The following is a 230,686-nucleotide window of genomic DNA, read 5'->3' as shown; positions in this document are numbered from 1 at the left end:
AGCAAAGCGGACTGTCCCAGACGGTCGTTAAAGTAGGCAGAGCGATGTCGCTGCAGCTCGCGGAGCTGCTGGCCTCCCGGCGCATACACGAATATCCGATCCTTCTTGCGGAAGGGTTAAGGTCGGCATACGCCGTTCCGATCCTCGCGGATCGGAAAGTGGTCGGAGTGCTGCTGGCCGGCGATCGCAAAAGGCGTATTTATCGCGCGGAAGAACGGAATAGCCTGTTGATCGCGGCCGACGCGCTCGCAAGCCGTCTTACGGATCGGCCGGAGCAGTCTACGACGCCGTAAAACGATATGTTAGAATGAGAGTATGACAATCGAGGTTCGGCGAGGAGGATCGGCATGATTCGGATATTGGTAGTGGACGACCATGCGGTCGTAAGATCGGGTCTGCATTTGCTGCTCAACGGCAAGCATGGCTGCGAGGTCGTAGGCGAAGCGGCTGACGGGGACGAAGCGATCGCGAAAGCGGAAGAGCTTCGTCCCGATGTCGTGCTTATGGACTTAAGCATGCCGCACGGCAAGGACGGGCTGACGTCGACGGCCGAGCTCAAGAAGCTGTTGCCGGATACGGCGGTGCTCATCCTGACGATGCACGACGACGAAGGCTACTTGTTCCGGGCCATTCAAGCGGGAGCAGCGGGCTATATTCTGAAAAGCGCGCCGCACGACGAGCTGTTGACGGCGATTCGCAACATCTCCGCGGGCGAAGCTTATTTGTACCCGACCGCGACCAAAAGGCTGATGAGCGATTATATGGATCGCATGAAACGCGGCGAGCATCAGGGGACGTACGAATCGTTGTCGGAGCGGGAGAAGGAGATACTGGCCAAAGTCGCGCAAGGCTACGCCAACAAAGAAATCGCGGAGCAGCTCGTGATTAGCGTAAAGACGGTAGAGACGCATAAGAGCAACCTGATGGAGAAGCTGGATTTGAAAACGAGGCCGGATCTCGTCAAATTCGCCATGAAGAAGGGGTTGCTGAACTTTGAGTGAACGGTATCCGTCCGAGAATCTCGCTCAGTACGTAGAGACGCTGCTTCCGCAACTGGAGAAGCAAATTCCCGATTCCGAGTTTCGCGAGCTGCTGCAACGCTCGCTCAAGCAGCTCGCCGACGTGAAGTACGCGCTCGACGAAGCGTCGATCGTGGCCGTAACGGACCGCAAAGGGACGATCCAGTACGTGAACGATAAGTTTTGCGAGATTTCCGGGTATTCGCGCGAGGAGTTGATCGGGCAAGATCATCGTATCGTTAACTCGAGCATGCATAACAAAGCGTTCATGCGCGAATTGTGGGCGACGATCTCCTCCGGGCGAGTGTGGCGGGGCGAAATCCGAAACCGCGCGAAACACGGCGGTTATTATTGGGTCGATACGACGATCGTTCCGTTCGTGGACGCCGAAGGGCGTCCTTATCAATATTTGGCGATTCGGCATGAGGTTACTCAGTTGAAGGAGACCGAGGCGCAGCTACAGTCTATGATGACGCAGATGATGAACATCCAGGAGGAAGAGCGCAGGCGGTTTTCCCGGGATTTGCACGACGGCATCGGACAAAGCTTGTTTTCGCTGAAAATCACGATCGACAGCATGCTCTCCGAGGGCAAGGACGCCGGCCTAGAGCGGCTCGGCCAACAAGTCGCGCAGTTGATGGTCGAAGTGCGGGGGCTTGCTTGGGAGCTTCGTCCGTCCGTGTTGGACGACCTTGGCATCGTGCCGGCGCTCCGTACGTATATCGACAATTTCGAGCGGCATTACGGCATTCGCGTCACCTTCGATTGCGATTTGCGCAAGCGGCCGAGCTTGCTGGCGGAAACGACGATCTATCGCGTCGTGCAGGAGGCGTTGACGAACGCGGGCAAATACGCCGAAGTGTCGGAAGCGTCCGTGACGCTTCGCGGTCTTGGGGATATCATCGAGGTCGCGATCGATGACAAAGGCAAAGGCTTCGACAGGGAGAACGCGGGACGAGGCGTCGGCTTGTTCAGCATGGAAGAGCGGGCAAGAGCCGTATCCGGACGCATTCGTATCGTATCGTCGCCGGGTGAAGGAACGAAAGTGCTGCTGAAAATTCCCGCAGGCGAGTTGGAGAAGGCGAACCGGGAGCGGGAAGAATAAGCGGAGTTGCCTAAAAGAACTGCCGGTTGAGCATACCGGCAGTTCTTTTTTCTGTTATTGTGACTAACGATGAGATTTAGTGATTTTTTTCACATACATGGCGAACAATCGGATTCATAATGGGGGTGTAAGGAAAAGTTAACCGAAATCCCAAAGGGAGATGGCAACTATGGTTACCAAATGGCTGAGAGACAACGTATGGGCGGCAGCGGCGATCTTGCTCTTGAGAATATATGTCGGTTGGCAATGGATCGACGCGGGCTGGCATAAGATGACGGGCGGATTCGATGCCACGGGGTTCCTGAAGGGCGCGATCGGCAAACCGGTCGCCGATCATGCGACGCATGAAGTCATCTATCCGAACTACACGTACTTCATCGAACACTTCGCCTTGCCGAACGTGAAGCTCATTAACTTCTTGATCCCGGTAGGCGAGTTCCTGATCGGCGTCGGACTTATCGTCGGCGGATTGACGATCGCAGCCGCGTTCTTCGGAATCCTGCTGAACCTCCTGTTCCTGTTCGCCGGCACCGTAAGCACGAACCCTTGGCTGATGCTGCTGGGCATGATCATCTTCTTGGCAGGCGCCAACGCCGGACGACTCGGCTTAGACTTCTATCTGATGCCGCTGCTCCGCAAAGGCTGGGCTAAAGCGATAGGCCGCCGGGAGCCGAAGGAGAAGCCGGTTATCCAATAGCCGAACGCTTGTAGTACAATACAAGAAAATCTCGGCTAGTCTACGGAGGTCGCAGGGTTATGCAATATTCGCTTGGCAAGCATGCGCCGAAGGTCGATCCTTCGGCGTATGTCGCGCCCGGGGCGCGCATGGGGATTAGTACATTCCCGATTTCATTTTGACCGTCTTGGCGTATTCGGAAGGGGACATCCCCGCGTTCTTCTTGAACTCTCTCGAAAAATAATGAATACTGGCATATCCTAGCTTGGCCGATATTTCGGTCAGGTTATATTTGTGTTCGCGGATTAGCGATTTGGCTTCCTCGAGTTTCAGCGCCCGGTAATATTCCATGACGCCGCAGCGGAAACGGTCGTGGAAAATTTGTTTGAGTCGGCTCTTGCCGACGTGGAATTGCGTGCAGAGCTGCTCCAGCGTAAGGGGCTCGGACAGATGCTCCTTCAGGTAGGCGACGATCCGTTCGCTCAGCTCTTGTTCGAAGTTCGCCTTAAACTCGGTTGTCAGTTTACCGGGCGGTTTGCCCGATTCGGCGACGGAGACGGCGCGCACGAGCGAGATGAGCAGGATTTCAAGGTGCGATCGCATTAATTGCTCGCTTCCGAACGGGGCGTCCGGACGGCGGACGAGCCGGTGCTCCGACGGATCGTCGAAGGGCGGCGAGAACGCGCGGAAGCCTTCCTGCACGGCGAGTGACAGCCATTGCCTGTCCGCGTCGCTCAGCGTCAGCACGAGATCGCGCAGCGCGTCCATGCCCGACGAATCGCATTCGAAAGAGAGGACGACCAAGTGCGGGGGCTTGTGATGGGGCTTAACCTGCACCGTATGGAATTCGTCCGGCTTATGGAAAATCATGTGTCCTTGCTTCAGCTCGTAGGTCCGGTCGTCCGCGCGCACTTCCACGGTTCCCCGGTCCACGTACAGCAACTCCCAGAAATCGTGCCGTTCCCCTTCGAAGATGAAGCCGTTCGCGTATTCGAAGTAATGGAACGAGATCAGCTTGTCGACCTTGAGGGAATCCGCGAGCGCCGTTCTTACAAATTCCATGCTTCCGCCTCCTGTTCACACAAGATTGTAGCAATTAAGCCCGGGGTTCGCCAAGCGTGCAAATCTATCGGCCGAATTGCTAAAGAACGATCGGACAACGACGTCTATAATCAACACTATCATAGCGATAGGAGTGGATCGAGGATGAAGAAGGGCATCAACGTTTGGTCGTTCCCGGGCGGCATGAAGCTGGCGGACGCGATTCGGCTCGCCAAGGATGCGGGCTTCGAGGGGATCGAGCCGGCGCTCGGCCTGGAGGGCGAGCTCGGTCTCGACTGCACGGAGCGCGACCTGCTCGAGATCCGCAAGACGGCGGAGGAAGCGGGCGTCGAACTGACGAGTCTAGCGAGCGGCCTCTATTGGGATTATTCGCTGACGAGCTCGGACCCGTCCGTGCGCGCCAAGGCGCGCGACATCGTCAAGAAGCAGCTCGAATCGGCGTCCGTACTCGGTGTGGACACGATTCTCGTCGTTCCCGGCGCGGTCGGCGTCGACTTCATTCCGGGCTCCGAAGTCGTGCCGTACGACCGGGCTTACGATTATGCGTTTGAAGCGCTGTCGCAGCTCGCGTCGGAAGCCGAAGCGCAGCGCGTCAACATCGGCATCGAGAACGTCTGGAACAAGTTTCTGTTGTCCCCGCTCGAGATGCGCGGCTTCATCGACGCGATCGGCTCGGACTACGTCGGCGCTTACTTCGATGTCGGCAACGTGGTCTATTCCGGCTATCCGGAGCATTGGATCCCGATTCTCGGCAAGCGGATTAAGAAAGTCCACTTCAAAGACTACCGCCGGGACGCGGGCGGCCTGCACGGCTTCGTCGACCTGCTCGCGGGCGACGTGGATTACCAAGCGGTCGTCGCTGCGCTGGACGGCATCGGCTACGACGGTTATGTGATCGCCGAGATGATTCCTGGCTATAAGCAACAGCCGCAACAGATCGTCTACAACACATCGGGCGCGATGGACGCCATTCTGGGGAGGAAAGCGTAATGCTACGCATCGGATTGATTGGACTCGGCTTCATGGGCAATACGCATTTGGAAAACTACATGCGCCTTGAAAGCGAAGGTCAGCCTGTTCAAGTCGTCGCGCTGTGCGACATGGATCCGGAAAAACTGAAGGGACCAGCGACCGCAGGCAACATCGAGACGGTCGGAGGCGCGATCGATTTCGGCCGCTTCAATCGATATACGAGCGTGACGGACATGCTTGCAAACGAGCAGTTGGACGCGGTCGACATTACGCTTCCTACGTTCTTGCACGAGCAAGTCGCGGTGCAATGCCTGAACCATGGACTGCACGTGCTGTGCGAGAAGCCGATGGCGTTGACGCCGGAAGCTTGCGATAACATGATCGCCGCAGCCGAGCTTAACGGCAAGCAATTAATGATCGGACAATGCCTCCGATTCTGGCCGGCATACATCCGATTGAAAGAAGCGACCGACAGCGGCGAATTCGGCGCGGTGACGAATGCTTACTTCTTCCGCGGCGGCGCAACGCCGTCCTGGGGACCGTGGCTGCTGCAGAAGGACAAGAGCGGCGGTGCGCTCATGGACATGCATGTCCATGACGCGGACATGGTGTACTGGCTGTTCGGCATGCCGGAAGCGGTTTCTGCGATCGGACGCAACGTCGTGCCGGGAAGCGGCTACGATCTCGTGTCGGCGCATTACCGTTACGCCGGGGGACAAGTCGTGAACGCGCAGGCGGATTGGACGCTGCAAGGCGACTTCGGGTTCGACATGAATTATCGCGTCAACTTCGAGCGGGGCAACATCGTGTTCAAGGACGGCGTCGTGAAGGTGAATCCGAACGAGGGTCAAGGCTTCGAGGCGGAGTTGCCTGCGGATTTGGGCTACTATTATCAACTGAAGCACTTCGTCGAATGCTTGGCTGCGGGACAACCGATCGCCACGTCGACGGGACGCGACACCCGCGGCACGATCGCGCTCGTAGGCGCCGAGTTGCGCTCCGCCGACCGCGGCGGCGAATGGGTCGAGGTCGGGTAAACGAAGGGCAAAGATCGTAATCGATCTTTGCCCTTTACGCTATATTTTCGCCAGTACATCCGCCTTGAACTGCTCCAGCGCGGCATCCGTATCGATCGTGTAACCGCACTCCAGTCCGACGAAACCGTCGAAGCCCGTACCTTTGATCGCGCGCAGGATGTTGACGTAATTCAGCTCGCCCGTGCCAGGTTGCTTGCGTCCGGGGTTGTCGGCGATATGGTAATGGTTGATGCGGTCGATGAAGCCGGTGGCGTTGCGGATGACGTTGCCCTCGGTAATCTGCTGATGATACACGTCGAAGACGAGCTTGACGTTCGGGCTCCCGACTTGATCGACGACCGACGCGGACTCGTCCGAGCGCTGAAGGAAATGTCCGCGGTGATCGACAAGTCCGTTTAGCGGCTCAAGCTCGAGCACGATGCCGGCCTCTTCCAGCATAGGCGCGCAGCGCTTAAGCGTCTCGACCATCGTCCGCCGCTGCGATTCGCGCGGCACGCCGTCCAGGGCGTTGCCGGTTTGCGAGATGATGGAACGAACCCCGAGCCTACGGCAAGCTTCGATCGTATCGCGCACTCCCGCAAGGTAGGCGTCCCGTAACGACTCGTCCACCAAGCTGATGAACTTCGTGCACGCGGCGCTAATGCCGACGCCGATTCGCTCTTGCTCCTTCGCGACGCGGGTTAAGTCGTTCAATTCCCACCATGCGTAATATTCGAGCCCGTGAAAGCCGTGCTCTTTGATTTTCTCGAGGTGATAAATTTCGTCCTTGCCGGGGTACGCTCCGATACATAACGATATTCGCATCGCGGTTCGCTCCTTGTCGTCGATCTGAACAGCTTATGGATTCATTGTAAACGAGCTTGCGTCGGAAGAGAATAACCGCAACCATTCTTTGAAAGTAGACTGACCTGGCGCCGGAATGTTAGAATGAGGCGGGTGGTGTTTACGATGACGAATGATACGACGAACAATACGGATAACGGCAATGACAATGGCAATTCTACAGCCATGCCTGAAGAGCAAATGAAGGAACTGGTCAAAGCCGTCGAACATAACGGCTTGATCGCATTAAGACAGCGTTTCGAGCATGTAGACAGCCATGTCATGCCTCACCAATTATACGGACCGGTCTTCGCGTTCCAAGTGAAGGACGAAGCGGGAGACGCTTACGTCGTCGGATTTTTCCTCCGCGAGCTGGTCGCGATGTTCCAAGGCGGGGGCGACCCGTCGCAATGGATGGCTTCCTTCTATTACGACTTGATGAAGGTTAAAGGCGGGAAGCTGCTTCCGATGCCGCCTAAAGACGATGACGAGGCGAAAGCCATTATCGATAAAGTCATCCTTCCGGCTTGCTACGAAGCCGTGAGAGAGGAATTCGCTCCGGAGGAAGTGCACGCGGGTCTCGATTGGCATGCCGAGCATGGCCCGGTTCTCGAAGCCGGATTTCCTTCGATCAAGGACGGCAACAACGTATGCGCGTTTCCTCTTCATGTGCTGATCGCGTATTACTTGTTGAATCGCGATCCTTCCGATCTGCCGATCCAAGGGTTATATAAGATTCGCGAAGAGCATGGGTTAGAATAATAGGCGTTGTGCGACCGAGAGACCGCGCTTCATATGAGGCGCGGTCTCTCGGTTTTTGGTTCATTCCCCATCGTGACGAGCCAAAGGTCAGGAAGACCTCTAAAATCCCGCGCATCCTCCAACGTGACTCTCTAGAAGACAATATGACCTCTAATTTCTAACACCCGGCGAAGGTTCCGTACCGGCCCGACCGATTACCGATTCGTGAGTTGACTCGCCCCTCTTTCCGTGCCATAATGTACACGCGTACATTATTAAGGATAGAACAGGATGGCGGATTCCGTGTCCAACCGCAAACAAGTCGCCGAGCTGGCCGGCGTATCCGAAGCTACCGTATCCCGCGTATTGAACGGGATCGGACCGATGAAAGAGTCGACTCGCCAGCGGGTATTGGCGGCGGCGAAGCAGCTGAATTACGAACTGAACGCCATCGCTTCCTGCTTTGCCCGCGGCAGAAGCGGCAACATCGGCGTCGTATTGCCTCACGTACCGAAGGTCCATCTTTTCTCCACGTATTATTTCTCCGAGATTCTGAGCGGGATCGGAGAAGCGGTTCGCGCCAAAGAATACGGCTTGCTGCTGTTATTCCGCGACCCTGACGAAGTGTACGATTACGCCTCGTTGTTCCGGACGCAGCGCATCGACGCTTGCATCGTGCTCGGAGCGAGCGCGATTGCTTCCGAGCGCGAAGGGATCGCGAAGATGGCGGGACAGGAATTGCCGTTCTGCGTCATGGACCAACGGTTCCAAGACATGGATGCAAGCACGGTGGCGGCGGACCACGTGCAAGGGAGCTACGACGCGGTGAAGCATTTGCTCGAGCAGGGGTTCAGGCGTATCGGGTTTCTTAACGGCGCGCCCCAATACTCGAACAGCGTCGATCGGATGGCCGGGTACATGCGAGCGTTACGGGAAGCCGGGATCGAGATCGACGAATCGATTATCTATCAAGGCAACTACAGCCGTAAAAGCGGATGGATGGCGGCGGATGCCGTTCATGCCGACCTGGGTAAGCTAGACGCGCTATTCGTGGCGAACGATCGGATGGCGATCGGGCTTATTCAAGGCTTGCGTGACAAAGGGTGCCAAGTCCCGGACGAATTGCCGATCGTCGGCTACGACGACTCGGACGCCGCCAGCATGACGGAACCGCAACTGACGACGGTAAAGGTACCGTTCTACGAGATGGGCAAGCTGGCGGTCGAGCGATTGTTGGAACGGTTGTCCGATCCCGACGGGACGAAGGTTAGATTTAACGAAACGCTGCAGACGCAGTTTATCGTAAGGAAATCAAGCGGCATGAACAGGAGCGAGAACAGATGACGAAGAAAAAAGCGTTGATCGTATGGGGCGGCTGGGACGGCCATCAACCGAAGGAAGTGGCGGAAATTTTCCGCGGCCAGCTCGTGCAGGAAGGGTTCGAGGTCGAAGTGTCGGACACGCTGGAAGCGTTCGCGGACGGCGAGAAGCTGAAGGCGCTCGATTTGATCGTTCCGGTATGGACGATGGGTAAGATCGACGGCGCATGGGTGAGCAACGTATCCGCGGCCGTTCAGAGCGGCGTCGGGCTTGCGGGATGTCACGGCGGCATGTGCGACGCGTTCCGCGAGAACACCGACTGGCAGTTCATGACGGGCGGCCAGTGGATCGCGCATCCGGGCAACGACGGCACGACGTACACGGTCGAGATTAAGCAAAGCTCGAGCCCGCTCGTGGAAGACATCGCGGATTTCGAGGTGTGCACGGAGCAATATTATTTGCACGTCGACCCGGCGAACGAAGTGCTCGCGACGACGCGGTTCCCGACCGTCCCGGGGCCGCATTCCACGAATAAATCGATAGACATGCCGGTGGTCTGGACGAAGCGCTGGGGACAAGGCCGCGTATATTATAACTCGCTTGGCCACCAAGCGAACATTATGGAAATCCCCGTCGTTCAGGAGCTTATGCGCAGAGGCTTCAACTGGGCGGCGGAAGGCAAGGCGCTCGCGAGCGCGGATGAGCAGCAGGAAGCCTATACGGGAATGCAGGACAATCAACTTTAAACATCCGGAGATGAGAATCCCTAATGGACAAAATCAAAGTCGGCATCATTGGAACAGGCAACATCAGCGGGATTTATTTTCAGAACGGCCAAAAGTTCGATTCGATGGAAGTCGTCGCTTGCGCTGATCTAGACGTAGAGCGCGCCAAAGCCAAGGCCGCCGAACACGGCATCCGCGGCTGCTCCGTCGACGAGCTGCTCGCCGACCCTGGCATCGAGATGGTCATTAATCTGACGATTCCGCTTGCTCACGGATCGATTAACTTAAGAGCGCTCGAAGCCGGCAAACACGTCTACGTGGAGAAGCCGTTCACCGTTACGCGCGAGGAAGGACAGGAAGTGCTGGAGCTAGCCCGCCGCAAAGGGCTGCTCGTCGGCAGCGCGCCGGACACGTTCCTCGGCGGCGGCATCCAGACTTGCGTCAAGCTCGTTGAAGACGGCTGGATCGGAACGCCGATCGGCGCGACCGCGTTCATGCTCGGCGGCGGTCACGAAAGCTGGCATCCGTCTCCGGAGTTTTATTACCAGAAGGGCGGCGGCCCGATGTTCGACATGGGGCCGTATTATATAACGGCACTCGTATCTCTGCTTGGACCGATCGCTAAAGTGACGGGTTCGACGCGGATATCGTTCCCCGAGCGCACGATTACGAGCCAACCGAAAGCGGGGCAGAAGGTCGTCGTGGAGACGCCGACTCACGTAGCCGGAATCATGGAATTCGAGGCGGGTCCGATCGCCACGATTCTGACGAGCTTCGACGTGAAGGGCGGCACGATGCTGCCGTGCATCGAAGTATACGGCAGTCACGGAACGATTCAAGTACCGGATCCGAACGGTTTCGGCGGCACGATCCGCGTCCGTCGCGCCGGCGCCGCCGGAGGCAACTGGTCCGAGGTGCCTTTGACGCACGGTTACACGGACAACGCTCGCGGCGTCGGCGCTGCCGACATGGCGCGGGCGATTCAAGTCGGACGGAAGCATCGCGCGAACGGCGAGCTGGCTTATCACGTGCTTGAAGCGATGCACGGCTTCCATGACGCGGCCGAGCAGGGCAAGCACTATGTCATGAAGAGCTCCTGCGAGCGTCCGGCGCCTATGCCGCTCGGCTTGCCGGACTTCAAGCTGGATTAGTCGATGGCCGTAAACCGGGACGACGATGTCGTTCCGGTTTTTTGCCCTTTGTATCGATATCCCCGTCGCTCAGGGGAGGCGTTGGACCGCTACGGCGGCGCTCGCCGCCATATTATTATTGCATCCGTCCGCGCCTTCCTGCACAATGGCAAAGTATGCGTACATAAGCTGAATTGGAGCCTGACAACACCATGCACAATAACAAATGGATATCCTACGCCGCTTTGGTGCTCGTCGCGGCGATATGGGGCGCGAACTTCGGCGTCTCGCGGTCGGCGATGGAGACGTTCGACCCCGTGCTTTTCGCGTTCCTCCGCTTCGGCGGCGCCGTTCCCTTCTTCTTCCTGATTCTGTGGATCAAAGAGGGGAGTATCGGAGTGCCTTTGAGGGACATGCTCGCGCTTGCCGCCATCGGATTGGTCGGCATTACGGGGCTCGAGATCGCGGTGATGTACTCGATCAAGTACACGACGCTAGCCAACGCATCGCTGCTGAACGTCGCGCCTTGGCCGATATTCGCCGCGTTGTTCGCGCCGCTCTTCGTCAAGGAGAAGTTCACGCGTAGGCTTGCGGTCGGCGGCGTCGTCGCCATGATCGGCGTCTCTTTCGTCATCCTTGGCGGCAGCGAAGGATTGAGCCTGTCCTCGGATCACATGGTAGGCAACTTGCTGGCCTTCGGAGTCAGCATCGTCGGCGCGTTGTACAATCTGGCTTGCATGCCGCTGATGAGCCGTTACTCGCCGCTTCGGGTGAGCACGTGGTCGATCATGTTCGGCACGTTGTTCATGCTCCCGATCACGATAGGCACTTGGGACGAAGTGGATTGGAGCGGGCTCTCCTCCGGGCACTACACCGCGATCGCCTATAACGTGCTGATCAGCACGGTGTTCGCCTTCGTCGCTTGGAACGGCGGCATGCATAAGGTCGGCGCCGCGCGCGCGAACTTCTTCCGCTACGTCGTGCCGGTATCCGCCGTCGTCGCGGGATACTTGTTCTTCGACGAGCAAGTGACCGGCATGCAGCTTGCCGGAACGGCTTTCATGGCGGCAGGCCTTGCGTACATCGGCATGGAAAAGCAGAGCAAACAAGATTAAGACGCCGACCGTATAGCTACACGGCGATATGAGGAGTTTTCGAGCCGCCGGCCAGCGGCAATACAATACGAAGCTCGCAGCCGATCTGCTCCCCGCGTTCGTCCATGGAGGAGCCGATTTCCATTCGTCCGCCTAACAGCTGGACGCGTTCCATCATCGCGGTAAGCCCGAAACCGGGCTTCGAATCGCCGAACGGAACGCCGTCGTTCGCCAGCTTGAAGCTCAGCCACCCGTCCTCGGATCGCAAGTCAAACCGGAATCGGCTGCAGCGCGCATGGCGAATCCCGTTCGTCAGCCCCTCTTGCAACGCATGATAGAGCACTTGCTCGGCTAGCTTGCCAAGCCCGGCAGGAAGCTCGATTCGTTCCTCCACTTCGACTTCCATTTTGTCGACCGTATCCCTGATCAGCTCCTTGAGCGCCAGTTCGAGGTTAAAAGGGGCGTTATCGACTTTCAGCATGCGCACGGTTTTGCGAATTTCGTCCAACCCTTTGCGGACTAGGCCGTTCACGACGGCGAGCTTATCGATCGGAATGGCTTGGTCGCGCTCGGCAAGCCTCTTCGTCGCTTCCAACTGGACGATCGCGGCCGTAAGCGTATGGCCGACGACGTCGTGCATTTCGTGCGCGATCCGGGTTCTTTCCTCCAGCACCGACATCTCGGCCAGCGTCTCCGCCTTCTCCCGCATCGTCTCCTTAAGCGAGAGATTGGCTTTCTCCAATTCCTTCGTCCGAATGTCCACCAACTGCTCCAATTTGCGATGAAAAAGCTCTAGCTCGGCATTTTTAACGACCAACTCCTGCGCGTTCCGTTCGGATTCCTGATGGACGCGGCGTACGTTGGATACGAGTACCATGACCATGCACAGCATGAACAAGAACAGTCCGTTCGGCAGCATGCCGCCGATGATGTACTCCGAATAAGGCCATGCTTGCATAAGATCTTGCAACAATCCCGGAGGGTGTATTCCGATCGTATGCGTCACCCCGCAGACGGTTAGCACGGCATACCCCCTCACAAGCCACTGCCGGATGTCGTCCCGAGCGGAGGCGGTACGTCTGAACAGAACCGCGGTAACGACCGCGATCGCGGCAATGCCGACGAACGGAAACACGTTAAAGAACATGATCCAGTACCCGTAAGTGTCCCAGACTCCGATGGTCAGCGTGGTAACGATGAACGCCAGCAACGCGAGCTTGGCGAGTCGAATCCATCGGTTCTTGGCCGCGCCAAGCGCTTCCGCGTACATTCCGATGAAAGCATAGAAACAGAACGGCAGCAGCAGGTCGTTCCAATAGGACACCGATCCGACATTCACGAACCATTGAAGAGACTGGCAGACGAACAGCAGGCCGAAGCCCGCCGCGAGCGCCAGAAGAGCAGCCCACAAATACGTTCTGACTCTCCGTCTGGCGTACAATGCCGCGCCGGCCACGCCGACGATCAAGTTAAACAGCGCGATCGCGTAAAGAGGCCACTCCCCCCGCAACATGCCGCCGAGCACAACGTCAGGATCGGACATGATCATCCATTCCCAGGATAGAAAAGGGTGCCCTTCCCAGATCATGCGTACGGCGATTTCCTTGCCCTCGTCCTGCGGGCTAAGCTTTAAGGGATGCACGTGAATCCGGTAATTGTTCCATAAGAGCTTATCGTCCATGCGATAACGGTAGACGGGTTCTCCGTCCAAGGACACTTCGAATCTGTTCATTCCGGCCATGAACAGGTAAGGCCGATCGAAGTCGATCGCCGGCAAGACGCGGCGAACGGTCAGCTCTCCCTTATAGCCGTGAAGTCGGCGCCACTCGGTCTCGTCGAAAGGACGCCAGGAACCGGCGCTGCCGGAGTCGACCGATCCGTATCGGACTTCCCAATGTTTCAATAACGCGACCGGCGGGTTGTCGCCCTCGCCGACGTACTCGCGATCGCGCATGAATAGCTGCGGATTGAATAGGGCCAATATGACGAGACATAGCGCATGCCACGTCAGCCGGGATAACCAGTCGCGCTTCATGGCGTTCATGGGATCAAGAACTCCTTCAATCTTTTAATGGATTCCGTGCGTTCGTTCGTTCCGATCTTGCCGTAGATCATGCTGACGTAGTTGCGGACGGTGCCTTCGCTCATGAACAGGGACGCCGAAATTTGCTTGTTCGATTTATCCTGAATCATCAGCAGGATGATTTGCCGTTCCTTCTCGTTGAGATAGATGCCCGCTTCCGTAAGCCGCTGCTCGTTCCAGGCTGCCCCGGTTTTCCGCGAACTCAGGCTTTTCACCCTTGCGGCCAGTTTGGCGGCGATCGGAGCGTGCATGATCAAATGTCCCCGCATCGCTTCGCGGATCGTCTGCACGATCTGGTCTCCGGCCATATCTTTCAGCAGGAAACCGTCCGCTCCGCTCGCCATCGCTTCGACGATCAGCTCGTCCTCGAGGAACGTCGTCAGCATCAGAACGATCTTATTCGGATACCGTTCCTTGATTCGTTTCATTCCTTCTATTCCGTTCAGCTCGGGCATTTTGATATCCATGAGCACGATATCGGGCGAAGTCGCCTCGGTCGCCTCGATCGCTTCTATTCCATTGGACGCATGGCCTACCGTGCGCATGTCGTCCTCTATATTGATAATGGTCTGAAGGCCTTCCCTCAGCAACGTCTGATCGTCGACGATCAGGACACGTATCATATGCGGCTCCATTCCCTTCGAGCGAATAATCGGGACGAACGACTCTCGTACGTACAGCTTAACACAGGACATTAGGCGTGTGAGCGGTAGGAGCTCATGTCATGACCGCAGTGACAAAAGAAATGACCCGTGTCACTAGGCTATGCCGCGTCATCTTCATTACGATCATGGAGGAGCGTTGTGTCGAACGCTGCCGGAAGGAGAGGGGAGATCGATGATGTTGAGAAGAGGCAATCGAACGAGAAGCAAAACCGCGTTAATCTTAAGCATGGCGCTCATGCTGTTATGGAGCGTATGGGTAACGCCGCCCCGGGCGGACGGCAAGGCGGCTGGCGAGCTTGTCGTGTACGGAGACGAGCTTTCGGGTGAATTCGTTGATTACGGTTGGGCGAGCGCCGACCTGGCGTCGACCGAATACTTCCTGGAGGGAGAGCGTTCCATTAGACTGACGCCGGAAGAAGGGACTGCCCTGTACTTCTACAAGGATCGGGTAATGTCCGCCTCCGATTACGGAACATTGCGCTTTTGGGTCAATGGAGGCAGCACCGGAGGGCAGCAGTTAAAGCTCGTTCTGTCGCTTGGCGGGCAGCCTGTACTGGAGAAACAGCTAGCTGAGCTTGTGTCCGGCGGCATTCAAGCCGGACAGTGGAGCGAAGTGCGAATTCCGCTGGCGGACCATGGTGTGACGGGTCTGATCGACGGACTATGGATCTGGGGCGAAGGCGGCCAGTCCCCGGTGTATGTGGACGGTATCTCTTTCTTGTCGGATGGCAAGACGAACGACAAGGAAGAGCCGACGGATCCGGAGGAAGAGCCGGATAACGAGCCGGAAGATGAACCTCAGCCTACGGGCAATAACGATCCCGGTAACGCGTTGCCGATCGAAGCGATCGACGGCGTGTACGTGTACGACGACGGGATCGGCGGCCAGTTCACGAACTACGGATGGGGTACGGTCGATTTCGGGGAGCAAGGGACGGTTCATACCGGGCTGCAAGCGATCCGTTTCACGCCGTCGGGCGACGCGCCGATCTACTTCTATAGCGACCGTATCGTGACGGACAAAGAATTCGAGAAGCTTAGATTATGGGTAAACGGCGGCGCGGACGGAGGACAACGCCTGAAGCTGGTTTTCTTGGCTGGCGGTCAAGCCGTCAAGGAGCTGACCTCCGGGGAACTGTTCGGAGCGGCCGGCGTTCCCGCGGGGACTTGGACTCAGATCGAGCTGGCATTAGCGGATCTTAGCCTGCCTAACGGTCTTTTCGACGGGCTGATCATCGTCGGTGAGGGCGGAGAGCAGAACAGCGTCTACCTTGACGATATCGCGTTCGTGCGCAAATACGTCGCTCCGCCTGCGCTGCTCGAAGTGCGCATGGATAAGCCGGAGCTTGTGCTGCTGCAAGGAGAGACGAATCGACTGGACGCGGAAACCCTTGTCGAGACCGGCGCGACTGAGTTCGTATCGGAACAAGCCGAATGGACGTCGGAGCATCCCGAGGTAGCTCGGGTAGACGGAGGCGAGATCGAGGCGCTTTCCGTGGGCATTACCCGAATTACGGCGACCTATCAAGGATTCACCGCAGTCGCTTACGTGCAAGTGACGGAGACGGAAGCGGAGGACGTCTATACGGACGAGCTGGCGGACGGCTACCGCAACCAAAGCTGGCATGACAAAGATCTCGCGAATACGGAACAAGCGCACGGTGGCGAACGTTCCATCAAGTTCGAACCGGACGGATGGGACGGCGTGTGGCTGGTCAGCAATGAAAGCAAGGAAGCGTCCGACTATTACGGCTTGGAAATGTGGATTCACGGCGGCGTTACGGGCGGACAGAGGCTGCTGCTTCATGTCTACGACGGCGATGCGGGCATAGGCGCCGTAGACGTGGCCGATTTCGCCGAAGGCGGCAGCCTGCCTGCCGGGGCATGGACGAAGGTTTCGGTTAACTTCGCGGAGCTTGGCATCACGGAGGGGCAGTTCGACGGGATGGTCATTCAAGCCGGAACCGAAGACGATCAAGCGGCCGTCTACATCGACGACGTAAAGCTTCTCCGCAATATTCACGCGGGCGAATTGCCGGAGCCGGAGCTCCCGTCGATCGCGGTTTCCGTCGATATGGACGCCGAGCGCAAGCCGATCGATTCGGAAATATACGGCATCAACTATAACGACAACGACGAGACGGATTCGACGCTCAAATTCCCGGTGCAACGGTGGGGCGGCAACAATACGACCCGCTACAATTGGCAGCTCGATGTCGCGAATCGCGCGTCGGACTGGTACTTCATGAACTATCCGTACGACAACGACAATCCCGAGGCTCTGCCGCACGGATCGACGTCCGACAGGTTCATCGACTCCGTCCATGCGCAAGGCGGCAACGTGCTCTTGACCGTACCGACGATCGGCTGGACGCCGAAGTCGCGCGAGCTGGCGTTCGGCTTCAGCCGCGAGAAGTACGGCGAGCAGGAAAGCTTCGCCCAGGAGCATCCGGACGCGGGCAACGGCGTGCGTCCGAACGGAGACCTCATTACGGGCAACGATCCGACCGACACGTCCAAACGGATCGGACCGGAATTCGTGACCGATTGGATGGAACATATTTCGAGTAGAACCGGGAATAAGCTGCATTATTACGCGCTCGACAACGAGCCGGAAATTTGGCACGTCACGCATCGCGACGTCCACCCCGAAGCTCCGACCTACGACGAAATCTGGGGCTTCACCGAGAAATACGGAAGCGCGATCAAGGCTAAAGACGGCGAGGCGCAAGTGTTCGGGCCGACGTCTTGGGGCTGGTGCGCGTACTTCTATTCCTCGGCGGACAACTGCGCCGACGGTCCGGATCGTCAAGCCCACGAGGGCAAGCCGTTCCTTGAGTGGTATTTGGAGCAGATCAAGAAGCACGAAGATCGGACGGGCGTAAGACTGGTCGATTATCTCGACATCCATTACTACCCTCAGGAGGACGTCGTCACTTCCGGAGACGAGAGCCCTGCGGGCACGAAGCGTCGCTATCAGTCGCTGAAGTCGCTCTATGATCCGAATTACGTCGACCAATCCTGGATTCAGGAGCCGATTCGCCTCATTCCGCGCATGAAGGAAATGATCAATAACCTGATGCCGGGCATGAAGCTCGCGATTACCGAGTACAACTTCGGCAACGGAGACGGCATCAGCGCCGGTCTGGCGCAAGCCGAAGCGCTCGCGATTTTCGGACGCGAAGGCGTCGATCTCGCGACGAGATTCGGCGTCGTTAAAGCCGGTACGCCGATCGAGGACGCATTCAAGCTGTACTTGGACTACGACGGACAAGGCAGCGCGATCGAAGGCGAAAGCGTCAGCACGAAGAGCGCGATTCCGGATGCGCTTGGCGCCTATACGATCGCCGGAGCCGACGGCAAGACGTACGTGCTTCTGTTCAACAAAGACAGCGCCGTGCGCGAAGTGAACGTGAGCGGCGAGTTCCGCGAAGCTCAAGCTTCCGTGTACCGCTTCGGTTCGTCGAAGCGGTTGACGGCAGGCGGCACCGCGGACGTCGAGTCTGACGGCTTCTCGCTGAGAATGCCGGCCAGATCGGCCGCGCTGGTCGTTATTCAGTAAGTTAGCAAGCAACCCGAACCGCCGGTAGCGATCCCGGCGGTTTTTTTGCGCGAGCTTTTCAGTGTGTAACAAAACTGGATTCGTTATGCTGAGATCAAACATGCACCCGACGGTGAAAAGCAGATGGAACGGAAACGGCGTATTCGGGTTACCGTGATGATCATGATGATGCTTGCTTGGATCGCTTTGTTCGTCCTGCCGTTCGCAGGCTTGTCCGCCGACAAGGATAAGCCTATGGCGCAAGATGGCGTGCTGGACTTGAGGGACTGGAGCTTTGACCGGGACGGGACGGTGCGATTGAACGGCGGCTGAGACTTCCGGTGTTGTTCGTACGCCAGCTCTATCCGAAGGAGTTCGCCGGTCTGCCCGGGAAACTGCTCGTCTGGATAGGGTGCGCGTTCATCGCAACGCTTGTTGCGTTCCCGGCCGAGGTGTATACGAGCCTTATCGGGCATTACAAGTATGTATCGGTGTTCTGCTTGGCTTTGCGGCGAGGCCGCGAAGGCGCGTCGCTGCAGCTATTCGGTCGGATGGTCTTCATTGCGACGGCTATTCACGATATCGCATATAGTAACGGATACTTGTTGTGGAGCGATATGCAGCTTGTTCCGTAACTCGATGACACCGCGCTATACCCCGATAAAATCGGGTTACGGAGCGTGCCAAGTCTGGCAGCCGTCCCCTCCCCAACATCCAACCCAAATCCGTGCCTTTCTAAGGCTTTACCCATTTTCAGCGCGTATGCGCGATTTTGGGTAGTTGTTGATTGTCCCTCTACCTCCATTCACATATCATAATCGCGAACGCTTGTTGAAACATGTTTGGACCAGGAGGGTTCTCATGAGAAACCAATCGCACAAAATGACCGTCTCGATCGACGAGCATACTTCGCATCTGGAGCCGTTGAAAGCTTTTTTCAAAGCGTTGGATCAAGAAGGCGTTACGATCGAGAAACTGCCGGACGATCGCAGGGAGCAATACCAGCTTCAAGCGATCAATTTGACATTGGAGCATGCATGGAACCGCAACGCCTATTACCGCGCTTCGCTGGAGGCGGCCGGTTTCGAGTCGCCGAAGATCGACGCTCTTCATCAGGTGGCGTCCATCCCTCTGCTGGGCAAAGACGTCATTCGCGGAGACAAGTCGAAGCTGCTGTGCGTGGAGCCGAAGGATATCGGGCAAGTTCATCTGACGAGCGGAACGTCGGGCAAACCGATCTATACGTCTTATTCGCTCGCCGATCAGTACGTTTACGATTTGCTGCCCAAATATTCGGAGCTATTCCCGGAGACGGACGATGACATCGTAGCGATCGCGCTGCCTTATGAATTCGCCCTGCCGGGACTCGGCTTCCAGCGTCTGTTCCAATTCGCGTTCGGCTCGGCGATTCTATCGCTAGGCAAAGGCGGATATATGGCTCCGGTGGACAAGTCCCTAGAACTGATGAAGGAATACCAGGCGACGATTCTGGCGACGACGCCGTCCTACGCGGCTCTACTCGCGGAGGAGAGCGCCAAGTACGGCATTACGCCGGGCGTCGATATTAAGCTGAAGCGCATCATCCTCACGGGGGAAGGCTGCTCCTATACGTTCCGCAGAAGATTGGAGCAATGGTGGGGCTGCGAGGCGTCGTTCTTCTACGGCTCGACGGAGTGCGGCGTCGTCGCGGTCGAGTGCGAGGAGCACAAAGGCTATCACGTCGCTCAAGGCCACGTCTTCATGGAGGTCGTCGATCCGGATACCGGCGAGCCGCTCGGCTACGACAAGACGGGCGAGATCGTCATGACGACGCTGCTTCGCGAAGCGATGCCGATGGTGCGCTACCGCAGCGGCGATATCGGTTACTTGACGAGGTCGCAATGCGCCTGCGGCATTACGATGGATGTGCTTCACCTGCGAGGACGGATGGAAAACATGATCCGGCTGAACGGCGAGGATTACTCTCCGTTCGTGCTGGAGCAGTTTCTGCTCGAAGTCCCCGATGTCGGCATGTGGTATTACTTCGTCATCGAGGACGGGAAGCTGACGATCGAGGTCGAGCCTTTCCGCACGGAGCTTAACGATAAGAAGCTTGCCAGAAAAGTAAGGAATCACATCGAGCAATCGCTCGGCATCGAATGCGACGTCGTCGTTAGACGCGACATTCCCCGCACGTTCGGCAAAGCGACTCGCGTGATATTCAAATAAAGATTGGATCAGCGGAAAAGGAGAATCGCACATGCCGACCAGCTTAGAAGAGCGGGAGCTCAAGCTTCGAGAGTTGCTCTCCCTCTTACCGAACTCCCCGTTGTACCGCGATAAACTGGAAGGATACGATACGTCCCGGATAGCACTTGCGGACATTCGCTCGCTTCCGCTGACGACGAAGGCGGAGCTGAGGACAGCGGGGGCGTTCGGATATTTGGCCGTTCCGAAGGAACAAATCGCGCAATATCACGAATCGACCGGAACGACCGGCGAGCCTTCCGTGTCTTGGTTCACGCTGGAGGATATCGCGACAGGCGGGAGACAACTGAGAGAATGCGGCGTGAACCTCGCTTCGGACGATTTGGTCCTTATTCGCTTTCCGTATGCGATGTCGCTGCCGGCATTCCTCATGCAGGACGCCTGTTGGGCAACCGGAGCGGGCATCGTGCCGGCCAGCGGTCGTACCGTCGTCACCCCTTATCCGCGGGTGCTCGAGCTGATGAAGCGGCTCGGAGTGACGGTCATCGCGGGGCTGCCTCGCGAGATGGAGCTGTTGGCCGAGGCCGCAAGGCTGCTCGGGCAGCAGCCAAGCTGGGACTATCCTTCGCTTAGGGCGATATGCGTAGCCGGGGAGCTCTTGAGCGATGCGCGCAGAAGGCATATCGAACGGCTATGGGGCGTGCCCGTCTTCAATATGTACGGCTCGACGGAGACCGCGAATATAGCCGTCATGTGCGAGCAGGGCGTTCTTCACGTCAGGGAGCAGGATTTCATCGTCGAGGTGCTGACCGAAGACGGGGGCCACTCTGTCGCGGAAGGAGAGAGAGGCTACGCCGCGATTACGACGTTGTCCCACCGCGCTTCTCCGCTGCTCCGTTACTATAACGAGGATATCGTAGCGGTCGCGCCGCATCGTTGTTCTTGCGGGCGATCCGGCGCCTCGCTTACGCATTATGGCCGGGCCAAGGATCGGATGACCTTCGGAACGACGACGCTGGATGCCCATGACGTTCAGGAGGCCGTCTATTCGCTCGTGCCGGCGCCCGATGCGTGGAAGGTAATAGAACAGGAGAGAGGACTTCACGTGCTGCTCGATTCCCATCGCAGCGAACAATGGTCGGAGGAATCCGTCGGAATACAGTTGTCGAGATGGCTGCGCGTGCCTGTAACGGTAGAGATCGCGGCGGACGGCGTTCTCCTGGATCGAGACGGGTTGTTACGGAACGTGCCTTCGACAAAACCGATTTACATTCAACGTTTCGCAAGAACCGCCGATCCGGTCAGAGAGCTGTTGGACCGGGGGAGGGAGCTGTTCATGAGCGGCGATTACAGCGGTGCCAAGACGGCATTCGAGGAAGCGATCGTCGTCAACGAGCGCAACGCGGAGTCGCATGCATGGCTCGCGGCCGCTTACGGTCGTCTGATCGAAGCTGGAAATATGCAAGCGAAAATCAAGCTGCTCCCGATATTCGAGAACGAGGTGAGAACCGCTCTCGAGATCGATCCGCTGCATCCTTTTGCCAGAAGAATGAACGGATCGAGGCTGCTCAATACGCCGGAGTCGCTGGGAGGCAATCCCGCGCTCGCAGCCGAAGAATTTCAGTATAGCTTGGCACATGGATTGGACGACGCGGACTTATGGGTACAACTCGGTCAATGTTACGTGAAGCTCGGTCGCGGCGACCAAGCGCTCGAGGCGATTCAAGCCGCTCTGCGAAGGGAGCCGGACCATCGGAAGGCACGGCGGTTGATGGAGGCGCTGCAGGAGGAGGACGAATGATCGGAAGGAGGATCGATCACGGTTATGGTGGACATGTACCCGGGAATAGAGCAATACATGCTCGATCAATTACACCAGCTATTATTCGATATTTTACTCGCCACCGACGGTCGAACGACGGATATATTAGAGACGTTGTTGGATGAGAAAATGAAAGTAGAGGTCGTACGGCAGCAGCAAATCGATGAATCGGCAGCCTTGAACGTGGCGGGACTTTCCTCAGGACCTTATTACGTGCGGGAATCGCTGCTCATCGGCGATCAAAGCCGGTTCATCGTATCTCATAATATCGCCCTCGTATGCTCGCAGCACGTGCCTCCCGCGATGTTCGAGGCGCTGGCGGCGAGACAAGAAGGAATCGGCAAGACGATCGGCGACCTAGGGCTGCAGACGTCGCGCAGGCTGTCGGACTGCGGTTGGAGAGCCGCTGCGGAAACCGTCGACCTATTCGGCATTCCGATCGAGCTTCGCTTTACATCCTCGCAATCGACCGATCGAACGCCTTATAAGAGGTACGCCATCTATTTCGGCGACAAAGCGGGCATTCACCTTCTTGAATATTTCAACCCCGATATCGTACGGCACCGGTTGCTGCGCGGCAGCGGCTGGTAACGAACGAACAAAGCTCGCAGCGGATATTCGCTGCGAGCTTTGCGATTTACGGATCTGAATTATTCGGATTTATTCTGCTTAGAGCTCCTGATCGCTTGGAGAAATTCAGTGCCGGCGGCCATCAGTTGCTGGCCGGCTACAGCCGCGCTGCTCTGCAGGGCGGATTTGACTTTCTCGATGACGACGGAAGTTTCGGGAAGCAGCTCGTCCGCGGATTCTCTCAAGTTCTCGGTGAGCGCTTGAGCGCCGCCGATCGCGGCTTTGTGGGCTTTGTCGGCGAAAGCGGACAATTCGAGCTTCACGATGTCCAAGAAGGAGCTAGCGTTCTCATTGCTTGTCATGGCTTCACCTCCTCTCTTCCTAAGATGAAGCTATTTGCGTTTCGTGAATTTGAGCAAGGAGGCGCCCGCAAGGCCGATAATGACGCCCGCAAGATCGCGCAGCTCGAATTTATCGTTCGCGGGGGCCGACATGGAGCGGATTGCCGACTTCGACTTCACGCTTGCGAGACGGATCAGCTTCTCGTCGTTCGTCAGCTTCGGCAGCATGCTCCAGCACAGCTTCGCTTCCTTCGGGCGCTCCGTACGATAATAAGCTTCTCCGAGCTCGTATACGAGTTGGGCGTAAGTCTTGCGGTCGAGACTGCCGGGATTCGCCAGCTCATAGTCGATCAGCATGGCGTAATCCTCGATCGCCGTATTCGTGCGATGGAAGAACGACTCGGGCAGGCGATAGGCGACCTTGCCGCGCAGTATGCGATGCGAGCGCCGCCCCGGTTCGGCCGCAACGGCTTCGTCCAGCAACGCGAGCGCTTGTTTGGCCCGATCGAGTTTCTCGGAAGGCCTGTTGGAATCGCGAGCCATTAACGCAAGCGTGCTGCCATAGTAAGCTTTGACGATCGCGCTGCCCGGATATTGCGCGTGAAGCGACTTAAACTGCGCCTGCGCGTTCTGCACGGCTTCCTTGCTGCCCGCGACGCCTTCGTTATGATGCCGGACCGCGGCGGCAAGCCGGTCGTCGAAGGACAACTCCGGCACGGTTTCCGGCTGCGCGCGGATGACCGCGGGGGCGATTCTGTTAGCCGCCACGAGTGAATCGCTCCTTCCTCGAAAGCTTGCTAGAGTCCGTCGTTTCGATTAGGCGCAGCTTGTTGTCGTAAGCGCGCGGGGTATCGTCATTGGTTGTCAGCTCAAGCGGTTCGTCGGTTTGACCGCGGTTTCCGAACGCGGCCAGCGCGATGGCGAGCGCGGAGAGGATGAGCATGACGATACCGAGCACGAGACTGACGACGAACAGAGCCCGGCTTGCTTTTCCTAATTTCGGGTTTCTCTCCATCCTTGCTCGCATCCTTTCGTGATCCGTTTGATCGCTTCTTTTAGCGCAACTGAGAGAGCTGCTGTCTGATTGATCTTGCTTGGTTTAACTTCCCTATCGACTCGTAAGCTTTCGCAAGGCCTTGAAGCGCTTCCTTGTGCTGAACGGGCGTTAGAAAACCCGGTTTCTTCTCATTGCGCGCCAGCAATTCACTGAAGTCGTTGATCGCGGTCTGCGTTCGGCCGAAAAAATCTTCGGGCAGCCGAAGACAGACGTTGGCGCGTATTAGCCGAATGACCGCGTTGCCGGGAGCCATCGCAACGGCGCGATCGAGCGAGGCCAGGCCTTGGTTGGCCTTGTCCGCTTTGTCCAATATTCGCGTCTCGTCCCGCGCCGTTAAAGCCAGCGAGCTGCCGTAATAAGCTTCGGTCAACGCGTCGTTCGGATCGGCTTTGCGCAATTCGGATAATTGTGCGTAAGCGTCGGCGGCTGCCTGACGATCTCCTTGGATCCCTTTGCCGTGTCGTTTGATTGCCTCGTCTAAACGTGTTTTAAACGTGTTGTCACCTGCCATCGTCCTACCTCCAGACCGTAATTACATTCTCACGTTATGGCGAATCGATAGATTTAGTGTTGGGTGCATGTGGTTACGAGATAGACAAGTGCATGCGTTCGGCGAAAAATAGGCGGCGGAACGATCGGGGCACCGCGCAAGAAAAGTTGCTTCGGCAGATTCCCCATGTGCGGCCGACTACATAAACATAGTAAAGGAGCGTTTATTCGCTAGTATGATTTCAGACCGCAATAGGGAGGCAACAGCGTGAGCGACAATATTGACGAATCGCCGGCTTTGGAGACGGAAGAGGCAACGCCCGAAGCCGTTCCCGTACAACAAACGGAAGCGCCGAAGAAGCGGGGGCGCAAGCGGAAGGAGCCGGTAGAAGGCGAGGCTGCAGAGCCGAAGCCAAGGCGCACGAGAAGGAAACAGACGGCCGGGGAAACGGATGCGACTCCGGTTGAGGCGAAGGAGGCGACGATTCAGGCGGAGGAAACGAGTCAAGCGGAAGAAGCGATTCAGGAAGAAGAAGCGATCCAGGCTGAAGCAAAGAATCAAGCGGAGGAAGCCGTTCCTATAGAGGAAACGGCTCAGCTCGAGGAAACAACGAAAGTCGAGGAAAAGAACCAGAGCGAGAACGCGCCCCGACTGGAGGCGATGGAGCTCGTCTTTTCCGGGGAAGAGGAACTAAGGTTAGTAGCGATCGCCGACGAAGCGGAGACCGCTCGTTCAACAGAGGTCGCTGCGGAACCGGTCGAGGCTGAGCCGCAAGCGGCGGAAATCGCCGAAACAGCCGGTACCGTAAGCGAAGCCTCGGAAACCGACGAGGAAACCGAATGGCGTAACCTGATTCGCGCGGAGCTGCGGAATAAGAACGTACCGCTGAGCCGGACAACGGAGGCGCCGAGCGCGAAGCCGGCCGAGCCTGTTGCGCCGGTCGAACCTGTTGCTTTCAGGGTGCCTGAGGATCTGTCGGAAGTTTCCGACGACCCCGTCGCGGAACCGGCAGCGGCACTGCCGAAAGCGTCAGTCCCGCCATTGATGCCTAGCAAGATTAGGCCCGCCCGCCCCGTAGATCCGAGAGAAGACCGGAAGAAACGAAGGAAAATCGAGGAGTTCGAAAGAAGCTTGCGCCGGACAAGAGAAGACGTAGAGAGAGAGTCGCACGGCGAAAAGCCGAAGAGAGAGGAAGTCCGTAATTCGCGGTTCGAGAATGGAACGGAAGAAGAAACCTCCGCGAAAGCCTCTAAGCCGACCTCGCCGGTTCCGACTCAACCTTCCGCTCTCCAATCGGCTCCATTGCTAGCCGTGCCGCCCGTCGCACCCGCGCCTGTCGCAGCTGCCGCGACCGCCCGACGACCGGTTCAGCCCGTTCGATTCGTTCAGCCCGTCCAACCCGTTCAATCCGCCTTCCGGTCGCCGCCAAGCGCGCCGATCGAGCCGACGGTTCCGGTTGTCGTTGCGCCGCCGCAGCATGCGGAGACCGCGGCGCCTCAAGCGCCGTCCATTCCAACGCCGGTCCCGAGGGAAGCACCGCCCTCTCCGATCTGGCATAGAGGAATCGGGAAGAAGATGAAGTCGAAGCGCAAGTCCAAAACCCGCAGAACGAAAGCCGGCGCCGTATCCAAGTCGATCGCTGGCAGGAGAGTCGTTAAGAAGACGATCAGGAAGGGCAAAAGCGTCAAGACCGTCAAGACCGTCAAGAGGAAAGCGGTTGTCCGCAAAATCGTCAAACGGAGGGTCGTTAGAAGAAAGGCCGGAGGCTAACCCGTTTCCTTGAACGCTCGGATCGGTCACGGAGTCTCTCCGTGACCGGGCGTGACGGGCGGCTTTAGCGGGAGTTCGCGATCAGCGCAAGCGCCCACTCCGTCCATTCGATATTCAAGCGTGCGGTCCGCAGCGCTTTCTCGAGCAGGACGTAGGAGCCGAAGCGCGGGGAATCGAAGGGCGGAGCGGAACCGTCGGCAGGGAAATCTCCTTCTTCGCGAAAGCGGCAAGAAGTTGCCTCGTGTCGGCGCAGTTTGCGGCGATAGTATTCCAGGCGCTCCGCGAACAGCCGTGACGCGCCATCCGGGTCCGTATAGGACAAACAGTACGCCTTCAGCATCAGCTCGTCCCGGGTGACCGGATCCGCCGCCGGTTGTTGCAGCCATTCCCGCAGCGCTTGTTTGCCTTTGTCGGTTAAGGAATACACTTTTTTATCGGGTCTTTCGCTCTGGGCCACATGCTCGAAGCGAACGTACTCTTCCCTTTCCAAACTCGCCAGAAGCGGGTAGATCTGACTGTGCTTGGCCGGCCAGAACGGTTGCGTCTTCAGCATCAGGTCGTATCCGGAGAACGAAGCTTGAGAGAGCATGCTTAATAAGCCGTACGATAAAGTGTTCATCTTGAAGCCTCCGAGGCGTAAGTAATCTTTGACATCTATTCATAACCCATAGTAATATAAAATGCACTATTGCTATATGTAAATAGATACATAAAGAATGTTCAAGGATGTGGAGCGGGATTCATGAGTAACGATTCCAATCAGACAGTACGTTTTTGGCCGGTGATGGTTGCGATATTTATCGGCTCATTTTTATGCATTTTGGCCTCCAGCACGATAACGCTCGCTTTGGAACTGCTCGGCAAGCATTTCGAAACTTCGCTCGACACGATTACGTGGACGATGACCGGGTTCATGCTCGCGATGGGCACGTTCGCTCCGATCGTCGGCTATCTGGGCGAAAGGTTCAGCTATAAGAGAGTTTACTTGTATTCGCTTGTAGGCTTTACGCTCGCGTCCGGTTTGTGCGCGGTGGCGTGGAACGAATTCGCGCTGATCGCTTTCCGCGTCGTGCAAGGCGCGTTCAGCGGATTGATCCTGCCGGCGACGATGTCGATTATCTATCAGGTTATTCCGCGCGAGAAGCAACCGATGGCCGTGGCCATGTGGGGCCTGGCTTCGATGATGGCGCCCGCGTTCGGTCCGACGCTCGCCGGATGGCTGCTGCAGCACTATGAATGGCAATGGCTGTTCCTGATGAACATTCCGATCGGTCTGATCGCCATCTTATGCGTCGCGATGTACATTCCCTATTATCGGCTTAGCGTACCGAAATCGTTCGACGCGCTCGGATTTGTCTTCGTTATCGCGAGCAGCTCGTCGCTCTTGCTCGCGCTCGGCCAAGGACACAAATGGGGTTGGGGCACTTGGAAAGTCATCGGCCTTCTCGCATTCGGCGCAGTTACTCTATTGCTGTTCGTCTGGCGGGAGTTGACCGCGAAGCATCCTCTATTGAACCTTAAAGTGTTCAAGAACAGACGATATACTCTTAACACGGTCATTGCCAACATTCTGACGATCAGCCTATACTCCGGCACGCTCCTGACGCCCGTATTCCTGCAGCGCGTGCAATCCGTGTCGGCGGTGGATACCGGACTGATTCTGCTGCCCGCGTCGCTGGCAATGGCTCTGATCATGCCGATCGTCGGCAAGCTCTATAGCTCCGTCGGTCCTCGTATCCTGATGATCGTCGGCATCGCGCTATTGACCCTTGGAACGCTGATGCTAAGCTGGCTGAGCATCGATATCTCGCATACGTACGTCATCGTCTGGATGACGGTGCGCAACCTCGGGATCGCGATGGTCATGATGCCTTCGAGCAACGCGGGCATGGAGCTCGTGCCGAGAGAACTGAGCGGCCACGCTTCCGCGATCATGAACTGGACCCGCAACGTGTTCGGTTCGTTCGCCATCGCGATATTCACGACGATGCTGGCATCGCGCGGCACGACCCACGGCACGAATCTCGCGATGAGCGGCGAGACGGACCAGGGCTTCATCGCGAACATGGCATTCACGATGAGCGTCAACGACGTCTACCTGCTCGCGACGTTCATCGCGGCGCTCGCGCTCCCGCTCGCTTTGTTCAACCGCAAAATAAAACCTTTGAGCGACGATACGAAAGTCGAGGAAGCGGCATAATGCCCATAACCGGACGAGCGGAGCGATATTCCGTCTCTCCGGTTTTTTTCATCTGTGTTATAATTAGTCGTTCCGTATAGCGGAACCGCGGTTCGCAAACTCCCGCGTAACCAAAACTAGGAGGTCATTATACGATGTTCACGTTCAACCTCGGCTGGGGCGCCTTATTCGTCCTGGTCAACTTCGCGTTGTTCCTGATCTGCTACCGGCTGTTCGGGAAGCAAGGACTGTATGCCTGGATCGGCGCGGCGGTCGTGCTCGCCAACGTTCAAGTCGTAAAGACGATCGAACTGTTCGGCCTCGTCATGACGCTCGGCAATACGATTTACGGCACGATTTATTTGACGACGGACTTGATCAACGAGAAGTATGGAGCGAAGGAAGCCAGGAAAGCGGTCTGGTTCGGTTTCTTCATCCTCGTCATGTCCACGATCCTCATGCAGATGGTGCTGAAGTTCACGCCACAAGAGACCGATATCGCCCAAGAGTCGATGGAGACGATATTCGGCTTGCTGCCTCGAATCGCGCTCGGCAGCTTGGTCGCTTACGCCGTCAGCCAGACGCTGGACGTGCAAGTGTTCAGCAGGCTGAAACGCCGATATCCGGCTAGAAACCAGCTGTGGCTCCGACTGAACGGAAGCATCGGCTTAAGCCAGCTCGTAGATACGCTCGTGTTCTGCACGATCGCGTTCGCTCCGATATTCGGCAACGATGATTATACTTGGGGCGTATGGCGCGAAATCGCGCTCACGACCTATCTCATTAAATTCGTCATATCCGTAGCGTGCACGCCTGTCATTTATATCGCAAGAAGCTTTACGTTCAAGGAAGAGGGAACTTCCGCGCAATAGTTTTGCAAGGCGTTGCCCGCGACAAGGGGGAAGTACAATGGCTTCAATCTCGCAAGCCCGCTCACCGTCTGCGGCGGCCCAAGCCACGACGGTGATGCCGGTGCTCCTGGCCGTCAGCGCGATACATATGCTGAACGACTCCATGCAGGCGACCGTGCCCGCGCTGTTTCCGATCTTAGAGAAATCATTGGATCTATCGTATGCTCAGGTCGGGTGGATCGGGTTCATGCTGAACATGACTTCTTCGGTCATGCAGCCGGTCGTGGGGGCTTACTCGGACCGCAAATCGTTGCCGATGATGATTCCGATCGGAATGTCTCTCAGCTTGATCGGGATGATAGGCATCGCTCTGGCGCCTCAATTCTGGTATTTGCTCTTCGCGGTTATGTTCATCGGCTTCGGCTCGGCGATCTTCCATCCGGAAGGCTCTCGCATCGTATACTTCGCCTCCGGCGGGCGTCGCGGATTCGCCCAGTCCGTCTACCAGGTCGGCGGCAACGCGGGCAGCTCGCTCGCTCCGCTGATGACGATATTCATATTCGTGCCGCTAGGGCAATTCGGCGCCATATGGGGAACGCTGCTTGCGGGCATGGCGATCGCCGTCAGCGCCGGTCTCGTCCCCTGGTATAAGAAGAAGCTTGCGCAATGGGAAGTAGAGAGGGAGAAGCGGCTTGCGTCCCAAACGAGCGCCCGCGAGCTTGCCAACCATCCCCGGATGAGGTTCGCGCTCGGCTTGCTTATTTTTCTCGTGTTCGCACGGTCTTGGTATCATTCCGGCATTAGCAGCTTCTTCCAGTTCTACCTGGAGGAAGATTACGGGCGGTCGGTCGGGCAAGCGCAAGTGCCGGTGTTCTTATTCCTTGCCGCCGGCGTATTGGGCACGTATTTCGGCGGGGTGCTGGCGGACCGGTTCGGTCTGAAAAATATGATCGTATTCTCCATAGCCGGAGCGGCGCCGTTCGCGCTCGTGCTTCCGCATCTGCCGCTATATTTGATCTATCCGGTGATCACGCTGCTTGGCTTCGTTATTCTGTCCGGCTTCTCCGTCGCGGTCGTCTACGCGCAATTCCTCATGCCTTCCAAGGTCGGCATGGCGTCCGGCCTGACGACGGGGCTGGCGTTCGGCATGGGCGCGATCGGCGGCGTCGCGCTAGGCAAAGCGGCGGACGTATTCGGAATGTCCAGCGTCATGTTCTATTGCAGCTTCCTGCCCTTGTTCGGGTTATGCGCCGTGTTTTTGCCGTCGGACCGGAAGCTGCGCGAATAGTTGTCGGAATGGCGTTGGCAAGCCGACCGTGCGAATTTTTCGTACGGTCGGTTTTTTTTAACCTATCTATTTCAATAGGGTGAACTGGGATGAGAACGGGTCGTAAAGCGGACATGCCCGGGATCATGTTCGTAGGTGCTGGCGTGATAGTTGCTATCGTGTGACCGTGAATACGGTCGCACAGCGACGGAGCGAATCCCACTCTCTCTTTCTCTCTCTCCGCCAACCAATAGAACCTGCGATAGTACATCTATTTCATAGAACCGGTAGGGTATGAAATCAATAAATGCAAATGTGCAGGTGATTGCTAGTCGCGTGACTCCATTGAAGATGTGCAGGACTAATACCTGCAATTTTGCAGGAGGAAGTGTTAAACGAGCGATTACGGGTAGGATTAAATGCAGAATTGCAGGTGCTGTGGCTCCAGAGGAGGACAAAGCGTGCGAACCCCCCCGGTGCAGCGACGGAAGTAAGAGGACGAAGCGTGCGAACCCCCGGTGCAGCGACGGAAGTAAGAGGACGAAGCGTGCGAACCCCCGGTGCAGCGACGGAAGTAAGAGGACGAAGCGTGCGAACCCCCGGTGCAGCGGCGGAAGTAGGAGGACAAAGCGTGCGAATCCCCGGTGCAGCGGCGGAAGTAGGAGGACAAAGCGTGCGAATCCCCGGTGCAGCGGCGGAAGTAGGAGGACAAAGCGTGCGAATCCCCGGTGCAGCGACGGAAGTAGGGAGAGTCCCGGGAAAAGATTGGCAACGGTATTTAGCGTTTGAGACGAGCGCGCCTGACCGATCTGAGTAGGATCGATTTTTTAGCGGCGGTCTACTCGATCTCGCACCGTGGAGGAGGAAATTCATGGGCGGAGTCGAAAACGTATGTTGAGAGTTGATAACGTTTTCCGTAAATGGAGGAGTGGCTTCCTTGATAAGATGCAGGACGTCGACAATGGTGTGCATTCTGACAGTAACCTTGACATTCGGCGCGGCGACGGCGGGCTGCGACAATAACGAGAAAGCGGTTCCTACTGTCTTGCCGCCGGTGAAATCCGAACGAACTGCAACTCCGGTGATTAGCGATTCTCCCCGCGTAGAGGGGCTGCGCCTGCACGTCGATCAGGTCGGCTACTTGCCGGAATCGCCGAAGACGCTCGTCGTCGCGGCGGACGAACCGTTCGCGGCAATGACGGTTCAAGTGGTCGCCAAGGGCGGCGACGAGCCGGTATGGGAGGGCATGCTTCCAGCCGCTAAGGCCGACGAGAATTCCGGCGACTGGGTTGCGCGGGCCGATTTCGAGGCGCTCGCGACGGACGGCGCGTACGAAGCGGTTGCTGGCGGCAACCGGTCCGCTCCTTTCCTGATCGGCGACGACGTCTTCGACGACGTATGGACGAAGGTGGCGAGATCGTATACGGCGCAGCGGGCGAGCTTCGAGCAGGACGATCCTTTCACCGGATTGAAGCTGCTTGCCGGTCATAAGCAGGACAAAGAGGCGAGGCTGTTTTTCAAGGATGAGGGTCATCCGTCCGTCGTCGACGTGAGCGGAGGCTGGTACGATGCGGGCGATTACGGCAAATACGTTCCGACCGCGGCGATTACCGTCGGACAGTTGCTGGCCGCATTCGAACTTGACCCGATAACCGCCGCCGCTCCGTTCCTGACGGAACGGGAGACGGCGTTCTGGCCGGCTGCGCCGCAAGCGCCGCACCTGCTCGCCGAAGCCAAGTACGAGCTCGACTGGATGCTTCGCATGCAGCGGCGAGACGGAGCGGTCTATCATAAGGTGAGCGCGATGTCTTTCCCCGCGTACATCCTTCCGGCGGAAGATTTGCAGGACCGGTACGTGTTCGGCCTATCGACGTTCGGAACGGCATTGTTCGCGGGAGCGGCGGCGATGGGCGCGCGTATATTCGAGCCGTACGATTCGGCTTACGCGGAGAAGTTGCTAGATCGGGCAATGAAGGCGCAGGCGTGGCTGAGCGAGCATCCGGATGCGTACTTCCGCTTCGACGAAGGCCAGGATACGGGCTCGGGCCCTTATAGCAAGCCGACCGATCGCGAAGAGCGGTTGTGGGCGCTCGCCGAGCTATTCAAGACGACGGGCGACGGGAAGTATGAAGCCTACATTCTGCGCGACTACGCCGATATGCTCGGTAAGCCGCCGGGCACCGTAAGCTGGAACAACGCCCAGTTGCTCGGGCAATGGGCGCTCGCGACCGCGGAGAAGAAGCCGTCGGCCGTTCGGGACGAAGCCGCGACGGCCATCGCGCAAGCGGCGGACGTCATTGTCGGCCGCATCGGCGAAGACGATTACCGCAGTTCGCTTGCAGCGAACGAATACAAGTGGGGCTCCAACCAAAACGCTCTCGCGAACGCTGAGGTATTGCTGCTCGCCAATCGGCTGAAACCGAGCAAAGCATACGCGAACGGCGCGCTTGAACAGCTTCATTACGTACTCGGCCGCAACGCGATGGGCATGAGCTACATAACGGGCGTCGGCAGCCGATACCCGCTGAAGGTGCATCACCGGATATCGCTTATGTCCGGCGTGAAGGTGCCGGGGCTCATGGTCGGCGGCCCGAACAAGTTCGGCGGCGACCAGACGCTCGCCAAAGTAATCGAGCAGGGCGCGTTCCCGGCCAAGAGCTACATCGACGACGAGTCCAGCTACGCGAGCAACGAATACGCCATCGATTACAACGCTCCGTTGCTATTCGTTCTGACCGAGTTCCGCTCGCAAGAGGCCGACTAACACCGAACTAACATTTTGCAAATATTTACTCGCGAACTTTCCCAAACAGTTGCATTCATAATATTGGATAACCCAAAGCCATAGAAGGAGACAACGATGAGTCGGGATATCCGGGATTTGCTGCTGGGCAGCATGTGCGACTCCGCGAGGAACGTTATTCCGCGGCCGATCGCTCGCTCCGAATCCGTGCCGGCCGATGTAACCGACCGGTCGACGAGCTGGGCATTGCGATCCGTTTCGAGAAACCGATCGGAATAAAAATGGTAATGGACGGCGAACGTCGATTGTTTAGTAAGTTGAGCGAAATGATCTTCGGCATGCCGATGGAAGGCGAGATGCTCGATAGCTGCGCGCAAGTGATCGTCAATATTATCGCCGGCGGTACGACGACGCCATTGAGTTGCCGCGGCATTGCCGCCGATATTACGCCTCCGTCGCTCCTTAACGCGAGTACGTCGGTTGAGGGATACGAGGGCGGGCTTGCGCTCTTCATTGAAGAAGTCGGCACGATGCGCATTCTGCTGCTGGGCAGCAACTAAGGGAGAGATCGAAGATGGCCAAAGTATTAGTCGTGGACGATGCCGCATTCATGAGAATGATGATTAAGGATATTTTGGTCAAAGGCGGTCACGAAGTCGTCGGGGAAGCCGAGAACGGCAGAGTCGCGATTCAAAAATATCAAGAACTATTGCCGGATATCGTGACGATGGACATCACGATGCCGGAGATGGAAGGGATCGAAGCGCTTAAGGAGATCCGCAAACAGCATCCTGCCGCCAAAGTCATCATGTGCTCGGCGATGGGGCAGCAAGGGATGGTCGTGCAGGCGATTCAAGCGGGCGCCAAGGATTTCGTCGTCAAGCCGTTTCAAGGCGATCGCGTTTTGGAGTCGTTGGCGAAAGCGCTCGGTTAACCGGAATATAACATTCAGCAAACCTTTAGTTCATTTTAAGGCGGAATTCATCCCATTTTCAGGAACGTTGACCATAATGGGCGATGGAAGGCCAAACGAATGAACCGGAGGGATAACCTTGAGGATTACAGCCAGAACTTTAAGCATTACGGCGGCGCTGGCCGTCATGATTCCGCTATCCGCTTATGCGGCAACGACGAACGGCAGCACTTCTAGCGACGGAAAGGGCAAGGGAGATCAATCCGCGGTGTCCGCCGTTAGCGGCGATTACAGAGGGCATGGTCCGCGAGGCGGCTTCGGGGGCCAAGGCGAGGTGCTGAGCGAGCAAGTTCTCGATTTGCTTAAGCTGGATCGAGCCGCGGCGATGGAGAAGCTTAAAGCCGGTTCGTCGCTTGCGGAAATCGCCGGGCAGCAAGGCGTATCGCGCGACAGCCTAAAGGCGGCAATGAAGGACGCAATCGATAAGCAACTCGAACGAAGGAAGGCGGACTATGCCGCGAACTTGGACAAGCTGATCGATTCCGATCTGAAGAGTCCGGGAGGCAAGATCGGGTTCGGCGGCAAGGTTGATTTGACGGCGGTCGGCACGGCGTTGGGACTACCCGCGGACGAGCTGAAATCCTCGTTCTCGGACGGCAAGTCGCTGGCCGACGTAGCGAAGGAGAAAGGCGTGGACGCTCAGAAGGTAATCGACGCCGTAACGACTTCGTTAAAGAACGATATCAATCAAGCGGTGAAGGACGGAAAGCTTACGCAGGAAGAAGCGGATAAGCGTCTGGCTAACGTTGCGGCATCGGCCGAGAAAATCGTGAACGGCGAGCGCTTCGGTATCGGCTTCGGCGGGCATCGCGGAGGCCACGGGGGTCGCGGCGGTCACGGATTTGGCGAGTTCGGCCGGGGCGGCGGCGCCTCGGGCTCGTCAGAGACGCCGGCGCCTTCGGCATCGGCCTCTAGTTAACCCTCTATCAATTGAAAAGCTTGCTCAAGCAGCCCGTCAGACGGGACTTGGGCAAGCTTTTTTTTATGTATGAACGCTGATGAACGCTGATTAACGGTATCGAATACAGTTGTAAACATAGTTTAGTTTTTAAAGAACCGGATGGGATGTACGAAGTGCACTTATTTCAAATAGAAAATGTTTTTTTGGCTGTAACTATGGGTGTCCGCATGCATCTCGTGCAGGTAAATCGATAATCGTACCTACTACAAAGGTGATGAACTGTATGTTGTACAGGCGTCTCTTGATCTTGCTAAGATGCAATGTTGGATGCAGGAATGGCTAGCCGCGCTCCGGCAGCTCCGCGAGCGACTGAAGCCTTTCGCGCCGTCCGGGCAATTGGGAGAGGAATACGCGCAGGTCCGGGAAATCATCCAGGTTGAGCGAATAGTATACCCATTGGCCGCGTTTCGTCTCCTGCACCAAGCCGGCGCTCTTGAGCTTGCGCAGATGCTGGCTGGCGTTCGGTTGGCTCGTGCCGAGCAAATCGACGATATCGCCGACGCATAATTCGCGTTCTTGAAGCAATCCTAGAATGGCGAGCCTTGTTCGGTCCCCGAGCAGCTTGAGCAATTCGGCCATTTCGGCTAGTTGATCGTTCATAGGATTCGTGCCTCCGTCAGAGTGCGAGAGATTAGGAGTATAACGGGAAGACATATTTGTACATAATTATACAATGCTTTTGGGGTATGGGCTAGACTTACGTCGATTTTAGCCGGTTGAAGAAGCCCGAGATCGCCATCTCGCCGGCGCCCATCATGGCGGAACGCTCGCCGAGCTCCGCGAACAGCAGCTGCACATTGCGCAGATGGAAGCCGATCGCCCGCTTGATAACCGTCTGGCGCAGCTCGCCCTCTACCCATTCGCGGGCTTGGCTCATCCGGTTGCCGATGATGACGGCGTCAGGGTTAAACACGTTGACGATGTTCGCGATTCCGATGCCGAGATATTCGCCGATCCCTCTGAACAATTCAAGCACCTCGGGCTTGCCTTGCTCGGCGGCCAGCAGCAATTGCTCCAGATCGCGGTAGCCCATCGTCTCCGCTTTCTCGAGAAGCGATTGCTCCGAAGCGTACATCTCCCAGCATCCGCGATTCCCGCAACTGCAGGGCTTGCCGTGCGCTTCGACGGAAAGATGGCCCATCTCTCCGGAAAAGCCGGAGGTGCCTTTATAAAGCGACTTGTGCAAGATCAATCCCGTTCCGATACCGATTCCGACGCTGACGTAGACGAGATTGGCGATGCTGCGGCCGGCACCGTGCTTTTGCTCCCCGAGCGCGCCGGCGTTCGCTTCGTTGTCGATCGTCACCGGTATGCCGTAATGATCGGACAGCTGCCGTTCAAGCGGAACGTCTCGCCATTTCAAGTTCGGGGCGAACAGCACCGATCCGGAACCGTCGACGAGTCCGGGCACGCCGACGCCGATTCCGACGATGCCGTACGGACAGCTCGGGGCGGAGGCGATCAGTTTATCGATTATGGTACAAAGCTCTTTAAAGACGAAGTCGGGGTCGGTCGAGCGCAGAGAAGACGTCAGCTCCTTGCCGATACCGCCTTGCAGATCCATCAATACGCCCCGAATATAGTTAACGCCAAGGTCGATGCCGATCGCATGTCCGGCGCTCGCGATGAATTCGAGCATGACGGGCTTGCGTCCGCCGCTGGACTCTCCCGGGCCGGTCTCGAGCACGAGAGAGCCGTCGATCAAATCTTGGACGAGGCTCGATACGGTCGCTTTGTTCAGACCGGTGCGCTCCGAGATTTGAGCGCGTGACAGCGGTGCGCCGCGCAGGATGGACTCCAATACGATCGCAGTATTGATTCGTTTGATTAACGCTTGATCTCCGGTTGGCGTCGTCATCGTTATCGTGCGGCTCCTCGACTTTTTTGATGATATTATATCATATTTTTTAAGTAAAAAAACTTAGTTTATTGGATAGACAAACTAAGATTCGCGTGCTATCCTTAACACATGCAGCACAATAGACAACGCTTACAAGGGTGAGTTTCTTCTAGCCCGAAGAAGATCAATCTTATCAAGGAGGAATTAACCAAATGAGCAAGTTCATCAACGTACCTAAGATTCAGTACGAAGGACGCGGCTCCAAAAACCCATTCGCGTTCAAGCACTACAACCCAAGCGAAGTCGTATTCGGCAAAACGATGGAGGAGCACCTGCGTTTCGCGGTCGCTTACTGGCATACGTTCAACGCAGCCGGCGCTGACCCGTTCGGTGCAGGTACTGCCGTACGCAGCTGGGACTCCTTGTCTCCGCTCGATAAAGCGAAAGCTCGCGTAGAAGCGAACTTCGAATTGCTCGAGAAACTTAACGTTCCTTTCTATGCGTTCCACGATTTCGACATCGCTCCGGAAGGCGCAACGCTGACCGAGACGAACAAGAACATCGACGTCATCGTCGCGATGCTGAAGGATTACCAGAAGTCCACGGGCAAGAAACTGCTCTGGAACACGGTTAACCTGTTCACGAACCCTCGCTACGTTCACGGCGCGAGCACGACGAACAACGCCGAAGTATTCGCATACGCGGCTGCTACGTTGAAGAAAGGTCTCGAAGTCGGCAAAGAGCTCGGCGCGGAAAACTACGTTTTCTGGGGCGGCCGCGAAGGCTACGAGTCTCTGCTTAACACGAACATGAAGCTTGAGCTCGACAACATGGCTCGCTTCCTCCATATGGCAGTAGACTACGCGAAGGAAATCGGCTTCGATGCCCAATTCCTGATCGAGCCTAAGCCGAAAGAGCCTTCGAAGCACCAATACGACTTCGATACGGCTACGGCGCTTGCGTTCCTGCAAAACTACGGCCTGAAAGACTACTTCAAAATGAACATCGAAGCGAACCACGCTACGCTCGCCGGCCACACGTTCGAGCACGAGCTGCACGTCGCGCGCATTAACGGCGTACTCGGCTCCATCGACGCGAACCAAGGCGACATGCTTCTCGGATGGGATACGGACGAGTTCCCTACGGATCTTGTCGCAACGACGCTCGCGATGTACGAAATCCTCAAGAACGAAGGCGGCATCGGCCGCGGCGGCGTTAACTTCGACGCTAAAGTTCGCCGTTCCTCGTTCGAGGACGAAGATTTGTTCTTCGCTCACATCGCAGGTATGGACACGTACGCACGCGGACTTAAAGCAGCCGCGAAGCTGATCGAAGAGCGCATTCTCGACGATATCGTCGACGCGCGTTACAGCAGCTTCGCGACAGGCATCGGCGCCGACATCGTTGCCGGCAAAACGAACCTGAAGACGCTCGAAGCTTACGCGCTTCAAGCGAAGCCGATCGTGAACAAGTCCGATCGCCTGGAGCAACTGAAGGCTACTTTGAACGATGTCATTTTCAGCGTATAATCTAGCCAGCGCAATGCGCAGCACAGAACCCGCAAAGTGAACCGGATGCTTCGGAGCCTATACCGATTACTTTGCGGGGACCCCTTACGCCGCCCCCCGGAAGCTCCGGCGGGGCGGTTTTTCATTTGAAGGAGGAGTATACACGGATGAAATACGTCATTGGCGTTGACTTGGGAACGAGCGCGGTAAAGACGCTGCTGATCGGACAAGACGGAAGCGTGAAAGCGGAAGCGACGCGGGAATACCCGCTTTTTCATGAGAAATCGGGTTGGAGCGAGCAAGAACCCGAAGATTGGGTAACGGGCACGATCGGAGCGCTGCAGGAGCTGACGAAGCAATCCGGCGTATCTGCCGGCGACATCGAAGGAATGAGCTTTTCCGGCCAAATGCACGGTCTTGTGCTGCTGGATGCGGACAACAAACCGATCCGCCGCGCGATTCTGTGGAACGACACGCGTACGACGGAGCAATGCCGCGAAATCGAGCGCAAGCTTGGCGACAAGCTGCTGAGCGTTACGCGCAATCCGGCGCTCGAAGGCTTTACGCTGCCGAAGATCCTCTGGGTGAAACAGCATGAACCGGAGACGTTCGCGAAAGCGAAGCTGTTCCTGCTGCCGAAAGACTATCTCCGTCTTCGCTTGACCGGCGCATCGCATATGGACTTGTCCGACGCCGCCGGCACGCTGCTGCTGGACGTCGCGGGCAAAGCATGGAGCAACGACGTGTTATCGGCGTTCGACTTGCCGGCCTCCTTGTGCCCGCCGCTCGTCGAAGCAAGCGGGTTCGTCGGCACGCTGTCGCCCGAAGCGGCTGCGGCTACCGGCCTCGGCGAGTCGACGAAAGTGTTCGCGGGCGGCGCGGATAACGCTTGCGGCGCGATCGGCGCGGGCATCCTGTCCCCGGGCGTCACGATGTGCAGCATCGGAACTTCCGGCGTCGTGTTGACGTACGAAGCCGATGCCAGCGCGGATTACAAAGGCAAAGTGCACTTCTTCAACCACGGCAAGCCGGAAGCGTTCTACGCGATGGGCGTTACGCTCGCCGCGGGTTATTCGCTCGGTTGGTTCCGCAACACGTTCGCCAAAGGCGAATCGTTCGATGCAATGCTCTCCGGCATCGACGAGATCCCTGCCGGTTCGGGCGGACTGCTGTTCACGCCTTACCTCGTCGGCGAGCGCACGCCGCATCCGGACGCGGTCATTCGCGGGAGCTTCGTCGGCATGGACGGCAGCCATTCGCGCGCGCATTTCGCTCGTGCGGTCATGGAAGGCATCACGTTCTCGCTGAACGAATCGATCGATATTTTCCGCGCGGCGGGCAAGACGGTCGACACGATCGTATCGATCGGCGGCGGCGCCAAAAACCCGGTATGGCTGCAAATGCAAGCCGACGTGTTCCAAGCGAACGTCGTCGCGCTCGAGAATGAGCAAGGACCTGGACTCGGCGCGGCCATGCTGGCGGCTGTCGGCTGCGGATGGTTCCCAAGCCTGGACGCTTGCGGCGAAGTATTCGTCAAACGCGCTCGCACTTATACTCCGAACAAGGCTTCGAGCGAAGCGTACGCGAAGTTGTTCAGAATTTACCAGCAAGTGTACGGTCAGACGAAGACGCTGAATGAACAACTGAGCGCTTTCAGAAACTGATTGAGTACGCTACAATAGCAATATGGAAACGGGTGCCTCCCTTTTCCGCAAGCCTCCGCATTTCCCGGCCGGTAACCGGGAGGAGGCTTTTTAACTTTCTCCCATGATCGGCGGATGCCGTGGAGGTTGTGACGATGCTAGCTGACAAGCGCAATGCGGCTTTGGTAACGGGAGCGGGAAGCGGGTTCGGGCTGTTAACGGCGTTGCTCCTTGCGGAAAAAGGGTGGATGGTATACGCGGGATTACGGGATTCGAGCAGAAGCGAAGGTTTGGTGAAGGAAGCGACCGCGCGGGGCATCGCGGATCAAGTCGTGCCTCTTCAGTTGGACGTCACCGACTGCGGGCAAATCGCGCAAGCGGTCGAGACGATACGCCAGCGGCAAGGACGTCTGGACGCGCTCGTGAACAACGCGGGTTTCGCGGCCGGGGGCTTCGTCGAAGAAGTGCCGCTGGAGCGCTGGCGCGAACAATTCGAGACGAACGTGTTCGGACTCGTCGCCATGACGCAGGCGGTTTTGCCGATGATGCGCGCGCAGAGATCGGGCAGAATCGTGCTGATCAGCAGCGTCAGCGGCAGGATCGGGTTTCCCGCGCTTGCTCCTTACGTCGCGTCTAAGCATGCGGTGGAAGGATTCGGGGAGTCGCTTCGTCTTGAGGTAGCGGGTTTCGGCATCGGCGTCAGCTTGATCGAAGCGGGACCCTACCGGACGGAGATCTGGAGGAAAAGCATAGATTCGTTGCAGGAGCCGACCGCCGAGTCTGCCTATCGCGGCTATTACGTTCGGCTAAAGCCGATTTTCGAGCATAACGCGGAAACCGGAGGCGATCCTTCTCATGTTGCGGCATCGATATGGCGCGCTATCAGCGATAACAAACCGAAACTGCGCTATCAGCCGACGAGCAGCGAGAAGAAGACGTTGCGGGCGAAGCAATGGCTTCCGTGGGGTTTCATCGAGCGCATGGCGCTGAAGGCGATGGGAGTGAAGAAGTCATGATCGATTCATCGGCAAGCAACGTACTTCATATCGTCAACGGGGACATCGTAGGAGATCAACTGCGGACGTCGTCGCTCGGCGGGCGGGTGCTCGTATGGCGCGAGATTTACACGGCAGGTCCGCTAACGGCCGAGCTTGAGGTTCGCGCGGAATGGCTCGGCGAGCGTTACGGCATTCCGAAGCAGGAATATATGGACTTCGCGGACAAGCAGAACCGAGTCTATGAATTGGCTTTACGCAACAGGCTGCGAATCGCGATTTGGGTCGATCCCGATTTGTTCGACCACGCCATATTAATGAAGCTATGCCACGCGGCGGTGTCCGCAGCGGATCATAACGGGGCAATGCTAGAACTCGTTGCTCTTCCGGCAGGTCCTTATACGGATGAGCGACTGTACGAGTGCTGGCAGCACCATCGCCGTCAACTGACGGCGACCGATATCGAAGCGCTGGCCGCCGCGTGGGAAGCTTATGCGAAGCTTGACTTCGCGGCGGTAGAGAGATGGATCGAGGCTAGCGGGGCTAGTAATCCCGAGACGGCATCGGCGCTTTCTTGGCACCTGAAACGACAGCCCGGACAAGACGGGCTGGGACTCGTCGAGCGACTGACGCTGTCGTTGCTCGGCGAGCGCCGCGAACAAGGCTTATCCAAATTCAAGCTTTTCGCGCGGGTGTCCGAGCGATGTCCGTTACTTGGCATGGGCGATCTTCAATATTGGCGAATCATGGACGTCTTGGCCGCTTGCGAACCGCCTTTGATCCGTATCGAATCGTCCGAAGCCGTATTCCTTACGGAAACCGGAAGGGATGTTGTTGCAGGGAAGACGAGAGCTCCCCTTCCAGCGAACGAAATCATCGCGGACAACGAACCGTTCGCATAGCCGACCCGTCCGTTGGCAATCCTATCCGGGAATGTATTCACTGATTAAGAACGGAGAGATTAGCCGATGAGCCACGCCGCATTGCTTTTCCAATTCCCCGATGCCGAGCAAGCCCGTCTAGCGGGAGTTACCCTTGAAGAGCTCGGTTACGAGCCGCAGTTGCACGAGGGAGGGCGGCTGCATATTCACGTGCATAACGAGGATTTGACGTCGGCGCTCGAAATCGTGCAGTGCTACGCCGGGCAGTTAATGGAGCACGCTCCGGCAGAGGCGGTCGTCATTACCGACGTCGCTTACGGCATCGACTCGATTCCGATTCCGGCGCATACGGTGAACGAGGACTGGGAGGATCATTATCGGGGTCTTAGCAACCCTTCCGGAGAACGCTCCGACGATGAAGCGTTCATTACGGACGGCGGGACATACGATCATTTCGATGCGAGATAATAGACCGGACAAGGAGCAGCCCTGCCTTCGCGAATGAAGGCAGGGCTGTTCTTTATTGAATAAATAATTGGATGCATTGAGTTTCCGGTAAAGTGTCGCTGTAGCGGTCTGAGAGACCGTTGCAGGGTGAGTAACAATTGACTACAAATGAGGATGAAACACGAAGGAGAAGGAGCCCCGCTAGGACCGAAGCTCGGTCGCTTGTTCGGCGGCGTTCTTGCCCGCCGTATAACCGGTCGAGAACGCCGCCGTTATATTGTATCCGCCCGTGTATCCGTGCACGTCCAATATTTCCCCGCAGAAATGCAAGCCCGGCATCAGCTTCGATTCCATCGTACGGGGATCGACTTCCTTCAGGTTGATGCCTCCTCCGGTCACGAAAGCCTCTTCGATGGACAGCGTTCCGTTCACCTCGACCGGGAAAGCCTTGGCGATGCGGGCCAGTTCGCTCCAAGCTTGCTTCGGCAAGTTGTCGAACGTAACTTCCTCCTTCAGCCCCGCGCGCTCGAACAAAAGAGGCAGCAACCGTTCCGGGAAGTAACCTTTCAGCACGTTTTTGATCGTTTTCCTGGATTCGTTGCGAGAGAGCCCGTAAGTCTCGTCGTAGATTTCTTCGGCGCTAAGTCTTGGCAGCAGATCGATCGTAGCCAGCACCGTGCCGCCTCCGCCGGTTCGCTTCAGCTGTTTGACGACGAACTGGCTGCACCGGAGAGCGATCGGACCCGAAAGCCCGAAGTGGGTGAAAATCATATCGCCCTCGTGCGTGACGATTTTTTTGCCCTTCTCGTTCCAGATCGAAAGGCCGACGTCTCTCAAGGAGAGCCCTTGCAGCATCCGGCTCTTAATGAACGGTTCCTTCGAGGTTAACGGCACTTCGGTAGGAAATAGCTCCGTAATCGTATGTCCGGCTTTTTCCGCCCATGCGTAACCGTCTCCCGTGGATCCGGTATGAGGGACGGATTTGCCGCCGACGGCAACGATGACGGCTCTTCCGCGAACGACTTCGTCCGTCTGCAGGCGTACCCCGGCCGCGCGGCCGTCCTCGTACAATACTTCCCCAACGGGACTGTTCACCTTAATGGTCACGCCTTGTTCGCGCACCTTGTTCACCAGCGCGTCCACGACCGTCTTCGCTTTATCGGAGACCGGGAACATTCTGCCGTTGTCTTCTTCCTTCAGTTCTATGCCCATCTGCTCGAAAAAAGCGATAATATCGCGATTGCCGAACGTGGAGAGAGCGCTGTACAGGAAACGGCCGTTGCCGGGAATATGCTTAATGAGCTCGTCGAGCTCCTTCCTATTCGTCACGTTGCAGCGGCCGCCTCCGGAGATGCCCAGCTTGCGGCCAAGCTTGTCTCCTTTGTCGAGGAGCAATACTTTCGCGCCGGCCTCGCTGGCCGATACGCCGGCCATTAACCCCGAAGATCCTGCGCCGATAATTATGACGTCGTATGCCATCGCAATAACCTCAATTATGTTTAAGCTAGTTCAAGTATACCCTATAATGCCTGCCGATGTTTATTGTAACCCTCGGACAAATATGTTTTACTAAGGTTATTATTTTCCGGAAATCGCTATTAATTGTCTAGATATGCCATTAACGTTATCGATCATCGTGGGGAGGTCGCTCGTGGATGTGGAAGGACACGTTGCTTCAAATCTTGATTGCGCTCCTTCCCGTATTCTTGTTCATGATCTGGTACGACCGGCCCGAACGTACCCGTTATGCTCCCTTGTTCATGAGCGTCGCTTGCGGGATCACCATGCTGCTAACGTTCGAGTACACGGAGATCGGCGAACACGGCCAAACTTTCGATTTGCGCTCGGTGATGTTGTTGATCGGGTCTCTTTACGGCGGAATACCGGCCGCGGCGATGTTGACCGTCTTATATATCGCTTTGCGCATCCCCCAATATGACGAACTATTGCAGTATGCGAAGCTCGGCGTCTTCCTGCTTGCGTTCTTGCCTGTCCTGTTCGCCAGAACCGCCTCGTTCCGTCAACGCGAATATTCCGAGCGCATGAAGCAAGTCTTGACCCTGAGTTTCATTCCTTTTGCGTTCTTTATCGTCTCGAATATAGCCATCCTAGCCACCCGCGAAAGCACGAATCTTCATTACAATATTATGATGGTCGTATTTTACGCCGGTGCCTATCTGTTCGTGACTTACGGTACGGCGCATTTAGCGGAGCTTACTTACGAAAGAGTCCGCATGCAAACGCAGCTTCGCGTCGTCTCGCAGAAGTATTTGAACGAGATGCACAGGCTGCAGCAGTTGATCGACCATACGCCGCTCTCCGTAGCGGTGTTCGATTCGAACGGCGTATTGACCCGAATTAACGAAGAGGCGCTGAAGCATTTGCACCCGTTAACGCGGAAGGAACTGATCGGCAAAGACATCGCCGCCATCTACGCGACCCGGGATAAGCCGGTCGACGAGACCCCGATCGCGAGGATCATGCAAGGCGAGGAAAAAGTGACGGATATCGTTCGTTTCCGCGGAAGGACGTACTATACCGTGACGTGCAGAATCGCGGAATTGCCGTCGGATCGGCTGGAAGGGATTCTGCATGTCGGTCAGGACATCACGGAACTGGAGCGATTGAAGGACGAGGTCGGCAGAATGGAACGTCTGAGCCTCGTCGGACAGATGGCCGCGAGCATTACCCACGAGATTCGCAACCCGATGGCGGTTATCCGGGGTTTCGTCCAATTGCTTAGCAAACGCGGGAATGCGGATCAAGAGTCGTATTTTCGTATTATTCTGGACGAGCTGGACCGCGCGAACGCGATTATCAACGATTTCCTGTCGCTTGCGCAGAACCGGATCGTCGAGAAGGAGCCGGGCAATCTGCACGATTTGCTTAACGACGTCATTCCGCTTATCTGGGCGGACGCCAATATGCGAGGTCAATTGTTCGAAGCCAAGCTATGCGACAACATGGAGCCGCTGGAGCTGAACGGCAAAGAAATCAAGCAATTGATTCTGAACCTGGCACGCAACGGCATGGAAGCGATGAACGACAAAGGCGTGCTGCGGATCGAGACGATTAACCTGCAGGACGTCGTTCAATTGCGGGTCATCGACTCGGGCATTGGGATTTCCAAAGAGAAGCAGGAGAGGCTGTTCGAGCCTTTCTATACGACGAAAGCGAGCGGTACGGGGCTGGGGCTCTCGCTTTGTCTAAGCATCGTCGAAAGGCATAACGGCAAAATTCATGTGGAGTCGGCGCTTGGGCAAGGTACGACGATCATCGTATCGTTCTGCAAGCCGGGCCGCAAATGCTGGTAAAATATCGAGTGTAATAGCGGATAAACATTCGTTAGAAGGATAAACTACGGGGGATACATCCAACCAAGGAGGATGCTTCCATGTCGGAATCCAACAACCGCGGCCAGTCCGCTCCTAAATCCGCAGGCCAAGCGAGCAAAGATCGATCACCGACTTCTCCCGGGTACGACAAAAAACTGGACGGACCGAATCGCCCGTCCACATGACGGTATAACGCCGTTGGATGCCATGAACAACGATACTCATCCATCCTACGCGAACGTGAAGCCGGTTCAAAGCCGGGACGAGTCCGAGCTCGATCCGTTCGAAATCGAATTTCGTGCGGAATACCGCGCGGGCCGGGGGCCGCGGGAGCCGTTCGTCAACGAGCACGGAGTCGTGATCGGGGATCATGATTACGAATCTCCGCAATCGCCGCTTGAGCAATGGAGCAGCGAGACGGATCCTTCGATTATGGCAGGAGAGCAATGGGTACATCCTTACAAGGATATCGGGTTCCGTACGAGCGAGAATCGCGACCTATTCGAGAAGGGAATCGCGCCGGCGTCGGCTTTGTTCATGCATCCGACGCACACGACCTCTCCGGTGGCGGACATCGACGACGACGAATACTTCCCGGTACCCGAAGTATTGGATGAGCCGTAAGGCGCTGGTGGTAACGAGGCCGAGCCGCGGGGAAACCCGGAGGCTCGGCCTTATCTTGCCAAGCGCCTTTTGACGCGGCTAGCGCCAGCGCGGTATAATTGGTTGCAACAACCTTATTCGTGAAAGCGAGGCGATTGTAGTGTCGATGTCTTTCGAACGCTATATGATGGATATGATTCAACCGATGCGCGACGATCTTACGAAGCTCGGGATTAAAGAATTGAGAACGCCGGAGGAAGTAGAAGCCGAGCTGCCGAACGCGGAGGGCACGTCCCTTGTCGTCATTAACTCCGTGTGCGGTTGCGCCGCGGGGCAATGCCGTCCTGGCGTAGCCGAAGCGCTTAAGCACGACGCGTTGCCGAATCACACGTTTACCGTATTCGCCGGACAAGACAAGGAAGCGACCGCGAAAGCGCGCGAATATTTCTTGCCTTATCCGCCGTCTTCTCCTTCTATTGCGCTGCTTAAAGACGGCGAGCTCGTTCACTTTATCGAGAGACATCAGATCGAGAACCGCAGCGCGAGCGACATCGCCGCGGACTTGACGGATGCGTTCGATCGTTATTGCCGTTAATCGACCTAGTATCCCAAGGATGCGGCTAGACCGCCGCGTTCTCGGGATATTTTATTATTTTGTAAGGACGCAGGGGGAGATCTAATGAATACGAGTAAGCAAGAGCAAATTATATCCAAGCTTGGCGTTAAACCGACGATCGACGTGAACGAGGAGATCGGAAGACGCGTTGATTTCCTGAAAAGCTACGTGAAGCAGGCGGGAGCGACGGGACTGCTCATCGCGATCAGCGGCGGCGTCGACAGCGCGGTGGCGACAGGGTTGTGCAAACGGGCTACGGACGAGCTGTCGGCGGAAACCGGCAAGGAGTATATCACGCTCGGCGTATTCCAGCCTTACGGCGAGCAGGAAGACATTCAGCATAGCTACGCGGTAGCCGAGGCGTTCGGTTTGACGCACAAGGCGGAGACGAATATCGAGCAGGCGGTGGACGAGATTGCCCTCGAGACGGAGTACGCGTTCAAATCGCTTGGCATCCATAGGCATATAAGTCGCGGCGGCAAAGGCAACGTGAAGGCGCGCACGCGCATGGTCGTTCAATACGCGCTTGCCTTCGATATGAATTTGCTCGTCGTCGGCACGGACCATGCGTCCGAAGCTTTGACCGGGTTTTTCACGAAATGGGGAGACGGCGCGGTCGATCTTACGCCGCTCAGCACGTTGAATAAGCGCCAAATTCGCCAGTTGGCTCGTGCGCTCGGGGTACCGGCCGAAGTCATCGATAAGGCGCCGACGGCCGGCTTATGGGAAGGACAGACGGACGAAGCGGAGCTCGGGGTCAGCTACGAGGACAACAGCGACTATCTGGAAGGCAAATCCATCGATCCGAAAGCGCGGGAAAATCTAGAGCAGCGGTATGCGCGCACGGAGCATAAGCGGATGCCGATTCCGGGCATATAAGATGAACGCGTCCATCGTCGGAATCGGGCTCGACGTCGTCGAGATGGAGCGGATCGCGGGCGTGCTGGACGGTTCTGCCGGAGAACGGTTCGTTGCCAGGGTGCTGACGGCTAGGGAAAACGAACTGTTGCAGGGGATGCCCGCGAAGAGACGTGCGCAGTTCGTAGCCGGCAGATTCGCCCTCAAGGAAGCGGTCGTCAAAGCGCTCGGCTGCGGAATCGGTTCGGCGGTCGGCTTCCACGATATCGAATCGTTGCCGGATGAACTCGGGAAACCGGTATGCAAGCTGTCGGATTCGGCGCTCGCAAGGCTTGGATTAGCCGGGCGCACTCTGCGGGTGCATGTCGCCATTACGCATGAGCGTACGATAGCGGCAGCCACCGCAATTATAGAGAAAGACGAATGAAGGCCCGCCGATTCGCGGGCTGTTTTATTTGGAAATTTACGCAAGAGGACACGTTCACGTATAATAGGTAATAGCGGCTTAATGACATCGTGACATCATGCCATCTCTAGGCGGGGAGCATCATATGACGACAACTACATACGTATCCATAATGATGAAACATTTCGAACAGATGCAAATCGAGGTCGCGGCGGCCGCGGAGATCGAAATCGACGATAGCTCCGCGAACGCCAAAGAAGCCGTGTACGACTGCCATCGCTTCCTTCACATCAAGGAAGGCGAAGGACAATTGTTCATACAAGGCCGGTCTCAACCCATATCGAGAGGGACGCTGTGCGTCCTGCTCTCGGGTACATCCCACCGGCTCGTGCCTGAGCAAGGGTCGAAACTGACCGTACGATTGTGCCATTTTCGCGCGAGCTATGAGGATCGAGACTTGTATAGAAGCTTGAACCTGACGCCGACGACGCAAGTCGCGGACTACGATTACGTGTCTTCCATCTACAAGCGTATATACGGGGAGCTTTCTCTGAAGAGATTGACGACGAGGCTGCGGCTGAAGGCGTACATGCTGGAGCTGATCAGCGTTTATCTGGAGCATCTCTCGATCAACGTCACGGAAGAGGCGCCTTCCCACGACCTGCAGAAGCTTGAAGCGATCATTAAATATATCGACAATCACCTGGCGGACAATATCACCGTGGAAGAGCTCGCGAAGCAAGTGTACTTGCATCCGAACTATTTCATTATGTTCTTCAAAGGCATTATGGGAAGCTCGCCGATCCAGTACGTGAACAACCGGAGAATGGATATGGCGAAGACGTTGCTGCTTCAGCCGGAATGCAACGTGTCCGAGGTCGCAAGCAAAGTCGGCATGCAAATCTATTACTTCTCGAGAATGTTCAAGTCCTATACGGGGCTTTCGCCTAGCCGCTTCCGCAAGCAAGCGAGGAACGTATAGCGCGGCAACCGAGGCGGAAAAAAGGGGAACGGGGAACTTGAGCGTGGAACGACAATATTTCAGTACGGAGCTGTTGCGCTGGTATAAAAGGGAACGGCGCGATTTGCCATGGCGTCGGACGAAAGACCCTTACCATATATGGGTGTCGGAGATTATGCTTCAGCAGACGCGCGTCGACACCGTCATTCCGTATTTCAACCGGTTCGTCGGACGGTTTCCGACGCTGAGGGATTTGGCGGCGGCGCCGGAGGACGACGTGCTCAAGCACTGGGAAGGGCTAGGCTATTACTCCAGGGCGCGGAATCTTCAGGCGGCGGTCAGAGAGGTCGTCGCGAGTTACGACGCGCAGGTTCCTTCGGACAAGAAAGCGGTGTCCGCGCTCAAGGGCGTCGGTCCTTACACGGCGGGCGCGATCTTGAGCATCGCGTACAACAAACCCGAGCCGGCGGTGGACGGCAACGTGATGCGGGTGCTGTCGCGATACTTCCTGCTGGAGGACGACATCGCTAAACCGGCGACGAGAGCTGGGATGGAGAGCTTGGCCGCATCGCTCATCCCCGAAGGGGAAGCGAGCGACTTCAACCAAGCGCTTATGGAGCTAGGCGCGCTCGTCTGCACGCCCAAAAGCCCGGCATGCGGCGACTGCCCGGTCGCGCTCCATTGCATGGCGCGTCAAGCCGGACGCGAACGCGAGCTTCCGGTGAAGAGCAAGGCGAAGCCGCCGAAGCCGGTATTGCGGCTTGCGGCGCTAATCGAAGGTACGGGCAGGCGCGCCGGGCAGGTGCTTGTTCGCCAGCGTCCGGCGTCCGGTTTGCTGGCGGGCATGTGGGAGCTGCCTCATGCGGAAGCGCCAAGCGCGGACGTCTGGAGTAGCGTTGAAGCGGGCGGGAGTTGGCTAGCCGGAACGTTGGCAACCGAGGAAGGCATCCGAGTTCGCGCGGGAGTGCTTCGCGGGGAGGCGCAGCATGTGTTCACTCACCTCGTCTGGCATATTCGGGTCATTGAAACGGAGCTTGTCGACGCGCAGCCGCTGCCGGACCATTATCGGTGGGTCGGGCCGGAGGAATTCGAAAGCTACGTATGGCCGAACGTGTTCCGCAGATGGTTAACCGAATATTTTATCGCGAGAAGCTCTTGATGGAAGCCCCGCCGCACCGGCACGAAACCGGCTGCGGCGGGGCTTTTTGCGTTCCCGCGCTCAGCTAAACCGGCGCCGCGCCGCAAGCAGGCGAAAAAGCGTCATAACATGCCGCTAAACCGGCGCCGCGCCGCAAGTACGCGAAGTAGCGGCACCATATGCCGCTAAACCGGCGCTGCGCCGCAAGCACGCGAAGTAGCGGCACCCCATGCCGCTAAACCGGCGCCGCGCCGCAAGCACGCGAAGTAGCGGCACCCCATGCCGCTAAACCGGCGCCGCGCCGCAAGCACGCGAAGTAGCGGCACCCCATGCCGCTAAACCGGCGCCGCGCCGCAAGCAGGCGAAATAGCGGTACCACATGCCGCTAACCCGCGCCAGCGTCGCGAGCGGGCGAAATAGCGGCACCACATGCCGCTAACCCGCGCCAGCGTCGCGAGCGGGCGAAATAGCGGCACCACATGCCGCTAACCCACGCCAGCGTCGCGAGCGGGCGAAATAGCGGCACCATATGCCGCTAAACCGGCGCCGCGCCGCAAGCACGCGAAAAAGCGTCACCCCATGCCGCTAAACCGGCGCCGCGCCGCAAGCAGGCGAAATAGCGTCACCCCATGCCGCTATACCTCATCGCCTCAATCGTCCCTGATCCGATGAATCGAAGCGGACGATCCAGTTCACTGAATCCAATTATCGCCCCATTAGCCGCTTCAACAAGTCGAATAACTCGCGAGGCTCGAAAGGCTTCGTGACGTAATCGACCATCCCTGCTTCCATTACTTGTTCTTTCACGCCTATCATCGCGTCGGCTGTCATAGCGACGATAGGCGTGCTTTGCGTTTGCGGCAATTGCTTAATGCTGCGCGTTGCCGTGAAACCGTCCATGACCGGCATGTGCAAATCCATGAGGATGATGTCGTATCGGTTAGCGCCGGCAAGCTTCACCGCTTCGATCCCGTTCTCGGCGACGTCGACGGACACGCCCATTTCCTTCAATATTTCACTCGCCACGAGCTGGTTGATCTCGTTGTCTTCCACGAGCAGGACACGAGCTCCGTCCAATTCGCCCGGAGGCTCGGATTGTCTCCCGGACTGTCCGGCCGTATGCAACTGAGGATAATACTGTTGTTTGAACAGGCCCATAAGCTCGTCGTAAAGCTGGGAATGGCCGATCGGATAATACAGCAGCTTCTCGATCGAAGACGATTGAATGCCGGCCGTATACCCGGATTCATGCGTAGCCGTAGCCAGCATGACGAAGCCGACCCGTTTGTCGGCTTTTATTGTCTCCGCCAGTCGTACGACATCGGTGCCCGGCAGTTTCCAATCGACGATCGCAAGATCGATAGGACCGGTATCGCGAAGCAGGCCGAGCGCTTCATGCTCGGTCTCGGCAGTATACACGGTGCAGTGGAACTGCTCGAGCTGGCCTTTAAGGACGAGCAGCATGCCGGCATTGCCGCCGACGAGCAGCGCCGATAGCTTCGGTAGCTTGGCGTTCGACATGCCTCCCTGCACCCCGCCTGCGGCATAGCCGAAACGAACGGTGAAAGAGAAGCAACTGCCTTGTCCGACGTTGCTTTCCACCCCGATGGAACCGCCCATGAGCTCAATGAGATTTTTACTGATTACGAGCCCTAAGCCGGTTCCGCCGTATTTGCGCGTCGTCGACATATCGGCTTGCGTGAACTCTTGGAATAGCGACTGCCGTTGCGCCTCCGTCATGCCGATGCCCGTGTCGCGAACGGCAAAAGCGAGCGTGATGCCGTGAGGATCCCGGCTGGCCACGCGAATCTCGAACGAGATATGGCCTTGATCGGTGAATTTAACGGCGTTATTGGACAGATTGAGCAATACTTGATTAAGCCTGAGCGGGTCGCCGACGAGCATCTGCGGCACTTCGTGGTGAATGTCGTAATGAAGCTTGAGACCTTTGTCGTAGGCTTTGACGTTGATCATGTTGGACATCTGGCTGAGCACATCGTACAAATCGAAGGTCACATGCTCGATTTGGACTTTGTTCGCTTCGATCTTGGAGAAGTCGAGCACGTCGTTAACGAGGGCGATCAAGTTGTTAGCGGAGACGATCGTCCGATCGACGTTCTTCCGCTGCTCCTCGGTGAGCTCCGACTGCCGCAGCAGGTAGCTTAGTCCGATGATGCCGTTGAGCGGAGTACGGATCTCATGGCTCATGTTGGCGAGGAACGCGCTCTTCGCCTGATTCGCCGCCTCGGCGGCTTCCTTCGCTTCGGCTAGCTGCATGTTCTTGCTGTTGAGCTCCGCCGTACGCTTCGCGACCAATTCCTCCAGATGCTCCCGGTACTGCTGCAGCGATTCCTCGTTCACCCGAATCTCCGTGATGTCGACAGCGGTTCCGATAATCTGCTCGACTTCTTGGTTTTCGCCTAGAACAGGAGACAGCATCACTCTAAACGTTCGCCGATGTCCCTCGAAAATATGGGTATCTTCGAACCCGCCCGTCCGTTTCGTTCGAACGGCTTCATCGAAAGCCGATTGGAACTTTTGTTTAGTAGACGCAACGACAAGAACGTCGTTAACATGCATGCCGATTAATTTCGGTTCATCGATCATCGCCGCTTTGGCTAGACGTTGATTGCCTTGCGTAATGATGCCGTCCACGCCGAAGCAGCAGATGAGATCCGGCGCATTCTGAACGAGAGTTCTGTATCTTTCTTCGCTTTCCGTCAGCTTCCGCACCGTTGCAAGTCTTTTCATCTCGTAATAGATGGCGGAGTAGAAGAGAGGCACGGCCAAGGCGTGGAATACGATGAATGTTACCCCGAGCTCTCTCAGAAAATAGTTCATCGTCGCGTCGGGCGCAAGGAACGTCCATGCGAGCGTCTGGATGCCGGTCAACATGCCCAGCAACCAGCCGAATTTCAAGAGGACCGTCGGCTGACGCAACTTCCACCGATAGGCGACGAGGCTGATGAACGAGGTCGTCAATATGGCGCATACGGGGAAGAGCACCGTACCGCCAAGGTAGATCCGATAGCCGACGACGACAGCCGTCGTGATGGACACGGAAATCGGTCCACCGACGATGCCCGACAGCAGAACGCTGATTAATCTAGCATCCGCATGCAAACCGTGTTCCGTCGTGACCGGCATCTGCATGACGATGAGTCCAATAATGGCGAACGTGAAGCCGTAGACGATCGATTGGCAACTGCCGGACCGAACGGTCAACTGAGGATAAACCCATCGAAGCAGGAACACGAACGTGACCATGATTGCGCTGTACTGTGCGAAGTAGATTAAGATATTCACGCGTCGCGCCTCCGTAACCCACAAATATACTCTAGTTATTATGAAGAGCATACTATCGGGCATAGCGCCGATCAAGACAATAATCGACAATTATCGACGTATTCGCCGAGAAAAATAATGGGTATAAAAAAGACGATGCCAGGCAATCCCGGCATCGTCTCGGTCGGTCAATGTTCGAATTACTTCGCTGCGTCGTAGATCGCGCCGACGGCGTTCCAGTCGACGACGTTCCAGAAAGCTGCGATGTAGTCCGGACGTTTGTTCTGGTATTTCAGGTAATAAGCATGCTCCCATACGTCGAGTCCGAGCAGCGGAGTGTCGCCTTCCATGATCGGGCTGTCTTGGTTAGGGAGGCTGTATACTTTAAGCTTGCCGTCTTTGCTAAGAGCAAGCCATGCCCAGCCGGAGCCGAAACGAGTCGCGCCAGCAGCGGCGAACGTTTCCTTGAATTTGTCGAAGCCGCCAAGCTCGGCATCGATAGCCGCAGCCAGAGCGCCGGAAGGTTGGCCGCCGCCGCTTGGGCCGATCGTCTTCCAGAACAAGGAGTGGTTCGCGTGGCCGCCGCCGTTGTTGCGAACCGCGGTGCGGATGCTTTCCGGAACGCTATTCAGATCGGCGATAAGAGCTTCAACGCTTTTGCTTGCCAATTCCGGAGCGGAATTAAGCGCGTTGTTCAGGTTCGTCACGTATGCGTTGTGGTGACGGCCGTGGTGGATCTCCATCGTCGCGGTGTCGATGTGCGGTTCGAGCGCATTATGCGCGTACGGAAGTGCTGGCAATTCGTGAGCCATGAGTAAGTACCTCCTAATAATAATTGTTCTAATGTAGCTGACGAACTTTATTATCCCTTATTTTGGGGAGTAAAGCAACGTGTATGTTTGTAAAGTCCAAAGCGCCGTAACGGAATTAGAATATCCATTTTTTCCTCTCCTATTCAGATTGCTCGACATGAGACTCCGACGATTTAACACCCGTGCCATATTATGGATGCATAAAGCGTTTACATCGAAATTTCGTAAGAACTTACAAAAAAATTTAATGTAATTTTAAAAAAAGTAGAGGAATTGTCGCGATTTTGTCGTAAAATTAAAAATGCGTATTTTCGGACGTAAACTTTTGGGCTTGAGGGAGACGACACACCATGCAAATTCGTTCTTTCCAATTGTCGGACTATCGGTCCGTTGCGAATCTTCTAGAAGAAGTACTGTCTGAAGAATGCTGCGAGGAGACGTTGAGCGCGTTCGCCAGACAATTGTCCTGGGACAGCGATCTCGTACTCGTCGCGGAGTCGGCAGGCCAAGTCGCCGGCGTTCTGATCGGAACGATCGACAAGCAGAAAGGTTACGTGTATCGGATTGCCGTATACGAGCAATATCGGGGCCAAGGGATCGGACGAGCTTTGATGGAGAGCATGGGCAACCGGTTCCGCCAGCGCAAAGTGCAGAAGATGCTGATCGCGCTCGACAGGCACAACGAATATCTGCGCCCGTTCTACGAGACGCTCGGCGTCAGCGTATCGGATTTCGCCCGGTTGAAACAGCCTCTCTCGATCGTTGCAGGATAAAGAAAAATGGATTCAGCGGGTACCTTGACAGCATATCTTTCGCGCCGTTGATTTTGGCCGGGAGATATGCTTTTCTTATACTATATCGCGGTAGGGACAAGGAGGTCGCTAACGAGCATGAGCTTGGTACAAAGTCCGTACAAGCGGTATGTGATCAAAAGCTTTAAGCACGACGGTTCTCTTCATCGCATGTGGAAGGCGAATTGGCTCGTTCCGACCGATAGGCTGCACCCCGATCATGCCGATCCTAGTTCCGTCTGGGTCTATCTCAACGACCAGACGACGATTATCGAGAGAGACGGCAAAGAATGGGTAAGCCGTATACCCGCCGTATCTTATTTTCTCCCGAACGAATGGTTTAACGTCGTCGCCTTGTTGGAGGACAAGGGCGTTCGCTATTATTGCAATCTTGCTTCCCCGCCTTATCGGTACGGGGACGTGCTCACTTATATCGATTACGATCTCGATCTCGTGTTGCTTCCGGACGGCTCCGTCCACGAGCTGGATCGGGACGAATTCAATCGGCACCGGGATGAATACCGCTACGGCGATACCGTACTTGAGCAGATCGGGACCGGTTTGCGCAAGCTTCAGGAAGCGATCCGCAAGACGTCGGCGCCTTTCGGCGACGAGACCGCGTACCGGTATTACGATCAATGGAAGCAATGGATGAACGCGGAAGGAGAGAGTTCATGAGCGAGATGAGTCAAGAGCCGCAGTCTTTAGGCCCGAAGGGAAGATCGCGGGCCGCGAAACAACCTTGGCTGGCAGGCTGGAAAAAAGAAGTTTGGGACTGGTCCAAGGCGTTACTCATTGCGTTAGTCATCGTGCTTGTGCTCAAGGCGTACGTCTTTCAGCTTTCTACCGTTAAGCTTCAATCGATGGAGCCGACGCTTAACGAGGGCGATTGGCTGTTCATTAACAAGATCGTTTATGAATTCGGCGAGCCTAAGAGAGGCGATGTCGTCGTTCTTAAAGACCCGAGCGAAGGTCCGAACCGCAAGGAGCACCTCGTCAAGCGCGTTATCGGCATTCCCGGGGATACGCTGGAGATCCGAGGCGGCCAGCTATACGTGAACGGAGTGATGCAAGTCGAGCCGTATACCGATGTTAAGATAGAGGATGGAGATTATGCGCAGATCACGGTATCTCCGGATCATTATTTCGTCATGGGGGACAACCGTCATCGGAACGGCAGCAAAGACAGTCGTACGTTCAATGAAGTGCCGGGCAAATTGATCGAAGGCCGCGGAGACATGATTCTATGGCCGATCAGCCGGTGGTCGGGACTGTGAAACGGGCTTCCGACCTCGTCTATTGGCAGGCGATCAAGGAAGAGCTGTTGGCGGCCGCCGCGGGCATGGGGATCGACAAGCTTGGCGTAACGACGGCGGATTCGTTCCCTGAGCTCAAAGAACGGTTGATTCGCCATCGCGAGCTCGGCTACGAATCGGGTTTCGAAGAGCCAGATTTGGATAAGCGGACGGAACCGGTGCTGACGATGCCCGGCGCCATGAGCATCATCTCGATCGCGGTGGCGTATCCGTCCAAGCTGAAGAACGCTCCCGTATCTGAACCCGGGCTGCGAAGAGGCATATTGTCGCGTTCGGCGTGGGGAGAAGACTACCATTCGGCGCTTAGACGCCGAATGGACAAGCTGGCGGCTTGGATTACGGAGCGCGTGCCGGACGTACGCCTAACGTCTATGGTCGACACCGGCGCGCTGTCTGACCGGGCGGTCGCCGAACGCGCCGGCATTGGCTGGAGCGGCAAGAATTGCTCGGTCATCGCGCCGGAGCTCGGGTCATGGCTCTACCTCGGGGAGATGATCACGGATTTGCCGCTGCCGTCCGATAAACCTATCAAGGACGGATGCGGAGACTGTACGATCTGCATCGATGCCTGTCCGACGGGCGCATTGGTAGGCCCGGGGCAATTGAACGCCCAGCGCTGCATCTCTTACGTTACACAGACCAAAGGAATCGTCGAGGACGAGCTGATGGCGAAGATCGGCAATCGGCTGTACGGCTGCGATACGTGTCAGATCGTCTGTCCGGTCAATCGCGGCATCGACGTGCGGATTCATGAGGAACTGCTGCCGGATCCCGAGATTGCCAAGCCGCTTCTCAGGCCGATTCTGAAGATGGGGAACCGGGAGTTCAAGATGAAGTTCGGCGTCAGCGCGGCCGCTTGGCGCGGAAGGAAGCCGATCCAGCGCAACGCGCTTATCGGACTCGGCAATTTCAAGGACAAGGAATCCGTTCCCGACATAGCTTCCGTGCTGAGGGACGATCCGCGTTACGAGCTTCGCGCTACCGCTGCGTGGGCGCTTGGCCGGATCGGCGGCGAAGAGGCGAAGCAAAGCCTTGAAGGCGCCAAGCAGACGGAGAAAGAACCGGAAGTCATCGCCGCTATCGAACGAGCGTTAGCGGTTTTAGGATAGTTTTGTCGATATAACAGCTAGAGATTCTTCATTATGCCAAGGAGCGGGAGTGATCGACTTTGAAGTTCGTCGATATCGAGTCGGTAGAACCGGGACAAATTCTCGGGAGAACGATTTTCTCATCCAACGGAACCGTATTGCTGTCCGCTGGGGTGCAATTGACGGTATACATGATCAGCACGCTGAAGCGGCTGGGCGTGACGGTCGTCTATTTGGACGACCCGCAATTTCGCGATATTACGCAAGAAGAAGTGCTGTCGGAGGAGACGAAACGGGTGGTCGTCGCCCAGATGTCGGAGACGTTCGAAGCGCTGCGCTCCGGCAAAGAATTCAGCACGAAGGCGATTAGCCAGACGGTCGACTCGATGCTGGACGAGGTTCTGCGCAATCAAACCGTGCTCGTTCAGCTCGGGGACATTCGCACGGCGGACAACGCCAGGTTCCTGCACGCGATGAACGTGTGCATGATGGCGTCGCTAATCGGTCTCAACATGGGCCTTAATATGATTCAATTGAAGGAGCTTGCGATCGGAGCGCTGTTGCACGATATCGGGAAAGTCGGCGCCCCGGAAGTGCAGGAAGGCCGCACGCATCATGCGTGGCGAGGCTTCGAATTGCTGAAGATGAAGCGGGAATACAGCTTGTTGACCGCGCACGTCGCTTTCCAACACCATGAGTTCGTGAACGGAGAGGGACAGCCGAGGAAGCTGTCGGGGGATGAAATTCATCTATACGCGAAAATAACGGCCGTGGTGAACAAATACGATAATTTGATCTTCGGATCGAACGGCGAACCTCCTGTTCAGCCTCACGTCGCATGCGAGGTTCTGAACGCGATGTCCGGCACGGAGCTCGATCATGAAGTGCTCGTGCAGTTTATGAAGATCGTATCCGTGTATCCGAACGGCGTATCCGTAAGGCTGTCGAACAAGCAGACGGGCGTAGTCGTCAAACAGCATCGCGGCTTGCCTAGCCGGCCTGTCGTGCGAGTCATCAACAAAGAGGACAACGACGCCGTGGCGAAGGAAATCGATCTCGCGCTTCAGACGACGATATTCATCGACGAAGTATTGAAGTAACCGTCGGACTTGCCGTTTGCGACTTCCCGTCCGGGATGCTATCATAGTACGACAGGTTCAATAAGCATGTTGGAGGGGTATTAAGATGTGGTCTTGGATCATTCCGATTCTGACATTGGTCGTCGGCTTAATCGTCGGCTTTATCGTCGGCGTATTTTATTTGCGAGCTCAAATGACGAAGATGCAAAGCAATCCCGAGTTGCTTCAGAAGATGGCCAAGCAAATGGGCTATAACATGAACAGCCAGCAGATCAAGCAAGCTCAGCAAATGATGAAGGGCCAAGGCACCGGCGGCGCGCCGAAGCAACCGGGCGGCTCCAACAAGAATAATCCGAAGTTCCGCAGATAAGATCGCATCGTAGCGAGGGGGAATCGCCGTGTCGGGAGTTAAAGATTACGTCAATACGCAAGTCGGCCGTAACCGCGAGCAAATCGAATTTCACATTCGCGAAATTCTGAAGCTCGTGGGCGAGAACGTGGAGCGCGAAGGCTTGCTGGAGACGCCCGCTCGCGTTACCCGTATGTATGAAGAGATCTTCGCGGGCTACGAGGTAGATGCCAGGGACGTCCTGGGCGTAACGTTCGACGAGCGGCACGAAGAGCTTGTTATCGTGAAGGATATCGTGTACTACAGCCAGTGCGAGCATCACATGGCGCCTTTCTTCGGGAAAGCGCATATCGGCTACATTCCGAGCGGCAAGATTGCCGGTCTTAGCAAGCTTGCGCGTCTGGTCGAAGCGATCACGCGACGTCTGCAGGTTCAAGAGCGGATCACGTCGCAAATCGCGGACATTATGGATGAAGTGCTTCATCCGCACGGCGTCATGGTTGTCGTGGAAGGCGAACACCTATGCATGTGCTCCAGAGGGGTGAAGAAGCCGGGAAGCAAGACGGTAACGTCGGCGGTCAGAGGGCAGTTCCGCCAGAGCGCGGCGTTGCGCGCCGAGTTTCTCGGACTTATTAAACAGTAAAGCAAACGCAAGATTGCCGGGGCGCAGAGCCTCGGCATTTTTCGTATAGACAAATGACCATAAGAAGTAAGCTAAATAGGCTCTCAAACCGCGGAAGCATTGTGCTTTATGATAGGGATAGAGCTTGTACTAACGATAATCATTGGAGGAAACGAATCCTATGTCTAAAGCAGGCAAACTCCGCCTCGGCTTGATCGGCGCGGGCAACATCGGCAACGTGCATCTGCAGGAATTCGGCGAACTGAAGGACGATTGCGAGTTCGTGGCGATTACGGATACGTACTTGCCGCTCGCGGAGCAGAGAGCCCAGCAATACGGCATCGCCGTCGTATCTCCTTCTCCGGAAGAGCTTATTCGCCGCGAGGACGTGGACGCGGTTATCGTCGCCGTTCCTAACTCCGCGCACGCGCCGCTTACGATTCTGGCGCTGGAGCATGGCAAACACGTTCTGGTCGAGAAGCCGATGGGCCTCGATTCCGAAGCGGCCAAAGAAATCGTACGCGCCCAGAAGCGCACGGGCAAAACCGTCATGGTCGCGCACCAAATGCGCTGGGAGCCGCTCGCGCTGCAAGTCAAAAGCCAAGTCGAACGCGGCGAGCTCGGCAACATCTACACGGCCAAAACCGGATGGTACCGCCGCAAAGGCATTCCGGGCTGGGGAACGTGGTTCACGCAGCATTCGCAATCCGGCGGCGGGCCGCTCATCGATATCGGCGTTCATATGCTCGACCTTGCTTTCTTCCTGATGGGAGAACCTAAGCCCGTATCCGTATACGGCTCCACATACGCGGAATTCGGCCCGCGCAAGAAAGGGATCGGCAACTGGGGCAAGCCGGACTGGAACGGCATCTACGACGTCGAGGACTTGGCGACGGCCATCATCAAGATGGACAACGGAACTTCGTTGACGCTTGAAGTCAGCTGGGCGGTTCATATGGACACCGACAGCTCGCCGTTCCTGCATCTGATGGGTTCTGACGGCGGCGCCATGCTGCGCGGCAGCGCCGGCAAATTCCTGACCGAGCGCTTCGACGAGACGGTCGACATCGAGCTGCAACCGCCGGCGGAAGACGAAGGCGCGCGCGTTCGCCTCAGCCGCCACTTCCTCGAATGCGTCCGCGAAGGCAAGACGCCTTGGACGTCCGCTGAAACCGGGTTGCGCAGCAACCTGATCATCGACGCGATCTACGAATCTTCCCGTACCGGCAGCGAAGTGAAGCTGGACTGGAGCCTATAATCGTCAAGGGGCTTTCCGCGCGGTCGAATATGACCGCAGGGAAGGCCCCTTGTTTCATTGCGGATCAGAACGGAATCCATTGCAGCTTCATCGCTTCTTGATGCCTCAGCGCCACGTACGGCCAATTGACGATGTTCCACCAATCCTTAATATAAGCGGCCCGTTCGTTCTGATGTTTCAGGTAGTAGGCATGCTCCCAGACATCTAGCGGCAACAGCGGGACGGCATCCCACTGGGACAAGTTCTGATGCTTCTCCGCCGTTAAGATCTCGAGACGATGGCTTCTCGGGCTCCAGACGAGAATCGCCCATCCCCCGCCCTCGACTTTATTCGCCGCCTCCGCGAACTGCTTTTTGAACGCGTCGAAGCTTCCGAAGCTGCGCTCGATATCCTGTAGAAGCAGACCGGACGGTTTTCCACCGCCTTTGGGCGACATCGCATCCCAGAAAATCGTGTGCAAGTAGTGACCGGCCCCATTGAACGCAAGCTCTCTCTCCCAATGCTTCACGAGATCGAAATCTCCGGATTTGCGGGCTTCCGCCAACTTGACCTCCGCTTTGTTCAAGCCGTCCACGTAACTTTGATGGTGCTTGTCGTGATGGATTTTCATCGTTCTTTCGTCGATCCATGGCTCGAGCGCCTTATACGAATAAGGAAGAGGAGGGAGCGCATGGCCGCCGATCGGAACGGCGTAGGGAGACAACGCGCCTGCGTTCGCCTGGACCATCGGTTCGGGCGATGCGGGGCGGATCGGACTATCCGCGGGCTCCGGTCCTTCATAGCCTTCCGGCGTGTCGGCGGATGCTTCGTCGATGCGGGGCAAAGCATGCTCGGGCAAGGAACGAATGGCAACGCTGTGGGCTTGCAGCAGCCGTAGATGCTGGGCGAACGCCTGAGACTGGTGCAAGGCGCTCTGCACGAACTGCGGCAATCGAACGTTCCAGGAACCGTACGCTTCGTCCGCGCGGTTGTTGCCCGCGTTTCGCAGCTCTTGTTTCGTCTGATTCACGAGCTCTCGCGTCCAGGCGAACGCTTGCTCCCACTCCCGGAGCAACTGCGCATATGGCGGCTCCAGTTCGGGGATGAGCTGTCTGATGGCAGCCGCATGCTCCTGCTCCCGGGCTTTGCTGGCCGCAATGTCGTCCAACATTCGCAGCGGCAATCGATCGCCGTTCGTCGGCAACATAAATATAACCCCTCCTCGTACGTCGCGTAAGGTCGTCTTCTTACCCAACGTATGCACGGGAGGGGGGGCTTATGCTCGCTATATGGCCGAATGGACGGCTTTTGCCGCGGATGCGGCGCCCACTTCGTCCAGGAACGCGGTCGTGCGCGCGACATATTCATCGGTATGCGTGCGGAAGATCATTTCGTGGATCGCATCTTGAACGATCCATAACCGCGATAGCTCGTTCGTCTGGGAGCGGGCGATATTCTCGGCGAGATAAGTCGGCGCTTTGTCGTCCGCGGTGCCGTGGATCAGGAAGATCGGAAAATCATACGCGGTATTCTGCACCTTCGCGGAAGGGATATCGGCCAGCGAGAAACCGCTCATGAGCGGGAAAAACAGGCGGATGAGCGAGACGGACGGATCTTTCGGCACGTTGATCTGTTGGCGCAGATTATAATACAGCGTTTCGCCGTCCGGCAGAAACGTGCTGTCCAGGATCATCGCGTCGACGGGCTCCGACTTGAGCGCGGCTTGCAGCGCCGTCCCTGCTCCCATCGAGAATCCCCATACGATGAGCTCGTCGCTTTGCTGCGAACGGGCATACCGTATAGCTCCGATTAGCTGGTCGGATTCGGACAGGCCTCCGGTCGCCGGGGAGTAATGGGTCGTGCTGGCGAACCCGTAATCGAACATGAGCACGTTATAGTTGCGTTCGTGGAGGAGAGAGGCAAGTCCGTACATCGGTACCCAAGCTTCTTCGCGGTTCGTGCCGTAGCCGTGGCTGAGCACGACCGTTTGGCGGCTGTCCGCCGAAGGAATCCACCAACCGTCGACTAACGTCTTGCCGTCGGCGCTCGGGAAAGTCACCTCGGCATATTCGAGCTGCACGGCCAGCATAGGGTTCGAAGCAAGCGGAGCGACGGGCGGGCGCGCAAGCTTATATGCGACATAGGCATGAAGGGAGAATAGAATTGCTAGAATACAACTTAGAGAGATGAGAGCAACTTTGAACGCGGTGCGCCATACGCGATAGGCGCGCCGTCGAACGGCTGGGATGGCCGGTGCGGGAAGCGATCCGGCGCCTCCGAGAGGTAGGGGTGTCGACATCGTCGTCATGAGTGATCGCCTCTCTTTGCATACGCTTACATAATGAGTATATTCTCATCGTAGATCGCCGGCATCCAAGCGTCAATGAGACGCGCCCACTTGTAAAAACGCCGTAACGAAATTGTAATAAAGCGCTTCCAACATTTACGCGGACCAGGATAGGTGTTATACTAGGCGTAACAGGGTTTCACTGAATGAAACAATTAAAGGAGGTACGGTGAGGATGGAGGAGGACAAAAAGACGGTTAGAGCCGTTGAACGGGCTCTCGACGTGTTGCTCTGTTTCGTTTCGGGCAGCGAGTGGGGATTAACGGAGATCGCCGGTCGCGTCAGCCTTCATAAAAGTACCGTATTCCGTTTGTTAGCGACGTTGGAAGCGAAGGGCTTCGTCAAGCGGGACGCGGCGACGGACAAATACCGGCTCGGCTTAAGCGTGCTCGAGCTGTCGGCGCATCTCTCGCGGTCGGACGATCCTTCGGTCATGCTGCTGCCGGAGATGGAGCGGCTGCGGGACGAGCTTGGCGAGACGGTCAGCTTGTACGTGCGCGACCGTATGGAGCGGGTCAGAATCCAAGCGGTGCAGAGCACGCAAGCGATCCGCCGCGTAGCCTCGGTCGGCGCGCGCTTGCCGCTGTCGGTCGGCGCGTCGAGCAAAGTGCTGCTCGCCTTCGACGAGCCCGGCGTGCGCAGCCTCGTCATGTCCGATCCGGCTTGGCCGGCCGGACTGCAGCGTCAAGCGATCGTGCGGCAGCTTGACGAGATCTTGGCCGCCGGCTACGCGACGAGCTTCGAGGAGCGCGAGCCAGGGGCTGCGGCCGTGGCGGCGCCGATCTTCAATCGCTCGGGCAAGCTGGTCGCCGCGCTCGCGGTGTCCGGCCCGTCCAACCGGCTCACGCCGGACATCATGCACGAGCACGCTCCCGCGATCATGGAAGCGGCAAGACGAATGGGCGCGCTGCTAGGTTAGCGCCGGCGCGAGCGAGGGGCAGTCCGGGCCGGCACGCATGAGCGGGAGATAGCCGAGGAAATCAGGTAACTAGTCCCTAAATGGCACGCATGAACGGGAGATAGCCGAGGAAATCGGGTAACTACTCACTAAATGGCACGCATGAGCGGGAGATAGCCGAGGAAATCGGATAACTACTCACTAAATGGCACGCATGAACGGGAGATAGCCGAGGAAATCGGGTAACTACTCACTAAATGGCACACATGAGCGGGAGATAGCCGAGGAAATCGGGTAACTAGTCCCTGAATGGCACGCATGAACGGGAGATAGCCGAGGAAATCGGGCAACTAGTCCCTGAATGGCACGCATGAACGGGAGATAGCCGAGGAAATCGGGTAACTAGTCCCTTAATGGCACGCATGAGCGGGAGATAGCCGAGGAAATCGGGTAACTACTCACTAAATGGCACACATGAGCGGGAGATAGCCGAAGAAATCGGGTAACTAGTCCCTGAATGGCACGCATGAACGGGAGATAGCCGAGGAAATCGGATAACTAGTCACTAAATGGCACGCATGAGCGGGAGATAGCCGAGGAAATCGGGTAACTAGTCCCTTGATGGCACGCATGAGCGGGAGATAGCCGAGGAAATCGGGTAACTACTCACTAAATGGCACGCATGAGCGGGAGATAGCCGAGGAAATCGGGTAACTAGTCCCTGAATGGCACGCATGAGCGGGAGATAGCCGAGGAAATCGGGCAACTAGTCCCTGAATGGCACGCATGAACGGGAGATAGCCGAGGAAATCGGGTAACTAGTCCCTTGATGTTACAAAAAACACGCCGCACACTCCAGAAACGGAGTTGGCGGCGTGTTCTACTCTAACTGCTTCAAAACAAAATGACGTCACTTCGCAGGCTCCGGATTGGCCGGGAGCTCCTTCAGGAACTTGACCGCGTCGTCCAGCGTTGCGACCTTGACGAGCTTAGGGGACAGGTCGTACTTCTTCACCGTCTCCTCGGCGAGCTTCCAGTTTGAGAAGTCTCCAGAATACGGAACGAGGAAGTAGTCGGCATTTTCGTTGTCCGCGGCCATCAATTTGTAATTGATGCCGCCGATCTGGCCGACGGCTCCGTCCATGGCGATCGTGCCGGTGCCCGCGATTTTGTACCCTTTGGTCAAGTCCTCTTCGGTGAGCTGGGATATAATCTCGAGCGCCATCATCAGGCCGGCGGACGGCCCTCCGATATCGCTGAAATCGAACTTGACCGGGTCCGGCGGCGTCACCTTCAGCACGAGATCCCGTTGGAAGCCGATGCCGGTACGCCCGTCATCCAGCTTAATGAGCGTTAAAGTCGCCTTGAACGTGGATTCGCCGCGTTTTCCGGACACTTGGACGACGTCGCCCGGTTTTTTGCCGGATATGTATTGGACGAAATCTTCGAATTTAGTCGTGTTATGCCCGTCGATCTGCGTAATGATGTCGCCTTCCTGCAAGCCGCCCTCGCGCGCCTTGGAGCCGGGAAGGAAGCTGACGACGATGACGCCTTGTTCCTCGAAGTCGATCTCTTTGCCCATCGCGTGGTACGCGGCTACCATAGCGATATTCTCCGAGCTGTCGCGCATCCATGCGAGCAGGTTCCGGTAAGCTTCTAAATTCGTTCTGCCGCCGGTCGCCTTCTCCTCGGTTTGAATGTCGAGCTTCGGGTTAAGCTTGGCGTATAGCAGCGAGAATAAGTTCGGCTTCGACCGCGAAGAGACGGTAACGAACAGGAACTGTCCTTTCTGATCGAGCTTGTGGCCGGTCTCTACGCGCGAATGGATGGGATCGGCCGAGCCCGGACCGGTGATGACGTAAGGCCACGATTTCAGATAGGCGAACAAGTATAAGGCGATCAGCAAGCCGACGAGCGGCAGCTTCCATGAACGGCGGAACGAGGACTTCGGTCTCGATGTCAATGAGGTCACTCCTAAACTTACGATTCGATGAAGAGGTCCGTACCATTATACCCTATATAAGAGTATTTTTCGAAAATAACGCTTAGACGAAAGAAGACCTTCCGGCATCCAAAGGGATACGGGAAGGTCTTCTTCGATAGATACGATTATGCTTGGTTGGCGAGCATTTGACGGAGAACCGTCTGCAGAATGCCGCTGTTGCGGTAGTAGTCGACGTCGACGAGGGAGTCGAGACGTACGATTGCCGTGAAGTCGAAGGTCGTGCCGTCTTCGCGCTTAGCGGTAACCGTAATCGGCTGGCCTGGTTGAACGTCGTTGGAAAGGCCGTTAAACTCGAACGTTTCGCGACCCGTGATACCGAGCGATTTCCACGATTCGCCCGCTTTGAATTGAAGCGGGAGTACGCCCATGCCGACCAGGTTAGCGCGGTGAATGCGCTCGAAGCTTTCGGCGATGACCGCTTTGACGCCGAGCAGGAACGTACCTTTAGCCGCCCAGTCGCGGGAGCTTCCGGTGCCGTACTCTTTGCCCGCGATAACGACGAGGTTCGTGTCGGACGCTTGATACTTCATCGACGCGTCGTAGATGGACATCACTTCGTCGGTCGGCAAGTAAGTCGTTACGCCGCCTTCGGTGCCGGGAGCCACTTGGTTGCGGATCCGGATGTTGGCGAACGTACCGCGCATCATGACTTCATGGTGACCGCGGCGGGAGCCGTACGAGTTGAAGTCTTCTTTCTTGACGCCATGCTCGAGCAAATATTTGCCCGCAGGGCTGTCGACTTTGATGTTGCCGGCAGGCGAGATATGGTCGGTCGTTACGGAGTCGCCCATCAGTGCAAGCACGCGAGCGCCGTTAATATTCGCGATATCGCCGGCTTGCGGCGCAAGGCCTTGGAAGAACGGCGGGTTCGCGATGTACGTGGACTTGTCGTCCCACTCGTACAGATCGCCTTTAGGTACCGGAATATCGTTCCATTGTTGGTTCTGCGTGAAGACGTTCGCGTATTTCGCGCGGAACATCTCTGGCGTAAGCGAAGCTTGAACCGCTTGTTGGATTTCTTCGTTCGTAGGCCAAATATCTTTCAGATAGACCGGCTTGTCGTTGTCGCCGTAGCCGATCGGATCTTTGGTCAGGTCGATGTTGACCGTGCCGGCGAGTGCGTACGCGACGACAAGCGGAGGCGAAGCGAGATAGTTCGCTTTGACTTGCGCGTGAACGCGGCCTTCGAAGTTACGGTTACCGGAAATCACCGCGGCCACCGTCATGTCGTTGTCGGCGATCGCTTGGCTGACTTCGTCCGGCAGCGGACCGGAGTTGCCGATACAAGTCGCGCAGCCGTAGCCTGCGACGTAGAAGCCGATTTTCTCGAGGTAAGGCAAGAGGCCTGCTTTAACCAGGTAGTCGGTAACGACGAGGGAACCCGGAGTAAGGGAACTCTTGACGTAGCCTGGTTTCTTCAAACCGAGCTCGACGGCTTTCTTAGCGACGAGACCCGCGCCGACCATAACGCTAGGGTTGGACGTGTTCGTACAGCTCGTGATCGCCGCGATAACGACGGCGCCCGTGTCCATCTTGCTCGTCTGGCCGTTCGGATGCTTAACTTCGACGGATTGGGCGATCTTGTCGTCGGAAAGGCCGAAACCGCCTTTGTCGATCGGATTGCGGATCGCGTCGTTGAAGTTTTGTTTCATGTTCGTCAGCTCGACGCGGTCTTGCGGACGCTTAGGACCTGCAAGGCTCGGCACGATCGAAGACAGGTCGAGCTCGAGGATGTCGGTGAACACCGGATCCGGTGTCGCGTCCGTGCGGAACATGCCTTGCGCTTTGTAGTAGTCGCGAACGAGCTCGATCTGAGTTTCTTCGCGGCCCGTCAGGCGCATGTAGTTAAGCGCTTCTTCGTCGATCGGGAAGAAGCCGATCGTCGCGCCGTATTCGGGAGCCATGTTGGCAACCGTCGCGCGGTCTGCCAGGCCGATGTTCGAGAGACCGGGGCCGAAGAATTCGACGAATTTTCCTACGACGCCTTTTTTGCGGAGCATTTGGGTAACCGTGAGCGCGAGGTCGGTCGCCGTAGCGCCTTCCGCGAGTTTGCCCGTCAGCTTGAAGCCGATAACTTCAGGCATGACGAAGTACAGCGGCTGGCCGAGCATGCACGCCTCGGCTTCGATGCCGCCGACGCCCCAGCCTACGACGCCGAGACCGTTGATCATCGTCGTGTGGGAGTCCGTTCCGACGAGGGAATCCGGGTACACTTCGGTTACGCCGTTCTTCGTTTTCGTTGCGGCAACGGATGCCAGGTATTCCAAGTTCACTTGGTGAACGATACCCGTTCCCGGAGGAACCGCGCGGAAGTTATCGAACGCCGTTTGCGCCCAGCGCAGGAAGCGGTAACGCTCGTTATTGCGTTCGAATTCGATGTCCGTATTCGTCTTGAGCGCGTCGGCCGTGCCGAACGCGTCGACCATGACGGAGTGGTCGATGACGAGATCGACCGGTACGAGCGGGTTAATCCGGTTAGGGTCGCCGCCGGCTTGCTTAACCGTCTCGCGCATCGCCGCAAGGTCTACGACGACCGGTACGCCGGTGAAGTCCTGCAAGACGATGCGTGCAGGGATGAGTGGAATTTCTTTGTCTTCGCGGCCATTCGCCCAGTTCGCCAATTGCTTGACGTGGTCTTGGGTAATTCCGCGGCCGTCGTACTGACGGATTGCAGCTTCCAGCAAAACTTTGATCGAGAACGGGAGTTTGGAGATCGGGCCTACGCCTTGCTCCTCCAACGCTTGCAGACGGTAGTACCGGAAGGATTTACCGGTCGACTGAAGGTCTGCTTCGACTTGATAAGGCAGTTTCGACAATTCCATGCGCCTCCTAGCTTTGTTTCATACAATGAAACACGATTTCAAAAATTTCTCTACACGACAAGTATACTCTTTTCGTCATTTGACGTAAAGACGTTATCATACCTATTCCTATATCATGCCGCATGGGGGAGGGCTTTCATCCGCGGGGAAAATGGCATCGAACCGAGACGGCGGCCATAAAATGTACGGATGCCCCTACGTCTTCATCCGGGAGGGAATGAGCGGTGCCGAATCAAGCGTCGAAAGCGGCGGATTGGAAGGATGCGTTGTTCCGTTACGTGAGCACTATGAACGAAGCGGCGTTGAGCCGAGACTCGGGCGTGCTGAAGCAGATTGCCGACATCGGACAGCGGGATCGGCTCGCGAAACGGATGCGGGTGACGATCATAAGGGAGAGAAGAGCGGGAATCAAACCGCTGCACAGCGAAATACGGACGCGGATCGAAAGCCACCGCGCGAACCAAGCGGAAGCCGTTGCGGACATCGCGTTGCACGCGGTGCGGACGTTCGAGCAGAACGGGCAGCCGTGGCAGGAGGAACGCATCGACCGCGAGCGCGTGAAATTCGTGCGGATGGGACAAAGCTGGAGACTGTACGCCGTGCAGCCCCTTGTATCGGAATGGCATCCGGACGTCGACGTCGTCATCGAGGCGGAACCGGGACATGATCGCGCCCATGGGACGGACTCTTACAAGAAAGCCGTCGCGCCTTCGCTTCCTTATATAAATCCGAACGCCATGCACAACTTCAAGTCGCGTGTGTATGCCGGTTCTAGCCTCGGGACGGACGACGGCTACGAGCAGGTTTGGCGCCACGCGCCTTACCGGCGAGAATCGGCGGTCGCGTATGCGGAAAGATGGTGGAACGAGCCGAATAAAGCTTACGAGGAGTTCGCCGTCAACTGCACGAATTACGTCTCCCAGTGTATCTTTGCAGGCGACATCCCTATGGACTATACTGGGAGAAGGGAATCGGGCTGGTGGTACAAAGGTCGACAGAATAATGTCGAGCAATGGAGCTACAGCTGGGCGGTCGCCCATGCGCTGCAGCACCAATTGTCGCAACCGCGGGCTTCCGGCTTGCGGGCGGAGGCCGTTCCGAGGCCGGATATGCTTCGGTTGGGCGACGTTATCTGCTACGACTGGGACGGAAGCGGACGGTTTCAGCACAATACGATCGTCACGGCGTTCACGCCGGACGGGATGCCCCTCGTTAACGCGAATACGGTCAGCAGCCGTCACCGTTATTGGGACTATCGCGATTCGTATGCTTGGACGGACAGGACCCAGTACCGTTTTTTCCATATTACTGATGAATGATGAACCGGAGGTCCTTATGGGGAACAAAATTCGCGTCGGTCTCGTGTACGGAGGACGTTCGGGAGAGCACGAAGTGTCGTTGCAAACCGCGCTGGCGGTATCCAAAGCATTCGACTACGACAAATATGAACTCATTCCTTTCTATATTACCGCCAAGGGGCAATGGAGATCCGGCCTTGCGCTGGCAGCGCCGCCGTCCGCGGTGTCCGAATTGCAGTTCCGGTCCGCGGCCGATCAGGATGCGGCTGGAGACGATACCGGCTCTCTGAGCGAGGGTGGAGGCGCGAACGCGTTGTTGCCGGTGCTGCAGGGGATTACGGAAGTGGTCGGTGTTGATGAGGCTAGCGACATTGGCGCGGACAAGACGATCGACGTCATGTTCCCGCTGCTTCACGGCACGTTCGGCGAAGACGGCACGATTCAAGGGCTGTTCGAGATGGCGGGACTTCCTTACGTAGGCTCGGGAGTGCTGTCATCGTCCGTCGGCATGGACAAAGTCGCCATGAAGACGATGTTCGCGCAGGCGGGGCTGCCGCAAGTCGGTTATCGTCATTTCATTCGTCACGCATGGAACAAAAACCGGGCGGCGGTGCTGGCGAACGTCGAAGAGCTTGGTTACCCATGCTTCGTTAAACCGGCTAATCTCGGCTCTAGCGTGGGCGTATCCAAGGCGCGCGATCGCGACGAGCTGATCGCGGCGATCGAAGAAGCGTTGCGTTTCGACCGCAAAGTCATCGTCGAAGAGTTCTGCGACGCGAGGGAGATCGAAGTCGGCGTGCTCGGCAACGACGAGCCGCGGGCTTCCGTGGTCGGCGAAATCGTTAGCTCGAATGAATTCTATGATTATAAAGCCAAGTACGTCGACGGCAAGTCGGCGATGGTCATTCCGGCGGAGATCCCGCAGGAGACCGCTCAGGCGGTACGCGAGATGGCGATCCGCGCGTTCATGTCGATCGACAACTCCGGCCTGTGCCGCGCGGATTTCTTCATGCGCCGCAGCGACGGGAAGCTGTTCATCAACGAAGTGAACACGATGCCGGGTTTTACGCCGTTCAGCATGTACCCGCTGTTGTGGAAGGAAACCGGTCTTTCCTATCGCGAACTGCTGGATGAGCTGATCCGGCTGGCGATCGAGCGCCACTCCGAGCGGCAGTCGCTCGAGTACGGCGGCGGGGAGTAACGGAAACGGATAATGAATAACACGCCAGCGTTAAGAAGGGGCAGTTCCCAAAGTCATGATGTAATGACCTAGGGAACTGCCTCTTCTTTTTTTGGTTTGCGCAAGAGTTGATAAAATGAATAAAGATTAGTAAAAAAATGTCGTATTAAGTAGATTGTTGTAACCTATCATGGTAAAATTACCCTGCTAAAGACAGGATTAACCCGGAGGTGCAAGCATTGTTGAAAAGAAAGTGGAGCTTAATCGTACTTGCATTTATTTTTTGTTTTTCGAGTTTTGCATCTGCAGCGGGTCAAAAGAGCGATATAAAAGGACACTGGGCAGAGCCGTTGATCGCGGCGTGGAAAAGCAAAGGACTTATTAACGGATACAAGGACGGCACTTTCAAACCGGATACGCCGGTTTCTAAGTCCGAATGGATCAAATTGATCAATTCCTCGCTCGGGTACACCGAGCAAGCTGAGTTCACTTATAAGGACGTCAGGAAGTCCGATTGGTTTGCCGGAGAAGTCGGCAAAGCCGTCGCGGCAGGCTATATCGGCGGAGATTCCGCCGGAGTTTTCATGCCTAGCCAATCTGTAACGAGAGAGCAAGCGGCTGTCATGCTTCAGAAGGCGTTATGGCTGCCTTCCGAGGAGGGCGCTTCTTTCTTAGATAACGAAGAAATCGACAAGGCAAGCTTGGGTGCGGTTGGAGCGTTGCAAAAACAAGGATTGATAGCAGGCGCGAACGGCAAGTTCAAACCGAAATCGAGTTTAACCAGGGCCGAAGCAGTCGCGTTGCTGGACAGGGTCGTAAAGGCAGATGCGATCGTATTCGACAAACCGGGTACGATCGGTCCTGCGGCAGGACAAGCTTATTATCCTAAATCGATCGTACTGAATGTGTCAGGCATCAAGCTGCAAAACGCGCAAATAAACGGCAACTTGACGGTCGGCAGCGCGGTCGGCGACGGAGACGCGTTCGTTGATAACGTGAAAGTCACAGGAACGACGTTCGTGCAGGGCGGAGGCGCGAACAGCGTGCATTTCAAAAATACGGCGATGGTGACCATCGTCGTCGATAAGCAGACCGGCGCTGTCCGCATCGCTGTCGAAGGCCAGTCGCAGATCGGAACGATCACGCTGCAGTCTGGCGCCAACATCGAATCCGCGAACACCGCTAGCGTAAACACGGTAAGCTTATCCGATAAACTGCCGGCCGATTCCTATGTGAGGCTGTCGGGAACATACTCGACCGTCAACGTACTTGCGCAGAGCATTATCGTCGACATCCCCGATGGCAGCATCGAAGATTTGAATATCGACGACGATGCAGCCGATAGTACGATCAAGCTGCAGAAGGAAGCTTCCGTACTCAACATGATTTTGAATGCCGCAGCCCAAATTTTGGGCGAAGGCAAGGTTGGCAATGCGGTAATTAACGCTGAAGGCGTCGAGATGGACAAAGCACCAGATAACGTAAAGCTCGGTCAAGATGTGAAGGGTGACGTACAGATTACGGTCGGCGGACAATCGCGTCCCGCGTCCGAGCCGGCGGTCCAATCGCCGGTCGTCGTTACGCCGCCGAGCGCGCCTTCGGATTCGACGCCGCCCACTTTGACTGCGGTTTCGCCCTCGATGGTAACGGTCGGTCAAGCCGTTTACGCCACCAGCAACGAAGCGGGGACGATCTATCTGGTGAAAGACGTCATCGTGCACACTTCGACGACTTATCTGGAACTAGCCGTGCAGAATGGCGACGGAATCAAGCTGTCGGCACAAGCCGCGACCGCCGTTACGTTCCAGACGGCGGGACTCGCAATAGGCAATTGGAAATTGGTTGCCGCGGACGGGACGGGGAATACTTCTTCTCCGGCCGCGATAACGATTCTAGCGGCCAACGGTGATGGGCTAGCCTATCGAAATTATGCCATTGGGTATAACTCGAGTATTTTTATCATATTCAACAAGATGATCGTCAACAACATGAGCGACATGGACGAACTGAAGTCGCGAGTTAGCTTTTCTACGGATAACGGCGCGACGTTTAGTTCTCTTCAAAGCGGCGACCAGTTGTACATTTCCTCCGATACTCTCTTCGTCGTATTTGAGAACGAGTTCAGGGGAGGCGGCAATATTCTTAAAGTAGCGGCCAACTCTCTGAGAGATACGAACGGGAACGTGCTTGCGGCGGATGTCATGACGCCTGCCATTTCCCAAGGCGTCAACCTGTCGATGATCAGTCATACAGTATTGCCGGTTATGATCGATGTAGGAGATGATTTGATATTTAGCGTTGACCGGGCTACGATGGTGTATTTGGTGCCGCAGTCGACGAATGGCAACCAGACAGTGTATGATTCTACGGTTACGGACGGCTTAGGAAAGGCAATCGACGTTTCATCGGACGATGTGGATAAGCCGCTAACTTTGGATACGGCAGGCCTGCAGCCTGGCAAATATCGATTGCACGCATGGAACGGGGAATCGGTCAGCGTAGAAATATCGGTGTCTCCGCCGTTGGAATATACGCAAATCGCGATATACAATAGAGCACCATCGGAAGAAGATTCGGTTACGATCACCGGCTTGATCGAAGGGGACGTCATTAAAGTGTACTCGAGTCCGGGTTCCGGATTATTAGGGTCAGGTACGGTTGCGAGCGGTCAAACCTCCGTGACGATCGGTAATCTGACTCTGAATGACGTCAGCGGAATACTATTTTTCACAAGAACGCAAGCAGGCAAAGGAGAAAGCAGCGAGATCGGCTACGGATACTCCGATGCTAACGATCCGCCGGTCGCCATCGACAACGTTACCGTAGCTTTGAACGGGACGACGACTTCCCAAACATTCTCCTACCCGTACTCCGAGCTCGCGACGGATTCGGGCGAATCGTTGCGAATCGTGAACGCCGTATCTTCGGATACGGATGTCGCGACGGTAACATGGAACGGCGAATATGGAGAAGTTACGATTTCGCGTGGTAGCGCGACGGGAACCTGCACCGTGACGGTTACCCTAAAGGACAGTCCTGGACTTCTTGTCGATGTAATCGTTACCGTTACGAATAACTAAGCCGCCAAGAAGCGAAGCGCCCCCCGTAGAATGGACATTGGATTAAACCCGTGGTTTAACCGATGAGATTCTAGGGGGCGCTTCTTTGTGTCGGTGAAACCACGGATTTGCACTAGGCCTCGTAGCTGCGACATCAGCAACTGCACCAAGTACAGTTACTTACTCCGAAACTCCAATCTCTACTGAATACCTGCATGAAATACATCTCTTGACCGCCAAATCCACCGAAATCTTCTTTTGTTGCCAAATTAATTGTACTTCATGCAGGCTTCGAGCTAAGGCAATTACGAACCCGCAGGGCTAACTGTATTCCATGCAGGCAGTTACACAACATCCTGGGTCAATCGAGGGCATAAAACCCCTCCGCACAAGATGCAATCCGCGACCGCCGCGGGTTATAATGGTCTCACAACGTTAACGAACCGAGGGGGACGATGTATCCATGGGCTTCCAAACCGAATTCAATTCCGTCTGTAAATTCAAGTCGGACAGCGAGCTTTACGAATTGCTCGAGTACGGCCGCGGCAAGATGGTCAAGAAGCAATACCGCATTTTCCCGACGGGGCAGAAGGTGATCGCGTACGCGCCGGACAACACGGCGGTCGCCATCGTGCGCATTCTGGCGTCGATCGCGGAGAAGAACTTCCAAGGCGAAGAAGTGACGCAAGTAGAGATGGAGCTCATTCGAAAGCTGACGCCGGAAGAGTCCAAGATTCAGACCGCGCTCGCTTATGAAATGTTTTTCGGCGAACAAGAGCAAGCTTAGTACGGAAGACGACTAAGCTTGGAGGTAAGGCAGCATGATCGTAAGGTTCGGATTCGTCGCCATGTCGGTACAACTCGAGGACGCTTCGCCTTCGCGCACGATGACGATGGCTACGTTCTCCAAGCTTGCGGACCGCGAAGCGGCCTTGCGCAAGCTCGTGCAGATCGCCGAGCTGAACCTGCACAACACGCTCAAGCTGCTTAAGCATTGCCGTTACATGGGCGTTAAGCTTTACCGGATGACCTCGAAAATCATCCCGCTGGTCACCCACGAACGGCTGAAGGACTGGGATCCCTACCCTGCGCTCGCGCAGCGGTTCGCGGATGTCGGTTCTTTCGCGCGCGAACACGGCATCAGGGTTTCTTTCCATCCCGACCACTACACCGTGCTAAGCACGCCCCGCGAGCAAGTGTACCGCAATTCGGTCGCCGAGCTCGATTATCACGTCCGAATGCTGGAATTGATGGGTCTCGACGATTGGGCGACGTGCAATATCCACGTGGGCGGCAGTTACGGGGACAAGACAACGTCGGGACAACGGTTCGTCAGCCAGTTTAACGCGATGGAAGACCGAATCAGGCACCGGATTACCCTGGAAAACGACGATAAGACTTTCACCGCGCTCGAGACGCTTCGAATTAGCGAGGAGGTCGGCGTTCCGATGGTGCTCGATATTCATCATCATGCGGTGAACCCCGGCGAAGAGCAAGCGCACGAGCTATGGCCGGCGATCCGCCGAACGTGGGAGCGGTCGGGGTGGAACGCGCGTAACGGGATACGAATGGGCGATCCGGGCTGGCTGCCGCCGAAAATCCACGTCTCGAGCCCGAAGAGCGAGACGGACCCGAGAGGACACGCGGATTACGTCGACCCGGAGCCTTTGCTGCAATTCCTGTACGCGATCGCGGGCTCGACGGCGGCGGTCGACGTCATGATCGAGGCGAAGCGGAAGGACGAAGCGCTCGTGAAGCTGATGGCAGACCTAAGTCTCGCGGAAGCTTCGGGAGCGCCGATTCGCGTCCTTGAAGGGGGAAGCATCGAGATACTCGGTTAAGCGGTTACACGATGATTGGACAACGGTTGCAATCCCGTCTGAAATACGTTACGTTGGAAAATGCAGGGGCGTTGCTTCGGTCTTTGCCAAGCGTGACCGGCCGGGCGCCGCTTCCTATTCATGGCGAGGGGGAAATGAAGCGAATGAGTGGATTGCTGCAGGGGAAAAATATCGTAGTTATGGGTGTCGCGAACGAACGGAGCATTGCCTGGGCGATCGCCCAATCGCTTGCGTCGCAAGGCGCGAGACTGATCTTTACATACGAAAGCGAGCGGGTCGAGGAACGCGTGCGCAAGCTAGCCGATACGATTCCGAATTCGCTGACGCTGCTGTGCAACGTCGCCTCCGACGAAGACATCGGGGGGCTTGCGCACCGGCTCAAAGAAGAGGTAGGCGTTCTTCACGGGCTTGCCCACTGCATCGCGTTCGCGAAAGCCGAGGAGCTCGACGGCCAATACGTCGATACGTCCCGCGCAGGCTTCGCGCTCGCGCACGACATAAGCGTATACTCGCTCACGGCGGTCGCGCAGCGGCTCCACCCGCTTATGACGGAGGGCGGCAGCATCGTTACGCTGACTTATCTCGGCGCCCAGCGCTCGCTTAAGAATTACAACGTCATGGGCGTCGCCAAAGCGGGACTTGAAGCATCCGTTCGTTACTTGGCTAGCGATCTCGGACCGCAGCAAGTTCGCGTGAACGCGATCTCCGCCGGCCCGATCCGCACGCTCGCGGCCAAAGGAATCGCGGGGTTCAACACGATCCTCAAGCAAGTCGAAGAGAAAGCTCCGTTACGCCGCAACACGGAGGCTGCGGAAGTCGGCGACACCGCGCTGTTCTTGATGAGCCACTGGGCTCGCGGCATCACCGGCGAAGTGTTGTACGTAGATAACGGCTATAATACGGTGGGTATTTAAATGCTACCCTCCGTCCTTGAAACCGCTAAGCGAAGCCGCTTGGCGGTTTTCGTCGCTTAATGGCAGCCTCCGTTCGCGTATGCATCGTTTCGTTTACGGGTAGTAGGTTATATGTTAGCTTAAGGATGAACCAATGAATCTTGCATCGGAGTGTTAAACCTCATGGGACTGTTGTTTCTATTCGTCGTCGGAGTCGTCGCGGCCGTCTTCGGCAGCATCGTCGGGCTTGGCGGCGGCATTATTATGGTACCGGTTCTCGTCGTGCTTGGAGAGCGGATCGTAGGAGATCCCGTCACGACGCAGATCGCGGTCGGCACGTCTCTCGCCGTGCTCATCTTCACGGCGCTGTCCGCGACCTATACGTACCGTAAGCAAGGCAAAGTCGATGTTCGCACGGGCTGGCTGTTCTTCGCGACGAGCGGTCCGTCCGCGATGGTCGGGGCGCAACTGACGACCGGAATCGCCCAAGGTCCTTTCCAACTGTCTTTCGGTCTGTTCATGTTCGTCATGTTCGGACTGATGATCGCCAGGCAGAAGATGAAACCGCTCCGAGTAAATTGGTCGGTACAGCGGACGTTCACCGACGGCAGCGGCGCCGCGCATACGTATGGCTATAACGTCGCGCTCGCTTTGATCATCGGCTGCGGGGTCGGACTGTGCTCCGGCTTGTTCGGGATCGGCGGCGGCTCGTTGTTCGTGCCGCTGATGGTAATTCTGTTCCGATTCCCGCCGCACGTGGCCACGGCTACGTCGATGTTCGTGATTTTGCTGTCGTCCGTATTGGGAAGCGGCGTTCACGCTTGGCACGGCAACATCGATTGGCTGTTGTTCGCGGCACTCATGCCGGGGGCGATCATAGGCGGTCGATTAGGTGCGGTCATCGCTTCGAGGATGAGCGGCAAGCAATTGATCGGGCTGTTGCAGGCGACTTTGCTCGGAATGGCGATCTATCTGATCATTCAAGGCGTCCGGGAGATGTAAAAACGTTCGAAATTCCTATTTAAATCGCAACCGCAATGCTGTAATTTCGTATATGCTAGTGGTATGATGCACGATCGACCGCGATAATGAATAAGAGGATTCGAGGGATGACGGATGAGCGACAACCTGCCGAATAACGCCATAGGCGGCAAAAGCTTTACGGCTGTCGCGATCAATTGCGCGGCGAAAGCCGGGGAATGGATCCAAAGCAAATTAGGCACGATTACGCAATTGGACACGAAATATTCGATGCACGATCTCGTGACCGAAGTCGATAAAGGCTCGGAACGGATGATTCGCAATTTGGTCGGCACGCATTTTCCGCACCATGCTTTTCTCGGGGAAGAAGGCGTGGAACCGGGTCCTGAGGCGTCCGCGAAAGCGATTCGGGATATGGGCGACGAGGAATACTTGTGGATCGTGGATCCCGTCGACGGCACGACGAACTTCGTGCACGGCTTCCCGTTCTTCTCGGTATCTATCGCGCTAGCGCATAGAGGGCAAGTGATCGTCGGCGTCGTGTACGACCCGTCCAGAGACGAGCTGTTCGTGGCGGAGAGAGGCAAGGGAGCTTACGTTCACGGCCGTTCCATGCGCGTGTCGCAGGAGCTTACGCTGGGACAGAGCCTGATCGCCACCGGTTTTCCGGCGGAGCAGCATGTGGCTTTGCCCGCCAACCTGAAGGGCATTCAGGCGCTCGCCCCGAAAGTGCGCAACCTGCGAATGGGGGGCTCGGCGGCGCTGCATCTCGCCTATGTGGCTGCCGGAAGGCTTAGCGGATTCTGGGAGTACAACCTGAGCGCTTGGGATATCGCCGCCGGGGCTTTGCTCGTCGAGGAAGCGGGCGGTCGCCTATCGGATGTTGCCGGCGAGCCGTATCATCTCGGCGTAAGGAACGTCGCGGCCAGCAACGGACATGTTCACGACGAGCTGGTCGAGGAACTTCGCAAAGCTTCGCTCACATGAGGCGGACGACTTTCGACCATCCTAGCTAAGGAAGGGAGCGAGAGTAGTGGAGCATGATAACCCTAAAGTCCGTTCGGCCGAAGAGCTGTTGGCCGAACGGTTGACCGAAGGAGAGCAGGAAGCGGACGCGCCCGAGGTCGAGGCGGTAAGGCGGATTTCGCCGCGGTGGGAAGTGCGCGTGCAAGCGGAGCGGGACCCGGTCGCGGAAGAGACGAAACTCTACCGGACGATCGCGCGCGAAGTGGACGGCAGATACGATAAGCACGAGTAGAGCAGAAGGGCAATCCCCCGGTTTATGAAGCCGAGGGATTGCCCTTCTTCGCGTGCTGTGGCAGGCCGCTTTAGCGGAACGCCGTGTCTTACATATGGGCGAACGCGTATTCCGCCGCCGCGATCGTCTCGTCGATATCGGCGTCCGTATGCGCCGTCGTGAGGAACCACGCCTCGTACTTCGACGGCGCCAGATAGATGCCTCGGTCCAGCATGAGCCGGAAGAAGCGGGCGAAGCGTTCGCCGTCCGTATCCTGCGCTTCGTCGTAGTTCGTGACGGGATGGTTGCAGAAGTGCGTCGAGAACGCGCCGGCGATGCGGTTGATCGTGAGCGGGATGCCGTTCTTGGCGGCCGCGTTCTGCAAGCCGCCGATCAAACGAATCGTTTGCCGCTCCATCTTCTCGTACACGCCGGGCTCGCCAAGAACCTCCAGGCACGCGATGCCCGCCAGCACGGAAGCCGGATTGCCGGCCATCGTGCCCGCCTGATAAGCCGGACCGAGCGGCGCGACCTTCTCCATGATGTCCTCGCGTCCGCCGTAGGCGCCGATCGGCAAGCCGCCGCCGATGATTTTGCCTAGCGCGGTCAAGTCCGGACGAATCGCCTCTTGGTCCGCGAAGGCGGAGAACGTCTGGGCCGATCCGTAATGGAAGCGGAAAGCGCAGATGACCTCGTCGTAGATGACGAGCGCGCCGGCTTCCCTCGTCAGCTTGCATAGCCCTTCGAGGAAGCCGGGCTTCGGCATGACCATGCCGAAGTTGCCGACGATCGGCTCGACCATGACCGCCGCGACGTCGTTGCCCCATCGCGCCAGCGCTTCCCGCAGGCCGTCCGAATCGTTGAACGGAACCGTGATCACTTCGCTGGCGATGCTGGCAGGCACGCCCGCGCTGTCGGGGATGCCGAGCGTGGACGGGCCGGAGCCCGCGGCTACGAGCACGAGGTCGGAGTGGCCGTGGTAACAGCCGGCGAACTTGATGATTTTGTTGCGGCCGGTGTACGCCCGCGCGACGCGGATCGTCGTCATGACCGCTTCCGTGCCGGAATTGACGAACCGCACTTTGTCCATAGACGGGATCGCGGCTTTCAGCTTCTCGGCCAGTCGAATCTCGTGCTCGGTCGCCGTGCCATACAATGTACCGTTCTGAGCCGCCCTCACGATCGCCTCCGTGACATGCGGGTGGGCGTGTCCGGTAATGATCGGGCCGAACGCCGCCAAGTAATCGATGTACCGGTTGCCGTCGACGTCCCAGAAATAAGCGCCTTCTCCGCGTTCCATGAAGACGGGGGCGCCTCCGCCTACCGCTTTGAACGAACGGGAAGGGCTGTTCACGCCTCCGACGATGTGCCTTTGTGCTTCCTCGTATAATGCCGCCGATCTCGTTCTTTGCTGCTGTGTCATGATTATAGTTGTCCTCCTGCCGCGCTTGAAGGAGATGCAGACGGGGACGGCGTCGCTGCCGTCAAGCTCTCGTCCTTCGTCAGCATGAGCTGAACGTAAGCCTTAAGCGCTTCTTTATCTCTAATGGCGAGCACCGATGAGCCGCCGATTTTCTCGTCCGCCAGCAGCTCGTTCGGAGGCGCTTGGTACGAACCGGCTTGGTGCGATTTGTAGCCGAGGCTGCCGAGCTTGAGCATCTCGCGGGAAGTCAAATTCGTCTCGATATAAGGGGCGATGTCGCCGAGAATGTCCGGCAGCTTGATCAGGTTCCACCCGGACTGCAGCTTGTCCGCGATCGCCTTCAGCAGCTCGCGCTGCCGGCCGGTCCGCGTGAAGTCGGACAGCCTGTCGTGGCGGAACCTCGCGTATTGCAGCGCCTTCTCGCCGTCGAGATGCTGGAACCCTTTTTTTAAGTTGATATCGTATTTATGTTCGTCCGCGGAATCGGACCAGCGCATGTCCTTCTCCACGTAGAAGTCGACTCCGCCGATGGCGTCCACCAGCTTGATGAATCCTTGAAAATCGACGTACACATAGTATTGGATATCGAGTCCGAGCAGGTTGCCGATCGTCTTCATCGACAGGTTCGGGCCGCCGAGAGACAGGGGCGTATTCGCCCGGTTGTCTTTATAGCCCGGGATCTCGACCCAAGTATCCCGCAGGACGGAGAAGAGATGGATCGTCTTCTTCTGCGGATCGATCGAGACGACGAGCATCGAGTCGGATCTCGCGATCTCGCCTTCGCGCAGCCCGCGCTCGTCGCCGCCCATAAGCAGAATGTTAACCCTCTCCGTGCCTTCCCACTCGGGCGGCTTCTCCTCGACCTTCTCCTCGAAATGGCCGAAGCGCGACTCTTCCTTGGACTTATTGAAATCGCTCAGGTTCTCGTTCGCGCGGTAAGCCCACCACCCGATAAAGCAGAAAGCGATGAACAGCACGGCAAGAACGCCGAATAGCGCATATCTCCATTTTCTCGACATTCGTCAATTCCTTTCTGCTAGACGATAGCGGCCGCCTGCGGGCCGAACCCGAGGCAGTTTGTGTGCTGAATCGTTCCTGATGTAAGATTACATTATAGGAATTATAAAGTTTCATGAGCGGGACAAGCAAGTTTCGCCAGGAGGTTACCATGTTAGCTATCGAAGTGAACGAGCTGAGAAAGCAGTTCAAGGTGCAGAAAAACCGCGAAGGTCTGAAAGGCGCGCTCAAGGATTTGTTCAAGCGCGAGCATACGGAAGTGACCGCGGTCAAGGATATTAGCTTCCAAATCCCCCAAGGGGAAATTTGCGGCTATATCGGAGAGAACGGGGCGGGCAAATCGACGACGATCAAGATGCTGACGGGCATCCTCGTTCCGACGTCGGGCAAGCTGCTCGTGAACGGTTACGTGCCGTATAAGGATCGCGAGACGTTCGTTAGGGGAATCGGCGTCGTGTTCGGCCAGCGCAGCCAGCTCTGGTGGGACATCGGAGTCATCGAGTCGTTCAGGCTGCTGCGCAAAGTGTATCGCGTAAGCGAAACGGACTTCAAGCGGCGATTGGACGAATTGGTAGAGACGCTTCATCTGCAGGAGCTGCTGAACCGTCCGGTTAGGAAGCTGAGCCTGGGACAGCGGATGCGTTGCGAGCTCGTGGCGGCGCTGCTGCACAATCCGTCCATCGTGTTCCTGGACGAGCCGACGATCGGACTCGATATCGTCGTCAAGACGGAAATCCGCGAGTTCCTGAAGCGGATGAACCGCGAGCACGGCACGACGATTCTACTGACGACGCACGATCTGCAGGATATCGAAGCGCTCTGTTCCCGCGTTATTATGCTAGACGACGGGCATATTATTTACGACGGCGGGCTGGAAGAGTTGAAGACGCGCTGGGGCAAGGGCCGCGAGGTTCAATTCCAATTCAACGATCCGGTTACGATCGCCGCGGTTAACGGATTGACGAGCGGACTCGACGTTCGCTGGACGCTCGAGAACGAGCAGACCGCCAAAGTGTGGCTGCCGCGCGAGATGAACGTGTCCGACGTGCTCTCCCGCGTCGTCGGAGCGTCGCTGGACATTAGCGACATCAAGATATTCGAGACGAACACGGACGAGATCGTCAGGGAAATTTACCAGTCGGGCAGCGCCGAGGCGCCGCAAGCGGCCGAGGACGCGATCGCCGAGCCGGACAAGGCGGAAGCGGGGGCAGGCAGCCGTGGCTAGCGCTTATCTGGAGCTCATTCGAATCCGTTTCCTCATGATGCTGGCTTACCGGGTGAACTATTATAGCGGCATTATCATTTATGCGATCAATATCGGCGCGTACTATTTTCTATGGAAGGCGATCTACGGCGACGCGGATACGCTGCAAGGGTTTACGGTCGCGCAGATTACGACCTACGTGGCCGTATCCTGGATGGGGCGCGCGTTCTACTTCAACAACTTGGACCGCGAAATCTCGAACGACGTGCGCGACGGCAGCTTGGCGGTGCAGATGACGCGTCCGTACAACTACCTCATCGTAAAGATGATGCAGGGGTTCGGAGAAGGCCTGTTCCGGTTCGGTTTGTTCATGATCCCGGGCATGCTCGTCGTGTCGCTGTTGTTCCCGATCACGTTCCCGAGCGACCCGGTCCGGTACGTCGTGTTCATCGTCATGCTTTGGTTCAGCTTCCTCATCAACTCGCAGCTTAACATTCTAACGGGGTTATTCGCCTTCTTCGTCGAAAATAACGAGGGCATGATGCGGATGAAGCGGGTGCTCGTCGACTTGCTGTCAGGCGTCGTGCTTCCGATCGCGTTCTTCCCGTCGTGGGCGAAACCTGTGCTCGATTGGCTACCTTTTCCGGCGATTACGTATTTGCCCAGCTCCGTGTTCACGGGCAGACTGAACGGCGCCGATGTCTGGCAAGCGCTGCTCGTGCAGGTCGTCTGGTTCGCCGTGCTTATTATACCGATAATGGCGATGTGGCGCTCTGCGCGCCGCAGGCTGTTCGTGCAAGGAGGTTGACGCGGCGCATGAGCTTTACGCTGTCTCTGTTCAGGGAATATATCGCGAATTATTTGAAAACAAAGCTGACTTACCGCGCGGACTTCTGGGTGGAGGTTCTGTCGGACCTGTTGTTCTCGGCGGTGAACCTGGTGTTCATCTTCGTCGTGTTTCTTCATACGCCCGACCTGATGGGTTGGACCGAGGCGGAGGTCGTGTTCGTCTACGGCTACTTCATGCTCGCTTTCGGCGTGTTCAGCACGTTCTTCAACCTATGGAACTTCAGCGAGCGTTATATCGTGAAGGGCGAGATGGACAGGGTGCTGACGCGTCCGGCCCATTCGCTCGTGCAGATCATGCTGGAGAACGTCGATCCTCCGTCGATGGTCGGCGGGCTCGTCGGCTTAGCGATTATGGGCACGTCTTGGGCGACGCTCGGCTTGCCGTTCGATTGGTACGATCCGATTATGCTGCTCGTCATGGTTATCGGCTCGGTGATGATCTACGGAGGCCTGTATACGTCGCTGGCGGCGATCTCGTTCTACTCCGACGCGCCGACCGGCATCGTTCCGCTCATGTTCAACATTCAGAACTACGGCCGGTATCCGGTTCAAATCTTTAACAAGGGGATACGGTTTCTACTCAGCTGGGTGCTGCCGTTCGCGTTCGTCGGCGTCTATCCTGCGTCGTTCTTCCTAGACCGGCACCGGGATTTGACGATGTCGTTGCTCACTCCGGTCGTCGGCGTGATCGTCGCGACGATCGGCCTAACGATCTGGAATCGCGGCATTCGCAAATATCGCGGCGCAGGGAGCTGACCGGCGCCAACGTTCGTCGAATTCGGGACTAAATCTATGCTCCGGACGGCGACTTTCAGGCACATGATTGCTCGCTCGCACGTACCCGCCATTGGAGTAACTCCTCTTAACGGAACTTAGGTCCGTTATTGCGTAAGTACGATGTGTTCTTGGCGAGATAACGGAACTCAGTTCCGTAAAGCCAACAAGATGCGCGCCCGATACATGCGTCAACCCCCAATCGGCGCACATGATTGCACGCTCGCATGTACCCGTCATTGGAGTAACTCCCCTTAACGGAACTCAGTTTCGTAAAGCGGCATAGATACACCTCCGTTACTGCAGATGGATGCGTGAACCGCGCTGCGTCAGACGATAGCTCCTAATCCGCGATTTGCCGCTGGCTGCTTCCAATAAGCCTTGCCGGGTCAGCTCCCAGAGCAGTTCTCGGGCGTAGCGGTCGCTTATACCGACGCATTCGGAAACTTCCAGCGGGGTGAATGCCCGTTGCAGTCGCGATGCAAGCCGCATAATCTCGCGCTGCTTGAGAGGTAAAGCCGGTTGATTGCGCAGTCCGATGCCGTACAGCTTTCCCATCACCTGAAGCACGAATTGCTGAACTTGCTTGGGCCGCTCTTTTATCGCGTCCAACGGGATTCGATAGACTTGCCATCCGCTTGCGACCAGCTCGTTCTGCCTCTGGCGCTCATATTCGAATTCGCGGCGGTTCATGTTCTTGGCGTGCGAGGAGAAGTCGTCGACCTCCCAATCGATCAAGTAGGGATGGAGGATGAAAGCATGATCCAAGTAATAACAGCCGCCGCGAAAGTTGATCACCTCGTGCTCCGCATGCAAGTGCTCGAAACTTCCGATTGCCGGCCACCAGATGGTTTCCGCGAACATTCGCTCGTTCACGCCGTGCCCGTCGTTTAATCGTCTCAGCGACTCTCCTGTCCGCCATTTGCGTTGCCCCTCCAACCAAGCCTTATACTGCTCTTCGAACATACGCGTACCTCCCTCTATAATGGCGAACGCAAAAAAACCGCTCCTCCCCGAACCGGGGACAAGCGGCGTGCTTCGCGCGCGTATCTTTTGCTATGTTCATTATACCGTAGCATCGGCGCAGCGTCGCATCGTTTTCTTTTGCGCCGGGGAATGTTAAGCTGAAACTTATTGTACAGAGAGCGTGAAAGGAACCGACGCCAATGCCTAGAAAACCAACGCTCCAAGTCGGACGCAAGGCGCCCGATTTCGAGCTTCCCGCTATCGGCGCGGAAGGAGACGCCGACAAAGTCAAGCTGAGCCGGTATCGCGGCCGCAAAGTCGTCCTGTTCTTCTACCCGAAGGATTCGACGCCCGCCTGCACGCAGGAGTCTTGCGACTTCCGCGACGCGACGGCGATCATTCGCAACGAGAACTTGAACACGGTCATTCTCGGCATCAGCGCGAACGATCTGAAGTCTCACCGAAAATTCGCGGACAAATACGAGCTGCGCTATCCGCTGCTCGCGGACGTTGATCATAAGGTGTGCGATCTTTACGGGGTGTGGCAAGAAAAACAGCTGTACGGACGCACTTATATGGGCATCGTACGCTCGACGTTCCTGATCGACGAGAACGGCAAGCTGGTCCGAGAGTGGCGCAATTTAAAAGTAAAGGGCCACGCGGACGAAGTCGTAAGCGCGATTCGCGGCTTGAACAAGCGCAGGAGAACCGTATCCGCTCGCCTTGACGCTGCGAAAGCGGCAAAGCTATAATACATTCAATTGATTTCAGGAGGCTCGTGAGACAGTGACTACTCAAGCGCAAGGAAACAAGCCGCACGAAATGATCGTCGTATTGGATTTCGGCGGGCAGTACAACCAATTGATCGCGCGCCGTATTCGCGATCTCGGCGTCTACAGCGAATTGCTGCCGTACAACACCCCGGCGGATAAAATCCGCGAACTCGCGCCTAAGGGTATCGTGTTCTCCGGCGGACCGGCGAGCGTGTACGCGGAGAACGCGCCTCAAGTCGACCGAGGCGTGTACGAGCTCGGGCTGCCGATTCTCGGGATTTGTTACGGCATGCAACTGATCACGCACCAGCACGGAGGCAAGGTCGAACCTGCGCACAAGCGAGAGTACGGCAAGTCGGACGTCGATTTCGTCTCCGGCAATCCGCTTGTGAAGGGCCTCGACGCGCGTCAGACGGTATGGATGAGCCACGGAGACCACGTAACCGAGCTGCCGCCCGGCTTCGTCGTAGACGCGAGCACGGAGCATGCGCCGGTAGCGGCGATGAGCCATGCGGACCGTCGCATCTATGCGGTTCAATTCCATCCGGAAGTCCGTCACTCGGTGTACGGCAACGAGATGATCCGCAACTTCTTGTACGAAGTGTGCGGATGCAAGGGCGATTGGACGATGGAATCGTTCATCGAGGACATGGTGCAGGAAATCCGCCGCGAAGTCGGCGACCAGAAAGTGTTGTGCGCATTGTCCGGCGGCGTCGATTCGTCCGTCGTGGCGATGCTCATTCACAAAGCGATCGGCGATCAGTTGACTTGCATGTTCATCGACCACGGCTTGCTCCGCAAAGGCGAAGCCGAGGGCGTCATGGATACGTTCGTCGGCAAATTCGATATGAAGGTCGTCAAGATCGACGCGAAAGACCGGTTCCTGGGCAAGCTCGCCGGGGTATCCGATCCGGAGCAAAAGCGCAAAATCATCGGCAACGAGTTCATTCGCGTGTTCGAAGAGGAATCCGTCAAGTTCGACGACTTCGCGTTCCTCGCGCAAGGCACGCTGTATACCGATATCGTTGAAAGCGGCACGGCTACGGCGCAGACGATCAAGTCGCACCACAATGTCGGCGGCCTGCCGGAAGATATGAAGTTCAAGCTCGTCGAGCCGCTGAAGGCGCTGTTCAAGGACGAAGTGCGCAAAGTCGGCGAAGAGTGCGGCTTGCCGGAGGAAATCGTCTGGCGCCAGCCGTTCCCGGGTCCGGGGCTTGCGATCCGCGTTCTCGGCGAAGTGACGGATGAGAAGCTGGAGATCGTTCGCGAATCCGACGCGATCCTTCGCGATGAAATCGCCAAAGCGGGCTTGAAGCGCGAGATCTGGCAATACTTCACCGCGCTGCCGGGCATGAAGAGCGTCGGCGTTATGGGCGACGGCCGTACGTACGATTACACCGTCGGCATCCGCGCCGTCACTTCCATCGATGGCATGACCGCGGACTGGGCGCGCATTCCGTACGACGTGCTCGAGAAAATCTCGAACCGCATCGTCAACGAAGTGAAGCACGTCAACCGCATCGTATACGACATTACGTCGAAACCGCCGGCTACGATCGAGTGGGAATAAACGAGAGGTTCAAGGTTCTCCCTGTCAAGGGAGAACCTTTTTTAATAGTTGTTGATTAATTCGCCAAACAATTGTAAGATAATCTCGTCGAAAAAAAGGAAATCTATGGATTTCGAAGCACTCTAAAATTCATGGCCATGAATGCGTTCCGTTCCTTCACAACTGAATATTCGAATTCGGCAAAACTACTGAAAGGTAGTGACGCAAAGCTAAAGGGACTACTTCCGTTTCAGAGAAATGTCAGCCAGCTGCACCCACAAGAAGTGGCGGACCATTACCTTTAGCAGGTCAATCGTACGGCGCTTTTTTTGTTGCCCCGAGGTGCGCCGGGTCGCCTTTGCTCGCTTTCTCTCGTTTAATCCGGCTGTCGCCAACACGACTTAACTTCCATGCAGAAGACAATGCCGATTAAAAATACAATTCGCGACAGAAAGGATGAGAATGATGAGTGGGATAGCGCCCGACGTTAGACAGTGGTTTCCGAGCGATGACGGAAATCCGGAAAAACGAGAGCTAATGATGAAGCTGATCGGGCAAATACTGGCAGGCACGGATGCTTTGAAAGATCCGGACAGCGTCAACTTGAAAGGGACGAAACTTCGTTCCGCGAGATTCTACAACGACCTGCTGCTAGCTAGCGAGATTCCCGAGCAAGGCGTGCCCATGGAAGAAGTGGGAGAAAAGTTACTCGAGTTGTTGCACGCGCATCCTTATCACACGAAGTATTTTCTGACGAACATCTTGCCGATGGCCAGCATTCCGGGCATCGTCGGGATGATCGCCGCCTTCTTGGTGAACGGCAACAATCTGTGGGACGTCTACGGGCCGGCCGGAGCCGAGGCGGAAGTGAAAGTCATCGGAATGATGTCCAAGCTGGCCGGTTACGATCCGTTGCGAAGCGGGGGTTACACGTCGTGGGGCGGGCAAGGGGCCATATTCAGCGGGTTGCGAATCGCCATCAGCAAACATGCCCCGGACGCGAGAATTAACGGAGTGCCCGATCGGTTGTTCGCATTCTGTTCCGAGGCAGCCCACTACAGTTTGTTCAAGTCGATGGAAGCGACAGGGCTCGGCACGAGAAATTTGGTCAAGATCCGAACGCTTCCCGACAGCTCGATGGACGTGGCGGATTTGCGCCGACAAATGGCTCGCGTGATCCACGAAGGCGGCGTTCCCGTCTATATCGTAGCGACGACCGGGACGACGGACGCGATGGGCATCGACAACATCAAGGATATTTACGAGGCCGTGGAGGAGGTTTCGCGGGCTTACAATTTGAGAAGGCCGCATATTCATGCGGATTCCGCGCTCGGCGGGTTCTTCGCCTTCTACAACGATTACGACTTCGCAGCCAACCCGCTCTCTCTACAGTCGGATACGGCGCAGGCGTTACAGACGATACAAAGAAAAATGGCGCATCTCGGCTTGGCGGACTCTCTGTGCTTCGACTTCCAGAAGCTCGGCCAAACTCCTTACTTGACGAGCCTATTCCTAGTACAAGACGCCGAGGATTTGCGGTTGCTGGATTTGGATCCGGACGAAACGCCGTACGTCGGCCATCGCGGCTACGGTCAATATCATACCGGATATACCCTGGAATGCTCCCGAATGGCCAGTTCCATCAGTATGTACAGCGCGCTGCTGGCATTCGGCGTCGAAGGCTACAGGAGGTTGCTCGCCCAATTCGTCGACGTGAACCTGGCCTTCCGGAGGGAGATTGGCGCCAGGATTCCCGAAGCGGTAATCGTCAATCCGGACAATCCCGGCATCATCACGCTGTTCCGTCTTTATCCCGAAGGCGGACGGTCGTTCCGGGAGGAGTTGTCCGGCAGTTGTACTTCGCAGGAAATACGGAGGACGAACGATTTGAACGAGAAGATGTTCGAACTCCTTGGGCAGCACCGCGATCGAATGTTCTTCGGGGATACGAAGAAGCATTTGACCGTTAAGACGGAAGACAACGGCCATGCAGTGCTATATGCGTCGAAATTTTTCGCCATATCGCCCTATACGCAGGTCGAGCACGTGAACGAAATCGTTCGTTACTTGCAAGAGAAGATAGCGGACGTGTATGCAAGATTCGATATGCAAATGGACAAAGGAGGGACGATTAGTGTCGGGACTGCAAGATCGGACATTCGCTAAACGGATTGGGCAATGGTTTACCCACCATCTTTCGGTCAAAATTATCGTAAGCATTATCCTTCTGGCTCTTCTCACATGCGGGGCTTTCGCGGGATCGAGTCAGATCGTTAACCGGCAGTTGACTAGCAAGCTTCTGGAGCAATTCGACCTTCGTCTGAATTCCGATATTCAAATGGCCTACCAGAAGGTGGCTTCTATCCCGGGCTTCGATTCGCCTATCGAATCGGCGGCATCGGAGCAGTACGTCCGAATTAAGGAAGCGCTGGAGACGTTGAAAAGAGAACACGGCTTGGAAAATGTGTACATGCTGTCGAACAACGGAGGAGAGGAGCGCATCGACGTGCTTTCCGACGTGCCGGACGATTTCGGGACGCCGTATCCTTTTACCCCCGAAATGAAAGATGCGCTCGCAGGAGATAAAGCCATCATTAGCGGGATATACAAGGACGAATACGGGATACACAAGTCGATCTTCCTGCCGATCAAGAATAAGCAAGGCGAAAGCCATACGTTGCTTGGCATTGACTTGGAAGCTTCCGTGATCCCGGAAACTTCGTCGAAGATTTCTTGGACAACCTTCACGATTACGGTGATTGTGCTGGTGGTTGGAGTGCTGACCGCATTGTTTATCAGCAGAATCGTGACGAAACCGTTGCGCGAGTTGATGAAGGTTACCGAGAAAGTGTCTTCGGGAGATTTGCGAGCTCGCATCGAGCTGGATAGGCAAGACGAAATCGGCAAGCTGGCTCAGTCTTTTCGGGTAATGGGAGACAACCTCCGGGATTTGATCACGCAAATTTCCAGCACTTCCGAGCAGATTGCCGGAACGAGCCGAACGTTGCATCAATCCGCGGGCGAAACGAGCGAAAGCTCGGGGGAAATCGCCTTGTCCATGAATAAGATGTCGGACGGTATTACCGACGTTGTCGGCAGCATCGCCGGCAGCAATTCGACGATCGGCGGCATGGATTCCGAATTGGAAGGAGTTTCGGCCGAGGTAGACGGGATGAAGGAAATTTCGCATAAGGTCAAGCTTCGGTCCGAAGAAGGGCAGCAACTGGTCGAGCAGACGTTGCAGCAGATCGAAGTGCTGCGCAGCGTCATGCTGCATTCCCGGGAAGCGGCCGAAAGGCTCGGGGAGCGATCCAAGGAAATCGGCGAGATTATCCATATGATCACCGATATTTCGGAGCAAACGAATTTGCTCGCGCTGAACGCGGCGATTGAAGCTGCCAGGGTCGGCGAACAGGGGAAAGGCTTTGCCGTCGTCGCCGGCGAAGTGAGAAAGCTGGCGGAGCAATCTTCCCATGCGGCGAAATCGATCGCCGAACTGATTACGGGAACCCAAGAGAACAGCATACAGGTTATCGACCGGGTGTCGGAAGGGTATCGCGCGGTGGATCAAGGGCATCATTCGATTAGCGGCACTTATGACAATTTCAAGCAAATCCAAGAAGGCATTTCCGATTATTCGAATCGCACGGATCGGTTGTCGGAAACGTTGTTCAGTTTTAAACAATCGTTCGCCAAACTCTCGGATGCCATGGAGAATATTTCCGGCATTACGGAAGATCAGGCGGCGGGCTTCCAGGAGGTGGCGGCGGCGGCTCAGCAGCAAAGCGCCGCCGTTCAAGAGGTCTCCGCCACGATCGGCGAATTGTCCAATCTGTCGACAGAGCTGCAAGGCTCCATTACGAAGTTCAAGTTGTAACCGGCTGGCTTTGTCTCGGAGGTGCGCCGCAGTAACGTTGCGAGACAACGCTAATCCGGCTCTGTCCCGGAGGTGCGCTGCAGTAACGTTGCGAGGCAACGCTAATCCGGCTCTGTCCCGGAGGTGCGCTGTAGTAACGTTGCGAGACAACGCTAATCCGGCTCTGTCCCGGAGGTGTGCTGTAGTAACGTTGCGAGACAACGCTAATCCGGGTTTGTCTCGGAGATGTGCCGCAGTAACGTTGCGAGGCAACGCTAATCCGGGTTTGTCTCGGAGGTGCGCTGTAGTAACGTTGCGAGGCAAATGGCTAACCGCTTTCGTTCGCACGCAATCCGTTGAATCAAACGGCAATAGACTAAAACAAAATGAGGATGGCGCAGAAATAACCTCTGCTCCATCCTCATTTATTGTTAATTGCGTTGATTTCTCGGGAGGAGTCAACGCTATAATCGCATCGGTAGCGAAAAAAGGGGAAATATGGCGAATAGGCGACAAAATCCGAACGTTTTTACATGTAAAGCGTTTACAATATTCGTAAATTTTCATTGACAGGCTAAGGACTTGGTCCTAGAATGAGAGTGTATCAACAACTGAATATGTCTTTTCGTATAATTCCGGGAATCGGCCCGGAAGTTTCTACGAGGTCACCGCAAATGATCTGGCTACGGGAAGTGGAAGAAGAGTACATAAGGGCTGCGCGCGCTCCTTTTGTATGATTTTTCCCAGTTGTGCGGAACCTAGAGGAACGATCTTCTAGGTTTTTTGTATGTTATGCCTTGGTTTTCACCATCAACTCGCAAATTGAAGGGAGAGCTTGTCGAAACTATGGAACGTTTCTTTAAGCTGAAAGAACTAGGTTCTAACGTACGCACAGAAATCATGGCTGGTTTAACGACTTTTATGACGATGGCGTACATCTTGGCGGTCAATCCGATGATTCTCGGAGGAGAAGGGCTTCTCGATCCGTACGGCGTATTCCTCGCCACGGCGCTCGCTGCCGGTATTTTCACGATTGCTATGGGCGTGTTCGTTAACTTCCCCGTGGCGGTCGCGCCAGGCATGGGACTGAACGCGTTCTTCGCGACGACGATTATCGCATCGCAGGCGACGGATAATCCGATTTCCCCATCGATGGGTCTTGCGGCGGTATTCATCTCGGGTATTATCTTCCTGATCCTGACGTTGACTCAAATCCGCCAAATGCTGATCGTGGCCATTCCGGACAGCCTCAAGCACGCGATCACGGTCGGTATCGGTTTGTTCATCGCGATCATCGGCCTCAAGAACAGCGGCGTGCTGACGGTCAGCATCGAAGGCTGGGTTCAATCCACGGGCAGCTTCCAAGATCTTGGCGGCTCGGACACGGTATTCCATATGGGCAGCTTGGAGAACGCGAACGTATGGCTGACGCTCGTCGGCCTCGCGATCATCGCGGTCCTGATGGTGCTTAAAGTTCGCGGCGCGATTCTGTTCGGCATCGTTCTTACGACGCTGATCGGCATGATCCCCGGCGTCGACGTAACGAACATCGATTCGCTCAAGGGCGCCGACTGGACGCCGCAATTCGATCAGTTGAACTTCTGGGACTTCGACTTCGCCGATCTGCTCACGACCGGCTTGCTCACGGCTATCGCGACGTTCACGTTCGTCGAGCTGTTCGATACGTTCGGCACTCTGGTAGGTACGGCTAACCGCGCGGGCTTCTTCAAGAACAAAGAAGAAGGCAAGAAACGCGTCGGCAAAGCGATGTTCGTAGACGCGGTAGCGGTCAGCGGCGGCGCCATGCTCGGTACGAGCACGGTAACGGCGTACGTCGAGTCCAGCGCCGGCATCGCGGAGGGCGGCCGTTCCGGTCTGACTTCCGTAACGACGGGCGTATTCTTCCTGCTTGCGCTGTTCCTCGCTCCGCTCGCGCTTCTGGTTCCGTCTTCGGCGACGAGCGCCGCGCTGATCATCGTCGGCGTATTGATGATTCAATCGATTAAAGAAATCGACTTCTCGGATTTCGTGGTAGGCATCCCTGCGTTCCTGACGATCGCGCTCATGCCGTTCACGTACAATATCGCCAACGGCATCTCGTTCGGTATCGTATCCTACGTGCTGCTTGCGACGGTGGCGAACTTCGCCGGCAACAAGGAGCACAAAGTCCACTGGCTCATGTGGATCCTCGCGATCTTGGTCATCGCGCGCTACGCGTTCATCGGCTCGCAAGGCTAAACCCGGTATTGTCGTCAACGTAACCCCGTCGTTCCATGCCCCTTAGGCTGGAAAGGCGGGGTTTTCCGCATTCGAGGCGAGTCGACAATCCAATGTCGCGAGGCTGTGTCTAAATCCGAACATTAATATTTCATATGACCGAAAGCGTTCGCCTTTGTTTGACATCCTCTCAGATCTGAAGTAAAATTAGAGTCGTTGCAATAGTAAAATGACTGCTGCCAGCCAGCAATTTAAAAGCGCGTATAATGTCGGGAATCGGCCCGAAAAGTCTCTACCCGGAAACCCTAATTTCCGGACTACGCGGCATATGTCTAACGAAGCGCCCGGAAAGCCGCGGACCACATGGTCCGGGCTTTCTGCTGTCGTCGCTCGTTTCGTATGACCATAGAGAGAGCGAAGGCCGATTGGGGAATACTGACTGTATAACCTTCGGCCTTTTTGTTTGTTCATAATTATGAGTTATCGCGGAAGGGTGGAAGCATGGCGGCGATTGTCGGTGTCATCATGGGAAGTACGTCGGATTGGGAAACGATGAAGAAAGCTTGCGACGTGCTGGACGAATTGGCTATTCCATACGAGAAGAAGGTCGTATCGGCTCACCGTACGCCGGACTTGATGTTCGACTACGCGGAGTCCGCAGCCGAGCGGGGTTTGAAGGTCATTATCGCAGGCGCGGGCGGTGCGGCGCATCTTCCGGGCATGGTCGCTTCCAAGACCGTATTGCCCGTCATCGGCGTGCCTGTTCAATCGAAAGCGTTGAACGGGCTTGATTCGTTGTTATCGATCGTGCAGATGCCGGGCGGCATCCCGGTCGCGACGGTGGCGATCGGCGCCGCTGGAGCGACGAACGCGGGTCTTCTCGCCGCGCAGATGATCGGTTCTTTCGACGCGGGCGTGCAAGCGAAGATCGCTGCTCGCCGCGCGCGCATTACGCAGGAAGTGCTGGATAACGGAGAATTGCCATGAGCGAGCCGATCAAGTTAGTTAACTTGTTCGAAGGCGATGCGGAAGGCGCGGCTTGCGGAATCGACGGCTGCGTGCCGGTTCAGGCGTCTCCTCGGACTATCCTGCCGGGCGCGACGATCGGCGTGCTCGGCGGAGGCCAGCTTGGGCGCATGCTCGCGCACGCGGGCAATCGGCTCGGCTACAAGTTCGTGACGCTCGATCCGACGCCGGATTCTCCGTGCGGGCAGACGGCTGCGCAGATCATCGCCAAGTATGACGATAGGGAAGCGGCGAAGGAGCTGGCGGCGCGCTCGGACGTCATCACGTACGAGTTCGAGAACGTGGATGCGGACGTCGCTGCCATGCTGGAAGCGGAATCTTACGTGCCGCAAGGCAGCAAGCTGCTGTATACGACGCAGCATCGGCTGCGCGAGAAGCGCGCCATCGAGGCTGCGGGCGCGACGGTAGCGCCCTACGCGGAGATCGATAGCTTGGAGGCGCTGCGCGATGCGGCGGCCCGGCTCGGACTTCCGGCGGTGCTGAAGACGGCGACCGGCGGCTACGACGGCAAAGGCCAGTGGGTGTTGCGGAGCGAAGATCAGTTGGCTCCCGCATGGGAAGAAGCGAAGAATGCCGGCACGGAGCTCGTGCTGGAGCAGTTTATCCGCTTCGACAAGGAAATATCCGTGATCGCGGCCAGAAGCCCGTCCGGTGAAGTCCGGACGTTCCCTCCGGCAGAGAACGTTCACGTTCGCAATATTTTGCACCTATCCATCGTACCGGCGCGCGAGTCTACGGAAGTGCTTGCGGAGGCCGAACGCCTTGCCGTTTCGATCGCGGAGACGCTCGGCGTCGTCGGACTGATCGCGGTCGAGATGTTCGTAACCGAGGACGGCAAGCTGTACGTCAACGAGCTTGCGCCGCGGCCGCACAACTCCGGTCATTACACGATGGAAGCGTGCCGTACTTCGCAGTTCGAGCAGCACGTTCGCGCGATCTGCGACTTGCCGCTGGGCGACACGTCGCTTCTGACGCCGGTCGTCATGGCGAACATCCTCGGCGAGCATACGGAGCCGCTGACGGCATGGATGTTGAAGCGCGACGATGTCGCGGATAAACTCGGCGTAGAGCCGAAAGTGCATTTGTACGGCAAGGCCGAAGCGAAGCATATGCGCAAGATGGGCCATATCAACGTGCTCGCCCCGAACGTGGAGGCAGCGCTTGAGTGGATATCCCAATCAGATATTTGGAGGGGTTAACCGAATGATCGAACGTTACAGCCGCCCCGAGATGCGGGCGATATGGACCGAAGAGAACAAATTCCAAGCTTGGCTCGAAGTCGAGCTTGCCGCGTGCGAAGCGTGGGCAGAGCTTGGACACATTCCTCATGAAGACACCGTGGCGCTACGCCGCAACGCGAAATTCGATATCGATCGCATCTATGAGATCGAGCAAGAGACCCGGCACGACGTTATCGCGTTCACGCGCGCGGTATCGGAGAGCCTCGGCGCGGAGCGCAAGTGGGTCCACTACGGCTTGACGTCGACGGACGTCGTAGATACGGCGCTCGGCTACTTGCTGCTTCAAGCGAATAAAATTCTTAAGAAAGACATCGAGAACTTCATCGCCATCCTGCGCGAACAGGCGATCCAATACAAAGACACTCCGATGATGGGCCGCACGCACGGCGTACACGCGGAGCCGACGACGTTCGGGCTGAAGCTGGCCCTCTGGCACGAAGAGATGAAACGCAATCTCGAGCGGTTCGAGCGCGCGGCCGACGGCGTTCAATACGGTAAAATGTCCGGAGCGGTCGGCACGTACGCGAACATCGATCCGTTCGTCGAGCAGTTCGTATGCGGCAAGCTCGGCATTACGGCGGCACCGATCTCGACGCAGACGCTGCAACGCGACCGCCACGCGGAATACATGGCGACGCTCGCGCTGATCGCGACGTCCATCGACAAGTTCGCGACGGAAATCCGCGGTTTGCAGAAGTCCGAGTTCCGCGAAGTGGAAGAGCCGTTCGGCAAAGGACAGAAAGGCTCGTCCGCGATGCCGCACAAGCGCAACCCGATCGGCTGCGAGAACATGAGCGGCCTGTCCCGCGTCATCCGCGGCTTCATGCTGACGGCTTACGAGAACGTGCCGCTGTGGCACGAGCGCGACATCTCGCACTCCTCGGCCGAGCGCGTCATTTTACCGGATGCGACAATGCTGCTTAACTACATGCTGAACCGGTTCGGCAACATCGTGAAGAACTTGACGGTGTTCCCAGAGAACATGAAGCGCAACATGACCCGCACGTATAACGTTCCGTTCTCCGGTCGCGTCATGACGAAGCTGATCGACAAAGGACTTAGCCGCGAGCAAGCGTACGATACCGTGCAGCCTCGCGCGATGCAGGCTTGGGAAGAGCAGCGCGACTTCCGCGATATCGTCTCGTCGACGCCTGCGATTACCGAGCTGCTATCCGCCGAAGAGATCGCCGATTGCTTCAACCCGACGTGGCACCTGAAGCACGTGGATACGATTTTCGACCGTCTCGGTCTGAAATAACAATAGAACGAATCGCGCCAAACATGGGGAGGCCATCATGTCCATCCAAGCGTTAGCGACAGCCGAAGGGCTCGTCAAAGCCCCGCTTATTCACAAGGGGAAAGTCAGGGAGCTATACGATCTGGGCGAGCATCTGCTCATCGTCGTCACCGACCGCATCTCCGCGTTCGATTACGTGCTCGATCCGCCGGTGCCGGGCAAAGGCAGCGTGCTCAACACGCTTAGCGCTTACTGGTTCGAGCAAACCGCCGGCATTCAGCCGAATCACGTCGTTCACACGGACGTGAAGCTGCTCGGAGATTTAGTGACCGAGCCGGAGAAGCTGGAAGGCCGTATTATGGTTAGCCGCAAAGCGGAGAGGATCGATATCGAGTGCGTCGTACGCGGCTACATTACGGGCGGCGGCTGGCGCCAGTATCAGAGCAACGGCCAAGTGAACGGTATCCCGCTCCCTCAGGGGCTGCGCAAGAACTCGAAGCTGGACGAGCCGATCTTCACGCCCGCGGGCAAGAACGACGTCGGCCACGACGAGGATATCCCGTTCGAAGAGATGGCGCGCCGCGTCGGTCAAGAGCTGGCCGAGGAGCTGCAAGAACGCAGCCTGAAGCTGTACGAATTCGGGCGCGATTATTGCGCGGAGCGCGGCATCATCCTCGCCGATTGCAAGTTCGAATTCGGCATCGTCGACGGCAAGGTTATTCTGATCGACGAGCTGTTCACGCCGGATTCCTCGCGCTTCTGGGCGAAGGAGAAATACACGCTCGACGTCGAGATCGACAGCATGGACAAAGAACCCGTCCGCTCGTACCTCGCAAGCTCGGATTGGGACAAGAACAGCCCGCCGCCGCGGCTGCCGGCCGACGTCGTCCAAGCGACGACAGACCGCTACCGCGATATCGCGCGCAGGCTGATGGAATAGCACGGAACGGAATTCCGCTATCGCTCCGCGCGAGCGACGGCAATACTTATACCCACCCCATTTCAGGAGGAGAACCCATGAAAGCGAAAGTATACGTAACGATCAAAGAAAACGTGCTCGACCCGCAAGGCAACGCCGTACAAGGCGCGCTCCACACGATGGGCTTCGGCGAAGTCGGCAAAGTCCGCATCGGCAAATACCTCGAAGTCGAGCTTCAAGGCAACGATCGCGCGAAAGCCGAAGCGCAATTGAAAGAAATGTGCGAAAAGCTGCTGGCGAACACGGTCGTCGAAGACTATCGCTTCGAATTGGAGGGTTGAGTCTCCATGAACTTTGCGGTTCTCGTATTCCCTGGCTCCAACTGCGACATCGACTGCTATAAGGCGGTAGAAGATACGATCGGCCAACCGGTCGACTACGTGTTCCACACGGCTACCGATCTTTCCAAATACGACGCGATTCTCGTGCCGGGCGGCTTCTCTTACGGAGACTACCTGCGTTGCGGCGCCATCGCGCAATTCGCGCCGGTTATGACTGAAGTTCGCAAGGCTGCCGAGGCAGGCAAATTCGTGCTCGGCATCTGCAACGGGTTCCAAATCCTGACCGAAGCGGGCCTGCTTCCGGGCGCGCTCATTCGCAACAATTCGCTGAAGTTCCGCTGCCACCAAGTGGATCTTGTCGTCGAGAACCATTCGACGGCGTTCACGAACGGTTACGCCAAGGGCGAAGTCATCGACATTCCGATCGCGCACGGCGAAGGCAGCTACTTCGTTGACGACGCTACGCTGCAGCAGCTTAAAGCGAACAACCAAATCGTTTTCCGCTATGCGGGCGACAACCCGAACGGTTCCGTCGATGGAATCGCGGGCGTCTGCAATGAAGCCGGCAACGTCGTCGGCATGATGCCGCATCCGGAACGCGCCGTAGCCGACATTCTCGGCTCCGATGACGGCGTTCGCATGTTCACGTCAGTACTTAACGCTTGGAGGGAACGCAATGGCGCAGCAAGTGTCCGCTAAAGAACCTACCGTAGAGCAAATCGCGGATCAGAAAATATATAAGCAGTTCGGCGTGTCCGACAAAGAATACGCCCTCATCTGCGACTTCATGGGTCGCAAGCCTAACTATACGGAAATCGGCGTGTTCAGCGTCATGTGGTCCGAGCACTGCGCGTACAAAAACTCCAAGCCTTTGTTGCGTCGGTTCCCGACGAGCGGCCCGCGCGTCCTTATGGGACCGGGCGAGGGCGCGGGCATCGTCGACATCGGCGATAACCAAGCGGTCGTGTTCAAGATCGAGTCCCACAACCACCCGTCCGCCGTCGAGCCGTACCAAGGCGCGGCTACGGGCGTCGGCGGCATCATTCGCGATATTTTCTCGATGGGCGCTCGTCCGGTGGCATTGCTGAACTCGCTGCGTTTCGGTCGCCTGGAAAGCGATCGCGTGCGGTACCTGTTCGAGCATGTCGTCAGCGGTATCGCCGGTTACGGCAACTGTATCGGCATCCCGACCGTCGGCGGCGAAATCATGTTCGACGAAGCGTACGAAGGCAACCCGCTCGTAAACGCGATGTGCGTCGGCTTGATCGACCACGACAAAATCCAACGCGGCGTCGCCAAAGGCATCGGCAACCCGGTGTTCTACGTCGGACCGGCAACGGGCCGCGACGGCATTCACGGCGCTACGTTCGCATCCGAAGATTTGACCGCCGAGTCCGAGGCGAAGCGTTCCGCCGTACAAGTCGGCGATCCGTTCATGGAGAAGCTCGTCATGGAAGCGACGCTTGAACTGATCGACTCCGGCATCGTCCTTGGCATCCAAGACATGGGCGCTGCGGGCTTGACCTGCTCGAGCGCTGAGATGGCAAGCAAAGCGGGCAACGGCATGGAGCTGTATCTCGACGAGGTGCCGCAGCGCGAGGAAGGCATGACCGCTTACGAGATGATGCTGTCCGAGTCGCAAGAACGCATGCTGTTCGTCTGCGAACCTCAGCACGAAGAGCAAGCGAAGGGCATTTTCGCGCGTTGGGGCTTGCATTGCGCGAAAGTCGGCAAAGTAACCGACACCGGCCGCTTGCAGCTGTTCCACAAAGGCGAGATGGTCGGCGATATGCCGGTTAAAGCGCTCGTCGACGATTGCCCGGTCTATAACAAACCGTCCGCGGTTCCTGAATATTACGTGACGAACGGCTCCATCGATACGAACGGCTACGAGCAAGTGGCGGATCTGAACGCGGCATTGCTGAAGGTGCTCGGCTCCCCTTCGCTCGCGAGCAAAGAGTGGGTTTACAACCAATACGACTATATGGTTCGTACTTCAACGGCCGTACGTCCGGGTTCGGACGCTGCGGTTGTCACGATTCGCGGCACGCGCAAGGCGCTCGCGATGACGACGGACTGCAATGGACGCTTCGTGTACTTGGATCCAGAAGTCGGCGGACGTATCGCGGTCGCCGAAGCGGGACGCAACATCGTGTGCTCCGGCGCCGAGCCGCTCGCGATCACGGACAACCTGAACTTCGGAAGCCCGGAGAAGCCGGAAATTTTCTGGCAGATGGAGAAAGCGGTAGACGGCATGGCGGAAGCTTGCCGCGTGCTGGAGACGCCGGTCATCGGCGGCAATGTATCGCTTTATAATGAGAATAGCAGAGGCGCGATCTACCCGACGCCGGTCGTCGGCATGGTCGGCCTCGTGCACGATACCGATCACATCACGACGCAGGAGTTCAAAGCCGAAGGAGACGTCATCTTCTTGCTCGGCGAGACGAAGGCGGAAATCGGCGGCTCCGAGTTCCAGTACGCCGTTCACGGCGTAACGGAAGGCCGTCCTCCGGTATTGGATCTGGCGTTTGAGAAACGGTTGCAGGGCGCCGTGCTTGCTGCGATTCAAGGCGGCTTGGTCGCATCGGCGCACGACTTGTCCGAAGGCGGCCTCGCTGCCGCGCTGGCGGAGTCCGGCTTCGGCCGCGGCCTCGGCGCAGAAGTTGACTTCGATTCGGACTTGCGTTCCGACATCGCGCTGTTCAGCGAATCGCAATCGCGCATTTTGCTGACCGTAAAACCTGACTTCGAGATGAAGCTGGCATTGGAGTTGACGAAGGCTAACGTACCGTTGAAGCGGATCGGCACGGTAGGCGGCGATCGGCTGCGCATTAGCGTCGGCGGGGTTAGCGCCATCGATGCTTCTATCGAAGAACTGCGCGGCGTATGGAGATCGGCGATCCCTGCTTATATGAACGGATCTAAGCAATAATATGACAACTCGATTGGCGAACGGAGGGACAGCAGTGCAACGCTTCTGGACCGGAGACTACTACAACGAAGGCAACAGCAGCAATCGGGACTCGATTTTCGATAAATTGAAAGAGGAATGCGGCGTGTTCGGGGTGTTCGGTCATCCCGAAGCCGCCAACCTCTCGTTCTTCGGCCTGCATGCGCTGCAGCACCGCGGCGAGGAAAGCTGCGGCATCTGCACGTCCGACGACGGCACGTTCCACTACCATCGCGGGATGGGGCTCGTTAAGGAAGTGTTCGACCGCGACCGGTTGGAAGGCCTGAAAGGCTCGCATGCGATCGGCCATGTGCGCTACTCGACGTCCGGAGCTAGCCAGCTCGGCAACGCGCAGCCGCTCGTGTTCAAGTACCGCGGCGGCGACCTCGCCATCTGCACGAACGGCAACCTCGTGAACGAGCCGGGCATCCGCAAGGAGCTCGAGGAGAGCGGCTCGATCTTCCAGACGACGAGCGACACCGAAGTAATCGCGCACTTGATCGCGCGATCGTCCAAAGATTTGGTAGAGGCGGTGCGCGACGCGTTCCAGCGATTGATCGGCGGCTATGCCTTCCTGATCATGACGAAGGACAAGGTGATCGCCGCGTGCGACCCGCACGGCTTGCGTCCTCTCGTCATGGGCAGGCTTGGCGACGCGTATATTTTCGCTTCGGAGTCGTGCGCGCTGGAGACGACGGGCGCGGAGTTCGTGCGAGACGTCGAGCCGGGCGAACTGCTCGTGCTCGACAAGGACGGGCTGCACGAAACCCGCTTCGCTCCGATCGAGCGCCGGGCGATCTGCGCGATGGAGTACATCTACTTCGCGCGTCCGGACAGCGATATCTATGGCTTGAACCTGCACTCGGCGCGCAAGCGCATGGGCCAGGTGCTCGCGCAGGAAGCGTTCGTCGATGCCGACATCGTGACCGGCGTGCCGGACTCTTCGATTTCCGCGGCGATCGGATATGCCGAGCAGACGGGCATCCCTTACGAGCTTGGTCTCATTAAGAATAAATATACCGGACGTACGTTCATTCAACCGTCCCAGGAGCTGCGCGAAAAAGGCGTTAAGATGAAGCTGTCCGCGGTTCGCAAAGTCGTCGAAGGCAAGCGCGTCGTCATGATCGACGACTCCATCGTTCGCGGCACGACGTCGCTGCGCATCGTCAATATGCTCCGCGAAGCCGGCGCGCTCGAGGTTCATGTGCGCATCACTTCGCCGCCGTTCATGAACCCTTGCTACTACGGCATCGATACGCCGAACCCGGCGGATCTGATCGCGTCGAGCAAGACGGTCGAGGAGATTCGCCAGGCGATTAACGCCGACTCGCTCTTCTTCTTGTCCGAGCAAGGGCTCATCGACTCGGTCGGCGCTCATCCGAACGAGAAGAACGGCGGCCTGTGCCTCGCGTGCTTCAACAACGACTACCCGACCGCCGTCCGCTTCGAAGAAGCGAAGCTGACGTCGTGCAGCTGCGACTGAGCGCCGGCATATCGTCCGTGGTCGCTCCTGCGAGAAGAAACATCGGGTTACGCCGCTGTTACGTTTGCGTGATTATGAGCGGATTCTAAGGTGTTCACGCAAACGTAAAGGCGGACGCTCTCGCTCTCCACCCGATGGTTGTCTCTTCGTCGCTTAGGGACGATGCAGGTAGGAGAAATAGAACCACGCTGTGTCACTAAATCATCGAACCGCGTGTTTTGAAACAAATTAGTGTTACGTGGAGTCACTAAATTGAGGGACAGCGTGCGATTAAGCGAAATAGAAACACGTGGTGTCACTAAATCACGAGATAGCGTGCGTCTGAATGAAATAGAGTCACGTGTTGTCACTAATTTCCCTAGCGGAGTTCCCGCAAAGGATTTCGACGCGGGTTTCCGCGTAGGAACAATAGTTAGTCTTAAATAGGGTCTGAGCAGCGGAGGGACAACCATTGGGTGTAGAGTGCAACGTCCGCCTTTGCCGTCACGTGACTACATTGCTAACGTTCATTCAAGTCACGTGACGGGAACAGCGGCGAAACCCAATGGTTCGTCACGCGGCAGCGACTATGACCCACATAAGGGAGTGTAAAATTGTGTCCGAAGCCTACAAACAAGCCGGCGTCGATATCGCCGCGGGCAACGAAGCCGTCGAACGGATGAAGAAACACGTTAAGAAAACGTTCCGTCCGGAGGTTCTCACCGGTCTCGGCGGATTCGGCGGACTGTTCGGCCTGAACAAAGACAAGTACGAGGAGCCCGTGCTCGTCAGCGGCACCGACGGAGTCGGCACGAAGCTGAAGCTCGCGTTCGCGATGGACAAGCACGACACGATCGGCATCGACGCGGTGGCGATGTGCGTGAACGACGTCATCGTAACCGGCGCCGAGCCGCTCTTCTTCCTCGACTACCTCGCGTGCGACAAGATTATCCCCGAGAAGATCGAAGCGATCGTCAAAGGGATCGCGGACGGCTGTCAGCAGGCGGGTTGCGCGCTGATCGGCGGCGAGACGGCGGAGATGCCGGGCATGTACAGCGAAGGCGAATACGACATCGCCGGTTTCACGGTAGGCATCGTCGACCGCCCGAAAGCGATCGACGGTACCACGATCGCAGCGGGCGACGCGGTGATCGGCCTCGCTTCCAGCGGCGTTCACTCCAACGGCTTCTCCCTCGTGCGCAAGCTGCTGCTCGAGAAGAAGGGCTACGCGCTTACGGACAAGCTCCCAGAGCTCGAAGGCAAGACGCTCGGCGAAGTGCTGCTCGAGCCGACTCGCATTTACGTGAAACAAATCCTTAACATCCTCGAGAGCGTCAAGATCAAAGGAATGGCGCATATTACGGGCGGCGGCTTCATCGAGAACATTCCGCGCGTCCTGCCTGAAGGCGTCAACGTAGACATTGCACGCGGTTCCTGGCCCGTGCTTCCGATCTTTAACCTGATGCAGCGTGACGGCGCGATCTCCGATCGCGACATGTACACGACGTTCAATATGGGCATCGGCATGGTGCTCGTCGTTCCCGCGGAACAAGCCGAAGAGACGCTGCGCATCGCCAAGGCGCAAGGCGAGCAAGCGTATCGCATCGGTACGGTGACCGCCGGCAACAAATTCGTTACCTTCGAAGGCGTTGAGCTTCCATGAGCGCTAACCGGCCGCTGAGAATCGCGGTGTTCGCTTCCGGCAGCGGAAGCAACTTTCAAGCGTTGGCCGAAGCGATTCGCGGCGGCGGGATCGATGCCAGCATCGATCTCGTCGTGTGCGATAAGCCTGCGGCTTACGTGCTGGAACGCGCCCAAAGTTTCGATATCGAAACCTTCGTTTTCCGTCCGAAAGAATACGCTTCTCGCGAAGCTTACGAAGAGCAAATCGTGGCTAAGCTTCGGGAGAAGGGTATCGACCTCGTCGTCATGGCCGGCTACATGCGCCTTGTTACGAACGTTCTGGTCGAGCCTTTCTATGGACGGATGATCAATATCCATCCGGCGTTGCTGCCTGCTTTCCCGGGGATGGACGGCGTCGGGCAAGCGCTCGCCTACGGCGCGAAAATAACGGGAGCAACCGTGCATTTCGTGGACGGCGGCACCGATACGGGACCGATTATCGCCCAACAAGCGGTACCGATCGAAGACGATGATACGAGAGAAGAGCTAGGCGCGCGAATCCAACAAGCGGAACACGCGCTGATTCCGGCCGTCGTCAAGTGGATTGCCGAAGGACGCGTCTCGCTGGACGGACGGAAAGTGACGGTTCAGCGCAGCTAGCGTTAGCGCGATGCGGCGAACGAACCTGTGGAAGTTACTATGGAAAGGAAGATCGAATCGATGAGCAACGCGAACGAGATTGCTTTAAGATACGGAATGAACCCGCACCAGAAGGAAGCAAAGCTATTCGCGGAAGGCGGCAAGCCGCTTCCGATCAAAGTCGTGAACGGCGACCCCGGCTTCATCAATTTGCTGGACGCGCTTAACGCGTTCCAGCTCGTGCGCGAGCTCCGTCAAGCGACAGGCTTGCCGGCCGCGGCATCCTTCAAGCACGTAAGTCCCGCAGGGGCGGCAGTCTACGCTCCGCTCACGCCTGAACTGGCGAAAGCCTACTTCGTCGACGGATCGGACCTGTCGCAGCTGGCAACGGCATACGCCCGCGCCCGCGGCGCCGATCGCATGTCTTCCTTCGGCGACGCGGCGGCGCTCAGCGACATCGTCGACGCGTCCACGGCGCAGCTTCTTAAGCGCGAAGTGTCCGACCTCGTCGTGGCGCCCGGCTATACGCCGGAAGCGCTCGACATTCTGAAGCAGAAGAAGGGCGGCAAGTACCTCATTCTCGAGATCGATCCGAACTACGCGCCGGACCCGATCGAAACCCGCACGCTGTTCGGCCTGAAGCTGCAGCAAGAGCGCAATGGCGCAGTGCCCGACGCATCCGTGTTCGAGAAAATCGTTACCGAGAACAATGAGCTGCCGGATAACGCGAAACGCGACCTGCTCGTGGCTCTCATCACGTTGAAATACACGCAATCCAACTCGATCTGCTACGCGCTGGACGGCCAGACGATCGGCATCGGCGCGGGCCAGCAATCCCGCATTCACTGCACGCGCCTCGCAGGCGACAAAGCCGACCGCTGGTATCTGAGACAGCATCCGGCCGCGCTGAACATGAAGTTCCGCGAAGGGCTCGCCCGCGCGGAACAGAACAACGCGATCGACCTGTGGCTGGAAGACGAGCTGACTCCGTTCGAGCAAGCGAGCTGGGAAAGCTGCTTCGAGGAAGTTCCGGCGCGCCTGACGTCCGAGCAGAAACGCGAATGGCTGAAAGGCTTGCAAGGCGTATCCTACGGCTCCGACGCGTTCCTGCCGTTCCGCGACAACTTGGACCGCGCGAGCCGCAGCGGCGTGAAGTACGTCATTCAAGCGGGCAGCTCGCTGCGCGACGAAGAAGTCGTCCGCGCGGCTAACGATTACGGTATGGTCATGGTGTATTCGGGCGTACGCCTGTTCCATCACTAATAGACGGAAGGTGACGAACGAATATGACGACGCAATGGAAGCAACAGGCGGATCTCACGATTCAAGAGCTTAACGATAACTCTTATCCAGGGCGCGGCATCATCATCGGCTTGACGCCGGATGCTGCGCGTTACGTACAGGTGTATTGGATTATGGGGAGAAGCGAGAACAGCCGGAATCGCATCTTCGTGCCGGAGGAGAACGGATTCCTGCGCACCGAAGCAGCCGATCCGGCGAAGCTGTCGGACCCTTCCCTGATCATCTATTACCCGGTCAGACATTCGAACGGCGCGCACATCGTCACGAACGGCGACCAGACGGATACGATATTCAACGCGATCCAAGACAACGGAACGTTCGAGCAAGCGCTGGCGACGAGGACGTACGAGCCGGACCCGCCGAACTTTACGCCGCGCATCTCCGGGATCGTCGATTTGAACGACAAGCAGAACGCGTACAAACTGTCGATCCTGAAGTCCAACACGAACGACGAGTCTCAAACGAAGCGTCAATATTTCCACTACGAGAACGGCATCGCGGGCTACGGCCACTTCATCTCGACGTACGTCGGGGACGGCAACCCGCTGCCTTCGTTCGCAGGCGAGCCGAAGCTGGCGCCGTTGTTCGACGATGCGCAAGAGACGGCGAACTACTATTGGAACCTGCTGAACGAAGATAATCGAATTTCCTTGCTCGTCAAGACGATCCGCGTCGATGACGGTACGACTTCTCTGACCGTTATCAACAAACATTCCTAAGGAGGGGCTGAATCGTGCAAATCCTAGTAGTCGGCAGCGGCGGACGCGAACACGCCATCCTGTGGGCGCTGAAGCGCAGCGACAAGGTGAAGCAGCTGTATTGCGCCCCGGGTAATGCGGGTACGGCTCTGATCGCCGAGAACGTCGATATCGGCGTCTTCGAGTTCGATCGTCTCGTGCAATTCGCGCAAGACGCTTCGATCGATCTCGTTGTCATCGGACCTGACGATCCGCTGGCGGCGGGCATCGTCGATGCGTTCGAAGCGGCGAAAATTCCGGTGTACGGTCCTCGCAAGAACGCGGCGGAAATCGAAGGCAGTAAAATTTTCATGAAAAACTTGCTCCGAAAGTACAATATTCCGACGGCGAAGTACGAGACGTTCACGGACTACGGCGCGGCCCGCGATTACCTGAACGCCCAGCCGGTGCCGATCGTCATCAAGGCGGACGGGCTTGCCGCAGGCAAAGGCGTCACCGTATGCTTCTCCCGCGAGGAAGCGGAGAAGGCGCTAGAGGAAACGATGGTCAGCCGCTCGTTCGGCGCGGCCGGAGACAAAGTCGTCATCGAGGAGTTCCTCGAAGGACAGGAAATGTCCATACTCGCGTTCGTGGACGGAGAGACGGTTCGTCCGATGTCCCCGGCGCAAGACCATAAAGCCGTATTCGACGGCGACAAAGGCCCGAACACGGGCGGCATGGGCACGTATTCGCCGCTTCCGCATATCGGCCAGTCGATCATCGAAGACGCGATCGAGAACATCATTAAACCGACGGCTCGCGCGATGGTATCGGAGGGGCGGCCGTTCCGAGGCGTCCTGTTCGCCGGTCTTATGATTACGAAGGACGGCCCGAAGACGATCGAGTTCAACGCCCGCTTCGGCGATCCGGAGACGCAAGTCGTGCTCCCTCGTCTGCAGACGGACTTGCTGGACATCTTCCTTGCCTCGATCAACGGCCGCTTGAACGAGATCGAGATTACGTGGAGCGACGAGGCGGCCGTATGCGTCGTGCTCGCCTCCGGCGGTTATCCGGGTTCTTATCCGAAAGGGTTGCCGATCTCCGGACTCGAGGACGTAAGCGAAGATGAAGCATTGATCTTCCACGCCGGTACGGCTAGCAAGGACGGGCGCACCGTGACGAACGGAGGACGCGTGCTCGGCATCGTCGGGCGCGGCGCCGGTATCGCGGAAGCCCGCGCCAAGGCGTATGCGGCAGCGAACCGCATCGCCTTCGAGGGCAAAATGAACCGCACCGATATCGCAATGAAAGCGCTGGTCTGACTTAACGCCATGACCGCTCGTTATCCCTGTTACTCAGGGGTGGCGGGCGGTTTTTGCGTTCATTCTTTATAGAACAGATTCTTGCGATGTGCGAACACGAACCATACGGCATACACCGTACCCAAGATCAAGACGGTAGTAAGCGTGTGCTCCGTCAACCAATTCACGAACGTTTTCATGCGCAATGCGCCTCCTTGCCTCATATAGGTCTTCTATTCCTAGTGTGTCCAATGACTGGCGATACGTACGAAAAATAGGGTTGACACTAGGATGAGACGATGATAAGCTCTAATTCATAGTTAACTTATTGGAATTAATGGATATATTATTGGAGGGGCTCGCATCATGGAAAAACCGATTACGATCCGTCACGAAGACATCCCGCTGACAGCAACTATTCATTACCCGACGAAGGATGAACATAGATCCGATAGCAAAGTGCCGCTTGTCGTCATCTGCCACGGCTTCGTAGGCAACCGGATCGGCGTAGACCGGTTGTTCGTGCTTGCGAGCAGGCAGTTGGCGCATAACGGATATCTGGTCATCCGATTCGATTATGCGGGTTGCGGGGAGAGCGGCGGCGTATACGGCGAACACGGCATCGACTCGATGATCGCGCAGACGAGGTCCGTACTGGATTACGCGCTTAGCCTCGACATCGTCGATCCGCTGCGGGTCACGCTGCTCGGTCACAGCTTGGGAGGCGCGGCTGCGCTCCTGACCGCCACGAGAGACCGCCGCGTGAAGTCGCTGTCGCTCTGGTCGCCAGCCCTGCATCCGTTCAACGACATCGTCCGCATCGTCGGCCGCAAAGCGTACGACGAGGCCGTGAGCAAGGGGCAAGCGGACTATCTCGGCTATCGGCTGAAGCCTAAATTCTTCGACTCGCTGCAGCAGCATCAGCCGTTCCAGGAAGCATCCAAATTCCACGGAGACGTCTTCATCGCGCACGGTACGTCGGACGACATCATACCCGCCGATTACAGCTTCCTTCTCGAGAAGACGTTCTGGCTGCGCGGGGAAGGACGCTGCGACAAGAACATTCTTTTTCAGGCGGATCATACCTACACGCAAGGCCGGCATAAGCAGGAACTGTACGATTCGACGCTGGAATGGTTGAACAGCCACGAGAAACGACAGCAGGATTGGCAGCATTGGAGCATCTGACGCGTTAAGACAATGGGATCAAGACAAGCTCGGATAGTTATGGTTTAATGAGAATATCCCGAACGATGACGGAGGTATTTCTCTCATGCATAAGCGTCTAACATGGAGCAAGAAAGTATCGGCAGTAGCCATGTCTCTCGGTCTGATCGGGATCGCCGCCTGCGGCGGCAACAACGAACCGGCAATCGCCCCTACGGAAACCGCGATCCAGACGCCAATCCCTAGCGAGACGCCGGTGGAGTCCGCCGAGCCGACTCCGACGCCGGTAGCGGCGTTCACCGCGCCCCTGACCGGACTGCCGGTCGAGCAAACCGTTACGAATAGACCGCTGGCGGTCATGATCAATAACTTCGGACCCGCGAGGCCGCAGTCCGGTCTCACTCAGGCGGATACGGTGTGGGAGATCGAAGCCGAGGGCGGCATTACTCGGCTTGTCGCTATTTTCCAGAGCAAAGAATTCACCGATCCGATCGGACCGGTTCGCAGCATTCGTCCTTACTTCATCCAGGTGGGCGAGTTCTACAATAGCGTGATCGCGCACGTAGGCGCGAGCAACGACGCGCTGGCGATTCTGCAGAAGCAGAAGAAACAGACGCTTGACGAGATCAATAACTCGGGTATTTCCTTCTACCGCGACAAATCGCGCAAAGCGCCTCATAATGTGTACACGACGTTGGAGAAGCTGCGCGAAGGCGCCAAGAAGCGCAAATATACGGAGACGGTCGCCGTTCCCCAATTGACGTTCGATCCCGCGCCGCCTGCTCTCGCATCCGCCGCCGACGCCACGCAGATCAGAATCAAGTTCGCGGTAGAGGACTATAGAGTTTCTTATACGTACGACAGCGCGACGAAGCTCTATAATCGCTTCATTAACGACAAACCGCATATCGACAAGAACAACAACGCGCAGTTGACGGCTACGAACCTGGTCGTGCTCGCCACCAAAGTCCAGACGTACGACTCGTACGGAAGGCTCGTCGTCGATCTCGACAAGGGCGGAGACGCGGTGCTGTTCCAGCAAGGCAAATTTATAACGTGCCAATGGGAGCGCAAGCAGGGCGACGTCATTCGCATTACGAAGGACGACAAGGAGCTTCCGTTCCTTCCGGGCGTAACGTACTATCACGTCGTGCCGACCGCGAAATCCCTGGATCAATATCTAACTTACCAATAGCCGACACCGAATTGCCCACGCCGGAGCGTGGGCCTTTTTACATGATTACGATTCCTTCTCCCGGGCAACCTTAAAAAATGTGTCGAAAGTGTCAAAGGTAGGCATACCATGCTTGTCCGCCCTATGTTAAAATAATGAATGTTTGCGCGATGTAAATTTTGGGGTCAAGGTACAAAGAACTAAGTATCCATGGAGAAGGAAGGGCTATCCGTGTTCAAGAAGAAAGACATATTCTTCAAGACGCTTGAAGAAATGGCCGACGTCATCACCGAAGCGGTCGATCACTTCGCGAAAGCCGTTAGCGGCGATATGCCGGACACATCGGCGTTCGCGCGCGAGATGAAGGAATTCGAGCATAAAGGCGACAAATGCACGCACACGATTCTTACCGAACTCAACAAAGTCTTCATTACGCCGATCGAACGCGAAGATATTATGGAGCTGATCAAGAAGTTGGACGACGTCCTCGACGGCATCGAGGCGTGCGCGTCCCGGTTCGAGATGTACCATATCGACAAAGCCGATCCGTTCATCCGCAAATTCGGCGAATGCCTGCGCAATAGCGGCCAAGAGATCAAGTCGGCGATCTACCTGTTGACGCAGAAGAAGCTGCTGCAGATCCAGCCATATTGCGTCAAGCTGAACGAACTCGAGAACGAGGGAGACGACTTGATGCGCCAAGGCATCAAGCACTTGTTCCAGAACGTGAAGGATCCGATCGAGCTGATCAAATACAAGGAAATTTACGAGCGTCTCGAGGAAACGACGGACTCTTGCGAAGATGTCGCGAACACGCTGCAATCCATTATTATGCGCAACTCTTGATCGCGCGTACGGAGACGGAGTTGGACGAAAATGGATTATACAATGATATTGGTCGTCGTCATCGTCGCTTTGGCGATCGGCTTCGATTTCATTAACGGATTCCACGATACGGCGAATGCGATCGCGACATCCGTATCGACCCGCGCGCTCTCGCCGCGCATCGCGATCATACTGGCGGCGGTCATGAACTTGCTCGGAGCGCTGTCGTTCACCGGCGTCGCGAAGACGATCGGCAAGGACATCGCGAATCCGCTTCAATTAGAACACGGCCTTACCGTGCTCATTGCCACGTTGATCTCCGCGATCGCATGGAACCTCATTACTTGGTGGTTCGGCATCCCGTCGTCGTCGTCGCATGCGCTCATCGGCGCATTGGCGGGCTCGGTCATCGCGTCCGAGGGCTTCGAGGGGCTTCAATACGGCGGCTTTTCGAAAATCGTCATGGGACTTGTATTCTCGCCGATCATCGCCTTCATCGTCGGTTTTATCATTATGTATATCCTCAAGATCGTGCTGGCGAACATGAGTCCCCACAAGATCAACAAAGGCTTCAGATGGGGACAGCGCATTACGGCAATGTGGCAATCGTACGCGCATGGCACGAACGACGCTCAGAAGGCGATGGGTATCATGATGATGGCGCTCGTAGCCGCCAACATCGAGACGGATATGGACCAGCCGATTCCGCTATGGGTTAAGCTGTCCGCGGCCATTGCCATGGCGCTGGGCACGTCGATCGGCGGTTGGAAAATCATCAAGACGATGGGAACGAAAATTTTCAAAATCGAGCCGGTCAACGGTTTCGCGGCGGACGTGAGCGCGGCCGGCGTCATTCAGGTCGCTACGCTGATGCATTTCCCGATCAGTACGACGCATTCGATTACGTCGTCCATTCTCGGCGTAGGCGCGGCCAAGAAGTTTTCCAGCGTGAACTGGAGCATTGCCGGAAGAATCGTCATTACTTGGTTTATCACGATTCCTGCGGTCGCTTTGCTCTCTACGCTCATTTTCTACGTGCTTCGTCTGCTTAACGTCTAACAATAACCGGGTTCCGGTCAGAACCTTTTCGCGTGGCCATGCTACAATAAAGTAAAGGATTTGCGAACGCGCTTCGTCTGGAGGACATCTATGATTGCGTATGCGGAGCAGGCCAAGTCGTGCGAAGATCTATTGAAGGAATTCCTGGCGTCGGGCGATCGATCGACGCGCGGCGAGAAGCTGGCGTTCGCCGGCGTCGGCGATCGGGACGTGTACAACATTACCGCCCCGTTCGAGGATAACGGCGAGCTCGTGATAGCCGGACGCGTCGAGGATCGCGACAAGGAAAAGTCCGAAGTGATGTTCTTCGCGAAGCGAGGCGGACAATGGGTGCCCAGAGACGGCGCTCCCGTATTCGCCCTCCAAGATCCGTTCTTTACTTCTATTGGCGACGAACTCGTGTTCGGCGGCGTTGAAGTGTACTTCGACGGAGAGGATAAGCATTACGTCACGTCGTGGCGAACCGTATTCTATCGCGGGCAATCTCTGGCGCTACTGAAGCCGTTCGCCCAAGGTCCGCTCACGATGAAGGATATTCGGCTAGTCGGGCTGAATAACGGCCGAATCGGCGTATTCACCCGTCCGATGATGGTCGACGGGGCGCGGGCCTTGATCGGATACACGGAGATCGGAGGCCTGAACGAGCTGACGGAGGAAGTCATCGGCTCCGCTAGATTGATCCGCAACCAGTTCCTGCCGGACGAATGGGGCGGAGCGAACGAGGCTTTCCTGCTTCGGAACGGTACGATCGGCGTGCTGGGGCATATCGCCCGCATGGAAGAGAACAACATCCGGCATTATTATCCGATGGTTTTCGCATACGATGCCGCGGTCCATCGGACGACGCCGGTCAAGTTGATCGCGACGAGAGAGATGTTCCCGGACGGCCCGGCCAAGCGTCCGGACTTAACCGATGTTCTGTTCAGCGGCGGGCTTGTCCGCCATCCGAACGGCAGGGCGACTTTGTATACCGGGGTCAGCGACGCGGAAGCGCATCGCATCGACGTTCCCGACCCGTTCTTGGAATACGAGACCTGACACTTGTAGGCGGCGCAGATCATCCTGTAGCCGCCATTTTCATGTCTGGCCACGGTAAACCGAAGTGTTAGGCGGCGATTGGTTGGTTAATAACAGCCATTTGCAGTTAAACACACTCGGATTGAATATTAGCGTTGAAATAACGCCTATCCGCAGTTGATCGATGTCATGTACAGAAAAACAACCGTATTTGATTCAAATAACTGCGAATGGTTGGTATTCGCCGTCAATCGCATCCGGATGCCATATATAACTGCAAATGGTTGTTGTTTGGCGGGTTGGAGCTGATACAGCTCCGGCGTTAGCCGGGGGGCGGCTAACGCCTTCTGGCGCGCGGGCGCTTGCGGCTTACGGGACGCCTGCGGTCCGATCTGCGCCTGCGGCGCGGGCGAGCGTAGTCGCCGCCGCCGGAGGAATCCGACTTGTTCTTGCCCTTGCCCATGAACAGCTTCACCAGCGGAGCGACCTGCTGCACGGTAGACATGAATTTCTGGACTTTGCCCATCGTGTTCAGCACGCCTTCGATCCCGCCCATCCGGTCGATCATCGCCTTGATTTCGTTGATGTTCGCCATGCTTATATTGAACGGGAGTTTGATCGGCGAAGACGAAGCTTGCGCGGGCAGCACCGTCGGATTCGCCGCGGCCGGGGGCGGGGCAGGAGGACCCGCGAACGGTTGACCGAGTCCCGGATAAGCATCTTGGCCCGACGTCCAATTGCGGTAAGAGGCAGAATGCTGTTCGTTCATGAAGTCACACCCTTTATCAGTCTTTCTCTCTGTTATTCGTATGTGCGAACGTCTAATTCGGCATGGACGAATGCCCTCCCGGCCCGACATTTTACTTCTGTAATGCGGTGATGCTTGAACAATACGAGGCTTCGAAGTACAATGAAAGCATAGCGGCGCGAACGGGGACTGCCGGGAGCAATCTCCGTCGGCAGCACGGGTTCGCGATTGGAAGGAGCTGCTCGTATTCATGCAACTTAAGAAGCTGAACGATAAATCGATCGACCAATTATTCGAGGCGATTCTGACTTTGAAGGACGTAGAAGAAGCTTATGTGTTCTTCGACGATCTGTGCACGGTTAACGAAATCCAGTCTTTGTCCCAACGATTAGAGGTTGCGCGCATGCTAGGCAAAGGCCACACGTATAACCAGATCGAGTCGGAGACCGGCGCGAGCACGGCGACGATCTCGCGCGTGAAGCGCTGTTTGAACTACGGCAACGACGGGTACAAGATGACGCTGGAGCGGCTCGGCCGATTCGGCAACGACGGCAAAGCCGAAGATGGCGCGACGAAAGAATAATCGAGACAAGACGGCCGAAGCGTCGCTTGTTCCCATGTACGGGGGCAGGCGACGTTTTTTGCATATTGCCGGTTATGGAAATGGTAGGGTATGCTAGTTGCATCATCATTGTCGTTATGGAGGAGCGCGGCATGAAGTACTGGCAATCGGTTAGATTCAAGATCGTCTTCGGCTTCCTGCTCATTATCGTGCCGATGGTCGCATTCATCATTTATAACAACTTATACGCCATGAACGTCGTGCGTAACCAAGTCGCCTCTAACTATAACAAGCTGTTAAGCGTCAACGTTCGGGAGAACGACAAAGTGCTTCTGGAGTTCGTCTACTACTTGTTGCGTTTGAAGCAGAGCGATCCGAACATCGCGAATATTAAGAACTTGCGAGCCGATGACGATGAATATACGCTCTCCAAAATCAGACTGGCGAACAACTTTCTGGGCAGCTCCGCAGGCATGAACAATAGCATCGATACGCTGTTCATCTATCCTCGCAAAGAGGACGAAATATTCATGTATACCCAATACAGCGGCGATTCTAGCATAAAGCAGAAAGCCATGAAGGATTGGATGCAACAGAATTTGAGGCAGGACGATCCCCTCCATTTCTCCGCGGAATGGAAATCGATCAAGATCGAAGATATCGATTATTTGCAGAAGGTCGTCGATATGGGCTCCGAAGTGTACGCCGGGTTGCTCGTACGCGCCGAGAGCATCATGCGAGGCATGGAAAGCTTCGAAGTCGGACCTGAGGGGAGCGTATTCCTCATTAATTCGGCAGGAGAGGCTATCAACGATAAGAACTTCGCGCTGTTGGAAGACGAGCAATTCCGCGCGCAAGTAAGCGGAATGAAAGATACTTACGACGTTATCCGAACAGCCGGCAAGTCTTACCTCGTCATGTCCGCGCGTTCGAGCTATACGGATTTCTCTTCCGTTATCGTCATGCCGGAGTCGTATATCCTGCGCAATCTGCCCTTCTTTCAAAAAATTCTGTACCTCTGGATTCCGCTGCTCGTAGCGATATTATTGTCGCTTTATTTGTTCTTCCTGCAGCGCATTATGTTCAAGCCTCTCGTCGACTTAATACGCGGGATGCGCAAGATCGGCCAAGGACGGCTGGAGGTGCGCTTGCCTACCGACCAGAGCAGCGAATTCGCCTTCATGTCCGGGACGTTCAACCAGATGGCCGAGCAGATCGAGAGGCTGAAGATCGATATTTACGAGGAACAACTGCGCGTGCAACGCGCCGAGTACAAGCATTTGCAAATTCAGATCAATCCGCACTTCTATATGAACTGCCTTAACATTATCTATAATTTGGCGGCGCTGAAGGACTTCAAATCGGTGCAAAAGCTGTCGCTGTATCTGGCGGATTACTTCCGGTTCCTGATGCACAGCCACCGTACGGTCGTGAAGCTGGAGGACGAAATCGGCCACGTGAAGAACTATCTGGAAATTCATAAGCTGAGATACTTGTCGAAGCTCGACTACGATATCGACGTGGACCCGAGGCATCTACGTATCGATATTTCGCCGCTCATGATACAGCCGTTCGTGGAGAACTCGATTATCCACGGGTTTAACACGAGAGTTCAGGACGGCTCCGTATTCCGTATTCGCATCTTTTCGGAGGAAGACCCGATTGAACCGGAGCGTTTCGTACGCATCGTCGTCACAGACAACGGTTCGGGATTTCCGCAGGAGATGCTCAGAGACTTGGAGAGCAACGTGTATATGACGGGAACCGGCGAACAGCATCTGGGCATATGGAATATATTAAGACGGTTCAAAATGCTCTACGAGGACGAGGGCGGAATCGCGTTCCGGAATAGCGATCTGGGCGGCGCGGTCGTCGAGATCAGGCTGCCGATCGGCATCTCGGCCAAGATAGGCGTAGACGGAGAAGCGGAGAAATCAAAAACTTCCTTAGGGGGCGGCTCCTATACTTACGATGTTGGTAGTTGACGATGAGATATACGCTTTGAAGGGGATTACGCAGGGGATCGAATGGGACGACCTTCCGATCGGCAAGATTCTGGAGGCGGAGAACGTCGAACAGGCGAAACGGCATTTGCAGGAGACCAAGGTCGATTTGGTCATTTCGGATATCGAGATGCCCGGCGCTAACGGAATCGAACTGCTCAAGTATATAAAGAGTCAAGCGTCTTCCGCCCTGACGATATTCCTGACGGGACATGCCCGGTTCGAGTATGCGAAGGAGGCGCTGCATTACGGCTGCTTCGATTACGTGCTCAAGCCGGTCGATCACGACGTGCTGAAGGACATCGTCCGCAGAGCCGTGGACGAGCTCGAGCGCAGACGCGAGCAGGAGGCGTTCGAGGACACGCTGGAGCTGTATCGCCGCCAATGGACGAACCAGTTGCCGATTCTCGTCGAGCGATTCTGGGGCGAAGTATTGAGCGGTAAAGCGTCTTCCGCGCCCGATAGGCTGAGCCGAGAGCTGCAGCTATACGATATTCCGCTCGATGCGGACGGACGCGTGCTGCCGGTGCTTCTCAGTATCGAGGCATGGGATCTCGAGATGGACGCTCGGGACGAGAGCATTATGGAATACGCAGTGCGCAAAGCTGCGATGGAGATTATACTCGGCGAGCAGCCCGGCGCGATCATGAAAGACCGCAACGAGCTGAATATCGCGCTGCTCTATGGAAAGACTTGCGACCGGGAAGAGCTGAAGCAACGCTGTTGGCAATATGTAAGAGCTTGCAACGACTACTTCCATTGCAGAGTATCCTGTTACATCGGCGAGTCGGCTCGCATTGCCGAGCTGCCGGAAGCGCTCGAGCGGCTTTCGCAACTGGAGAGATCAAATACGTCTCAGCCTCAGACCGTCTTCGAAGGGAGCGAAGCGGGAATCGGAGACTCCGCCGGCGCGCCCGGCCAGCTCGTTCCTTCCTTCAACGATTGGGCGCTGATGCTCGAGAGCGGGCAGCTCGAGGAACTGACCAAATCGATCGAAGAGACGATGGGAAGGTTCCAAGCGGAGTCGTTCAGCCGCGAGACGCTCGAGCTGTTCTATTACGGCTTCGTTCATATGCTGTTCCAGACGGCGAGCCGTAAAGGGATGTCGATCTATGAAGCGGTCACGGCGCAGGAAATCCACGAAGGCCAGACGGCGCGCTCGCCTGCGCTTATGCAGGCTTGGGCTTTGAAGCTGCTGTCGAAGGCCGGGCAGGGGCTCGTAGGAGGACGGGATGCTTCCGCGGTCATCGGCAAGATCCAGACGTTCATCCAAGAAAATCTGAACAAGGAGCTCAGCCGGGACGATATCGCCAGCGCCGTCTACCGGAACCCGGCGTACTTGTCGCGTCTTTTCCGCAAGGAAACAGGGGTTTCGTTATCCGACTATATCATCCAATTGAAGATCGAAAGAGTCAAGAAGCAGCTTGTCGAGACGAACGACAAGATCAGCAACATCGCCGAGGGGTTAGGCTACATGCACTTTTCCTATTTCGCGAAGCTGTTCAAGAAGACGACGGGGCTGACCCCGCAGGAGTTTCGTAAAAGACATCAGGCGATGCCGTAGCCGCGGCTTAGACCGTCAGGGAATATTCGTTTCCCTGGCGGTTTTGTTATTGTTCAAAAGTCACAATAGTGCTATGTCGGTCACTTCAGTAGCTAGAAGAGAAACGCGGTTTGCCATTAGAATGGTATTACAGACGAGACAACTAGTTAAAGGATAGTGATTGAGATGGAGCAAGCTTCGACTGCCGCAACGCAACCGCACGTCAAAGTAAAAAAAGAGAAGGCGCTTAATCAAGGCTACTGGCAGAAATACGGCGTTTTCTATTTGATGATGGCCCCCGCGCTAATCATCCTGCTTATCAACAACTACCTGCCGATGCTCGGTACCCTGATTGCATTCAAGCATATTACCTATGAATCCCGCAGCTTCTTCGAAAACTTCATGAACGGCGAATGGGTAGGAATGAAGAACTTCGATCCGTTATTCAAAACGAGCGACGCTTGGCGGATTACCCGCAATACGGTCGGCTATAACGTCGTGTTCATCGTGCTCAATCTAATTATCGGCGTCGGTTTCGCGCTCATGCTGAACTTGATGAGAAGCAAGTTCCAGGCGAAGATCCATCAGACGGTCATGTTCCTGCCGTTCTTCTTATCCTGGGTTATCCTGGCTTACCTCGTATACGGCTTCTTGAGCCCGCTTGGCGTACTGAACAAAACGATCTTCCCGGCCTTCGGAATCGAGACGATCACTTTCTATCAGGATACGAAGTGGTGGCCGCTGATTCTTCCGCTCATTAACACTTGGAAAGGCATCGCCTATTACGCGGTCATCTACCTGGCTGCTATCATCGGTATCGATAAGGAATACTATGAGGCCGCTACGATTGACGGCGCTTCCAGATCGAGACAAGTGTGGAGCATTACGCTTCCGCTGATTCGTCCGGTTATCATCGTTATGACCATGCTTCAAATCGGAAGAATTTTCTTCTCGGATTTCGGATTATTCTACAATATTACGAGAAACTCTGGATCAATCTACGAAACAACGCAAGTTATCGATACTTACGTTTATCAGGGATTCCTCGTGTCGGGCAATATCGGGTTGTCATCCGCCGCAGGCTTCTACCAGGCAGTCGTTGGCTTCGTACTCGTACTCTTGTCCAACTTTGTCGTGCGACGGATCAGCAAAGACGACGCCCTGTTCTAAACAAGAAGGAGGAACCCCCCTATGTCTGCAATCGCAACTAAGAAAAAAGAGAGAGACGTACTTGCGATATCCAATAAGTCGAATTTCATCATTAACACGTTCTTTTGGTTCTATACCGCGATGTGTATTATTCCGGTCCTATTGCTTATCTCCGTTTCGTTCTCGGATGAGCAGAATATTCGAGTCAATGGCTATAAGTTCTGGCCGGAGCAGTTCAGCCTTGAAGCTTATAAGTTTCTAGTCAAGGACTGGACGCCGATCGTTGAGTCTTACGGCATCTCCATATTCGTAACGGTCGTCGGAACGATTACCGCGCTTACCGTAATGGCGCTGTACGCTTATCCGATCTCGCGGCGGGACTTCAAGCATCGCAATATCTTCTCGTTCATTATGTTCTTTACCGTCTTGTTCGGAGGCGGATTGGTTCCCTTCTACTTGATGTACGCGCAAATTCTCGGCTGGAGAAACGAGATTTACGTCCTGATGGTGCCGATGTTCGTACAGGGATTTTTCGTACTGCTGATCCGAACGTTCTTCTCCAACTCCATCCCGACGGAATTGCTAGAGTCGGCTAAGATCGACGGAGCCGGAGAGATGAGAACCTTTTTCGGCATCGTCCTTCCGCTTTCGCTTCCCGTACTGGCTTCGGTCGGTTTGCTCTGTACGCTGAACTATTGGAACGATTGGTTCCTCAGCCTGCTGTTCATCACGCAAGACGGGCCAAGGACGATTACGTTCCGCATGCTCGAGGCGCTATTGAACATACAAGCGCTCACGGCCAACTCGAACGTCTACTCCGCGCTTATGGCAGCGAATCCGAAGTTCCAGATGCCAGGCGAAACCGCGCGTATGGCCATGGCGATCGTCGGCGTGGGTCCGATCATTTTCGCTTATCCGTTCTTCCAACGGTTCTTCATCACAGGCTTGACCGTAGGCGCCGTCAAAGGCTAATGTCTACTGGAAAGCTCTTGAAGCACCTCATCCGCAAGGCTTCTACCGGTTACCGGCCGGTTGAGCATATATATTTCACTTAAGAAAAGGGAGGCACTACCGAATGCTTAGAAAGAGTAATGTAATGCTGTTAGCAGTCATCTTGACGCTTGCAGTTGTTCTCGCGGCGTGCGGCAACAATAACAACAACAACGCGGCGAGCAGCGAAGCTCCGGCTTCGTCTAAACCGGCTGAGTCCCAAGCTGCAAGCTCGGACGCTCCATCTGCTCCGGCTGCTGCGGATTTGAAAGAAGTAACGCTGTCCCTGACGTTCCCTGGTACGTCTCCTAAGGACGAGAAGAAAGTCGAAGAAGCAATCAACGCTTACCTGAAAGACAAAATCAATGCCAAAATCGACCTCAACCTGATCGATTGGGGCCAATGGGACAACAAAATCAACCTTGCCATCGCTGGACGCGAGCCAATGGACATTCTGTTCACGGCAGCATGGAACGGACACGCTAACAACGTAGCTAAAGGCGCGTTCTTGGCAGTCAACGATCCGAACGGCAAATACGGCAACCTGCTTGAGAAATACGGCCAAGGCATCCTCGAAACTTTGCCGCCTGCATACCTCGAAGGCGCTAAAATCAGCGGCCTGAACTATGCAGTGCCTACAAGTAAAGAGCTTGCTGAACAAGGCGGAATCATCTATCGTTCCGACATTGCCGAAGAACTCGGCCTTACGGCGCAACTGGATGCCGCTAAGACGATCAAAGACCTTGAGCCAATCCTTGCAGTCGTGAAAGAAAAGAGACCTGACTTGACGGCGATCCACATGAGAGACGGCGAAAACTTCAACTCTCACTACTTCGCGAAATACGACCACTTGGGCGATGGCCAAATCGATGGCGTTATCATGAAGACCGGTACGGAAACGGCGGTAAAAGCTCGTTATGACTTCCCAGTCTACAAAGAAACGCTTGCAGTCACTCGCGATTTCTTCCAAAAAGGCTACATCAATGAAGATGCAGCGACATCGCAAGTTCAACCGCAAGACGCATTGAAAGCCGGCAACACGTTCATGGGCGTATTCTCCCTGAAACCGGGTAAAGACGCAGAAGTGGCGAACGCTACTGGTCTGCAAGGCAAGCTCAAACAAGTCTATATGACTGAGCGCACGGTATCCACTGGCGAAACGGCTGGTTCGATGCTCGGAATTACGACGACTTCCGCTAATCCGGAGCGCGCAATGATGTTCATCAACTTGCTGCACACGGACAAAGCGCTGAACAATTTGCTGAACTTCGGTATCGAAGGTGAGCACTATACGCTTAGCGGCGAAGTTATGTCCCCTACGGACAACACGCCTAACTACGCGATCGGTTCTTCCTGGATGTTCGGTAACCAATTCCTGAACTACGTATGGAATACGGAAGCACCGGACAAATGGGAACAATTCAAAGCCTTCAACGAAGGCGCGAAGAACTCCCCTGCACTGGGCTTCACGTTCAATGCAGAGTCGGTTTCGTCGCAAGCTTCCGTCCTGAACAACATCCGCAAAGAATACGATCCAGGTCTGGATACGGGCTCGATCGATCCTGCTAAAGCGGACGACTTCATCAAGAAAATGAACGACAACGGCCTGAAAGAAATCATCGCCGAGAAACAAAAACAACTTGATGAATTCCTTGCTTCGAAATAATCGATTCCGTCTATGAAGAAAACCGCCAAGCGATAGCGCTTGGCGGTTTTCTTACTTGTGAAAATATTGGAAACACTTAGTGATAAAGGCGTTAGCGGCGTTGACATCCCGTTAACGATTCGATAGCATAAATGAGAATGAAAGTACGGTTGGAGTAGACTGGAGGCGCGCGCGGACATGCAATCGGGTTTACTGATCGTTAGTCATGGATCGCGAGAAGCGGGCTGGGTGTCGCTCGTAGACGATACGGTCGCGGCGGTTCGATCCGCTGTCGGCGGCGATATGCTCGTCGAGGCGGCATTCCTCGAATTGGTGGAAGGACGTCTTATCCAAGACGGCGTGGATAGGCTAGAAGCTCAAGGCGTTGATCGAATTTTCTCTTTGCCGTTGTTCGTATCGTCCGGCAGCACGCATGTGGACGAGATCGGCTGGGCGCTTGGAGCCTATTCGGAGCCTAAGCTGGAGACGGATCTGCCGCGAGCGAACGTTCGGGTACCATTGGATTACGGAAAGCCGATGGACGACGATCCGGAAGTCGTCGACGTGCTGCTCGAGCGATTGCGGGAAATCTCGAAGGTTGCCGATCGCGAGAGCGTGTTGCTGATCGGCCATGGGAGCAAGGAGTCCGGTTTTAAGGAAGCTTGGCAGCAGGGGATGGCGTCGATCGGCGAGCGTCTAGTATCTAGAGGCGGGTACCGAGGCTACTCCGGCGCGTTGCTGCAGTTGGATGAGGTCGCGGATCGGTATGCCGAACTGCGCGAGCGGAACCCAGGGGGGGCGATCTTGGTTGCCCCATTGTTCCTGAGCGAAGGGTATTTTACCTCTCTTGTCATCCCGCGAGAGTTGGACGGACTCGAATGCCGCTACTCGGGTTATGCCTATATGCCGCATCCGCGGGTTGCGGATTGGATCGTTCGCAAGGCGAAGGAATGGCTGCTTAAGGTAAGCGAATGAAGGTAAGAAGAGGGGATCTGGATTGGCTAACGCAAGGGCACGATTAATTTATAATCCGACTTCCGGCAGGGAAGAGATCAGACGCAAGCTCCCGGCGATTCTGCAACGCTTGGAGAAGGGCGGCATCGAGACGTCTTGCCACGCGACGGAATGCAAAGGCGACGCGACGAACGCGGCCGCCGAAGCGGCGGAACGGGGCTTCGATATCGTGATCTCTGCCGGTGGGGACGGGACTCTGAACGAGGTCGTGCACGGGCTCTCGGGTCAAGAATACAGACCCGCGCTCGGCTTGCTGCCGCTCGGGACGACGAACGATTTCGCGAGAGCGCACGGAATTCCGCGGCATTGGGAAGGCGCCGTCGACTTGATCACGCAGCAATATTCGTCCCCGGTGGACGTCGGGCGAGCGAACGGCAGATATTTCATTAATATCGCCGGCGGAGGATCGCTGACGGAATTGACTTACGAAGTGCCAAGCAAGCTGAAGACGATGGTTGGCCAGTTGGCTTATTATATGAAGGGAATCGAGAAGGTCGCCCGGCTTCATCCGACGCCTCTCAAGATTTCCGCCGACGGCGTCGGGGAATTCGAGGAGGAGTTCATGCTGTTCCTGATCGCGAACAGCAATTCGGTCGCGGGCTTCGATCGGCTGCTGCCGGACGCGAGCACGAGCGACGGCTTGTTCGATTTCATCGCGCTGCGCAAATGCAGTTTAACCGAATTTTTCCGCTTGGCGACGTTGGTCATGCGCGGCGAGCCCGTGCTCGAAGAGTCTGGCTTCGTGCACTTCCGGAGCAACCGGATTCAAGTCGAATCGGATTCGCGCGTGCAGTTGAACTTGGACGGCGAGTTCGGGGGAACGCTTCCTTGCGTTTTCGATCTGTTGCCAGGGCATATCCGCGTCATCGTCGATGAGAAGGGCGAATCGTCCTATCGCAAGAACGGCGGCCCGAACCGGGCGCTAATGCTATGAGCGGACGGAAAGGATTGTCTAAGGGGCGCGGGAGACCGTCGCCGGGTGCTGCGGCTGCGCTTGCGGGAGTACCGGTTACGGTCGGCCAGCAGGTGCAGTGCGATATCATCGGATTAACGCATGACGGAGAAGGGGTAGGCCGCTACGAGGGCTATACCCTTTTTGTTCGTGGCGCGCTTCCCGAGGAGCGGGTGCTGGCGGAAGTGGTTAACGTGGGGAAATCGTTCGGGCGAGCCCGATTGGCGAGGCTGGAGAAGGCGAGCAAGGATCGGACTCAGCCGCCATGCGCCATCTATGATGCGTGCGGCGGCTGCCAGCTACAGCATCTCGATTATGCGGCGCAGCTTCGCTGGAAGCGGCAGCACGTGGTCAGCAGCTTGGAGCGGATCGGGAAGCTGAAGGTGGCCGAAGCCGGCGGCGAGGGCGTGCTCGTGCATCCGGTCATCGGTATGGACGAGCCTTGGCGTTATCGCAACAAGGCGCAGGTTCCGATCGGCTACGGCGAAGCGGGCCTGATCGGCGGCTTCTATGAGCAAGGCAGCAATGCCGTCGTGGATATGGATGCCTGTCTGATTACGCAAGAAGAGAACGAGTCTCTCGTACGCGCGGTGAAGGCGACCGCTCGAGAGCTGGGGATATCCGCGTACAATCGTGCGACTGGCCGCGGCCTGCTCCGTCATGTAGTCGTACGCCATGCACGGGCAACGGGCCAACGCATGGTCGTCCTCGTCACGAACGGCCTAGACATCCCGCACGTCGACGTGTGGATCGGTCTGATCCGCGAGCAAGTGCCGGGTTTAGTCAGCGTCTGCCAGAACGTCAACACCGCCTCCACGCCTGTCGTCATGGGCGACGTGACCCGTACGCTGTGGGGCGAGGACGTTATCTACGACGAGATCGGCGGCATTCGTTTCGCGATCTCACCGCGCTCGTTCTTCCAAGTGAACCCGGAGCAGACGGAGAAGCTGTATCGAGCCGCTGTCGGCTATGCGGCGCTTAGCGGCGATGAGACGGTGGTCGACGCGTACTGCGGCATCGGCACGATTACGTTGTTCTTGGCGCGGTATGCGCGCCGCGTGTACGGCGTCGAGATCGTCCCCGAAGCGATCGAGGACGCGCGCCGCAACGCGCTGCTCAACGATATCCGCAACGCCGAATTCGAAGTCGGCGCCGCCGAAGTCGTGATGCCGAAGTGGCAATCGGCCGGCGTGTCGCCAGACGTCATCGTCGTCGATCCGCCTCGCAAAGGCTGCGATCCGGCGCTGATTCGAACGATGCTGGAGCTCCGGCCGGAGCGGATCGTATACGTGTCTTGCGATCCGTCCACGCTGGCGCGGGATCTACGGTTGCTCGAGGATGGCGGGTATCGGACGGTGGAAGTTCAGCCGGTGGATATGTTCCCGCATACGGGGCATGTGGAGTGCGTAATATTGATGGTTCGTAATGGCTGAGATGTGGCAGTATCGCTTAAATGGAGTTGTTGATAAAGTTTTTAGTTACTTAGCTTAGTTGGGAGAGCGCATCATTTCAGCGATGAGGTCAGGGGTTCGATCCCCCTATTCTCCATAGAAAATTATCGAGAAAACGGCAGAGATGCCGTTTTTTTATTTGTATTTATAACTTTCTATTCAGTCCACTCATGATGGCGGGGAATGGCAAAGTCATAGATGCTTCCTCAAGTCGGGGGCAGATGGTGTATCGGGATCTGTTTGATTCGTGATAAGCAAGGACTAGTTGGTAGACTTTTGAATTAATTAAAGCATGTAATCAGATCAATGAGTATTCTCGGGATGCTCGTAAGTCAATTATGCAGGACTTGCGAGTTCTCCCCTTCTAAAATGCTATCTAATATCGTTTCGTTCGAGCACAAGCGTCAACAAATACTATGCTGGAATCAGAGAATGTCGTCGAAATAAAGGACTTCCCGATCAGCGTATAGAAGTATATTCCAATAAATGATTCTTTGAAATGCAAAAAACTCATAATCGCATCGACTGATTATTCTTTGAAATACAAAAAATGGAGTCAATATATGAAAACAGTCTCGTTGCCACCGCACGCACCGACGCTTATAGAATCGACCCGTGCCATCGGGTATACATTAGAAGCAGCAGTCGCCGATATCATCGACAATAGTATAACGGCATTGGCATCATGTGTTGATATCTTTTTCTTTCCTATATATGACTCTTACATAGCAATATTAGACAACGGAAATGGCATGAACTCGACACAGCTTGAGACCGCGATGAGGTATGGGAGCCAAAACCCTAATGATAACCGCGATGCAAATGACTTGGGACGGTTTGGACTGGGTTTAAAAACAGCATCTCTTTCGCAATGTCGTACTTTAACTGTGGTTAGCAAACAGGACAACCGAGTTGAGGCATGCCGTTGGGATATCGACTATGTTACAGAAACAGAAGAATGGTCTTTATTGGTGCTTGAAACAGAAGAAGAAATGTCCAATGTTCCGCGCATTGAGGAATTAAATAAACTTCAGTCTGGCACACTCGTTGTTTGGCAAAATCTTGATAGGTTAAAAGTAGGCGAAGTCAACTTTGATCGCTCAATGAGCAAAAAGATGTCTGATGTACGAGATCATCTATCATTGGTTTTTCACCGTTACATAAGCGGTGAAGCGGGGCTAAAGAAATTACGCATAAATATGAATGCTCTTCTTGTCGAACCGGCTGATCCTTTTCTTACGAAGCGAAATTCGCAAGTTATGGCAGATGAAGTGTTATATATTGAGGACGCAAAGGTTGTTGTTCGCCCTTTCATACTTCCGCATGTATCAGCTCTATCCTCTGATGAAATAAATGCTCTCGGCGGAAAAGAGGGGCTACGTAAAAGTCAAGGTTTCTATATATATCGTAATAAGCGGCTGCTTTTAGGGGGCACTTGGTTTCGCATGATGCGCCAAGGGGAACTTTCAAAGCTGGCTCGCATTCAAGTGGATATTCCTAATGAACTTGATGGTCTTTGGACGTTAGATATTAAGAAATCCACGGCCGTTCCACCAGAAGTTGTGCGTATTAACTTGGAATCGATTGTCGAGCGTTTAGCTGAGCGAAGCAAACAAACTTGGACTTTCCGTGGTAAAAAAGAAACAAACGATTCTGTCGTTCATGTCTGGCAAAGATTTAAAGGTAAACAAGGCGGTTTTTATTATAACATCAATCGAGACCATCCAATGGTTGAAATGTTCTTAGACGCACCACCACAGGTTCGTCGAAACCTTGAAACATTGTTAAAGGCGATTGAATCGCAACTCCCTTTAAATCAGCTATATATAGATTTGAACTCGGATAAGCCAATCGAAAATGACACAGAAACTACTACACATGATGTTGAAGCAACTCTAAAGTTACTGCTAGATCAAATGCCAACCGCCGTAATGCGAATGGAATTACTGGAGCGGCTTTCGGTATCCGATCCATTTATCGATTACCCAAAAATTATTGAACGATACAAAACAGGAGGTGTCTCACATGGCAACTAATGTAGAGCAATTAGAAGGCATGATATCTTCAATGATGAACACAGAATTTTCAGAGGTACGCCCTACTGATGAGGAGTTTGAAAGAAAGGCGACTGAAATAAGAAATTTGCTCCAGCCGATGTTTCCTGTCACGGATGAAGATTTTTCAAACATTAAGCGTAAACTCAGAGCAAACATTGTTGTTAAAATGGAAATAGGAATTGTAATTAAGGACAAGCAACCACATCAATCGTGGCTACCTGCTCGACGTGCCAAGAAGGATTTCTTTTTTTGGAAAAGATACAAGAAGTATCTTGAGGAGATAAAACATTGGAATCCTCGTGTTACTGGTAACCTAGATCGTGTTTCGGATGAAATTGTTGATTTGCTTGGCGATCCAGAAAGTAGTGTTGCTTTTCAGAGACGTGGTCTAGTTTTAGGCGATGTGCAATCTGGAAAAACAGCCAACTACACTGCCATTTGTAACAAGGCTGCTGACACAGGTTATCGAGTAATTATTGTCCTTGCTGGTATGCAGGAAAATCTGCGTCAGCAAACTCAAGGAAGGCTTGATGCGGAATTTTCTGGTAGAAAGAGTGAGTATCTTCTCGATCCGAAACGTGTAATCGAGAATGTACCTGTTGGTGTTGGTAAATATGGTCAGGATAACCGTATCGAGTCATTTACTTCCGTAATAAAGGATTTTGATAAAAATATTCTGAAAGCCTTGAATTTATCGCTTCACAGCGTGAATACAACAGTTGTATTTGTTATAAAGAAAAACAAGAGCATCCTAAACAATCTTATCAGCTGGTTGAAAACAAATAATGTAGATGAAAATGGTGTTATAAATTTGCCTATGTTAGTGATTGATGATGAGGCTGATAATGCTTCGGTTAACACTAATGATGAGGAGAAAGATCCAACTGCAATCAATGATGCTGTACGTCGTTTGCTGAAACTTTTTCATCAAGCATCCTATCTTGGAATTACGGCTACACCATATGCAAACATCTTTATTAACCCAGATACAGAAACAGACATGCAAGGCCAAGATCTCTTTCCAAGAGATTTTATTTACTTACTCTCTCCGCCGACCAACTACATTGGAGCAGAAAATATTTTTGGCGACGATGAAGAGAAAACCAAAAAATATTCAAATGTCCTTGAACCACTCTATCAGGATGAGATGGATGCGTTTTTTTCGTTCGACCATAACAAATATTTGGCCGTCACTGAATTGCCGCCAAGCATGAAAGAGGCGATGGCGTATTTTTTGCTTGTTAACGGAATCCGTGATGTTCGTGGACATCATAAAGAACACCGTTCTATGATGATTCATGTAAGCCGTTTCACGGATGTGCAAAATCAAATCCGCGACCTAGCAAACGAATGGGTTATCCAAATGCGTTCTGACCTACAATGCTATGCAACGCTTTCCGAGTCCGAAAGTAGCCAAATCCCCGGCATCGCTTATCTTAAGGCTGTGTGGGAGAGACATTCTCTTAGCGAAAAAACGGGAGAACCCGCTAATCCGATGACATGGCATCAATTCCTTACAAAATATCTTTTTAAAGCTGTGGCTCCTATAGATGTCCGTGCCGTTAACCAAAAAAGTGGAGCCACCAGTCTGGATTATTTTAACCACAAAGATGATGGTCTACGAGTGATTGCAGTCGGCGGTAACAGCCTCTCTAGGGGGCTGACTCTCGAGGGTTTGTGTGTCAGCTATTTTTACCGCAAATCTTTGATGTATGATACGCTTTTGCAAATGGGACGATGGTTTGGTTACCGTCCCGATTATGGAGACTTGTTCAAAATTTGGATTAGCGTTGAAGCAATAGATTGGTACGGATATATTACGGCAGCTGCCGAGGAACTAAAACTCGAAATTGCTCGAATGAAGCATGACAATTTAACACCAATGGACTTTGGTCTTAAAGTCCGGCAAGATCCCGCATCTTTGATTGTAACGGCAAGAAACAAGATGCGGTTGGCAACCCACGTGAGTCGTCCAATTACCGTTTCAGGGCGTCTGCTTGAAACGCCTCGGTTAAGAACTGATGCTAGTATTTTGAAATCTAACGAAGAGACCTTCAAAGAGTTTGTAAACAAATTGCCTACGATTGGGCAACGTGTATTTAGAGGTGATTCGCGTTATTTTTGGTCGGGTATCACTAAGAATGAGATTGAGCAGCTTCTCCGTGATTTTAGGACACATCTTTGGCATTTGGATTTTCAAGGCGCGGCACTAGCTGACTTCATCAGGGACAATGAGAATATGGGCTTTTGGGATGTTTTCATAGCAGAAGGCGAAGGGGATATATTCGATGGATTGATTTGCGGCGATGAAGTGCTGCAAATCAATACAGAAAAACGTGCTGTCAAAGCCACGAGTGGACAAATAAGCATAAGCGGCACAAAAGTCCGTGTCGGTGCTGGAGGAGCTGCTAAAATAGGACTATCCGAAGAGCAACGTAGGGCGGCGCACGCTAAATTTGTTGCCAAGAATTCAAGTGGTGCTAAGCATATTCCCGATAAGGCATACCTTGAGATAGATCGCCCGCCGATTTTAGTGTTACATATTGTTGCTGTCGACAAAGTTGGGACAGATGACAAAGGCAATCTTCGTAGCCAGATTGATGCAGGGGTGAATGTGCCAGACTACCTCTTTGCCTTGGGCATCGGGATTCCAGATAATGGCGAAGAAAAAATAGTATACTATATGGTGAATCTGGTTGAACTCCGTAGTTACTATAACACAGAGGAGGAGAATGACGAATGACAATAACACCAGAATCCCTCCAAAGGCAATGGGATAGTATTAAATATCGCGATGGTGGCTTTTTACAGGTGGATATAAAACATCCATTGGAATGGCACATTGGGTTTCAGTCAATAAGTCAGAAAACCTTACTCTTAGTCAGCGACATTGAAATCGGAGATGTTATATCTTCAAAGTCCATGGCGGTTAGTCGCCGCCGCAGAGAATCAGATAATTGGTGGACACTTTCCTTCGAATTGCTTCGTGATGAGCAAGAAAGTGTGTTCGCAATCCTATGTAGTGATATTGTTGCTCATTCGCAATCGGCTTCCAATAAGAAAGAAGCTCTGACACTTGTGATAAGTCGCTATAAGCAATGGAGTCGGCTGCTTGAATCCCAGAAAAGCGGTCTAATGGATGAGCATAGCCGAAAGGGATTGATCGGCGAATTAATATTTTTATCCGACAGACTTGATGCTTCGGACTCAGCACTTACTACTGTGCAAGGGTGGATAGGAGCGGATGGTGCAGACCAAGATTTCGCATATGCCGATAGCTGGTTTGAAGTAAAAAGTGTTGGTGCCTCTGCAACAAGCGTTACCATTTCATCACTTGAACAGCTGGATTGTAACGATTATGGCGAACTTGTGATTATGCGTATTGACAAAACTGCTCCCGAAAAAAATGGCGCATTTTCGTTGAATGATATTGTTAAACAAATCTGCGATCAGCTCTCTGGTAACTCTGATGTTTTAGATATATTTCGCTCAAAACTTGCTGCGTATGGCTACATTGACCTCCAAGCCTATTCTGAACAGAAATATTACTACTCTGGTACGCAATGTTACTCAGTTAATGTAACATTTCCTCGAATTACGAAAAAAACTGTCCCTGCCCAGATAGTTTCTTTGCATTACGAGTTAAACCTCCCATCATTACAGGAATGGCAGAAAGGATGACATGGATGGATGCACAAGAATTCAGAAAAGATTTTATGGAAAACGTCAGAGCCGAAGCCGCGGCTACTGGCGAGGGTTCTTGTGCCTCTTTTGTCAGTAGTTTCTCAGAATATTTACAAGGCGCAGAAGTCTTACTAGATTTCACTGCTTCATATTTTGAAGGAACAGGTAAACGTAATCGGAAACTCCGTGTTGATGGATATGCATTTGATGAATTTGATAAGACAATGACACTAGTGATAGCTGACTTCGATTCTTCAGATAGCGAAAATGTTATCACACGTACACAAGCAACACAGTTACAAGAGCGTCTCGTATATTTTGTTGATCAATCATTAAACAGCTCACTCCACAGAGAAATTGAAATGAGCAGAGCCTGCTCAGACTTGGTGGACTTGTTGCGCGAAAAAAGAACAATTACAAGAAAATATCAGCTTCTAATATTCACAACTTCAAGCATGAGTTCTGTAATTAAAACGCTGGATATAACAGAGATCGACGGAGTACCTGCTGAGTGTCAAATATGGGATATAGAGCGGCTTTTCAAGGTCTGTGGTTCGGATGTTGGGCGTTCAATTATAGAAATTGACTTCGAGGAGTATACTGCAAAAGGTATCCCTTGCATCGAAGCCAGTGACACCACGACAGATGACTTCAAAAGTTATCTGTGCATTATTCCAGGCGTTCTTCTCGCTAATATCTATGATCGCTATGGCAGTTCACTGCTTGAAGGGAATGTCCGTTCGTTTTTATCTACGAAAGTTGCTGTGAATAAGAAAATAAGAACGACTATTCTGCAATGCCCAGAGCGTTTCTTTGCTTATAATAATGGAATAGCTGCAACGGCAATGAGTATAAAAACTGAAGTCACTTCACATGGTATCTTCCTCGTAGGTGCAACTGATTTTCAGATTATTAACGGCGGTCAAACAACAGCTTCGCTTTCTAGTGCTCGCCATAAAGACAAAGCAGACCTCAGTTCTATTTTTGTCCAAATGAAACTTACAGTTATTGAACGTTCTCTTGCCGACGAAGCAACAGAATTAATGCAGAATATTTCGCGTTCTTCTAATAGTCAGAACAAAGTAAGTGATGCCGACTTCTTCTCCACGCACCCATTCCATGTTCGTATGGAGCAATTCTCGCAAAGACTCTATGCACGTGCAACAAGCGGCTCACAGTTTGATACAAAGTGGTTCTATGAAAGAGCGCGTGGACAGTATTTGCAAAAGCAAATGCGCTTGACCCCGAGTGAAAAGAAAAAATTCTTATTACAAAATCCCAAAAGTCAACTTATCACAAAAACTGACCTTGCGAAAGTCCGAAATTCTTGGAAATGCTTGCCTCATATCGTGAGTCGAGGGGCTCAAACGAACTTTGCTGCTTTCGCTGAAGCTACTGATAAAGAATGGGCCGAGACGGATAATGGACTGGTTTTCAATGAGAGATACTGGCAAGAGAGCGTTGCTCTAATGCTCTTATTTAGGTATACTGAAAAGATGGTATCACTTCAACCGTGGTACACCCAAAGTTATCGTGCTAACATTGTAACTTATACTATCGCTCTAATACATAAACTAATAGCGGCACAATATATCGGTATGGACTTAGACTTGGCAAGCATGTGGGTACGGCAATCTGTTCCACCTCCAGTTGCTTTGGCGCTAACATCCCTCTCTGAATTAGTTTATAACAAATTAACCGACCAGAGTCGCAAAGTGGAAAACGTAACTCAGTGGTGCAAACGTGAAGAATGTTGGAGAAGCGTGAGTACCATTTATTTCGATCTGCCCTCCGAGATCAATATCTGCCTCATCGACAAAAAGGAAAAGAAAACAGCTGAACGCGAGGCAAAATCCGATCAGCGAATGATGTCAGGAGTCGAAATGCAGACAAAAGTCTGCACAGAGATAACTCCGGATCAATGGAATGTGGTCATGAAGTTTGCGATGAGTAGGCGCATGATTACACCCGATGAAAGTACCGCACTAAGAATTGCTTGCCAGATACCACTAAAAATACCTACTCCAGCACAAAGTAAGAAGCTTCTTGAAGTGTTGGAACGAGTTCAAGAGGAGGGATTCAAGCTATGAGCGAGCAGACAAATATCAAGTATAGTATCGTTGACTTGTTTGCTGGCGCAGGTGGGCTTAGTTTTGGATTCCTTCAAACCGGACGGTTCATGGTGAAAGCTGCTTTTGAAATGAATCAATTTGCTCAGCAGACATATCTTCGCAACCATGGAATTGAAAAAAGCTGTATGTACAGTGACGTCGAGGATGCGTTATCAGAAGAAGCAAAGAAAAAGTTGGGACAGGTGGATATTGTCATCGGCGGCCCTCCGTGCCAAGGTTTTTCCAATGCCAACCGCCAGAAAAACCACGCAATAAGCCTTAACAACTCTCTTGTAAAGAAGTTTGTGAAGGCTGTTCTTCATTTAAATCCTAAGGCGTTTTTAATGGAAAACGTCAGTATGCTTCAATCAGAAGTTCATCGGTTTTTCGTTTCTGATGAGGATATGAGTGACATTGACCAATATGGAATTCCTACGACAGATTCACAAATTCATCTTCTTGAAGTGGAATTTGTATTCAATGGTGTAACAGAGATTATTTCGGATGCAAATGTGATTTCCCGTTATTTATGGGAAGACGAAAGTTATCTTGTTCTGAATGTAGTTTTCAAGAATCGTGGGAACATGGAAAAACTCAGGGCTGCGTTAAATAAACATCGGCGTAAACTAACGGCACTTGCTAAAGAACTGCTCGATCTTGAAGGCGAAAACTATATAATACAACAAGGACGGCAAGCCGGTGATGCCTTAGAACGTTTTTTTAATTATGATGAAATCAATGGGCTTTGTGAAGCAATTAGACCATCAATTCTTCTACAACGTATGCTTTCTAAAGCACTGGAAATCAAAAATAATAGAATTGTTGTTGAACGGTTTTCTGGTGAAGGTGATTTGGTTGCCCATGTAAAATCTATGTCCGTCTTGGACTACATTACGTCAATATTGGAAGCGGATTGTAACGGATATACGATCAGCAAAGGTGTTTTGTCGGCAGCAACCTTTGGTGCACCTCAAAAACGAATGCGATATGTTGTTATGGGCATTAAAAAGCACATTGCAGATCGCATCGATTTGCCTGTGGGAACTATAAAAGAGGAAAACTTTAAAACTGTTCATGATGCTATTGGGGATTTGGAAGCAGTTGAACCAACGACAAGAATAGAGGAAGGTAACATTGGGGTTCCAATTAAAACTGCCCCGGATGGGATTTCTGAGTTGGGGTTGTCGTTGCATGATTCAACTACATTATATAATCATGTATCTACTGCAACAACCGAACGTGCGCTTGAGCGATTTAAGGCAATCAAACAGGGGCAGAACTTCCACAGTCTAAAGCCAGAGCTTAAAACGACCTACTCGGATTCCGAAAGAACACAGAATACAATTTATTTGCGCTTGAACTATGATGAGCCTTCGGGAACAGTAGTAAATGTTAGAAAATCAATGTGGATTCACCCGATTCATGACCGTGCGCTTAGCATTCGCGAGGCTGCGCGTTTGCAGACTTTTCCTGATAGTTTTGTTTTCTGCGGAACTAAAGATGCTCAGTACCAACAAGTGGGTAATGCGGTGCCGCCAATCCTTGCCAAGTCGATTGCAACACATTTCCTTAAATATTTAGATGGGCGGCCACAACACGTTCATAGTGTTCATGGATTTATTGATGACAACCAAAGCAATTCATTGTTATTTGTCTGAGGCATTAAGTCCGAAAGCTGACGTGAGTTTAAAATTGATGCGGGAAGACTTAATCGCACAATGGCGAAAAGATGCAAAAATCTAATATTGGATGGCAAGCTTGAGCCGTCGGATGGCTTAAGCTTTTTTTGTTGTTCCGGATTTCTCTGACTCTTTGCGGTTGCGATGCCGTGAGTAGGATTTATGTTCAATTGCAGGTCAGCAGAGGTTCGTACCGGCAACACTACTCATGGAAGGTGATGTTCGCATGATCATGAAACTCCCGGCATCGTATAGGGTGGCGCTGTATGTGCAAGAAGACAGGCATGGTGAAGAGCAAGCTGATTCGTTTCTGGCGCAGCTTCAGGCGTTGCGGGCGGAGTAAAGTGCTGGGGTACCATTGCTGATGTATATGTCGACACCTGTCCAGCTACAGCACCATACCGTGTTCGTCCGGGCCTAAGTAAGCTCATAGCAGATATCCGGCGGGAGAAATTCGACGCCATACTTGTCACCGATTTTTGGCGGCTCTTTGGCAACGTCGAGGTCGGGTATGAACTTGGAGAGGTGATCTCATCGGCAGGGCGATTCCTGATATCGTTGGACGGAATGATCGATACAAGCAACGGTAACTCGACTCTGCATTATAAATGGGTTCACTTCCAGCGGCTTATGACCAAGTATCAATAATTGCCGGAATCGGGCAGCAAACTGAATGTGTGCGGATGTGGATTCGCTCCTTTCGGCTTGTCTGCTCTTTTTTCTGTCCAAATGTCGCTGATGGGTTGATCATACGCAGTACGGTTGATTATCAAAATCACTGGGTAACGTTATGTCTGTAATGCGGTTTTTGGCGCGACTATGTCCTGCACGTTTAATTTTAAGCTTTTCTTCCCCGCCCGTATCCCGTTCACGAAAATCGGGGTGCGGGCGGAACTTTCGCCGCATGTGATAACTTGTCCCTATGCTTAAAGCTTGGTCGGCAGTTAAATTCTCAGCAGAATTCTAAGGCGCTGGCTTACCTATATCCTCCCGTTTTCCTACTTGCACAAAGAACGCGCTCAAGGTAACATGCAGCAAACGCTTACTGGGGAGGGATTACCGTGTAGAAAATGCCTTATCCGGCATGGATGCATATTGCGTTCGACGGACATTTTATCGAGCGAACGATAGATGCCGCGAACTTATCGGAGACCGGAACTCTTCGCCAAAGACAAAAGGAAGTTGAAGAGCATTTGAAGCGAGAATTGACGGTTGCGGATTTCCAACTGATTTTAGAGTGGGTGGAAATCATGAACTATCGCGCAACAATCGAGAAAGAGTGGTTTTACTATTCAGGGATTAAGGATGGTTTGTCCATCTGGAAGCACTTACTGAATCATATGCCGGATTGATTCCGACTGATATGAAGCCACCGCGAACAGTAAAGAAGCGCATCGTTCATGATACGTTTCTTTACTGTTCGGTATTGGCCGGATCATCTCCAAATTTATTCAGGCTTCCGCCGATCTTTCCACTCTTCGATCTCACGAGGATCAACATCCAATAGCTCGCAGATATGCAGCGCAATGTTGACGGTTGGAGATATAATGCCTTGCTCAATATATTGGTAATGCTTCAGCGAGATATTAATGGCGCGGCAAACCTGCTCTTGGGTCAGGCCTTTATCGTTTCTTGCTTCACTCAGTTTTTTGATGGGAAACACGCTCCTTCCTGTGCTTCCTTCATCCTAGACAATTGGTGAAAATAATCCTCGTATTATACTTGGCGAAGTATAATACCCATTGTACAATTGATACCAATATCTACATATTTTTAGCACATAGGGAGGCTTTTCGTATGGGTATAGGACAGATTCACAGAAAGGTTATTACAACCGCATTAGCAGGTTCGTTAATCTTCACAGGGGGTGGGAAACGTGGTGTACGCAGAAAGCGGGTTTCCGGTAGTTAAATCAAAGCCGAGTGTCTTTTCGGCATCATCGGGGGATGTTACGATCTTCATCGATGGCATCAAGCAGTCTTATTCACAACCGCTCGTCGTTGCGAATGGAAGCACCTTAGTTCCGCTTAGGGGCATATTTGAAGCGCTTGGCGCAAACGTGATCCGGGATGGCGAGAATCTAGATGGTAGTATTGTTATCCACTGCAAGTGATGAACCCGACTTGACGCAGAATCTTTTTTTCATAGACACGGCTTCCGGCCAGGTAAGCGAGCGCACGATGCGGTGAAAGAAGCCAAAAGTTACATGGACTTGGAGAAATTTTTGACCGGGTGAACCACGACATGCTCATGGCAAGGGTAGCGCGAAAGGTGCATGACAAGCATGTGCTTATACTCATCCGAGGCTACCTGAATGCCGGGGTGATGGAAAACGAAGTATGTTCGCAGTGGGTTAAGGCGCGTGGAACGGCAATTAATAAAAGATCCTTTCAGTGGATTACACCGAAAGGACTTGTTGATTTTATGAATTTCTACTGGTTGTATCTATTAATTTTGTATTCTTTTTTATATTCCAGTACCATACTCAATCATCAGTATTTAAGAATGTTCAAATTTGCTTGTAGAGAAATGATAAATGCGGTTGGAAAATGTGCCACTATTGAATCGCAGTAAGGAATAACTTCAACAGGGCATATGCATCCTTGCGTTGTTTCTCAGTACATTGTTCTAGGGCTGCGATGATCAGCTCTGTTTCATCATGGGGCTTGGTTTGGTCCGAGGTGCCCAATAAAAGATGATTTGGAGACATCTTTAATAAAGAACAGATACTCAGCATGGTCTCAATGGACATGCCAGTTTGTCCACGTTCAATATCGGCGCAAAACTTGGGTACTCGGCCGATTCTTTCTGCAAACTCTTCTTGGGAGATGTTCAATGCCTTACGTCTTGTCCGAATACGTTCCCCAACGGCTTTCTTATCATAATCACTCATAGCAATTCCCTTTCGTTGGAATTGGGTATTTAGTTATTATTATGTGGGAGTTACATATTGACTTTAATGAGTTTTAAGACTACTATTTTAAGTAGTTTTAAGAGTACTATTGTGCCCCAAAATAAGTAAGAATATGAGATTGATTCCGCGGAACATGACGAAGATTCACGGCGGTCCGGCTGAATACATTTCTTTAGACGAATAAGCCTCCCAATAGGAGCATGAACATGCGAATTCTCGTTAAAGATACACTTGGACATATTCAATGGCTTCAAGTTTCAGAGGAAACGGATTATGTACAAATTAATTCGAGCGGAGAAATTCTATTCTATACAGAGTTTGGGGTATTTTCGTTGATTCGAAGGATTGGTGAATGGGCTTCCTTACTTGAAGCTGAAGGTTTTCTACGTGTGGATCGTGGAACCATCATAAATCTAAAAAAGGCTTGGCTATTCGATCCTGAATTTCGAGTACTGAGATTGCATTCGGTTCAAAGTAAGGTTCATATTCCAATTGCAGAGAGGTCGCTAGTTAACCTGAAAGAGGCGATGAGGAGAAAGGGAAATTGTTAATTCATATATGATGACGAGGTAAAGAGCTACTTGAAAAAGTGGGTAAATCGCGTGAGGAATGGAAGATAAAATGCCGATCTATTCGTGCAGAAAAGACACTATTAAATATAGATCTAAATTAAGCTTAACCGATTCTCTTACTATAAACTGGAGAGTCGGTTTTTTCATTTCTTTATAATCCAAGTGATTGCTCTTACCCGGGAAGGTCTCACAGACGTGAAGTAGGAAAAAAATCCGAAATTAAATAACGAACCCGAGTATAATGAAGGTACTGACACCTGTACATCTATTCGATAGTTCCAGACATCAAGATGCATTATACAACAGTGATGAAAGCAGGATAATGATATGACACATAAATATCTTCCCCTCTTTGTTGAACCAAGCTATTCTTCTTCCCCATGGTTCAAAGAAACGCTCGCAGGTATTGAAGATGAGGCAAGCCGTCATAAGATTGAAGTTAAAACCTTTATTGAGTCAATCGAACAAGTCGATATTCATGCACTCCCTAGTGTAGTGACCTTAGCCAGCAGATCAAGAAGTTACCTTAACGCGATGATAGATCATATGGAAAACCATTCGAAAAAGTCCATTTTGGCTGGGGTAGACTCCGGCTACTTTGGCGAAAATATAAGCAGTGCTACAGTGAGTAGGACGGCAGAAACGATCCGCCTAATCTCATATATGTATAGTTGTGGCAGGTCGAAAATTGCCTTGTTTGGTCTCGATCAAATTTCTAACAATGACATGGTCCGATATTCAGCAGTCTTTAATGCCGCGAGCAATTATGATTTTCATATCGAACCGGAAGATGTGTATTTCAACAACGGCAGCCTCAGTGAATGTTTCGACTTATTCATGGAACGATCTTCCCAGTATAACGCAGTTATTTGTCCCAATGATATTGTTGCTATTTGTTTCATGCAGTTTGCAAGGAATAAAGGCATTCGTGTTCCTGAGGATATATTTGTAGGCAGTTTTGGCAATTTTCACTGCAGCCGCCTTTGCAACCCCAGTCTAACTACATTTTCTATTGATTTTTATGAAATAGGCGTTCAGATTGTGAATTCTTGGATTTTCCTAATGGAGAATCCGCATATAGCTTCAATGAAAATTACTACGCCAAGCAAGCTTATTATCCGTGAAAGCACGGCTTCCTTAGAAGAGAACAATTATGTTCACCGGGTTTTCGAACAGCCAGCACAGGCTGATCGATATTATCAAGATCCTCTATTATCAAAAGCCTTCGACATTGAAAATTGTATGTCCCTTAGGGATGCACTGGACATGAAGATCATTAATGGAATCATGCAGCATAAAGTATACGAGCATATATCTGAAGAATTATTTATTTCTACTAGCGCCTTACGTTACCGGGTTTCAAAGATGTACCAAGATGCTCGTGTGGATAACAAAACTGAATTTATCAAGCTGCTAGAGCAATATCTTTTTTGGTAACTAGGAAATATAACACATAACTCTGTAAGGAACAAGACTAACTCTGATCTGAAATTGAAAGTTTTTTTAACATTGTTTACGAATGTACGGGTCGATATATTAGGTGTGACATTTATCACACTTATATAAAGAAAGGTCGGTTTATCAATGAAGAAAATAAAGGGAATTCAGTACATGCTAATCATTATGGCAATGGTCGTTATCATTGCAGGGTGCACAAGCAACTCAAACTCAAGTAATTCGAAGAATGGTGGTCAAGATGCGTCCACAGCTAAACCCTCCGAAACTACGTTGAGTTGGGCTTCATGGGCATTGGCAGAAGAGGCATTAAAGCCAACTTATCAGTCCATGCCAGACAGTTTTATGGAGAGCAATCCGGACATTAAGATCGAATCGAAGACCAATCCATATGCTCAATACCTTGACCAAATGTTGATTCAGGGAGCGGGCGGAATTACTCCAGATGTGGCACACATCAAAGCCGAATGGTTACCTCAGTTAATGGAGCTAAATATAATCAAACCCCTTGAACTGGACGAGGCGATGATTGCAGACTATAGTGAAACTTCCTTGAAAGCGGTTACAATAGATGGCAAAATCATGGCTGCCCCGTGGTTCAATAATACTTATGCCTTATTTTACAATAAAAATCTTTTGAAAAAAGCAGGGATCACCACTTTGCCGCAGAGCTGGTCCGAACTGATGGATGCCGCATATAAAATTTCGGCTCTTGGAAAAGATGATAGCGGTAACAAGATCTATGGCTTTGGAGTTCCTAACAGCGGTAATACAATTGGCGAAGGTTACAATATATTCCCACATCTTTGGGCACACGGCGGGGACTTCCTTGATGATCAAGGAAACATTGTAATAAACTCCAAAGAAAATATCGAAGCCTTCGCAGAATTACAAAAGCTGTTTACTGACAATATTTCTCCTAAGGGTGCAACGTTTAAAGATATGCGTAACTTATTTGGGCAAGGTGTTATCGGATTTTATTATGACTTAGAAGGAACTACAAAGAATTTTGTTGCAGCCAGCACCTTAGGAGAAGAGTTTAATAATCACTATGGAGCCATGGTTATTCCGGGGAAAGATACGCCTTACGGATCTGGATATACTGTGGATCACCTACTGGTAGCCTTTAACTCGGTCAAAGACACTGATGCTCTGAACAAATTTCTGGATCATATGACGGGTGAAAAATCAATTCAGATTCTTTACGATGCGGGTATGGGAAAGATGTCGTCACGTTCCTCTGCAATGGAGTCCGTCTTTGGCGATATAGATAATGAATTGACGAAAACCTTTGTAAAAGCTATGGAAACTTCCCGTTCATTGCCTACTTCAGATCTACAATTCCAAGAAGCGGATGATATTATATCTAAGGCCATTTCAGAATTAGCAATGGGTTCAGAAGTAACAGGTGTTGTAGAGAAACTGGATAAAGAACTTAAGAAGCTGTATGGACAATAACTTACGACACCTAAGTTCAGTGACAATCCGTATTTAACGAACACTATCCTCTCAAGTGAAATATGCATTTGAGAGAATAGTGCTTTGATAGCAAAGTAGACTCATTGAATTCTTAAGAGTATGATTTTTTGCTCAAAAGGGGGTTTAAATTGCGGGACATGAATAGCAAAACATCGCATACAAAGAAGAGAACATTCGCAATTTCTGACAATATTTTCTCTATATTATTAATATTACCTACCTTAATTGTATTGGGCATCGTTATTGCTTTACCTATGCTAAAAGGTATTTATGTTAGCTTTGCGGACTATAAAATAGGCAATTTGAATGATCCTGTATGGAATAATTTTGAGAACTATATTTCTTTATTTCGCGATGGAAAAATTTTGTTGTATTTCACTAATACAATCGTTTTTGTTGCATTAGTTGTATCGGTGCAGTTTGTTGCGGGTCTTGCTGTTGCTATGCTTCTCAACACTAGAATTAGGTGGCGAGGCGGTATTAGAGCCTTGCTTCTTATTCCTTGGACGATTCCATCAGTGGTAGTTGCCATCTTGTGGAGATGGTTAGTACATGAGCAGTACGGCTCATTAAACTATTTACTCTATAAGATAGGTATAACGGATACCATTAATGTCTCCTGGTTATTGAACCCTAACCTTGCATTGGCAGTCATCGTTTTAGCAGTCGTTTGGAAGCAATTGCCGTATATGATGGTCATGCTGTTAGCGGGTTTGCATTCAGTGGATCAATCGTTAATTGAAGCATCCAAAATTGATGGAGCCTCCTGGTACAACACACTGTTGTCTGTCACAATTCCTGCTATGAGGCCTGTTATCATGACTTCAATTTGGATAGCGGTCATGGCCAATTTCCAGATGTACACCATCATAAGCAATATAACCGGCGGTGGACCCAATGACGCAACTGCAACATTGTCCATAGCAGCCTATAAAACGGCATTCAGATCATTTGATTTTGGTACAGGCGCTGCCATTGGAGTTATCTGGTTGTTAATCTTAGCTTTCGCTACACTGATCAATAACAAAATTAGTGAAAAGTACAATAATGATTACTAGTAAGGGAATGAGGTTGAGATTATGACTTACAGTCAATCGCATAGCAATAAAATTATTGTGAAGATACTTAAGTATGGAGCAATCTTGGGGTTGATTGCTGTCTCACTCTTTCCCATTTACATTATGGTTATATCTTCATTAATGCCTAATGCATACATTTTCAGCTTTCCCCCCAAATTTATACCCGTACATGTGACCTTCGATAATTATTCGAAAATATTTATTAATCCAGAGTATTTGGCCTATTTCACAAATAGCTTTATCACTTCAACAGGTGCCACTCTCGTAACTTTACTGCTTTCTATTCCAGCCGGTTATTCTTTTTCGAGGTATGGTTTTTTTGGGAAGAGTTTTATGATGACAACCATTCTCTCTATTCAAATGTTTCCAATCGTAGTCATTCTAATATCTCTATATACGTTCTACTTAAAATGGGGGATGTTGAATACTTACGGCGGGTTGATTCTGGCTCATACTACCTTCTCTTTGCCTTTAGCAGTGCTATTGATGAAGTCATTCTTTGACACAATACCGCGATCCTTGGACGAAGCGGCAAAAATAGATGGCGCTGGAAGAGTTAGAACTATGGTTACAATATTGCTTCCTCTTACAAAGCCAGGTCTCGTCGCGGTTGGAATTTATACTTTTTTACATTCTTGGGATGACTTTGTTCTGGCTTTAGTCATTATGCAAGAGACAAGCATGAAAACACTTTCTGTAGGTATAGCCCAAAGCTTTCTAGGCGAATATGCCCATGACTACGGCGGTATGATGGCATTTGCCTTTGCGGGTTCTGTGCCAATTCTAATCTTATTCGCATTCTTCCAGAGATACATGGTTATGGGACTTACTGCAGGTGCAGTAAAAGGATAATACAGTAATACATGAATTTATAGTAAATATGATTTATGAGGTGATTGCGATGACACAGCAACAGCAAAGTACGAATGATCTGGACAGACCGAAACTCATCGATACGGATGTGCACAATACATTTGCAAGTCCAGCAGAATTGCTTCCCTATTTGCCCAAGGTTTGGCACGAACAATGGTTGAATAGCGAACTAATCGGTAATCCTTGGTATTCTTCGCTTGGCAGTGTGAACCGTAGGGATGCAGTGACACCCTCAGGGGGCCAGCCGGGTAGCGACCCGAAATATATGATCGAGCATCATCTGGATGCATTCGATATTGATTACGCTATTCTGACAGGGCACATTGTTATTAATTGTTCTCTGCATGTCGATCCCGACTACGGCAGTGCGATCGCTTCTGCCTATAATGACTATATGGTTGACCAGTGGTTGAAGGTGGATCCACGGTTTAAAGGATCGCTCGTCATTAATTTCTCAGACCCCGAAGCAGCGGTAAAGGAGATTCAGAGGCTGGGGGGGCATCCGAACATTGTTCAGGTCATTATGTGTAGCGGTGCAAGAATACCATTCGGACAGCGACATTATCATCGAATCTACGAGGCGGCGGAGCAAATGAATTTACCAGTCGCCATTCATCCTGGCTCTGAGGGTAAAGGACTTGCCTATCCGCCCACACCATCCGGCTATCCGACCCGATACATGGAATGGCATAATATCCTACCGATCAATTATATGGCGCATATCAACAGCCTGGTTTGCGAAGGCGTGTTTGAAAAGTTCCCTAAGTTGAAGTTTGTTGCGATTGAAGGAGGCATTGCCTGGTTGCCACATCTCATGTGGCGGATGGATAAAAATTATAAGGCACTTCGGGATTCAACGCCCTGGCTAAAGCGCCTGCCATCGGAATATATTCTTGAGCATATCCGGTTAACGACGCAGCCGATCGAAGAGCCAGCGAACCATAAGCAATTGGTGGAAATTTTTAATATGATTGACGCGGGTAAAACAGTGATGTTTGCTTCCGATTATCCGCATTGGGACTTCGACAATCCGAAGCTGGCTTTAGCCAAAATTCCGAAAGAAATGCGAGTGCGTATTCAATCGGAGAACGCGATCGAATTGTACGGCCTCCAACAGAAAGCAAAGCATGAAGGGGGCGGCTTGGAATGAGCAGGCATCGAGTAGCTGGCGTGGACGAGATTAAGGCTGGCGAACGCAAACTAGTGAAGGTCAACGGGATGGAATTCGGCATTTTTAATGTGGGTGGACAATATCATGCTTATCGCAATGTGTGTCCACATGCTGGAGCGGACGTATGTGTCGGTACCATCTGCGGAACGCTGCTACCGACACCTGTCTACGAATATTCCTATGGCAGAGAGAATGAAATATTGCGCTGCCCATGGCACGGTTGGGAATTTGACTTGAAGACAGGCGAGCATCTGGTGGATCCTGATATGAGGCTCAGAAGCGGAAAACTAGAATCAATCAGCGACAGCAGTGAGAATCTAGAGCGTGGTGAGTTGGAAACCGATGAAGATGGGATTTTTCTAATTCTCTGACAATAGCGGGTGGTGGACACAAATGACCGTTAGAGTTGGTTTATTCTATTTTCGATTTTCTGACAATTGATATGTGCGATACTGTCGTTGCCCATTATGGATAATCAATAGATTCATAACGCGCTACACTCAGCACTCCATACATGTGGAGTGCTGTTCACTGTTAATTTGGAACGGAACGAATGAATGAGATGTTTTCAAGAACTACGACAAATTCAATGCACGAGATAAAGACAGTGCGTATCAGTGACCCTCAGTTACATATACAGCCTGTTGTTGATGTAAAATTGATGTATAACATCAACAGAAGCCATCGGAATGCAGCCAGATAGATCGGAGGTCAATTGGAAAAAACCGCGTCAAATCAAGGTTTCTACGGGTTACAACAGACTGAAACCGAAGCAGGTTTGAATCCGCATTCAGGGCATGTGGAGTGCGTGGTCTTAATGCAATATGTAAATACTTATGAATAGTTAAGATAATTGACATTGTGCCTTTAGAAACAGATAATTAATTGTGCTAAAGAAATATCATTTGAAGGAGAACATTTTATGAATATTATTGTTTTTGGTGCAGGAAGAAGTGGTAAACAATACTTGAAATATGCCGAGAAATATTTGTTGAATTACAATATTGTTGGCATTGTTGATAATAATAAGTCGGTTCAAGGCAATATTCTTTGCGGACATTTGATTTCCTCCACCGAAGAAATTAGCACAATACAATATGATTCAATTTTGATTACTATCGAAGACCTTGATATAATCGACGAAGTTAAAAAACAGTTAAAAAACTTATCGGTACCCGACGAAAAAATTGAAGTACTTGAATACAACCAAGAACTTAAAAGTGAAGTAATTACAAAAGTTAACATTTACGATGAAGATACATATCCTCGCACTCGTTGGCTTAAGGACTTTTCAAATTACATATATTCGAAGGAGATAAAAGGTAGTGTCGCCGAATGTGGCGTTTATAGGGGGTATTTTTCAGAATTTATTAATAAATATTTTTACGATAGGAAATTGTACCTTTTTGATACCTTTACTGGATTTGATCAAAAAGATATGGATGCGGAAAGAGCTCTTAATAATCCTCAGTATAATAACAGTAAATTTGCTAAAGGTATACCATTTAAACATACAAATGAAGAAATAGTATTAAACCGTATGCAGTTTAAACAAAATTGCATCTTAAAGAAGGGCTATTTTCCAGAATCCGCTTTCGATGTAGATGATTCGTTTTGTTTCGTTAATCTTGATATGGATTTATACGCTCCTATGCTTTCCGCATTGGAATTTTTTTGGGACAAGATGGTGAGCGGTGGTGTAATTTTACTGCATGATTATTTTCATCCAGAATTGCCTGGTGTTTCGAAGGCGGTTCATGATTTTGAAAATAAAATGAAAATTACTTGTCCGAAAATACCTATCGGAGACTTTTGCAGTTTGGCTATTATTAAGGTATAACCTTCTCTGTACTGAATGTACGTTAAACTCAAACCTCAAAACGAGATAACTCATTACACATGTGGAGTGCGTGATATGGATGGAAATTAGAAGTGAGCCGAAATAAACTGCTCCCTCCGTCAAATACACTTTTTTTAAGACGGACTCACATCTGCTGGGAACACCGCACCGAACCAACGTTGTTCCCAGTAGACGTGTTTTGCCTATACTTATATTCGGCTTAAGAATCGTGCCCTCCAAATGCGTTACTCACCGAGTGATGCCCCCAAAGCAAGCGAATCACTCCTCTACGAATACTTGAACGATATTATATTTTTGAAGCAAGTTCACTTTCGTCTCCGTCAATACCGTCCCCGATTTCATCAGAAGCACTCCTCTGTTGTCCAGAATGTCTTGTGCTACTTTTTTGCCGATTACCGCTTTCCCTAAAAACTGTTTTTCCATTATCAACGACCTCCGCATGTTTTTTCTCTTCCTTTCCATAGTTGGTGTTGCCCTTGATTGAACCCGATGTTACCTGGATTTGGTGAAAATATAGTGAAAGGCGCGCCTATTTCCTTATGCGGAGATGGGCTATTTGGTTTGTCCTTCTTTTATTATTCTTTTATTTGGCTTTGCTAGAGTAATCCTTAAGAAGGAGGTGATGACGATGGAAGAGCAAGTGAAGAAAACGGACGCGACCAAGGAGTCCGTCGAGACGAACAAGGCAGCCGAGATCAAGCTCGGCGATATGCCGAAGAAGCTGACCGAGGAAGAAGCGAAGAACGTGACCGGCGGCAGATTCATTTAACGAGGCAAGAAGCATGGCGCGGGAGCGGCTCCCGCGCTTTTATATAGCTATCCATAAAGGAGTATGCGCGATGTCACTCGATCAAGTCGTGGCTCTTCAAATCGATGGACGAAGCTACTCGTTAGCGGCCGTTCTGCGTTCCGCCGCCATTCGGGGAAGCTTCGGCGCGATTAACGATTACGTCTCGGATGCGCTTATCGCCTCATTCGCGGAAGATAACGGAATATCGGTTGGTCAGGAAGAGATCCAGGAGGCGGTCAACGATTGGAGAGTCGCGAATGGACTTTATCAGGCTTCCGAGTTGGCGAATTGGCTGACGGAGCGCGGGCTTTCGATGTCCGATGTTGCCGAATTCGCTCGGATGAAGGCGTTGGAGGAGCGAGTCCGCCATCATGTGGCGGCAGGTAAGGTCGATAGATACTTTACGGAGCATAGGTCACGTTTCGAGGCGGTTGCTCTCTCGCAGATCGTCGTGAACGAACGAGGGCTTGCACGCGAGCTGCGGTTTAAGACCATGGAGGGCGAACCATTCTATATGCTTGCCCGCGCTTATTCCATCGACGAATCGTCCAGGCTTGCCGGAGGGTTTATCGGCCGCAAGGAGCGACCGCAGTTGCCGAAGGCGATCGAAGCGCAGGCGTTCGGGGCGGTCTCCGGAACGATAGCCGGGCCACTCGAAATCGATAAGAAATTTTACGTGATCAAGGTCGAAGAGGTATACCCGGCGGAGTTGAACGGGGACATCAGGGCGAGAATCGAACGAATTTTCTTCGATGAATGGCTTGCCGCAAGGCGTATGGAAGCGAACGTGCGCAAGCCGGCGTTGTGGACATGAGAATAGGTTATAGGGGACTCGAAAGCAATGGAGACGAACAAGTATATCGGCTATGTGGAGCAGGTTCCTTTTTTCGGCGTGCTTAGTGTACACGAGAAGCAAATGCTGTCCAAGAATGCGCGGATGCTGGGGTTCTCGATCGGACAGACGATTCAGGAGAAGGACGACATCCCGCAATATTTGTATTGCGTCGTCTCGGGTGAGATCCGAATGATCGACGAACGGCCCGACGGATCGGAGAACAGCCTCGGCCTGTTGAAGGACGGGGACAGCTTTGGGTGGGAAGGCGACGATGAGCGGCCGGGCAATCCCGTCGTATACTCAGCGGCGGGAAACGCGCGATTGTTGGCCATTCCGATCGAAACGCTGCGCGAGCTGTTCGCGCATAATCCCGGGCTCAAACAACTGCTCGTTACCTACATGTCGTCCCGCGCCGTCACCATGTTCTTAAGGCGCACGGAACTCCTATCCATCGAAGATCATCAAGCGGTTCGGAAATTCCTAGAACGGATGACCGTGATTCAAGCGGAAAAGGGACAGTCGATTGTACGCCAAGGAGATGTGGGGGATGCGTTCTTTATCGTTCATACGGGACAGTGCGAGGTCGTCAATGAAGAAGACGGCACGGTCATCAACCGGCTCATCTCCGGCGACTTCTTCGGGGAGTTGGCATTGCTTACGGGAGCGAGGCGCAAGGCGACGGTCATAGCCTCAAGCGCCGCTCAGTTGTTCCGATTGAGCAAGAACGACTTCGATGCCATGATCGTACAACACCCGGCATTGCGGACGGCGATCGAAAGCATCGCTACCCATTACGTATCCGAATCTTCCAAATATGACGATGACGATGTGACGGGGGAGATTGCGGCGGCCTCCAGCCAAGCGGTCCGATGGGCGGAGATCGATCGGAAGCGCCCCTTTCGGTTCCGTTGGCGTAAATATCCGATACGCTTGCAGCAGAATGAGATGGATTGCGGACCCACCTGTCTTGCTATGGTGATGGCGTATTACGGTTCGCGAATTCCGATCAACCGAATTAGGGAGCAGACGGAGATGTCGCGCTCCGGCAGTACGTTGTACGGCTTGACGGAGACGGCGGAATCTCTGGGGCTGGCCGGGCAGGGCTTCACGACGCAGTTGGATGCTCTCTCCGAGATGAAGTTGCCCGCGATCGCGCACTGGAAGGGCGAACACTTCATCGTCGTTTACGAGGTGACGCCAAAGCATGTGATTGTCGGCGATCCCGCGTACGGCTTGGAGAAAAAAAGCAGGGCTGATTTCGAGGAAGGCTGGAGCGGCGCGATCTTGACGCTGACCCCGACGGATCGACTTGCGGCGAGCGAGCGCATGCGCAGCCCGATTTCTAGATTTCTCGCTTATGTGACCCCGAATCGCAAAGCATTGATATCCCTTCTGATCCTGTCGCTGCTCGTCCAATTGACCGCGCTTATGATTCCGATTGTTACGCAAGTCATCGTGGATAAGGTGCTTATCCAAGGACAGGGCGATCTTCTCCAGGTGTTGCTGGTCGGCATGCTTGCGTTATCCCTGTGTTATATCGTCTCCAATTCGTTCAGGAATTTCATAGCGGCTCGAATCGCTCTGAAGATAGACATCGGCATGTTGGGCGATTTCTACAGGCACTTGCTAAGCTTGCCCCTGTCTTTCTTCTTCGCTCGTACGATCGGCGACCTGACAAGCCGAGTGAGTGAAAATCAGAAGATCCGCAGAATGCTGACGACGGGGGCGGTCCAACTGATGCTCGACTCTCTGACGGTCGTCATTTACGGGACGCTCATGTTCGTCTATCATGCGAAGCTGTCGTCTATCGCGTTTGCCATCATTCCTTGTTATGCGGCGCTCGTGCTGCTGTTCTCTCCACTGATGCGCCGGAACAGCCGCAAGCAGTTCGAAGCGGAGGCGGAGTCGCAGACGACGATAGTCGAAGCAATCAAGCTGATCTCGACCGTTAAGGCGCTTGCTGCGGAACCTACGATCCGTTGGAAACTGATGGACAAGCTGCAGCTTTCGCTGAAACAGCGAATCAAAGCCATTCAACTGCTGGTAGCGTCGGAGACAATCGCGGATTTTATCAAAATGATCGGCAACGCCTTAGTGCTGTACGGGGGGGCCGTGTTCGTCATGCGCGGTCAACTGACGGTGGGACAATTCGTAGCGTTCCTGTCGATTTATTTTACGGTCACGCAATCGATTACCCAAATGTTGCAGATGCTTAACGATATGATGGAAGCGCGGGTCTCGATGGAGCGGATCGACGACGTATTCAGAGCAAATCCGGAAGAGCCGGAGCCGCAAAATAGGCGGAGATTGGCTGCGCTGAAAGGAAACGTTCAGTTTGACAACGTCTCGTTTCGGTTCAGCAAGGACGGTCCCGACATCTTGCGGCAGATCAATCTCCAGATCAAGCACGGACAGACGGTTGCGCTTGTCGGAAGGAGCGGAGCCGGCAAATCTACGTTCGCGAATTTGCTGACCAAGCTGTTTACGCCTTCTGGCGGGACGATTCGCGTCGACGGACATGACATCCGGCAGATTCATGCCGCTTCCTTGCGCCGCAAGATCGGAATCGTTCAACAAGAGAACCAGGTATTCCGCGCTACGATTCAAGACAATATCGCGATCCGATTTCCTTCTGCTACGTTGGAGGAAGTGGAGGAGGCCGCGAAGCTGGCGGGAGCCTACGATTTTATAGCCGCTTTGCCGCTCGGTTTCAAGACGATGATCGGAGAAGGCGGATTAAGCCTTTCCGGAGGGCAATTGCAACGAATCGCCATTGCGAGGGCGCTGCTTGGCGATCCGGGCATCGTGATTTTCGACGAGGCGACGAGCGCGTTGGATTCGGAGTCGGAGCGAATCATTCAGCAGAACATGGATAGGATGCTGAAGGGCCGCACCTGCTTGATCATTGCCCACCGTCTAAGCACGATACAGAAGGCGGATATGATCGTCGTATTGGATCGCGGAGCCGTTGTGGAGACCGGTTCCCATGCCGAGCTGATCGAAGCCAAAGGGCTTTATCATTACTTGGTCAGTCAGCAGTTAAGCTAATGAACGTTTAGTCTAATAACCCGCGAAGCTTGATGCTCCGCGGGTTTTAGACATTGTCCGACCATTCTTTCATTATTCTTTTAGCGAAGCTTTCTATAATAACATTGATAGTTTCTTGTCCAATATCGGCAATTAATCAATTCGGATAGGTGATCCTAGCAAAAGCCGTTTACGCTAGATTACTAGAACGAGAGGAGTTCGAATAGGATGTATGATAGGAACAGGAAGAGACGACGTACGGCATTAACCGGGATCGCGATCATGGCTTTAATAGCCGGTTTGTTCCCCTTCGGAACGCTGTCGGCGGCGGAGGCGGCATCGCCGGCGGAACCGGCATCCCGGATCGTTCTCAACGATATTCAGGGCCATTGGGCCGAGCAAGCGATCGAGAGTTGGGCCGATCTGGGATTGGCCCAGGGCCGCGACGACGGCAGCTTTCACCCGGAGCAAGAAGTGACCCGGGCAGAATTCATCGCTTTGGCCAACCGGATGTATGGCTATACGGAACGGGCTGCCGTCGACTACCTGGATGTCGCTGACGCATGGTACGCCACTGACGTAAGAATAGCGACTGCGGCCGGATATATTGCCGGGTATCAGGACCATACTTTTCGTCCGAATGAGCCGATCAGCCGGCAAGAGGCGGCGGTCGTGATCGCCAGATTACTTGGATTGGAACAGTCTGGAGAGAAGAGCGAATTGAAGTTTAACGACAAAGCGGCGATCCCCGCATGGAGCCGGGGGGCAATCGCAGCAGTCGTTGACCAAGGATACATGAAGGGTTACCCGGATGGAACGTTTCGCCCCGTTCAACCGATTACGCGGGCGGAAGCGATTGTCGCGCTGGATCAAACGGCTGCCATGAAGATCGCAGCGGCCGGTACTTACGGGCCGGATCGCCAAGTTAACACGATTCATGGCAATGTCATCATTACCTCTCCGGATGTCACTTTGCAGAATGTGCGGATTACGGGCAATCTGCTGCTTGCGCAATCCGTCGGAGAAGGAGATGTTACGTTGAATGGCATCACCGTAGAAGGCTCGACGGTCGTCAGCGGCGGAGGCGAACACAGCGTCCACGTGATCGATTCCCGATTATATCAAGTTATCGTCGACAAAAAAACGGGAAGCGTCCGGATTGTCGCCTCGGGATCGACGAATATCGATCGAACTTCGCTGAAAACCGGCGCTGCATTGGAGACGGATGAAGCAATCGGGTCGGGGTTCGGAGACGTTACCGTCGCGATTGACGAAACGACAGGCAACCCGGTCGTCAGTCTGAGCGGTAGGTTTACTTCCGTAATCGTCGATACGCCTAACGTTTCCGTTGAATTGCTTAACGGGTCGATCAACGAGCTTAAAGTAAACGGCAGCGCTGCGCGCACAAAATTGAGTTTGGCGGAAAACGCGAACGTGGACGCGTTGGTTCTCGATTCAAATACGGAAGTAACCGGCAATGGCAGCGTGAAATATGCGAAAGTCAACGTCAGCGGATCAACGTTCGACAGAATGCCGGATCGAGTGGAACCTGCACAGGGAGTTGTCATCGAAGTCAACGATCCGAGCGTGGGGACGGTACCCGCCGCGAGCGGCAATAACGGCGTCAGTAATGGCAACGGGAATACGGGAAACGGGAATGCGGGCAATGGAGGCGATACTGGCAATAACGGTAACGAGACGGTAAAACCTACCGTCGCTTCTGTTGCTAACGTGGCTGATATCGTAGTCGTTCACGGAACGACGCTGGCCGATTCTTTGTCCGCGCTGGCGAAGACGACCGCCATAACGGACAGCGACCACGCTTCGCATACTGTCAACCTGAGCTGGACGATTGCCGGTTACGACGGTAATCAAGCAGGCGCTTATACGGCAATCGGAACGTTTGCGTTGCCTGCGGAAGTAGCTCAGGCCAACCCGCCTGTTCCATTGAATGTTACGGCGATAGTGACGGTGAAGGCAGCGGTCGTTACGCCGGTCGAAGCAACGGTCGTAACCGTTACTTATGCGTCGGACATTGCAGTCGATTTCGCAACGACGTTGGACGTTGCGTTGTCTGCCTTGGATCAGACGGCTTCGGTGACGGACAGCGTTTATACGACGCATATCGTCCATCTGAACTGGACGATTGACCATTACGACGGCAATCAAGCAGGCGTTTATGCGGCGGTTGGAACGTTTGCATTGCCGAGCGGCGTCACCCAGGCGAATCCGCCAATTCCTTTGAGCGTGACGGCGAACGTAACGGTGAATGACCCCTACATCATATCCGTCGCCGATGTGGATGACCTTGCAGTCGATTACGGGACGTCGGAAGCGGACGCCGTCGCCGCGCTGACGAATACAACGACGATTACGGATAAAGCGGGTATGACGCATACCGTCAACCTGGATTGGATCATTGACGGTTACGATAGCGCTCAGGTTGGTGTTTATACGGCAACCGGAACGTTTATATTGCCGAGCGGCGTCACCCAGACAAATCCGCCGGTTCTATTGAACGTAACGGCGAACGTAACGGTGAATGACGCCTATATCGATTCCGTCGCAAGTGCAGCGGACATTGCAGTCGATTATGGGACAAGCATGGAGAACGCCTTGTCTGCCTTGGATCAGACGGCCACGGTGACGGACAACGCTCATGCGTCGCATATCGTCAATCTGGACTGGACGATCGACAATTACGACGGCAATCAACCAGGCGTATATACGGCGGTTGGAACGTTCGTATTGCCGAGCGGCGTCTCCCAGGCCAACCCGCCTATTCTATTGAGTTTGTCGGCGAACGTGACGGTGAATGACCCCCATATCGTATCCATCGCCGATGTGGCGGACCTTGCAGTGGATTACGGGACATCGGGCACAGACGCGATTGCCGCGCTGGCGGCGACAACCACGATAACGGACAACGCCGGAGCGACGCACGCCGTCAACCTGAATTGGGCAATTGACGATTATGACGGCGCTCAGGCAGGTACTTACATCGCAACCGGAGCGTTCAACCTGCCAAGCGGCATCATCCAGGCGAATCCGCCCGTTCAATTGAACGTGACCGCCAACGTAACGGTGAATGAGGCCTATATCGTATCCGTCGCCGATGTGGCGGACCTTGCAGTCGATTACGGGACATCGGACACAGACGCGATTGCCGCGCTGGCGGCGACAACCACGATAACGGACAACGTCGGAGCGACGCACACCGTCAACCTGAATTGGGCAATTGACGGTTACAATGGCGCACAAGCAAATACTTACGCCGCGATCGGAACGTTCATCTTGCCGAGCGGCGTCTCCCAGGGCAATCCGCCTATTCCATTGAGCGTGACGGCGAATGTAACGGTGAATGACCCCTATATCGTATCCGTCGCCGACGTAACGGACCTTGCAGTCGATTATGGGACATTGAAGACGGACGCCATCGCCCTGCTGGCGACGACAACGACGATGACGGATAACGCCGGAGCGACGCATGCCGTTAACCTGGATTGGACAATTGACGGTTACGACAACCATCAAGCAGGCGTTTATACGGCAACAGGAACATTCGCGTTGCCGGCGGACGTTGTTCAGGCCAATCCGCCTGTTCCGTTGAGCGTGACGGCGAATGTAACGGTGAATGATCCTAATCTCGTATCGATCGCCGGCGTAGCGGATATTGCAGTCGATTATGGGACGTCGGAACCGGACGCCATCGCCGCGCTGGCGACGACAACGACGATTACGGATAAAACCGGCGCGTCGCACACCGTTAACCTGGATTGGACCATTGACGGTTACGATGGCGCTCGGGCAGACATTTACGCCGCGACCGGAACATTCGTCCTGCCAAGCGGCGTCTCCCAGGCCAATCCGGCTGTTCCTTTGGAGGTCGATGCCAAGGTAACGGTCAAAGATTTCAACATTCTGTTCGCATTAACCAGCGGCGATGCTTCTGAAATCGTGATCGGTTTCGAAGCGCCGCTTGCCGCGCCGTCGTCGCCGGCTGGTCTAACCGTTATGGTGAACGGGGTTTCTAATCCGGTCGTTACGACAACGCTCGATGCCGATCCAAGCAAACTTCGCATCGGTTTGGCCGCTTCCGTTCCGTACGGTACGGTATTGGTCTCGTATGAACCGCCGGGACTGACAACCGCTGGCGGTTCCGCGCTTCCGGCCTTTAGCAATCTGGAAGTCCCAACGGCTGGCTCGCTTGCGGAACAACTGAGTATTGACGGAGAAACGTTGGATAGCATCATCGATACGTTGAAAACCGACGGCTTTTCGCCCGTTGTCGTTGTTCAGGCGCTCCAAACAAACGGATACAGCGCGGATGAGACGGCAGCCGCATTAAAGGCGGCGCAAATTTCCGTTGATTCTACGGCAGCCGGGTTGCTCTATGCGGGATATCCCGTCGCCAATGTAGCCGCAGCTTTGAAGCAGGTATATCTGGCAGATAGTATAACGGTGGCGGCCGCGGTGTTGCCGATGGCCGGCACCGCCGAAGAGCTTGTCGCCGCGCTTGCTTCGGCTGGCTTCACGCAACCATCGGAAATTGCCCAAGCGCTCTATGCTACGAATTTCGCCGCCGATCATACGGCCGCCGCGCTGTGGTCGCGCTTCTCAGGAACACCCGGCCAACTGGGATCGGCGTTGACCGGAGCGGGTTATCGCTTGTCCGATGCAGTGGCCGCGGTCCTCGGGTTGAATGGAGGCAACAATACGGTTGCCGTCGCTGCGGCGTGGCCGGGCGTATTCGGCGAGAGCGGCGCGCTCGCGCCTGTGGGCAATGCCGCCGCCAGCTTGCGCTTGGCCAATCTGACGGCTTCAGAGACGAACGCGCTACTGGTTACTCTGTACCCGACGACATACAAGACGGATCCGAACCTTCGCGCTTCGGCGTTGAAAGCGGGCGGATACGATGCGACAGACGTTGCGCGCCTTTTGGAAAGCGACTTCTATAAAAGGATACAACCAGGCTCGGATATCGCAATAACGAACGTGCTTAACGGGAACGGGTATAGCCCGCTTCTCATCGCGCAAGCTATTCAAACCGTGTTTGGATATGACGCCTCGGCGCTTGCAACGAACGTTTTGTCACAGATGGGCATTAATACGCTTGATACGCTTCAGATGCTCCAGCAAGCCGGATTCGGCGATATCGACGTCGCCAGGGCGGCGATAGCGCTAATGCCCGGTTCGATCAAACCCATTTCACCGTTCCTTCATCTATCCGGTTACACGGGTGAGCAGACGATCGCCATGCTGAAGTCGGGTCTTATTCAGGAGGGGAGCTTCACGGTGACCGGGGTGGCCGATACCCTATCTAGGGTTACGTTTATCGACGGCCAAGCCGAGGGCTATTACAGCACCGCCGAGATCGCGTCCGTTCTGCAAAAGGTTTTCGGCCAGAAGGCAGAGACGGTCGGTGTCGAAATTTTGAAATTGGGGAATGTTTACGATCTACAGGAAGTCGCGTTGGCCTTGCAAAGCCTGTATGCGATAGACGGATACGAATTTATTAAAATCCGTAACGCGTACCTCAATAATAAGTCGCTTACAACGAACTTAGCCGATAATAACAACCGTCCTTCGGGCGAATGGCGACTTCTTCTTATATTGAAGGATATCTTCGGGATGAACGCTACCGAAGCGTTAGCCGGGTTGCGCGACGCGGCCCGTACAGGTTCCGTAAGCACTGTAATGAGTAAAATCCAGATCATCTACGGTTCCATGACCGCCGCGCAAAAAATAGAAGCGATGACGCAAGCCGGGTTTAATCTTGCGGAGATTGCCGGCGTGATCGGTTCCGGCCAGACGCTGCCGGTTCTGGTCGGCTACCTCCACGATGCCGGTTATAGCGCCGAGGCGGTTGCGCAGTACCTGCTTGATGTCTCGAAGGTAAACGACGTGACAACCGCCGATAACCTGATGTCCGCCGGTTACGGCAGCTGCGTGAATCTTGAACCGATTATGATGGCTATGAAACAAGTCTATCAATCCGATGATGCAAGATTGCTTGAAGTATTTATGGGGTCCGGGCGGGACTGCACTTCGACGCAGGTAAGTACGGTGTTGGCGGCAATGGGCAGCTCCATCGACTTTCCGATATTCGCAGCCACGGACCTTTACAGCAGGGGTGAGCCGGCAACGCAGGCCGTGAGTTTGTTGCAGCAGGTATATGCAAAGAGCGATATTACGGAAATCGCGAACATTCTGAAGCAAGTCGGTTACAGTTCCCGCCACACGATGACAGCTATTCGCAGCACGATAGGTCTGTCGCCGTCGGACGCCAAGTCTATGCTGGCGAGCGTGTTCGGCATAACCGGAGATGTAGCGGTCACGCAGGCCATGAAGGAGATCGGTTATTCCGTTGCCGACATCGTCCCCTTGCTGGGTACAAGCGACCCGTTCGTGCTGAGGGGATACTTGCAAGCGGCGAATGTCCAAGCGATGGATGCTTTGATCCAACTGTACGGCCCCGAAGGCGTCCTGAATGATCCGTTGACTTTGTCCATTAATCTGAAGGCACTAGGCGTAGACCGCGTCCCGGCGACGGCGATTATGCACAATTACGGTTACACGCCGGCCGAGATCGGGTCGCTATTGTGGAGCAACGGATACGATTTGCCGGAAGTCGCAGCCGGCGTCAATCAGGCGCTTACGCCGGTCGCGAACGAATTTTGGATGACGACCATGGCGAAGGCGCTGAAACAAATGACAACCTGTACGGATGGCGTTCTCGCCGATCTGCCCGCCTGTTCCGCTGGAAACAGTACTTTCACGTACATGAATGTCATCGAGGCAATCGCGGCCAGTCTCGGCAACTATGCTCTGGACTGTAGCACAAGCGTTCCCCAATGCTCCATCGTGTTGGAGACGATGCGGAATGCAGGATATAGCGTTCCCACAGCCGCAGGCACGCTATATGCCGATTTCCATCTGTCGCTTCGCTCGCTAAGCGCATTGTTGCAAAATACTCATGGGTATACGACGCCCAAGGAAATTGCGGATCTCCTGAAGCAGGCTCCGTTCCATGCGAATGTGGCTCAAATCGCCGATGCGCTCCATCATACGACCTTCAGTATGGGGAACATCCATTTCGGACTGATCGATATAGCTGGGGGGGAGGTAGCCGCCTTTGGCGCTATGAAAGACGCCGGTTACAGCATCATTGAAATTACTAGAGCAATGGGGAGCTATACTATCGACCGCTCGCTTATCGTGAATAATTTGCAGGCGATAGGCTATGGTCATACAGAGGCGTTTAACGCAACGCTAGCCGTAAATCCGATCAGTGTCGAAGAGTGGATGGGAGCGATCACGGGCTCGGTCTTGTGGTAATGCATTGCTGGTGAAGTATCATACAGAGGATTGAGACTGCAGATTCGGAGCGATTTCGATATGCAGCGCGGAAGCACCTGATGTTGAAATCAGGTGCTTTTCGCTATGCTAGAAAATATTTTGAATACCCATGCGTGGGGATCAGCTCACTTAGCGGCTATTTTTATCGAAATTTGTCTATTCCTGACCGCGTGCGAAGGATTTTCGGAGAGTGATAATGAATAGTAATTGGATGAGGCGATAGAGAACCGCACTTCATGCAAGAGGAGGCACGTATGAAACAACTCACGAAACAAATACATTGGTCCGCAGTAGTAGGATCAGCATGTTCGGCATGGTTATTATTGTGGCTTTTTATACTCGCGGCGACGCTTAACGAGTTGAATGCGCCGGCTAGCGGAAATACGGACGCTACGGGTCTCAAGTCGACCTTGGCTTTGATGGGGGCACTCGCGCTGTGGTCGGCGTATCGCGGTTGGAGACGTCTAACTCTGCTAAGACACGGGGAAATCCGATCGGTTAAGCTCGGTAAGGATACATACGAGTCTTTCGACCACCTTTCAGGGAGTACGAATAAGACAACCGTTAAGGAGTATCGTTTTCGGATTAATGACTCCACGTATAGGACAACGGTTCTGTGGACTTTGGATCTAAGGGGGAAACCGTCGGTAGACATCGTGTATCATACGCTGAACCCGGATCATAACGCTATCGTCAGTCGATTGCGAGCTTATTACGAGCCTGCCGCGAAAGAATGGCGATCGGCCATGTGGCACGTCATTCCAAGGGTAAGTCTCTTGGCGATCATCGTCATTAGCGCAGTGGTCATATTGCTCAGCGGTTCTGCGCTCTATTCGGTCTAGAACATGCCACAATTTAGAATGAAGCATATAAAGGGGCAGCCTCATTAGCTATAGCTAATGAGACTGCCCCTTTATCATAATAAATCATTGTGCGTCAAGAACCCAATATGATATGATAAACTTTGCTATTACCGTCGTTTTGTGATCTTGGACACAATGATCGTATTTTATCTATATATGGATCATATCACACGGACTAGCGGGTTGTCAAACGATTGTTTAGTTCGAAATTTTCAGACGGGAAGAGGTGATCGGGAGGCGGATGAACGCTAGTGATCAGTGAAAGTAACGAAGAAAATCGGAATGAAAGAAGGATTGTCTATGACCGCTCGGGCGAATATCAAGACGGCTTCGGAACAGCCATTTTCCATGAAAACCATCCTTGCTCCACTTCTAGCCATTATCTTCGGAATGATCATGGTCATTCTGGACAGCACGGTCGTCAACGTCGCGTTAGCTGGATTCAAGAAAGAATTCGGCAGCAGCTTGAATACGATCCAATGGACGTTTACCGGCTATACATTGGCGCTTGCCGCAGTAATTCCTCTGGCTGGATGGATGACGGACAAATTCGGGGCGAAACGCGTGTTTATCGTGACCATCGTTCTATTCACGATTGGTTCGGTGCTCTGCGCGGCAGCGCAAACGATCGAGCAGTTGATCGTCTTTCGTGTCGCGCAAGGTTTAGGCGGGGGGATGGTTGCGCCGATCGGGATGGCGATGATATTCCGCATCGCGCCTCCCGAACGCAGGGGTTCGGTAATGGGGATGCTGGGCATTCCGATGCTGATGGCACCTGCGTTAGGTCCGATCTTATCCGGGTGGTTGATCGAATCGGTCTCCTGGCATTGGATCTTCCTGATCAATCTGCCGATCGGCATCTTGGCGATTGTGGTCGGGATCAAGTATTTGCCGCGTATCGAGGATAAAGTCGCTCCGATGCTTGATCTCCCGGGAATGATCCTGGCTCCGATCGCGTTCGCCTGCATCGCTTACGGTGTTAGCGAAGGCGGTAGAATCGGTTGGGCGGCCGACCGGACGTTGATAGCGCTGATCGTCGGGGGCGTGGCTATGCTGCTGTTAATCGTCGTCGAGCTTCGGCACAAGCAGCCGTTGCTGGAGCTGCGCGTGTTTCGTTCCTCGGACTTCACCCGTGGCGTACTTCTGACCTGGATCGTCCAGATCGCGTTGATCGGCGTGATGATTCTTATGCCCGTCTTCTTGCAATTGAACAGGGGATATACCGCTTTGGAGACAGGTTTGGTCATGCTGCCGCAAGCCTTGGGTTCCATGCTGTTCATGCCGATCGGAGGTCGGCTGTATGACAGAATCGGCGTCAAACTGATCGCGATCGTCGGATTGACGATCATAGCGGGAGCTATGTTCATTCTGACGGGGATACGATTGGATACGCCGAAGTTGTGGATTCTTGTGCCGCTGTTCATGATCGGATCAGGATCGGGCCTTTGCATGATGTCGTTGAATACGCATGTGATGAGTGCGGCTCCTCGCCGGCTCGTGAGCAGAGTCACCCCTTTGACGACGGCGTCGCAGCAAGTGGTCGCGTCGTTCGCGATTGCGGGGCTTACCGGATTTCTTACGACCAGAACAAAGGAGCATCTAGCCGACATCGGGCAGAGCGGCAATCCGCTGGATGCGTCGGTCTCCGCCTATAACGATACGTTCCTAATATCGGTTGGTCTGACATTAGTCGGGTTGGCCTTAAGCTTCTTGCTGCGCAAGCCGCGCGTCGATCCTTCCGATCAACCGGGCACGGACGTCGACCAACCCGATCCGGCGATGATGACGGGGCATTGACGAAAGAGTAACGTTCGGCCAACCGTGATTGTCTTGTTTCGAACGACGATAAGCGTAAACGTTAATTGCGGCTCGGGGAGCAACTCCCTCTGCCGCTTTTTTACTATCTTCTATAGTCTTTCACAGAATGGAAGAGTTCGTCGCGAATCGCTTCTTCCGTTAATATTGCTTTGTCTCGACGTTCTGCTAGTTTATCTATTCGTTTCCCAATATCGGGTTCCTTGTTTCCGGATGTTTCTCACTAATGCGCCTGCCAGTCTATAGACTCCGCCCTCATATTTTGATAGTATTTCATTAACGGAATTACAAAACATTGTTCTATAATATAAAACAAATTACATCGGAAGTTCGGGAAATATTAAACGATTAATTGAACCTTACAAGGAGGCCGGAATGTGATTAGCAATCCCATACTGCGCGGGTTTCATCCTGACCCGTCTATCGTGCGCGTAGGCGATGACTTTTATATCGCGACATCGACGTTCGAATGGTTTCCCGGAGTACTCGTTCACCATTCCAAGGATTTGGTGCATTGGCGTCCGCTCACCTCGATATTGACGCGTTCCTCCCAATTGAATATGGAGGGCAATGTCGATTCGGGAGGCGCGTGGGCGCCATGCTTGAGCTATCATGACGGCATTTTCTATCTGATCTATACGGATGTCAAGAGTCGTAAAGGCGCCTTCAAGGATACCCATAATTATATGGTGACTGCTAGCGATATTATGGGTCCTTGGTCGGAGCCTATTTACTTGAATAGCAGCGGATTCGATCCTTCCCTGTTTCACGACGAGGATGGTCGCCAATGGTTAGTCAATATGATCTGGGACCATCGGAAAGGCACGAACTCGTTCGCGGGCATCATTCTTCAGGAATATTCGAAGGATGAGAAGAAGCTTATCGGACCTAAGACGAATATTTTCCGCGGAACGCAGCTTAGACTGACCGAAGGCCCGCATATATACAAACGAAACGGCTACTATTACTTGCTCACGGCCGAAGGCGGAACGCAATACAATCATGCCGTAACGATGGCGCGTTCCCGGCATATCGACGGTCCTTACGAAGTAGATCCCGCGAATCCGATCTTGACCTCCGCAGGAAAGCCGGAGCTGGAGCTGCAGAAAGCGGGACACGCTTCGCTGGTTGAGACGCAGAACGGCGAGTGGTATATGGTGCATCTCGTTGGTCGCCCGGTGAAGGATCAGCTATGCATGCTCGGCAGAGAAACCGCCATTCAGCGCTGCCATTGGACGGATGACGATTGGCTCGCGGTGGACGGAGGAGGCAACTGGCCGCAATCTAAAGTGCAAGCGCCAAGGCTGCCGTCTCATCCCTTCCCTGCGGAACCGAGCGTGGACCGCTTCGATCGTGCGGAGCTTGGGCTGCAATGGAACACGCTTCGCATACCTGCAAGTCCGGATTGGCTATCTTTAACGGCGAGACCGGGTTTCTTGCGGCTATGGGGCCAAGAGTCCATGAGCTCGACGCATCGCCAAAGTCTTGTCGCGCGCAGGCAACAATCGATGTATTGCGAAGCGGAGACGTCCATGGAATACCGTCCGGAGCATTATCAGCAAATGGCGGGATTGATTCTGTACTACGACACTCGCGATTATGTCTATTTGCGCGTGACGCATCATGAGGAATTAGGCACATGCATAGGCATTATTCGATCAATAGACGGAGTCTATGACGAACTCTTGGATCAAGATATCCCGCTTGGCGAAGGAACGTACCGTCTGAAAGTGAACATTCAGCGTGACAAAGCCAAGTTTATGTACGCGGTGCAGGATGGCGAATGGAACGAAATCGGACCGGAGCTTGACGTAAGCCACTTGTCCGATGAATATGCGGAATATATTCGGTTCACGGGTAACTTTATCGGTATGTGCGTCCAAGACTTAAGCGGTGAACGCAAGCATGCCGACTTCGATGATTTCCGATATGAAGAATTGACCTAATCGCGCGATGCGGTTAGGTTTTTTCATTGTGTTTGACGTAAGGGCCTATAATAGCTATTATAGATACATGAAGTCCGTAATTGAGGGGTTGAATTAACATGAAATACTCGAAGGCAACCGACTACGCTCTCCATACGATGCTTTTTCTTACCGCGGCAACTCCGCAGAAACCAATGGGCGTTCAGCAACTGGCGGAGCGGCAGAGCGTGTCTCCAACCTATCTGTCCAAAATATTGACCAAGTTGGTGAAGGCGGGCATGATCGAATCGACAACGGGGGTCAATGGAGGATATCGGTTGAAGCGAGATTGGGAGAACATCTCTTTCCTTGATATTATTCATGCGATCGAAGGGACGGCATCCTTGTTCGATTGCAGCTTCGAACACGGACCGGACTGTCCGATCCAGAAGGTCGTGTTAGCGGCGGAAGAGAAGATGGAAGAACAGCTGAGGAATCAGAAGATGTCGGATCTCGTGCGAAATCTGAATATCGTTAACTAATTTACGAGGAGGGTATAGATCATGAACAACGTGGATGTAGCGATAATCGGGGGAGGTCCCGCCGGGTTGAGCGCAGCGCTAATGCTAGGACGCGCAAAGAAGCAGGTCATCGTCATCGACGAGGGGCGTCCTCGTAATGCTGTGACCCATGAGGCGCACGGATTCCTGACGCGAGACGGCATCAGTCCGAGCGAATTGCGGCGCATCGCGAAGGATCAGCTGACCGCTTATCCGTCGGTTACCCAGTCGGAGGATACCGTTGCGTCCATCACGGGCGATGATGGCAACTTCCTGTTGGAGACGGCAGCGGGGACGAAGATTGCGAGTAGAAAGCTGCTTTTCGCCGTAGGCATGAAGGATCGGAAGCTTGGCATTCCGGGACTAGCCGAGGTGTACGGGAAGAGCGCGTATGTGTGTCCTTATTGCGATGGCTGGGAATTGAGGGATAAGAAGCTTGTCGTCATCAATAGGGGGGCGACGCTCATGCATTTCGCTCCTTTGTTGTCGGGATGGACGAATCGGTTCGTCGTATGCACGAACGGGCCCGATGAATTGAGCGAGGCCGAACGAGAGGATTTGCGAAGCCATCATATTCCGCTATACGATGCGCCAATTCGCTCCATTGTATCGAATGGAGGCATGGCGACCCGCATTGAGCTTGAGGATGGAACCGAAATTCCGTGCGAGGGAATTTTCTTCAAGCCGGAGCTCGTTCCGGGAACGGAGTTGCCTCGGACGCTTGGTTGCCGCCTAACGGACATGGGAGTGATGGAAGTCGATGAGTTCGGCAAATCCAGCGTTCCGGGCGTATACGCGGCAGGCGACGTGTCTTCGTTCATGCATCAAGCGATCGCCGCAGCCGCATCGGGAGCGAAAGCGGGGGCTGCGATCAATGGAGAACTCAATCATGAAGCCTGGCGAAATTACGTAACACCGTTGGGAGACCGGTTGTTGTAGCTTGACACTTGGGAAAATACAAGCTAATCTTTATACAAGAATTAACTTATATAAGTTTTAACTTGTATAATGTGAAGGGGGATGAACGGTGATCAATCTGGAATCTTGCTTCGGAGCCGTAACCCGCACGGTGTCGGAGCACGAGCGGGAGGGGAAGCCTGTTCGCAACGTTACGTTGGAACGGTCTTACGACACGACCCCGGACGATCTATGGGATGCGTTGACCGATCCTGAGCGGCTTGTTCGTTGGTTTGCGCCGGTCAGCGGCGAATTAATGCTCGGAGGCAGGTATCAAGTCGAGAATAACGCAGGCGGGGAAATTACGGAATGCGTGCCGCCGCATTATTTCTCCGTGACGTGGGAATTCGGAGGCGGACTAAGCTGGGTCGAGCTGCGCATAGCTGCCGAAGGAGAAGACCGGTCCCGATTGACGTTGTCCCACATCTGTCCGCTTGACGATCATTGGAAGAAGTTCGGGCCGGGTGCGGTCGGCGTCGGCTGGGATTTAGGGTTGGTCGGACTGGAGAATCACCTGTCGTCCAGCCATGCGGAGCGCATTGACGAGAACGCCTTTGGCGCCTCCAGCGAAGGAAAGTCTTTCATGGCGGATTGCAGCGAGGATTGGAGACGCGCGGCTGTCGTTGCAGGGGAAGATCCATCTTGGGCCGAAGCGGCAGCGAAGCAAGTCACGGCCTTCTACACGGGCAGCGGACCGGAGGCTACCGCATGAACGCCTTCGACGTTCTCGGCGATCCGGTACGACGTCGCATCCTGGAGCTGCTTGCCGAGAACGAGAGACGATCGGGCGATATTGTCGAGATCATTCAACGGGAGTTCGGCATTACCCAAGCTGCCGTATCGCAGCATCTTCGGGTGCTGAGGGATAACGGATTCGCTAACGTGAAGGCCGATAAGCAGCGTCGGATCTATTCATTGGACGCCAAGTTGCTGCGGGAAGTCGACGATTGGCTCGACCGGTTTCGCGCCTTCTGGGCGCCTAAGCTCAGCGCGCTCGAAACCGAGATCGCGAGAGGCAAAAAGACGCGAAAAATCGAAGCTCTTAAGGAGGAAGGATAACGATGGAGAAAGTAATACCGTTCTTAATGTTTCAAGACGGCAAGGCGGAAGAAGCGATGAACTGGTATACGTCGCTCATCGAAGATTCGGAGATTACGAGCATCGTTCGGTATGGAGCGAATCAATCCGGAGATGAAGGGACCGTCATGCAAGCGACCTTCACGTTAAAAGGGCAAGAATTCATGTGCATCGACAGTAACGTCAAACATCAATTTACCTTCACTCCTTCTATCTCCATCTACGCGGTTTGCAGTACCGAGGAAGAAATCGATGCGCTCTACGAGAAACTAATCGAGGATAGACAAGCTCTGATGCCTTTGGGCAATTACGGATTCAGCAGAAAATTCGGTTGGATCAATGACCGTTACGGTGTTTCGTGGCAGCTTAACCTGATCTAAGTAACGGCGAGCCTTAGCTGCAAGAAGACTGGCGGAGCAACATTGCATGGATTCAACCGCTTGGTAGAGGAGTCTGTATGCCGAACTTAGAAGATGTAATGGATTTGATGGTGCCCGTCGAAGGCGGGACCGTTGAATTAAGGGATTATAGGAATAAGAATAAATGGCTTAGCTCCGATTACACGTTATCGGATCCGGGTAGAGGCAGCGATCGGGAGGTCGTGACATGGAACGCAACGATCGAACCGTTCTATGTCATGAAGGTTCCGGTAACGCAACGGTTGTATCATAGCGTCGTGAATCAACAATCCGTTGCGTCTGATGCAGTGGACCTGCCGATGACGGAAGTCTCGTGGGAGGACGCGATCGTCTTCTGTAACGAACTGTCTAGAAGACACGGCAGGACGGAGTGCTATACGATCGCAAGCGAAAGCGAGAACACCCTGTATAACGATAAAGCGAACGGCTTTCGATTATTAACGGACGCCGAGTGGCAGTATGCGTGCAAGGCGGGAACTAAGGGCTACCGGTATGAAACCATCGATAAGATCGCATGGTATAGAGACAACAGCAACGGCCAGGCTCGGCCGGTGGGGAGACTGCTTCCGAATCCGTGGGGGCTGTACGACATGATCGGCAACGTATGGGAATGGTGTTGGGATTTGTACGATGTCGAGAGATACGGGAACTATAGGGTTTTCCGGGGCGGCAGTTGGGCCGAAGTCGAGAACAATTGCGGCTCCACGGTTCGGCGGAAAAGCATGCCGACATTCAAGATAGAAGACCTCGGGTTTCGAATCGCTCTCACGCAGTAGTAACGGTCTCAAGCCCTCCTTAACCAAGGAGGGCTTTGCACTATGCCTGAAAGCTAATTCTTTTTGTCCGCATGGCTAGCGATATTCGGCCATACGGTTAGTTACGGTAACCCGAACCGATAGAGTATGATGAGGAAGTGAATGGAAGAAATGTAACGGTGGAGGGACGATCTGCCCATGACAAGCGTCAAAATACTGCCTTTGGCGAAGCCGCGTATTTACTCTTACTCCTCGCATGCGACCGCGCTGTCGATCATGGCCGACGACGAAGATTATTTGCCCTGGTACTACAGCAACTACATTCAACTTTGCGGCCTGAAGGACTACAAGGTGCCTTACGATTTGCCTTTGGACTTCTATATGGGGCCGCGCAAAGATTCGAATTACTACGTGAATACGAACTGGTTAACGTTCATGAGTACGTCAAGGAATTTGCTGGCAAGCACCTGCGGCGATATCATTAAATTCCTCATCGCCTGCATCGACCAGGAGCATTATGCAGCTCTGCACATAGACGAGTATTATATGGAAGACCGTTGGGCGTATCGGATGAGAAAATGGGATCACGAGAACTTAATCTTCGGCTACGACTTGGACAGGCGCGTGTTCCACATTATCGGGTTCAAGGGGACGAATCGCAAGTTCGAGGCTTCCGAGATCAGCTTCGAAGTGTTCGAACAAGCCTACGCACAGATCGACGACGCGCCTCCTAACGATTGGAGAAGTCAGATTCTGTTGTTCCGGAAAGCGAACAGAGAAGACGGCCCGTTCAAAGGCAACTATGCCTTCAATCTCGATCAGGTGATTCGGAGCCTGGAAGAATACGTGCAATCCGATAACGGCAGCAAGAAATTCGGGATGTTCCAGAATGAGTTGTCGTATCTAGCATTCGGTATAGAGGTCTACGATACGATCAAGAACAACTTGCCCGTAGTCTGGTCGGATTTTAGACCGATGCATGTGCTGGTGGAGCATAAAAGCTGCATGGTCGAGCGGGTTCAATATTTGAGAGACAACGGTTATTTGAACGAGGAAGAATATACGTACCTGCACGAATCATTCAGTCGAATGGCACGAACGTGCATGGTGATGAGAAGCACGCAGATCAGATACATCGCTTCGAAGGATCGAGACAAAGACAGTCATCTGCTAGATAAAATCATAACGGAGTTGGATCAGCTAGCCGCATTCGAGCAAGAGGTCATGGGTCGGATGCTGGTTATGCTGAAGCAATGGCAAGCCCGGCAAGCCGTATTGATTTGATCGTCCTTTAACATGAGCGCCCGCTTCTATCGGAAGCAGGGCGTTTTTCATGTACATAGGTCCCCAAATTCGCGATCCAAGAAAAGCGTTAGCGTCTGGAAAGATGTTAAGCGGCTGAAAAACGGTTCGTTGCCGAGAATGTTAAGCGCCGGAATATTGCCAATTTCCAACGAAAAGCGGGAGTGGTAGATTTTAGTGTAGATGTCGAAGGCGAACGGGTTCAAGGAGGGAGTTCCGATTAACCGAGTGTCCGGATTTAACGCGAGAAAGATGCTTAACCATTGGCAACTGTACCTGATGGTCTCCGTACCGATGGCGTATTTCTTACTATTCAAGTACGTTCCGATGTTCGGAATCGTCATCGCTTTCAAGGACTACAACATCTTTAGGGGCGTATGGGCCAGCGAATGGATCGGGTGGGATTCATTCCGCGAAATATTCCAGATGGACGCCTTTAAGGATGCGCTCAGAAACACGTTTCTGTTAAACTTCCTCGATCTGGCCGTTGGATTTCCGATCCCGATCATTATCGCTCTTCTGCTCAACGAGATCAGGGTGAAGTGGTACAAGAGAGGCGCGCAAACTTTATTATACTTGCCCCATTTTATCTCATGGGTAATCGTTGGCAGCTTGGCCACGCAGCTTCTGGCTACCAACTCGGGCAGCGTGAACATATTCCTGAATTCGCTCGGCCGGGAATCCATCCCTTTCCTTAGCGACAAGGTGCATTGGGTCATCACTTATATCGGGACGGGGATATGGAAAGAAGCCGGTTGGGGGACGATTCTGTATTTGGCCGCTTTAACCGGGATTAATAAAGACTTGTATGAAGCGGCCGACGTAGACGGTGCTTCGCGAATGAGGAAGATCTGGCACATCACGCTTCCGGGAATTAAGCAGACGATCGTTATCCTCCTTATCCTTAATATCGGGTACATGGCTTCCATCGGGTTCGACAGACCGTTCGTACTTGGCAACCCCGGGGTCAGCGACGTATCCGAGGTGTTAAGCACCTACGTGTACACCGTCGGCATCCAGTCCGCGCGATACTCGATCGCGACCGCCATCGGCTTGTTCCAATCCGTCATCGGGTTGATCTTCCTGCTGTCGGCCGACTATATCTCGAGAAAAGTGAACGATCATGGGATCTGGTGAGGAGGGATACGATGAACAATGCCGCCAATTCGAAAGCCGTTAACGTCTCGATCATGGTCGTGATCGGAATTCTCTGTTTCCTCTGCATTATCCCGATGATTCATCTGTTGGCTCTATCCTTCAGTTCGAACGGTGCGATCATGGGCGGGGAAGTGACTTTACTGCCCGTCGGCTTTAACCTTGATGCCTATAAATCCGTATTCCTGCATTCGGCTATGGTTCGTTCGTTGGGGTTTAGCATCCTGCTCGTCGCCGTATTCACTGCCGTTGCGATGTTCATAACCATCTTGGCGGCTTATCCGCTCACGAAGCGGGAGATGAAGGGGAGAAATTTCTTCCTCGTCGTCATCGTGATTACGATGTTCTTCGGCGGAGGGATTATTCCGGACTATCTGCTGATGAAAGAGTTGAAGCTCTTGGATACGATGTGGGTGCTTGTCCTGCCGGGGGCGATTAGCGCATTTTACTTAATCATTATGAAATCGTTCTTCACGAACATTCCGATCGAGCTGGAGGAGTCGGCCCGCATAGACGGAGCCGGTCACTTCACCATCTTGTGGAGCATCATTCTGCCTCTATCGTTGCCCGCATTGGCGACGCTCAGCTTGTTCTATGCGGTAGGACGATGGAACGGGTTTCAGGATGCGTTAATTTACATTTCCGACCAGAATCTGTATCCCATCCAGCTTAAATTGTACGCCCTGGTCATTAGCGGACAAGCGAACGATCTATCGATCGCGGAAGCCCAGAACGCAGGTGCTCCTGTTCCGCAAAGCTTGAAAGCGGCAGCCATCATGTTCGGGACGTTCCCGATCCTGCTCGTATATCCGTTCATTCAGCGTTACTTCATATCGGGGGTGACGATCGGCGCCGTTAAAGGTTGATAGTCGACCTCGAGAGACACTGCACATGCAGTGATGTCCGACAAGGTTTGCTATAGGGGAATGAACAGGCATTTACAATTAATAAGGGAGCTGAACGAGGTTGAGATTGACAAGAAAACCAGGGTTGTTATTGCTCGTATGCGTATTGTTCGTAGTTTCGATTATGGCGGGGTGCAGCAGCTCGAAGAACAATGCCGCAGACAGTTCGTCTTCCAGTGCGGCCACCTCAAGCGACAAGTCGTCGGATACGCCTAAGGAAGAACCCAAGAAAGATCCGGTTACGCTGAGGATCGAACTCTTCGATCGGAATAATACCCCTGCAGGAGCAGATCCCATTACAAACAACTTCTTCACGAAATACATTCAAGAGAACTTCGGAAATCCGAATAATATCAAGATCGAATGGGTAACCATTCCCCGTTCCGAGGAAGTCGATAAGCTCAATGTGTTAATGGCCGCCAACCAAGCGCCTGATCTTGTTTTCACCTACGACACCCCGACGGTTGAAAGGTATTCCAAGGACGGCGGATTAACGGATCTGGGGCCTATTATTGAAAAATATGGTACGAACCTTAAGAAAGTATTGAACGACGACGTTCTCAGCTATGGCGTATTCGAAGATAAACAATATGCCATCGTGGCCAAACGCGTCATTAGCGCGCAAATCTCTACGATTATCCGTCAGGACTGGCTCGATGAATTGAAGCTTCCCGTTCCAACAACAACGGAAGAGTTCTACGACACTTTGGTTGCATTCAAGAAGGCTAAACCGAAAGCAATCCCATACGGCGGACAGACGGACTACTTCCATACAAGCCCGCTTCGCTATTCTTTCTGGGAATGGGATAAGATTACCGAGCAAGACTTCTACGCCAATCCGGATTGGGTGATGCCTGGCAACAAAGAGGGCCTCCGCTTCCTGAACCAATTGTACAACGAGGGCCTAATCGATAAAGACTTTCCGCTTAGCATAGGCAAGGATACGAATCAATTCCAGAAAAACATGGTTAATGGACTTGTTGGCGCAGCATCTACGAATACTAACGAACCCATCTATCAAGGATATTTGGCCGAGTCGATTGCGAAGGATCCGAATACGAAGTTTACGATTATCGATCCTTTCAAGGACGCACAAGGAAAGACGCCGAAGCCGGCGTATACCCCGAACGGAATTTACCTTTTGGTACCTAAAGCAAGTAAGCGTGCCGAAGAAGTCGTGAAGTATCTGGACTGGATGTCTCAACCGGAGAATATCATTAGATTGCAGAACGGTACCGAAGGAGAAACCTACGAGCTCGTAGACGGCGTTCCCAAAACGCTAGATAACGATGCGGCCAAAAATTTGCTTTACAATTACTCCGACTACTGCATGATTCTGAACGGCAAATATGTCAGCAACGAAGACAATATGCTGAACATCGCGGCTAACGCTTCCGATCCCAACTTCAAGGATTTCACGATCGCCAGCATCGATTCCGGAACGAAAGACAGCATGACGAAAGTTCGCATCCTCCGGTCGATCGAATCGGACGTGAAATACGGAACGACGCTGAAGAAGAAACAAGAGGAAGACATGTTCGTGAAGATCGTAACCGCCTCGCCTAGCAAATTCGATGCGGTCTACGATTCCGAAGTCAAGGATTATATGAAGATCGGCGGCCAAGCCGTAATGGATGAGAAGAGAGCGGCATATGAAGCGGAGTACAAGAAGTAAAAAATAACGATCGCGGCACCTTCAAGTTCGCCCGGAACTTGAAGGTGCTTTGTCGCACATGGCGAATGATTTACATAAGCGCGTCGATCAGTGAGCGAGAGGTTGAATTGGGATGAAGGTGAACTGGTATTACCGGATGATATTGTCCTATGCCCCTATCTTCTTTGTCATTGTCTCTTCGTTTATTTTTATTTTTTTCGCCATATTAAGCAGTGCTTCGGAGAGCAAATACATCGACACCAATAGAGCCATTCTTCAGCAGCGGGTGCAATATACCGATTCGAGCCTGCAGTTAATCGAGCGCAATATCGTGAAGCAGATGTTCAAGAATGAATTGCTGCAATCGTTCTTTAACGATACGCCCAGAACGATCTATGACTACTTTGTGCTTCAGAGAGAGCTTATCGAGTTGTCGTCGACATTCCCGTTCGCCAATTCGATCTACCTCTATAACGAGGGCAACGGCGAATTTCTGACGGATCATAAGAGATTTACCAGGCGGGATTTCGCGGACAAGGACTATTTCTTCTCCGCTTACAACGGTACGGGAATCGATTCTTGGACGAATCCGAGAAGCAGCAAGCTATTCGAATCCGATAAGAACGAACAGGTCGTATCCATTCTTAAGAGCTACCCCTATCCTTCCGCGCGGCAGGGTGCGGTCGTCGTGAACGTGAACGTCAAATCTTTGCTGAATGAATTGAACGAACTTAACGGAATGAATCCGTCTAACGGTCAAGAACGAAATTCCCTCGTTCTGCACGGGGACGACAACCAACCGTTCCAAGCTAAGGAATCGGTTATGGACAAGCCCCTCTTCGCCGTATCCGAATATACAGGTTGGAAATTTTACGCCGAGAATTCGGACGCCAAGGGTTATAGCTTACTCTCGGCGTTGTCCAACATATGGACTTTATTCGGGATAGCGGTTATCGTGCTCGCGATAATCTGGTTTACGGTTCTTACTCATCTCAACTATAAGCCGATCCAGATCATAATGGGGAAAATTAGCCAGTATACGAATAGAAGAAGCGAGCTTGGCGTAAAGTCGACGGGGCACGAATTGAAATTGATCGAGAGCGCGATCGATCAATTGCTGGAGAAGACGGTCGACTACGAGCACTTGAATCGCGAACGCGAATATCTACGGCAACGCAGTCTGTATTACGACCTTCTCATGGGACATCAGAAGATGAGCGCGACGGAATGGGAGAAGCAGATGAAGGCGTACGGGAAGCCGTATGCCTATGATCGTCTTGCGGTGGTCGTGTTCGAGATTGACCGGTACGCCGAGTTCAAGGAGCGCTTCGTCGCAAGAGATCAGTACTTGTTGAAATACATCGTAGAGAACGCTTTAAGGGAGCTCGTCGAGCAGCACGGGCTCCATATGTGGCACGCTTGGGTTCACCCCTATCAGATCGCGGCGGTTATTCATCTGCAAAGCGGCAGCGGACCGGATACTCCGCTGCGAATCTGCGAGGAATACCGGAGTTGGATCAATTCCCATCTCGAATTGACGTTGTCGGCCGGTATCGGCAAGAAGGTCGCTTGTATGAGCCAGATCGAGGATTCCTATCTGAATGCCGGTATGAACGTCTCCTATAAGGCGGCATTCGGCACGAACTCGATTATCGACAATAAGACGGCCAGCACGAAGATCGGTTCCGAGAAGCTGAATTGGGTTCTTCCGTTGCCGGAGATGGCGCATCTATTCCGGAAGAACGATCCGCAGTGGATGGACAAGCTGAACCGTATTTTCGAGAATATGGAACAGATGCTCGTCACCAGAAGCGTCATCGCGAGCTTCATCAGCAGCTTGGTGCATCAGTTGCATAAAGAGATGCATGCTCTTTCGTCCGAAGTTCAAGACATATGGAACGATGAATACGCGGACCGAATCCGCGAATTGGAGAATACCGTAGAGACCATGGAGGAGCTTCGTTGCGAGCTAGTCAACGTGATGGGCAACCTGGGTCATGAAATCGAGCAAGATCACAACCAAAGGTCCCATCACAGTATCGCCGTTCAGATCAAAGCCTATCTTGATCTCCATTACTCCGATCCGGACCTATCTTTGAATCAAGTCAGCAGCTTATTCGGCGTAAGTCCGAAAACCGCGAGCTGGATCTTCAAAGAGGAGATCGGCGAGAAGTTCATCGACTATCTGCTCCAAGTACGGCTAGACAACGCGAAGCGGATGCTGCTGGAAACCGATCTGCCCATCCAGCAGATCGCCGAGCAAGTCGGCTATATACACGTGATTTCCTTCCATAGGGCGTTCAAGAAAATCTTCGAATTACCTCCAGGAGAGTATAGGATGATTTATAAGGCTTAATGTGCTTAGCAATAAATTTTTTTGCCATCTAGCCAATTATTTTTGGCCATACGGCAAGTTACGACGGGTTGGTTCATTAGCATATGATGAGTAGTCCAATGGAAGGAATGTAACGATTGAAGGCGATGAGGGGAGAGATAGAGCAGGAAGTTGAATCGGAGGTTTCGTTGCGGCGACTCGTTGGCGAAACGAAACCTCCGATTCGTGCTATACAAAAAGCCGATCATGCGAAACATACGCGCGTGATCGGCTTTTTTCTATCATGGTCCAACGATAGCGCCGATGAAAGCAGGACGGGTTACTTCATAACAATGCCCGTTCGGATAAGGAATGCCATCGTTTCCAATTTCGAAGACAACGATCCGATCGGAGTCTTGATTGGCGACCAGCAGATAGCGGCTCCCCTTTACCAAGGTGAAGCTTCTCGGCTTTCTCCCAGCGGAATGGACATTTCCGATCATCTCGAGACTGCCGTCAGATGCGATTTTGAAGACAGCGATCGTATCGGCCTGACGATTGGATCCGTACAAATACGTACCGGACTCGGACACGAGAATCTCTGCGCAAATCTCGCTGCTTGGATACGTGTCGGCTCGATGCCCCTGCAAAGTGGATAGCCGTTGGACTTCAGACAATTTGCCAGTCCGCGTTTCGAGGTGGTGTACGGTGACAGCCGCTCCCATCTCATGAATGACGTAGACGATGGGCAACCGAGGATGAAAGGCAAGATGACGTGGGCCGCCGCCCGTAAACATCAGATTCTCGGCCAATACATTCAGTTTGCCGGTCATCGTGTCTAGCCCGTAGGAATAGACGAGGTCCGTCCCCAAATCCGGTACGAGATAGTTGTCTGTCCCGGGGATCCGGAAGATCGAATGCGGATGCGGCCCGTCTTGCCTGATCGGATGAGTACCTGCTCCGGCGTGATTCACCTGATAAGCGGGAGTACCTATCGTGCCATCGGCATCAAGCGGATATACGCTTACGGCACGACCGTTCAAGTAATTTACCACGAGCAGCCATTTCCCCGATGGGTGCAGTTGAAGATGGCACGGCAACCCGCCGTTAGTCGGTTGGCGGTTAATCTCGCGTATCGTTCCTGATGCCCCGTCGTAACGATAGGAGACGACAGTTCCGTCACTCTCCGTTTCGCTTACGGCGAACAACAGTCCGCGCGCAGCATCGATCGCCTGAAAGGTCGGATTCGCGATTCCCGAAGCCTTGCCGATCCGGATAAGCGAGCCGTTGCCGCGATCCAAGCGTAACAGATGGATACTATCCCACTCGGCAGATGCATACGAGCCAACAAAAACCAATGGGTCTTGCGTCAATTCGCTCATCCGCTACCCCTTTACCGCGCCATTCGTCAGACCGCTGACGATGAATTTTTGCACGAAGATGAAGATGAATACGACGGGTAAGATACTGACCATTCCGAAAGCCATCGAATGGTTCCATGACGTTCTCTGGAACCCGAGGAAGTTATAGATGCCTGCTGTAATCGGCCGCATATGTTCTTTGCTGATGAACGTCATTCCATAGATCAAATCGCCCCATGCGAACAGGAAGGAAAACACCATCGCGACCACGACGCCTGGCAGGGCAATGGGAAGCATAATCCGCCAAAATGTCGTGAAAATATTGCAGCCGTCGATTTTCGCCGATTCTTCCAGCTCTTTGGGCAAGGTGATGAAATAGGTCCGCAAGGTGACGATCGTGAATGGAATGCCGGCCGTTGCATTCGCAAGGATGGTTGCCCAGAAAGGCGCATGCAGTAGCCCGAACTGTTTGTACAAAATAAACAGCGGCGTAAGGATCAATGAAGCGGGAAGCATCTGGGTAACTAGAAACAGCAGCAGCATGAGGTGCTTGCCCGCAATCGAAAACCGGGCAAGTCCATATGAGGCAGGGATGGCTAGCAACGTTGAAATGGCCAGCGCGCCGAATGCGATCAAGGCGCTGTTCCTGAACCCTTGCATAATGTTATAGTTAGAACTCGTCAACTGTTCCGTATAGGATTTGACGTCGAATTGATGCGGAAACAACGTCGGCGGCGTTCGGAATATTTCGCTTTCCGTCTTGAATGAAGTAACCGCCAACCAGTAAAGAGGAAACAGGAATACCGCTACCAGAAGGATACTCAGGAGGGGAATCGCGTTTCTACGGAGTCTCCGCGATCGGTGAATGGATGACACGGCAATGCTCATGCTTTCTCCTCCCTGTTCACCAGGCGCATATAGACGAAACCGACAACCAGAAGTACAAGAAGCATGACATTCGATAGCGCAGCGCCCTGACTGTATTTAAATTCATCGAACGAGAGCTTATAAGCGTATGTCGACATCATTTGCGTTGCATCAACCGGACCGCCATGCGTCGTAATTAATACAAGATCGAAGACGCGGAACGTATAAATGAAGCCAAGAACCAGTAGCGATAGGATCGTAGGCTTGAGCAGCGGGAGCGTGATCTTGAAAAACCGCTTCATTGTGTTCGCTCCGTCAATCGCCGCGCTTTCATATAGATCTTTGGGGATCGTCGTCAGCCCGGACGTAATCAAAATCATATTGAAGGGAATGCCAATCCACGTGTTCGCCACGACTAGGACCAGCATGGCCGTGACGGGTTCAACGAGCCATTTGATCGGATCCGGAATCAATCCAACCTGCATAAGCAGTTCATTCACGATGCCATCGGCACTGAACATGTATTTGAACACCATCGCCGTGATCGTCGCCGGCAATAGCCAACTGATCATGACGAGGCCACGCAGCCTTGCTGCCATCCGAAAGGGGATCGAGAATAGCATCGCGAAGCCGAGTCCGCAAATAAACTGGATAATGATGCATCCGATCGTATAGACGATCGTATTGGTTAATGTGGTGGCCAGAATTCCTTCCCGCTGCAGGATTTTATAATTTTCTAAGCCTACGAACGGATGATCGCCAGACGAGAAATTCATGACATTGACGTCGATGAGACTTAACCGGATATTGTCGATAACGGGATAACCAACAAAAAATAGCATATATATCAGAGCCGGAAGGACGAAGAGATAACCCGCAATCCTTTCTTTCGATTTGCCCATAAAGGCCACCTCCTAGATGAAAATCGGAGTACATGACGACGTGCATCATGTACTCCGTCTGTGTCCTATTTCAGTATGGCGTCGATTTTACTTTGCGCATCCTTCGCGGCTTCCTCCGGCGTGCTATGCAAGGTGAACGCTTTGGACATCGCCTGCGAGATAACGTTGGAAATTTCAGGCCATTTGGGGTGCGGACCCCGTGGCATGGCGTATTCCATATTCTCGGCAAAAACCTTGAGTTGCGGATTCTCCGTCCAGTATGGATCCGCTGCAACGTCTTTGCGAGGCGGGAAATATCCGAAGCTTTGCAGGAAAGGCTTGATGACCTCTGGCGATACCACGTATTTCACAAAAGCCGTGGCTTCCTTCACATGATCGCCCTTCACGACGCCCAGGTTCTCTCCGCCAAGCACAGAGGAGAACGCTTTGTCCTTCGGAACGAAAGTAAGTCCGAATTTCAGGTCCGGTACCGTCGATGCCAGTTCAGGAAGCTGCCAAGGTCCATTGACCATCATGGCGACTTTGCCTGTAGAAAATTGTTTCAACACGTCCGATTGCGTCCAGTTGATGATTTCTTTGCTCATGGAACCGTCTTTGATCAGATCCGCCAGTACGCTGAACGCCTTAATCCCTTCTGGCGACCCGAGTTGGTCATAATTCGCGCCTGCCGATAGCAACCAAGGCAGGAACTGGAAGGTTCCTTCCTCATTCGCAGGCGCGCTGATGCCGAGACCGGTAACCCCGTTCTTCGTTAATTTCTTGGCGGCTTCCCGCAACTCGTCCCAAGTCTGAGGAGGCGTCACTCCTGCATCGGCGAGCATCTGCTCGTTATAGTAGAGCGCAAGGTTGTTGCTGCCGAGCGGTACGCCGTATTGCTTGCCGTCATATATTGTAGAACTCCAAGGCCCTTCGTAAAACTGATCTTTATCCGTCCAAGTGCTGACTTCATCCGTGATATCCGCGAACAAACCCATTGCTGCGTATGCCGCATGATCGGGATTGTCGATAATGACGAGATCGGGAAGATCCTCGGCGGCAAGTCCGACTGACAGCCGCTTCTTAAGGTCCGCAAAAGGAACGTACACCGGCTCTATTTCCACATTCGGATTTTGCGCGGTAAAACCGTCGGTTAACGTTTTGAGCTTGTCGAATCGTTCCTTGCCTTCAAAATAGAACCATAGCGTCAGCTTTTTCTTCTCGACCGCAGCTTTTTCCACTTGCGTTGCGCTCGCATTGTCGGATTCCTTGGAAGTATTCTCGGAGCTGTTATTCCCGCAACCCGTGAGAGCGATTGCAAAAACCAATGTTGCAGCTAAAGTCCAAAGCCTGAATCTTCTCATTGCGTTATCCCCCTCGTTATTAATGATTGCTTACATGTTTAATTGTAGGCTGATGAAAGCGTTTCGAAAATTTGAAATAACTAATAATGGTGGACAATAATAATGTGAATTGAATCATTTCCCCGGATGTAATCGACGGTATTCACCCGGTGAAAGTCCCGATGCTTCCCGAAAGACGCGCGAGAAATATTTCGCGTCCGGGTATCCGACCGACTGGGCGATTTCGAACGTTTTCATTCCGGATCGACTCAACAGTTCTTTCGCCTTCTGAATCCGGTATTCTTTCATATAGGACGAGTAGGTTTGACCTACTTCCTTCGTGAACAGTGAACTTAAGTACTCGGGCGTAATATGCAGCCTGTCCGCGATTTCCTCCAGGTGAATTCCTTCTTGGTAGCCGGCGTGAATCAATTGAAGCGCTTTCAACACGGCGAGGCTATACGCCTTATTGCGCTGTACCTTGATCGTGCGTACGCTGCTGGCACCGAGGTTAACCGCTTCGATGAATTCGTATTTGGTCTGCGCATTTCGGATCGCCTGCAACCAGTCAGGTTGATCGGAGACGGCAAGATCATGATCCGGATTCGCCGCGTACTGTCCGAGGAGACCGGAAACAAGGCGTATCGTCGCATCGATAATTTGATGCGGCGGATAACATCTCTCCAATAGGAACGCCACCCAGTCGGCTAATACCCGAAGAATCTCCTCTTCGCTCGATGCCGCGACGGCAAGCACCATCCGGTTATCAAGATGCTCAGGGTACTGAAGCTGCCGGATGCCCGCCTTAGATACGGCTTCCTGATTCATCGTTGTAGACTGTATATTCGAGATGGACCAACGTCTCAATCGCTTCAATTGGGACAACCCGTTTTTCAAACCCGAGAGATTCGCGATCTGGGTCCGGCTCGCGACTACGGAAGGTATCCTGGCCATCTCGTTGTTCAGTATATGGACTGCAATTCCATCGAGGTCAAGCTCATCCGATTCCGTCTGCAAGAGCAGATGAATGGAATGATCTGACGGCAGCGCAAAGACGAATTTGGAACCGGATACCAGGATTGCCGGCTCCTTGTCCTTGATGATTTGTTCCATTTGTATGAAGTCGTTCCTAGAATAAAACTGGAGCAATTGTACCGCCCTGTCCGGCAGAAATCCGTTAGCGTGGACCATATGAGAGGAGAGAAGGGCAGGGTCAAGGTCCTCGCGCAGAACGGTTTGCCGAATCAGGTGCTCGGTCTGCGCGACCGGCGGGAAGTGGGGCAGTCCTCCCAATCGTTCGCATATGAGCTCGTGATCGATTTTCTCTAGAACCGCCTTCAGATCGTCGCTTGTAATCGGCTTCTCCAGATAGTCCCTCACTCCCAGCTGGAGTGCCTTTTTAGCGTACTCGAATTCCGAATACCCCGTGAGCACGACCGCCTTGTGCAGGCAGCCTTCGGCGTGCAACCGGTTCAGCATGTCGATCCCGGATAAGATCGGCATCATAATATCCGTAATTACCAAGTCCGGTCTAAGCTCTCGGATGAGGGTATATCCGTCTTGACCGTTCTCGGCCTTGCCGACGACCTGATAGCGATCATCCAATTTGGCGATCAGCCGGATAATTCCCTCGAGCGTGTTCTGTTCGTCTTCCACGACCGCGATTCTCATCCTTCTTCCTCCTCGGTTCCGGTTGATAGCGGGATCAGCAGTCGTACCGCGGTCCCTACGCCCGGCTTGCTGTCGAGTTCGAGCTTAGCTTGGTGTTTGTAGTAAATCTCAATCCGATCGATCACGTTCGATAGACCTATTCCCGATGGATTGTTGAAGATCGATGACCTTGTATGCTCATTCATGCCTTTCCCGTTATCCCGGACCTCGATCCGGAGCATGCGTTCCTTCGCGCGTTCGATCGCGATCCGAAGCAGTCCGCCCTGTTTACGCCCTGCAAACCCATGCAAGATCGCGTTCTCGATGATCGGCTGAATCAGCAATTTCGGTATTCTGCACGCGAGAAGCTCATCATCGCATTGAACCTGACACGAAAAGGAAGAACGGAAACGGAATTGCTGCAGATAGATGTAGCGGTCCACCCACGCCAGCTCTTCTGCCACGGTGACCAGTTTGTTGCTATCCTTGATGCTGTACCGCAGGATTTGCGCCAATCCTTTCAGCATATGGCTGATCTGATGCTCTTCTTTCTCAATGGCGAGCCAGTTGATGGAGTCCAGCGTGTTATACAGGAAATGCGGATTGATTTGCGCCTCGAGCGCGCGAATTTCCGCGTTTTTTTGTTTTTCCGTCGCGTTCAGAATTTCGGCCATCAGGTCGTTGATTCGCGTCATCATTTTGTTGAAGCTGATCGCGATATGGGAAATCTCGTCTCGGGTACGATGGTTTTCTACATGCACGTTCAGGACCCCGTTCTGGGCGACCTTCATAGCGCGGACAATATTGCGGATCGAGGCGGACAATCGTTCTGAGATCACGAAGATAAGAAGGCTGGAGACGGCAATTGCGAGCGCGCCTGTCCAGAAGGTCAATCGTCTCATGGCGAACATCTCTTTGAACAGCTCGCGTTGATCGATCAGATTATAAATTTCCCATCCGCTCTTTGGATTGACATATTTGTTGATGATCATGGAGGCGCCGATAACATCCGAGATTCGCTTCCCGATCATCTGTTTATCAGGAGATGAGACGATGATGCCCTTACTATTTACCAAGAAAGCAAGGTTAGGAAAGGGGGAGGGAGCCTGCGTGCCCTCGTCGGACAGGTTGATGGCTTCCGCCAGTACGGATTCATAGGCCGTTATCGTAACGACGCCGATGCCTTTAAGACTCAATCGGGTATAGTCGATGATCTTTCTCGCGAGATGAAAGCCGAACTGCTCCTTGTTATTTACGGTGTCGATTTTCTCGGGCTCACTGATGATCGTGCCGGTGTGCCTCAGCGCTTCTTGATAGAGGGGCAATGTCGTTGGATCTTGAACATTCGACCATTGATTATAGTAATAGGGCGATCCCGTCTGCCGATCATAACTAATGACCATTCCGTTCTCGGTGAAGATTGTAACGCTCCGTATGCCATTTTTCGCATTGGCATAGCCGGACAAGATATTGATGAGTCTTCTCCTGGAGATTTCCATGGCATCATTACTCTCGTTAATGGCGTTAATCGTCTCGACCAGATCGTCGTTCGTAATGATTTGCCTCACGATATCCTCATACGCAAGCAGAGAGGTATCCAGGTTTTTGGAGGTTTGCAACAAACTCGCGCGAACGAGGATGTTGATCTTATCTTTCATCGCCTCGCTCGAAATGTAATAGGAGATCAGCTGCACGACGACGACCGGAAGCAAACAGATCAGGATGAACGAGAAGATCAGCTTGCCCCTGAAACTGAATCCGCGCTTAAACATGATGGACCCCCCGGTCGAAAAAATTGTCGATTCTCACTTTCAATATTACTGGAAATGAGTTTTACAAATAAACAAAAATATGTAGATTGATATTTTTTGTCGACAAAAGGAGATGACGAATCCCGGACGAATTCGTCATCTCCATGCGCATGGATTGATATTACGGCTCTGTCATGTGATTATTCTGGATTGAATCAACGGTGTTGGGCTTTTCGCCGCGCACCATGGCGTTTCGTAGGAGGGTGGGTTGACATAGCGTTCCATCGACAATGTCAGCCTTACGCCGGCCGCACTCCCAAGCCGGATTTGCACCCATTTATTGTCCAACGGTAAGGAAAGCAGCAATTCGCCGCGTTCATCCCGGGCTTCCGCGTTCGTGAACCGATGCTCCCCGAAGCCTCCGGCTTGGATGACGACGTCTTTGGCCTCGGTCGTGTCCAAATTCACAAGAGTTAACGTTACGGAATCATCCATGAGCCGCTCCACTAGGGCGCTGACTTTAGGCGGCAAGCCTGGTCTTTGGGCGAATGCGTTGTAGTAGCGGACTCTGGCATGCTGGAGTCCCCCATGGGAAATATGCATCGGAGCGCCCAAGGTCAACTGGAGCAATCCTTCCGGATAGACAGGGCACATTTCCTGCCACTTGTGAATGCTGGAAAGGTCGTCAAGGTTATATCCATCCGAGATCCAGCCAGCCGGGTCGCCTTCCGCCGATCTCATTTTTTTCAGTTGCCTCTCGACGAGCTCGTAATTGGCTTTCAGGATTTTCTCCGGATATGCCGGATCGTTGCCGCGGATGTATTCGAACCAGGGGACGGTGTTCGCAATATAGTGCTTGGTCTCTTTGCCGGTATGCGGGTTGCGGCCGGAAACGATCGGGATCTCGATTTCCCTGTAAAACGCGGCGGTCTCCAGACGTTCGTAGCGCTCGACATCCTGCGAATCCATGGAAACGGTCCATAGATAGATAGGGTAAGCGGGATTCGGCGGTTTATAATCCGTCCAACCGCTGTCCAGGTGTTTGTGCGGCACCGCCCATGTACCTTGAACTCGCTTGCGGAGCCCCCAGTTGATATCCAACTGTTGTCTCGCAACGTCAAGCCAGTCCGTGTCTCCTGTCATCAGCACGGCATTCATGGAAGCATTGGTCAACGGTTCGATGATCGTAAACAGACCATGCGACCAGCGCCAGCCATAGTAACCTCCCCACCACTTGCCATCGTTGTATTCGCCGATCTCGCCTGACAGACCCACGTTATCCGGCATAATACCACCGTTCATCTCGGCCCGTGCCTTCCATGCGCCTACATATTCGATAACCCATCGTACCAACGATTCATCGCCGCTGAACATAAAGGCATGAGCGATCAGGCTTGTCGCGTTCAGATTTAACGGAACGTCTCCTTTCGCCATCCGCGCGTTCATCTTATCAATGATTTCCCGATAAACCTGATCGTCAGACCAAGGACACTTGCCGCTGTTGATATCGACGCCGGTCAGGTCCTCGAAGGGAGCCAGATATTGGTCCAGAATCCCCCGGTGCGTCATCCAGTCCTCTTCGGTCATGACGAAGCGGGGGCCGCGGCTGCCGTTGATCGGCGATCGAATCAGCTTTCTTACTCGGTCGTAATTCTGCGCTTCCGGATCGTCCCCCGTGTAGAAACCGGCGAACCGCCGTGCCCGTTGCCGATCCTTCAAGCTGCCAGGATCCGCCAACCCGAGAAAGTAGAGGAACAAGCAGCCCTCACCGTGGTGCATCCAGTCGTAGTAGCCGTCGAACTCCCGATGGATCTGACCGTATTCCGTCCATTGCCAAGTGATGCCATCGTATACTTTGCGTGCATGATCGTACAATTCTCGTTGTCCGCCCAGCACATACAACAGAGCTAAGTTCATGAAGCCTTCGTAGGGGTCGTCAGAGCCGTCCATGCCAGGCCAGACGCTTCTCCAGAGCAAGGTCCCGTCCGGCTGCACATACCGATCCACGAACTCCGCGGCTGCTTCGTCCAACAGCGACATTAACTGTTGCTGAAGCACGGCCCAGTGGGGGGGATTGTAAGGACGATCGATCGAAAGGGAAGCGATCGTTGATTGATGGGGATTCATCTTATCCCTCCTTGGCGAACGAACTTGCACCGTCGTCGGCACAGTTCAGTAAGATCTTCATGACGCCTCCGCTGGACTCCATTAACCGGAAGCCCTCTTGCAGCATCTCCAGCGGATAAATATCCCGAACCAAATGGCCGAGCGGCAGCTTGCCGGAGGCCGCCCACGCGATGGCCTGTTCGAAATCTTCCCTCTCGTAGACGCGAGCCCCGAAGAGCTTCAATTCCCGCCAGAATATCCGGTGAAGGTCGACTTGGGGAGGATCATTAAAGATGCCGACCACAACGATTCTCCCCCGGGTGCGGGGAAGCTGTGTCATCAACCTGGCGCCGGCGGCAGAGGACGTCACTTCGAATACGAGATCGCATCCAGCCCCGTCGGTAAGGTGGTTCACGTGTGCGGCGATATCTGATTCTTGGGGATTGATCGTATCGATCCCCATCTGCTCCAACAGCTGGAGCCTGAACGGATTGATCTCAGCAACGAGAACCTTCGACCCATTCGCGCGAGCGACGAGCGCGATTAGTGCGCCAATCGGGCCTCCCCCTATGATCACCGAGAGCTCTCCGCTCCGTACGCCGCCGATGCGAACGTCATGGCAGGCGACGGCTAGAGGTTCGATCAATGCGCCGAGCTGCAGAGAAAGCGCTCTCGGAATCGGCAGCACCGTATCGGCGGGAACCGTCACGCTTGATTGAAAACCACCGGGCGTTTCGATCCCGATGAACTTCAGACGTTGGCAGATGTGTGCGTGTCCTTCTTGGCAAGCCGGACACTGGTTGCAGGAAATCAGAGGCATGACGACCACGCGATCTCCGACGGAAAGGTGAGTGACGCTGGCGCCGACCGCTTCGACGATGCCCGACATCTCGTGTCCCATCACGTGCGGCATCGTCACACGGTGATCCATACGGCCATGATAGACATGCAGGTCCGTTCCGCAGATGCCCGCGTATGCGACCGCGATCCGCACCTCGTCCGGAGAAGGATCGACTGGCACGCAATCTCCGATCCGGATGGTCTGGTTCCCTTCATAAATCGCTGCTTTCATGATAAATACCAACTCCTTGCTTCGGCAGGCTATGATTTCGTTATCAAATTCAGTGTACGGCGAATGGAAGCGCTATGAAATTCGAGATGTCTAAGAAAGGTGGAGATATATAAGGTGATTGACGGATCGAGCCTTTCAACCGATACATCACGGCAATTAACCCTGTCCCTTGCAATTATCGCTCTCGATATCTATATCAAGAACGGCATGTACGAGCGGCACAGGGAGAAGATCTATCGGCAATATGAATCGCGGATCGAGATCCTGCACGACGCCGTCAGGAAGTACAATGATGCAGAACTGCTAGAAGTGGCCGACGTTCGATCGGGCGTGTTCATCCCGTTCAAAGTCCCGCGGACCGTCAAACTGGAGCGGGTCGTGGATCGGCTGAGAGAGCGGGGGATTCTCGTAGCGAGCGGGAAGCTGTTCTATCTCTCGGATTATCTCCGAAGGGAGAAGTTTCTGAGGATTGGCATATCGCGGGCTAGGCCGGAGCAGATACACGAAGGCGTTAGTGCGGTGATTGAAGAAGTTAGACGAGATCAATAAGGCGGCGCTCTGCGAACCTTCCGATTCGTACTATACGGACGGACAGGGTGATGGTATGTTAATGTAAATTTCGATAAGGAAAGGGGATAATGTATGAACTTACCAATACACATGCCCAAACGCATCCTAATCTTCATCCTAGCCGCGATTGCCATTGCGATTGGCGGGTGCGGTTCAACGAAGCCCGACAGCGGCAACAACGCATTCACCGTTACTTCAGAGGCGTTCAAGAACGGCGAACAAATTCCCGAGAAGCATACGAACGCAGACAATAGTATTCCGCTGGCTTGGGAGAATGTGCCCGAAGGAACGAAATCGTTCTCCATCCTGATCGTAGATCTTCATCCTGTCGCGAATCATTGGATTCACTGGGCTGTCATGAATATCCCTGCCGATGTACATCGCGTTCCGGAAGGCGCCTCCCGGACCGACAAGCTTCCGGAGGGGAGTCAAGAGCTATTGAATTCATCGGCTTTAAGCGGGTACGATCCTCCTGCTCCGCCGATTGGCTCCGGAAATCATGAATACAAAACCATCGTGTATGCTTTGGATGTTCACTCGTTGGAACCACCTGCCCATCTGCCTTATGAGAAGTTTCAAGAACTCGTGAGCGGTCACGTTCTTGGTACGGCGGAAATCAGTGGCTATTATGAGAGGTAGCATGACTTCGCGAGTTGGAGGAGCTTCCCGGAATCCGGGGAGCTCCTTCTTGCGACGTAATAATAAGCCGATCGCACGCAACGATCGGCTTATTCCTAAACAATCGATTTACTGGTTGAACGCGCTCATGTCGAAGTAGCCGATCTCCCACAGATGACCTTCCGGATCCTCGAAGTTTCTAACGTACATGAAGCCGTGATCTTGTGTATCCTTGAACGGTTTGCCGCCCGCGGCATGAGCTTTCTCCGCCAGGATCAATCGAGCCAGACGTACATCAACTTGCCGGTGAAAGACATCAATCGGACGAAGGAACTTTTCGGCAGCATCGGCTTCGAATTCAACGTCCTATTTTCCGACGAGAACTCGGCCTGCCTCGTCATCAAGACAGTCTGGTCACCTATCCTTTAAACTTAATATTTGCCGTTGTTCGAAAGCTCTTGAGCGCATCGCGCCGCAGGTACAACAAGAAAGCCGCCAAGATGAAGGTCGCTAGCGGCACCATGGCATCCCCTACGAGTCCGGCGGAGAGATTCGTCACCGTGGCGCCGATCATGATGGCTAACATTATGGCTATCGACAACACGGCTGCTCTCGGACTGCGATAACCGGCGACTAAAGCTAGTCCGGCCAGCGCTTCGAAGGCTCCGACGGTGTAGATCAGTGCCGGAGGCGTCCCAAGACTGTCAGTGAACAATTCCTTGATTTGCTCTGAACTGGAGAAGATCTTCATCCCCCCGGCAAACAGGAAATCCAGCGCCAATAAACCTTGTAATATTCGCGCTACCCATTTCATTGGCAATTCACCCCCTTGAGGTTCTGTTTTTTCGTATGTGACGAATCTGTGAATAAAATACCTTAAGCATGCCAAGGGGTATTGTAAGAAACGGAAGATCGAGTCTAAGCGGCCTATTATAGGCTTTCCGAAGAGGAGAGGCTTTCCGTATCCTTCACATGGTAGACCGTCTCGCCGACCTTGTTCTGCAACTTCGAATACTTGGCGGGGGAATAGCCTATAAATCTTTTGAATTCCTTGATGAAATGTGCCTGATCGTAATAGCTATCGTTGAAAGGTTTAGCTTGCAGGAAGTCGCGTTTGTTCCGGAGCAGCGCCTGGTAACTAGCTTGGAAGCGAACGAGCGATGCGAAGGTTTTCGGACTGACGCCCAGCCGATCGGCAAACTTGTTGCGTTGCCACCGATCGCTTAATCCCGTTACCTGCGATAGCTTCTTCACCGACAATAGACCTTGCGCTTTCAAGATGGCGTCGGCGCTGCGTTCGAACGAATAATCAATCTCCGTCAAAGCGAGCCTTCTGATCAAGAATTCTTGAAGAAGAGCCGCCTTATGCGTCGGATTCGTCGCCGAATAGATTCGTTCTTCCAAGGAGCGGGTTGCCGCCGTACCGAAAATTTCTCCGAATGGCACGATGGCGTTGCGCAGTTCATACTGAGGATATGCGAAGAGACGATACGCCGAAGCGGGATGGAGTTCGATACTGATGCAACCGAAGGGCTTACTCCGATCGAATGCAGCGATCAACGGACGATCGGATATGCCAACGATGGATAACCGATGTTCCGGGATCACGAATGCGTGGTCGCCGATCCGCCCGACAAGCTTCCCTCTATAATGCAAAGTCAATTTCACGGAACCGTTAGGAGCGATGATCTGTATCTCTTCCTGGGACAGTCTTCCGTCGCTTTCGAAAACCCAAAGGTCTCTGATGCATTCACTCAACACCGGGTGAGGCGTTATGCGCTGGATAGCCAGGTTGTTCATGGGAACCTACCTCCGGATGGGATGGGATGCTAGGAGTCGCGCTCGGAAAGCGAAATAACAACGATTTACCATTCATTCGAGTGTTGCAGGTTTCTTCGACGAGAGAATAGCAACCATTCGCAGTTATTTCGTGTGCTACTTGCGTCCAGGACTAGAATAACAACCATAAGCAGCTATTCTCCCAGCTTTGAGCAAATTACCGCAGAATACAGGGGAATACCTATCGATTGGTTGTTATTGCGGCGCGATTGTCGGTGTGTGGGAAAATAACTACCGATTAGTTGTTATGACGAATATGACGAATGTCTCACCGCTCTAGATAAGACTGCTCAAGGGAAAGCGCCCTCCTGCTCCCTTACCAAATAGATCGTCTCGCCAACCTTGTTCTGAAGTGTCGTATACTTCGCTGGGGAGTATCCCATCGCTTTCCAGAATCCATATGTCTCTAACCAGTTCCCTAAGTCCCGGGTGAGACGGTACGCGCTTGATCGCAAGCGTGTTCATGGGAATCTTACCTCCGAATGGGTTGAAGTCGGGCAGCGATTCTCTCGATTATGCATATTTAACAATTATTATAATTGAAGAGAATGGAGTAGCAACACTTATCGGTTGCATCTTGCTTTACTGAGTTTGAGTTCGATGGGGATGTTATTGACGATACTGAGGTGTTTTCTGAACTTGCCTTACGGAGAAGGGGCTAATCTTGACCTGACCCCGTCAGGAGAGCTTTTCAATACAATCCAAAGTTTCTTCTATACTTTTTGAAGTAAGCGCTTCCACGCTCTGAGGTACAATTAAACTTGGGAATAGAGGAAAGTGCTGGTACCCGGCATAGCGCACTTGCAGTTCAACCTTGCTGTCTTGCTACGCTATTCTAGACAGCGCTTTCACGACGTTCACTACATAACCTCAGGGGGAATCGTACAGTTATGAGCCGAAAGTCTTCGAGATTTCTTTCTTTGCTTCTAGCTTCTGCGTTGCTGATTCCGTCGGCTTGGCTAGCGCCGGCAGCGGCGGCAGACGATGCGAGCACGGTCGTTTATCAGGAATCGTTCGCGAACGGGCAAGGCGCGGCAGCTCAATCGGGCGGCGCGAATTTGAAAGTCGTTACGGATAAGAAGTTTGCGGGCAACGATGACGGAGCAGCGATCTACGTCAGCAATAGAACGAACAACTGGGATGCGGCAGACTTCAAGTTCGCCGACATCGGACTCGTGGACGGCCGGAAATATACGGCGACCGTGACGGGATACGTTGACGCGGACGCTACGATTCCGGCCGGCGCGCAAGCTTACCTTCAGTTGGTTGACAGCTATGCTTTCTTATCCGGCGCAGACTTCGTAGCCGGTAAAGCATTCACGTTGACGGGCGAGTTCACCGCCGATTCGAGCAAAGACAAAGCCGTACGCGTGCAATCCAGCGAAGACGGCAAGACGGTTCCTTACTATATCGGCGAGATCGTGATCACCGGGGAGAAAGCCGCGCCTGTCGTGGAAGAAGACCCGAGAGATCCGGCATTGCCATTCTCTACGATCACTTTCGAAGATCAGAAGACCGGCGGTTTTGAAGGCCGTGCAAGCACGGAGACATTGACCGTCACCAAGGAAGCCAACCATACGGATGGCGGCTCCTATGCGCTTAAGGTAGAGGGCAGAACGGTTGCCTGGCATGGTCCTTCCTTGCGCGTGGAGAAGTACGTCGATAAGGGCTATGAATACAAAATTTCCGCGTGGGTGAAGTTGATCTCGCCGGACAGCACGCAGCTCCAATTGTCTACGCAAGTAGGCCAAGGCAACGGCGCCAGTTACAATAACCTCCAAGGCCAGACGATCGGCACGGCCGACGGATGGGTGAAGTACGAAGGAACGTACCGTTACAACAGCGTAGGTGACGAGTACTTAACGATCTATGTCGAGAGCTCGAACAACGCGACGGCTTCCTTCTACATCGACGATATCAGCTTTGAGGCCACGGGCGCAGGTCCTGTCTCCGTACAGAAAGACTTGAAACCGATCAAAGACGCGTACCAGAACGACTTCCTCATCGGTAACGCGATCTCCGCGGGCGAGCTGAAAGGCGTGCGCTCCGAGCTCCTTAAGCAGCACTTCAATGTCGTGACGGCGGAGAACGCGATGAAGCCGGGCTCGGTGCAAGCCGAGAAAGGCAAGTTTACCTTCGAAAGCGCGGACGAGATCGTCGACGGCGCGATTGCAGCCGGACTGAAAGTGTATGGGCATACGTTGGTTTGGCATCAGCAATCGCCGGATTGGATGAATGCGAAAGCCGACGCCGATGGCAATTTGGCGCCGATTAGCCGCGATGATGCGCTAGGCAACATGAAGACGCACATCAAGACGGTCGTAGAGCACTTCGGCGATAGAGTGATCGGTTGGGACGTCGTGAACGAAGCAATGAACGATAACCCGTCGAACCCGTCCGATTGGAAAGCGGCGTTGCGCCAATCCAATTGGTATAAATCGATCGGCGAAGATTATGTCGAGCAAGCGTTCCTGGCAACGCAAGAAGTTCTCGACGCGCATCCGGATTGGGACATCAAGCTGTACTACAACGATTATAACGACGATAACCAGAATAAAGCCGAAGCCATCTATCAGATGGTCAAGGAAATCAACGATCGTTACGCGAAGAATCATCCGGGCGAACTGCTCATCGACGGCATCGGCATGCAAGGCCACTACGGCTTAAGCACGAAAGCCGAGAACGTGAAGAGCTCGCTGGAGAAGTTCATCTCCTTGGGCGTCGAAGTCAGCGTATCCGAGCTCGATATTCGCGCGGGAATCAACTCCGTGATATCCGAGAAGGAAGCTAAGTCGCAAGGCTACTTGTACGCGCAATTGTTCGATATTTACAAGACGCATGCCGACCACATCGCGCGCATAACGTTCTGGGGACTGAACGATGCGACGAGCTGGAGAGCGACGGAGAATCCGCTTCCGTTCGATAAAGACCTGCAAGCGAAGCCGGCGTATGATGGCGTTATCGATCCGGCCAAGTTCATGAAGGAAAATCCGCCCGAAGTGAAAATCGTCAAACAAGCAACCGCTAAATTCGGTACGCCGAAGATTGACGGTACGGTTGACGCGGCATGGAACGGCGCAGCCGAAATTTCTGTGAATCAGTATCAAATGGCATGGCAGGGCGCGACCGGCGTGGCCAAAGCGCTGTGGGATAACGACAACCTGTACGTATTGGTCCAAGTCAGCGACGCTCAGCTGGATAAAGCGAGCGAGAACGCTTGGGAAGAGGATTCCGTCGAAATCTTCTTGGATCAGAACAACGAGAAGACTCCTTCCTACCAAGAGGACGACGGACAATACCGCGTCAACTTCGACAACGAGACATCGTTCAACCCGGCGAGCATTGCCGAAGGCTTCCAATCGGCAACGAAAGTGTCCGGCACGAACTACACGGTCGAATTCAAGCTTCCGCTCAAGGCGATTAAGCCGGCGGACGGAACGAAGCTCGGCTTCGACGTACAGATCAACGACGGCAAAGACGGCGCGCGCCAAAGCGTCGCCGCATGGAACGACACTTCGGGCAACGGCTATCAAGACACGTCCGTATACGGCGTGCTGACGCTGTCCAACAGTCCGTTCACGGATTTGAACGGCTACTCTTGGGCACGGGCTGCCATTAACGACCTAGCTAAGCGAGGTCTAGTCAAGGGCACCGGCAACGACAAGTTCTCCCCGGGAGCCTCCCTCACGAAGAAAGACTTCGTAGCGATCTTGGCGAAAGCGCTTGAAGTGAAGGAATCGGACATCGCGGGCGACGTGAAGGACCCAAGCGGCAAACTTACGCGCCAAGAGATGATGGTTCTGGCCGTAAGCGCTCTGAAGGCAGCCGGCACGCAGCTCGAAGCAGGCGGAGCGCTTGACGCGTTCTCCGATGCCGCGGATGTTTCCGACGAAGCCAAGTCCAGCGTCGAAGCGCTGGTGAATGCCGGAATCGTCAAAGGCAAAGACGGCAAGCTGGCACCGAACGATAAGTTGAACCGCGCGGAGGCGGCAGTCATTATCGTTAGTCTCTTGAAACTGTAATCGCAAAGCCAAACGCGATAAAGCCCTAGTCCGGTATCCGCCGGGCTAGGGCTTTACTATTCTATAGGGATTCGCGCGGGTCTGAGCGATCGGTATAATGGGAGGCTTTTCTTTCCGCTTGTCGTTCGATATAATGAGTCGAGAGATTCTGCTTGTTTAATAGAATTTTTACGCCGATAGGTGCCTTGTTTGCGTGTTCGCAACGCAAGGTTAAAAGGGAAACCGGTGAGAATCCGGTGCGGTCCCGCCACTGTAACTCGGGGACGACCTCGTAATGCCACTGTTCCGCCAGGAATGGGAAGGCGAGGCGCGTCGCATACCCGTAAGCCAGGAAACCTGCCTATTCGGTAGCCAATGAAGCTCCTTCGCGGAAAAGGACGGCCTATCAGGACAGGTGCGAGCGCATCTGTATACCAGTTGTTGCCTGATTAGCAATCCCCTTGTTTCCTTACGGAGATAAGGGGTTTTTTCGTTGAACGCATGGGTTGTAAAAAGGATACTGAACAAGCCCTTCTCGCATTCTACTATCGAAGGGAAGATCGGAAATGAAGAAAATCAGTCATATCGCGTTATCCGTCCTACTCGTGTTCATGCTGGCCGCTTGCGGAGCGAACGAAGCCGACTCGCCATCCGGCAATGCGAGCCCGACGGAGACGCAGAGCGCGGCATCGTCGTCAGCGGAAACAACGCCAACCTCATCGCCATCGGCGGACGATGCCAAGAGCACGGTCTATCCGCTGACGGAGAAGGACGCGACCGGCAAGGAAATCACGTTCGAGCAAGCGCCGGAGACAATCGTGTCCGCCTCCCCTGCGGAGACGGAAATCTTGTTCGCGCTTGGACTGGCCGACCGTATCGTAGGCGTATCCGACTTCGACAATTATCCGAAAGAAGCGGAAAGCAAGCCGAAAGTCGGAGGCATCGTCGAGCCGAATACGGAAGCGATCGTGGCCGCCGGCGCCGATCTCGTCGTTGCGGGAATTTCCATTAAGGATACCGCGCTCGACAATCTGCGTACGCTTGGCCTTAACGTCGTCTGCATGAATCCGAGGAAGTTGGACGACGTTCTTAGCGACATTCTGCAGCTTGGACGGATAACGGACCAACAAACGGAAGCCGAAGCGCTCGTCGCGCAAATGAAAGCGGACATTCAGATGGTGAAAGGCGTCGCGGAGACGATCAAACCGGAGGAGAAGAGGAAAGTATACATCGAATATTCACCGGGCTGGACGGTCGGCAGCGGCGAGTTCATGGACGAGCTCATTACGCTCGCCGGCGGAGTGAATATCGCTTCCGACGTACAGGGCTGGAGCCAGATCAACGAAGAGAAGGTGATCAAAGATAATCCGGACGTCATCATTCATACGCTAAATTTGGTTGACGACAAGGGCAACAAGCTGGAGGATCTCATTCGCGGCCGGAGCGGATGGGGAGAAATTACGGCGATTAAGAACGATCGAGTCGTCGGACTCGACGGAGACGTGCTCGCCCGCCCGGGTCCGCGGATCACGCAAGCGCTGCTCGGCATCGCAAGCGCGATCTATCCGGACTCGTACCAATAATGAGCAAGCGGTTAGGAATGTGGGGAGGAGTCGGGAGCGTACTCCTCCTTCTTTCGATCGTCGTGAGCGTATCGATGGGGACCGCTTACGTTCCGTTATCCGATACGTGGCCAATCGTCTTGCATCATGTGCCCTTCCTTGGAGATCTCTTCCATGCGGACTGGCCTATCTCTTCCGAGCAGATCATCTCCAAGGTTCGGCTGCCCCGGGTGGTGCTTGCGGCACTCGTCGGCGCATGCTTGTCGCTCGCCGGGGCCGGGTTCCAAGGGGCGCTGCGCAATCCGCTCGCGGATCCGTATACGCTGGGCGTCGCTTCCGGCGCCGCGGTCGGCGCGGCTTTCCTCATTCTATTCGGGCTACAGCTGGCGATCGCCGGCCGCTGGTCGATTCCGATCGTCGCGTTCGCGACGGGAATGACGAGCTTGCTCATCGTTCTGCGATTGGCGGGTACGGGCGGGAAGCTGCAATTGGAGACGGTGATCCTATCCGGCGTCGTCGTGCAAGCCTTCCTCGGATCGATCGTGTCTTTCATGGTCACGCTGTCCGATCAAGTCGTGAACGAGATCATCTACTGGCTGATGGGCAGCCTGTCTTTGCGCGGATGGTCGTATTCCGGCATTCTAGTTCCTTATCTCCTAGTCGGTCTCTTTGTGCTAATGGCGAACGGACGGACGTTGAACTTGATCTCGCTCGGAGAGAGGCAAGCCGAGCATCTTGGCGTCCATGTGGCGAGGACGCGGCTCGTCGTGCTGGTCGTCTCGACGCTAATCACCGCGGCGGCCGTCTCGGTCGCCGGTACGATCGGATTCGTCGGACTTGTCGTGCCCCATCTCGTCCGGCTCATGGTCGGTCCGGATTATCGGCTGATCGTCCCGGTCTCCGCGCTGCTCGGAGCGGTCTACATGATCTGGGCGGATACGCTGGCCCGCATGCTGCTGAGTCCGACCGAAATCCCGCTCGGCGTCATAACCGCGTTCCTCGGGGGGCCGTTCTTCGTCTACCTGCTTCGCAAACACAAGAGAAGGTTGAGGATGTGACGCTATTGTTGAGAATGGAGCGCTTAGATAAGTATTACGGGGAACGAAAAGTATTGGATCAGCTAAGCTTCTCCGTTGCGGAAGGGGAGTTCTTCGGCATTCTCGGTCCGAACGGGAGCGGAAAGTCGACATTGCTGAAGCTGCTATCCGGCATCGTGAAGCCGGACGGCGGCGAACTGGCTCTGAACGGATCGCCCATAGGCGGTTATACGCGCAAGCAGCTATCCCGCGTATTGGCCGTGCTGCAGCAGGAGCCGATTCCGCCCGCGAGCTTCACCGTGAGGGAAGTCGTGGAGATGGGACGGTACCCGTATCAAAATTGGTTGGGAGACGATAGCGGCGCAAGCGATGAGATCGTCGATGCCGTCCTCGACCAATTGAATCTCGCTGAGCTTCGGCATATTATGCTGACGGAGCTCAGCGGAGGCGAGCGGCAGCGGGTGGCGCTTGGCAAAGCGATGGCGCAGCAGCCGAGCGTGTTATTGCTGGACGAGCCTACGACGTATCTGGACATCGGTTATCAGATTCAGATGATGGATATCGTCAAGGCCTGGCAACGGGAACGGAAGATGACGGTCGTCGCCGTGTTGCACGATCTCAACTTGGCAGCGATGTATTGCGACCGTATGCTGCTGCTTCATAAGGGCTCGATCGTCGGGATCGGAACCCCGGGGGAGCTCGTGCGCGGAGAATTGATTCGCCGAGTATACGGCACGAAGCCGATCGTCGTCGAGCATCCGCTATACGGATTGCCTCAAATTTTATTACGTCAAGGAGGCGCTCACGATGAGCCATAAATTAAACGAGGCGATAGCCCGTATTCGCCCGACCGACGTGCAGGCTAGGGCGGATGCAGCCCGTTATCTGGATACGTTAACGAAACCGCCGGGCAGCCTGGGCAAGCTGGAGGACATCGCCGTTCGGCTTGCGGGGATCGAAGGCTCGCTCTCGCTCGACGTGTCGCGGAAAGCGGTCGTCGTCATGGCCGCCGACCACGGCGTATGCGAAGAAGGCGTCAGCGCGTTCCCGGCGGAGGTGACGCCGCAGATGGTCATGAACTTCCTTCACGGCGGGGCCGCGATCAACGTGCTCGCGCGCCAAGCGGGCGCGGACGTCGTCTGCGTCGATATCGGCGTGAACGCGGATCTCGCGCACGAATCGCTGCGCGTTCGCAAAGTGCGCAAAGGTACCGCCAATATCGCAAGGGGACCGGCGATGAGCCGCGAGGAGGCGATCCTGGCGATATCGCACGGAATCGAATTGGCTGGTCAATTGGCGGATGACGGCTATCGGTTGCTCGCGACGGGCGAGATGGGGATCGGGAATACGACTCCGAGCGCGGCGATGCTAGCGGTGTTCGCGAGTATCGAGCCCGAGCTTGCGGTCGGACGCGGAACCGGAGTCGACGACGCCGGCGTTCGGCGCAAACGGGATACGATCCGGCAAGCGATCGCGGTTAACGCTCCGGACGCGGCCGATCCTCTCGACGTATTGAGCAAGCTCGGCGGGTTGGAGATCGCGGGTCTCGCGGGCGTCATTCTCGGCGCGGCAGCCCGCCAAGTTCCGGTCGTCGTCGACGGTTTCATCGCTTCGATCGCCGCGCTGACGGCCGTCCGGATCGCTCCGAACGCGCGCGAATATCTCATCGCGTCCCACGTCTCCCAAGAGCAAGGGCATCGACTCGTGCTCGAGCGGCTGGGACTCTCGCCGATGCTGGATATGCATATGCGGCTTGGCGAGGGGACTGGAGCGGCGCTCGCGTTCCATCTGGTCGAAGCGGCCGTGCGCATCATGCGGGAAATGGCGACGTTCGATTCCGCCGGGGTATCGCGATGATCGTGCTCGTGACGGGCGGCGCCAAAAGCGGCAAAAGCAGCTTCGCCGAGCAGGTTGCGATGCATACGGCAGACAGCGCCGTCTATATCGCCACCGCGCAAATCTTCGAGGAAGAGATGCGGACGAGGTTTGTACGTCATCGCGAACGCCGGGATCGTTCGGGCTATGCATGGGAGACGATCGAGGAACCGTATGAGCTTGCCGCGATGCTAAGGACGGTGCCGGACAATCGCACGATACTCGTGGATTGCTTGACTTTATGGGCATCGAATTGGCTGTTGAGGGCCGAGCGCGACGCGGACGGGGAGAGTCTCGTTCAGCGCAAGATCGAAGAGCTGGCGGCGGCGATCTCGGCGCGGCAAGGCACGACGATCCTCGTCACGAACGAAGTCGGGAGCGGAATCGTTCCCGAATATCCGCTGGGGCGTTATTTTCGGGACGTGGCAGGCGGCATGAATCAGAGACTCGCCTCGCTAAGCGACCAAGTGTTCCTGGTGACGGCGGGCATTCCGGTCGAGCTGAAGAGACTAGCTTTCCGATTCGACGGCGGGATGTTATGATCTTCTATTCGTTGCAAGAGATGATGATCATGCTTCTCGCAGCAATCGTAATCGATTGGATCGTCGGAGATCCGAAGCGGCTGCCGCATCCGGTCATCGCGATCGGCCGACTGACCGCGTATTTGGAGCGAAGGCTGCTTCCGCGCGAAGCGAAACGTTTCAATGGAGCGCTAATGACGCTAGCAGTGATTGCAACGAGCTTCTTCGCGATGTGGGGGGCGACCGCGCTCGCCGCATGGATTCATCCTTGGTTCGGCTATGCGGCGCAGACTTGGTTCATCTCGACGACGATCGCGATACGAGGGCTGAAGGACGCGGCAATGCTCGTCTACGACAGGCTGATGCTTGAGGATCTGCCCGGAGCGCGACAGTACACGGGCTACATCGTCGGAAGAGATACGCGCGAACTAGACGAATCCGAGGTGTCGCGGGCGACGGTCGAGACCGTCTCGGAGAATATCGTGGACGCGGTGATCTCGCCGCTGTTCTTCGCTTGGCTGGGGGCGGCTCCGCTCGCGATGCTCTACCGGGCCGCGAACACGCTCGATTCCATGGTCGGTTATCGCAACGACCGATACTTGCGGTTCGGCTGGGCGTCCGCCCGATTGGACGACGTCTTGAACTGGATACCCGCGAGGCTGACGGGGCTGCTGCTCGTGATCGTATCCGCCTTGTATCGCCCGTCCTCTCCATCGCGGTCCTTCAAGGCGATCGTTGCGTTCGCCCGCTTGCATCCGAGCCCGAACAGCGGCATTCCCGAATCGGCGGTCGCGGGAGCTCTCGGCATACAGCTGGGCGGCACGAACCGTTACGGCGAAGTCGTCAGCGAGCGGGCGAAGATGGGTTGGGCGACGCGCTCGCTTCGCAGGCAAGATATCGTCCATGCCGTCCGGCTATTGTACGGCGTCGGCATACTGGTTGCGGGAGGGTTGTTATGCGCAGTTTGCGGTTATTCGTTATAAGCGGTTTGGAAGCTTTGGCGGCTGCGTTTCAATTCCTGACGCGCATACCGATACCGGTGTCGCTTGCCTACGATGAACGGCTTTCCCGCCGCAGCGTCGCGTTCTATCCGCTTGTCGGCGCGGCGATCGGATTGATCGTGGCGCTTGCGGGTTTGCTGCTCGCGCCAGCGATGCCTCCCGTGGTCGTCGCCATCCTTCTGGTCGCGGTATGGACGCTGCTCTCCGGCGGGCTTCATCTGGACGGCTTGATGGACACGGCGGACGGTCTGCTGAGCCATCGTTCCCCGGAGCGGATGCTGGAGATTATGAAGGACAGCCGCGTCGGCGCGATGGGAGTCATGGCGTGCGTCTTCGCCGTAGGTTTGAAGGTTGCGACCGTCGCGGCGCTGATCGAGGACTGGCGGAACGATTGGTTGTCGCTCGCCATACTCGTTCCGGTATGGAGCCGCGCTTTCCTCGGAACGGCGATCGCTTGCTGGCCGTATGCCCGGCAGGGACCGGGGCTAGGGGCGCTGTTTCGCGCCGTCGGCAAGCGGCACGCGATCGCCTCCGGATTCGGCGCGGCGATCGTGACCGTGACGGCTCTGGCATTCGAATCCGGATGGAACGCCATAGACATCGGTTGGTTCCTAATCGCGGCGGCGCTTATTACTTACGGCGTAGGGACGTTGCTGTCCGTTGTCATACATCGGAAGTTAGGCGGATTGACCGGCGACGTATACGGCGCATTGAACGAGTGCATCGAGATCGGTCTGCTGGTCGCTTTGGCTAGTTACGCATTCCATGCAGCTTAGGAGGGTTTACGTTTGGAACTGGAACGTTACGGTCACGGCGGGGATTTATTGACGGCGACGGAAGCTTTCGGCCGTCCGGAGGAAGATTGGTTGGATTATAGCTCGAATATGAACCCGTTCGGTCCGCCGGAAGTCGTCGGCGAATTGATGCGGGAACGTTGGCGCGACATTGCGCGTTACCCGGATCCCGCGGCGCGCGGATTGAGGAATAAGCTGTCCCAAGCCTACGGAATCCCGCCGGAAAGCATCCTTGTCGGGAACGGGGCGGCCGAGCTCATCGATCTCGTCGTCCGGGAGTTGCGGCCGGCGGAGACGATACTCGCCCGCCCTTCCTTCACGGAATACGAAGACGCGGTACGGAAGGCCGGAGGCAGGACGATCCCGGAACCGCTCCTGCGCGAATGCGCATTCGAGCTGTCGAACGCGCCCGATGCTGGCGAGAGAACGGTGTTCCTCGGCCATCCGAACAACCCGACCGGACGCATCGTCCCGGCGCGCGTGCTGGACGCGCTAAGACTATCGGGAACGCGGATGATGCTGGACGAAGCGTTCCTTGATTTCCTTCCCGATGAGGAAGGAATCTCTTATATTCGCCATGCGGCGGAGTCCCCGCGTATCCAAGTCATTCGTTCGATGACCAAATTTTACGCCATTCCGGGCATCCGGCTCGGCTTCCTCGTCGCGCACCCGGATATTGTCCGTCGGCTTAAGGGGGCGCAGACGCATTGGAGCGTCAACTTCCTCGCGCAACTGATCGGCGAAGCCGTCTTGGATGAGCGGGCGTACGCCGAGAGGACGCGGGCATGGCTGCAGGAGGAACGCCCCTGGCTGATGGGCGAATTGAGCCGTCTCGGGCTGACGGTATTCCCGAGCGATACGAATTTTCTGCTTGTCTCCTTGCCCGGGGAGACCGGGATGGACGCACGGCGATTGCAACGAGCGATGGCGCGCCATGGCATCCTCATTCGGGACGCCTCGTTATTCGACGGGCTGGATGCGTCCTGCTTCCGGCTCGCCATCAGGCTTAGACGGGATAACGAGCGCCTGATCCGGGCACTGAAGGAGGCCTTATCATGACCGATGCGAACAATCGGCGAGCGGCGGCAACGATTATGTTGCAAGGCACGGCATCCGATGTCGGCAAGAGCCTTCTCGCGACCGCTATATGCCGAATTCTTAAGCAGGACGGCATCAAGGCGGCGCCGTTCAAGTCGCAGAATATGTCGCTTAATTCTTACGTGACTCCGGACGGCAAGGAGATCGGGCGGGCGCAAGGCATGCAGGCGGACGCTTGCGGCATCGCGGCGACGACGGACATGAATCCGATCCTCCTGAAGCCCAAGCAGGACATGGCCGCTCAAGTCGTCGTGCACGGCAAGCCGTTCGCGGACATGAGCGCGAGGGATTACCGCGAGCGTTACTTGCCCGAGGCCGAGCAGATCGTAAAGGCGGCGCTAGCCCGTCTTCGGGACGAGTACGAAGCGGTCGTTCTGGAAGGAGCGGGCAGTCCGGCGGAGGTGAACCTGAAGGACCGGGATATCGTCAACATGCGACTGGCCGGATGGGCCGACGCCCCCGTGCTGCTTGTGGCCGACATCGACCGGGGCGGGGTGTTCGCGTCCATCGTGGGAACGATGGACATTCTAGAGCCGGAAGAGCGCGACCGCGTGCGCGGGGTGATCATCAACAAATTCCGAGGCGACGTCTCCCTGCTGACCCCCGGCTTGGAGTGGCTGGAGCGAAAGATCGGCAAGCCGGTACTCGGCGTCGTTCCGTACTTGGACGACTTGCAGTTAGAGGACGAGGACGGCGCGTCGCTGGACTCTAAGGGATACCGTAAGAAGGCAGCAACGGGACAGGAGCTCGATATCGCGATTCTTCGCTTGCCCCGCTTGTCCAATTTCACGGATTTCGATCCTCTCCTGCAGGAGCCCGGCGTCAACGTCCGTTACGTGCGCGACGCCCGCGAATGGGGCGAACCGGACGTCGTGATCGTCCCGGGCAGCAAGAACGCGACGGAGGATCTATTGTTCCTCCGGAATACGGGGCTCGAATCTCTTCTGCTTCGCCATATCGAGGAAGGCGGGAGAGCGACGGGCATCTGCGCAGGGTATCAGATGATGGGAAGAAGGCTGCTCGATCCGGACCTCGTCGAGTCGGACTTGCCCGAGGTGGCGGGGATGAACCTGTTCCCGATGGAGACGACGTACGCGAAAGACAAGAAGACGGAGCGCGTAATCGGGACCGTCGCCGCAGGCTTCGGAGCGGTAAGCCCAGGCGCGGAGATACAAGGCTACGAGATACATATGGGCAGAACGGATTTTCTCGAACCCGTGCTTCAGCCTTTCCTCGTCCAGTCCAGCCGACTAACCGGCGAGCAAGCGCCATACCAACGCTACCATCCGTACCAACCATTCCATCCGGACGGCGCGATATCCGAGGACGGACGGCTATGGGGCACGTACGTACACGGCATTTTCCATAACGATCGATTCAGGCACGACTGGTTGAACGAAGTTCGCCAAGGGAATGGACTTGCGCCGTCCGACCGGATCACCGCCTTCGGACGGTTGCGCGAGCTATCTTTCGACCGGCTGGCCGATCATGTTCGCCTGCATCTGGATATGGAAGCCGTCTACCGAATCATGAACGGAGGAGAACGCGAATGAGCGACACGAAACAATCGAGCAAACCGCGCAAGGAACGAGGCCTGACTCTGGTTTACACGGGCGACGGCAAAGGAAAGACGACGGCCGCGATCGGAGTAGCCGTGCGAGCCGCCGGCAGGGGATTAAACCCGATTATCATCCAATTCATTAAATCCCCCGAGCGCACTTACGGGGAGAAGATCGTACTGGACAAGCTCGGCATTCCCATGCATTCGATGGGCGCCGGGTTTACTTGGTTGAAGACGCCGGAAGAACACCGGGAGGCGCTCGCGAGAGCGTGGGCGTTCGCCAAGGAACGCATTCACTCGGGAGAGCACCGTCTCGTCGTGCTGGACGAGATCAATAACGCGCTGGCGATCGGTTCTTTCCCGATCGACGACGTGCTTCCGTTGGAGGACGTGCTGGAGACGATCCGCAGCCGCCCGCAAGGCCAACATCTGGTGCTGACCGGACGGGGGGCGCTGCCGTCCGTACTTGCGATCGCGGACTTGGTGACGGAGATGAAACCGGAGAAACACTATTACGAGGAAGGCGTTCCTGCCGTGCTTGGTATCGAATTCTAGGAATTGGAAAACGTTTTATCCCTAATTTTACCTAAAAAACATATATATTGTCGGGGATAAACCTTTAATATGTCGAGTGAAATGTATGCGCTTACCTTCTATAATTTGCCTTGAAGGGGAGGTGAGAGAGGGGCGATTGCCGACGAAGCAGACACAGGACAAGTTATGTACTGCAGCATGGATCGACTCACGGTAGTACGTAAGCAAGTCGTGTCAAAACCCAAATTAGAGGAGGAAGATGATGATGACGTTCAGAAAGAAAGCACTATCGGTAGTGTTGGCGGCCACGATGGGCCTAAGCTTGTTCGCGGCCACTTCGAGCGCGGCGACGGATTACTGGCAAAACTGGACGGACGGCGGCGGTACGGTTAATGCGGTCAATGGCGCTGGAGGCAATTATAGCGTTAACTGGTACAATACGGGTAATTTTGTCGTCGGTAAAGGCTGGAATACCGGATCGCGGTATAGAACGGTCAACTATAACGCCGGCGTCTGGGCACCGTCCGGCAACGGCTATCTGACCCTCTACGGATGGACGAGAAACGCGCTCATCGAATATTACGTTGTCGACAGCTGGGGCACGTACAGACCGACCGGAACGTATAAAGGCAACGTGTACAGCGACGGCGGCACGTACGACATCTATACGACGATGCGTTATAACGCGCCTTCCATCGACGGTACGAGGACGTTCCAACAGTTCTGGAGCGTCAGACAGTCGAAGAGACCGACGGGAAGCAACGTCTCGATCACCTTCAACAACCACGTCAGCGCATGGGCAAGCAAAGGAATGAACCTCGGATCGAGCTGGTCCTACCAAGTGCTGGCGACCGAAGGCTACCAAAGCAGCGGAAGCTCGAACGTAACGGTTTGGTAATGGAATAGCAACTGAACAGAGTAAGGTCGCCGGTCTCCCGATCGGGCGGCCTTACTCTTACACAAAGGAGATCTATCCATGAGAAAGCTGGCGATTTTCCTTATGCTTTCCGCTATGTTCGCAGTCAGCGCTTGTTCTCGGGACAAGTCCGACAAGAACGCATCGACGGCCGAATGGAACGATAACTTTGTATACGTTAAAGGAGGGACATTTACGAACGCGAAGTCCAACTATTATGGACAACGGGTAGCTCTTAATAGCTTCTATATTAGTAAATACGAGGTTACGCAGAAGGAATGGACGGAAGTAATGGGCAACAACCCGTCGAAATTCAAGGGCGACGATCGGCCAATCGAGACGGTCAGTTGGTATGACGCCGTGGAGTACTGCAACAAGCGGAGTGTCCAAGAGGGCTTAAAGCCCGTGTACAACATCGACAAGAATACGAAAGACCCGACCAATAAGAGCGAATACGATAACTTGAAATGGACGGTAACGTTCAACGAAGAAGCCGACGGGTATCGCTTGCCGACCGAAGCGGAGTGGCAATACGCGGCGGGCGGCGGCCAGATGAGCAAGAGCTACACGTACAGCGGCAGCAACGACCCCGATGAAGTGGCTTGGTATTGGAAGAACGCCGGAGATAAGCTTCTATCGGGCGACTGGAATTGGCCGCTGGTGGAGAACAACCATAACCAATCCAGGCCGATCGGCGCCAAGAAACCGAACGAGCTGGGTCTCTACGATATGTCGGGCAACGTAAGGGAATGGTGCTGGAACGGCTACGGGGAAACGGAAAGCGACAGTACCTCTACAAGGGTCGTAAAAGGCGGCGGTTGGATGGGAGAAGTAAGCGATTTGACGTACGTGAGCAACTTCGAGGCGAACGGCATCGGCCCGGATCAAGGTTTGCGCCTCGTCCGCGACGAATAAGCATGCAAGAGAGCGAGGATCACCCTCGCTCTCTTACGTTGTTACCGACCTCCTCGCAAGATAGCATAACCCGATAACCAAGCAGCAGCATGCGAAGTAGATCAGAGCATACAGTCGCATCGGAATGAAGATGCGAAGGATGTCGCTTTGGATCAGAATAGATTGCGTGGCGATAATAACGGCTGCCGCGGCGATCAGCCAGCGCCAATTCTTAAGCCAGAATATCGCGGCCGTAATCATAAGAGCTTTCACGGCTCCATACACGCTCAAGGAGAACGTGTCGTCACGATAGACGTCCTTGAATATGCCCGGTTCCAACAGGCGTATCCCAAGCAGCAAGAAAACAAACATGAACGTTAGCACCAGCGCCATCGTATAAACGAAGAAGGAAACGGCTTGGATCGGCCGGCTTCCGGAACGGAATTGTCTGAACCACCATTTCGTTAACGAGAAGTATAAAAGCAATGAACCAACCGTGAAGCATGACCTCCACCAATGATGCACGTACACGCCCAAATGCACGAACAGGGTCTCGATAAAACCGAACATGAGAGCGAACAACAAGATCCAGCGAAACCGCAGTTGGAATACGGAGATTAAAGTGGCGATCGTCGGGACCGTGATGGTGTTCGACACGGAAGCGCCTATCATGTTATCCAAATAGCGTATGGATGTGATCTGCGGCTTGTACTCATAAGCTGCGAAAACGACAACTATGACGATCTCGAATACATAAATCATTCCGGCGAAAGCGATGTAGATGACGAATGTATGAAATTGCTTCGTTTGCATGAAAATCCAGATAAGAACGGCTAACGACAGGACGATTAACGAGAAGTAAGGGACAAAATTAGGCATACGCATACCCCCAACTCTTACCATGTCCAGCAGCGGATTAACGTATACCCCGAAGCCGTTGTATTCGCCACGCGAGCCAAGCCTGTGATACACTTCATATATAGTCAAGTCGGAGGAGATATTCCATGGATGCGGTTACGGTCATGCGGGAGCTCGAAGCTCTCGGCAAGGAACGGCTGAAGAAAATGTACATATCCAACGGGGCGCGCGAGCCGTTATTCGGCGTGGCGACGGGCGAGATGAAACCGATTGCGAAGCGAATCAAACACGATCAAGCTTTGGCGGAGCAGCTTTACGCGACGGGAAACTACGATGCCATGTACTTCGCCGGAGTCGTCGCGGATCCGAAAGCGATGACGGAAGCGGACTTCGAGCGTTGGATCGATGCGGCTTATTTCTATATGATTGCCGATTTCGTCGTCGCGGTGACGCTGTCGGAGACGGACATCGCTCAGGAAGTGGCGGATAAGTGGATCGCCAGCGGCGAAGAGTTGAAGATGTCGGCGGGGTATAGCTGTTACTGCTGGCTGCTGGGCAGGTTCCCGAACGACAAGTTTTCCGTGAGCAAGCTGGCCGGCATGCTGGAGCAAGTTCAACGGACGATCCACGACGCCCCGGAACGCGCGAAATACGCGATGAACCTTTTCATTTACACCGTTGCGGTCTCCTTCGTTGCTCTTCATGACAAGGCAGTCGAGGTCGCGAAAGCGGTCGGCCCGGTCGAGGTGGGCAAAGGCAAGAAGAGCAAGCTCATTAACGCGCTCGTCAACATCGACAAAGCGATGGACAGAGGGCAGCTCGGGTTCAAGCGCAAGTACGTCAGGTGTTGACGCGTTCTTCAAAATCGTCGCAAGGGAGATCTGACCTATGCCGCAAGGCAAGTGGTTTCGCATCGGTTATGGCATTATCGTCGTTCTGTTGATCGCTTACTTGGCTTCCAAGGTCGACTACGTGTTCGATCCGATCGGCAAAGTGCTGGCCGCGCTGTTCGTGCCGCTCTTGATCTCGGGATTGTTCTACTATCTATTCCGGCCGTTCGTGCGGCTGCTCTCGGTCAAGCTGCCGAAGTCGCTGGCCATCGTTATCGTCTATATCGGCGCTATCGGCGTCTGTTACTTGTTCTTCCTGATGATCTGGCCGCCGATCCGGGAACAGTCGATCAATCTCGTGGACAATTTTCCGCAGATCGTCGATTCCGTCCGTACGTGGCTCGAATCCGTGCAGAAGCATGAGTGGCTACGGGAGATCGGGCAGAAGGACGCGCTCTCTACGGAAAATCTCACGACCAAGCTGACCGGCTCGCTCGACGAGATTCTGAACTCCGTCGTCGGCAGCGTGCGCGGGATATTCAATCTCATCATGAACTTCTTCTTCCTGCTCGGTCTCGTGCCGTTCATGATCTACTACCTGCTGAGCGAAGGGGATAAGTTTTCCGGCCTCGTGCTGCGGATGATACCGGAGCGTTACCATTCCGAAGTGAGCGGGGCGCTGAAGGACATCGACGCGTCGATCGGCTCGTTTATCCTGAGCAAGGTACTGACGTCTCTCCTAATCGGCGGGTTGACGTCCGTCGGTTACTTGCTGATCGACGTGCCGTACCCGCTGTTGCTCGGCTTGATTGCCGCGATCACGAACTTCATCCCGTATATCGGTCCGCTGATCGCCTTCATTCCGACGGCCGTCGTCGCGCTTACCGTGTCGCCGACGACCGTGCTGCTGGTCGGAATCGTGCTCGTCGTCTCGAACCAGATCGAAGCGAACGTTATCGGCCCGCGTATCGTGGGCAAGCAGATGAACGTACATCCGCTTACCGTTATGCTATTAGCCATCGGCGCCAGCGCGATTATCGGTCCTCTAGGCATGGTTATCGTCGTGCCCGTCTACGCGATCGTCAAGATTGTCGTGGTCCGCGCGTACAACTTCCGCAAGATGAACCTGATTCCTCCGAAGGATCCGCTGGGCCTCGATCCGAACGGGGATTAGTCATGGCTCACGCGCCGAAATAACAACATATCGCAGTTACTTCGCGGCACCATCGGCGTGTTCGTCGGAATAACAACCCAATGACATCTATTGTACGGCTAATCGGCGGCAAGGCGTTCGTATGGCGATGTTAAATGCGAATGGTTGTTATTAAGTGCTCGAAGTTACCCCAAGCTCGAAATAACGGCATATCGTTGCTATTCTTGCGAACCCAACCCATAACGAAGCCCCCGATCGCATTCACGCGATACCGGGGGCTTTGCTTCGAATGTCTATGCTTCCATCTTCTGAGCCGTATACAGCTTGTAATACCGGCCGCGCCGCGCCATAAGCTCGTCGTGCGAGCCGCTCTCGGCGATTCCCTTGTCCGCGACGTACAGGATGCGGTCGCAGTTCTTAACCGTCGACAGACGGTGCGCGATGATGAACGAAGTGCGGCCTTTCAGCAGCTCGTTCAAGCCCCGCTGCAGCAGGCGCTCCGTCCGGGCATCGATCGACGACGTCGCTTCGTCCAAGATCAGGATGCGCGGGTTGGCGAGAAGCGTGCGGGCGAACGAGATGAGCTGGCGCTGGCCTTGGGACAGCTTGGAGCCGCGTTCGTTCACTTCCGTCCGATAGCCATGCTCGAACTCGCGGATGAACTCGTCCGCGCATACGGTCTTGGCCGCCGCGACGACTTCTTCCTCCGTAGCGTCGAGCTTGCCGTAACGGATGTTGTCCAAGATCGTGCCGGAGAAGATAAAGCTGTCCTGCAGCATGATGCCCATCTGGCTGCGCAGCGACTTCAGCTTCACGTCCGCGATGTCGTGCCCGTCGATGAGAATGCGGCCGTCCGTGACGTTATAGAAGCGCGAGATCAGGTTGACGACCGTCGTCTTGCCGGCACCCGTAGGGCCGACCAGCGCGATGCTTTCGCCCGCCTTGATGTCGAAATTCAACCGTTCGAGAACGTTGACCCCCGGATCGTACGCGAACGTCACGTTGTCGAAAGTCACCCGGCCGCGGATCGGCGGCAGCTCGCGAGCGTTCGGGACGTCGCTGACGGTCACCGGTTCGTCGAGCGTCTCGAAGATGCGCTCCAGGTAGGCGACCGAGTTGATGAAGCTGTTGTAGATGTTCGACAAGTTAAGAATCGGTTGCCAGAACCGCCACGCGTAGCCGCCCATGGCGAGGATGACGCCGTACGTCACGTCTGCCGGGTTCAACGCGAGCAGTCCCACGAGATAGATGGACGCGGCCACGATCGTCGCCAAGTTATCGACGGAGAACGGGACGAGGAAGTTGTAATACATCGCTCTCATCCACGTTGCGCGATAGTTGGCGGCCAGTCGATCGAAGATTTCCTCGTTGCGCTTCTCGCGAGTGAAAATTTGCGTGACGCGAATGCCGCTGATGCTCTCTTGCAGATAGGCGTTCAGGTTGGAGCTTTTGTTGGATACGCCTTGCCACGCGCGGCGCTGCTTCGTCTTGAGCAGCAGCATGACGGCGATGAAGACCGGCATGCCCGCCAGAATGACGAACGACAGCTGAACATCGACCATGAACATGAAGATGGCGATGAAGATCAAGTTCAATATTTCAAGGATGAAGTTGATAATGCCGTTGGACAGCACGTCCGATACGGAGTTGACGTAGTTGACGACGCGAATGAGAATTTTGCCCTGCGGGCGATCGTCGTAATATTGGAACGGCAGCTCCTGCAGGTGCTTGAACAAGTCGGTACGGATATCGAATATAATGTCCTGGCCCACCCGAGTCATGATACGCGAGCGGATCGTGGCGAGAATGACGCTGACGACGATCGTAGCGAGCAAGATCGCGGACCACAAGACCAGCTCCCACTTCTCTTTGTTCGGAATCGTTACGTCGACGACGTATTGCATGATCAGGGGCGCGGATAACCCGATGCCCGCCGAAAGCGCGCTAAGCACGAAAGCGACGATCATCGGCGTTCGTTGTTTCTTCATATAGACCAGCGCGCGCCGGAAGTGCTTAATATTGAAAGGCGACTCCAAATCCTCGTCGATGTCGAATCTATTCCTGGCCATGGGCGGTCACCTGCCTTCCGATGCCTTCGTTCTGCAGCTTGAATACCTCGTAATAATAGCCCCGCTTGGCGAGCAGCTCGGCGTGCGTGCCCTCTTCGACGATCCGTCCGCCTTCCAGAATGAGTATCCGGTCGGCTTCGGCCGTCGTGGACACGCGCTGGGCGATAATGATCTTCGTGCAGGAATATTCGAGCTCCCGCAAGCTTTTCTGAATATGCTCTTCCGTCTCGTTGTCGACGGCGGAAGTCGTATCGTCGAGAATGAGGATCGGCGGTTGAATGGCCATCGCCCGCGCCAGCGCGATCCGTTGCTTCTGCCCGCCGGACAGGCCGACGCCCCGTTCGCCGACGATCGTGTCGTACCCTTGCGGCATCTTGCGGATGAAGTCATGAGCGGCGGCGAGCTCGGCGTAAGCCTGAACGTCTTCCTCCGGCATCTCGGGATTGCCGTACGCGACGTTGCCGTCGATCGTGTCGGAGAACAGCAGGACGTCCTGCGTCGCCACGCCGATATTGCCGCGAAGCTCGTCGAGCTCCAGCTTGCGCACGTCGATGCCGTCGACCAGTACGCGGCCGCCCGTAACGTCGTAGAACCGCGGAATCAGGTTGACGAGCGTCGTTTTGCCCGAACCCGTCGCGCCCATGATGGCGATCGTCTCGCCGGGCTGGGCCGAGAAGCTGATGTTATCGAGCACCGTAGCCTTATCGTACTTGAAGCTGACGCGATCGAATTCGATGCGGCCTAGATAACGGCGCTTGACGATCGGTTTGTGCTCGTTGACGATATCCGGGTGCGCGTAGTAAATTTCGATGATTTTGCTCAGGCTGGCGAAGAAGCGCTGGATGTCGTTAATGATAATTCCGATATTGCGCATCGGTTGAGCAAGACCCCAGAGGAGCGCGTTGAAGGCGGCGAATTCCCCGAACGTGAGATCTCCGTTGATGACCAGCATGCCGCCCGCCAGCAGCAGGATGACGCTGAAAGCTTGGGACAACGTCTCCAGATAAGGAAAGTAGTCCAGCCACACCATCGCGGCCGCTTTGTTCGCGGTCGAGTAGTTGACGTTCTTCTCGTCGAATTTCCGGACTTCGAATTCCTCGCGCGCGAACGCTTTCACGACGCGGTTGCCCGAGATATTCTCCTGCGTCGTCGTGTTGAGCTGCGACAGGCGTTCCCGAAGATCCGAATACATCGGGCGCACGCGCCGGGCGAACACGAAGGCCACGACGAAGATCGGAGGCGCGAGGAGCAACAGCCACAGCGTCAGGCTGACGTCGATGTAGAAGAAATAAGCGACCGCCGCCAGGAACACCGTAAGCGATTCGATAATCGTCTTGAAAATCCACGCCATCGTGTGCCGCACCATATCGAGGTCGCCCGTCATTTTGGTCATCAGGTCGCCTGTACGGTTGTGATCGTAATACTTCATGTCTTGACCCTGGATTTTGTTGTACAAATACATCCGGATCCGGTAGAGCATGTTCTGCGAGGCGCGTTCGTACAGCATCGTCGTAAAGTAAGACAAGCTGGTTCGCAGCAGCGTAAAACCGATCATGCCGATGCAAAGGCCGATCAGCAGCACTCGCTCGTCCGTCAGCTTCCGCGCCGCGTCTTCGCCCGTGATGAACGTGTCGACGATCCGCTGGGCGATGGACGGATTGATGATGGTCATGGAAGAGCCAACGACGGATAACACCAACGCGATAACGTACCTTACCCGATCTCCTGTTAAATTGTGCCAAAGCCACTTCAGTTGAAACATTCGATCACCGGCTTCTGTAATTTTCTTGAACGCGTGTTTACGAGCGAAGCGGAAGCCTCCATTCGAAAACAATGGCATTATAACATAACTTATTGGAACGATATTGTCGTCTTTTTGTTCGATATTGGTTCATTCGGCTTAAGATTTTTTATTGAAAGGAAAATCTATACAAAACGCAAAAGAATCTATTATATTTTAAATGAGCGAATCATATCGGCAAGCTATAATAGAAATGGAAAGCGCTCTCTTCCGCAATATGGCAAGCATCTGGGATTCTCCACTTTACTGCGAGACTGTACTCAACAAGAACAACGGAGGGCTCGTTATGCGCCTGAATTCATTGTTGCTCGATAAGCGTTCTCTTCTCTTGAAAGCTTGCGGATTCTTGCTTCTCCTGATCGTGTCGTTCCTGCTCGAATACAACCCCATTCAATGGTTTTACGGTTATCAACTCGGCTTAGGCACCGCCTTCCTGATCATTGCGCTGCTCCTGTTCGGAATAACGGGCGGACTTACCGCCGCTGCGATCGTCTACGGATCGCTCGTACTGCTGGAATCTATCTCGTGGCTGCAGGCGCTTACGCAGGCAGCTTATTTCGTCGCGGTCGGACTATTGCTTCGAAGGTTTCCCGACAAAGTGATCATGCTTACTTTTCTTTACTGGATATTGGCCGGATGTCCGGCTTCTTATTACGTATATAGGTACGAAACGGGATTCGGGGACGATCTCGGGTACTTGTACTGCCTGAACGTTGCCCTCGGTTCCATCTTATCCGCGCTGGCGGCCGACATCATTTTGTCGCATACGCCGATTCGGCGCTGGTTGGGCGCTAGCGGGGAGCGGAACGGATACGCGTTCCATCGGATCGTGCTCCATCTCACGCTGGTGGCGACTTCGTTGCCGTTCGTGATTTATATCTTGGTCAGCGGGTACCAGCATAGAGCCGATGTTCTCGTTCAGGCGACCGACAATCTGAATACGCAAGTGGGCGTCGTGAATCGCGAGCTGGCCGGTTGGACGGACAGCGATTACCGTTCCTTGCGTCTGAACGGCATCGTGCAGTATGAACAATTGAAGCAGGGCATGCTGATGAACGCCGGCTCGCACATCCCTACGAAGCTGGCGCTGCTAGATTCGAACAGCCGGGCGACAAGCGTGGTCGGATTGGATGAATCGCTGATCGGCGAACCGTTCGATTGGAAGCTCGGCGGAGACTTCCGGCACTTGAACGCCACCGACGCGATCTGGACGCCTTCGCGAGTGTATACCTATGACAGCGAAGCGTGGCGATACGCGTATTTCGTTCGCGAGACGACCGTAGGCGCCGATAAGAGAGCCGTGTTCCTCATGCCCTTCACGCCTTATTTGCAGGAATCGATCAGCTCTTACATTGCGTATATTCAGCTCCTTCTCGTCTTCGTCGCGGCGACGATGATGCTGACTTCCTTGCTCAATCGATTATTCTTTCGTTCGCTTACGAGGCTGGCGCGAGCTACGATCGATTTTCCCGGGAAGCTGTCGCTGGACCGGGCGATCGATTGGCCGCGCAGCGGAATTAGCGAAATTCGCATGCTCGCCGATAACTTCAGGTCCGTCGCGGAGCATCTCACGGACAATATTCGCCGGCTGGCGCACTCGGAAGCCAGGCTGTTCCAGTTGGCCTATTACGATAGCTTAACGGAATTGCCGAACCGCCTGAACATGAAGGAACGATTGGCGGAAGAACTCGAGGCGGCCGAGCGTTCCGGATGGAGCGAATACCTCTCCGTCTTGTTTATCGATCTGGACCGCTTCAAGCATATTAACGATACGCTGGGCCATATCGCGGGAGACTGTCTGCTGCGGCTAACGGCGGAACGGCTGAAGCAAGAGCAGACGGAGCAATCGTTCATGGCGAGAATCAGCGGCGACGAATTCGTTGTCCTCTTGAGGCATGCCGAACCGGACGAGGCCGTTCATCTATCCGAGCGGATTCTTGCGCAATTCGAAGGACCGTTCTTGCTGCAGGGCCATTCGTTGTATATAACGCCTAGCATCGGGATCGCCACCGCGCCGATCGACGGCCGAGATATCGATACGCTAATGAAGAACGCGGATTCCGCCATGTACGCGGCCAAGGAACAGGGTGGCAAAGGGTATTCGGCATACAGCGAAGCGGCGACCGCGAAGCTGTCGGAATCGATGTGGTTGGAGAACAGCCTGCATCATGCGCTGAACGACAAGCAATTCGAGCTGTATTATCAGCCTAAAGTCGATAATCTAACGGGAGAGATCGCCGGAGCGGAAGCATTGGTAAGATGGCATCACCCGGAGCGGGGACTTATCGGCCCCTGCGAGTTTATGGCCGTTGCGGAGAATACCGGACTTATCATCCCGCTCGGCAGTTGGATTCTTCGGGAGGCTTGCGAGCAGCATATGCGGTGGCGCGCGGCGGGGCTTGCCCCGCGGCGAATCGCCGTCAACCTGTCGGCCAGACAATTCCATGACCCTCGCTTGGTGGAGAGGATCTGCGACATCTTGGACGATACGGGGATGTTGGCCGAAGAGTTGGAGCTCGAAATTACGGAAAGCTATATTTTCAGCAACGAGGCTTATGTCGTCAGCGTCCTTGAACAACTCCGGGGGCTTGGCGTCTACATCTCGATCGACGATTTCGGCACGGGGTACTCCTCGTTAAGCCAATTGCAAAGATTTCCCGTGCAAGCGATCAAGATCGACCGTTCCTTCATTAGCGGGATGGGCGCGGGTAAGGGAGCCGAACTGATCGTCAAAGCCGTCATCGAGCTGGCGCACGGCATGAGCATGAAGGTCGTCGCGGAAGGGGTCGAGACGGACCAGGAAGCGAAGTTGCTGCGTCATTACCGATGCGACGAGCTTCAAGGGTACTTATTCGGCAAGCCGATGCCGGCGGCATCGTTCGAACGCTTCTTAACCGGCGCGAAGGCTGAACGTCTTGGAGGGTGATCGAGATGACGAAAAGAGCGGTATTGGCCATAAGTATCCTTGCGGCGTTGTTGACCGGCTGCACGAACGGAATCGAATACGAATCGGCGCAAGCTCCGATTCCCGGCATCTTCGCGTCCGCGGAACCGGCGCACGGCGAAGACAGGAGCGAACTGGCTCATCCCTCCGGGAAAGTAACGGTATGGAGTTATTTTCAGGAGGCGGGCTGGATCATTCCTGTTCTGAGACATCATTATCCCGATATCGAAATCGAATTGGAGATTTTTCCATGGGACAATTTTATCGAAAGATATTTGAAAGCGATGGACGACGGCCAAGCGCCTGACGTGCTGTTCGCGGACAACAATCTGCTTAGCCAGCTGGTCGGGATGAGGATCGCCGAGGATCTGACGGCCGAACCTTATAAGGGCGAAGAGATCGTCACGGCTTTCCCGGAATCGATCATCGCTCCTTTCCGCTCGCTGAAGGATGATCATCTGTTCGCGTTGCCGCTCGACATCGGTCCCGGCGTCGCTTATTTCAGGCGAGACCTGTTCGAGAAGGCAGGCTTGCCGTCTGAACCGGAAGCGCTCAGCAGTTACTTGGAGCAGCCGGGGAACTGGCTTGCGGCTGCGGACAAGCTGAAGAAGCAAGGCTCTTGGATCACTTCCACGGATTATGATCCGATCGATATCACGGTGTACGGCTCGGGGTTCTTCGACCGGGAGCTTAATTATGTCCGCGATTCTTCCGCTTTCGCGACGGCGATCGATCTCGCGCGTCAAATTCGCGCAAGGGGGCTTGCGTCGGGGTTAACCCTGAATAGCGAAGCCGGTCAAGAAGCGCTTAGAGACGGGAAAACGGCGATGTTCTTCAACGGATGGTGGTACCGCGGCAGCTTAAAGGCGGCGGCTCCGGAGACGGAAGGGCTCTGGGGCATCATGCGGCTGCCTCTTCAAGTGTACGGATGGTCGGGCAGCTCGGGCACGTTGATCTCATCCGATTCCGACAATAAGGCAGGCGCATGGGCGGTCGTAAGCGTATTGGCTCAGCAAATCCAGAACATCTATGCGAATAGCATGAGAATGCAAAGCGGAGAATGGCCGGACAGCGGCGACAAGTTTTTCGCCTACCAGCGAACGCAGGCGCTGTACGCGAACTTGGTGAGCCGCATGCCGCCTCTCACTCCGACGCCGATGGACGGCAAAGCCGCCGACATCTGGGGGCAGTTCATCGGAAGCTCCTTGAACAGCACGATCGATGCGACGCAAGTATTAAGCGATATTAAGAGATTGACGATGGATTCGATCCAATCCGATATCCAGACGTTGAAATCCCAGAGACAGTAAAACTATTAACCTTCTCGCGCGTCTAATATAGAGTCGGTCTGAGGACGATCCTATTACTAGATGGCAAGGGAAGGTTACAGGTTATGCTAAGAAAAGCAAGCGTGTTGCTCGTTCTGCTCGGAGCGCTGTTCTCCGGCAGTGCTTCTGCTTACGACGTTCAGCTTGGGCCGTTCAAGGACGAGGAGAACGATTATGCCAAGGAATCGATCTATACGTTATCCGCTCTCGGAATCGTTAACGGGTATGAAGACAGGACTTTTCGGCCTAACGAGCCTTTATCCAGAGAAGCCTTCGTTAAGCTGCTTGTCTCGGCCAACCGGCTGAATCCGGGCAAGGACCAAGGCGGGTTTCCTGCGGACGTGGCAGCAAGCCGTTGGTCCGCGCCGTATATTGCCGTTGCGTACGAACGGCAGTGGATCGATAGTCTGCTAGACAAGAAGGGGTTGTTCCATCCGTCGCAGACGATTACGAGACAAGAGGTCGCGTTGCTCGCGGGGACAACGCTGCTGGACGCGGAGACGGAAGAGGTTCGCTCGCAATGGCTGAAGGCGGATTGGAAGAAGGAGCGTGACCGCAGGGCGTTCAAGGATCGGTCTTCGATCGCGGCTAGCCTGCAGCCTTACGTCTATTACGCGACTTATCGCGGCATTATGGAAGGGGACGCGGCAGGATTTATGCCGAAGGAGCCGCTCATCCGCAAACAGGCCGCGGCCGTCATCTATCGAATGATCGATAAGCAAGTATCGGCGGAGAAGCTTCGGTTCACGGGCTTCTATGCCATACAGTCTTATTCCGCGCTTAGCCAGATGAGCAAGCTGTCCGATGTCGTGCTGGGTTGGTCTCACTTAGAGTACGGAGAAGAGGGGAAAGCCTCGTTAAATACGACCGCGACGGTTCATCGAATGCCGAGCGGTTACGAGGAGGTTCTCGGCGCTGCCGACGCCGCGGGCATTCCGAAGGAATTGATGGTGTTCTACGACGGAAGCAATTTGCGGGATTTCCTGAAGGACGGGCCGGCTCAAGCGGCGTTCCTCTCGGAATTGCTTGCCGCATTGCGCAATCCGGCTGATTCGTTCTCGGGCGTTACCATCGACTTCGAAGGCTTGAAGGAGGCGGCGAGCGCCGCCGACTACGTAGGATTCCTGCGGGATTTAAAGGCGCGGCTTGGCGAATTCACGCTGTCCGTGGCCGTTCCGCCGGTTGACTACTACAAGGGCTACGAGTTGAGGGAGATCGGCAAGCTGGCCGATACGGTGATTCTGATGGCGTACGATTATACGCATAACGAGAGCAAGCTACCGTCCGCGCCGCTGCCGCTCGTTAACGATGCGGTCGTGACGGCGCTCGAATCGATTCCGAAGGAGAAGCTGGTACTTGGGATATCGAAGCAGGCGAACCAATGGATCACGGTCTCTGGCGTGACAGGCGACGCGCTTAACCCCGCGATCGCGGACGTCGAGAAGAGGCTCGGGATGCCTGGAGTCGCCAAGACGTTCGAGATGCCGTATTTTCTGACGAAGGCCGTTTTCACCGACGAGCGAGGCAGCCACGAGATCTATTACGAGGATAAGTCAAGCATCGCCAAGAAGCTTTGGCTGGCCAAGTTTTACGGGTTGAAAGGCGTGTCCCTATGGTTCATGGGCAACTTCACGGCCGAGGACTGGAAACTCGTAGGCGAGCAATCAACGCGGAATTAGACTTCAATAGAATAGCAGGGGATCAGGTCATATGAGCGAAAAAACAGTTATCGAACAGTCGCGCATGCCAGTGACGGTCGGCGGCATGGAGAAGGATCTGGCGCGTCTAGGCGTTCGCGAGGGAGACGTCGTCATCGTCCATTCCTCGTTGTCCAAGCTGGGGTGGGTTTGCGGCGGCTCGCAAGCGGTCATTCAAGCGCTCTTGCGGACGATCGGCTCCGAAGGGACGCTCGTGATGCCGGCGCATAGCGGGAACTGGAGCGATCCCGCCGAGTGGCAGAACCCGCCGGTGCCGTCCGAGTGGGTCGATATCATCTATGACGAGATGCCGGCGTTCGATCCGGACGCGACTCCGACGTGGGGCATCGGTCAGATTGCCGAGACGTTCCGGGCGTTCCCGGGCACGATGCGATCGGCCCACCCGCAGGTGTCGTTCTGCGCGAACGGCAAGCTCGCTGCCGACATTGTCTCGAACCATCCGTTAACGCCGCAATTCGGGATGGATTCGCCGCTCGGGAAGCTTTACGAGCTGAACGCCAGAGTGCTGCTCGTCGGAGTCGGATACGATAGCTGCACGAGCTTTCATCTGGCCGAGGCGACGCTGCCGGGGATGCCCGCGAAGAAGATGGGCGCCGCCATTATGGAAGACGGCCAACGGGTATGGAAGCGGTTCGCCGACTTCGCGTACGACGCGGACGATTTCCCCATTCTTGGCGCGCATTACGAGCTGGAGCGGGACGTGCGGAGAGGCGAAATCGGGCATGCGGATTGCGCGTTGTTCGACATGCGAAGCGCGGTCGATTACGCGGGATCGTGGTTAAGGAAACATCGGTTTTAAGAAAAATCAATGAAACCTTCTATGTAGTCATCGTTTATGTTATGATAGATTGCATGGACGGGCCTGTAGCTCAATGGCAGAGCAACCGGCTCTTAACCGGTAGGTTGTGGGTTCGACCCCCACCGGGCCCACCATATTCATACGTAATGAACAAGACGTTCGAAGCGTTATCCGCTCGAACGTCTTTTTGTACCTATCAGAAAGTATAAATTTTGGGGTTAGAGGTTGCCCTAATTCTATAGGGCGATTCGGGATGAGAACAGGTCGTCGCAAAGCGGACATGACCGGGGGCATGTTCGAAGGTCCTGGCGTGATAGTCGCTATCGTGTGACCGTGAATACGGTCGCGCAGCGACGGAGCGTACCCCACTCTCTCTCCGCCAACCAATAGAACCTGCGATAGTACAGCTGTTTCATAGAACCAGTAGGGTGTTAAATCCATAAATGCAAATGTGCAGGTGATAGCGAGCTGCGTGACTCCATTGAGAGTTTGCAGGACAAATACCTGTAATTTTGCAGGATGAGGGGATAAACGAGCGCTTTCGAGTAGGATTAACTGCAGAATTGCAGGTGTGCTGCGACTCCAGAGGAGGACAAAGTTGCGAACCCCCGAAGTAGCGACTCCAGAGGAGGACAAAGTGTGCGAACCCCCGAAGTAGCGACTCGGTAGGAGGATAAGTGTGCGAACCCGATGTTGCGACGGAAGCAGGAAGGGCCGTCTATCCAGCTACGCTCTGACGCACGCCGCCTTTGGCGCCAAAAAAGCGCACGCCGGGAAAGTCGCGGAAAAGATTGGCAACGGTACCTTAGCGGTAGAGACGAACAAGCCCGACCGATCCGAGTAGGATCGGTTTTTTTACGTGCCGATACGGAATAACGGTTGGAATTCGGTGGAAAACTACGGGATGCCTTTAGGGAAGTTCCGCTTTCATTCGTCCGAACGCTGCCGCTTACTCATTCGGATCACTTTGGAGATGGCTCGTCTGCCGCCGACGACGTACCAGACGATCAGCGGCGACAGAATATTGATGCCGAGCACGGAGAAGACGAGGGTCCACATGAACCATTCCGTGTTCAGCAGCCGCTCGTAAACCCATGAATGGTATAAATCCATCGCACTCACCTCATCCAGAAGGAACGATTGCCGATCGTTATGCCATTAGTGTGAATCACTGTCCGATAAGCTATACAGCCTCTTGAAAGGAGGACTCCGTGCGTGCAGGTGGACCAAGGAAATCGGCAACTGACCTTCGAAGCAAGGTTATCCCGTAACTCGGAGACGATCGATTCGGTTCTCGGCAGCAGCGTAGACGTTCAGAAACGCGAGTTCATGCTGTGCGGAAAACCCGATCATAAAGGGATCTGTTATTTTCTCGACGGCATGGTCGACTCGCAGGCGATCGACGGCATTCTGCGGGCATTAGTCGTACTGGGGAACGAGCTTAACCTCGATCCGGCTTCTCTGCGCAGCGCGGACGCGATTCGCACGCGCTTGATGTATAGCGCCTCGGCGAAGCTGTGCGGCGACGCGTCCGATGGCGTTCAAGGCATCGTGTCGGGAGACACGCTTGTCCTCGTAGACGGCTTAGAAGAAGGCATTCTCGTCAGCACCAGAGGGTGGAAGGACAGAGGCATAGAAGAGCCGTCTTCGGAGAATAACGTCAGAGGTCCGAGAGACGGCTTTACGGAGAGCATCCGTTCGAATACCGCCCACATTCGCAGGCGCATCAAGGATCCGAAGCTGCGCTTCGATTCCATGATCGTCGGTACGAGGACGAAGACGGATATCAACATCGCTTATATCGAGGATCTCGTGAAGGAAGGGCTCGTCGACGAAGTCACAAGGCGGCTCGGCGACATTAAGATCGACGCGATTCTGGAAAGCGGATATATCGAGGAATTGATCGAGGACGCGCCGCTGTCCCCGTTCAATACGGTGCAGAGCACGGAACGGCCGGATAAGGTGGCGGCCGCGCTGCTGGAGGGCAGGGTGGCGATATTCGTCGACAACACGCCCGTCGTGCTGATCGTTCCCACGTACTTCTGGCAGTTCATCCAAGCGCCGGACGATTATTACGACCGTTATTGGGTGGGATCCTTCTTCCGAATCATTCGCTACGTCGCTTTCTTCATCAGCTTATTGCTGCCCTCCGTATACGTCATGCTCGTATCGTTCCATCACGAGATGATTCCGACCTCGTTGGCTTTGACGATCGCCTCCGGGCGGGAAGTCGTGCCGTTTCCCGTCCTCCTTGAGGCGTTGTTGATGGAGCTCGCGTTCGAGCTCATGCGCGAAGCGGGGCTTCGCATGCCCAAGCCGATCGGCCAAGCGGTCAGCATCGTCGGCTCGCTCATCATCGGCCAAGCGGCCGTCCAAGCAGGGTTGGTATCGCCGTTCATGGTCATCGTCGTGGCGATCACGGGCATCTCGTCGTTCGCGATTCCGAGCTATACTTCCTCGCTGGCGATCCGGCTGTTCCGGTTCCCGATCTTGATCGCTTCCGGTCTCTTCGGCCTGCTGGGATTCGCGACGATGTTCTTCGCGCTTTTGCTGCACGCGCTCTCGATCCGTTCGTTCGGCGAACCGTACTTGGCGCCGGCAAGCCCGTACCGTCACTCCGAACAACGCGACATGGTGTTCAGGCTGCCGATATGGATGATGGATAAAAGGCCGCAATTCGCCCAAGATACGCAACGCGAAGGAGATCGGCAGATGCCGCGGCCGGGGAAAGGGAAATCATGACCAGGAAGATCCTAATCTTGTTCTCGTCGCTGGCCGCGTTAATGACGTGCGTCTCTTGCGTCGGCCAACGACAAATCAACGAGCTGGCGATCGTGACGGCGGTCGGCATCGAGAACGGACAGAAACCCGGCACGATTAGACTCTCGGCGCAAATTATTCGCCCGTCGGATGCGAGAGGGCAGACCGGAGCTCCTTCGGGCGGAACCGGACAACCGATCTATTCCGCGTTAGCCGAGGGACAGACGATATTCGACGCGATTCGCAACCTTGGGCGATTCGTCTCCCGCCGAGTGTACTGGGCACACAACTTCCTCATCGTCATGCAAGAGGATTACGCCAGGAACGGCATAGAGGACATGGTCGATTTCTTCACCCGCAACCACGAATTGCGAATGAACACGCGGGTAGCCGTGACGTCCGACTCTCCGGCCGAGGTCATCTCGACGATTACGGGACTTGAAGTCGTGCCGGGCCAGGCGGTAGATAATTTGTTCCAGGACAACGAGATCGTCGGCCAGGCGCCGTCAAGCGATATGATGAATCTGGAAGAGGCCTACTTAAGCCGCTCTTCCGAACCGATACTCGCTAGATTAACGCTCGTGTCGAGAGGAATTTCGAACAAGAAGCCGCAGGAGCACGGTTCGCTCAAGCAGGTGGAATTGGCGGGGGCGGCTGTTTTCAAAGAAGGAAGGATGGTCGGCTGGCTTTCGCCGGAGGAGACGCGCGGGCTGCTGTTTTTTACGGAACGGCTGGAAAGCGGCATCGAGGTCGTCGGCTGTCCGAACAGCGGCAACAAGCTGTCCTTGGAATTCCGCGACGCCAGACTCAAGGTCAAGCCGTCCTATCGGAATGAGCGGCCGGAGTTTCGAATCGAGCTCCGCGCGAAAGCGGACGTCGTGGAGTCGGGATGCGGGACGAATATCGCCAAGATCCGACCCGACATCGAACGGGCATTGGAGGAACGGCTGAAAGGCGAAATCGAGGCGCTCCTGCGCAAAGCGCAGCGGGAATACCATTCCGACGTCTTGAAGCTGGCGGACGTCTTCCGCAACAAGTTCCCGGCGGAATGGCGCAAGATCGGAGACCGTTGGAGCTCCGCATTCTCCGAAGCCCGGGTCGATGTCGCGGTGAAAGCGAACGTGAAGAGCGTCGTACTGAAATCGGAGGAAAGTAGCCAATGACGAAACTCCGGATTAGCAACGGGATGTTCATCTCCATGATCGTCAACATGATCTTCGTCAAATCGATCGGCGTTACGCAAGGGACGCTGGCGCGAATCGCCGGCCAAGATATGTGGCTTGCGACGTTGCTCGGTACGCTTCAAGGCATGCTGTTCATGTACGTCGCATATCTGGTCATGAAGCGCGCGCCGGGCATGAATTTCCTCGCGATAGGCGAGGCCTTGCTGGGCAATTGGCTCGGGAAGATCGTTGCTTTGGTCGTGCTAACGTTCTTCATCGCCTCCAGCGGCCCGATTATGATTACTTTCGTCTATCATCTGCAGGATTACTTTCTGCCGGAGGCGCCGCTGTCGCTGTTCCTCGTCTCCTCGCTGCTCGTCGGCGCGCTGGGCTGTTTCTACGGATTAGAGGTCGTCGCGCGGTTGGCGCTCCTTGGCATGCTGTTTATTTTCCTGCTGAACGTGCTTATCATTATCGGGTCGACCCAAGAGTTCGATATTCGCAACTTGCTTCCCGTGCTTGAACAAGGATTCCCCTCGGCGGCGGAAGCGAGTCTGCACTATGACGCGGATTGCGCGATGGCGATCATGATGGCCGCGATCGTCATGCCGTTCGTCAACAACGCCGATAAGCATGGCGGAAAGGTCGGCATGACCGGCTTGGCGGCAACGGGGATGGTGACGCTAATCTGGGCGTTATTGGAGGGGGCCGTTCTGTCCGCGGAGGTAACGTCCCGATACACGGTCTCCTGCATGAAGTTGGCTAGGAACGCGCATATCGGCGACTTCATGCAACGTTACGAGATGATTATGATCGCTTTATACTCCATCCCCGTACTGTTCGAGATTATGATCTGCATCTATGGAACGTCGGTTTCGATGTCGAAGCTGTTCGGAATGCGAAGCAACAGATGGATGATCGTCCCGGCATGCCTGCTCATCGGCGGCTTCAGCTATCGGATCGTCGGCGATCACTTCAGAGCCATGCAGTATCTTGAGAAGGTATGGCCGTACATCGCGGTTCCGATCGCCTTCGGGCTGCCTGTCGTCATGCTGGGACTCGCGGTTATTCTCCGCGGCAGGCTGCGACAGGCGGGGTAAACCGGAATGTTCTCGGTTCGCCAAGTCTTATCGCGTTAACGGCAGCGATGCCGTTTTTTTGCGCACCTTGACAGGCGAACGGGGATAATGATAAAAAGTAAGTGTTGGCACTCTGGTGGCAAGAGTGCTAATCTATGTCGCAAAGGGGTAATCGCAATGTCCAAGCAACAGTTCAAAGCCGAATCCAAGCGTCTGCTCGAGATGATGATCAACTCGATCTACACGCAGCGGGAGATTTTCTTAAGAGAGCTTATTTCGAATGCCAGCGACGCCATCGATAAAATTTATTACCGCGCGCTAACCGACGACTCCATCGTATTCGACAAAGACAATTACTACATAAAAGTAATAGCGGACAAAGATAACAGAACGCTTACGATCCGCGATACCGGCATCGGCATGACCCGCGAGGAACTCGAGAACAATCTCGGCATCATCGCCAAGAGCGGCTCCCTCGCCTTCAAGAACGAGAACGAGTCGAAAGACGGCCATGACATCATCGGTCAATTCGGCGTCGGTTTCTACTCCGCTTTCATGGTCGCCGACCGCGTGACGGTCATCAGCCGCCCGCTTGACGGCGACGGAGCATTCAAGTGGGAGTCCGAAGGAGCCGACGGCTACTCGATCGAGTCGGCAGAGAAAGCCGAAGTCGGCACGGAAATTATTCTGAAAATCAAAGCGAACACGGAAGACGACAGCTACGACGAGTTCCTCGAGGAATATCGCCTTCGTTCGATCATCAAGAAGTACTCCGACTTCATACGTTATCCGATCAAGATGGACGTGTCCCGCAGCCGCAAGAAGGAAGGGACGGAGGACGAATACGAGCAATACGAAGAAGAGCAGACGATCAACAGCCTCGTTCCGATCTGGAAGAAGAACAAGAGCGAGCTGACGACCGAGGACTACAACAATTTCTACAATGAGAAGCATTACGGCTTCGATACGCCGATCAAGCATATCCATATCAGCGTCGACGGGGCGGTCCGCTATAACGCGATACTGTACATTCCGGGCAGCATGCCGTTCGACTACTATACGAAGGAATACGAGAAAGGCCTCGAGCTGTATTCCAGCGGCGTTCTGATCATGAACAAATGCGCGGATCTGCTGCCGGACTACTTCAGCTTCGTGAAAGGTCTCGTCGACTCCGAGGATCTGTCGTTGAACATTTCCCGCGAGATGCTGCAACACGACCGCCAGCTGAAGCTGATCGCGAAGAACATCCAAAGCAAGATCAAGAGCCAGTTTCAAAGCTTGCTGAAGGACGAACGGGACAAGTACGAGGAGTTCTACAAGGCGTTCGGCAGACAGCTGAAGTTCGGCGTCTACAGCGACTACGGCATGAACAAGGAGACGCTTCAGGATCTGCTCCTGTTCTATTCGTCCAAGGAGAAGAAGCAAGTCACGCTCGACGAATATATCGCCAGCATGCCGGAAGACCAGAAGTATATCTATTACGCGTCGGGAGAATCGATCGAACGAATCGAGAAGCTGCCGCAGACGGAGCTCGTCGCGGACAAAGGCTACGAAATTTTGTACTTCACCGACGATATCGACGAATTCGCGATCAAGATGATCGGCAAGTACAAGGAGAAGGAATTCAAATCCGTATCCAGCGGAGATCTCGGCATCGAAGCGGACGAGAAGGACGCCAAGGACGAAGGGGCGGAGAACAATGACCTGTTCGAAGCGATGAAGTCGCAGCTGTCGGATAAGGTGAAGAACGTCCGTGCTTCGAAGCGCCTGAAATCCCATCCGGTCTGCTTCTCCACGGAAGGCGAGCTGACGATCGAGATGGAGAAGGTGCTGAAACAAATGCCGAACGCCGGCGACGTCAAAGCGGACAAAGTGCTGGAGATCAACGTGAACCATCCGGTGTTCCAGTCGCTGAAGGACGCGTACGAGAACGATAAGACGAAGCTTGAGCTGTACACGACGTTGCTCTATCATCAAGCGCTGCTGATCGAAGGATTGCCGATCGAAGATCCGGTCGCATTCACGAACGATATTTGCAAAGTGATGGTGTAATGGAGTACCTCTTCGAGACGGCCGACCGTAACTACGAAGATTTCGCGAGCGGTCGAGTGCTGTATAACGCGCGGGGAACGACGGCGTTCCCCGTGAGGCTGGCGAGCGAAATCGCGCAACTTTGTATCGGGGTTCTCGAGAGCAGGGGGGCGAGCGGACCGTATTCGGTATACGACCCTTGCTGCGGAGGAGCTTATCTGCTGACGGTGATCGGCTTGCTTCACGGCGGCAGAATGAATCGCATTTATGCCTCGGACAGCAACCCGGACGTGTTGGGCATCGCGGGCAAGAACCTATCGCTGCTAACGTCGGAAGGGCTCGGCGGGCGGCGAGCCGAGCTGAACAAGCTGATCGAGTTGTACGGCAAGCTCTCCCATCGGGATGCGGTTGCTAGCGCCGACAGGTTAGGCGGCCTTCTCGCCGGCTCCAGCATCGAGAGCGTCGAGACGTTCGCCGCCGACATTACGAGGCCCGGACAAGTGCAGGAGCTGTGCAGGGACTTGAATCTTGTCATCACCGATCTTCCGTACGGCGACATCGCCAGTTGGACCGGGGACAGCGCTGACCCGGTGAACGACTTGTTCGAGCTCGCCTACGAGAGGATGGAGCCCTCCCGTTCCGTGCTTGCGATTATCGCGGACAAGAGCCGGAAGCTGAAGCACGACAAGTTCAAGCGGCTTCAGTCGGCCAGGATCGGCAAGAGGGTGTTCGGAATATTCGAACCTATAAGATAAAGAACGCCGGTGGTGCAAGGACTTCAAGTCCGCGCGCTACCGGTGTTCATGTCGTTAGTCGCCCAATTCGACTCATTCTCGCGAAAGCCGGGTGTTGCCTCAAGTCCGCAGCGTTAATCCGCGTATTGATCTCTGATCGCCAGCATGCTATCCAAGTTGTTCAAGAAAATGTTCACGAGAGCCGGATCGAAATGACGTCCGCTTTGTTCCTTGAAGTAAGCCAAGATTTCGTCCAGCGGCCATGCTTTCTTGTACACTCTGTCGCTGCCGAGCGCGTCGAACACGTCCGCCAAAGCGACGATCCGCCCGTAAATATGAATGTCATCGCCGGCGAGCCCGTTCGGATAGCCTGTGCCGTCGAACTTCTCGTGGTGCTGGTAAGCGATGATCGCGGCGGTCTGGATGATCTCGCGCTGCGAGTGGTTAAGCATGGCGTAACCGTAATTGGCATGGTTCTTGATGACGTCGAACTCGGCGGGCGTCAGCTTGCCGGGTTTGTTCAGGATCGCGTCCGGAACGGCAACTTTGCCGACGTCGTGCATCGACGACGCAAGCTTGACCATCTCCGCTTCATCCTCGGGAATGCCGTATTTGAGCGCCAGCAGCTTCGTATATTCGGCCACGCGCTTAACGTGATGGCCGGTTTCCTTGGAGCGCGTCTCCGCAATCTCCCCTAGGGTAAATATAATTTCCTTCTGCGTGTTCTCGACTTCCTCGTTCAAATAAATGTTCTCGAACGCGATCGATACGTTGGCGCAGTAAATCCCGATTAAGTAGCGGTTCCATTCGTTCAAGTCTTGGGACCCTTCGAAATAAATGACGTTTTCCTTACCGGACTTGCTGCGGAAATAACAAGTGAAGTAAGAGTCCTGAAACTCGCTGGTCTTGCTCCTGAACGTCTGCTCGATACAATGGTAGACGTGCGGAGGAACGACGTTCTCGATTTTCTCGTTATCTTTGAAGGAGTAGTCCCCGGATGCCGCCAGAATATAAATTTCCTCCTGCCCGCCTTTCGCGGCGGCGAAGCTGTTGCAATGGAGCGCGTTCTTGTTCAGGTTCAGAATCGAAGTCAGCTGCGTCAGGACGCCGGAAGCGAACTTGCGCATCGATTTGAGCTCGAACAGGTCGGCGGAGGAGTTAATGATTTTCTCCAAGCCGACTTTATTGTTCTCGATGACCATAATATCCCGAAAAGAACGAAGCGCCGCCATCATCGTCGTGAACAGCTTCTGCGAGGTTAACTCGGTTTTTTCCTTATAATCGTTAATATCGTAATTCGCGATCACGACTCGTTCCGGGGCTTGACCGGGCTGTCCGGTGCGCAGAATAATGCGAACCGAGGTTCTGCCGAGGTCTTCGCGTATGTATTTGACGAGCTTCAAACCGGTATCGTCCTCGTCCATCACGACGTCGAGCAAGATGACCGCGGCGTCCGCATGCTCCTCGATGAGCGAGCGCGCCTCCGTCTCGGAATAAGCGCTGATAAACTGCAGCCGTTTGCCGTCGAACGCGAAATCGCCGAGTACCATGCGAGTAAGCTGATGAACTTCTATTTCGTCATCGACGATAATGACTTTCCATAGATCGTTGCCGCCTGATTCGCCGTTCGGCGATTCCGCGTGATCTTCTTCCGCGAAAACGAGGAAATCGTCTGCGTGATTCGTCGTCATGAATGATGCCTCCTCAAGAATTCGGTATTTCTATGGTGAACGCGGTGCCTTGTCCGAGCTCGCTTTCGCACGTAATCGTGCCGCCGAGCGACTGGACGACGAGATTATAGACGATATGCATGCCGAGCCCCGTACCGCCGCCGCTGCGATTCGTCGTGAAGAACGGTTCGAATATTTGCGCGGCGACCTCGGGGGGCATTCCTTTGCCGTTGTCGGAATACCGCATCGTGACCTTGCCGTTGTACTCGAGCACGTGGATCTCGATCTTGCCCTCGTCTTTATCGGCGAAGGCATGGATCAGAGAGTTCATGATGAAATTGGTCAACAGCTGAGAGATCGTGCCGGGGTCCGTGTTCAGTTCGATCTGATCCGATCCGTGAACCTCGACGAGATGTTTCGTCTTCTTCAAATTCGGTTGCAGGCTGACGAGCACTTCTTGGATGTAGGTTTTCAGCTTGAATCGCCGCTTCGCTTGCGCGCTGCTGTCGACCGCGACCTGCTTAAAGCTGCGAATGAGCTCCGAAGCGCGGAACAGATTCGTCTGAATCATTCCGGTCGTGTCTTGAATCACGTGCAAGTACTCGTCAAGATCCGATCGCTTCATCTTCCCGCTCGCGTATATGGCTTGGAACTCCTTCGATTTCTCATCCATGAACGAGACGGCGGTCACGCCGATTCCGATCGGCGTATTGATCTCGTGCGATACGCCGGCGACGAGATTGCCCAAGGCGACCATTTTCTCCGATTCGACCAATTGCTTCTGCGTATGCTGCACGATATCCATCGCTTTCTTCAGTTCGGTATATCGTCCTTCGAGGTTGATGACCATCTCGTTGAACGCGGAAGCGACCTCGTTGATCTCATGGCTGGAGTTGAGCGAGATGTCCTTGTAGGGCAAGCCTTGTTTAACGGATACGGCGGCTGTCCTAAGCTTCAGAAGCGGACGAAGCAGCAGCTTGCGGATGATGTAAGACAGCGACAGCAACAACAGAACGGTGATCGCTAATCCGACGACGATAATGATCTGTACGCGCGTGCGGATTAACGCATTGCTGTCGGAAGTGTCGATGAGCAGCTCGATTGCGCCGATCGTGACTCCGTCTTCCTTGAGCGGAGCGGTCAGCCGGTCCTTCGGAATGCCGTCTTCGTCGTCGAGATGCTCGACGAGCGTACGATCGTTCTCCAGCAGACTGAGCAGGTTCGGAGGAGAAGGCTCGCCGACGCGGCTGCGGTCCGTCGATGCTTGGATTTCGTTCTCGCCGAACAGCGTGAGCTGCAGCACATCCTGATTTTTATACTGGATATAGTCGAAAATTTGCTGTACGTCCTGGATAGAGTGAGATTCCTCGTACCTGCCGTTGATGGCGGTCGTCATTCCGTCGAGCTGGCTCACGTACGTCTCTTCGACTGATTTGCGGAGGCTGTAGGTGTCGAACCATACGATGACGGACATCATGGCGACGGTAACGACCGTAACGAGCATAAGCAGCTTGGTCTGCAGGCTAAGTCGGCGATGTTGGGGCGCAGGCTTCTGGGTAGCTGTCGTCATTGGATATCGAATTCCTTCTTAACCGTAACGTCGTAAGGCGTATGGTCGTTATTGTGCAAGCTGACTTTAATCGTATGGCGACCGGGCGCAAGAGGAGGAAACTCGTATATATTCTCTTTCACTCCGATCCTGGCTTGGTCGTCCAGGTACATATGGATGTGGCCTTCGCCTTCTTTGCGCTGCATGCCGTAGTGCTCTGGCGATATGTGCATGTCGGTATCGACGGTCACTTTCAATTTATTGCCGTCCAGGTCCAGCTTCACGTTCAAGGTAGGCTTGTACGCCGGTTTAACTTTCGAACTTCTTGGATTGTCGCCGCACGCCGTCATCAGGAGACAGCAGATGAGCGCGAGGATACCTTTTTTCATGTCGAACTCTCGCCCGCCTTGTTGAATTTTGGTGAACCTATTACTTCGCTAAATTGGGCATAAATTCCTCCTGCATGTACGGAAAGTTCCGCTATGGTATACTGAACACATCATTGACGAAGGGTGAACCTCGAATGAACGACGAACCGAAAAAAGTCAGCCTCGGAGACGCCATGAAACGAATGTTGGAACAGAAGAAACAAGCGCAGCAGCAGGGGAAAAGCCGTCAAGACCATTATTCGACCGGCGTAAAGGCGATGAAAAGCCAGATTAAGAAGAAACCGAACAATCAGAAGAAGAGAACGGGCGTGTAGGCGGATGAGTGACGCGCGGAGCTTGCTGGGCCGAACGAGTTGGGCGATCAAGGAAGATGAGATCGATCGATTGTGCGAACAAGTGAAATCGGTCGTTCCGCAGCCGAATCATCCAAAATGCTTATACGGAGGAGGAACTTCTTAGGCTGCGTGCCGGCCGCGCCGGGCGTGAAGAAGAAAGCGGACGGCCTGATCAGCAATAATCGATATTTGTTTAATACAAACCTGTTCCCGCTGAGCGCTTGATGCGCTCGTGTTGGGAACAGGTTTTTTGATAGAGGGTGATTTGACCTCTATGTGGATGGTTTGCGGGAAATCGGGGATTTAGGGGTCGATTTGACCTCTAGGTGGATGGTTTGCGGGAAATCGGGGATTTAGAGGGCGATTTGACCTCTAGGTGGGGGAAACGCGGGAAATCGGGGATTTAGGGGTCGATTTGACCTCTAGGTGGATGGTTTGCGAGAAATCGGGGATTTAGAGGTCGATTTGACCTCTATGTGGATGGTTTGCGGGAAATCGGGGATTTAGGGGTCGATTTGACCTCTAGGTGGATGGTTTGCGGGAAATCGGGGATTTAGAGGGCGATTTGACCTCTAGGTGGATGGTTTGCGGGAAATCGGGGATTTAGAGGTCGATGTGACCTCTAGGTGGATGGTTTGCGGGAAATGGGGGATTTAGAGGGCGATTTGACCTCTATGTGGATGGTTTGCGGGAAAACGGGGATTTAGAGGGCGATTTGACCTCTAGGTGGGGGAAACGCGGGAAATCGGGGATTTAGGGGTCGATTTGACCTCTAGGTGGAT

197 protein-coding genes, 2 tRNA genes, 1 pseudogene and 4 riboswitches (1 of these 204 running past the window's edge) are annotated in these 230,686 nt (G+C 54.4%); of the genes and pseudogenes, 157 read left to right on the top strand and 43 right to left on the bottom strand.

Annotated features, from left to right (window positions below; translation table 11 throughout):
• From COHPA_RS23295 to COHPA_RS0109470, 4 genes are all read left to right on the top strand, one after another.
• Window positions 1-293, top strand: partial view of a GAF domain-containing protein gene (locus COHPA_RS23295; RefSeq protein WP_027085940.1) — the 3' portion only. The gene continues 163 nt to the left of window position 1, outside the view; the window shows 293 of its 456 coding nt (coding positions 164-456); its start codon lies off the left edge, out of view; its stop codon occupies window positions 291-293.
• A gap of 54 nt (window positions 294-347) precedes the next feature.
• Window positions 348-1,001, top strand: a complete 654-nt coding sequence (locus tag COHPA_RS0109480; protein WP_027085939.1) for a response regulator transcription factor — start codon at window positions 348-350, stop codon at window positions 999-1,001.
• Complete coding sequence (locus COHPA_RS0109475) at window positions 994-2,124, top strand: PAS domain-containing sensor histidine kinase (RefSeq protein ID WP_027085938.1); 1,131 nt, start codon at window positions 994-996, stop codon at window positions 2,122-2,124. The genes COHPA_RS0109480 and COHPA_RS0109475 overlap by 8 nt, the downstream gene beginning before the upstream one ends.
• Before the next feature lie 169 nt (window positions 2,125-2,293).
• Window positions 2,294-2,821 carry a DoxX family protein gene (locus COHPA_RS0109470; protein ID WP_027085937.1) on the top strand — a complete coding sequence of 176 codons (528 nt, stop codon included), beginning with the start codon at window positions 2,294-2,296 and terminating at the stop codon, window positions 2,819-2,821.
• 135 nt (window positions 2,822-2,956) lie between these two features.
• Here COHPA_RS0109470 and COHPA_RS0109465 read toward each other — a convergent pair whose 3' ends face one another.
• Window positions 2,957-3,862 carry an AraC family transcriptional regulator gene (locus COHPA_RS0109465; protein ID WP_027085936.1) on the bottom strand — a complete coding sequence of 302 codons (906 nt, stop codon included), beginning with the start codon at window positions 3,860-3,862 and terminating at the stop codon, window positions 2,957-2,959.
• A gap of 144 nt (window positions 3,863-4,006) precedes the next feature.
• Between COHPA_RS0109465 and COHPA_RS0109460 the strand changes: the two genes are divergently transcribed.
• Together COHPA_RS0109460 and COHPA_RS0109455 are read left to right on the top strand one after the other, a co-directional pair.
• A complete protein-coding gene (locus COHPA_RS0109460; protein WP_027085935.1) occupies window positions 4,007-4,852 on the top strand; it encodes a sugar phosphate isomerase/epimerase family protein in 846 nt (281 codons plus the stop codon).
• Window positions 4,852-5,871 carry a Gfo/Idh/MocA family protein gene (locus COHPA_RS0109455; protein WP_027085934.1) on the top strand — a complete coding sequence of 340 codons (1,020 nt, stop codon included), beginning with the start codon at window positions 4,852-4,854 and terminating at the stop codon, window positions 5,869-5,871. Before COHPA_RS0109460 ends, COHPA_RS0109455 begins: the two co-directional genes overlap by 1 nt.
• 39 nt (window positions 5,872-5,910) lie before the next feature.
• On the opposite strand, the gene COHPA_RS0109450 is transcribed toward COHPA_RS0109455, so the two are convergent.
• Window positions 5,911-6,675 (bottom strand): TIM barrel protein, encoded by a 765-nt coding sequence (locus COHPA_RS0109450; protein ID WP_027085933.1) that lies wholly within the window; start codon window positions 6,673-6,675, stop codon window positions 5,911-5,913.
• 144 nt (window positions 6,676-6,819) lie between these two features.
• Here COHPA_RS0109450 and COHPA_RS0109445 point away from each other — a divergent pair, with 144 nt between their 5' ends.
• The 5 genes from COHPA_RS0109445 (at window position 6,820) to COHPA_RS0109425 (ending at window position 11,724) form a co-directional block, all read left to right on the top strand.
• Complete coding sequence (locus tag COHPA_RS0109445; protein WP_027085932.1) at window positions 6,820-7,455, top strand: hypothetical protein; 636 nt, start codon at window positions 6,820-6,822, stop codon at window positions 7,453-7,455.
• A gap of 270 nt (window positions 7,456-7,725) precedes the next feature.
• Window positions 7,726-8,778 (top strand): LacI family DNA-binding transcriptional regulator, encoded by a 1,053-nt coding sequence (locus COHPA_RS0109440; protein ID WP_027085931.1) that lies wholly within the window; start codon window positions 7,726-7,728, stop codon window positions 8,776-8,778.
• Window positions 8,775-9,500 carry a ThuA domain-containing protein gene (locus COHPA_RS0109435; RefSeq protein ID WP_027085930.1) on the top strand — a complete coding sequence of 242 codons (726 nt, stop codon included), beginning with the start codon at window positions 8,775-8,777 and terminating at the stop codon, window positions 9,498-9,500. The genes COHPA_RS0109440 and COHPA_RS0109435 overlap by 4 nt, the downstream gene beginning before the upstream one ends.
• A 23-nt stretch (window positions 9,501-9,523) precedes the next feature.
• Window positions 9,524-10,630 carry a Gfo/Idh/MocA family protein gene (locus COHPA_RS0109430; RefSeq protein WP_027085929.1) on the top strand — a complete coding sequence of 369 codons (1,107 nt, stop codon included), beginning with the start codon at window positions 9,524-9,526 and terminating at the stop codon, window positions 10,628-10,630.
• Between the two features lie 191 nt (window positions 10,631-10,821).
• Window positions 10,822-11,724: a DMT family transporter gene (locus tag COHPA_RS0109425; RefSeq protein WP_027085928.1), complete on the top strand. Its 903-nt coding sequence runs from the start codon at window positions 10,822-10,824 to the stop codon at window positions 11,722-11,724.
• A gap of 16 nt (window positions 11,725-11,740) precedes the next feature.
• Here the strand turns inward: COHPA_RS0109425 and COHPA_RS24345 are convergent, their stop codons facing one another.
• Both COHPA_RS24345 and COHPA_RS0109415 read right to left on the bottom strand, forming a co-directional pair.
• Window positions 11,741-13,747, bottom strand: coding sequence for a sensor histidine kinase (locus COHPA_RS24345; protein ID WP_027085927.1), 2,007 nt, complete (start codon window positions 13,745-13,747; stop codon window positions 11,741-11,743).
• Window positions 13,744-14,409, bottom strand: a complete 666-nt coding sequence (locus tag COHPA_RS0109415; protein ID WP_035119409.1) for a response regulator transcription factor — start codon at window positions 14,407-14,409, stop codon at window positions 13,744-13,746. Before COHPA_RS0109415 ends, COHPA_RS24345 begins: the two co-directional genes overlap by 4 nt.
• Before the next feature lie 214 nt (window positions 14,410-14,623).
• Between COHPA_RS0109415 and COHPA_RS24340 the strand changes: the two genes are divergently transcribed.
• The 6 genes from COHPA_RS24340 (at window position 14,624) to COHPA_RS0109380 (ending at window position 22,592) form a co-directional block, all read left to right on the top strand.
• On the top strand, window positions 14,624-18,013 hold the full coding sequence (locus COHPA_RS24340; protein ID WP_027085925.1) for a glycoside hydrolase family 44 protein: 3,390 nt from the start codon (window positions 14,624-14,626) through the stop codon (window positions 18,011-18,013).
• 123 nt (window positions 18,014-18,136) lie between these two features.
• A complete protein-coding gene (locus tag COHPA_RS0109400) occupies window positions 18,137-18,325 on the top strand; it encodes a hypothetical protein (protein ID WP_027085924.1) in 189 nt (62 codons plus the stop codon).
• Between the two features lie 8 nt (window positions 18,326-18,333).
• Entirely contained in the window at window positions 18,334-18,627 is a 294-nt protein-coding gene (locus COHPA_RS0109395) for a hypothetical protein (protein WP_027085923.1), read from the top strand.
• Window positions 18,628-18,853: 226 nt separating this feature from the next.
• Complete coding sequence (locus COHPA_RS0109390; protein WP_027085922.1) at window positions 18,854-20,200, top strand: phenylacetate--CoA ligase family protein; 1,347 nt, start codon at window positions 18,854-18,856, stop codon at window positions 20,198-20,200.
• Window positions 20,201-20,231: 31 nt separating this feature from the next.
• The gene (locus COHPA_RS23280; protein WP_027085921.1) at window positions 20,232-21,980 is read left to right on the top strand and encodes an AMP-binding protein; all 1,749 of its coding nucleotides are present in this window, start codon (window positions 20,232-20,234) and stop codon (window positions 21,978-21,980) included.
• A gap of 24 nt (window positions 21,981-22,004) precedes the next feature.
• A complete protein-coding gene (locus tag COHPA_RS0109380; RefSeq protein WP_027085920.1) occupies window positions 22,005-22,592 on the top strand; it encodes a 4-hydroxybenzoate synthetase in 588 nt (195 codons plus the stop codon).
• 59 nt (window positions 22,593-22,651) lie between these two features.
• Here the strand turns inward: COHPA_RS0109380 and COHPA_RS0109375 are convergent, their stop codons facing one another.
• From COHPA_RS0109375 to COHPA_RS0109360, 4 genes are read right to left on the bottom strand one after another with little or no spacing between them, the layout of a single operon-like run.
• Window positions 22,652-22,933, bottom strand: coding sequence for a hypothetical protein (locus tag COHPA_RS0109375; protein WP_027085919.1), 282 nt, complete (start codon window positions 22,931-22,933; stop codon window positions 22,652-22,654).
• A gap of 30 nt (window positions 22,934-22,963) precedes the next feature.
• Window positions 22,964-23,680, bottom strand: a complete 717-nt coding sequence (locus COHPA_RS24335; RefSeq protein WP_027085918.1) for a hypothetical protein — start codon at window positions 23,678-23,680, stop codon at window positions 22,964-22,966.
• Window positions 23,670-23,927 carry a hypothetical protein gene (locus COHPA_RS0109365; protein ID WP_027085917.1) on the bottom strand — a complete coding sequence of 86 codons (258 nt, stop codon included), beginning with the start codon at window positions 23,925-23,927 and terminating at the stop codon, window positions 23,670-23,672. Before COHPA_RS0109365 ends, COHPA_RS24335 begins: the two co-directional genes overlap by 11 nt.
• Window positions 23,928-23,967: 40 nt before the next feature.
• Window positions 23,968-24,480 carry a tetratricopeptide repeat protein gene (locus COHPA_RS0109360; protein ID WP_027085916.1) on the bottom strand — a complete coding sequence of 171 codons (513 nt, stop codon included), beginning with the start codon at window positions 24,478-24,480 and terminating at the stop codon, window positions 23,968-23,970.
• A gap of 246 nt (window positions 24,481-24,726) precedes the next feature.
• On the opposite strand from COHPA_RS0109360, the gene COHPA_RS0109355 reads away from it, so the two are divergent.
• Window positions 24,727-26,229 carry a hypothetical protein gene (locus tag COHPA_RS0109355; RefSeq protein ID WP_027085915.1) on the top strand — a complete coding sequence of 501 codons (1,503 nt, stop codon included), beginning with the start codon at window positions 24,727-24,729 and terminating at the stop codon, window positions 26,227-26,229.
• Window positions 26,230-26,293: 64 nt separating this feature from the next.
• On the opposite strand, the gene COHPA_RS0109350 is transcribed toward COHPA_RS0109355, so the two are convergent.
• Entirely contained in the window at window positions 26,294-26,848 is a 555-nt protein-coding gene (locus COHPA_RS0109350) for a PadR family transcriptional regulator (protein ID WP_027085914.1), read from the bottom strand.
• A 123-nt stretch (window positions 26,849-26,971) separates the two neighbouring features.
• On the opposite strand from COHPA_RS0109350, the gene COHPA_RS0109345 reads away from it, so the two are divergent.
• From COHPA_RS0109345 to COHPA_RS25950, 8 genes are all read left to right on the top strand, one after another.
• Window positions 26,972-28,429 (top strand): DHA2 family efflux MFS transporter permease subunit, encoded by a 1,458-nt coding sequence (locus tag COHPA_RS0109345; protein WP_027085913.1) that lies wholly within the window; start codon window positions 26,972-26,974, stop codon window positions 28,427-28,429.
• A gap of 134 nt (window positions 28,430-28,563) precedes the next feature.
• On the top strand, window positions 28,564-29,280 hold the full coding sequence (locus COHPA_RS0109340; RefSeq protein ID WP_027085912.1) for a queuosine precursor transporter: 717 nt from the start codon (window positions 28,564-28,566) through the stop codon (window positions 29,278-29,280).
• Window positions 29,281-29,317: 37 nt separating this feature from the next.
• Window positions 29,318-30,547 carry an MFS transporter gene (locus COHPA_RS0109335; protein WP_027085911.1) on the top strand — a complete coding sequence of 410 codons (1,230 nt, stop codon included), beginning with the start codon at window positions 29,318-29,320 and terminating at the stop codon, window positions 30,545-30,547.
• Between the two features lie 916 nt (window positions 30,548-31,463).
• Window positions 31,464-33,290 carry a glycoside hydrolase family 9 protein gene (locus COHPA_RS0109330; RefSeq protein ID WP_156926633.1) on the top strand — a complete coding sequence of 609 codons (1,827 nt, stop codon included), beginning with the start codon at window positions 31,464-31,466 and terminating at the stop codon, window positions 33,288-33,290.
• 96 nt (window positions 33,291-33,386) lie between these two features.
• Complete coding sequence (locus COHPA_RS25540; RefSeq protein ID WP_156926632.1) at window positions 33,387-33,548, top strand: hypothetical protein; 162 nt, start codon at window positions 33,387-33,389, stop codon at window positions 33,546-33,548.
• Between the two features lie 26 nt (window positions 33,549-33,574).
• Window positions 33,575-33,829 carry a hypothetical protein gene (locus tag COHPA_RS0109320; protein ID WP_156926631.1) on the top strand — a complete coding sequence of 85 codons (255 nt, stop codon included), beginning with the start codon at window positions 33,575-33,577 and terminating at the stop codon, window positions 33,827-33,829.
• Window positions 33,830-33,843: 14 nt separating this feature from the next.
• The gene (locus tag COHPA_RS0109315) at window positions 33,844-34,203 is read left to right on the top strand and encodes a response regulator (protein WP_027085908.1); all 360 of its coding nucleotides are present in this window, start codon (window positions 33,844-33,846) and stop codon (window positions 34,201-34,203) included.
• 118 nt (window positions 34,204-34,321) lie between these two features.
• Complete coding sequence (locus tag COHPA_RS25950; protein WP_027085907.1) at window positions 34,322-35,161, top strand: hypothetical protein; 840 nt, start codon at window positions 34,322-34,324, stop codon at window positions 35,159-35,161.
• Window positions 35,162-35,482: 321 nt separating this feature from the next.
• Here COHPA_RS25950 and COHPA_RS0109305 read toward each other — a convergent pair whose 3' ends face one another.
• On the bottom strand, window positions 35,483-35,803 hold the full coding sequence (locus COHPA_RS0109305) for an ArsR/SmtB family transcription factor (protein ID WP_027085906.1): 321 nt from the start codon (window positions 35,801-35,803) through the stop codon (window positions 35,483-35,485).
• Between the two features lie 97 nt (window positions 35,804-35,900).
• Window positions 35,901-37,061, bottom strand: a complete 1,161-nt coding sequence (locus COHPA_RS0109300; protein WP_027085905.1) for an ROK family transcriptional regulator — start codon at window positions 37,059-37,061, stop codon at window positions 35,901-35,903.
• 194 nt (window positions 37,062-37,255) lie between these two features.
• On the opposite strand from COHPA_RS0109300, the gene xylA reads away from it, so the two are divergent.
• The 5 genes from xylA to COHPA_RS0109275 all read left to right on the top strand — a co-directional run bounded on the left by xylA (window position 37,256) and on the right by COHPA_RS0109275 (window position 42,538).
• The gene (xylA, locus tag COHPA_RS0109295) at window positions 37,256-38,572 is read left to right on the top strand and encodes a xylose isomerase (protein ID WP_027085904.1); all 1,317 of its coding nucleotides are present in this window, start codon (window positions 37,256-37,258) and stop codon (window positions 38,570-38,572) included.
• 146 nt (window positions 38,573-38,718) lie between these two features.
• Complete coding sequence (gene xylB, locus COHPA_RS0109290) at window positions 38,719-40,215, top strand: xylulokinase (RefSeq protein WP_027085903.1); 1,497 nt, start codon at window positions 38,719-38,721, stop codon at window positions 40,213-40,215.
• A gap of 134 nt (window positions 40,216-40,349) precedes the next feature.
• Window positions 40,350-41,210 (top strand): SDR family oxidoreductase, encoded by an 861-nt coding sequence (locus COHPA_RS0109285; RefSeq protein WP_027085902.1) that lies wholly within the window; start codon window positions 40,350-40,352, stop codon window positions 41,208-41,210.
• Window positions 41,207-42,091 (top strand): DUF1835 domain-containing protein, encoded by an 885-nt coding sequence (locus COHPA_RS0109280; RefSeq protein WP_027085901.1) that lies wholly within the window; start codon window positions 41,207-41,209, stop codon window positions 42,089-42,091. The genes COHPA_RS0109285 and COHPA_RS0109280 overlap by 4 nt, the downstream gene beginning before the upstream one ends.
• Before the next feature lie 66 nt (window positions 42,092-42,157).
• Window positions 42,158-42,538 (top strand): caspase family protein, encoded by a 381-nt coding sequence (locus COHPA_RS0109275; RefSeq protein WP_027085900.1) that lies wholly within the window; start codon window positions 42,158-42,160, stop codon window positions 42,536-42,538.
• Window positions 42,539-42,718: 180 nt separating this feature from the next.
• Here the strand turns inward: COHPA_RS0109275 and COHPA_RS0109270 are convergent, their stop codons facing one another.
• Window positions 42,719-43,996, bottom strand: coding sequence for a BaiN/RdsA family NAD(P)/FAD-dependent oxidoreductase (locus COHPA_RS0109270; RefSeq protein ID WP_027085899.1), 1,278 nt, complete (start codon window positions 43,994-43,996; stop codon window positions 42,719-42,721).
• Between the two features lie 176 nt (window positions 43,997-44,172).
• Here COHPA_RS0109270 and COHPA_RS23265 point away from each other — a divergent pair, with 176 nt between their 5' ends.
• The 8 genes from COHPA_RS23265 to mutY all read left to right on the top strand — a co-directional run bounded on the left by COHPA_RS23265 (window position 44,173) and on the right by mutY (window position 50,455).
• On the top strand, window positions 44,173-45,831 hold the full coding sequence (locus tag COHPA_RS23265; protein WP_027085898.1) for an ATP-binding protein: 1,659 nt from the start codon (window positions 44,173-44,175) through the stop codon (window positions 45,829-45,831).
• 80 nt (window positions 45,832-45,911) lie between these two features.
• Window positions 45,912-46,037 (top strand): spore protein, encoded by a 126-nt coding sequence (locus COHPA_RS25530; RefSeq protein ID WP_156926630.1) that lies wholly within the window; start codon window positions 45,912-45,914, stop codon window positions 46,035-46,037.
• Between the two features lie 22 nt (window positions 46,038-46,059).
• On the top strand, window positions 46,060-46,476 hold the full coding sequence (locus COHPA_RS23260; RefSeq protein ID WP_027085897.1) for a DUF3905 domain-containing protein: 417 nt from the start codon (window positions 46,060-46,062) through the stop codon (window positions 46,474-46,476).
• Between the two features lie 139 nt (window positions 46,477-46,615).
• Window positions 46,616-47,050 (top strand): BrxA/BrxB family bacilliredoxin, encoded by a 435-nt coding sequence (locus COHPA_RS0109255; RefSeq protein ID WP_035119408.1) that lies wholly within the window; start codon window positions 46,616-46,618, stop codon window positions 47,048-47,050.
• 84 nt (window positions 47,051-47,134) lie between these two features.
• On the top strand, window positions 47,135-47,950 hold the full coding sequence (gene nadE, locus COHPA_RS0109250) for an ammonia-dependent NAD(+) synthetase (RefSeq protein WP_027085895.1): 816 nt from the start codon (window positions 47,135-47,137) through the stop codon (window positions 47,948-47,950).
• 1 nt (window position 47,951) lies between these two features.
• A complete protein-coding gene (gene acpS, locus COHPA_RS0109245) occupies window positions 47,952-48,356 on the top strand; it encodes a holo-ACP synthase (RefSeq protein WP_027085894.1) in 405 nt (134 codons plus the stop codon).
• A 124-nt stretch (window positions 48,357-48,480) separates the two neighbouring features.
• Window positions 48,481-49,317 carry an AraC family transcriptional regulator gene (locus COHPA_RS24325; protein WP_169733256.1) on the top strand — a complete coding sequence of 279 codons (837 nt, stop codon included), beginning with the start codon at window positions 48,481-48,483 and terminating at the stop codon, window positions 49,315-49,317.
• Window positions 49,318-49,354: 37 nt separating this feature from the next.
• Window positions 49,355-50,455, top strand: a complete 1,101-nt coding sequence (gene mutY, locus COHPA_RS0109235) for an A/G-specific adenine glycosylase (protein ID WP_027085892.1) — start codon at window positions 49,355-49,357, stop codon at window positions 50,453-50,455.
• Window positions 50,456-51,139: 684 nt separating this feature from the next.
• Here the strand turns inward: mutY and COHPA_RS24320 are convergent.
• Window positions 51,140-53,740: a response regulator gene (locus COHPA_RS24320; protein WP_027085891.1), complete on the bottom strand. Its 2,601-nt coding sequence runs from the start codon at window positions 53,738-53,740 to the stop codon at window positions 51,140-51,142.
• 179 nt (window positions 53,741-53,919) lie between these two features.
• The gene (locus COHPA_RS0109225; RefSeq protein ID WP_027085890.1) at window positions 53,920-54,531 is read right to left on the bottom strand and encodes a superoxide dismutase; all 612 of its coding nucleotides are present in this window, start codon (window positions 54,529-54,531) and stop codon (window positions 53,920-53,922) included.
• A 350-nt stretch (window positions 54,532-54,881) separates the two neighbouring features.
• Here COHPA_RS0109225 and COHPA_RS0109220 point away from each other — a divergent pair, with 350 nt between their 5' ends.
• The 8 genes from COHPA_RS0109220 to COHPA_RS0109185 all read left to right on the top strand — a co-directional run bounded on the left by COHPA_RS0109220 (window position 54,882) and on the right by COHPA_RS0109185 (window position 61,034).
• Entirely contained in the window at window positions 54,882-55,304 is a 423-nt protein-coding gene (locus tag COHPA_RS0109220; protein ID WP_027085889.1) for a GNAT family N-acetyltransferase, read from the top strand.
• A 117-nt stretch (window positions 55,305-55,421) separates the two neighbouring features.
• Window positions 55,422-56,000: a DUF402 domain-containing protein gene (locus COHPA_RS0109215; protein ID WP_027085888.1), complete on the top strand. Its 579-nt coding sequence runs from the start codon at window positions 55,422-55,424 to the stop codon at window positions 55,998-56,000.
• Entirely contained in the window at window positions 55,997-56,599 is a 603-nt protein-coding gene (lepB, locus tag COHPA_RS0109210) for a signal peptidase I (RefSeq protein WP_027085887.1), read from the top strand. Before COHPA_RS0109215 ends, lepB begins: the two co-directional genes overlap by 4 nt.
• Window positions 56,569-57,747 carry a tRNA epoxyqueuosine(34) reductase QueG gene (queG, locus tag COHPA_RS0109205; RefSeq protein ID WP_027085886.1) on the top strand — a complete coding sequence of 393 codons (1,179 nt, stop codon included), beginning with the start codon at window positions 56,569-56,571 and terminating at the stop codon, window positions 57,745-57,747. Before lepB ends, queG begins: the two co-directional genes overlap by 31 nt.
• 59 nt (window positions 57,748-57,806) lie before the next feature.
• Window positions 57,807-58,826 carry an HD-GYP domain-containing protein gene (locus tag COHPA_RS0109200; protein ID WP_027085885.1) on the top strand — a complete coding sequence of 340 codons (1,020 nt, stop codon included), beginning with the start codon at window positions 57,807-57,809 and terminating at the stop codon, window positions 58,824-58,826.
• An 85-nt stretch (window positions 58,827-58,911) separates the two neighbouring features.
• Window positions 58,912-59,175 carry a YneF family protein gene (locus tag COHPA_RS0109195; protein ID WP_027085884.1) on the top strand — a complete coding sequence of 88 codons (264 nt, stop codon included), beginning with the start codon at window positions 58,912-58,914 and terminating at the stop codon, window positions 59,173-59,175.
• A 28-nt stretch (window positions 59,176-59,203) separates the two neighbouring features.
• On the top strand, window positions 59,204-59,797 hold the full coding sequence (gene folE / locus COHPA_RS0109190) for a GTP cyclohydrolase I FolE (protein ID WP_027085883.1): 594 nt from the start codon (window positions 59,204-59,206) through the stop codon (window positions 59,795-59,797).
• A gap of 160 nt (window positions 59,798-59,957) precedes the next feature.
• Window positions 59,958-61,034 carry a Gfo/Idh/MocA family protein gene (locus COHPA_RS0109185; RefSeq protein WP_027085882.1) on the top strand — a complete coding sequence of 359 codons (1,077 nt, stop codon included), beginning with the start codon at window positions 59,958-59,960 and terminating at the stop codon, window positions 61,032-61,034.
• Window positions 61,035-61,098: 64 nt separating this feature from the next.
• Here the strand turns inward: COHPA_RS0109185 and COHPA_RS0109180 are convergent, their stop codons facing one another.
• Together COHPA_RS0109180 and COHPA_RS0109175 are read right to left on the bottom strand one after the other, a co-directional pair.
• Window positions 61,099-62,220 carry a Fe-Mn family superoxide dismutase gene (locus tag COHPA_RS0109180; RefSeq protein WP_027085881.1) on the bottom strand — a complete coding sequence of 374 codons (1,122 nt, stop codon included), beginning with the start codon at window positions 62,218-62,220 and terminating at the stop codon, window positions 61,099-61,101.
• Window positions 62,221-62,298: 78 nt separating this feature from the next.
• Window positions 62,299-63,321 (bottom strand): alpha/beta hydrolase, encoded by a 1,023-nt coding sequence (locus tag COHPA_RS0109175; RefSeq protein WP_027085880.1) that lies wholly within the window; start codon window positions 63,319-63,321, stop codon window positions 62,299-62,301.
• Between the two features lie 214 nt (window positions 63,322-63,535).
• Between COHPA_RS0109175 and COHPA_RS0109170 the strand changes: the two genes are divergently transcribed.
• Window positions 63,536-64,279, top strand: a complete 744-nt coding sequence (locus COHPA_RS0109170; RefSeq protein ID WP_027085879.1) for an IclR family transcriptional regulator — start codon at window positions 63,536-63,538, stop codon at window positions 64,277-64,279.
• An 889-nt stretch (window positions 64,280-65,168) separates the two neighbouring features.
• On the opposite strand, the gene COHPA_RS0109165 is transcribed toward COHPA_RS0109170, so the two are convergent.
• Window positions 65,169-66,221 carry a SepM family pheromone-processing serine protease gene (locus tag COHPA_RS0109165; protein WP_027085878.1) on the bottom strand — a complete coding sequence of 351 codons (1,053 nt, stop codon included), beginning with the start codon at window positions 66,219-66,221 and terminating at the stop codon, window positions 65,169-65,171.
• 146 nt (window positions 66,222-66,367) lie between these two features.
• Window positions 66,368-69,085: an aconitate hydratase AcnA gene (gene acnA / locus COHPA_RS0109160; RefSeq protein WP_027085877.1), complete on the bottom strand. Its 2,718-nt coding sequence runs from the start codon at window positions 69,083-69,085 to the stop codon at window positions 66,368-66,370.
• A 224-nt stretch (window positions 69,086-69,309) separates the two neighbouring features.
• On the opposite strand from acnA, the gene COHPA_RS0109155 reads away from it, so the two are divergent.
• The 9 genes from COHPA_RS0109155 (at window position 69,310) to COHPA_RS0109115 (ending at window position 79,595) form a co-directional block, all read left to right on the top strand.
• Window positions 69,310-70,404, top strand: coding sequence for an amidase domain-containing protein (locus tag COHPA_RS0109155; protein WP_027085876.1), 1,095 nt, complete (start codon window positions 69,310-69,312; stop codon window positions 70,402-70,404).
• Between the two features lie 16 nt (window positions 70,405-70,420).
• A complete protein-coding gene (locus COHPA_RS0109150) occupies window positions 70,421-71,584 on the top strand; it encodes a D-alanine--D-alanine ligase (RefSeq protein ID WP_027085875.1) in 1,164 nt (387 codons plus the stop codon).
• A 209-nt stretch (window positions 71,585-71,793) separates the two neighbouring features.
• Window positions 71,794-74,643, top strand: a complete 2,850-nt coding sequence (locus COHPA_RS24315) for an S-layer homology domain-containing protein (RefSeq protein WP_084760520.1) — start codon at window positions 71,794-71,796, stop codon at window positions 74,641-74,643.
• A 442-nt stretch (window positions 74,644-75,085) separates the two neighbouring features.
• A complete protein-coding gene (locus COHPA_RS0109140) occupies window positions 75,086-75,409 on the top strand; it encodes a hypothetical protein (protein WP_027085873.1) in 324 nt (107 codons plus the stop codon).
• A gap of 34 nt (window positions 75,410-75,443) precedes the next feature.
• Entirely contained in the window at window positions 75,444-76,463 is a 1,020-nt protein-coding gene (gene uvsE, locus COHPA_RS0109135) for a UV DNA damage repair endonuclease UvsE (RefSeq protein ID WP_027085872.1), read from the top strand.
• A gap of 143 nt (window positions 76,464-76,606) precedes the next feature.
• Window positions 76,607-77,377 (top strand): enoyl-ACP reductase FabI, encoded by a 771-nt coding sequence (gene fabI / locus COHPA_RS0109130; protein WP_035120466.1) that lies wholly within the window; start codon window positions 76,607-76,609, stop codon window positions 77,375-77,377.
• Between the two features lie 162 nt (window positions 77,378-77,539).
• Window positions 77,540-78,358 carry a sulfite exporter TauE/SafE family protein gene (locus tag COHPA_RS0109125; RefSeq protein WP_027085870.1) on the top strand — a complete coding sequence of 273 codons (819 nt, stop codon included), beginning with the start codon at window positions 77,540-77,542 and terminating at the stop codon, window positions 78,356-78,358.
• A 114-nt stretch (window positions 78,359-78,472) separates the two neighbouring features.
• Window positions 78,473-79,324, top strand: a complete 852-nt coding sequence (locus COHPA_RS0109120; protein WP_027085869.1) for an inositol monophosphatase family protein — start codon at window positions 78,473-78,475, stop codon at window positions 79,322-79,324.
• 46 nt (window positions 79,325-79,370) lie between these two features.
• Window positions 79,371-79,595 (top strand): hypothetical protein, encoded by a 225-nt coding sequence (locus tag COHPA_RS0109115; protein WP_027085868.1) that lies wholly within the window; start codon window positions 79,371-79,373, stop codon window positions 79,593-79,595.
• Between the two features lie 88 nt (window positions 79,596-79,683).
• On the opposite strand, the gene COHPA_RS0109110 is transcribed toward COHPA_RS0109115, so the two are convergent.
• Window positions 79,684-80,997 carry a glutamate-1-semialdehyde 2,1-aminomutase gene (locus tag COHPA_RS0109110; protein WP_027085867.1) on the bottom strand — a complete coding sequence of 438 codons (1,314 nt, stop codon included), beginning with the start codon at window positions 80,995-80,997 and terminating at the stop codon, window positions 79,684-79,686.
• A 2-nt stretch (window positions 80,998-80,999) separates the two neighbouring features.
• Window positions 81,000-82,016, bottom strand: coding sequence for an LCP family protein (locus COHPA_RS0109105; RefSeq protein WP_027085866.1), 1,017 nt, complete (start codon window positions 82,014-82,016; stop codon window positions 81,000-81,002).
• Window positions 82,017-82,165: 149 nt separating this feature from the next.
• Here COHPA_RS0109105 and COHPA_RS0109100 point away from each other — a divergent pair, with 149 nt between their 5' ends.
• Genes COHPA_RS0109100 through COHPA_RS0109090 form a run of 3 tightly spaced genes read left to right on the top strand, consistent with a single transcriptional unit; the run spans window position 82,166 to window position 84,823 of the window.
• Window positions 82,166-83,239, top strand: coding sequence for an ABC transporter ATP-binding protein (locus tag COHPA_RS0109100; RefSeq protein WP_027085865.1), 1,074 nt, complete (start codon window positions 82,166-82,168; stop codon window positions 83,237-83,239).
• Window positions 83,232-84,026 carry an ABC transporter permease gene (locus COHPA_RS0109095; protein ID WP_027085864.1) on the top strand — a complete coding sequence of 265 codons (795 nt, stop codon included), beginning with the start codon at window positions 83,232-83,234 and terminating at the stop codon, window positions 84,024-84,026. The genes COHPA_RS0109100 and COHPA_RS0109095 overlap by 8 nt, the downstream gene beginning before the upstream one ends.
• Before the next feature lie 8 nt (window positions 84,027-84,034).
• A complete protein-coding gene (locus tag COHPA_RS0109090; protein ID WP_027085863.1) occupies window positions 84,035-84,823 on the top strand; it encodes an ABC transporter permease in 789 nt (262 codons plus the stop codon).
• Window positions 84,824-85,138: 315 nt separating this feature from the next.
• Here the strand turns inward: COHPA_RS0109090 and COHPA_RS0109085 are convergent, their stop codons facing one another.
• Entirely contained in the window at window positions 85,139-85,807 is a 669-nt protein-coding gene (locus COHPA_RS0109085) for a hypothetical protein (protein WP_027085862.1), read from the bottom strand.
• A 200-nt stretch (window positions 85,808-86,007) separates the two neighbouring features.
• Between COHPA_RS0109085 and COHPA_RS0109080 the strand changes: the two genes are divergently transcribed.
• The 23 genes from COHPA_RS0109080 to COHPA_RS0108960 all read left to right on the top strand — a co-directional run bounded on the left by COHPA_RS0109080 (window position 86,008) and on the right by COHPA_RS0108960 (window position 114,183).
• A complete protein-coding gene (locus COHPA_RS0109080; protein ID WP_027085861.1) occupies window positions 86,008-86,559 on the top strand; it encodes a peroxiredoxin in 552 nt (183 codons plus the stop codon).
• A gap of 70 nt (window positions 86,560-86,629) precedes the next feature.
• A complete protein-coding gene (gene guaA, locus COHPA_RS0109075; RefSeq protein WP_035120461.1) occupies window positions 86,630-88,150 on the top strand; it encodes a glutamine-hydrolyzing GMP synthase in 1,521 nt (506 codons plus the stop codon).
• Window positions 88,151-88,318: 168 nt separating this feature from the next.
• Window positions 88,319-88,406, top strand: a riboswitch (cyclic di-GMP riboswitch).
• Window positions 88,407-88,591: 185 nt separating this feature from the next.
• The gene (locus COHPA_RS0109065) at window positions 88,592-90,295 is read left to right on the top strand and encodes a pyridoxal phosphate-dependent decarboxylase family protein (RefSeq protein ID WP_051421743.1); all 1,704 of its coding nucleotides are present in this window, start codon (window positions 88,592-88,594) and stop codon (window positions 90,293-90,295) included.
• Window positions 90,264-92,006 (top strand): methyl-accepting chemotaxis protein, encoded by a 1,743-nt coding sequence (locus tag COHPA_RS0109060; RefSeq protein WP_027085858.1) that lies wholly within the window; start codon window positions 90,264-90,266, stop codon window positions 92,004-92,006. The genes COHPA_RS0109065 and COHPA_RS0109060 overlap by 32 nt, the downstream gene beginning before the upstream one ends.
• Before the next feature lie 584 nt (window positions 92,007-92,590).
• Window positions 92,591-92,691, top strand: a riboswitch (purine riboswitch).
• Window positions 92,692-92,831: 140 nt separating this feature from the next.
• Window positions 92,832-94,223: an NCS2 family permease gene (locus COHPA_RS0109055; RefSeq protein WP_027085857.1), complete on the top strand. Its 1,392-nt coding sequence runs from the start codon at window positions 92,832-92,834 to the stop codon at window positions 94,221-94,223.
• A 218-nt stretch (window positions 94,224-94,441) separates the two neighbouring features.
• Window positions 94,442-94,542: riboswitch (purine riboswitch) on the top strand.
• Between the two features lie 161 nt (window positions 94,543-94,703).
• Complete coding sequence (gene purE, locus COHPA_RS0109050) at window positions 94,704-95,189, top strand: 5-(carboxyamino)imidazole ribonucleotide mutase (RefSeq protein ID WP_027085856.1); 486 nt, start codon at window positions 94,704-94,706, stop codon at window positions 95,187-95,189.
• Entirely contained in the window at window positions 95,186-96,427 is a 1,242-nt protein-coding gene (gene purK / locus COHPA_RS0109045; protein WP_027085855.1) for a 5-(carboxyamino)imidazole ribonucleotide synthase, read from the top strand. The genes purE and purK overlap by 4 nt, the downstream gene beginning before the upstream one ends.
• Window positions 96,428-96,431: 4 nt before the next feature.
• Entirely contained in the window at window positions 96,432-97,727 is a 1,296-nt protein-coding gene (gene purB / locus COHPA_RS0109040; RefSeq protein ID WP_027085854.1) for an adenylosuccinate lyase, read from the top strand.
• A 37-nt stretch (window positions 97,728-97,764) separates the two neighbouring features.
• Window positions 97,765-98,646: a phosphoribosylaminoimidazolesuccinocarboxamide synthase gene (locus tag COHPA_RS0109035; RefSeq protein ID WP_027085853.1), complete on the top strand. Its 882-nt coding sequence runs from the start codon at window positions 97,765-97,767 to the stop codon at window positions 98,644-98,646.
• A gap of 77 nt (window positions 98,647-98,723) precedes the next feature.
• Window positions 98,724-98,966, top strand: a complete 243-nt coding sequence (purS, locus tag COHPA_RS0109030; RefSeq protein ID WP_027085852.1) for a phosphoribosylformylglycinamidine synthase subunit PurS — start codon at window positions 98,724-98,726, stop codon at window positions 98,964-98,966.
• 6 nt (window positions 98,967-98,972) lie between these two features.
• A complete protein-coding gene (gene purQ, locus COHPA_RS0109025; protein WP_027085851.1) occupies window positions 98,973-99,665 on the top strand; it encodes a phosphoribosylformylglycinamidine synthase subunit PurQ in 693 nt (230 codons plus the stop codon).
• Window positions 99,643-101,898 carry a phosphoribosylformylglycinamidine synthase subunit PurL gene (gene purL / locus COHPA_RS0109020; RefSeq protein WP_027085850.1) on the top strand — a complete coding sequence of 752 codons (2,256 nt, stop codon included), beginning with the start codon at window positions 99,643-99,645 and terminating at the stop codon, window positions 101,896-101,898. The genes purQ and purL overlap by 23 nt, the downstream gene beginning before the upstream one ends.
• A 1-nt stretch (window position 101,899) precedes the next feature.
• Window positions 101,900-103,399, top strand: a complete 1,500-nt coding sequence (gene purF / locus COHPA_RS0109015) for an amidophosphoribosyltransferase (RefSeq protein ID WP_051421742.1) — start codon at window positions 101,900-101,902, stop codon at window positions 103,397-103,399.
• A gap of 595 nt (window positions 103,400-103,994) precedes the next feature.
• Complete coding sequence (purM, locus tag COHPA_RS0109010; protein ID WP_027085848.1) at window positions 103,995-105,041, top strand: phosphoribosylformylglycinamidine cyclo-ligase; 1,047 nt, start codon at window positions 103,995-103,997, stop codon at window positions 105,039-105,041.
• Window positions 105,038-105,661 carry a phosphoribosylglycinamide formyltransferase gene (purN, locus tag COHPA_RS0109005; protein WP_027085847.1) on the top strand — a complete coding sequence of 208 codons (624 nt, stop codon included), beginning with the start codon at window positions 105,038-105,040 and terminating at the stop codon, window positions 105,659-105,661. Before purM ends, purN begins: the two co-directional genes overlap by 4 nt.
• 60 nt (window positions 105,662-105,721) lie before the next feature.
• Entirely contained in the window at window positions 105,722-106,903 is a 1,182-nt protein-coding gene (locus COHPA_RS0109000; protein ID WP_035120451.1) for a phosphoribosylaminoimidazolecarboxamide formyltransferase, read from the top strand.
• Between the two features lie 23 nt (window positions 106,904-106,926).
• On the top strand, window positions 106,927-107,661 hold the full coding sequence (locus COHPA_RS0108995; protein WP_027085845.1) for an IMP cyclohydrolase: 735 nt from the start codon (window positions 106,927-106,929) through the stop codon (window positions 107,659-107,661).
• A gap of 14 nt (window positions 107,662-107,675) precedes the next feature.
• The gene (gene purD / locus COHPA_RS0108990) at window positions 107,676-108,941 is read left to right on the top strand and encodes a phosphoribosylamine--glycine ligase (RefSeq protein ID WP_027085844.1); all 1,266 of its coding nucleotides are present in this window, start codon (window positions 107,676-107,678) and stop codon (window positions 108,939-108,941) included.
• A 345-nt stretch (window positions 108,942-109,286) separates the two neighbouring features.
• Entirely contained in the window at window positions 109,287-110,108 is an 822-nt protein-coding gene (locus COHPA_RS0108980; protein ID WP_027085843.1) for an alpha/beta hydrolase family protein, read from the top strand.
• Window positions 110,109-110,193: 85 nt separating this feature from the next.
• Window positions 110,194-111,282: a DUF3048 domain-containing protein gene (locus tag COHPA_RS0108975; RefSeq protein ID WP_027085842.1), complete on the top strand. Its 1,089-nt coding sequence runs from the start codon at window positions 110,194-110,196 to the stop codon at window positions 111,280-111,282.
• Window positions 111,283-111,471: 189 nt separating this feature from the next.
• A complete protein-coding gene (locus COHPA_RS0108970) occupies window positions 111,472-112,107 on the top strand; it encodes a DUF47 domain-containing protein (protein WP_027085841.1) in 636 nt (211 codons plus the stop codon).
• A 30-nt stretch (window positions 112,108-112,137) separates the two neighbouring features.
• Complete coding sequence (locus COHPA_RS0108965) at window positions 112,138-113,145, top strand: inorganic phosphate transporter (protein WP_027085840.1); 1,008 nt, start codon at window positions 112,138-112,140, stop codon at window positions 113,143-113,145.
• Between the two features lie 90 nt (window positions 113,146-113,235).
• Window positions 113,236-114,183 carry a DUF1861 family protein gene (locus tag COHPA_RS0108960; protein ID WP_027085839.1) on the top strand — a complete coding sequence of 316 codons (948 nt, stop codon included), beginning with the start codon at window positions 113,236-113,238 and terminating at the stop codon, window positions 114,181-114,183.
• A 316-nt stretch (window positions 114,184-114,499) separates the two neighbouring features.
• Here COHPA_RS0108960 and COHPA_RS24310 read toward each other — a convergent pair whose 3' ends face one another.
• Window positions 114,500-114,931: a hypothetical protein gene (locus tag COHPA_RS24310; protein ID WP_027085838.1), complete on the bottom strand. Its 432-nt coding sequence runs from the start codon at window positions 114,929-114,931 to the stop codon at window positions 114,500-114,502.
• A gap of 229 nt (window positions 114,932-115,160) precedes the next feature.
• Between COHPA_RS24310 and COHPA_RS0108950 the strand changes: the two genes are divergently transcribed.
• The 17 genes from COHPA_RS0108950 (at window position 115,161) to COHPA_RS23235 (ending at window position 137,102) form a co-directional block, all read left to right on the top strand.
• On the top strand, window positions 115,161-115,493 hold the full coding sequence (locus tag COHPA_RS0108950; RefSeq protein WP_027085837.1) for a YerC/YecD family TrpR-related protein: 333 nt from the start codon (window positions 115,161-115,163) through the stop codon (window positions 115,491-115,493).
• A 131-nt stretch (window positions 115,494-115,624) separates the two neighbouring features.
• A complete protein-coding gene (locus COHPA_RS0108945; RefSeq protein WP_027085836.1) occupies window positions 115,625-117,457 on the top strand; it encodes a sensor histidine kinase in 1,833 nt (610 codons plus the stop codon).
• Window positions 117,458-117,473: 16 nt separating this feature from the next.
• Complete coding sequence (locus tag COHPA_RS0108940; protein WP_169733255.1) at window positions 117,474-119,039, top strand: helix-turn-helix domain-containing protein; 1,566 nt, start codon at window positions 117,474-117,476, stop codon at window positions 119,037-119,039.
• 165 nt (window positions 119,040-119,204) lie between these two features.
• Window positions 119,205-120,188 carry an ABC transporter permease gene (locus COHPA_RS0108935; RefSeq protein ID WP_027085834.1) on the top strand — a complete coding sequence of 328 codons (984 nt, stop codon included), beginning with the start codon at window positions 119,205-119,207 and terminating at the stop codon, window positions 120,186-120,188.
• Window positions 120,189-120,209: 21 nt separating this feature from the next.
• Window positions 120,210-121,139: a carbohydrate ABC transporter permease gene (locus tag COHPA_RS0108930; RefSeq protein ID WP_027085833.1), complete on the top strand. Its 930-nt coding sequence runs from the start codon at window positions 120,210-120,212 to the stop codon at window positions 121,137-121,139.
• 103 nt (window positions 121,140-121,242) lie between these two features.
• Window positions 121,243-122,823 carry an ABC transporter substrate-binding protein gene (locus tag COHPA_RS0108925; protein ID WP_035119406.1) on the top strand — a complete coding sequence of 527 codons (1,581 nt, stop codon included), beginning with the start codon at window positions 121,243-121,245 and terminating at the stop codon, window positions 122,821-122,823.
• Between the two features lie 177 nt (window positions 122,824-123,000).
• Window positions 123,001-123,777: a sirohydrochlorin chelatase gene (locus COHPA_RS0108920; protein ID WP_027085831.1), complete on the top strand. Its 777-nt coding sequence runs from the start codon at window positions 123,001-123,003 to the stop codon at window positions 123,775-123,777.
• A gap of 22 nt (window positions 123,778-123,799) precedes the next feature.
• Entirely contained in the window at window positions 123,800-124,750 is a 951-nt protein-coding gene (locus COHPA_RS0108915) for a diacylglycerol kinase (protein ID WP_027085830.1), read from the top strand.
• The gene (rlmD, locus tag COHPA_RS0108910) at window positions 124,747-126,201 is read left to right on the top strand and encodes a 23S rRNA (uracil(1939)-C(5))-methyltransferase RlmD (RefSeq protein WP_027085829.1); all 1,455 of its coding nucleotides are present in this window, start codon (window positions 124,747-124,749) and stop codon (window positions 126,199-126,201) included. Before COHPA_RS0108915 ends, rlmD begins: the two co-directional genes overlap by 4 nt.
• Before the next feature lie 49 nt (window positions 126,202-126,250).
• Window positions 126,251-126,316 (top strand) — tRNA-OTHER (locus tag COHPA_RS0108905).
• Window positions 126,317-126,782: 466 nt separating this feature from the next.
• Window positions 126,783-128,255 (top strand): ATP-binding protein, encoded by a 1,473-nt coding sequence (locus tag COHPA_RS0108900; protein WP_027085828.1) that lies wholly within the window; start codon window positions 126,783-126,785, stop codon window positions 128,253-128,255.
• Window positions 128,245-131,019 (top strand): Z1 domain-containing protein, encoded by a 2,775-nt coding sequence (locus COHPA_RS0108895; protein WP_027085827.1) that lies wholly within the window; start codon window positions 128,245-128,247, stop codon window positions 131,017-131,019. The genes COHPA_RS0108900 and COHPA_RS0108895 overlap by 11 nt, the downstream gene beginning before the upstream one ends.
• Window positions 131,016-131,957, top strand: coding sequence for a PD-(D/E)XK motif protein (locus COHPA_RS0108890; RefSeq protein WP_027085826.1), 942 nt, complete (start codon window positions 131,016-131,018; stop codon window positions 131,955-131,957). The genes COHPA_RS0108895 and COHPA_RS0108890 overlap by 4 nt, the downstream gene beginning before the upstream one ends.
• Window positions 131,958-131,962: 5 nt before the next feature.
• Window positions 131,963-134,050 carry an AIPR family protein gene (locus tag COHPA_RS0108885; protein ID WP_027085825.1) on the top strand — a complete coding sequence of 696 codons (2,088 nt, stop codon included), beginning with the start codon at window positions 131,963-131,965 and terminating at the stop codon, window positions 134,048-134,050.
• Entirely contained in the window at window positions 134,047-135,729 is a 1,683-nt protein-coding gene (locus tag COHPA_RS0108880; RefSeq protein ID WP_027085824.1) for a DNA cytosine methyltransferase, read from the top strand. The genes COHPA_RS0108885 and COHPA_RS0108880 overlap by 4 nt, the downstream gene beginning before the upstream one ends.
• 378 nt (window positions 135,730-136,107) lie before the next feature.
• Window positions 136,108-136,398 (top strand): recombinase family protein, encoded by a 291-nt coding sequence (locus COHPA_RS26450; RefSeq protein ID WP_084760511.1) that lies wholly within the window; start codon window positions 136,108-136,110, stop codon window positions 136,396-136,398.
• 422 nt (window positions 136,399-136,820) lie between these two features.
• Window positions 136,821-137,102: a hypothetical protein gene (locus COHPA_RS23235; protein WP_027085823.1), complete on the top strand. Its 282-nt coding sequence runs from the start codon at window positions 136,821-136,823 to the stop codon at window positions 137,100-137,102.
• Between the two features lie 95 nt (window positions 137,103-137,197).
• Here COHPA_RS23235 and COHPA_RS0108865 read toward each other — a convergent pair whose 3' ends face one another.
• Window positions 137,198-137,413 carry a helix-turn-helix domain-containing protein gene (locus COHPA_RS0108865; RefSeq protein ID WP_027085822.1) on the bottom strand — a complete coding sequence of 72 codons (216 nt, stop codon included), beginning with the start codon at window positions 137,411-137,413 and terminating at the stop codon, window positions 137,198-137,200.
• 204 nt (window positions 137,414-137,617) lie between these two features.
• Between COHPA_RS0108865 and COHPA_RS26445 the strand changes: the two genes are divergently transcribed.
• Window positions 137,618-137,863 (top strand): stalk domain-containing protein, encoded by a 246-nt coding sequence (locus COHPA_RS26445; protein ID WP_156926626.1) that lies wholly within the window; start codon window positions 137,618-137,620, stop codon window positions 137,861-137,863.
• Window positions 137,854-138,078: pseudogene (locus tag COHPA_RS26075) on the top strand (group II intron reverse transcriptase/maturase); the annotation flags it as partial. The gene COHPA_RS26445 and the pseudogene COHPA_RS26075, both read left to right, overlap by 10 nt.
• A gap of 229 nt (window positions 138,079-138,307) precedes the next feature.
• Here COHPA_RS26075 and COHPA_RS0108850 read toward each other — a convergent pair.
• Entirely contained in the window at window positions 138,308-138,643 is a 336-nt protein-coding gene (locus tag COHPA_RS0108850) for a helix-turn-helix domain-containing protein (protein ID WP_027085819.1), read from the bottom strand.
• Window positions 138,644-138,870: 227 nt separating this feature from the next.
• Between COHPA_RS0108850 and COHPA_RS0108845 the strand changes: the two genes are divergently transcribed.
• The 8 genes from COHPA_RS0108845 to COHPA_RS0108810 all read left to right on the top strand — a co-directional run bounded on the left by COHPA_RS0108845 (window position 138,871) and on the right by COHPA_RS0108810 (window position 147,133).
• Window positions 138,871-139,215 carry a LytTR family transcriptional regulator DNA-binding domain-containing protein gene (locus COHPA_RS0108845; RefSeq protein ID WP_027085818.1) on the top strand — a complete coding sequence of 115 codons (345 nt, stop codon included), beginning with the start codon at window positions 138,871-138,873 and terminating at the stop codon, window positions 139,213-139,215.
• 348 nt (window positions 139,216-139,563) lie between these two features.
• On the top strand, window positions 139,564-140,673 hold the full coding sequence (locus COHPA_RS0108840; RefSeq protein WP_027085817.1) for a substrate-binding domain-containing protein: 1,110 nt from the start codon (window positions 139,564-139,566) through the stop codon (window positions 140,671-140,673).
• A 147-nt stretch (window positions 140,674-140,820) separates the two neighbouring features.
• Entirely contained in the window at window positions 140,821-142,149 is a 1,329-nt protein-coding gene (locus COHPA_RS24305; RefSeq protein ID WP_027085816.1) for an ABC transporter substrate-binding protein, read from the top strand.
• A 158-nt stretch (window positions 142,150-142,307) separates the two neighbouring features.
• Window positions 142,308-143,228, top strand: coding sequence for a carbohydrate ABC transporter permease (locus COHPA_RS0108830; RefSeq protein WP_069202095.1), 921 nt, complete (start codon window positions 142,308-142,310; stop codon window positions 143,226-143,228).
• A 21-nt stretch (window positions 143,229-143,249) separates the two neighbouring features.
• A complete protein-coding gene (locus COHPA_RS0108825; protein WP_027085814.1) occupies window positions 143,250-144,101 on the top strand; it encodes a carbohydrate ABC transporter permease in 852 nt (283 codons plus the stop codon).
• 49 nt (window positions 144,102-144,150) lie between these two features.
• Window positions 144,151-145,272: an amidohydrolase family protein gene (locus tag COHPA_RS0108820; protein WP_027085813.1), complete on the top strand. Its 1,122-nt coding sequence runs from the start codon at window positions 144,151-144,153 to the stop codon at window positions 145,270-145,272.
• Complete coding sequence (locus COHPA_RS0108815) at window positions 145,269-145,664, top strand: Rieske (2Fe-2S) protein (protein WP_027085812.1); 396 nt, start codon at window positions 145,269-145,271, stop codon at window positions 145,662-145,664. The genes COHPA_RS0108820 and COHPA_RS0108815 overlap by 4 nt, the downstream gene beginning before the upstream one ends.
• A gap of 551 nt (window positions 145,665-146,215) precedes the next feature.
• Window positions 146,216-147,133 carry a TylF/MycF/NovP-related O-methyltransferase gene (locus tag COHPA_RS0108810; protein WP_027085811.1) on the top strand — a complete coding sequence of 306 codons (918 nt, stop codon included), beginning with the start codon at window positions 146,216-146,218 and terminating at the stop codon, window positions 147,131-147,133.
• Between the two features lie 279 nt (window positions 147,134-147,412).
• On the opposite strand, the gene COHPA_RS25525 is transcribed toward COHPA_RS0108810, so the two are convergent.
• On the bottom strand, window positions 147,413-147,577 hold the full coding sequence (locus COHPA_RS25525) for a hypothetical protein (RefSeq protein ID WP_156926624.1): 165 nt from the start codon (window positions 147,575-147,577) through the stop codon (window positions 147,413-147,415).
• Window positions 147,578-147,782: 205 nt separating this feature from the next.
• Here COHPA_RS25525 and COHPA_RS25520 point away from each other — a divergent pair, with 205 nt between their 5' ends.
• The 18 genes from COHPA_RS25520 (at window position 147,783) to COHPA_RS0108715 (ending at window position 174,887) form a co-directional block, all read left to right on the top strand.
• The gene (locus COHPA_RS25520; RefSeq protein WP_156926623.1) at window positions 147,783-147,923 is read left to right on the top strand and encodes a hypothetical protein; all 141 of its coding nucleotides are present in this window, start codon (window positions 147,783-147,785) and stop codon (window positions 147,921-147,923) included.
• A 70-nt stretch (window positions 147,924-147,993) separates the two neighbouring features.
• Complete coding sequence (locus COHPA_RS0108795) at window positions 147,994-148,758, top strand: peptidylprolyl isomerase (protein ID WP_035119405.1); 765 nt, start codon at window positions 147,994-147,996, stop codon at window positions 148,756-148,758.
• Window positions 148,759-148,785: 27 nt separating this feature from the next.
• Window positions 148,786-151,827 carry a peptidase domain-containing ABC transporter gene (locus COHPA_RS23225; RefSeq protein WP_027085809.1) on the top strand — a complete coding sequence of 1,014 codons (3,042 nt, stop codon included), beginning with the start codon at window positions 148,786-148,788 and terminating at the stop codon, window positions 151,825-151,827.
• A 207-nt stretch (window positions 151,828-152,034) separates the two neighbouring features.
• Complete coding sequence (locus COHPA_RS0108785; protein WP_027085808.1) at window positions 152,035-159,144, top strand: S-layer homology domain-containing protein; 7,110 nt, start codon at window positions 152,035-152,037, stop codon at window positions 159,142-159,144.
• A gap of 344 nt (window positions 159,145-159,488) precedes the next feature.
• Window positions 159,489-160,007, top strand: a complete 519-nt coding sequence (locus COHPA_RS0108780) for a hypothetical protein (RefSeq protein WP_156926622.1) — start codon at window positions 159,489-159,491, stop codon at window positions 160,005-160,007.
• A 303-nt stretch (window positions 160,008-160,310) separates the two neighbouring features.
• Window positions 160,311-161,825 carry a DHA2 family efflux MFS transporter permease subunit gene (locus tag COHPA_RS0108775; protein ID WP_245590294.1) on the top strand — a complete coding sequence of 505 codons (1,515 nt, stop codon included), beginning with the start codon at window positions 160,311-160,313 and terminating at the stop codon, window positions 161,823-161,825.
• A 395-nt stretch (window positions 161,826-162,220) separates the two neighbouring features.
• Window positions 162,221-163,789 carry a glycoside hydrolase family 43 protein gene (locus tag COHPA_RS0108770; RefSeq protein ID WP_027085805.1) on the top strand — a complete coding sequence of 523 codons (1,569 nt, stop codon included), beginning with the start codon at window positions 162,221-162,223 and terminating at the stop codon, window positions 163,787-163,789.
• 98 nt (window positions 163,790-163,887) lie between these two features.
• Entirely contained in the window at window positions 163,888-164,289 is a 402-nt protein-coding gene (locus COHPA_RS0108765; protein WP_027085804.1) for an Rrf2 family transcriptional regulator, read from the top strand.
• 21 nt (window positions 164,290-164,310) lie between these two features.
• Window positions 164,311-165,246, top strand: coding sequence for an NAD(P)/FAD-dependent oxidoreductase (locus tag COHPA_RS0108760; RefSeq protein WP_027085803.1), 936 nt, complete (start codon window positions 164,311-164,313; stop codon window positions 165,244-165,246).
• An 88-nt stretch (window positions 165,247-165,334) separates the two neighbouring features.
• A complete protein-coding gene (locus tag COHPA_RS0108755) occupies window positions 165,335-165,976 on the top strand; it encodes an SRPBCC family protein (RefSeq protein WP_027085802.1) in 642 nt (213 codons plus the stop codon).
• Entirely contained in the window at window positions 165,973-166,323 is a 351-nt protein-coding gene (locus COHPA_RS0108750) for an ArsR/SmtB family transcription factor (protein ID WP_027085801.1), read from the top strand. Before COHPA_RS0108755 ends, COHPA_RS0108750 begins: the two co-directional genes overlap by 4 nt.
• A 2-nt stretch (window positions 166,324-166,325) precedes the next feature.
• Window positions 166,326-166,721: a VOC family protein gene (locus COHPA_RS0108745; protein ID WP_027085800.1), complete on the top strand. Its 396-nt coding sequence runs from the start codon at window positions 166,326-166,328 to the stop codon at window positions 166,719-166,721.
• Between the two features lie 77 nt (window positions 166,722-166,798).
• Window positions 166,799-167,536, top strand: coding sequence for a formylglycine-generating enzyme family protein (locus COHPA_RS0108740; protein WP_027085799.1), 738 nt, complete (start codon window positions 166,799-166,801; stop codon window positions 167,534-167,536).
• Between the two features lie 177 nt (window positions 167,537-167,713).
• Window positions 167,714-168,799, top strand: coding sequence for a hypothetical protein (locus COHPA_RS0108735; protein WP_027085798.1), 1,086 nt, complete (start codon window positions 167,714-167,716; stop codon window positions 168,797-168,799).
• Window positions 168,800-169,069: 270 nt separating this feature from the next.
• A complete protein-coding gene (locus COHPA_RS0108730) occupies window positions 169,070-169,954 on the top strand; it encodes an ABC transporter permease (RefSeq protein ID WP_245590335.1) in 885 nt (294 codons plus the stop codon).
• An 11-nt stretch (window positions 169,955-169,965) separates the two neighbouring features.
• Window positions 169,966-170,838 carry a carbohydrate ABC transporter permease gene (locus COHPA_RS0108725; protein ID WP_027085796.1) on the top strand — a complete coding sequence of 291 codons (873 nt, stop codon included), beginning with the start codon at window positions 169,966-169,968 and terminating at the stop codon, window positions 170,836-170,838.
• A gap of 106 nt (window positions 170,839-170,944) precedes the next feature.
• Window positions 170,945-172,552 carry an extracellular solute-binding protein gene (locus COHPA_RS0108720; RefSeq protein WP_245590293.1) on the top strand — a complete coding sequence of 536 codons (1,608 nt, stop codon included), beginning with the start codon at window positions 170,945-170,947 and terminating at the stop codon, window positions 172,550-172,552.
• A gap of 112 nt (window positions 172,553-172,664) precedes the next feature.
• The gene (locus COHPA_RS0108715) at window positions 172,665-174,887 is read left to right on the top strand and encodes a helix-turn-helix domain-containing protein (protein ID WP_027085794.1); all 2,223 of its coding nucleotides are present in this window, start codon (window positions 172,665-172,667) and stop codon (window positions 174,885-174,887) included.
• 260 nt (window positions 174,888-175,147) lie between these two features.
• Here COHPA_RS0108715 and COHPA_RS23220 read toward each other — a convergent pair whose 3' ends face one another.
• The 8 genes from COHPA_RS23220 to COHPA_RS0108675 form a co-directional block, all read right to left on the bottom strand.
• Window positions 175,148-176,227 (bottom strand): lactonase family protein, encoded by a 1,080-nt coding sequence (locus tag COHPA_RS23220; RefSeq protein WP_027085793.1) that lies wholly within the window; start codon window positions 176,225-176,227, stop codon window positions 175,148-175,150.
• Window positions 176,228-176,230: 3 nt separating this feature from the next.
• Entirely contained in the window at window positions 176,231-177,094 is an 864-nt protein-coding gene (locus COHPA_RS0108705; RefSeq protein ID WP_027085792.1) for a carbohydrate ABC transporter permease, read from the bottom strand.
• On the bottom strand, window positions 177,091-177,975 hold the full coding sequence (locus COHPA_RS0108700; protein WP_027085791.1) for a carbohydrate ABC transporter permease: 885 nt from the start codon (window positions 177,973-177,975) through the stop codon (window positions 177,091-177,093). The genes COHPA_RS0108705 and COHPA_RS0108700 overlap by 4 nt, the downstream gene beginning before the upstream one ends.
• Before the next feature lie 65 nt (window positions 177,976-178,040).
• Complete coding sequence (locus COHPA_RS0108695) at window positions 178,041-179,315, bottom strand: ABC transporter substrate-binding protein (RefSeq protein WP_027085790.1); 1,275 nt, start codon at window positions 179,313-179,315, stop codon at window positions 178,041-178,043.
• A gap of 114 nt (window positions 179,316-179,429) precedes the next feature.
• Entirely contained in the window at window positions 179,430-180,965 is a 1,536-nt protein-coding gene (locus tag COHPA_RS0108690) for a response regulator (RefSeq protein ID WP_027085789.1), read from the bottom strand.
• Window positions 180,962-182,716 (bottom strand): cache domain-containing sensor histidine kinase, encoded by a 1,755-nt coding sequence (locus tag COHPA_RS0108685; RefSeq protein WP_027085788.1) that lies wholly within the window; start codon window positions 182,714-182,716, stop codon window positions 180,962-180,964. Before COHPA_RS0108685 ends, COHPA_RS0108690 begins: the two co-directional genes overlap by 4 nt.
• Window positions 182,717-182,887: 171 nt before the next feature.
• Window positions 182,888-184,822: a DUF8034 domain-containing protein gene (locus COHPA_RS0108680; protein ID WP_027085787.1), complete on the bottom strand. Its 1,935-nt coding sequence runs from the start codon at window positions 184,820-184,822 to the stop codon at window positions 182,888-182,890.
• 1 nt (window position 184,823) lies between these two features.
• Entirely contained in the window at window positions 184,824-185,873 is a 1,050-nt protein-coding gene (locus tag COHPA_RS0108675) for a (R,R)-butanediol dehydrogenase (protein WP_027085786.1), read from the bottom strand.
• 114 nt (window positions 185,874-185,987) lie between these two features.
• Here COHPA_RS0108675 and COHPA_RS0108670 point away from each other — a divergent pair, with 114 nt between their 5' ends.
• Window positions 185,988-186,422, top strand: a complete 435-nt coding sequence (locus COHPA_RS0108670; RefSeq protein ID WP_027085785.1) for an aminotransferase-like domain-containing protein — start codon at window positions 185,988-185,990, stop codon at window positions 186,420-186,422.
• Between the two features lie 93 nt (window positions 186,423-186,515).
• Window positions 186,516-187,082 (top strand): YbhB/YbcL family Raf kinase inhibitor-like protein, encoded by a 567-nt coding sequence (locus tag COHPA_RS0108665; RefSeq protein ID WP_084760504.1) that lies wholly within the window; start codon window positions 186,516-186,518, stop codon window positions 187,080-187,082.
• A 108-nt stretch (window positions 187,083-187,190) separates the two neighbouring features.
• Here COHPA_RS0108665 and COHPA_RS25510 read toward each other — a convergent pair whose 3' ends face one another.
• The 3 genes from COHPA_RS25510 to COHPA_RS0108645 form a co-directional block, all read right to left on the bottom strand.
• Window positions 187,191-187,340 (bottom strand): VOC family protein, encoded by a 150-nt coding sequence (locus COHPA_RS25510; protein ID WP_211237871.1) that lies wholly within the window; start codon window positions 187,338-187,340, stop codon window positions 187,191-187,193.
• Window positions 187,341-187,479: 139 nt separating this feature from the next.
• Window positions 187,480-187,875 carry a DoxX family protein gene (locus COHPA_RS0108650; protein WP_027085783.1) on the bottom strand — a complete coding sequence of 132 codons (396 nt, stop codon included), beginning with the start codon at window positions 187,873-187,875 and terminating at the stop codon, window positions 187,480-187,482.
• 116 nt (window positions 187,876-187,991) lie between these two features.
• Window positions 187,992-188,861 (bottom strand): helix-turn-helix domain-containing protein, encoded by an 870-nt coding sequence (locus COHPA_RS0108645; protein ID WP_027085782.1) that lies wholly within the window; start codon window positions 188,859-188,861, stop codon window positions 187,992-187,994.
• 929 nt (window positions 188,862-189,790) lie between these two features.
• Between COHPA_RS0108645 and COHPA_RS0108635 the strand changes: the two genes are divergently transcribed.
• The 13 genes from COHPA_RS0108635 (at window position 189,791) to COHPA_RS0108575 (ending at window position 204,715) form a co-directional block, all read left to right on the top strand.
• Window positions 189,791-192,922: an endo-1,4-beta-xylanase gene (locus COHPA_RS0108635; RefSeq protein WP_027085780.1), complete on the top strand. Its 3,132-nt coding sequence runs from the start codon at window positions 189,791-189,793 to the stop codon at window positions 192,920-192,922.
• Window positions 192,923-193,083: 161 nt separating this feature from the next.
• Window positions 193,084-193,279: riboswitch (cobalamin riboswitch) on the top strand.
• Window positions 193,280-193,467: 188 nt separating this feature from the next.
• Complete coding sequence (locus COHPA_RS0108630) at window positions 193,468-194,484, top strand: ABC transporter substrate-binding protein (RefSeq protein ID WP_027085779.1); 1,017 nt, start codon at window positions 193,468-193,470, stop codon at window positions 194,482-194,484.
• Window positions 194,484-195,521 (top strand): FecCD family ABC transporter permease, encoded by a 1,038-nt coding sequence (locus COHPA_RS0108625; RefSeq protein WP_035119403.1) that lies wholly within the window; start codon window positions 194,484-194,486, stop codon window positions 195,519-195,521. The genes COHPA_RS0108630 and COHPA_RS0108625 overlap by 1 nt, the downstream gene beginning before the upstream one ends.
• Window positions 195,522-195,526: 5 nt before the next feature.
• Window positions 195,527-196,318, top strand: coding sequence for an ABC transporter ATP-binding protein (locus COHPA_RS0108620; RefSeq protein WP_035120408.1), 792 nt, complete (start codon window positions 195,527-195,529; stop codon window positions 196,316-196,318).
• Complete coding sequence (cobT, locus tag COHPA_RS0108615; RefSeq protein ID WP_027085776.1) at window positions 196,308-197,357, top strand: nicotinate-nucleotide--dimethylbenzimidazole phosphoribosyltransferase; 1,050 nt, start codon at window positions 196,308-196,310, stop codon at window positions 197,355-197,357. The genes COHPA_RS0108620 and cobT overlap by 11 nt, the downstream gene beginning before the upstream one ends.
• Window positions 197,354-197,917, top strand: coding sequence for a bifunctional adenosylcobinamide kinase/adenosylcobinamide-phosphate guanylyltransferase (cobU, locus tag COHPA_RS0108610; protein ID WP_027085775.1), 564 nt, complete (start codon window positions 197,354-197,356; stop codon window positions 197,915-197,917). Before cobT ends, cobU begins: the two co-directional genes overlap by 4 nt.
• A complete protein-coding gene (gene cbiB, locus COHPA_RS0108605; protein ID WP_027085774.1) occupies window positions 197,914-198,879 on the top strand; it encodes an adenosylcobinamide-phosphate synthase CbiB in 966 nt (321 codons plus the stop codon). The genes cobU and cbiB overlap by 4 nt, the downstream gene beginning before the upstream one ends.
• Window positions 198,852-199,673: an adenosylcobinamide-GDP ribazoletransferase gene (gene cobS, locus COHPA_RS0108600; RefSeq protein WP_027085773.1), complete on the top strand. Its 822-nt coding sequence runs from the start codon at window positions 198,852-198,854 to the stop codon at window positions 199,671-199,673. Before cbiB ends, cobS begins: the two co-directional genes overlap by 28 nt.
• A gap of 12 nt (window positions 199,674-199,685) precedes the next feature.
• Entirely contained in the window at window positions 199,686-200,750 is a 1,065-nt protein-coding gene (gene cobD / locus COHPA_RS0108595) for a threonine-phosphate decarboxylase CobD (RefSeq protein ID WP_027085772.1), read from the top strand.
• Window positions 200,747-202,342 carry a cobyric acid synthase gene (locus tag COHPA_RS0108590; protein WP_027085771.1) on the top strand — a complete coding sequence of 532 codons (1,596 nt, stop codon included), beginning with the start codon at window positions 200,747-200,749 and terminating at the stop codon, window positions 202,340-202,342. Before cobD ends, COHPA_RS0108590 begins: the two co-directional genes overlap by 4 nt.
• The gene (locus tag COHPA_RS0108585; protein WP_027085770.1) at window positions 202,339-202,905 is read left to right on the top strand and encodes a cob(I)yrinic acid a,c-diamide adenosyltransferase; all 567 of its coding nucleotides are present in this window, start codon (window positions 202,339-202,341) and stop codon (window positions 202,903-202,905) included. The genes COHPA_RS0108590 and COHPA_RS0108585 overlap by 4 nt, the downstream gene beginning before the upstream one ends.
• A gap of 241 nt (window positions 202,906-203,146) precedes the next feature.
• On the top strand, window positions 203,147-203,782 hold the full coding sequence (locus tag COHPA_RS0108580; protein ID WP_027085769.1) for a glycoside hydrolase family 11 protein: 636 nt from the start codon (window positions 203,147-203,149) through the stop codon (window positions 203,780-203,782).
• A gap of 78 nt (window positions 203,783-203,860) precedes the next feature.
• Window positions 203,861-204,715, top strand: a complete 855-nt coding sequence (locus COHPA_RS0108575) for a formylglycine-generating enzyme family protein (protein WP_027085768.1) — start codon at window positions 203,861-203,863, stop codon at window positions 204,713-204,715.
• 33 nt (window positions 204,716-204,748) lie between these two features.
• On the opposite strand, the gene COHPA_RS0108570 is transcribed toward COHPA_RS0108575, so the two are convergent.
• Window positions 204,749-205,573, bottom strand: a complete 825-nt coding sequence (locus tag COHPA_RS0108570) for a hypothetical protein (protein ID WP_027085767.1) — start codon at window positions 205,571-205,573, stop codon at window positions 204,749-204,751.
• Window positions 205,574-205,698: 125 nt separating this feature from the next.
• Between COHPA_RS0108570 and COHPA_RS0108565 the strand changes: the two genes are divergently transcribed.
• Both COHPA_RS0108565 and COHPA_RS0108560 read left to right on the top strand, forming a co-directional pair.
• Complete coding sequence (locus COHPA_RS0108565) at window positions 205,699-206,403, top strand: DNA alkylation repair protein (protein ID WP_027085766.1); 705 nt, start codon at window positions 205,699-205,701, stop codon at window positions 206,401-206,403.
• A 37-nt stretch (window positions 206,404-206,440) separates the two neighbouring features.
• Window positions 206,441-207,556, top strand: coding sequence for an AI-2E family transporter (locus COHPA_RS0108560; RefSeq protein WP_027085765.1), 1,116 nt, complete (start codon window positions 206,441-206,443; stop codon window positions 207,554-207,556).
• 272 nt (window positions 207,557-207,828) lie between these two features.
• Here the strand turns inward: COHPA_RS0108560 and COHPA_RS0108555 are convergent, their stop codons facing one another.
• Both COHPA_RS0108555 and COHPA_RS0108550 read right to left on the bottom strand, forming a co-directional pair.
• On the bottom strand, window positions 207,829-209,604 hold the full coding sequence (locus tag COHPA_RS0108555; RefSeq protein ID WP_027085764.1) for an ABC transporter ATP-binding protein: 1,776 nt from the start codon (window positions 209,602-209,604) through the stop codon (window positions 207,829-207,831).
• Window positions 209,591-211,366: an ABC transporter ATP-binding protein gene (locus COHPA_RS0108550; RefSeq protein WP_027085763.1), complete on the bottom strand. Its 1,776-nt coding sequence runs from the start codon at window positions 211,364-211,366 to the stop codon at window positions 209,591-209,593. Before COHPA_RS0108550 ends, COHPA_RS0108555 begins: the two co-directional genes overlap by 14 nt.
• Window positions 211,367-211,691: 325 nt before the next feature.
• On the opposite strand from COHPA_RS0108550, the gene COHPA_RS24300 reads away from it, so the two are divergent.
• The 5 genes from COHPA_RS24300 (at window position 211,692) to COHPA_RS0108525 (ending at window position 218,328) form a co-directional block, all read left to right on the top strand.
• Window positions 211,692-214,331: a putative bifunctional diguanylate cyclase/phosphodiesterase gene (locus COHPA_RS24300; protein ID WP_027085762.1), complete on the top strand. Its 2,640-nt coding sequence runs from the start codon at window positions 211,692-211,694 to the stop codon at window positions 214,329-214,331.
• Window positions 214,332-214,336: 5 nt separating this feature from the next.
• Window positions 214,337-215,659, top strand: a complete 1,323-nt coding sequence (locus COHPA_RS0108540; protein WP_027085761.1) for an ABC transporter substrate-binding protein — start codon at window positions 214,337-214,339, stop codon at window positions 215,657-215,659.
• Between the two features lie 83 nt (window positions 215,660-215,742).
• Entirely contained in the window at window positions 215,743-217,356 is a 1,614-nt protein-coding gene (locus COHPA_RS0108535; protein ID WP_027085760.1) for an S-layer homology domain-containing protein, read from the top strand.
• A 31-nt stretch (window positions 217,357-217,387) separates the two neighbouring features.
• Window positions 217,388-218,194 (top strand): AAC(3) family N-acetyltransferase, encoded by an 807-nt coding sequence (locus COHPA_RS0108530; protein WP_027085759.1) that lies wholly within the window; start codon window positions 217,388-217,390, stop codon window positions 218,192-218,194.
• A gap of 59 nt (window positions 218,195-218,253) precedes the next feature.
• Window positions 218,254-218,328: transfer RNA gene (locus tag COHPA_RS0108525), tRNA-Lys, on the top strand.
• Window positions 218,329-219,121: 793 nt separating this feature from the next.
• Here the strand turns inward: COHPA_RS0108525 and COHPA_RS0108515 are convergent.
• The gene (locus tag COHPA_RS0108515; protein ID WP_027085758.1) at window positions 219,122-219,307 is read right to left on the bottom strand and encodes a hypothetical protein; all 186 of its coding nucleotides are present in this window, start codon (window positions 219,305-219,307) and stop codon (window positions 219,122-219,124) included.
• Window positions 219,308-219,409: 102 nt separating this feature from the next.
• Here COHPA_RS0108515 and COHPA_RS0108510 point away from each other — a divergent pair, with 102 nt between their 5' ends.
• From COHPA_RS0108510 to COHPA_RS0108490, 5 genes are all read left to right on the top strand, one after another.
• Window positions 219,410-220,936: a spore germination protein gene (locus COHPA_RS0108510; RefSeq protein WP_027085757.1), complete on the top strand. Its 1,527-nt coding sequence runs from the start codon at window positions 219,410-219,412 to the stop codon at window positions 220,934-220,936.
• Entirely contained in the window at window positions 220,933-222,117 is a 1,185-nt protein-coding gene (locus tag COHPA_RS0108505) for a Ger(x)C family spore germination protein (RefSeq protein WP_027085756.1), read from the top strand. The genes COHPA_RS0108510 and COHPA_RS0108505 overlap by 4 nt, the downstream gene beginning before the upstream one ends.
• On the top strand, window positions 222,114-223,217 hold the full coding sequence (locus tag COHPA_RS0108500; protein ID WP_027085755.1) for a GerAB/ArcD/ProY family transporter: 1,104 nt from the start codon (window positions 222,114-222,116) through the stop codon (window positions 223,215-223,217). Before COHPA_RS0108505 ends, COHPA_RS0108500 begins: the two co-directional genes overlap by 4 nt.
• 156 nt (window positions 223,218-223,373) lie before the next feature.
• Window positions 223,374-225,248, top strand: coding sequence for a molecular chaperone HtpG (gene htpG, locus COHPA_RS0108495; protein WP_027085754.1), 1,875 nt, complete (start codon window positions 223,374-223,376; stop codon window positions 225,246-225,248).
• Window positions 225,248-225,982 carry a hypothetical protein gene (locus COHPA_RS0108490; protein ID WP_027085753.1) on the top strand — a complete coding sequence of 245 codons (735 nt, stop codon included), beginning with the start codon at window positions 225,248-225,250 and terminating at the stop codon, window positions 225,980-225,982. The genes htpG and COHPA_RS0108490 overlap by 1 nt, the downstream gene beginning before the upstream one ends.
• A gap of 113 nt (window positions 225,983-226,095) precedes the next feature.
• Here COHPA_RS0108490 and COHPA_RS0108485 read toward each other — a convergent pair whose 3' ends face one another.
• The 3 genes from COHPA_RS0108485 to COHPA_RS0108475 are packed head-to-tail and all read right to left on the bottom strand — an operon-like array spanning window position 226,096 to window position 229,569.
• On the bottom strand, window positions 226,096-227,652 hold the full coding sequence (locus COHPA_RS0108485; protein WP_027085752.1) for a DUF3369 domain-containing protein: 1,557 nt from the start codon (window positions 227,650-227,652) through the stop codon (window positions 226,096-226,098).
• A gap of 13 nt (window positions 227,653-227,665) precedes the next feature.
• On the bottom strand, window positions 227,666-229,201 hold the full coding sequence (locus COHPA_RS24815) for a sensor histidine kinase (protein ID WP_027085751.1): 1,536 nt from the start codon (window positions 229,199-229,201) through the stop codon (window positions 227,666-227,668).
• Window positions 229,198-229,569, bottom strand: a complete 372-nt coding sequence (locus tag COHPA_RS0108475; protein WP_027085750.1) for a hypothetical protein — start codon at window positions 229,567-229,569, stop codon at window positions 229,198-229,200. The genes COHPA_RS24815 and COHPA_RS0108475 overlap by 4 nt, the downstream gene beginning before the upstream one ends.
• 134 nt (window positions 229,570-229,703) lie before the next feature.
• On the opposite strand from COHPA_RS0108475, the gene COHPA_RS0108470 reads away from it, so the two are divergent.
• Window positions 229,704-229,883: a hypothetical protein gene (locus tag COHPA_RS0108470; RefSeq protein ID WP_027085749.1), complete on the top strand. Its 180-nt coding sequence runs from the start codon at window positions 229,704-229,706 to the stop codon at window positions 229,881-229,883.
• A 4-nt stretch (window positions 229,884-229,887) separates the two neighbouring features.
• Window positions 229,888-230,028: a hypothetical protein gene (locus tag COHPA_RS25505; protein ID WP_156926619.1), complete on the top strand. Its 141-nt coding sequence runs from the start codon at window positions 229,888-229,890 to the stop codon at window positions 230,026-230,028.
• Window positions 230,029-230,686 lie beyond the last annotated feature (658 nt).

Origin of the sequence: Cohnella panacarvi Gsoil 349, assembly GCF_000515335.1 — a bacterium.
In the GTDB taxonomy this organism is placed as follows: Bacteria; Bacillota; Bacilli; order Paenibacillales; family Paenibacillaceae; genus Cohnella; species Cohnella panacarvi.
The sequence above is the reverse complement of the archived record's forward strand: the minus strand, read 5'-3'. Positions and strand labels throughout refer to the sequence as shown.

What these genes read in the sequence shown, in the direction of transcription:
- purS (WP_027085852.1), top strand. Translation starts at nt 98,724, where the DNA reads ATGAAAGCGAAAGTATACGTAACGATCAAAGAAAACGTGCTCGACCCG.
- COHPA_RS0108785 (WP_027085808.1), top strand. Translation starts at nt 152,035, where the DNA reads ATGTATGATAGGAACAGGAAGAGACGACGTACGGCATTAACCGGGATC.
- cbiB (WP_027085774.1), top strand. Translation starts at nt 197,914, where the DNA reads ATGATCTTCTATTCGTTGCAAGAGATGATGATCATGCTTCTCGCAGCA.
- COHPA_RS0109455 (WP_027085934.1), top strand. Translation starts at nt 4,852, where the DNA reads ATGCTACGCATCGGATTGATTGGACTCGGCTTCATGGGCAATACGCAT.
- COHPA_RS0108650 (WP_027085783.1), bottom strand. Translation starts at nt 187,875, where the DNA reads ATGAAATGGGTAGCGCGAATATTACAAGGTTTATTGGCGCTGGATTTC.
- COHPA_RS24345 (WP_027085927.1), bottom strand. Translation starts at nt 13,747, where the DNA reads ATGAACGCCATGAAGCGCGACTGGTTATCCCGGCTGACGTGGCATGCG.
- COHPA_RS0108735 (WP_027085798.1), top strand. Translation starts at nt 167,714, where the DNA reads ATGACAAGCGTCAAAATACTGCCTTTGGCGAAGCCGCGTATTTACTCT.
- COHPA_RS0109120 (WP_027085869.1), top strand. Translation starts at nt 78,473, where the DNA reads ATGAGCGACAACCTGCCGAATAACGCCATAGGCGGCAAAAGCTTTACG.
- COHPA_RS0108540 (WP_027085761.1), top strand. Translation starts at nt 214,337, where the DNA reads ATGACGAAAAGAGCGGTATTGGCCATAAGTATCCTTGCGGCGTTGTTG.
- COHPA_RS23260 (WP_027085897.1), top strand. Translation starts at nt 46,060, where the DNA reads ATGAACAACGATACTCATCCATCCTACGCGAACGTGAAGCCGGTTCAA.
- COHPA_RS24300 (WP_027085762.1), top strand. Translation starts at nt 211,692, where the DNA reads ATGCGCCTGAATTCATTGTTGCTCGATAAGCGTTCTCTTCTCTTGAAA.
- COHPA_RS0108570 (WP_027085767.1), bottom strand. Translation starts at nt 205,573, where the DNA reads ATGCCTAATTTTGTCCCTTACTTCTCGTTAATCGTCCTGTCGTTAGCC.
- COHPA_RS0109480 (WP_027085939.1), top strand. Translation starts at nt 348, where the DNA reads ATGATTCGGATATTGGTAGTGGACGACCATGCGGTCGTAAGATCGGGT.
- COHPA_RS0109305 (WP_027085906.1), bottom strand. Translation starts at nt 35,803, where the DNA reads ATGAACGATCAACTAGCCGAAATGGCCGAATTGCTCAAGCTGCTCGGG.
- COHPA_RS0108795 (WP_035119405.1), top strand. Translation starts at nt 147,994, where the DNA reads ATGTCACTCGATCAAGTCGTGGCTCTTCAAATCGATGGACGAAGCTAC.
- COHPA_RS0109065 (WP_051421743.1), top strand. Translation starts at nt 88,592, where the DNA reads ATGATGAGTGGGATAGCGCCCGACGTTAGACAGTGGTTTCCGAGCGAT.
- COHPA_RS0108575 (WP_027085768.1), top strand. Translation starts at nt 203,861, where the DNA reads ATGAGAAAGCTGGCGATTTTCCTTATGCTTTCCGCTATGTTCGCAGTC.
- cobT (WP_027085776.1), top strand. Translation starts at nt 196,308, where the DNA reads ATGAGCCATAAATTAAACGAGGCGATAGCCCGTATTCGCCCGACCGAC.
- COHPA_RS0109440 (WP_027085931.1), top strand. Translation starts at nt 7,726, where the DNA reads ATGGCGGATTCCGTGTCCAACCGCAAACAAGTCGCCGAGCTGGCCGGC.
- COHPA_RS0108765 (WP_027085804.1), top strand. Translation starts at nt 163,888, where the DNA reads ATGAAATACTCGAAGGCAACCGACTACGCTCTCCATACGATGCTTTTT.
- COHPA_RS0108675 (WP_027085786.1), bottom strand. Translation starts at nt 185,873, where the DNA reads ATGAAAGCAGCGATTTATGAAGGGAACCAGACCATCCGGATCGGAGAT.
- COHPA_RS0109470 (WP_027085937.1), top strand. Translation starts at nt 2,294, where the DNA reads ATGGTTACCAAATGGCTGAGAGACAACGTATGGGCGGCAGCGGCGATC.
- acnA (WP_027085877.1), bottom strand. Translation starts at nt 69,085, where the DNA reads ATGGAATTGTCGAAACTGCCTTATCAAGTCGAAGCAGACCTTCAGTCG.
- COHPA_RS0109180 (WP_027085881.1), bottom strand. Translation starts at nt 62,220, where the DNA reads ATGTTGCCGACGAACGGCGATCGATTGCCGCTGCGAATGTTGGACGAC.
- COHPA_RS0108730 (WP_245590335.1), top strand. Translation starts at nt 169,070, where the DNA reads ATGCTTAACCATTGGCAACTGTACCTGATGGTCTCCGTACCGATGGCG.
- COHPA_RS0109085 (WP_027085862.1), bottom strand. Translation starts at nt 85,807, where the DNA reads ATGTTCGAAGAGCAGTATAAGGCTTGGTTGGAGGGGCAACGCAAATGG.
- COHPA_RS23280 (WP_027085921.1), top strand. Translation starts at nt 20,232, where the DNA reads ATGCCGACCAGCTTAGAAGAGCGGGAGCTCAAGCTTCGAGAGTTGCTC.
- uvsE (WP_027085872.1), top strand. Translation starts at nt 75,444, where the DNA reads ATGATCGTAAGGTTCGGATTCGTCGCCATGTCGGTACAACTCGAGGAC.
- COHPA_RS0108750 (WP_027085801.1), top strand. Translation starts at nt 165,973, where the DNA reads ATGAACGCCTTCGACGTTCTCGGCGATCCGGTACGACGTCGCATCCTG.
- COHPA_RS0109080 (WP_027085861.1), top strand. Translation starts at nt 86,008, where the DNA reads ATGCCTAGAAAACCAACGCTCCAAGTCGGACGCAAGGCGCCCGATTTC.
- purE (WP_027085856.1), top strand. Translation starts at nt 94,704, where the DNA reads ATGGCGGCGATTGTCGGTGTCATCATGGGAAGTACGTCGGATTGGGAA.
- COHPA_RS0109435 (WP_027085930.1), top strand. Translation starts at nt 8,775, where the DNA reads ATGACGAAGAAAAAAGCGTTGATCGTATGGGGCGGCTGGGACGGCCAT.
- COHPA_RS0108500 (WP_027085755.1), top strand. Translation starts at nt 222,114, where the DNA reads ATGACGAAACTCCGGATTAGCAACGGGATGTTCATCTCCATGATCGTC.
- COHPA_RS25525 (WP_156926624.1), bottom strand. Translation starts at nt 147,577, where the DNA reads ATGGAAAAACAGTTTTTAGGGAAAGCGGTAATCGGCAAAAAAGTAGCA.
- COHPA_RS0108975 (WP_027085842.1), top strand. Translation starts at nt 110,194, where the DNA reads ATGCATAAGCGTCTAACATGGAGCAAGAAAGTATCGGCAGTAGCCATG.
- COHPA_RS0108645 (WP_027085782.1), bottom strand. Translation starts at nt 188,861, where the DNA reads ATGAACAACCTGGCTATCCAGCGCATAACGCCTCACCCGGTGTTGAGT.
- COHPA_RS25540 (WP_156926632.1), top strand. Translation starts at nt 33,387, where the DNA reads ATGAGTCGGGATATCCGGGATTTGCTGCTGGGCAGCATGTGCGACTCC.
- COHPA_RS0108565 (WP_027085766.1), top strand. Translation starts at nt 205,699, where the DNA reads ATGGATGCGGTTACGGTCATGCGGGAGCTCGAAGCTCTCGGCAAGGAA.
- COHPA_RS23235 (WP_027085823.1), top strand. Translation starts at nt 136,821, where the DNA reads ATGCCTTATCCGGCATGGATGCATATTGCGTTCGACGGACATTTTATC.
- COHPA_RS0108830 (WP_069202095.1), top strand. Translation starts at nt 142,308, where the DNA reads ATGAATAGCAAAACATCGCATACAAAGAAGAGAACATTCGCAATTTCT.
- COHPA_RS24815 (WP_027085751.1), bottom strand. Translation starts at nt 229,201, where the DNA reads ATGACGACAGCTACCCAGAAGCCTGCGCCCCAACATCGCCGACTTAGC.
- COHPA_RS0108690 (WP_027085789.1), bottom strand. Translation starts at nt 180,965, where the DNA reads ATGAGAATCGCGGTCGTGGAAGACGAACAGAACACGCTCGAGGGAATT.
- COHPA_RS0108490 (WP_027085753.1), top strand. Translation starts at nt 225,248, where the DNA reads ATGGAGTACCTCTTCGAGACGGCCGACCGTAACTACGAAGATTTCGCG.
- COHPA_RS0108630 (WP_027085779.1), top strand. Translation starts at nt 193,468, where the DNA reads ATGAAGAAAATCAGTCATATCGCGTTATCCGTCCTACTCGTGTTCATG.
- COHPA_RS0109275 (WP_027085900.1), top strand. Translation starts at nt 42,158, where the DNA reads ATGAGCCACGCCGCATTGCTTTTCCAATTCCCCGATGCCGAGCAAGCC.
- COHPA_RS0109215 (WP_027085888.1), top strand. Translation starts at nt 55,422, where the DNA reads ATGAGCTTGGTACAAAGTCCGTACAAGCGGTATGTGATCAAAAGCTTT.
- COHPA_RS0109090 (WP_027085863.1), top strand. Translation starts at nt 84,035, where the DNA reads ATGAGCTTTACGCTGTCTCTGTTCAGGGAATATATCGCGAATTATTTG.
- COHPA_RS0109315 (WP_027085908.1), top strand. Translation starts at nt 33,844, where the DNA reads ATGGCCAAAGTATTAGTCGTGGACGATGCCGCATTCATGAGAATGATG.
- COHPA_RS0109350 (WP_027085914.1), bottom strand. Translation starts at nt 26,848, where the DNA reads ATGAACACTTTATCGTACGGCTTATTAAGCATGCTCTCTCAAGCTTCG.
- COHPA_RS0108810 (WP_027085811.1), top strand. Translation starts at nt 146,216, where the DNA reads ATGAATATTATTGTTTTTGGTGCAGGAAGAAGTGGTAAACAATACTTG.
- COHPA_RS0108960 (WP_027085839.1), top strand. Translation starts at nt 113,236, where the DNA reads ATGATTGCGTATGCGGAGCAGGCCAAGTCGTGCGAAGATCTATTGAAG.
- COHPA_RS0108760 (WP_027085803.1), top strand. Translation starts at nt 164,311, where the DNA reads ATGAACAACGTGGATGTAGCGATAATCGGGGGAGGTCCCGCCGGGTTG.
- COHPA_RS24310 (WP_027085838.1), bottom strand. Translation starts at nt 114,931, where the DNA reads ATGAACGAACAGCATTCTGCCTCTTACCGCAATTGGACGTCGGGCCAA.
- COHPA_RS0108505 (WP_027085756.1), top strand. Translation starts at nt 220,933, where the DNA reads ATGACCAGGAAGATCCTAATCTTGTTCTCGTCGCTGGCCGCGTTAATG.
- guaA (WP_035120461.1), top strand. Translation starts at nt 86,630, where the DNA reads ATGATCGTCGTATTGGATTTCGGCGGGCAGTACAACCAATTGATCGCG.
- COHPA_RS0109365 (WP_027085917.1), bottom strand. Translation starts at nt 23,927, where the DNA reads ATGGAGAGAAACCCGAAATTAGGAAAAGCAAGCCGGGCTCTGTTCGTC.
- COHPA_RS0108515 (WP_027085758.1), bottom strand. Translation starts at nt 219,307, where the DNA reads ATGGATTTATACCATTCATGGGTTTACGAGCGGCTGCTGAACACGGAA.
- COHPA_RS0108665 (WP_084760504.1), top strand. Translation starts at nt 186,516, where the DNA reads ATGAACTTACCAATACACATGCCCAAACGCATCCTAATCTTCATCCTA.
- COHPA_RS0109280 (WP_027085901.1), top strand. Translation starts at nt 41,207, where the DNA reads ATGATCGATTCATCGGCAAGCAACGTACTTCATATCGTCAACGGGGAC.
- COHPA_RS25505 (WP_156926619.1), top strand. Translation starts at nt 229,888, where the DNA reads ATGAGTGACGCGCGGAGCTTGCTGGGCCGAACGAGTTGGGCGATCAAG.
- COHPA_RS0108745 (WP_027085800.1), top strand. Translation starts at nt 166,326, where the DNA reads ATGGAGAAAGTAATACCGTTCTTAATGTTTCAAGACGGCAAGGCGGAA.
- COHPA_RS23220 (WP_027085793.1), bottom strand. Translation starts at nt 176,227, where the DNA reads ATGAGCGAATTGACGCAAGACCCATTGGTTTTTGTTGGCTCGTATGCA.
- COHPA_RS0109465 (WP_027085936.1), bottom strand. Translation starts at nt 3,862, where the DNA reads ATGGAATTTGTAAGAACGGCGCTCGCGGATTCCCTCAAGGTCGACAAG.
- xylA (WP_027085904.1), top strand. Translation starts at nt 37,256, where the DNA reads ATGAGCAAGTTCATCAACGTACCTAAGATTCAGTACGAAGGACGCGGC.
- COHPA_RS0109150 (WP_027085875.1), top strand. Translation starts at nt 70,421, where the DNA reads ATGGGGAACAAAATTCGCGTCGGTCTCGTGTACGGAGGACGTTCGGGA.
- COHPA_RS0108845 (WP_027085818.1), top strand. Translation starts at nt 138,871, where the DNA reads ATGCGAATTCTCGTTAAAGATACACTTGGACATATTCAATGGCTTCAA.
- COHPA_RS0109220 (WP_027085889.1), top strand. Translation starts at nt 54,882, where the DNA reads ATGCAAATTCGTTCTTTCCAATTGTCGGACTATCGGTCCGTTGCGAAT.
- COHPA_RS0109460 (WP_027085935.1), top strand. Translation starts at nt 4,007, where the DNA reads ATGAAGAAGGGCATCAACGTTTGGTCGTTCCCGGGCGGCATGAAGCTG.
- COHPA_RS0109175 (WP_027085880.1), bottom strand. Translation starts at nt 63,321, where the DNA reads ATGACGACGATGTCGACACCCCTACCTCTCGGAGGCGCCGGATCGCTT.
- COHPA_RS0108950 (WP_027085837.1), top strand. Translation starts at nt 115,161, where the DNA reads ATGCAACTTAAGAAGCTGAACGATAAATCGATCGACCAATTATTCGAG.
- COHPA_RS0108925 (WP_035119406.1), top strand. Translation starts at nt 121,243, where the DNA reads ATGCTTAGAAAGAGTAATGTAATGCTGTTAGCAGTCATCTTGACGCTT.
- xylB (WP_027085903.1), top strand. Translation starts at nt 38,719, where the DNA reads ATGAAATACGTCATTGGCGTTGACTTGGGAACGAGCGCGGTAAAGACG.
- cobU (WP_027085775.1), top strand. Translation starts at nt 197,354, where the DNA reads ATGATCGTGCTCGTGACGGGCGGCGCCAAAAGCGGCAAAAGCAGCTTC.
- COHPA_RS0108965 (WP_027085840.1), top strand. Translation starts at nt 112,138, where the DNA reads ATGGATTATACAATGATATTGGTCGTCGTCATCGTCGCTTTGGCGATC.
- COHPA_RS0109110 (WP_027085867.1), bottom strand. Translation starts at nt 80,997, where the DNA reads ATGACACAGCAGCAAAGAACGAGATCGGCGGCATTATACGAGGAAGCA.
- COHPA_RS0108635 (WP_027085780.1), top strand. Translation starts at nt 189,791, where the DNA reads ATGAGCCGAAAGTCTTCGAGATTTCTTTCTTTGCTTCTAGCTTCTGCG.
- COHPA_RS24305 (WP_027085816.1), top strand. Translation starts at nt 140,821, where the DNA reads ATGAAGAAAATAAAGGGAATTCAGTACATGCTAATCATTATGGCAATG.
- COHPA_RS0108625 (WP_035119403.1), top strand. Translation starts at nt 194,484, where the DNA reads ATGAGCAAGCGGTTAGGAATGTGGGGAGGAGTCGGGAGCGTACTCCTC.
- COHPA_RS0108935 (WP_027085834.1), top strand. Translation starts at nt 119,205, where the DNA reads ATGGAGCAAGCTTCGACTGCCGCAACGCAACCGCACGTCAAAGTAAAA.
- COHPA_RS0108980 (WP_027085843.1), top strand. Translation starts at nt 109,287, where the DNA reads ATGGAAAAACCGATTACGATCCGTCACGAAGACATCCCGCTGACAGCA.
- COHPA_RS0109105 (WP_027085866.1), bottom strand. Translation starts at nt 82,016, where the DNA reads ATGTCGAGAAAATGGAGATATGCGCTATTCGGCGTTCTTGCCGTGCTG.
- COHPA_RS0109125 (WP_027085870.1), top strand. Translation starts at nt 77,540, where the DNA reads ATGGGACTGTTGTTTCTATTCGTCGTCGGAGTCGTCGCGGCCGTCTTC.
- acpS (WP_027085894.1), top strand. Translation starts at nt 47,952, where the DNA reads ATGAACGCGTCCATCGTCGGAATCGGGCTCGACGTCGTCGAGATGGAG.
- COHPA_RS0108820 (WP_027085813.1), top strand. Translation starts at nt 144,151, where the DNA reads ATGACACAGCAACAGCAAAGTACGAATGATCTGGACAGACCGAAACTC.
- COHPA_RS0108535 (WP_027085760.1), top strand. Translation starts at nt 215,743, where the DNA reads ATGCTAAGAAAAGCAAGCGTGTTGCTCGTTCTGCTCGGAGCGCTGTTC.
- COHPA_RS0109000 (WP_035120451.1), top strand. Translation starts at nt 105,722, where the DNA reads ATGAGCAACGCGAACGAGATTGCTTTAAGATACGGAATGAACCCGCAC.
- COHPA_RS0109360 (WP_027085916.1), bottom strand. Translation starts at nt 24,480, where the DNA reads ATGGCAGGTGACAACACGTTTAAAACACGTTTAGACGAGGCAATCAAA.
- COHPA_RS0108715 (WP_027085794.1), top strand. Translation starts at nt 172,665, where the DNA reads ATGAAGGTGAACTGGTATTACCGGATGATATTGTCCTATGCCCCTATC.
- purQ (WP_027085851.1), top strand. Translation starts at nt 98,973, where the DNA reads ATGAACTTTGCGGTTCTCGTATTCCCTGGCTCCAACTGCGACATCGAC.
- COHPA_RS0108840 (WP_027085817.1), top strand. Translation starts at nt 139,564, where the DNA reads ATGACACATAAATATCTTCCCCTCTTTGTTGAACCAAGCTATTCTTCT.
- COHPA_RS0108585 (WP_027085770.1), top strand. Translation starts at nt 202,339, where the DNA reads ATGAGCGACACGAAACAATCGAGCAAACCGCGCAAGGAACGAGGCCTG.
- COHPA_RS0109425 (WP_027085928.1), top strand. Translation starts at nt 10,822, where the DNA reads ATGCACAATAACAAATGGATATCCTACGCCGCTTTGGTGCTCGTCGCG.
- COHPA_RS0109335 (WP_027085911.1), top strand. Translation starts at nt 29,318, where the DNA reads ATGGCTTCAATCTCGCAAGCCCGCTCACCGTCTGCGGCGGCCCAAGCC.
- COHPA_RS0108555 (WP_027085764.1), bottom strand. Translation starts at nt 209,604, where the DNA reads ATGGCCAGGAATAGATTCGACATCGACGAGGATTTGGAGTCGCCTTTC.
- htpG (WP_027085754.1), top strand. Translation starts at nt 223,374, where the DNA reads ATGTCCAAGCAACAGTTCAAAGCCGAATCCAAGCGTCTGCTCGAGATG.
- COHPA_RS0108900 (WP_027085828.1), top strand. Translation starts at nt 126,783, where the DNA reads ATGAAAACAGTCTCGTTGCCACCGCACGCACCGACGCTTATAGAATCG.
- COHPA_RS0108920 (WP_027085831.1), top strand. Translation starts at nt 123,001, where the DNA reads ATGCAATCGGGTTTACTGATCGTTAGTCATGGATCGCGAGAAGCGGGC.
- COHPA_RS0108740 (WP_027085799.1), top strand. Translation starts at nt 166,799, where the DNA reads ATGCCGAACTTAGAAGATGTAATGGATTTGATGGTGCCCGTCGAAGGC.
- purL (WP_027085850.1), top strand. Translation starts at nt 99,643, where the DNA reads ATGGCGCAGCAAGTGTCCGCTAAAGAACCTACCGTAGAGCAAATCGCG.
- COHPA_RS0108485 (WP_027085752.1), bottom strand. Translation starts at nt 227,652, where the DNA reads ATGACGACGAATCACGCAGACGATTTCCTCGTTTTCGCGGAAGAAGAT.
- COHPA_RS0108530 (WP_027085759.1), top strand. Translation starts at nt 217,388, where the DNA reads ATGAGCGAAAAAACAGTTATCGAACAGTCGCGCATGCCAGTGACGGTC.
- COHPA_RS0109270 (WP_027085899.1), bottom strand. Translation starts at nt 43,996, where the DNA reads ATGGCATACGACGTCATAATTATCGGCGCAGGATCTTCGGGGTTAATG.
- COHPA_RS24325 (WP_169733256.1), top strand. Translation starts at nt 48,481, where the DNA reads ATGACGACAACTACATACGTATCCATAATGATGAAACATTTCGAACAG.
- COHPA_RS0109195 (WP_027085884.1), top strand. Translation starts at nt 58,912, where the DNA reads ATGTGGTCTTGGATCATTCCGATTCTGACATTGGTCGTCGGCTTAATC.
- COHPA_RS0109285 (WP_027085902.1), top strand. Translation starts at nt 40,350, where the DNA reads ATGCTAGCTGACAAGCGCAATGCGGCTTTGGTAACGGGAGCGGGAAGC.
- COHPA_RS0109300 (WP_027085905.1), bottom strand. Translation starts at nt 37,061, where the DNA reads ATGACGACGCCAACCGGAGATCAAGCGTTAATCAAACGAATCAATACT.
- COHPA_RS0108725 (WP_027085796.1), top strand. Translation starts at nt 169,966, where the DNA reads ATGAACAATGCCGCCAATTCGAAAGCCGTTAACGTCTCGATCATGGTC.
- COHPA_RS0109400 (WP_027085924.1), top strand. Translation starts at nt 18,137, where the DNA reads ATGGAACGGAAACGGCGTATTCGGGTTACCGTGATGATCATGATGATG.
- COHPA_RS0109450 (WP_027085933.1), bottom strand. Translation starts at nt 6,675, where the DNA reads ATGCGAATATCGTTATGTATCGGAGCGTACCCCGGCAAGGACGAAATT.
- COHPA_RS0108700 (WP_027085791.1), bottom strand. Translation starts at nt 177,975, where the DNA reads ATGGGCAAATCGAAAGAAAGGATTGCGGGTTATCTCTTCGTCCTTCCG.
- COHPA_RS0109340 (WP_027085912.1), top strand. Translation starts at nt 28,564, where the DNA reads ATGTTCACGTTCAACCTCGGCTGGGGCGCCTTATTCGTCCTGGTCAAC.
- COHPA_RS0108880 (WP_027085824.1), top strand. Translation starts at nt 134,047, where the DNA reads ATGAGCGAGCAGACAAATATCAAGTATAGTATCGTTGACTTGTTTGCT.
- COHPA_RS0108695 (WP_027085790.1), bottom strand. Translation starts at nt 179,315, where the DNA reads ATGAGAAGATTCAGGCTTTGGACTTTAGCTGCAACATTGGTTTTTGCA.
- COHPA_RS0108885 (WP_027085825.1), top strand. Translation starts at nt 131,963, where the DNA reads ATGGATGCACAAGAATTCAGAAAAGATTTTATGGAAAACGTCAGAGCC.
- COHPA_RS0108895 (WP_027085827.1), top strand. Translation starts at nt 128,245, where the DNA reads ATGGCAACTAATGTAGAGCAATTAGAAGGCATGATATCTTCAATGATG.
- nadE (WP_027085895.1), top strand. Translation starts at nt 47,135, where the DNA reads ATGAATACGAGTAAGCAAGAGCAAATTATATCCAAGCTTGGCGTTAAA.
- COHPA_RS0109390 (WP_027085922.1), top strand. Translation starts at nt 18,854, where the DNA reads ATGAGAAACCAATCGCACAAAATGACCGTCTCGATCGACGAGCATACT.
- COHPA_RS23265 (WP_027085898.1), top strand. Translation starts at nt 44,173, where the DNA reads ATGTGGAAGGACACGTTGCTTCAAATCTTGATTGCGCTCCTTCCCGTA.
- COHPA_RS0108560 (WP_027085765.1), top strand. Translation starts at nt 206,441, where the DNA reads ATGCCGCAAGGCAAGTGGTTTCGCATCGGTTATGGCATTATCGTCGTT.
- COHPA_RS0109345 (WP_027085913.1), top strand. Translation starts at nt 26,972, where the DNA reads ATGAGTAACGATTCCAATCAGACAGTACGTTTTTGGCCGGTGATGGTT.
- COHPA_RS0108580 (WP_027085769.1), top strand. Translation starts at nt 203,147, where the DNA reads ATGATGACGTTCAGAAAGAAAGCACTATCGGTAGTGTTGGCGGCCACG.
- COHPA_RS0108995 (WP_027085845.1), top strand. Translation starts at nt 106,927, where the DNA reads ATGACGACGCAATGGAAGCAACAGGCGGATCTCACGATTCAAGAGCTT.
- COHPA_RS0109225 (WP_027085890.1), bottom strand. Translation starts at nt 54,531, where the DNA reads ATGGCTCACGAATTGCCAGCACTTCCGTACGCGCATAATGCGCTCGAA.
- COHPA_RS0109035 (WP_027085853.1), top strand. Translation starts at nt 97,765, where the DNA reads ATGTCCATCCAAGCGTTAGCGACAGCCGAAGGGCTCGTCAAAGCCCCG.
- COHPA_RS0109430 (WP_027085929.1), top strand. Translation starts at nt 9,524, where the DNA reads ATGGACAAAATCAAAGTCGGCATCATTGGAACAGGCAACATCAGCGGG.
- COHPA_RS0108945 (WP_027085836.1), top strand. Translation starts at nt 115,625, where the DNA reads ATGAAGTACTGGCAATCGGTTAGATTCAAGATCGTCTTCGGCTTCCTG.
- COHPA_RS0108680 (WP_027085787.1), bottom strand. Translation starts at nt 184,822, where the DNA reads ATGAATCCCCATCAATCAACGATCGCTTCCCTTTCGATCGATCGTCCT.
- COHPA_RS0109185 (WP_027085882.1), top strand. Translation starts at nt 59,958, where the DNA reads ATGTCTAAAGCAGGCAAACTCCGCCTCGGCTTGATCGGCGCGGGCAAC.
- COHPA_RS0109445 (WP_027085932.1), top strand. Translation starts at nt 6,820, where the DNA reads ATGACGAATGATACGACGAACAATACGGATAACGGCAATGACAATGGC.
- COHPA_RS0109100 (WP_027085865.1), top strand. Translation starts at nt 82,166, where the DNA reads ATGTTAGCTATCGAAGTGAACGAGCTGAGAAAGCAGTTCAAGGTGCAG.
- purB (WP_027085854.1), top strand. Translation starts at nt 96,432, where the DNA reads ATGATCGAACGTTACAGCCGCCCCGAGATGCGGGCGATATGGACCGAA.
- COHPA_RS0108475 (WP_027085750.1), bottom strand. Translation starts at nt 229,569, where the DNA reads ATGAAAAAAGGTATCCTCGCGCTCATCTGCTGTCTCCTGATGACGGCG.
- cobS (WP_027085773.1), top strand. Translation starts at nt 198,852, where the DNA reads ATGCGCAGTTTGCGGTTATTCGTTATAAGCGGTTTGGAAGCTTTGGCG.
- COHPA_RS24340 (WP_027085925.1), top strand. Translation starts at nt 14,624, where the DNA reads ATGATGTTGAGAAGAGGCAATCGAACGAGAAGCAAAACCGCGTTAATC.
- COHPA_RS0109140 (WP_027085873.1), top strand. Translation starts at nt 75,086, where the DNA reads ATGGGCTTCCAAACCGAATTCAATTCCGTCTGTAAATTCAAGTCGGAC.
- COHPA_RS0108550 (WP_027085763.1), bottom strand. Translation starts at nt 211,366, where the DNA reads ATGTTTCAACTGAAGTGGCTTTGGCACAATTTAACAGGAGATCGGGTA.
- COHPA_RS0108815 (WP_027085812.1), top strand. Translation starts at nt 145,269, where the DNA reads ATGAGCAGGCATCGAGTAGCTGGCGTGGACGAGATTAAGGCTGGCGAA.
- lepB (WP_027085887.1), top strand. Translation starts at nt 55,997, where the DNA reads ATGAGCGAGATGAGTCAAGAGCCGCAGTCTTTAGGCCCGAAGGGAAGA.
- fabI (WP_035120466.1), top strand. Translation starts at nt 76,607, where the DNA reads ATGAGTGGATTGCTGCAGGGGAAAAATATCGTAGTTATGGGTGTCGCG.
- rlmD (WP_027085829.1), top strand. Translation starts at nt 124,747, where the DNA reads ATGAGCGGACGGAAAGGATTGTCTAAGGGGCGCGGGAGACCGTCGCCG.
- queG (WP_027085886.1), top strand. Translation starts at nt 56,569, where the DNA reads ATGGCCGATCAGCCGGTGGTCGGGACTGTGAAACGGGCTTCCGACCTC.
- COHPA_RS23225 (WP_027085809.1), top strand. Translation starts at nt 148,786, where the DNA reads ATGGAGACGAACAAGTATATCGGCTATGTGGAGCAGGTTCCTTTTTTC.
- purN (WP_027085847.1), top strand. Translation starts at nt 105,038, where the DNA reads ATGAGCGCTAACCGGCCGCTGAGAATCGCGGTGTTCGCTTCCGGCAGC.
- purF (WP_051421742.1), top strand. Translation starts at nt 101,900, where the DNA reads ATGACAACTCGATTGGCGAACGGAGGGACAGCAGTGCAACGCTTCTGG.
- COHPA_RS0108825 (WP_027085814.1), top strand. Translation starts at nt 143,250, where the DNA reads ATGACTTACAGTCAATCGCATAGCAATAAAATTATTGTGAAGATACTT.
- COHPA_RS0108850 (WP_027085819.1), bottom strand. Translation starts at nt 138,643, where the DNA reads ATGAGTGATTATGATAAGAAAGCCGTTGGGGAACGTATTCGGACAAGA.
- COHPA_RS0108970 (WP_027085841.1), top strand. Translation starts at nt 111,472, where the DNA reads ATGGAGAAGGAAGGGCTATCCGTGTTCAAGAAGAAAGACATATTCTTC.
- COHPA_RS0108685 (WP_027085788.1), bottom strand. Translation starts at nt 182,716, where the DNA reads ATGTTTAAGCGCGGATTCAGTTTCAGGGGCAAGCTGATCTTCTCGTTC.
- COHPA_RS0108930 (WP_027085833.1), top strand. Translation starts at nt 120,210, where the DNA reads ATGTCTGCAATCGCAACTAAGAAAAAAGAGAGAGACGTACTTGCGATA.
- COHPA_RS0109055 (WP_027085857.1), top strand. Translation starts at nt 92,832, where the DNA reads ATGGAACGTTTCTTTAAGCTGAAAGAACTAGGTTCTAACGTACGCACA.
- COHPA_RS25520 (WP_156926623.1), top strand. Translation starts at nt 147,783, where the DNA reads ATGGAAGAGCAAGTGAAGAAAACGGACGCGACCAAGGAGTCCGTCGAG.
- COHPA_RS0108890 (WP_027085826.1), top strand. Translation starts at nt 131,016, where the DNA reads ATGACAATAACACCAGAATCCCTCCAAAGGCAATGGGATAGTATTAAA.
- COHPA_RS0109380 (WP_027085920.1), top strand. Translation starts at nt 22,005, where the DNA reads ATGGTGGACATGTACCCGGGAATAGAGCAATACATGCTCGATCAATTA.
- purK (WP_027085855.1), top strand. Translation starts at nt 95,186, where the DNA reads ATGAGCGAGCCGATCAAGTTAGTTAACTTGTTCGAAGGCGATGCGGAA.
- COHPA_RS0108590 (WP_027085771.1), top strand. Translation starts at nt 200,747, where the DNA reads ATGACCGATGCGAACAATCGGCGAGCGGCGGCAACGATTATGTTGCAA.
- COHPA_RS25530 (WP_156926630.1), top strand. Translation starts at nt 45,912, where the DNA reads ATGTCGGAATCCAACAACCGCGGCCAGTCCGCTCCTAAATCCGCAGGC.
- COHPA_RS0108470 (WP_027085749.1), top strand. Translation starts at nt 229,704, where the DNA reads ATGAACGACGAACCGAAAAAAGTCAGCCTCGGAGACGCCATGAAACGA.
- COHPA_RS0109375 (WP_027085919.1), bottom strand. Translation starts at nt 22,933, where the DNA reads ATGACAAGCAATGAGAACGCTAGCTCCTTCTTGGACATCGTGAAGCTC.
- COHPA_RS0109170 (WP_027085879.1), top strand. Translation starts at nt 63,536, where the DNA reads ATGGAGGAGGACAAAAAGACGGTTAGAGCCGTTGAACGGGCTCTCGAC.
- COHPA_RS0108775 (WP_245590294.1), top strand. Translation starts at nt 160,311, where the DNA reads ATGAAAGAAGGATTGTCTATGACCGCTCGGGCGAATATCAAGACGGCT.
- COHPA_RS0109415 (WP_035119409.1), bottom strand. Translation starts at nt 14,409, where the DNA reads ATGATACGTGTCCTGATCGTCGACGATCAGACGTTGCTGAGGGAAGGC.
- COHPA_RS0108705 (WP_027085792.1), bottom strand. Translation starts at nt 177,094, where the DNA reads ATGAGCATTGCCGTGTCATCCATTCACCGATCGCGGAGACTCCGTAGA.